This is a genomic window from Amycolatopsis vancoresmycina, from assembly GCF_000716785.1.
GTDB lineage: Bacteria > Actinomycetota > Actinomycetes > Mycobacteriales > Pseudonocardiaceae > Amycolatopsis > Amycolatopsis vancoresmycina.
This window is the reverse complement of sequence record NZ_JNYY01000005.1, coordinates 1-222,487: the sequence shown is the minus strand read 5'-3', so window position 1 is coordinate 222,487 and position 222,487 is coordinate 1. Positions and strand designations below refer to the sequence as shown.

The window sequence follows — 222,487 nt, the reverse complement described above, 5'->3', positions numbered from 1 at the left end:
GGGCATGCGCAAGCCGTCCGGCGGCACGATCGAGCTGGTCGACGCCGACGGCAAGGCGCGTGACCTGACGAAGACAGGCACGTTGGCGCGGCGCGAAGCCGGCATCGGCTACATCGCGGAAGACCGCACGCGGCACAGCCTGCTGCTCACGCAACCGTTGTGGGTCAACCGGATCCTCGGTTACCAGACCCGCGAACCGGTCTCCAAGGGACAGTTGCTCGACATCGCGGGCGCCCGCGCGGACACCGAGCGGATCGTGCGCGACTACGACGTCCGCACGCCCGGCATCGACGTCCCGGCTGCCGCGCTTTCGGGCGGCAACCAGCAGAAGCTGATCGTCGGGCGCGAGCTGTCGGGCAACCCGGTGCTGCTCATCGCCTCGCACCCCACGCGCGGGGTCGACGTCGGCGCGCAGGCGCTGATCTGGGAGAACATCCGCCAGGCCCGGGCCGACGGCCTCGCGGTGCTGCTCATCTCCGCCGACCTCGACGAGCTGATCGGCCTGTCGGACACGATCCGCGTCATGCTGCGCGGGCGGCTCGTCACCGAGGCGGACCCCGCCACCGTGACGCCGCAGGAACTGGGTTCGGCGATGACCGGCGCCGGAGAAGGTGAAGAAGAATGACGTCCTGGCGCACCAAACTGCTGCCACCGCTGCTGGCGATCGTCTTCGCCGTGCTGCTGTCGGCGATCGCGCTGATCATCTCCGGCGCCGACCCGCTGCAGGCGTACGGCACGATGATCGGCCAGATGTTCAAGGGCTCGACCGCGGTCGACACCGTGAACCTCGCGACCGTGTACTACCTGTCCGGGCTCGCGGTGGCCATCGGCTTCCAGATGAACCTCTTCAACATCGGGGTCGAGGGTCAGTACCGCTTCGCCGCCGTCGTCGCCGCCATCGCGGGCGGCGCGATGAAACTGCCGCCGGTCATCCACGTGCTCGCGATCCTGGTGGTCGCGGTCGTGGCGGGCATGGCCTACGCGGCGGTCCCGGCGATCCTCAAGGTCACTCGCGGGGTCAGCGAGGTCATTTCGACGATCATGCTCAACGCGATCGTCGCCGGGATCATCGCGTTCCTGATCAACGCCGACCAGTTCGGCGTGCAGCGGGGCAACAACATCGGCACCCGCGTGATCGAGCCCTCGGGCCGGATCCCCGGCATCCCGCTCGGCTCCGGCACGCTGTTCGGGTTCGTGGTCATCGCCGCGATCGTCGGCGGCGCCTACTGGTTCATGCTCAACCGCACGCGGTTCGGCTTCGAGCTGAAGGCGTCCGGCGAGTCGACCACCGCGGCCGCCGCCGGTGGCGTCAACGCCAAGAAGATGACGCTGATCGCGATGCTGCTCTCCGGTGGCGTGGCCGGCCTGGTCGCGATGCCGGAGCTGCTCGGCCGCGACTACAGCTACGGCATCACCGCGACGCAGATGTACGGCTTCACCGGCATCGCGGTCGCGCTGCTCGGCCGCAACCACCCCGGCGGCATCGCGCTCGGCGCGCTGCTGTGGGCGTTCCTCGACACCTCCGCGGTGTCGCTGGAGCAGATCAACGTGTCCAAGGAGATCGCGACGATCATGCAGGGCATCATCGTGCTGTCGGTCGTCGTGGCGTACGAGATCGTGCGCCGGGCCGACCTCGCGGCCGAACAACGGAGGGTGGGCCGCGCGCTCGCCGGCCGCAAGGGTTCCTCGGTCGCCGAAGGGGGTGCGGTGTGATCACCGACGTCGCTCCCGAATCCGGCTCGACGATGCCGGTCCAGCGCCGGCGCCGGGGCCGGATCCCCGGCTGGCTGCGTGGCGTGATCTGGGCCGTGGTCGCCATCGCCGTCATCTCGACGGCGTCGTACTCCACCGGCGTCGCCGCGCTGACGTCGTCGAACACCGCGCAGACGGCGTTGCGCCTGGCGCTGCCGATCCTGCTCTGTGCGCTGGGCGGCCTCTGGGCCGAACGCGCGGGCGTGGTCAACATCGGTCTCGAGGGCATGATGATCCTCGGGACCTGGGGCGCCGCCTGGGGTTCGTACAACGGCGGCGTGTGGGCCGGGCTGATCTCCGCGATCGTCTTCGGCGCGCTGGGCGGGCTGCTGCACGCGGTGGCGACGGTGACGTTCAACGTCAACCACATCGTCTCCGGTGTCGCGATCAACCTGCTCGGCCTCGGTGTCACGAAGTACCTGGCGAACCTGATCTTCGCGCCGATCTCCGGCAACCCGCGGCAGTCGCCGGTGGTGCCGAAGTTCGACACCTACTCGGCGAGCGGTCTCTCGGACTGGCTCGGTGACCTGGAGAAGGAGCAGCGGGTCGGCATCTCCGACGTCGCCGGCATCCTGCGCGGCCTGGTCACCGAGGTGGCGCCGCTGACGATGATCGCGATCCTGCTGGTGCCGCTGAGCTTCTGGATCCTCTGGCGGACGCGGTTCGGCCTGCGGCTGCGGTCGTGCGGCGAGAACCCGGTCGCGGCCGAGTCCCTCGGCGTGAACGTCTACCTGCACAAGTACGTCGCCGTGATCATCTCGGGCGCGTTCGCCGGGATGGGTGGCGCGTCGCTGGTGCTGCTGCGCGGTGGCGCGGACTACCTGGAGAACCAGACGAACGGCCGCGGGTACATCGGCCTCGCGGCGATGATCTTCGGCAACTGGCGGCCGGGCGGCCTGCTCGGCGGCGCGGCGCTGTTCGGTTACGCGGACGGCCTGCAGCTCGCCGGCGGCGGCGAAGCGGTGCTCGCGCTGCTGTACGGCGCGGTGATCCTGGTCGCCGTGATCGTCGTCGTGCAGCTGTTCCGGCGGCAGTGGATCGCGGCCGGGCTCGGCGTCGTCGGCGCGGGCGTGCTGTACGCGATCTACTGGGCCAACGACACGCTGCCGTCGGACCTGATCCCGTACACCGCGCACTTCGTGACGCTGATCGTGCTGGCGGTGGCTTCGCAGCGGCTGCGGCCGCCGAAGGCCGACGGCCAGCCGTACCGACGGGGTGAGGACTGAGTGTCTACTGTGGATTGGGACGCGCTGCGTTCCCAGGCGATCGAAGCGGCTTCCCACGCGTACGCGCCCTATTCGGGGCTGCACGTGGGGGTCGCCGGGATCGTCGACGACGGCCGGGTCGTGACCGGGTGCAACGTCGAAAACGCGTCCTACGGGCTCGGGCTGTGCGCGGAGTGCACGATGGCCGGGCAGCTGCGGCTGTCCGGCGGCGGACGGCTGGTCGCGGTCGCTTGCCGGTCCGGTGCCGGTGACCTGCTGATGCCGTGCGGGCGCTGCCGGCAGATCCTGTTCGAGCTCGGCGGGTCTTCGTGCCTGGTCGACACGCCGAGCGGGATCCTGCCGATGTCCGACGTCCTGCCGGACGCCTTCGGCCCGGACGACCTGCCGTGAGCGCGTTCGCGGCGGTCGATGTCATCCGGGTGAAACGGGACGGCGGCACGCTTTCCGACGAGCAGATCGACTGGGTCATCGACGCCTACACCCGCGGTGACGTGGCCGAAGAGCAGATGTCGGCGCTGGCCATGGCGATCTTCCTGCGGGGGATGACCTCGGCGGAGATCTCGCGGTGGACGCACGCGATGATCGCCTCCGGTGAGCGGCTGTCGTTGGCCGTCTCCCGGCCGACGGTGGACAAGCACTCGACGGGCGGGGTGGGCGACAAGATCACGCTGCCGCTGGCGCCCCTGGTGGCGGCGTGCGGCGCGGCGGTGCCGCAGCTGTCCGGGCGCGGGCTCGGCCACACCGGCGGGACGCTCGACAAGCTGGAGTCGATCCCGGGCTGGCGGGCTTCCCTGTCCACTTCGGACATCCAGTCTCAGTTGGAGGACGTCGGCGCGGTGGTCTGCGCGGCGACGTCCGGGCTGGCCCCGGCGGACAAGAAGCTGTACGCGCTGCGGGACGTGACGTCCACAGTGGAATCGATCCCGCTGATCGCCAGCTCGATCATGAGCAAGAAGATCGCGGAAGGCGCGTCCGGGCTGGTCCTGGACGTGAAGTTCGGGTCGGGCGCGTTCATGAAGACTCTCGACCAGGCGCGTTCGCTGGCTTCGGCGTTGACGTCGATCGGCGCCGACCACGGCGTCCCGACGACGGCGCTGCTGACCGACATGAACGTCCCGCTCGGGCGGGCGGTCGGCAACGCGGTGGAGGTCGCGGAGTCGGTCGAGGTGCTCCAGGGCGGCGGGCCCGCGGACGTGGTCGCGCTGACGCTCGCTCTGGCACGCGAGATGCTGGCTCTCGCCGGTCTGGACGTGGACCCGGCGGCGGTGCTGGCTTCGGGCGAGGCGTACGAGGTCTGGTGCCGGATGATCTCGGCCCAGGGCGGCGACCCTTCGGCGCCGCTGCCGACGCCGGCGCACGTCCACACGGTCGTCGCGCCTTCGTCGGGTGTGCTGGCGTCGCTGGACGCGTACGCGGTGGGCGTCGCGGCGTGGCGCCTGGGCGCGGGCCGGGCCCGCAAGGAGGACCCGGTCCAGGCGGCGGCGGGCATCCTGTGCCTGGCCAAGCCGGGCGACACCGTCACGGCCGGTGACCCCCTCCTGGAGTTGCACACGGACACCCCCGACGCGGTCCCCGCAGCGCTGGCGGCCCTGGAAGGCGGCTTCACGATCGCTGACTCGGCACCCGAGCCGGGTCCGATCGTCGTGGAGACCATCCGCGCCGAGGTGTGACGATCATCGCGAAGATGATCACCCGTCCGAGTGACGCCATGGCGTCACTCGGGCCGTCGCAGCGCCCGAAATTGTCGGTGGTGCTCGGTAGGCTGGAGAACGGGGGGCCGGGGCCCACGCTCCGCCCTCCACCCGAGCATGAGGAAGGCCCCCACCGGATCCCGGCGGGGGCCTTCCTCATGCGTGAGCCTTACTCCGCGGCTTCTTCCGCGCCCTCGGCCTTGGCCTTCGCGTCGGCCGGCTTCGGCGCGCGGCCGTTGCGCGAGCTGCGGCGCGGCTGGCGCGGGGCCGGCGGGGGCGGGGCGATCTGCTGGACCGCCGGGCCGCCGCCGAGCATCAGCTCCGCGAACGTCGCCATCGCCTCGTCGAGCTGGCCGCCGATGCGGCGGACGCTCTCGTCGTTGCTCTTGCGGACCAGCGTGTCGACCGAGTCGGTGTCCGGCTGCTTGGACAGCGTGCCCTCGACCTTCGACAGCCCGGCCTTGAGCGCGCCGTCGAGGTCGCCGATGCCGGAGAGGAAGCCGTCCTCCACCTTGTCGAGGCGGGAGGCCAGGTCGTCGAGGCGGGTGGTGACCGTTTCGAGCCGGTTGCCCAGGTTCTCCAGCCGGTCGGACGCGTCGATCATCTCGCCGGTCTCGGTCAGCGCGACCTTGAGCGCCTCGGTGTTGGCGTCGATCCGCTCGTGCGTCGTGCGGCCCAGCTCGCCGACCCGCTCCTGCGTGACCCGGCTCAGCTCGTCGACCTTGCCGCGCAGCTCGTGGTCCGTCGCGTCGACGCGCTCGCGCAGCGTCGACTCGGCCTGCTCGATCCGCTCGCGGACCGGGCCGTGCACCGACTGCGGCAGCGACTCGAGCTTCGCGTCCTGCTTGTCGAGGTGGCCGCCCAGCTCGTCGAGCCGGCGGTGGATGTTCTGGAGCTTGTCCTCGAGCCCGTCCATCCGGCCGGCGACCCCCTCGAAGCGCGCGGCGACGCCGTCGAGGCGGCCGTCGAGCTGCGCGAAGGGCTTGGCGAGCTTGTCGACGATGCTCTCGACGGCGCGGGTCAGCGCGGCGATCGCCGCGTCCTGGGCCTCGAGGCGGGACATCGTCTCGTCGAGGCGCTCGGCGAGGACGCTGGTCTCGGTGCGGTCGGGCATCTCGGACAGCCGCTTGCGGACCGCGCCCAGCGAGTCCACCGGCGCGAGGCGGGCGTAGATGTCGTCGAGCGCGTCGAAGATCTGCTGCTGCTCGCTCTCACGCACTTCGGCCGCGCGCACCAGCATGTTGCGCATCCGGTCGAAGGACGGGGCGGCAATGTGGTTGTCAGTGGTCACTGCTGTGTGTCCTTCGTCGGCGGGGAAATGGAGGGACGTGCCACGAAGCTTATCGATTGCAAAAATTGCTGTCTGTATGGCCCCCGTGAAGAGGCTATTGCGGAGGCTGCCCCCGGATGGCCGATTCGGGACATGATCCTCGACGCTGAGGGTTAGCCCGAGCCTGAGACTTACGGCCATGTAGGGGAATGACAACGAGGTTACCGTTGGGGGATGCCTGACGAAAGCCCTGTTCTGCCCACCGAGACACTCCGCCGCGCACCCAAGGTGCTGCTGCACGACCACCTCGACGGCGGCCTCCGGCCGGCCACCGTCGCCGAGCTCGCCGACGCGACCGGTTATGCCGGTCTGCCCACCACCGACCCGGCCGAGCTGGGCAGCTGGTTCCGCCGAGCGGCCGATTCCGGCTCACTCGTTTCCTACCTCGAGACCTTCGCGCACACCTGCGGCGTGATGCAGACGGAGGAAGCGCTGGTCAGGGTGGCCGCGGAGGCGGTGGAGGACCTGGCCGCCGACGGCGTCGTCTACGCCGAGGTGCGCTACGCACCGGAGTTGTTCGTCGAACGCGGACTGTCACTCGATGCGGTGGTCGAGGCCGTCCAGGCGGGGTTCACGGAGGGCACCCGCCGGGTCGCCGCGAACGGCGGCAGCATCCGCGTCGGGACGTTGCTCTGCGCGATGCGCCAGCACGCCCGCGCGCTCGAGATCGCGAGCCTCGCCGTCCGCTACCGCGACGTCGGCGTGGCCGGCTTCGACATCGCCGGCCCCGAGGACGGATTCCCGCCGACCCGCAATCTCGACGCGTTCGAGTATTTGCGCCAGAACAATGCGCATTTCACCATTCACGCCGGCGAAGCATTCGGATTGCCGTCCATTTGGGAGGCGATTCAGCACTGCGGCGCCGAGCGGCTCGGCCACGGCGTGCGCATCGCCGAGGACATCAAGGCCGACGCGGACGGCACGGTCCACCTTGGACGGTTGGCCGCGTACGTCCGCGACCGCCGCATCCCGCTGGAGATCTGCCCGACGTCGAACGTCCAAACAGGCACGGTCCGCTCGATCGCCGAGCACCCGATCGGCCTGCTCGCCAAGCTGCGGTTCCGGGTGACCGTGAACACGGACAACCGGCTGATGAGCGGATGCACGATGACCAGCGAATTCGCCGCGCTGCACGAGACGTTCGGCTATGGTATCGACGACTTCCGCTGGTTCACGATCAACGCGATGAAATCCGCCTTCATCGATTTCGACGCCCGGATCTCGCTCATCGACGACGTCATCAAGCCCGGGTACGCCGCGCTGGCCTGACCTCTCCCGCTTCGGACCGCAACTCGCTTGCGGCCCTTAGCCATGCCAACTATTTTTCACCATGTAGGACATAATTCTCATTATGTGAGACGGTGACGAAGATGGCGCAGGTCACGGGCGGTCGGCTTCACGCGAATCCACGGCGGTGGCTCATCCTCGCGCTCGGCCTCGCGGCGCAGACCGCGAGCTGCTCGTTCCTCTACGGCATCCCGTTCCTGGTCCCGGTCATGCGGGACGCGGAGGGGCTGACGCTGGCCGAGGCGGGCACGGTCGTGGCGGCGCCGAGCATCGGCCTGCTGTTCACCCTGATCGTGTGGGGCGCGGCTGCGGACCGTTACGGAGAGCGCCTGATCATGGCCCTCGGTCTGGGCGCCTCGGGGTTACTCCTGGTGTACGCCGGGGTGGGAACTCACCCGGTCGGGCTCCTCTTTGGGGTGTTTTTGGCGGCCGGCGCCTGTACAGCCTCGGTGAACGCGGCGAGCGGTCGCGTAGTGATGGGCTGGTTCGCGAAGTCCGAGCGGGGCGTGGCGATGGGGATCCGCCAGACGGCCCAGCCGCTGGGGGTGGGCGTCGCGGCGCTGGGGCTGCCACCGCTGGCCGCGCACTTCGGCTTCCGGGCGGCGCTCCTGCTGCCGGCGGGGCTGGCGATCGCGGTGGCGCTGCTGGTGGCGTGGCTGGTGACGGACCCACCGCGGCCGCCTCTGGTTTCCGGGGAGCGGCCGCCTTCGCCGTACCGGCACGCGACGCTGTGGCGGGTGCACGGGGCGAGCGCGCTGCTGGTGGTGCCGCAGTTCGCGGTGTCGGCGTTCGCGCCGGTGTACCTGGTGGCGGTGCAGCACTGGAGCCCGTTGTCGGCGGGCTGGTACCTGGCGGTGGTCCAGGTGCTGGGCGCACTGGGGCGGCTGGGGTCGGGCTGGTGGTCGGACCGGGTGGGCAGCCGCCTGCGCCCGATGCGGGTTTTGGCGGTGCTGAGCTGCTTGGTGATGCTGCTGGTGGCTCTCGGGGACGCTTCTTGGCCGTGGCTGGTGCTGCTGGCCCTGGCGCTGGCGGGGATCATCACGGTGGCGGACAACGGCCTCGGCTTCACGGCCTCGGCGGAGCTGGCCGGCCTGGCGTGGTCGGGCCGCGCGATGGGAACGCAGAACACGGCTCAGAACGTGGCGGCTTCGCTGACCCCGCCCCTCCTGGGCCTGGTGATCGGCGACACGCGCTACGCCCTGGCCTTCTGCGTGGCCGCGGTGTTCCCGGCCTTGGCGGTGCTGGTGATCCCCACCCGCGCCGAACACCCCTGACCCGTGTCGTCCATCAGCGCACGCGTGTCGTCCATCGGGGCACGCGTGTCGTCCGCCCAGGCACGCGATGCCCCTCGGATCACGCGAGATGCCCCTCCAGTCACGCGAGATGCCCGCCCAATCACGTGAGATGCCCGGCTGAGCACTTGTGTAGCCCTCCGGGGGACGCGAGCCAACCGCCCGGATAAGCGGGCCGACCGCTCGGGCGCGCCTCGACCGGGCCCGTGCCCGCCGGCCGACGGGCGGGTGTGACGGTCCGCTTGCACGCGTAGCCGCGCCGAAAACTCGCCCAGCCCGCGGGGGCGCCCCCCGTCTCCAGCGTATCGGCCGCCCACGACGAAAAACCGGCAACGAGGGGTGCGGTCGGCAGGGTTGTCCACAACTCGCCTGGCCTGTGGACCAGTCGGCTCGCATGCCCAGACGGACGACTCGCGTACCCGGACGGACGACTCGCGTACCTGGATGGACGACTCGCGTACCCAGACGGACGACACGGCGAAGGCCGCCCCCCCAACCCGGGGAGGCGGCCTTCGCAAACCCAAAGATCAAGCCACCGTGAGCCGGTTCTCGAAAGTTTCGACCAGCTTCCGCCACGCGCTCTGCTCCGCGTCGAACGGCGCCGACGGCTCCAGGCGCGTCGGGTCCGGGCGCAGCACGAACGACACCAGCCAGCCCAGGCTCTCGTTCGACGCCAGTGCCGTCTCCACCGAGTCGTCGCCCGCCCAGTCCGCCGCGTCCTGGATCAGCTCGACCGCCAGCTCCAGCTGGGTCGGGTCGAGCGCCTCCGGGCCCTCCGCGATGTCCGCGTCCAGGCCCGTCAGGACGTACGTGTTCTCGGGGTCGACCTCGATCTCGAGCTCGCCCGCCGTCGCCTTCGCCAGTACCTCGTCCCACGTGGACACGTCGGCCAGGTCCGTGTCGGCCAGGTCCTTGCCGTCCGCCAGGGCCCGGGCGAGCGCGCCCGACGACGTGAACACGTCGATCTCGCCTTCGCTGCCCAGGAACACCGGGGCGTCGTCGAGGTAGCAGCGCAGCGTGTAGTACTCCGCGCCGGACGTGATGATCTTGATCGGGTCGATGCCGACCTCGGCCCAGAAGCCGACCGGACCCTCGTCCTCGTCCTCGGTCTCGTCGGCGTCGTCGTCCGACGAGATGGCTTCGAGGTCCTCTTCGCCCTCCGCGCCGGCCTCGGCCTCGGCCGACTCCTCGTGGAACGCCGCCAGCTCCTCGGCCGTCTGCTCCAGCACCTTCTCGTCGACCTCCGGCTGGGTCACCAGGCCGTCGATCGCGTCGAGCACGGTGTCCCACTTCTGCGACACCGTCTCGGACAGGTCGTTCCACACCTGCACCCCGACGCTCCCGGTGAACGGCAGCGTGCCCTGGTCGAGCAGCGAGAAGCCCTCGGTCGAGTCCAGGATCTCGTGGACCTCCTCGAGGTCGCAGACGTCGGCGAGCGACCGCACGATCCCGACGATCTCCGCCAGCTCCGCGATGTGCCAGACGTCCGGCTCCTCGGCGACGAGCTCCGGGACGCCGACGAGGTCGTACGTGTGGTCCTCGTCCGGGATCAGCTCGGGCACGTTCAGCGACGGCACCGCGTCCCACGCCGGGTGGTCGAGCAGGTCGTGCCGCTCGGACGTGCGGACGAAAGCGGCCAGGTGAGCGGCGTCGGGGAAGGCGTACAGGTCGTCCTCGTCGCCGAGGAACGCTTCCCACTCCTCGCCGTCTTCCCGCCAGCGCGGCGCCCACAGGGTGACGACGTCGCCCTGCGGCAGGCCGAGTTCGATCGGGATGATGTCCTGTGCCATTCCTAAGCCCTCCGGATTACCGCCCGTGTGCGCGCGAGACCGGAAGTATGCTCCAGGCCGTGCGCGGTACCGCGAAGCCTACGGGTTTCCCACCCGCGATGCGATCGCCCCTGCCGACTTTGCGCTGAGCGGATGAGACGATGGGGGCCTGATGACTCTCACCGACCTCCTGCCTGCGGATTCCGACCCCGACGCGCTCTTCGAAGCCTTCTCGACCTGGACGGCCGAACGGGGCCTCGAGCTGTACCCGGCGCAGGAGGAGGCGGTGATCGAGGTCGTCTCCGGGGCGAACGTCATCCTGTCGACGCCGACCGGGTCCGGGAAGAGCCTCGTGGCCGTCGGCGCGCACTTCACCGCGCTCGCCCAGGGCCGCCGCAGCTACTACACCGCGCCCATCAAGGCCCTCGTTTCGGAGAAGTTCTTCCAGCTCATCGACATCTTCGGCGCCGACAACGTCGGGATGATGACCGGCGACTCCAGCGTCAACCCGGACGCCCCGATCATCTGCTGCACGGCTGAAATCCTGGCGAACATCGCGTTGCGGTTCGGGGCGGACGCCCCGGTCGGGCAGGTCGTGGCCGACGAGTTCCACTTCTACTCCGAGCCCGACCGCGGCTGGGCGTGGCAGGTGCCGCTGCTGGAGCTGCCGAACGCCCAGTTCGTCCTGATGTCGGCGACCCTCGGCGACGTGTCCTTCTTCGAAAAGGACCTCACCCGCCGCACCGGACGGCCGACGGCGGTCGTCACGTCGGCGCAGCGCCCGGTCCCGCTGACCTTCCGGTACGCGCTGACGCCGCTGCACGAAACCATGTCCGAGCTGCTCAACGGCGGCCAGGCGCCGGTCTACGTCGTCCACTTCTCGCAGGCCGCGGCCATCGAGCGGGCGCAGACGCTGATGAGCATCAACGTCACGACGAAGGCCGAGAAGGACGCCATCGCCGAGCTGATCGGCGACTTCCGGTTCTCCGCCGGCTTCGGCAAGACGCTGTCGCGGCTGGTCCGCCACGGCATCGGCGTCCACCACGCCGGCATGCTGCCGAAGTACCGCCGATTGGTCGAGACCCTGGCCCAGTCCGGGCTGCTCAAGGTGATCTGCGGGACCGACACCCTCGGCGTCGGCATCAACGTGCCGATCCGGACGGTCGTCTTCTCCGCGCTCACGAAGTACGACGGCGTCCGCCAGCGCCACCTCAAGGCGCGTGAGTTCCACCAGATCGCCGGCCGGGCCGGGCGCGCGGGCTACGACACCGACGGCTACGTCGTCGTGCAGGCGCCCGACCACGTCGTCGAGAACGCCAAGGCGCTGGAGAAGGCGGGCGACGACCCGAAGAAGAAAAAGAAGATCGTCCGGAAGAAGGCGCCCGAGGGGTTCGTCAACTGGACCGAGAGCACCTTCGAGCGGCTCATCGCGGCCGACCCCGAGCCGCTGACGTCCAGCTTCAAGGTGACGCACTCGATGCTGCTGAACGTGATTTCGCGGCCGGGCAACGCCTTCGACTCGATGCGCCACCTCCTGGAGGACAACCACGAGGACCGCGCGTCGCAGCGCAAGCTGATCCTGCGCGCCATCGCGATCTACCGCGCGCTGCTCGCCGCCGGCGTCGTCGAACGACTGTCCGAACCGGACGAACAGGGCCGGATCATCCGGCTCACCGTCGACCTGCAGTTCGATTTCGCGCTCAACCAGCCCCTTTCGCCGTTCGCGCTGGCCGCCATCGAGCTGTTCGACCTCGAGTCGCCGAGCTACGCGCTCGACGTCGTGTCCACTGTGGAATCCACTGTGGACGACCCACGGCCGGTGCTGTCGCAGCAGCAGTTCAAGGCGCGCGGCGAGGCCGTCAACGCGATGAAGGCCGAGGGCATCGAGTACGACGAGCGGATGGAGCTGCTCGAGAACGTCACGTACCCGAAGCCCCTCGAAGAGCTGCTGCAGGGCGCGTTCCACAGCTACCGGCAGGGCCACCCGTGGGTTGCCGACTACGAGCTCTCGCCGAAGTCCGTGGTGCGCGACATGTACGAGCGCGCGATGAACTTCGTCGAGTACGTCGGCTTCTACCAGCTGGCGCGGTCGGAAGGGCTGGTGCTGCGCTACCTCGCCGACGTCTACGACGCCCTGCGCCACACGGTGCCCGACGAGGCGAAGACCGAGGCGCTGCAGGACCTCATCGAGTGGCTCGGCGAGCTCGTCCGGCAGGTCGACTCGAGCCTGCTGGACGAGTGGGAGGCCCTGCGGCACCCCACCGAAGAGGGGCCGCCGTCGCACCGGCCGCCGGAGCTGCCGCCCGCCGTCACGCGCAACGAGCGCGCGTTCCGCGTCCTGGTGCGCAACGAGCTGTTCCGCCGGGTCGAGCTGTTCGCGCGGCGCGCGTGGGCGGTGCTCGGCGAGCTCGACGCGGCGTCCGGGTGGGACGCCGAGGCGTGGGAAGACGCCATCGCGGACTACTTCGAGGAGTACGACGAGCTCGGCACCGGCCCGGACGCGCGCGGGCCGGCGCTGCTGCTGATCGAGCAGCAGCCGGACGTCTGGAAGGTGCGGCAGATCTTCGACGACCCGGCGGGCGACCACGACTGGGGCATCAGCGCCGAGGTCGACCTGGCCGCGTCGGACGAGGCCGGGATGGCGGTCGTGCGCGTGATCGACGTGGGCGCGCACTGATTGTTGCGAATTCCTGACGCGTCAGTCATCGTGAGCGCATGGTGGCGACAGTGCGGGAGCACCGGATCGGCGACGTGCGCTGGACGGTCGTCAGCGGTCCCCGGGAAGCCGCTTTCCACGCGCTGGGGGCGCACGCGGCGGCCGACATCCGGACCGTCCTGGCGGGACTGCCGTCGTGGCCGGTCACCGAACGGGCCCGGCGGTCGCCGGTGCTGTTCCGGGCGATCGAATCGGCGTCACAGGTGGAGCACCCGGACGCGTACGCCGAGCTGACGGCGCTGGCCGCGGGCGCGGGCGTGCCGTTCGACGACCTCCTGCTGGCCAACCTGCGCGGCGACCTGGGCGCGGGCGACGGAACGGGCTGCACGGACCTGGCGTGGGCGCCTTCGCTGCTCGGCCACAACGAGGACGGCGCCCCGGTGTTCGACGGAATCGGCCGCCTGCTGACGCTGCTGATCGACGGCGAGCCGGGCGTGTGCGTGTGGTGGTACCCGGGGTTCGTGCCGGCCAACACGTTCACGCTGACGACGAACGGCCTGGTGTGGGGCATCGACAGCGTCAACGTGGTGGCGCCTTCGCCGTGCGCGGGGCGGCATTTCGTGGCCCGGACGGCCCAACGGGCTGATTCGCTGACGGCGGCGGTGTCGGTGTTGCGTGGGTGTCCTTCGGCGGGCGGGTTCGCGTACACGATGGGCCAGGTCGGATCACCGGGGGTGACGGCGGTCGAGAAGGCGGGCCACGAGACGGCGGTGACCACTGTGGACAGCGGATTTGCCTGGCACACGAACCACTTCCGACGGTTGTCTCCCTCACTGGACGCGGCTTCCGAGGAGAGCCTGGCCCGCGCCGAGGTGTGCGCGCACCTGGCACCGGTCGCCCCGGACGCGAAGTGGCTGGTATCGGCGCTGACCGGAGCGGTCCACCGCAACGCCACCGGTGGGGACGACCTGATGACGTTGAGCACGCTGGTGACGGACCTGGCGTCGGGGATGGTGACGCTGGTGCCGCGGGGCGGCGAGCCGCTGTGCGCCCTGGCGGCCGATCTGGCGTCGGGGAATGTCGACGCGGTGCGCTGAACACTCGGACGTCATGGGGTCAATTCATCGGGATGGCGGAGGCAATCACTCGATGTGCCGCTTGACGACGTGGGCCTCGACCGCCTTGAGCAGGTCCTCCGGAGCGTCCACCACGGCGTCCGCTTCCGCCACGAGCTGTTCGTCCGCCTGCGCCGTCTCCGCGTTCGAGGTGTAGACCAGCAGAGGAATGTCGTTGCCGGCTGCCCTCGTCTCATGGATGAAATCGGCTCCGGCCCGTGGATCCCCGTCGCGGTGCAGGTCGGTGATGACGACGGCGAACTCCAGTCGGCTGAGATAGATACGTGCCATCTCGGTCGATGTCGCCACCGTGACGAGCTTGCCCAGGCGTTCCAGCGCGAGGGTTTCGAAGATGTTGTTCTCCGGGATGTCATCCACCCAGAGAACCCGCGCGAGTGCGGTGGTCGACCCGATGGAAGTCAAGTCGGGCCGGACTGCTCCCTGGCCTTTGACCTTCGTCGCTTCGAGGGCGGCCTCTTCGGCTTTGGCCGTGTTCGCAGGGGAAAGACTCAGGTCCATGGTGAAGATGTTCGACAAGGAGAGCTTCACCGTGCTGGCGGTGGGACCTCCCTGCCCCCGCCACAGGAGCGCGATCAGGCCGGACACCAGCACGAGGGCGATTACCAGCACGACGAGATTCGAGCTCACCGCTACCTCCCGGAGGAATAGTCGTCGGGACCGGTCGCCAGAGCTGTGCCCAGTTCGACGGGGATCCGGCTGATCGGGCTCAGATCGCCACCGGGTACCTCCGCCAAGGCCTCGAGCAGCGCGCCTTCACCGAAACTCCTGGCGGTCAGCGTGGCGATTCCGGCGATGTCGAGATCGGCTATGTCCACCGGGGCGGCCCCGTTGCGCCACAGATGGGTGTTCGTCCGGGCGAGGCTGATGGTCTCCTCGTAGGTGCGGCACATCGCGACGACGTGCCGGGCGATTCCCCGGACATCCTCGGAACGGCGGCGGAAGAGGTGCTCGGCCACCGCCCAGAACCGGTGGATCGGGGTGCCGAGGCTGCCGACGGGCAGCACACCGGTGCGGTGCGGAGAGGACTCCAAGATTTCGCCCAGCGAACTGCTCAGAGGATCGAATCGGTAATCTTCAGATTTGGCGACAGGCCGCAATCGAGGCGCGACGGTGCCTTCGCTGTTCGCGATCCCGCTGGCGGCCAGGACCAGGTATGCCTGCTGTTGCTGCTGTAGCCGGATGTCGGGCATGGGGTTCGGGGCATCGGCAGTCGGTGCGGGCTCCTCACGTGAGCCGGATGCGTCTCGCAGCGCTCGGGCGACCATCGCGGGCTCCACGTCGAACCGTGATCGGTCGGCCACGAGCTCCAGGTACATGCCGAACGCCTGGCCGAGCTGGAGGAAGAGGTCACCTGAACGCCGAAGGAGCCGGCGGGCCGCCATCGGATTCAACAGCAAGGCCCACTGGCCGGCCTCTCGCAGCGCACTCGCAGCGTCGGCTCGCAAGGTGAAAGCCGTGTTCTCGTCGACGGGACCCACCGACTCCAGCTCTCGCAAGGCCGTTGCCGCGTAAGCTTCGTGGAACCGCAGTGTGCGCCGGACCTGCTCGCGATCGAGCCCCAGGGTGTCGAGGTGTTCGCGGGCCATTCAGATCAGCTCTCGGACGTTCGTCAAGATCTCCGGCGGTGTGAACCTCGGGTTGGACTGCGTCCAAGCCAGGTCGAACCACTTCCGCGTGCCCCCGTCGAGCACCCACTTTTCGCAGTGGCTGATCTGGTTGTCCGGCACGATGACCTTCGCCGCGACCTCGCCCTCGGTCTGGTACGCCGAATAGCGCCGGTAGACGTTGAGGTCCCGCACCTCTTCGGCAACTCCTTCGATGCCGACCGCCGTGCGGGGCGCGAGCAGGACCCAGCAGGTGTAGAGGTAGGCGTAGTCCTGCCTGCCGAACTGGGTGCCGAACCACAGCGCCGTTTTACGGGCTCGGTGCACGAAATTCGTTGCCGACAAGGCGTCCCGCTCCACCGTTCCGGCCGAGAGTGAGATGAATGGGCTGTTTTCGCAGAACGGACTGCCGGTCGCGGGATCGTTGGCCGTGAAGTGGTTGACGTGACGGTTGATGTTCGCCGGGGTGAGCTTGTCCCTCACCTCCGGGGGGCTGATCAGGCGGACGTTTCGCCACCAGTTGCACAACAATCCACCACCGCTGCCGATCAGCTCCTTCGCTGCGGCGTCATTCGGCAGGTGGATGCCTTTGACGCACCATTGAATGATCATTGTTCGAGATGGCCCCTCGGAGCAGTTGCGTCTTCGTGCTCGGTTGCTGCCTCCTAGGTCGCCTTCCGGCGAGAAAATGTTTCTTGATCGCACGGACGAGTTGAGTCGCCTGGTTTCATCCCAGCGGCGCGAGGATCGCCTGGGCGTCCTCCCCGGCGAACCACAGCCCGATGGCGAACGCCGCCGTCGCCTCCAGCAGTGCCGCGCGGGAAAGCCCTCCGGCACGCACCGGCCGCGCGCCGATGTCACGGACCAGTGTGCTCACCGTTTCCAGCGCCGCCGGGTCGTCGCCGCACAACGGCACTGACAGCGGGCGGCCGTCGAACACTGGCGGGTTCATCCGCCAGATGTCCACGTGCGCCAAGTTGAACGCCTTCACGACGTGGGCCTCCGTGACGATCCGCGAAGCCACCGGCGTGCCGGTCAGCGCGGGGTCGTTGGTGCAGTCCACCAGCACCTTCCCGGTCAGCGGGCCGGCCTGCGCGAGGACCTCGCCGATGGCCGACGACGGGATGGCGAGGAGGACCACGTCGGCGAACGCGGCCACCTCGCGCCACGTGCCGGTCTTGCGGCCGGCCACCCTGATCTCGTGACCCGCGCGCGCCCAGTGCGTGCCGAGTGCGTCCGCCATGCCGCCCGTGCCGAAGATCCCGATCCGCATGCGTCCTCCTTGTGCTTGGCTGGTACCAGCACGACGGTAGGAACCCGGGAAGGAACCGAACGGTAACCATGGACTTCCTCGCCGACTGCCGGACGCGGCTCGCGTTTGACCTGGTCGCCAACACGTGGAACCCGGTCGTGGTCTGGGCGTTGCGGCACGGCCCGCGGCGGCACGTCGACCTGCGTCGCACGATCGGGGGGATCAGCGCCAAGGTGCTCACGGAAACCGTGCGGCGCCTGGAACACGACGGTCTCGTCGAGCGGCGCGAAGGCGCGTACGCGCTTACGCCGTTGGGTGAGACCCTGCTCGAGCCGATCGAGGGCTTCGGGCGCTGGGCTGCCGAGCACGGCGACGACGTCGTCGCCGCTCAAAGCCGAGCACGATCAGCGTGACCAGCGACAACGCGGGGAGCGGGTAGCCGAGCAGGAGTCCCGCGGTGACGTCGACCGCCGGTGCGGCGATCCCGGCCACGAACACCCAGGTCGGCGCCGTCGGCGGCTTCGCGGCCGGGGACCACGGCGTCTTCTTCCCCGGCTTCGCGACCGAAAGCCACGCCTGGAAGGCCAGGGCGCTCGCCATCGACGACGCTCCGGCGACCTGCAGCCAGCTGACGGCGGCCGTGTCGACGGATTCGCGCAGTGCAGGGGAGAGCAGGAAGATCCCGGCGTAGAGCTGGACGAACGTCAGGGCGAACTTGATCAGCACCCACCAGTGCCGGAAGTAGCCCCACGCGGTCGCGCCTGCTAGCAGCAGGCCGGTGAAGGCGGAGACGTTGGCCATCGGGGCGAGCAGGACGGAGTCGAGGCGGTCGGCCATCGCGGGTGCGCCCGACGCCATCAGGACGACGAGGGCGAGGGCCTGGCTCATCCAGGCGACCGACGACACGACGTGCAGCCAGACGACGGCCTGCCGCCAGCGGGGAGAAGTTTTCACGGCTCCAGGCTCGCCGGGCGGCGGGACGGGCACATCGGGCGCGACCCGGGTTTCGTCCCCGACCCGGCGAGGCGCCGCCTACGCCCGCCGGGGTACGCGGCAGCAACCGCCGTACTCCCCGGGTTGTCGTGAGTGGCAAGGCGAGTTAGAACGCTACTTACCACTCACGACGGGGTTCTTCGCCGCCAGAGTCAGGAGGGGGACTGCTGCCGCGGCGTCGGTGATCAGGGTCGAGACCATGCCGGAGCGCAACACCGCGTCCACCGCTGCGGCTTTCGGGCGGCTGTAGCCCAGGGCGATCACCTCCGGGACCGCCATCAGCTCCTCGTGGCTGATCGCCAGCACGTGGTGCGCCAGGCCGGTGGAGAGAGCGTTTCCCGAGGCGTCGAACAGGCGCGCCGCGACCTCCGCCGTTGCTCCGCGGGCCGCGATCGCCGCTCGCTCGGCCTCGTCCAGTGCGTCGTACACCGTCGACTCGCCCGGCTGCCACGCGCCGATGCTGACCACCGCCTTCGTCAGGTGGCGGAACTGGCCGAACGTCTCCGCGATCCCCGGCTGCCGCCGCAACGTCTCCGTTGTGCGGCGGTCCGGTAGCACCAGCGGCCCGAAGATCGGGTACGCGTCGCCGCCCGACACCGATGTCACGCGGCTGACCGTCTCCACCGAGCGGCCGCGCATGTCCATCCCCGCCTGCACCCCGCACAACTGGACGATCGGGCACCGCGGCAGCGATCGGACCGCTTCCGTCATCGCGTTCACCGACCGCGCCCACGACAGCCCGATCACGTCGGACGGGACCGCGATCTCCTCCAGCAACCGCGCCGCCAGGGAGCCGATCTTCGCCCGGACAACTTCCTTCGGTTCGCGCTCGGTTGAGCGTTCGAGCACCAAGGCCCGCTTCAGGCCGTACGCCGAGCGCACCTCGTCCGACAGCACGAGGTCCACCGGCGCCGGCAGCGAGAACTCCACCCTGACCAGGCCGGACTCCATGGCCGTGTCGAGCATCCGCGCCACCTTGAACCGGCTGACGCCGAACTCGTCGGCGATCTCCAGCTTGGAGCGTCCCTGCACGTAGAAGCGCCGGGCGACGGTGGCGAGGAGCACCGCTTCGGTGAGCGAGGTGCCCTTACGAGAAGCGCTCATTTGAGCATAATAGCGCGAAATCCAGCCGAAAGGTTGACGTAATACCGACGTCAGACCTGTAATGCCTTCACATGTTCTCGACGCGATAGGTCAACGTTGCTCATATGAGCGCGAGGAAGGGGCAAGGCATGCGTGCCGCCATCGTCGACCGGCCCGGTGAGATCAGGGTCGGCGAGGTGCCCGATCCGAAACCCGGGGAACGTCAGGTCGTCGTCAAGGTCGGAGCGTGCGGCATCTGCGGCACCGACCTGCACATCGCGGACGGGCACTTCCCGCCCACCCCGTACCCCATCGTCCCCGGTCACGAGTTCGCCGGGGAGATCGTCGAGCTCGGCGCGGACGTGCCGGGCGAGTGGAAGGTCGGCGACCGGGTGGCCGTCGACCCGTCCCTGTTCTGCGGCTACTGCGGCCCGTGCCGCGCCGGCCACGGCAACCTCTGCGCGAACTGGGGTGCCACCGGCGACACCGTCAACGGCGCCTTCGCCGAATACGTCGCCGTCCCGTCGTCCACCTGCTACCGCATGCCCGACGCGATGACCTGGGAGCAGGGTGCGCTGGTCGAGCCGGTTTCCTGTGCGGTGCACGGGGTTCGCCGCGTCGGCGTCGAAGCCGGAGAGCGCTTCCTCGTCGTCGGCGCCGGGACCATGGGCCTGATCATGCAGCAGCTGTTGCAGCGCTCGGGCGCGCAGGTCACGGTGGTCGACCGCAACGAAGCCCGGCTGCCCCGAGCGAAGAGCCTCGGTGCCGTCGGCACGGCAAAAGACGTGAGCGACCTGAACGGCGAGAAGTTCGACGTCGCCGTCGACTGCACCGGCGCCGCGCCCGCCATCGAAGCCGCCTTCGACGCGATCCGGCGCGGCGGACGGCTGCTCGTCTTCGGCGTCGCACCGGCCGAAGCCCGCGTCGCGCTTTCGCCGTTCCGCATCTACAACGACGAGATCACCGTCGTCGGCTCGATGGCCGTGCTGCACAGCTTCGGCGCCGCCCTCGACCTCGTCGCGAACGGCGCGATCGACACCGGCGCGCTGCTCACCGACACCCTGCCGCTGGAGCAGTACCCCGAGGCGCTGGCCAAGATGCGCAGCGGCGCGGGCCTCAAGGTGCAGGTCCTCCCCGGAGGTGGCCGTGCGTAAGCTCTTCACCCTCCTCGCGGCGACGTCGCTGCTGGTCACGGGCTGCGCGGGCGCCGGTTCGATCGGCACCGGCGGCAGCACGCTCGTCATCGCGATCGTGTCCAACCCGCAGATGAAGGACGCGATTTCGCTCGCGCCGGAGTTCGAGAAGGCCACCGGCATCAACCTCAAGTTCGTGTCCCTGCCGGAAAACCAGGCCCGCGCGAAGATCACCGCGTCCACCGCCACCGAAGGCGGCGAGTTCGACGTCGTCATGATCAGCAACTACGAGGCCCCGCAGTGGGCGGCCAACGGCTGGCTCGAGAACCTCGAACCGCACATGACCGCCACCCCGGGCTACGACGAAGCCGACTTCATCCCCAGCATCAAGACGTCGCTGTCGTACCAGAACCAGATGTACGCGGTGCCGTTCTACGGCGAGTCGTCGTTCCTGGCCTACCGCAAGGACCTCTTCGGGAAGGCCGGGATCACCATGCCGGCCAAGCCGACCTGGCAGCAGATCGCCGACTTCGCCGCGAAGCTCGATGACAAGGCCGCCGGCGTCAGCGGCATCTGCCTGCGCGGCAAGCCCGGCTGGGGCGAGAGCCTCGCGCCGTTCACCACCGTGGCGAACACCTTCGGCGCCCAGTGGTTCGACAAGGACTGGAACGCCAAGCTGACCTCGCCAGAGTTCACGCAGGCCGCGAACTTCTACGTCAACCTCATCCGCGAGCACGGCGAAGTCGGCGCCTCCAGCGCCGGGTTCTCCGAGTGCGGCACGCGGTACACGCAGGGCAACGCGGCGATGTGGTACGACGCGACGGTCATGGCGGGCACCAACGAGGACCCGTCGAGCAGCAAGATCGTCGGCAAGTCCGGGTACGCGCCCGCGCCGGTCGTCAAGACGCAGGCCAGCGGCTGGCTCTACACCTGGGCGCTCGGCATCCCGAAGGTCGCCAAGGACAAGGACGCGGCCTGGAAGTTCATGGCCTGGATGACCGACAAGGCGTACGTGCAGAAGGTCGGCCACACCTACGGCTGGAACCGCGTTCCGCCGGGCGTCCGCCAGTCGACGTACGCGATCCCGGAGTACGCCGACGCGGCGAAGGCCTACGCGAAGCCGACGCTCGACGGCATCGCGGACGCCAACCAGCAGAAGGTGATGGCGAACCCGGTGCCCTACCCCGGCATCCAGTTCGTCGGCATCCCCGAGTTCCAGGACCTGGGCACCCGGGTGAGCCAGCAGCTGTCGGCCGCGATCGCCGGCCGCGAATCGGTCGAAGACGCGCTGAAGCAGTCCCAGGACTACGCGCAAACCGTGGGTGACTCGTACAAGGCGGTGCAGTGATGTCCACGCTTTCCGTATCCACCCCCACTTCTCAGACGAAGGCGCAGGTCGAAGCGAAACGCGGCCTGAGCACCGCGGCCCGGCGCCGGCTGCCGCTGCTGCCCGCGCTGATCTTCGTCATCGCGGTGACGCAGCTGCCGTTCCTGCTCACCGTGTTCTACTCGTTCCAGTCGTGGAACCTGGTCCGGCCCGGCTCGCGGCACTTCGTCGGCCTGGACAACTACATCGACGTCTTCAGCGACACGACGTTCCTGGTCGCGCTGCTCAACACCGTGGTGCTGACCGTGGTGTGCGTGTTCGTCGCGCTGCTGCTCGGACTCGGCCTGGCGATCCTGCTGGACCGCAAGTTCCTCGGCCGCGGCATCGTCCGGACGCTGCTGATCACGCCGTTCCTGATCCTGCCGGCGGCCGGCGCGCTGCTGTGGAAGACGACGATGTTCGACCCGACCTACGGGCTGCTGCACTTCGTCTTCGGCACCGACGTCGACTGGCTTTCGGAGTTCCCGCTGGCGTCGGTGATGGCCCAGATCGTGTGGCAGTGGACGCCGTTCATGATGCTGCTGATCCTCGCGGGCCTGCAGAGCCAGGCCAAGGACGTGCTCGAAGCGGCCAATGTGGACGGTGCGAGCCGCTGGCGGACGTTCGTCTCCATCACGCTGCCGCACCTGTCCCGGTTCCTGCAGCTGGCGACGCTGCTGGGCGCGATCTACATCGTGAACAGCTTCGACGCGATCTTCCTGATGACCCAGGGCGGGCCGGGCACGGCCAGCACGAACCTGCCGTACTACATCTACCAGCGCGCGTTCGAGGGCTTCGACGTCGGCCAGTCGTCGGCGATGGGTGTGATCGTGGTGATCCTGACGATGATCGTCGCGACCTTCGCGCTGCGCCTGATGTTCCGGACCTTCTCGGTGAGCGGAGGGATCAAGTGACCACGGTGGCCCCGCGCAAGCGGGCTTACGGCAAGGGTTCGCTGACCGTCGCGACCTGGGTGATCGCGATCCTGTTCGTCTTTCCGCTGCTGTGGATGATCCTCACGGCGTTCAAGCAGGAGGCGGACGCCTACACGGACCCGCCGAAGCTGTTCTTCACCCCGACGTTCGAGCAGCTCGGCAACGTCCTGAGCGGCGGCTTCCTGCCGTACCTGTCGAACTCGGCGTTCGTGACCATCCTGTCGACGGCCTTGGTGCTGCTCTTCGGCGTCCCGGCGGCGTACGCGCTGTCGCTGGCGCCGGTGAAGGGCACGTCGAACGCGCTCGGGTTCTTCCTGTCGACGAAGATGCTGCCGATCGTGGCGGCGATCATCCCGCTGTACGTGATCTCGCAGAACACCGAGCTGCTCGACACGGTGTGGGCGCTGGTCATCCTGTACACGTCGATGAACCTGCCGCTGGCCATCTGGATGATGCGGTCGTTCTTCCTCGAGGTGCCGCACGAGATGATCGAGGCGGGCCGGATCGACGGGGCGAACCTGCCGACGCTGCTGCGGAAGATCATCATGCCGGTGGTCGCGCCGGGGATCGCGGCGACGGCGCTGATCTGCGTGATCTTCTCGTGGACGGAGTTCTTCTACGCGGTCAACCTGACCGCGGCGCGGGCCGGGACGGTGCCGGTGTTCCTGGTCGGGTTCATCACCAGTGAGGGGTTGTACTGGGCCCAGCTGTCGGCGGCCGCGCTGCTGGCGTCGCTGCCGGTGATGATCGTGGGCTGGATCGCGCAGAACCACCTGGTCCGCGGCCTCTCCATGGGCGCGGTCAAGTAAGCACCTCCGGCTTGGGTAGGTGGCTGGGTTGTCGTGAGTGGTAAGGCGAGTTAGAACTCGCCTTACCACTCACGACCGCGATGGCTGGCAATGTCGGCATGTCGATGTGCGGCTGCCCTCGGGGGACCAGCCTTCGCGCAGAAGGACCGTGCGCACCTCTTCCGCCACTGCGCACGGGGCTGTGTGAACGTCTCGCCAGCCATAGACGAGCCGCGCTCGGCCGGCGAGCTCGGCGGCGTTGTCCCTGCGACGGTCTCGGAACGCGACGCCGCCGGTGGTGTGCGTGGCTCGACCATCGAGCCGGATCGTGACCGCGGCACGGTGGACGTCATAGGTGACGTCTTCCCACAGGGTTTTCCCGTCGACGATGAACGGCGTCTGCCGATCTCCGCGAGGTAACCCGTGCCGGTCTTCGACGTTCTCGAGATATTCGACTTCGAGCGCGGACATCAGCCCGTCAGCGACGAGAGCCAGCCCACGGCGGATGGCAGCGCGATAGCGATACGACGGCCGCAGCAGCAGGCAATCCTGAACATCGCTGACGGGGATCGGGCTCCGGCTCACCAGGTCGACGACGAGCAACGTCGCCTCCCGAGCGGTCGGCTGCGAAACCGCCAGATCGAGAATCGTGTCGGGTCCGCGGGTACGTGCCGGGCTGGTCGCCAGCGTCGTGTACCGCAGAGCGCGAGAGCGATGGACGATAACGAAGGGGCGCTGCGAGATCGCAGAGCTGGTGTACGGCACGGTGATCTCCACCGGCCGATCCGCCTCGGGTATCAGTCCCCATTCCTCCGCCGCGGTGTGGTGACTGAGGACGGCGTTCGCGCCGCCGTAGAGCAAGGCCGCGAGCAGGCGGGCCGGGCGAGGCAACTCGCCGGTGAATGTCGCGTAGACCCTCGGGAGCACGCGTTGCCAACGGCCGGCCCCGATGTTGGCCGCGATGTCCCCTTTGGTGTGGCCGTACGAGCGGAGCTGTTCGCCGCTGATGACGCCGTGCTGGGCGTCGAGCAGCGGTTCCCAGCTGGGGCGGGCGCTGTCCGGTAACCGGTCGGCCGACCAGCGTGTGTGCAGAGGCATGACCCGACGATGGCGCCTTCAGACACCCAACGGAGAGCGCACCGCAAATCTGTGGACAACCAGGACCGATGTGGATAAGTGTCGTGAGTGGTAAGGCGAGTTAGAACTCGCCTTACCACTCACGACGGCTGCGGTAGGGCTACTCCTGGAGGGAAAGGGCCTGGCTGGGGCACACGTGCACCGCTTCGCGGGCCTTTTCGACCAGGTCGCCTTCCGGCTGGTCGTCGAGCACGATGACCGTGCCGTCGTCCTCGCTCTGGTCGAACAGGATGGGCTCGGTGAGCACGCACTGACCGGCGCCGACGCACTTGCCGGTGTCCGCGATGATCTTCATGGTCCTTCTCTCCCTGTGGTGGGGTGGCAGTTCGTCTCTACCAGGTCACCGGCAGCCGGTACAGGCCGTAGATGTTCGCGTCGTCCTTGAACGGCAGTTCGTCCACCGGAGCGCCCAGTGCCAGCGAGGGCACGCGGCGGAACAGCGTGTCGAAGACGATCTGCAGTTCCATCCGGGCCAGGTTCTGGCCGAGGCACTGGTGGGGCCCGAAGCCGAACGCCACGTGGTGGCGTGCGCCGCGCTCGATGTCGAGGGTGTCCGGGTCGTCGAACGCGCGCGGGTCGCGGTTCGCCGAGTACCCCAGCGCCAGGACACCGTCGCCGGCGCGGATCAGCTGCCCGCCGACCTCGATGTCCTCGACGCACAGGCGTGCCGTGGCCGCGTCGACGATCGTCCAGTAGCGCAGCATCTCCTCGACGGCGTCGAGCGTCTTGCCCGGATCGGCCTTGATCACCGCGAGCTGCTCCGGGTTGCGCAAGAAGGCCACGGTGGACAGCGAGATCATGTTCGCCGTCGTCTCGTGCCCCGCGACCAGCAGCAGGAACCCGGTCGCGGCCAGCTGCTCCCGCCGGTAGGTGCCCGCTTCACGGAGCTTGACGATCTGCCGGCCGAGCAGGTCGTCCGGCGGGTTGTCCTCCTTCGTCGCGATGAGGTCCGCCATGTACCCGCGGATGGTGTCGAACGCCGTCCGCCGGTCTTCCGCCGACGTCGAGCGCTTGATCAGCTTCGCCGTGTGGGTCTGGAAGAAGTCGTGATCGGCGTACGGGACGCCCAGCATCTCGCAGATGACCAGCGACGGCACCGGCAGCGACAGCGCTTCGACCAGGTCACCGGGCTTCGGGCCGGCCAGCAGCGCGTCGATCCGCGCGTCGACGATCTCCTGGATCCGCGGCCGCAGCGCCTCCATCCGGCGCACGGTGAACTCGCCGAGCACGGCCTTGCGGGCCGGGCCGTGCTCGGGCGCGTCCATGGTGATCATCGTGCGCTCGTCGCCTTGGCGCCGGAACCCGCCCTTGACCAGCTGCGGGAAGTCCGGGTGCTGCCGGTCGGCGCTGAACCGCCGGTCGTTCAGCACGGTCCGGACGTCCTCGTGCCGGGTGACCACCCAGGCGTGGCCACCGTCGGGCAGCCGGATCCGCGAGACGGGCTCGCCCTCGCGGATCTCCTCGTACGCCGGCGGCGGCGCGAACGGGCAGGTCCGCGTCATCGGGAACTCGTGCACGGCGGTCATGGCGTCCCCCTTCACCAGGTCACGGGCAGGCAGTAGAGGCCGAAGATCGACGAATCGTGCTTGAACGGCAGCTGGTCCACCGGCGCGGCCAGCTTGAGCTCCGGGATGCGGCGGAACAGCGTGTCGAAGACGATCTGCAGCTCCATCCGGGCCAGGTTCTGGCCGAGGCACTGGTGCGGGCCGAAGCCGAAGGCGACGTGGTGGCGCGCGCCGCGCTCGAGGTCGAGCTCGTCGGCGTTCTCGAACGCGGCTTCGTCGCGGTTGCCGGAGTAGCTCAGCCCCAGCACGCCCTCGCCTTCGCGGATCAGCTGGCCGCCGATCTCGACGTCCTCGGTGGCGACGCGCGAGGTCGCGAACTCGGCAATGGTGAAGTACCGCAGCAGCTCCTCGACGGCGTCGAGGGTCTTGCCGGGGTCGTTCTTGATGATCGCGAGCTGGTCCGGGTTCTCCAGCAGCGCGACGGTGCCGAGCGAGATCATGTTCGCCGTCGTCTCGTGCCCGGCGATGAGCAGCAGGAACGCCATCGAGACGAGCTCGTCGTGCGCGACCTCGCCGTGCTCTTCGCGCTGCTTGAGGATCTGGCGGCCGAGCAGGTCGTCGGTCGGGTCGGCTTCCTTGGTGCTCACCAGCCGATCGAGGTACTCCTGCAGCTCGTCGACGGCCTGCGTCCGGGTCTCCGGGTCGGCCTCCCGGTTGAGCAGCGTCGAGCTGCGCACCTGGAAGAAGTCGTGGTCGGCGTAGGGGACGCCGAGCAGCTCGCAGATCACCAGCGACGGCACCGGCAGCGACAGCGCCGACACCAGGTCGGCGGGCTTCGGGCCGGCCAGGATCGCGTCGATGTGCTCGTCGACGATCTGCTGGATCCGCGGCTGCAGGGCCTTCATCCGCTTGACGGTGAACTCGCCGACGACCTCGCGCCGGGCCGCGCCGTGCTCCGGGGGGTCCATGTTGATCAGCGACGGCGTGAAGTTGCTGCGCCGCTGCGGCCGCCCCGACCTGAAGAGGACCGGGAAACCGGGGTTGAAGCGGTCGGAGCTGAACCGCGGGTCGGTCAGCATCTGCCGGACGTCCTCGAGCCGCGTCACCGCCCACGCCTCCTGGCCCGACTGCAGCCGGACGCGCTGGACCGGTCCGGCGTCGCGCAGTTCCTCGTAGGCCGGCGGCGGGGCGAACGGGCAGGTGCGGGTCAGCGGGAAGGTCTCGTCCCGCGTGGCGGGCTCGGCCAATTCAGTCATTTCGGACCCCCTAAATCGGACGGAAAGTATGCGGAGGATTACATTCCGGTTCTCTGGTCCAAGGTACCGAAGCGGAAGGAAGTCGTCCACTAGGTGCTCGCTACCCGGTTGAGGAGGCAGTGCGTGGCCTCGTGGCCATGCGAGAATCACCCCGCGCGATTCAGCGGAAGGCGAACGGCATGACGGCAGACCCCGAGACCACCCTGCGGGCGGACGCGCGGCGCAACCGCGACCAGATCCTCGCCGCGGCGAAGAACATCTTCGCCATGTCCGGTCCCGAGGTGCCGATGGAGGAGATCGCCCGCGCGGCCGGCGTCGGCGTCGGCACGCTCTACCGCCGGTTCCCGGACCGCGACGCGCTGGTCCGGGCCGTCGCGATGGACAACTTCGAGCGGGTGCTGATCGACGCGCGCGTGATCGCCGAGGAGGAGACGTCGTCGTGGCGCGCGCTCGAGCGGCTGCTGCGGCAGTCGGTGGAGCTGCAGCTGAGCGTGCAGCTGGCGATGGTGTCGCACCGGGCGCTGGTGATCCTCAAGAGCGACCCGGAGGTCCGGCGGCTGCGCGACGAGATCCTGTCGGTGCTCGACGGCTTCGTCGACGGCGCCAAGGCCGAAGGCAAGCTCCGCGACGACGTCGGTGCGGGCGACATCGCGATCCTGTTCGCGACGCTGCTGCGCCAGATGCGCGCGAAGTCGCCGGAGGTCGCCGAGATGGCGGCGCGCCGGTGCGTCGGCATCATGATCGATGGCCTCAGCGCGCGGCCGGGTTCGGCGCTGCCCGGGCGGCCGATCACGTCCGGTGACCTCGACCCGGACTGAATCCGCGGCTTTTCGTGTTAGGGTTCCGCCTCGTTCTGCCGGAATTGCAGCTGCGGGCGGGAAAATGCGACGAAGAATGCTGACCGTGTTGTTGGCGATTTCCTTTCCGGTGGTCGCCGGGTGTGGCGGCAAGCCGGTCGACGGCGTGGCGGCGGTCGCGCCGGTGCCGCTGCCGCCCTCGGCTTCTTCGGCGGCGCCTGCGTCGCCGCCTTCCTCGTCCGCTTCCTCGCCCGCGCCTTCGTCATCGTCGCGACCTGCACCTTCGGCCGCTCCGGCGCCGCCGTCGGCCACGCCGGTGCGGAGCTGCCGCACCCCGGAGTTCACCACGAGCGACCCCGACGGCGGCTGGTCCGACGGCGGCTACTACGTCCACAACAACATGTGGAACGCCGGGGAGGCGGGCCCGGAAACGTTGCGGGCGTGCGCGTACGACAACTGGTACGTCGAGTCCACCCAACCCGATTCGACGTCGGTGAAAACCTATCCGAACGTGCACAAGGACATCAACAACCAGAACGGCAAGCCGGTCAACGACTATTCGGTGATCAAATCGACCTTCGCCGGCCGCGGCCCGGGCACCGGTGTCTACGACGTGGCATACGACCTCTGGCTGAACGGCGTCGGCGACGGCAAGGGCGTCAGCGAGCTCATGGTGTGGACGGAGAACAACAAGCAGGTCCCCTCGGGCGACAAGCTGTCGACGTACACGGCCGGCGGCGCGACCTACGACGTCTGGGCGGACGACGAGGGGTACGTGGCGTTCGTGTCCCGGTCGGCGCAGTATTCGGGCAGCGTGGACCTCAAGGCGATGATCGGCTGGGCGATCGCCAAGGGGCTGATCCCGGCGAACCCGACGATCAACCAGATCGGCTACGGGATCGAGTTCTGCTCGACCGGCGGCGGCAAGGCGCGGTTCACGCTGTCGGACTTCTCGGTGACGATGAGCTAGCTCCCGCTCGGTAGCATGCCGCGCATGGCCATCAAACTGGAGAACGTCGGCATCGCCGTCCGCGACCTCGAAGCGACGATCGCCTTCTTCACCGACCTGGGGCTCACGGTCCTCGGCCGGGACACGGTCAGCGGCGAGTGGACTGACACGGCCGTCGGCCTGGACGGCAACCACGCCAAGATCGCCATGCTGCAGACGCCGGACGGGCAAGGTCGCCTCGAGCTCTTCGAGTACATCCACCCCGAGGCGATCGAGACGACGCCCACGCGCCCCCACGAGATCGGCATGCACCGCGTCGCCTTCTCCGTCGACGACATCGACGCCGCCCTCGAGATCGCCGCGAGGCACGGCTGCCACCCGCTACGCGGTGTGGCGACGTACGAGGACGTCTACAAGCTCACCTACGTCCGCGGCCCCAGCGGCATCATCGTGATGCTCGCCCAGGAGCTGAAGAAGAGCTGACGGCCGGGTGACGGCCGCCAGCTCGTCGGCTCAGACGCCCAGGGGGTGCCAGACCGTCTTGGCCTCCAGGTAGCGCCGCAGGCGCGTGAGGTCCGGGGCCGTCGTCCAGTCCGGCTCGGCTTCCGGGACCGTCAGGACCCGCTTCACCGTGTTCGCCGCTTCGCGGGCCAGCTCGACGCGGTCCGCCGGGGCCGCTCCCGTCGGGTCCAGCGCGTTGACGTCTCCGTGGGACGCCAGCCAGGGGCCGAGTTCCGCAGCCCGGCCGGTGAGGATGTTCGCCACCCCGCCCGGGACGTCGGACGTGGCCAGGACCTCCGACAGCGTGATCGCCGGCAGCGGGCGCTCCGCGCTGGAGACCACCACTGCCGTCGAGCCGGTGGCCAGGACCGGGGCCAGCACCTCGACCAGGCCCAGCAGCGACGACGACTGCGGCGCCAGGACGCCCACCACGCCGGTCGGCTCCGGGACCGTGAACGAGAAGTACGGGCCCGCCACCGGGTTGGCCGCGCCGAGGACCGTGGCGATCTTGTCCGTCCAGCCCGCGTACCACACCCAGCGGTCGATCGCCGCGTCCACAATGGACTCGGCCTTCTTCGCCGCCAGGCCCTCCGACGCCGACACCTCGGCGATGAACTGGTCGCGGCGGCCTTCGAGGACCTCGGCCACGCGGTAGAGGACCTGGCCGCGGTTGTAGGCCGTGGCGGCGGACCAGCCCGGGAACGCCTTGCGCGCGGCGACCACCGCGTCGCGGACGTCCTTGCGGGACGCGTGCGCCGCGTTCGCCAGGAACTTGCCCTTGCTGTCGGTCACCGGGTACACCCGGCCGGACTCCGAGCGCGGGAACTTGCCGCCGAGGTACAGCTTGTACGTCTTGGCGACGGAGATGCGGTCAGACATTCAGGTACGCCTCCAGCCCGGTGCGGCCGCCTTCGCGCCCGAAGCCGGATTCCTGGTAGCCGCCGAACGGGGCGGCGGGGTCGAAGCGGTTGAAGGTGTTGGCCCAGACCACGCCGGCGCGCAGCTGGTTCGCCATCCACAGGATCCGGGAGCCCTTTTCGGTCCAGATGCCCGCCGAAAGCCCGTACGGCGTGTTGTTCGCCTTCGCCACGGCCTCGTCCGGCGTGCGGAACGTCAGCACCGACAGCACCGGGCCGAAGATCTCCTCGCGCGCGATCCGCATCGACTGGTGGACGTTCGCGAACACCGTCGGGGCGAAGAAGAACCCGCGGTCCGGCACCGGGCACGGGCTGGTCCAGCGCTCCGCGCCTTCGGCGTCGCCCGATTCGACGAGCCCGCGGATCTTCGCCAGCTGCTCGGCCGAGTTGATCGCGCCGATGTCGGTGTTCTTGTCCAGCGGGTCGCCGATGCGCAGCGTCGAGACGCGGTAGCGCAGCTTTTCGAGGACCTCTTCGGCGACGGACTCCTGGACCAGCAGACGCGAGCCCGCGCAGCAGACGTGGCCCTGGTTGAAGAAGATGCCGTTGACGATTCCTTCGACGGCCTGGTCGAGCGGCGCGTCCTCGAACACGATGTTCGCCGCCTTGCCGCCCAGTTCGAGGGTCAGCTTCTTCGGCGTGCCCGCGACCTGGCGCTGGATCGCCTTGCCGACCTCGGTCGAGCCGGTGAACGCGATCTTGTCGATGCCGGCGTGCTCCACGATGGACGCACCGATGTCGCCCGCGCCCGGCAGGATGTTCACCACGCCCGGCGGCAGCTCGGCCTGCTGGCAGATCTCGGCGAAGACCAGCGCGGTCAGCGGCGTCGTCTCGGCCGGCTTGAGGACCACGGTGTTGCCGGTGGCCAGCGCCGGGGCGATCTTCCAGGCCAGCATCAGCAGCGGGAAGTTCCACGGGATGATCTGGCCGGCCACGCCCAGCGGACGCGGGTCCGGCCCGTAGCCCGCGTACTCCAGCTTGTCGGCCCAGCCCGCGTGGTAGAAGAAGTGCGCGGCCGCGGTCGGGACGTCGGAGTCGCGCGACTCCTTGATCGGCTTGCCGTTGTCGAGGCTCTCCAGCACGGCGAGCTCGCGCGAGCGCTCCTGGATCAGCCGCGCGAGGCGGAAGAGGTACTTCGCGCGCTCGGTGCCCGGCATCTTCGACCAGACGCTCGTGTACGCCTTGCGCGCGGCCTTGACCGCGGTGTCCACATCGGACTTCGACGCCGTGCCGACCTCGGCCAGGACCTCTTCGGTGGCCGGGTTGATCGTCTTCAGCGGCTCACCCGAGCCGTCGACGAATTCGCCGTTGACGAACGGCTTGTAGGAGTCCTTCAGGTTCGCGATGGCCCGGGATTCCGGAGCGGGCGCGTATTCGAAAACGGGCATCAGTCCACCGTCACGTAGTCGGGGCCGCTGTAGTGGCCGTCCACCTGGGTGCGGCGCTGCAGCAGCAGGTCGTTGAGCAGGCTGGACGCGCCGAAGCGGAACAGGTCCGGGGTCAGCCACTGCTCGCCGGCGACCTCGTGCACCGCGACCAGGTACTTGATCGCGTCCTTGGTCGTCCGGATGCCGCCGGCGGGCTTGACCCCGCGCAGCTCGCCGGTCTGCCCATGCCAGTCGTGGACGGCCTGCAGCATGATGTGCGTGACCGGCAGCGTCGCGGCGGGGGACACCTTGCCGGTGGACGTCTTGATGAAGTCGCCACCGGCCAGCAGCGCCAGCCACGACGCGCGCCGTACGTTGTCGTAGGTCGCCAGCTCGCCGGTTTCGAGGATGACCTTCAGGTGGGCGTCGCCGCAGGCGGCCTTGACGGCCTGGATCTCCTCGAAGACGGCCATGTACCGGCCTTCGAGGAAGGCACCGCGGTCGATCACCATGTCAACCTCGTGCGCGCCCGCGTCGACGGCGATCTTGGTGTCGGCCAGCTTGATCTCGAGGCTGGTGCGCCCGGCGGGGAAGCCGGTGGCGACGCTCGCGACGTGGACCCCGCTGCCTTTGAGCGCTTCGACGGCGGTGGCGACCATGTCCGGGTACACGCAGACGGCGGCGACGCGCGGGGTGTCCTGCCGCTCGGGATCGGGCCGGACGGCCTTCGCGGCCAGCGCCCGGACCTTGCCCCGGGTGTCGGCGCCCTCCAGGGTGGTCAGGTCGACCATGGAGATGGCGGTGTCGATGGCCCACCGCTTGGCGTCCTTCTTGATGCTGCGCGTGCCGAGGCCCGCCGCGCGCTGCTCGACGCCGACCTGGTCGACACCGGGCAGCCCGAGCAGGAAGCGGCGCAGGCTCGCGTCGTCGCGAGTCGCGTCCACCAGCGGTGCCGGGGTGGCCGGCGCCGCTGACGTGCTGGTCGTGGCTGTCATGGGCCTGAGTCTAGGCGGCGGGTCCGACAGTGCGAGCCCCCGTTGGGTGTGACGCTGAGTGCGGGACGCGTCACAAAACCGTGGTCAGGACCCCTCGATCTGCGGCGGCTCGGGTCGTTTCGCGGGTTTCCGGTACACGACGACCCCGCCCCAGAACGCCAGGCCGTTGATCTTCACCGTGGGTGCCGTCGGCGGGGCCGGGGGTGCGCCCGACTTGTCCTCCAGGACGAACCCGCCCATCAGGCCGATGCCCGTGACGTCCACGTTGATGTCGTCCGGGACCGTGATCTGGATGCCGCCCATGATCGCGACCGCGGTGATCGTGCTGTGCTTGTCCGCGAACCGGGCCTGGCGGAGGTCGATCTCCGCGCCGCCCCAGAACGCGAGGCTGTTGTGCTGGGGCGGGAGGACCCAGCTGCCCTTGCGGACCGCGCCGGAGAGCACGCCGATCGACACGGGGGAGCCCGGGTGGCCGCCGATGCGCTGGTCCGGGAAGCCCAGGGCGCGGGTGGTGGCCGGTTCGATCGCCGCGGAAGAAGTGGGGAGGTCGGCCGTCACCGGCTTCAGCTCGCCGAGGGTTTTCGCCGCGTAGACCGTGGTGAGCCGCTCTTCCAGCTCGTTGACCGTGATGCGCCCCTCCGCGAGGGCGTTGTGCAGCACCTGGGCGACGCGTTCACGGTCCGCGTCGGAAGCCCGCATCTGGTCGGGCGTCAGTTCGCTCACCCGGCGTAGCTTATCGGCGAAAACCACTGTGCGTGTCCATCTTCCGGAGGACACTGGGCGGATGGTCGAGTTCCCGGACGGCACCCGCGTCGAGGGGCGGGGGCTGGCCCGCCCACGCCCCGATGGTCCCGCGCCCGATTTCGGGCTCTACCTGGGGACGAGCCGGTTGCGGCGCAAGCACGGCGGGGGTATTTCGTGGCCGCACGAGTGGGTGACGTGGCCGGACTTCCTGCTGCCGGTCAGGCCCGCGGAAGCGCGCGGGCAGATCATCGCCCTCCACGAACGGGCGAAGACGGAGACGGTCGAGGTCGCCTGCTACGGCGGTGCCGGGCGGACCGGGACGGTCATGGCCTGCCTGGCGACCCTCTCGGGGGTGCCGGTGGGGGAGGCGGTCGCGTGGGTGCGCGAGCACTACCACGAACGGGCGGTCGAGACGCCCTGGCAGCGACGCTGGGTCAGCTGGTTCGCCCGGCAGAGTGGATGAAGGCGGTCCACGCGGAGGCGGGGATGGTGAGGTGGCCGCCCTCGCGGTCCTTGGTGTCCCGCACGCCGACGGTGGTGGAAGTGGAGGACACCTCGACACAGTTGGCATCGCTGCCGCTGTAGCTGCTCTTGCGCCAGGAGCCCTGGTCGATCATGGAACTTCCTCCTGGCCGGTCAGCTCGCCAAGCGCACTGGCAACGAGCCTTAACGACTCTTCGGGTGACAGCGCGACGGCGCGGATGCCTTGCCAGGCAAGCCTAACACGCTCGAGATGCTGAGGTTCCTCCAGGAAACTGCTGGTTCCGCAGCTTGCCATGTAGCTGACGGGTGGGTTTTCGTCGAAGTCGAGAATCACGAATGGTCCATCCAGGCCAGGGTGCGGCCCGGCACGGAACGGCACGATCTGAATCGCAACATTGGTGCGCTCGGCCAATCCGAGCAGATGGCGCAGCTGAGCTCGCATGACCTCCGCCTTGCATACGGGCCGGGTGAGCACCGTCTCGTCCAGGATTAGGTGGATTCGTGGCGCGGGGCGGCGGCTGAAGATGATCTGGCGAGTCATCCGGGTGGCGACCAAGGTATCGACTTCGGCTTCGGAAAGCTTGGGGCTCGCACCCTGGATGATCGTGCGGGAGTAATCGGGGACCTGCGCCAGGCCGGGGATGAGAAGCGGTTCGTAGTTCTGGATGGAGGTGGCCTCGCTCTCGAAGCGCATGAGCTCCTTCCAGTTCGGCGGCAACTTGCCATGGATCTCGTGCCAGTTCCGCTCCTCACCCTCCCTGACCAGCGCCAACAGCTCCGTCCGCTTCGCCGCCGGCACGCGCAGCAGCCCCAGGATCGCCGACACGTCATCCGCGTACAGCCCGCGATCCCCCGTCTCCATCCGGCTGATCTTGCTCTCCGAACAGTCCAGCGCCGTCGCCACGTCCAGGCAGGTCAGGCCCGCCGCCACCCGCAACGTCCTCAGCTCCGCCGAGACCCTCCGCTGCCGCACCGACACCCGCTTGTTCTTGGCCATGCGCACACCTTCGCCGCTTGCCAGTGCGGCAAGGAAGATCGCTCACCCGGTCGATCAGTTGCGTGCGTCCGTGGCAAGAAACCAGGGTTGGGCATGCTCAAGAAAAGCAAGACCTGGACGCTCAACGGGATCTACGCGAACTGGAAGCTGACCGTCGCGATCGAACCGGGCGAGTACACCGACGACCTGCCCGAGTGGCCGAGCGAGCGGCTCGCGCCGGTCGTCGGGCACTTCTTCGAGGCCGTCAACCTCTACGAACTGAGAAGGGACGCCGACCTGACCCACCGGCTAGATTGACCCGCATGGATGTGCACGTCGTCGACCACCCCCTCGCGAAGGCCCGGCTCTCCACGATGCGCGACGCGCGCACCGACAGCGCCGCGTTCCGGGCCGCGCTGCACGAGCTGACCGTCATGCTGGTCTACGAAGCCACGCGGGACGTGCCCGTCAAGGTCGAGAAGATCCACACGCCCGTCGCCCGCACCGACGGCTACCGCCTGGCCAAGCCGCCGCTGCTGGTTCCCGTGCTGCGGGCCGGGCTGGGCATGGCCGACCAGGCGCACAAGCTGATCCCGGACGCGCAGATGGGCTTCGTCGGCCTCGCGCGCGACGAGGAGACGCTCAAGCCGACTCCGTACCTCGAATCACTGCCGGAATCGCTCGCCGACCGGCCCGTCCTGGTGCTCGACCCGATGCTCGCCACCGGCGGCTCGATGGAGTACACGATCCGGCTGCTGACCGACCGCGGTGCCGACGACGTCACCGCGATCTGCGCGCTGGCCGCCCCGGAGGGCCTGGCGCACCTGGAGAAGACCGGCCTGCCGGTGCGCGTCGTCACGGCGAGCGTCGACGAGCGCCTCAACGACTCGGGCTTCATCGTCCCGGGCCTCGGCGACGCCGGCGACCGCCAGTACGGCGCCGTCTAGCCTTGCCCGTCCTCAAGTGGCGGTGGATCGCCGTGACCGCCGTCGCGGTCGCGGCCGTCACCGCGACCCTGCTCTGGCTGTTCCTGGCCTGGTCCGGACGGCCCGACGCGCCGGTCCGGATCGACGCGGTCAAGACGGCGTTCGGGGTCGGCGCGGGCGCCGGCGGGGCGTTCGCGCTCTGGCTGGCGACCCGCCGCCAGCGCACCCTCGAACTCCAGCTGGCCGAGACGACGCTGGACCTGGAGGAGCGCCGGGTCACCGAGCTGTACACGAAGTCCGTCGAGCAGCTCGGCAGCGACAAGGCGCCCGTCCGGCTCGGCGGGCTGTACGCCCTAGAACGGCTCGGGCAGGACAACCCGAAGCACCGGCAGTCGATCGTCAACGTGCTGTGCGCGTACCTGCGGATGCCGTTCAAGGCCCCGGACACCGGCCTCCGCGGCCGCACCGGCGCCGAACTCGGTGAGGACACCGATCCCGAGCTGCTGGTCCGCCTGGCCGCGCAGGAACTGCTCAAAACGCACCTGAGCCACGACGAACCCGGCTACTGGCCGGGGATGTCGGTCGACCTGCAGCGGGCCGTGCTCGTCGACTTCCGGCTGAGCGGCTGCACCCTGGCCGCCGCGGACTTCAGCCGCGCGCGATTCGTCGGCGCGGTCCACATCCGCGGTTCGCGCTTCACCCGCCGGGCCGGGTTCTACGGCGCGGAGTTCACCAGCACCGCGAACTTCGACCGGTCGATCTTCGACGAGGGGGCGTTCTTCTCCTACGCGCACTTCGCCGAGGACGCCCGCTTCACGCGGATCCGCTCGGGCGGCCGTTTCCAGTTCTCCCACACCACCTTCGACGAGGGCGCCGCCTTCGAGGACGGCGAACACGAAGAGCTCGACCTGGCGGACGTGCAACGCAACAAACCGGCCGATGGCGGCCACGAAGGGGTGTGACCAACCAAGCGACGGGGACGCCGGTGGGCGACCGGGCACTCGGCGATCGAGCACTGTGGGACCGGGCGTCCGGAGGCGACGAAGCCGCCTTCGGTGAGCTCTTCGAACGGCACGCCGAGGCCGTCTGGAACCACGCCTACCGGCTGACCGGCTCGTGGGCCGCGGCCGAGGACCTCACCTCGCACACCTTCCTCATCGCCTGGCGCCGCCGCGCCGACGTGGCGCTGGTGCGCGACAGTGCGCTGCCGTGGCTCTACACCGTCGCCGGCAACGCGGCCCGAGACGAACACCGCGGCGCGAAACGGCGGCTGCGCCTGCTCCGGAAGATCCCGGACGCGCCGGTGGTGTCCGACCACGCCGACGCCGTCGCCGAGCGGCTCGACGGCGAGCGGCGGCTGCGCGAGGTCGTCGCCGCCGTCCGGACGCTGCCGAAGGCGCAGCGGGAGGTCGTCGAGCTGTGCCTGCTCGGCGACCTGAGTGCCGCCGATGCCGCGGCGCTGCTGTCGGTCGCCGAGGTCACTGTCCGCGCCCACCTGTCCCGGGCCCGCGCCCGGCTGCGCACGCTGCTGGAGGAAAAATGAGCCTGCGAGATCTCCCGCCCCGGCGCGCCCTGCCGGACGACGTCCGCGACCGGCTGCGCGCCGAGGTCCGCGCCGGCCTCGGGAAACCCCGGCGGACCGGGCACGTGTGGTACGCCGCCGCGGCCGCCGTGCTGGTCCTGGCCGCGGGCGCGGTCGTCGTGACGCGGCAGTTCCGGCAGCCTGCCGAGGCCCCGCCCGCGACGAGCACCGGGCTGACGCTCGACGCGAAACTGGCGACCGCGGCCCTCGACCGCTGCTGGGCGGCCGTGCGGACGGCGGGAAAAACCGGCCGCGTGCCGGACCGCGCCGACTGGGTGCCCCTGTTCACGGACACGCTCGGCACCGACTCGGTCGTCGCGGCCACCGCCGCCGGGAAGCCGATGTTCTGCGAGGTCACCGAGACGACGGTGACGGTGTCGGACCCGGCGGCCGCGCCCGCGTACGCGCCGGGAAGCCGGTCCGGGCTGCTGCTGCAGAGCGCAACCGGGCTGGCCGCCGGGGTCGTCGACCCGGCCTGGCCGCAGGCGAGCTTCTCCAAGAAGATGGGTGCGTCGGGCCTGGACTTCTCGCCGGCCAGCCGTCAGTTCGTGGCGTTCACCGGCACGGCCCCGGCGAAGGCGGTACTGGCCATCGGGGACGGGTCGGGCACCCGGCCGATGCCCGTCCTGCCGAAGGCGCCGCCGCCCCTGCTCTCGGTCACCGACCGCCCGGCGGACGCCGACCGGACGTCGGCCGCGGGCCGGGCGCTGGGCGACTGCCTGGCCGGGGCCGACGAGGTGATCGCGGACGCCGCGGCCTACCGGGCCGGCCCGTTGCTGGAGGAACAGGGCTACCGGATCGTGCTCGGGCGCCTCGGCGACCGGGTGATCGCGTGCACGACCGAGCCGGGGCCCGGCGGACCGCGATCCCGCGCGTACCCCGACTTCTACGCGGGTCCGGCGGTGCCCGCCCGCGCCCTCGTCGTCGACACCCTGGGCGCGACCGAAGGCGGCGGCCAGAGCCGGCCGCGGACGCCGTTCGCGGCGGTGGTGCCGTCCAGCGCGGTCAGCGTGATCGTCGACTACGGCGGCGGGAACGGCGCCGACACGCTGGTCACCGACGGGATGTTCGCCGTCTGGCTTCCGGTGAGCAGGCTCAAGCCGGACGCGAAGGGGCACGTCAAGGCGTGGGACGCGCAGGGCAACGTCGTCTACGACGGGATGCTGCCGCTGTTCTGAGGCCGCAGCCAGCCGGTGGCGTTCGCGCGCAGGGCGGCCTCGTACGACGCCGTGACGTCGAACTCCTCCGGCAGGTTGCCGGTCAGTTCCAGGGACACCAGGCCGTGCACGATGGCCCAGCAGCCGACCGCGACCGTCTCCGGGGGGACGTCGAGGAAGACGCCGTCGGCGATCGCGCGGCGGATGATCTGCTCCAGGGGCTTGAGCGTCTCGCGGGCGAGCTCCTCGGCGTCTTCGTTCGGCTCGAACCCGGGCACCGACCTGGTGAACATGATCCCGTACAGGTTCGGATCGGCCAGCGCGCTCGTGCGGTAGGCACGGCCGAGCGTGACGAGGTCCTCGACCGCGTCGCCGGTCAACGGGGTTCCGGCCATCCGGGCGCCGAAGCGGCGGAAGCCCTCGGTGTAGAGGGCGTTGACCAGATCGGGTTTGCTGCCGAAGAGCGAGTACACGGCGGTGGTCGACGTCCCGGCGTCGGCGGCCAGCTTGCGCAGGGACAGCGCCTTCGGGCCGTCGGCCGCGATGAGCTCGCCGGCCCGGTCGAGGAGCTTGAGCCGGAGCGCTTCGTCGTGCGTGCGTGGTCGCGCCATGCACGCAGCGTATCGGAACGGTGTTACGAAAGGCGAGGGTGAGGATTTGACCTGGAGTGCACTCCAGGTCGTAGTGTCGGCGCATGAGCTACTCGATAGCGGAAGCCGCTCGACGTAGCGGACTGTCCATCGACACCCTCCGGTACTACGAGCGCATCAAACTGCTCGACCCGCCCGCCCGTGACACCGCGGGCCGCCGGGCGTACTCCGACGACGACCTCAACTGGCTGGGTTTCCTGACCAAGCTGCGCACCACCGGCATGCCCATCAAGAGCATGCGCGAGTACGCGTCGCTGCGCCGCCGCGGCGTCGCGAGCGCGGGCCGCCGCAAGGCCCTGCTGGTGGAACAGCGCCGGTCGGTCGCCGAGCGGATCGCCGAACTGCAGGGGTGCCTCGACATCCTCGACTACAAGATCGAAAACTACGCCCAGGTCGAGCGCAACGTGCTCGGGGTGGAGCCCGGTATGGAGGAGATTTCCGCGTGAAGAACAGGAAGCTGGGCAGCCTGGAAGTCGGTGCCCAGGGGCTCGGCTGCATGGGGATGAGCCAGGCCTACGGCGTCCGCGACAACGACGACGAGTCGATCGCGACGATCCACCGGGCGCTGGAACTCGGCGTGACGCTGCTGGACACGGCGAACGTCTACGCGAACGGCGTCAACGAGGAACTGGTCGGCCGCGCGATCGCCGGCCGCCGCGACGGGGTCGTGCTCGCGACGAAGTTCGGCATCGTGTGGAACGACGGCGCGATGGGCGCCCGCGGCGACGCCGCGTACGTGAAGCAGTCGTGCGACGAGTCGCTGCGGCGGCTGGGTGTCGACCACATCGACCTCTACTACCAGCACCGCGTCGACCCGGATACGCCGATCGAGGAGACCTGGGGCGCGCTGGCTTCGCTGGTGGAGGCCGGGAAGATCCGGTACGCCGGGATTTCGGAGGCGAGCGCGGCGACGATCCGGGCCGCGCACGCGGTGCACCCGGTGACGGCGTTGCAGAGCGAATGGTCCCTGTGGACCCGCGGCATCGAAGGCGAGGTCCTCTCCACGTGCCGCGAGCTGGGCATCGGGATCGTCCCGTTCTCGCCGCTGGGCCGCGGGTTCCTGACGGGCGCGGTGACGTCGGTCGCCGACCTGCCGGCGGACGACATGCGCCGCGGCCTGCCGCGGTTCGCCGAGGGCAACCTCGAGCGGAACCTCGCGATCGTCGAGGCGCTGCGCAAGCTGGCCTCCGACAAGGGCGTCACCGCGGGGCAGCTGGCGCTGGCGTGGGTGCAGTCCCAAGGTGACGACGTGGTGCCGATCCCGGGGACGAAACGCCGCAAGTACCTCGAGGAGAACGTGGCCGCGGCTTCGCTGGAGCTGACGCCTTCGGATCTGGCGGCCATCGAGGCGGCGGCCCCCGCGGACGCGGTCGCGGGAGAGCGCTACCCGGAACGCCTCGCCCGCGCCGCCGGCCGGTAAGCAGTCTGCCGCGGCTTGTCGTGAGTGTTTAGGAGGGTTAGAACCCTCCTTACCACTCACGACCGGGGGCGTGCGTGCGTAAGTTACTTTCTCTGAGCCTTTTCTGAGATCTCCGGAGCAGGCTCGGCGCCGATCATGCGGTCGGTGCCGAGCCCCAGGAGGTCGTCGTGGCGGAGGAAGTGCTCGATTATCTGGTCGTCGGGGCCGGGCCCGCGGGACTGCAGCTGGCGCAGTCCCTCGGCCGCGCCGGTCACCGGTACCTGGTGCTGGAGGCCGGTTCCGCGCCCGGCCACTTCTTCGAAACCTTCCCGCGGCACCGGACCCTCATCTCCATCAACAAGAAGCACACCGGGTACACCGACCCGGAACTGCGGATGCGGATGGACTGGAACTCGATCCTCGCCGACGGCGACGACGATCCCGTCCTCTTCACCGACTACAGCGACAAGCTCTTCCCCAAGGCCGAGAACCTCCTCCGGTACCTCGCCGACTACGCGGCGAAGTACCGGCTCGCCATCCGCTACGACACCCGGGTGACGCGCATCCGGCGCGAGGGCGAAACTTTCGTTCTCACCGCGGGCGACACCGAATTCCGCGCGCACCGGCTGATCATGGCCACCGGCGTGACGAAGCCGTACATCCCGCAGTTCCCCGGCGTCGAGCTCATCGACCAGTACGTGGACGTCGACGTCGACCCGGCGAGCTTCACCGATCAGCGCGTCCTGGTGCTCGGCAAGGGCAACTCCGCCTTCGAGACCGCGGACAACCTGATCGAGCGGGCCGCGGTCGTGCACGTCGGCGGCCCGCGGCCGGTGAAGCTGGCCTGGCGCACGCACTTCGTCGGCCACCTCCGCGCCTACAACGCGGGCATCCTCGACATGTACCAGCTCAAGCTGCAGCACGCGATCCTCGACGGCGAGGTGCGCGAAGTCCGCAAGGACGCCGACGGCTACCACGTCAAGTTCGCCTTCGCCCGCGCCGACGAGGTCGTCAAGGAAATCCGCTACGACCGGGTGATCGGCTGCACCGGCTTCCGCTTCGACGCCTCGCTGTTCGACGAGGACTGCCGCCCCGAACTCACCATCGACGACCGGTTCCCGGCGCAGACGCCGAGCTGGGAGTCGGTCAACGTGCCGGGCCTGTACTTCGCCGGCACGATCACGCAGGTCCGCGACTTCAAGAAGGCCACCAGCGCGTTCATCCACGGCTTCCGCTACGGCGCCCGCGCCCTGGCCAAGGTGCTGAACGAGCGTCACCACGACGTCCCGTGGCCGCACACCGAGCTGCCCGCCAAACCGGACGCGCTGACCGAAGCGGTGATCACCCGGATCAACCGGACTTCCGGGCTGTACCAGCAGTTCGGCTTCCTCGGTGACGTCCTGGTCGTGGACGGCGACACCGCTCGCTACCTCGAAGAGGTGCCGGTCGACCGGGTCCTCGAAGACCCGCCGGAGGACGCCTACGTCGTCACCCTCGACTACGGCCCCGACCACGACAAGGTCGACCCGTTCGACTTCGTCGCCCGCGCCGCCCAGGACCGGGCCAACGACCGCGGCGAGGGCCACTACCTGCACCCGATCGTCCGGCACTACCGCCGCGGCGAGCTCGCCGCCACCCACCACGTCACCGAGAACCTCGAGAACGAGTGGGACCAGGAAGTCCACATCGGACCGCTGACCGCCTTCTTCACCCGGGAACTCTGATGCGGACGATCGCGGAGTTCGAGGCGGCGGCCCGCGAGCGCCTCGATCCCGCCCACTACGACTACTTCGCGGGCGGCGCGCAGGACGAAATCACCCTGCGGGAGAACGAAACCGCGTTCCAGCGGCTGCGGCTGCTGCCCCGGGTGCTGCGCGGCGGCGACAAGCGCGACCTGAGCCTGACGCTGCTCGGGGCGCCGTCGTCGATGCCGATCCTGGTCGCGCCCACGGCGTTCCACCGGCTCGCGCACCCCGACGGCGAACTCGCCACCGCCCGGGCCGCGGCGCGAGCGGGCACGATCATGATCGTCAGCATGGCCGCCACCACGGCGATCGAGGACATCGCCGCGGCCGCCCCGGACCTCGGCCTGTGGTTCCAGCTCTACCTGCAGCCGGACCTCGAGTTCACCGAGGCGATCGTCCGCCGGGCCGAGAACGCCGGTGTGCGGGCGTTCGTCGTCACCGTCGACTCGCCCGTGCTCGGCCGCCGCGAGCGCGACGACCGCAACGCCTTCCACGACCTGCCGCCCGGACTGGCCGTGGAGAACCTGCGAGACATCGGCGAGAACCGCAGCGGCGGCACCGCCAGCCACGTCCGCGACATCGTCATGTCGGCCCTGAACTGGGACCACATCGCCTGGCTGCGGTCGAAGACCAAGCTCCCGGTGCTGATCAAGGGCGTGCTCCACGCCGAAGACGCGCGGCTGGCCGTGCACCACGGCGTCGCCGGGATCGTGGTCTCCAACCACGGCGGCCGCCAGCTCGACACGGTGGCGGCGACCATCGACGTGCTGCCGGAGATCGCGGCGGCGGTCGGCGGGGCGGTCCCGGTCCTGCTGGACGGCGGGATCCGCCGCGGCACCGACGTCGTCAAGGCGCTCGCCCTCGGTGCGGACGCGGTCGGCGTCGGCCGCCCGGTGGTCTGGGGCCTGGCCGCGGGCGGCCGCGAAGGCGTCACCCAGGTCCTGGAGCTGCTGCGGGAGGACTTCGACCAGGCCCTCGCGCTGTGCGGCGGGCGGCGGCCGGCGGACCTGACGCCGGACCAGGTGCGGCGATGACCGGCACCGCGCTCGCCTGGCTGCCCGCCCGCGTCGTCGCGCTGCGGATGAAGATCTTTTCGCTGGTCAACGGCCAGGACGCGGTGACGATCCCGGGTCCGCAGGTCGGGGTCGCCGACTTCCGGCGCGTCTACGCCGACCCGGCGGCGAACGGCCGCAGCCGCGGCGCCGCGCTGTCCGACCTGTTCTGGTACTGGCTCTCGCCGGGTGCCGAGGTGCACCAGGAACACCTGGAACCCGGACCGCGCTACGACGAGGTCGCCAAGTGCACCCGGCACATCCTGGTCCGGTCCAAAAAGGACTCCGAGGACCTGACCCGGCGCGTCGCCCGCCGGGTCCTGGCCGGGGTCCGCCCGGGGCTCGTCCGGCTGCGCGACGAGATGATGCCGATCTGGGCCGAGCTGTACTACGAGCTGGTCTTCGACGAACCGTGCCCGCCGGAGGCGCGGGAGCTCATCGTGGCGCACGCGGACGACGTCGTCTCGGCCCTGAAGTGCGTGCGGCCGCGGAACATGCGGCGCCGGGCGCGGCTGACGCGGTACCTCAGGCGGCGCCTCGCCGACGTCCCGCACCCGCTGCCGGAGTCCCTGACCCCGGAGGAGCAGGCGTACTACCTGCAGGGGACGTTCTTCACCACCGCCGTCGTGCAGATGTCGGAGGCGATGGCGCACCTGCTGATGATCATCGCGCAGGACGACGGCCTCCAGCGGCGGCTCGCCGCCCACCCGGAGGACCTCGACGGCGTCATCGACGACGGGCTGCGCGCGTTCCCGCTGTTCGGCATCGCGCACCGGATCGCCACCGCCGACATCGAGCTGGCGCACCTGACCATCCCGGCGGGGACGGTCCTGTGCTTCAGCTACCCGGACTTCGCCGCCCAGACCGGACGGGACGACTTCATCCCGTTCGGCGTCGCGCAGAACCGGGCCTGCCCGGCCCGCGGGCTCGCGCCGCCGACCATGCGGATCGTGGCGCAGGAGGTGCTGCGCCGCTTCGACCTCGCCTCGACGGCCGGGCACACGCGCTCGATCCCCAACCGCGGCCCGGCGCTGCTGACACCCCGCGGAGCTCGCCGGCGGCGAGTGCCGCTGGTGTGGATCTCGGTCCGCGACCGCTGGGAAGACGTCTGGCGCAGCCTCGCCCAGCTCGTCTTCGGCACGTACATGGTGCTCGACGCCCGCAAGAAAGCCCTCTGCTCGACCTACTTCGCCGGAGGTAACCGATGAGCCCGTCCGAAGCGGCACCGGTCTTCTTCCTCGCCGTCGTGGTGATCCTCGTGGTGGTCCGGCTGGTCTGCCTGGCCGCGGTCAAGCTCGGCCAGCCGCCGGTGGTCGGCGAGATGATCTCCGGGGTGCTGCTGGGCCCGTCGCTGCTCGGGCTGCTGCTGCCGGGCGTGCAGGCGGCGCTGTTCCCGGACGGCATCCGCTCGCTGCTCTACGTCGGCGGCCAGATCGGCCTGGTCATCTACATGTTCGGCGCCGGGTACGAGTTCAACATCGGCAGCGTCCGGGAGTCGCGGAAGTCGGTCGCGGCGATCTCGTCGGCCGGGACGCTGGTGCCGCTGGTGCTCGGGGTCGGCGTCGCGGTGGTCGGCACGTCGTGGGTCGGCATCGGCAAGGAGGGCGTTTCGCCGGCGACGTCGGCGGCCTTCGTCGGGGTGGCGCTGGCGATCACGGCGTTCCCGATGCTGGCCCGGATCATCACCGAACGCGGGATCGCCTCGACGAAGTTCGGCTCGCTGGCGCTGGCCTGCGGTGCGCTGGACGACGTGCTGGCGTGGCTGCTGCTGGCCGTCGTGCTGGGCATGCACGCCGGGTCGGCCGGGCCGGTGGCGCTCGCGCTGGGCGGCGGGGTGCTCTTCGCCGGGCTGGTGTTCGTCATCGGGCGGCGGCTGCTGGCGAAGGCGATGGCCAGCGAGCGCATGGGGGTCGACCAGCGGGTGCTCGTCACCGCGATGACGTTGTTCGCCGCCGCCTGGTTCACCGACAAGATCGGCCTGTACGCGGTGTTCGGCGCGTTCTGCGTCGGGATCGCGTTCCCCCGGACCCCCGCCGCCGATGCCGTGCTCGCGAAGATCATGCCGATCGGGCGGATCGTGTTCCTCCCGCTGTTCTTCACCTACTCCGGCCTGAACACGCGGTTCGCGTTGCTGGCCGACCCGAAGCTGCTGGCGTTCGCCGTGCTGTGCGTGGTGGTCGCCATCATCGGGAAGCTGGGGGCGTCCTGGGGCGCGGCCCGGCTGGCGGGGGAGCCGCCGGCGATCGCGACCCGCGTCGGCGTGCTCGTCAACGCGCGCGGGCTGATGCAGCTGATCGCGCTCAACGTCGGGCTCGCCGCGGGGATCGTCTCGCCGGCGTTGTTCACGGTGCTGGTGCTCGTCGCGCTGGTCACCACGATCATGACCGCCCCGGTGCTGGGCTGGCTCGACCGCCGGGATGCCCGCAAGGGGAGCACCGAGGTAGTCCTGACGGCCGAACCGGTTCCGCTGACCGGGAAAAGTTGAGTGTTCAAACTCGGAAAATCACTGCCAGTATGGATCTGTGCGCGATGGGGTGGCGAAACCGCGAGTGCTGCTGGTCGAGGACGACCGCGAACTGGCGGGCATGCTCGCGGAGCTGCTCGTGGACGAAGGCTACGAAGCCGACGCGGCGCACGACGGCCAGCGGGGCCTGCACCTCGGGCTCACCGGGCACTACGACGTGATGGTCATCGACCGGCGGCTGCCGGTGCTCGACGGCCTGGAGCTGCTCCGGCAGCTGCGGGCCCGGGCGGTGACCACGCGGGTGCTGGTGCTCTCGGCGCTGGGCGAGGTGGCCGACCGCGTCGCCGGGCTCGACGCGGGGGCGGACGACTACCTCGTCAAGCCGTTCGAGGCCGAGGAGCTGCTGGCCCGGCTGCGCGCGCTGGGCCGCCGTGACCTCGAAGGCGCCGAGAGCCTCCCGCTCGGCACGGCGGCGCTCGACCTGCTGCGGCACGAGGTCGTGCTGCCGCGCGGCGAGCGGATCACGCTGTCCGGGCGGGAGTTCGAGCTGCTCCGGACGCTGGCGCAGCGGCCGAAGGCGATCCACCCGCGGTCGGCGCTGCGCACGCGCGTGTTCGCCGACTCGACCGGGGAGTCCATTGTGGACACCTATGTGTACTACCTGCGGCGCAAGCTCGGCCGCGACGTCGTCCGGACCGTGCACGGCCTCGGGTACCAGATCGGCGCGGTATGAGCACCGACCCCGAGGCGCGGGCCCTGCGGCGGGCGCGGTGGGCGATCACCGCGCAGATCGCCGTCGTGGTGTCGCTGCTGGTGGCCGTCGCGGGCGCGATCGCGTACGGGATGCTGCTGTCCGGCCAGCACGCCGACGCCGACCGGACGCTGGCCAGGACGATCCAGCTCGGCCCCGGCACGACCCCGCCCGGCTGCGTCTGGCTGTTCACGCCGTCCGCGCACGCGCCCGCTGGGCCACCGCCGCCGGGGATGCCGCTGCCCGAGCTGGACGCGCTGGTGCCGGCGTCCGGCGACGTCCACACCGAACGGCGGCTGATCGACGGGATGAGCCACACGATCCGGGTGGAGAACCACGGTGGCGTCGTCTCGCAGGCGTTCTTCGAGGAGCGCTACCAGATCCAGGACCGCGCGTCGCTGCTGTTCGGGCTCGGCGTCGCCGAGGCGCTGGCGCTGCTGGCGGCCCTGGTGAGCGGGCGGGTGCTGGCGCGCCGGGCGATCCGGCCCCTGGAGGACGCGCTGCGGCGGCAGCGGACGTTCGTCGCGGACGCGTCCCACGAGCTGCGCGCCCCGCTGACCCGGCTGCACACGCGGGCGCAGCTGCTGGCCCGGCGGGCGTCCGGCCGCGACGCGGCCGAGCTCGACCAGCTGGTGCGCGGCACGCGCGAGCTCGGCGAAGTCGTCGAGGACCTGCTGTTGTCGGCGCAGGCGTGCGGCGAACGGCCGTCGCTGGTACCGGTGGAGCTGGGGGTGCTCGCGGAGGAGGCGGTCGCGGCGGAGGCGGTGCGCGCGGGCGAGGGCCGGGTCCGGCTGGCGGTGACCCGCGAGCGGCGGCCGTACCTCGTCCAGGGCGTGCCGACGGCGTTGCGCCGCGTGCTGTCGGCGTTGCTGGACAACGCACTCGGCCACACCCCGCCGGGCGGCTCGATCGAGGTGTGGCTCGGCGTCCCGGACGAACACCACGTGGAACTGCGCGTCCGCGACACGGGCGTGGGCTTCCCCCAGGCCGACGCGGACCGCATCTTCGAGCGCTTCGCCCGCGGCTCCGACGGCGACGGCCGCCGCTTCGGCCTCGGCCTCGCCCTGGTCCGCGAGGTGGTGACGGGCCACGGCGGCACCATAGCGGCCGCCGCCCGCCCCGGAACCGGAGCAACATTCACCCTCCGCCTCCTCCGCGCCGACCCCACGGGGAATCACGCGTGATCCCACGGGCATCACGCGTGATTGAAGGGGCATCAGCGCGATGCCTCCCCAATCACGGGTGATGCCCCTCTGATCACGCGTGATGCCCTCCCAATCACGGGTGATGCCTCTGGGGGCCAGGGCGAACCGGTTTACGCCAGCAGGGCCTGCACCGCCGCGGGCGCGTCCGCGACCGCGACCGAGCTCTGCTCGCGCGTCGCCAGGCTGCGGACCGTCACGGTGCCCGCCGCCCAGTCCTCCTGGCCGACGATCACCACCGCGACCGCGCCCGCCTTGTCCGCGCGGGTCAGTTCCTTGCCCAGCTTGCGGTGCTCGATCGGGGTCGACGTCCGCAGCCCCGCGGTGCGCAGCGACGCCGCCACCGAACGGGCCGCGTCGAAGAGGTCCTCGGTCACCGGGATCACCATGACGTCGACCTCGTTGCGCGGGGCCGGGGTCAGGCCATGCGTGTCGAGGAAGTCCATCAGCGTCACGTCACCCATGCCGAACCCGATGCCCGGGATCTGCTGCGGCGTGAACATCGACGCCAGGTCGGCGTACCGGCCGCCGCCGAACAGGGCGCGGCGGTTCTCCGGCGAGGTGTCGAAGACCTCGAACACCGTCGACGTGTAGTACGCCAGCCCGCGCACGATCATCGGCTCGTACTTGACCAGGGAACCCGCGCTGCTGTTCAGGACGCGGACCAGGTTCGACTGCTCCCGCACCTCGGACGGCAGCTCGTCGAGCAGCGCCTCGCCCGCGCCGAGCGTCTCCGCGAGCTTCTCGAACTGCTTGTCCGAAAGCCCGATCTCGGCGGCGTTCTCGGCCAGCTTCTCGCGCGGGTACTTCTCCCAGCGGTCGACCAGCGCGAACACCTGGCTCAGGTGGTCCTGCGACACCCCGGCGACGTCGGTGAGCGCCGACGTCAGCAGGTTCCGGTCGTTGACGCGCAGCACGAACATGTCCGGCGTCGCGCCGAGCGCGGCCATCAGGTCGTGCACCAGCTCGAAGATCTCGATCTCGCAGTTGGCGCTGTCGGAGCCGAAGATGTCCGCGTTGATCTGCCAGTGCTCACGCACCCGGCCGCGCTGCGGCGCCTCGTACCGGTGGCAGTTCGGGTGGCTGTACCAGCGGACCGGGAACGACAGCGACTTCGCGCTCCCGGCGATCATCCGCGCCACCGACGGCGTCATCTCGGGCCGCAGCGCCAGCCGCCGCCCGCCCTTGTCGGTGAGCGTGTACAGCTGCTTGTCCGCGATCTCCTGGCCGGACTTGCGCTCGTAGATCTCGGCCGACTCGAGGATCGGGCCGTCGTAGCGGAGGAAGCCGCGGCGCTCGAGGACGTCGTAGAGATGACCGAACACCTGGGTACGCACGGACATTTCGGCGGGCAGGAAGTCCCGGGTCCCCTTGTAGGGCGCGGTCGGCAGGTATTCAGGCACGTCACCAGCTTAACGACCGGCCGCGACCGGCTTTTCAGGGGAAGGCGACCCCGTACGCGGTGAGCAGCACCGCCGCGGCCAGCAGCACCGCGCCCACCGATGTCACGCGGCCGCCGAGCTTGCCCTGGTTCGGGAGCAGGTGGAGGAAGAAGCCACCCGATTGGGCGAGGATGCCGAACAGCAGCAGGAAGCAGGCGATCCACAACGCCGGGCCGGACAGCGTCGTGCGGCTCAGGATCTGCAGCGCGACCAGGGCGAGGACCAGCAGGACTCCGGCGTGCGCGTGGCCGGCGCGGAACATCGCGCGCTGGTGTTCGGTCAGCTTCCGGTCCCGCAGGACGCCCATCAGCGCGTAGCCGCCGTACATCACGGTCGGCAGCGAGACCAGGGCGATCACCGTGAACAGCTGGGTGGGTCCGTGCATCGGGGGCTCCTTCGAGGCGGGGTAGCGCAACAGTAACACTGTTTTAAAACCCTGTCACCAAACTAGGCATTCCCCGGTCGGGGAACTAGGCGGGACGCCCCTGGGCGAGCACCAGCAAGGGGTTGCGCAGCGCGGCGAGCGACGCGAGCGGGTCGCCTTCGACGACCAGGACGTCCGCCGCGAGCCCGGGCGCCAGGCGGCCGGTCACCGAAGCGAGGCCGAGCCCGGCCGCGCTGTCTTCGGTCGCGATCTCCAGGATCCGGCGCCGCGGGAAGCCGAGCCATTCGTACAGCTCCAGCGCGCCCGCGGGGTCGTCGAACACCGAACCGGCCAGTCCCGCGTCCGTCCCGGCGAGCAGCCGGACGCCCTGCTCCTCGAGCCACGGCAGCCGCCCGTACATCGCCTGCCCGAGCTCCTCGCCGAGCCGCTCGACGATCGTCCGCCAGTTGCGGCTGCTCGTCGAGCACGCCGAAATCCCCTCGGCGGCCATCCGCTTCGCCACCGGCTCCCGGCGGTCGAACGAACGCGGCCCGGTCATGAAGCTGCAGTGCTCGACCGTCGACACCCCGGCGTCGACGGCGGCCTCGATCGCGTCGGCGCCGTGGGCGTGCGCGGCCACCGGCAGCCCGTGCGCCGCCGCGTGCGCGACGACCACCGACAGCTGCCGGGCGTCGAACTGCGACTCCCACATGTCGGCGCCGCCTTGGGTGATCTGGCCGCCGCTGGCCATCACCTTGATCACGTCCGCGCCCGCGGCCGCGTTGGCGTCGATCAGGGCGCGGATTTCGTCGTCCGAAGCCGTTTCACCGCCAAAAAAGTGGCAATGCCCGCCCGGCACGGTGATCGGCGGGCCGGACACCAGCAGCCGCGGCGCCACCGAGCCCTCGAACGAACGCCGGACGGCCGCGCCGAGGTGCCCGCGGTCGCCGAGGTCCCGCACGGTCGTGACGCCGCTGCGCAGCATCGCCGTGAGCCGCGAGCGCGCACCCTCCAGGAGGTCGTCGCTTGCGGAGAAGTGGGCCAGCATCTCCCGCGAGGCGTCGAACGCCAGGTGCACGTGGACGTTGAAGAGCCCGGCGAGCGCGGTCCCGGTGGGGAAGTCGTGCCGCGACGCGTCCGGCGCGGCCTGCGCGACGACGCCGGCCCGCGGCCCCGCCGCGACGATCACGCCGTCGCGCACCAGCACGGCGCCGTCGTCGACCGGGGTGGCCGGTCGCGGCAGCACCCGGCCGGCGGTGATCAAGGTGTCCACGTCACGTCCCGTTCGCCAGCGCGGCCGACAGCGCGAGCAGCGGCCGGACGTCGGATTCGAGGTCGTCCGCCCCGGCGGGGAGGACCTGTTTCGCGCGGCCGTCGCTCGCTTCGCCCGCCGCGTGCCGGGCCAGCGCCGCCTTCAACGCGGCCGCCGCGGCACCGGGATCGGTGGCGACGACCTCGCCGAAGTCCGCGTCCAGGTACGGCGACAGCTGCACCAGGCCGTCCCGGATCTCGATCACCCGGCGGTAGTGCACGCGGTGCACGCCGCGCGGGGACAGCCGGTCGCCGCGCCGCGGCGGCGTCCGCAGCACGATGCTGGGGAACGCGCGGACCAGGACCGTCCACAAGGGAGCCAGCGACCGGTGTTCGCGCCGGTGCTGGCGGCGGCGCCGCAGCGCCGACACCCGCGCCCGCAGCCCGGGGTAGGTGACACCGGTGAGGAACAGCATCCCGCCGACGATGACGAACGGCACGCCCAGCAGGAGCAGGACCTTGACGACCGGGCCGAACGCCCACGCGACCACGATGTACAGCGCGCGGAAGATGCTGCCGGCCGCCGCGCTGGCCATCCCGATCGCGCTCAGCCGCAGGCCGATCCGCAGGTTCCGGTCGGCCACCCGCTGATACCGCACGATCCAGGCCGTGCAGGCGATGAGACCGTAGATCAGGTAGAGCCCGGCGCCGAGGTAGAACGCCGCGACCCAGCTGTCGTGGATCGTCGACGGCCCCAGCGGCAGGCCCCGCAGCTCCGGCGGGGTCAGGCTCATCGTGACGACCATCAGCGCGATCGCCGCGGCCAGCGGCACCAGCTCCAGCGTCACCCGGCGGTAGCGCCGCGGGCCCAGTGCCGAGCCGAGGAAGAAGATCAGCAGCGCGCAGATGCCGCACGCCAGCAGGGCGTTGTTCGCCACCCGCGCCGCGCCGCGGCCGAACAGCGCGTCCACCTCGTCGGAAATCACGGTCTGCTGCAGCAGGAACGCCGCCGCGAAGCCGGCCACGCACGCGGTGACGGCCCAGTTGGGCACCGTCGGCGCGCGCGTCACCTGGTAGATCCGCCACGCGAGCGCGGCGGCGAACAGCACCAGAGCGATCAGGTTGACGGGACTGAAAAGCGTGCTCACAACCACCCTTGGTGATCGCCGAGCGCTCCCTGGATCCGGCGGAGATCCCGGTCAGCGGCGCGCCGGGGGATCGTGTAGTTCAGGACGGACGCCCATTCGAGGATGATCGTCGCGACCGTTTCGGCTTCCCACTCGTGCGCGTCATCGTAGGACGAACGGCGCAGGGCGCGGTGTACGGCATCCGGGTCGAGATCCGTGGCCGGGCCGCGCAGGAAGTCCGCCGGCTCGGCGTCGCCGTGCGGGTGGTGATCGGCCAGCATGTGGCCGAGTTCGTGCAGGATGATGTGGTCCTGGTGGGATTTCGTCGTTTCGGCCTGGTAGAAGATGTAGTCCGCGGACGACGTCGCGATCCAGCAGCCGAACGGCCCGGGCACCTCCAGCGGGTACGCCAGCAGCCGGATCGGTCGCCCGCGCCGCTCGCCGAGCCGCGCGCACAGCACCTCGACGTCCAGCGGCGGCCCGATGTCGAGGTCCTTGAGGAGTTTCCGGCAGCGGCGGCGCAGTTCGCGCTCCTTCATCGCGCCGGTTCTTCCGGGTGCCGGCCCTCGCGCTCGGCCCGCTCGTAGCGTTCGACGAGCTCCAGCAGGTCCATCACCTGCCGGCGGCCCTGCGGCGACAGCTCCTGCGCCCGCATCGCCATCAGCTGGGCCTCGCCGGCGGGGACCGCGGCCACCTCTTCGTCGAAGAAGTACGTCACCGGCACCCCGAACAGCTTCGCCAGCGCTTCGACGTAGTGGATCTTCGGGTTGACCCGCTTGCCGGTGGCGAGCTGCTGCAGGTACGCGGGCGACATCGCCGGGCCGCCCGCGCGCTCGACGGCGGCGGAGATCTCCCGGTAGCTGTGCGGTGCCCGGCCGTCCACGCGCGCGGCCTCGATCAGGGCGCTCAGGCGCTCCGCGAAGGTGCGTTCCCGTGCCATCTCCACCCCCTGGGAATTCAGCCGCGGAAATTCTAACCGCAAACCACTGTACGCACTTGTTGACAGCCGTCGTATGCAGTGGTTTACAGTTGGCTCGCCTCTCGCCCTGGCTGTCCGTGCCCTGGGGGTGCACGGAACGGTCAAGGCGAGAGGTTGTCGCGCCTTCGACTCGTCATGATCGGCCGTCTGTAGTACGCTTTGGGGGCCAAGGTTGATCGCCCTAGTGGCGAACCCTTGGCCACGGCCTGTTGCCGGAGGTCGACCCCCAGGGCTTCCGGTGACAGGCCCCTTTAATTTCCGGGCATCAGGGTCGCGGCCAGCGTTGAACCCAGTTCGCTGCACGCTTCCAGCGTCGCTTTGTCCGGTTCACCTGTTGTGATGACGGGTTCGGCCGCTTTGGCCCACGACAACCCGGTCGTGATGGCCAGCAGCTGGCGTTCCGTGCCCGAAGTGTCGCTGTTGCCGTGAATCCAGTACCCGAACGAGCGACCACGCGTCGCGTCCAGGCACGGGTAGTAGATCGTGTCGAAGAAGTGCTTCAGCGCGCCGCTCATGCTGCCGAGGTTCGCCGGCGTGCCCAGCAGGTAGCCGTCCGCTTCCAGGACGTCGGGGACTCCTGCCCCCAAGGCCGCGCGGCGGACCACCTCCACCCCTTCGATGTCCGGGTGCGTCGCGCCCGCCACCACCGCTTCGAACAACGCCTGCGTCGACGGCGACGGCGTGTGGTGGACGATCAGCAGCCGCGCCATCAGGCGAGCAGTTCTTCGACGTCCGCCCGCAACGCCGTCAACCGTTCCTGCGCCACGTCGCGCGCGCTGCCCACCACCTGCAGGTACGCCTTCAGCTTCGGCTCGGTCCCCGACGGCCGGACGACCACCCGCACCCCTTCGCCGGTCAGGCGCACGACGTCGGCGTCGGGCAGCAGGTCTTCGAGGGTGACTTCGACGCCGCCGAGGCGAGACGGCGGGGTTTTCCGCACCTTCGCCATCAGCTGCCCGCGGACCGCCAGGTCCGTGACCCGCAGCGAAACCTGGTCGGTCAGGTGGACGCCGTGGCGCTGCGCCAGCTCGTCGAGCACGTCCAGCGGCGTGCGGCCCTGCGCCTTCAGCTGCGCCGCCAGCCCCGCGGCCAGCGTCGCGGCGGCGATGCCGTCCTTGTCGCGCACGAAACCCGGGTTCACGCACAGACCGAGCGCTTCTTCGTAGGCGAACACCAGTCCTTCGCCCGCTCGCACCAGCCACTTGAAGCCGGTCAGCGTCTCGGCGTAGCGGGCGCCCTCGGCCTTCGCGATTTCGCCGAGCATCGACGACGACACGATCGTGGTGGCCACCAGCGGGTCCGGCAGCACCGTGCGGTCCACTGTGGACAACACGTGCGAGCCGAGCAGCACGCCGGTCTCGTCGCCGCGCAGCATGCGCCAGCGGCCGTCCCGCTCGCGCACGCCCAGCGCGCACCGGTCGGCGTCCGGGTCGAGCGCGATCGCCAGGTCGGCGTCCACTTCGGACGCCAGCTCGAGCAGCAGGTCCGTCGCGCCCGGCTCCTCCGGGTTCGGGAACGACACCGTCGGAAAGTCGGGGTCCGGCGACGCCTGCGCGCCCACCAGGTGCAGGTCGGTGAACCCGGCCCGCTCGAACGCCGCGCGCAGCGTGTCGGCGCCGACGCCGTGCAGCGCCGTCGCGGCCACGCGCACCGCGCGCTCGGACCCCATCGGCAGCGCCGCGACCTCGTCGAGGTAGCGGTCCAGCAGGTCGACGACCTCGGCCCCGGGCGCCCGCGGCACGCTCACCGCGGCCGGCGCGGCCTGGATGGCCCGCTCGATCTCGCCGTCGGACGGCGGCACGATCTGCCCGCCGGTGGCGTCGTAGAGCTTGTAGCCGTTGTCGGCCGGCGGGTTGTGCGACGCGGTGATCTGGATGCCGGCCACCGCGCCGAGCCGTCCGACGGCGAAGGCGAGCACCGGCGTCGGCAGCGGCCGGGGGAACACCTTGACGTCGAACCCGGCCGCGGTCAGCACCTCGGCGGCCGCGGTCGCGAAGGCTTCCGAGCCGTGCCGCGCGTCGCGGCCGACGACGACCAGCGCGCCCGCGTGCCCGTGCGCCGTCAGCCAGTCGGCCACCCCGGCGGTGGTGCGCGTGACGACGGCCACGTTCATCCCGTTCGGCCCGGCGCGCACCGGGCCGCGCAGCCCGGCGGTGCCGAACTCCAGCGGCCCGGCCATCCGGTCGGCGAGGTCTTCGGCGGCGCCGGGTTCGCCGTCCTCCGCCTTCGCCAGCACGGCCTGCAGTTCGGCGCGGGTGCGTTCGTCCGGGTCGTCGGCGATCCAGCGGAAAGCTGCGTCGCGCTGGGTGAAATCGGTCGTCACCGGGCCAGCCTACGGGCTAAGGTCGGGTAAGTGCGCTTACTCTTCACCTCTCTGGGGTCCTTCGGCCACACCTTCCCGCTCGTCCCGCTGGCGGTCGCCGCGCGCGAGGCGGGCCACGACGTCACCTTCGCCACCTCGGAAGACTTCCTGCCGCAACTGACGAAGGCCGGGCTCGAAACGGCGGCGGCCGGGCTCGCCATCAAGGACGCGTTCGGGCAGGCGTTCGGCGAGTCGGGTCCGCCCGGCCCGCGGCGCCCGCCCGGCGAGATCCCCCGCGAAGAACTGTTCCCGATCGTCGCCAAGGTCTTCGGCGAGCTGATGCCGAAGCGGTTCCTCGCCGACCTGCTGCCGCTGTTCGAGCACGTCCGGCCCGACCTCGTGGTGAGCGAGGCGGCCAATTCGGGCGGGGCGTTCGCCGCGATGCGGGCAGGGATCCCGGTGGTGGCGCACGGTTTCGGCCGCGTGTCGACCGGCGACCCGATGACCACGAAGATCCGGGACGCGATCCGCGAGCACGGCGCCGAGCTGGGCATCGAGATCGGCGAGGACCTGGCGTTCGGCGGCCCGTTCGTCGACATCTGCCCGGAATCGGTGCAGGACCCGGGGTTCCTGGCGCGCACCCACCGGGTGCCGCTGCGCCCGGTCGGCTGGAGCGAGCCGGGCGAGCTGCCGCCGGGCGTGCTGGACAAGCGGCGTCCGCTGGTCTACCTGACGCTGGGCACGGCGATGGGGCACGCGGGCGTGCTCACCGAGGCGATCACCGGTCTGTCCGGTTTGGACGTCGACGTCCTGGTCGCCACCGGCCCGTCGCTGCCTGAAGACGCGCTGGGCGAGGTCCCGGAGAACGTCCGGCTGGAGGCGTGGGTCCCGCAGGCGGCGCTGCTCCCGCACGTCGACCTGGTGGTCCACCACGGTGGCAGCGGCACGACGCTCGGCGCGTTCGGCGCGGGCCTGCCCCAGCTGCTGATGCCGCAGGGCGCGGACCAGTTCACCAACGCGGACGCGGTGGTCGCGGCCGGCGTCGGCGACCGCCTGCTCGGCGCTGAGGTCACGGCCGAAGCCGTCGCCACGAAGGCCCGCCGCCTCCTCACGGACACGTCGGTCCGCGACGCGGCCGACGCCCTGGCCACCGAGGTCGCGGCGATGCCGTCCCCGGCCGAGGTGGCCGCGCAACTCCCCACCCTGGCCTGAGTTCCGGCTCCGATCACGCGAGTTCCGGCTTGAATCACGCACTCACGTGATTCAAGCCGGAACTCGGGGTCAGGCGCGGGTGACGAGTTCCCGCAGCAGGGAGCCCATCTGGGTGGCTGCGGCGCGGCCGGCTTCGAGGACTTCCTGGTGGTTCAGCGGTTCGCCGGTCATGCCCGCGGCCAGGTTCGTCACCAGGGACAGGCCGAAGACCTCGACGCCGGCCGCGCGGGCGGCGATCGCCTCCAGGACCGTCGACATGCCGACCAGGTCCGCGCCCAGCGTGCGCAGCATCCGGATTTCCGCCGGCGTCTCGAAGTGCGGCCCGGTCAGGCCCGCGTAGACGCCTTCTTCGAGCGAGCTGTCGATCTCCTGGGCGATCTTCCGCAGCCGGGCCGAGTACAGGTCCGTCAGGTCGACGAAGTTCGCGCCGACGATCGGGGAGCGCGCGGTCAGGTTGAGGTGGTCGGAGATCAGCACCGGCTGACCGACGCGGAAGCCCTCGCGCAGGCCGCCCGCGGCGTTCGTCAGCAGCACCGTCCGGACGCCGGCCGCCGCCGCGGTGCGCACGTTGTGCACCACCGGGTCGATGCCCTTGCCCTCGTAGAAGTGCGTCCGGCCGAGCATGACCAGGACGTGCTTGTCCCCGATCTTCAGCGACCGGATGGTGCCGCCGTGGCCCACCGCGCCGGGCGTGGTGAAGCCGGGGAGCTCGGCGAACGGGATTTCCGTCTCGCACTCCCCGATGACGTCCGCCGCCGGGCGCCAGCCCGAGCCCAGGACCACCGCGATGTCGTGCGCGTCAACACCGGTGCGCTTGGCGATGGCGCTCGCGGCCTCTTGTTCACTCATGCGAGGGAGCGTAACCGGACGGCCCGCACCACCAGGAACACCACCAGGCCGAACGGCGAGAGGAAGATCGTCAGCAGCAGGATCGGGCTGACGATCCACGGCGAAATCCCGCGCGCCCGCCCCTCGAAGTACATCCAGCGGGCGATGAACAGGTCGAACGCGATGAGGTGCGCCCAAACCAGCCCGGCGCCCCACGGCGTCGCGAGCAGCGTCTGCAGGACGCCGAGGTCGGGCCGCAGCATCGCCCGCCCCCACTCGCCGAAGTGCGGCAGCTCCAGCGCGAAGTAGCAGACCAGCGGCAGCAGCGGCACCCACGGCGAGGCCATGATCCGCTCGGTCCACCGCCACTTCGGCGCGAGGATCATCAGCGCCCAGAACGGCGCGGCCAGCGGGAACGCCAAGGTGAACAGCGTCATCGGACCGCCGTCCGCTCCGGCGCGCGGACGACGGCCAGCGCGCCCAGCCCGACGGCCGCGACCAGCAGCGCGAACGCCCACAGCGTCACCGCGTCCGGGTGCACGATCGACTGCGCCCGCAGCGCCTGCCAGGTGACCAGCGCGGTCAGCCCCGCGTACCCGGCCGCGCCGACCAGGACGAGCCGCGCGCGGACGCCGTCGGCACGCAGCCGCGGGAAGCGCCGGGCCAGCGCCGCCAGCGCGATGGCGAGCAGCGGCAGGGCCTGCAGCGCGTGCATCCCGACGAAGTGCGGGATCCGCAGGTCGCCGGCCACCGTGCTCCAGCCGAGCAGGGGCAGGCCGGGGCCGCCGTCCTCGATCCCGACGGTGTGCGCGCCGACCATCGACGGCGCCGAGCCGGTCTTCCACTGCGCGAGCTGCTGCGCGGTCGGCGACGTCATCAGGATGCCCAGCGAGATCCCCGCCAGCGACAGGACGGCACCCGCGCGCACCGCCCAGAAGCTCGCCCGGTCGGGCACCTTCGTGAACATCACCAGCACGGTCAGGACCAGCGTGGCCACCCAGAGAGCCATGATCATCTTGCCCATGACGTTGTAGATCAGGGCGTCCTGCGGCGTCGCGTTGTTGAAGTGGCTGGCGTGGCCACGTGCGGCCTGGAACACGAGGAGAACGTACTCGGCCGCGAAGATCAGGACGAGGAAGTCCGTCAGCAGGCCCGCCGCCCGCCGGAACCGCGGCAGCAGCGAGACGAGCCAGCTCCAGGTGGCGAAGTAGAGCGCGCCGGACACGGCGAACTTGACCGGCTTGGCCCAGATCGGCGCACCGGCCAGGGTCCGCTGGTCGACGACGAGGGCGGCGAGCCCCAGCAACGCCACCACCCCCAGGACGACGGCCGCGATCGCGGACGGCCGGTGCCAGGAGTTCGTTCTGCTCCGGAGATCGGCGAGGATGGTCATGGTTCCCTCCCAGAATGGATAGTCAAGCTCTCCGTTATGGGAAGTTAAGCTATCCATTCTGAGAAGTCTTCAGGGTTGTCCCGGAGACCGACCCCGGACATTGGAGCGGATGCGCATGCGGATGGCCGAACTGAGCGCCCAGTCGGGGGTGCCGGTCGCGACCGTCAAGTACTACCTGCGCGAGGGCCTGCTCCCGCCCGGCGAGCGCACCAGCCCGAACCAGGCGCGGTACTCCGCGGCGCACGTCCAGCGGCTGCGGCTGATCAAGGCGCTCACCGACGTCGGCGGGCTGCCACTGGCGTCGGTCGGCGCCGTGCTGACCGCGATCGACGGCGACGAGACCCCGCACCGGACGATGGGCGTCGTCCAGGAGGAGCTGGCCGGGCCCGCGCCGAAGGTGTCCGAGGAGGCCGCGGAATGGGCGACCGGGCTGCTCGAAGCCGTCGTCCGGGAGAACGGCTGGAAGTGGCACGAGCCGGGCGGCGCGGCGATGGACAACCTCGTCGCCGCGCTGGCCACGGCGAAGGAGCTCGGGCAGGACAAGCTGACCGAGCGGCTCGGCGAGTACGCGCGGCTGGCGGTGCGCGTCGCGGAAGTCGACATCGGCGTGGTGGCCGGGCTGACCTCGGTGGACAAGATCATCGAGGCGGGCGTGGTCGCCACCGTGCTCGGCGACCGGATCTTCGCCGGCCTGCGCCACCTCGCGCAGGAGCAGGTGTCCCGCGAGGTGCTCGGCGGCGGCGCTAGTCCGAAACGCTGAGCGTCTTCGCGACGCGGTCGAAGACGTCCTGGCCCGAGCTCTCCTGCTCGGCCGGCACGGTGACGGACAGCAGCCACAGGCTCGTGCCCGCCTGGATCAGGTTCATGAACGTCACGCGGGTGCCGCCGCCACCGCTTTCGGGCAGCGCGCCGCCCTCGGCGAGGCGGTAGGTCAGCGTCGTGCCCTTGCCGTCCGGTAGCGGCGACGGCCCGAAGAGAGCGAAGGCGTTGGCCGGGTAGGACCCCTTCAGCCAGGTGATGTACTCGCCGTCGTCGGGGAACTCGGCGAAGTACTTCGCCAGCCGTTCCACCCGCAGCGACCGGCGGCCGTCGGGGGACACGTACTGGACGGCGGTGCTCGCCCCGAACTTCGTGGTGGTGTGCGGGGCGACGAACTTCTGCCACCCCTGCGGCACGGCGAGCCCGAACTGCCCGCCGTTGCCGGTCGCGTAGCTCGCGTCGCCGGACTGCTGCACCAGCGACGGCGGCGGCACGTCGGTGGGGCCGTTCGACGTGCTCCGCGGGACGGCGGCCGGCGGGAACAGCGACTGGCCGCCGACCGTCCTGGCCAGCGCGAACCCGCCGCCGGCGGCGAGCAGGAAGAGCAGGATCGCGATCGCGACGAGCACCGCGGTGGCCGTGGCGCTGCGGCGGCTCACCCGCGGCGGCGGGACGAACACCGTCGGCGGGTCCGTGGCCGGTGCCGGGGCCGGGGCCGGCGGGCGCAGGAACGGCAGCGGCCCGGGATCGGCGGCGAGCTCGCTGCTCGACCCCTCGGCCTGCTTCTCCGCCTTGTCCGTGGCCTTGTCGGGCAGGACGGTCTTGATCACCTGCGTGTCGGTCGCGTCCGGCTGCGCGGACGTCTTCTTGCCGTCCGGGGTGTGGAACAGCTCAGGGCCGAACAGGTCGAGCGGGGTCTTCGTCTGCAGCGGGTACAGCCGGTGCCGGACGTCCCGCAGCGTGATCCGGCGGCCCGGCTCCTTCGTCATCAGCGCGCTGATGACGTCGGCCAGCGGGCCGGCCTTCGGCTTCGGCACCTTCCCGTTGACCACCTTGCCGACCGTCTCCAGCGGATCGCCGTCGGCGTCGTACGGCGGCGCGCCCTCGACCGCGGCGAACAGCGTCGCGCCGAGGCCCCAGAGGTCCGCGGCCGGCGTCACGGCGCCGCCGGAAGCCACCTCCGGCGCGATGTAGGCGGGGGAGCCGAGCATGATCCCGGTGCGGGTCATGGTCGCCTCGGAGACGTTGCGGGCGATGCCGAAGTCGGTCAGCTTGATCCGGCCGTCGCTGGCCACCAGGACGTTGCCCGGCTTGACGTCGCGGTGGGTGATGCCGGCGGCGTGCGCGGCCTCCAGCGCGGACGCCACCGCGATGCCGACCGCGGCGGCCTGCCCGACGGTCAGCGGCCCGTGGTCGCGCAGGATGTGCGCCAGGCTGCGCGAAGGCAGCAGCTCCATCACCACGAACGGCTGGTCGTCCTCGCGGGCGACGTCGTGCAGGATGATCACGTTGGGGTGGGAGAGCACGGCGATGGCGCGGGCCTCGCGCAGCGTGCGCTCCCGCAGCTCGTCCGCCTGCGACGCCGGGATGCCCGGCGGGACCTTCATCTCCTTGACGGCCACCTGCCGGTGCAGGAACTCGTCGTAGGCCGACCAGACGGTGCCCATCGACCCGGAGCCGAGCACCGAACGCAGCCGGTAGCGACCGGCGACCACTCGTGTCTCTTCGCTGGAGGGGGGCACCCGCCAATTGTGGCGTACGGGACCGGCAGTCCCTGCAAGCTGGCCCCTAACCTGGCCCGGGCGTGCCCCCTAGCGCGACCAGACTCACAGGTCGGAGCCGCCGGGTGCCTCTACCATCACAGGTTATGACTGATGTGGCCGGTCCGGAGTCAGTGCCGATCTCCGAGCTCGACCTCGCGGCCGAGTTCCCCGAAGCGACGCGCGAGCAGTGGCAGGAGCTGGTCGCGGGCGTGCTGCGCAAGAGCGGGAAGCTGCCTGAGGACTTCGCGGGCGCCCCGGAGAGCAAGCTCGTCACGCGGACCTACGACGGGATCGAGATCCAGCCGCTGTACACGGCCGAGGACGTCCCCGGCGACATCGGCTACCCCGGCCTGCCGCCGTACGTGCGCGGCGCGCGGCCGGACGGCCGGGTGAGCACCGGCTGGGACGTCCGGGCGCGGTTCACCGGCGACGACCCGCGCGAGGTCAACAAGGCGATCCTCGCCGACCTCGAAGGCGGCGTGACGTCGATCTGGCTTTCGGTGCCGCCGGGGTCGCTGGCCGACGCGCTGAACGAGGTCTACCTCGACCTGGCGCCCGTGGTGCTGGACGCCGGTCCCGCGTACGAAGGGGCGGCTTCCGAGTTGCTGGCGCTGTTCGACGAGCGCGAGATCCCGGCGAGCGAAGCCACCGCCGTGCTGGGCGCCGACCCGATCGGGCTGGCGGCCCGCGCCGGCTCCGCCGTGGCGCTGGAACCGGCGGCCGCGCTCGCCGCGCGTGTCGCGGGGAAGTACCCGAACGTGCGGACGATCGTCGCCGACGGACTCCCGTTCCACGAAGCCGGCGGGTCGGACGCGCAGGAGCTGGGCGCGCTGGTCGCCGCCGGTGTCGCCTACCTGCGTGCCTTGACGGACGCGGGCCTCGACGTCGAGGCCGCGGCGGGGCAGCTGGAGTTCCGGCTCGCCGCGACCGCCGACCAGTTCTCCACCATCGCGAAGCTGCGCGCGGCCCGCCGCCTGTGGGCGCGCGTCGCCGAGGTCTGCGGCTTCACCTCGCCCATGCGCCAGCACGCCGTGACGTCGCCGGCCATGCTGACCCGGCGCGATCCCTGGGTGAACATGCTGCGCACGACCGTGGCCTGCTTCGGCGCGGGCGTCGGCGGCGCGGACGCGGTCACCGTGCTGCCGTTCGACGCGGCGATCGGCAAGCCCGACGCCTTCGCCGCGCGGATCGCCCGCAACACCCACGCCGTGCTGCTGGAGGAGTCCAAGCTGGCCGGCGTGGCCGACCCGGCGGGCGGCTCCTGGTACGTCGAGAAGCTCACGGACGACCTCGCGCACGCCGCCTGGGCCGAGTTCACCGCCATCGAGGGTGAGGGTGGCGTGGTGGCGTCGCTGGACTCCGGCGCCCTGGCCGGGCGGCTGGCCGCGACCTGGGAAAAGCGTTCTTCGCGGATCGCCACCCGGCGTGACCCGCTCACCGGCGTCAGCGAGTTCCCGAACCTGGCGGAGAAACCCGTGGTCCGGGCGCCTGCGCCGGTGTTTGCGGAGGGGGGATTGCCGCGGCACCGGTACGCCGAAGGCTTCGAAGCCCTCCGTGATGCTTCGGACGCGTACCTCGCTTCGCACGGCTCGCGGCCGAAGATCTTCCTCGCGACCCTCGGCCCGGTCGCCGCGCACACCGCGCGAGCCGGGTTCGCCGCCAACCTGTTCCAGGCGGGCGGGATCGAAGCCGTCAACCCGGGCGCGACCGACGACCTGCCCGGCGCGTTCCGCGCGTCCGGCGCCCGCATCGCCTGCCTCTGCGGCACCGACGAGGCATATTCCACTCACGCGGCCGACGTCGCTGCGTCCCTCGGCGCCGAGTACGTCCTGCTGGCGGGCAAGGGAACCTACGACGGCGTGGACGGCAACGTCTTCGCCGGGTGCGACGCCCTCGAAGTCCTCAACGGCCTGCACGCCAAGCTGGGAGTCACGCGATGAGCATCCCGAACTTCGCCGGTCTCGACCTCGGCACGCCGTCGCCGGGTGACCGCGACGCGTGGGCGCGCGCGGTGGAGGACGCCACCGGCAAGGGCCCGGACGCCCTGGCCTGGGAGACGCCCGAGGGCATCGGCGTCAAGCCGGTCTACACCGCCGCCGATCTGTCCGATGTGGACTTCCTCGGCACGTACCCCGGCATCGCGCCCTTCCTGCGCGGGCCGTACCCGACGATGTACGTCAACCAGCCGTGGACCATCCGCCAGTACGCCGGGTTCTCCACCGCCGAAGAGTCCAACGCCTTCTACCGGCGCAACCTCGCCGCCGGCCAGAAAGGGCTTTCGGTCGCCTTCGACCTGGCCACCCACCGCGGCTACGACTCCGACCACCCGCGCGTGTCCGGCGACGTCGGCATGGCGGGCGTGGCGATCGACTCGATCTACGACATGCGGCAGCTGTTCGACGGCATCCCGCTGGACAAGATGTCGGTGTCGATGACGATGAACGGCGCGGTGCTGCCGGTGCTCGCGCTGTACGTCGTCGCGGCGGAGGAGCAGGGGGTGAAGCCGGAGCAGCTCGCGGGGACCATCCAGAACGACATCCTCAAGGAGTTCATGGTCCGCAACACCTACATCTACCCGCCGCAGCCGTCGATGCGGATCATCTCCGACATCTTCTCGTTCACTTCGCAGCACATGCCGAAGTACAACTCGATCTCCATCTCCGGCTACCACATGCAGGAAGCCGGGGCGACGGCCGACCTCGAGCTGGCGTACACGCTCGCGGACGGCGTCGAGTACATCCGATCGGGTGTCGACGCCGGGCTGAGCGTCGACAAGTTCGCGCCGCGGCTGTCGTTCTTCTGGGCCATCGGGATGAACTTCTTCATGGAGGTCGCGAAGCTGCGCGCGGCGCGTCTCCTGTGGGCGAAGCTCGTGAAGGGCTTCAACCCTTCGTCGTCGAAGTCGCTTTCGCTGCGTACGCACTCCCAGACGTCGGGCTGGTCGCTGACCGCGCAGGACGTCTACAACAACGTCGTCCGCACCTGCGTCGAGGCGATGGCCGCGACCCAGGGCCACACGCAGTCGCTGCACACGAACGCCCTCGACGAGGCCCTCGCGCTGCCGACCGACTTCTCCGCGCGGATCGCCCGCAACACGCAGCTGCTGCTGCAGCAGGAGTCCGGCACCACCCGCGTGATCGACCCCTGGGGCGGGTCTGCTTTCGTCGAGAAGCTGACCTTCGACCTCGCGCGCAAGGCGTGGAGCCACATCAGCGAGGTCGAGCAGGCCGGCGGGATGGCTCGCGCGATCGACGCCGGTATTCCCAAGCTGCGCATCGAAGAGGCCGCCGCGCGCACCCAGGCGCGCATCGACTCCGGGCGGCAGCCGGTGATCGGCGTCAACAAGTACCAGGTCACCGGCGACGAAGACATCGAAGTCCTCAAGGTCGACAACGCCGGCGTCCGCGCCCAGCAGTTGGAGAAGCTGCGGCGGCTGCGGTCCGAACGGGACGCTTCGGCGACCGAAGACGCGTTGCGGCGGCTCACCGAGGGCGCCGGCAACGGGGGCAACCTCCTGGAGCTGGCCATCGACGCGGCCCGCGCGAAGGCCACGGTCGGCGAGATCTCCGACGCGCTCGAGAAGATCTGGGGACGGCACTCCGGCCAGATCCGGACCATCTCGGGGGTGTACCGCGAGGAGGTGGGGAAGACGCAGAACGTCGAGAAGGCCCGTCAGCTGGTCGAGGAGTTCGCCGCGGAAGAGGGCCGCCGTCCCCGGATCCTCGTCGCGAAGATGGGCCAGGACGGCCACGACCGCGGCCAGAAGGTGATCGCCACCGGCTTCGCCGACCTCGGCTTCGACGTCGACGTCGGCCCGCTGTTCTCCACCCCGGCCGAGGTCGCGCGGCAGGCGATCGAGGCGGACGTGCACGTCGTCGGCGTCTCCTCGCTGGCCGCCGGGCACCTGTCGCTGGTGCCCGCGCTGCGCCACGAGCTCGCCGAGCTGGGCCGCGAGGACATCATGGTGGTCGTCGGCGGCGTCATCCCGCCGCAGGACTACCCGGCGCTGCGCGAGGCCGGGGCGGCGGCGATCTTCGGGCCCGGCACGGTGCTCGCCGACGCGGCCATCGACCTGCTCGGCCAGCTGACGTCGCAGGAGTCCTGACCGTTGCCGCGCAAGATCGACGTCACCGCCTACGCCAAGGGCGTCCTGGACGGTGACCGCGGGACGCTGTCGAAGGCGATCACCCTGGTCGAGTCGCAGCGGGCGGACCACCGGGCGCTGGCCCAGGAACTGCTCGTCGAGCTGCTGCCGCGCGCCGGCGGCGCCCAGCGCGTCGGCATCACCGGCGTCCCCGGTGTCGGCAAGTCGACATTCATCGACCAGCTGGGCACCGACCTGACCGCGGCCGGGCACCGCGTCGCCGTGCTGGCGGTCGACCCGTCGTCGACGCGCACGGGCGGGTCGATCCTCGGCGACAAGACCCGGATGGCGCGGCTGGCGGTCGACGAACGGGCGTTCATCCGGCCGTCGCCGACGTCCGGGACGCTGGGCGGGGTCGCGCGGGCCACCCGCGAGACGATCGTGCTGATGGAGGCGGCGGGCTACGACGTCGTGCTGGTCGAGACGGTCGGCGTCGGACAGTCCGAAGTGACCGTCGCGAACATGGTCGACTGCTTCCTGTTCCTGACCCTGGCCCGCACCGGCGACCAGCTCCAGGGCATCAAGAAGGGCGTGCTGGAGCTCGCCGACGTCATCGCCGTCAACAAGGCCGACGGCGACCACGAGCGGGACGCGAAGCGGGCGGCGCGGGAGCTGGCCGGCGCGCTGCGGATGATCTACGGGCCCGAAGCGTCGTGGACGCCGCCGGTGCTGACCTGCAGCGGACTGCACAACCTGCGCCTGGACGAGGTCTGGGGCGCGATCGAGCAGCACCGCGACACGCTGACGGCGTCCGGCGAGCTCGACGCGCGGCGGCGGCAGCAGCAGGTCGACTGGACGTGGGCGATGGTGCGCGAGCAACTGCTCGGTCGCCTGGCGGTGCATCCGGACGTGCGAACGGTCGTTCCCGACGTCGAACGGGCGGTGCGCGACGGTGAACTGACGGCTACCCTCGGTGCACAGCGGATCCTCGACGCGTTCGGTGGCTGACGGCCGCCGGGATCCGCGGGCAGAATGCCTGGTCGTGGCGAAAGGATGACATGGCGAAACTGCGGGGTCTGGTCCTGGTCGGGCTGCTCGGGGCGGTGCTGTTCGCCGCGTCGCCCGCCTATGCCGCGCCGGTGCGCCCGGTGGCCGTGACGATGTCGGCGGCGCACGCCGCTCCGGTGCTGGTCCCGGCGCAGACCACGGTCAATCCGGGCCCGGTGCTGGACCCGGCCCAGACGGACAAGGCGAACACCGAAAAGACCAGGAACAAGCTGATCGCGGGCCTGATCGCGGTCGTCCTGCTCGGCATCGTGATCTGGGGGCGCAAGATCCGTTCGAAGCGGGCCAAGGGGTCCTGAGGTTTTCGGCTTTGCCGAAGTGGTGCACACCGTTCAACGCAGATCCGGTACCGGCCGTCTAGGACGGCCGTTTTCGAGGCGCGGCTTGCCGCCTGCATGGTGCACGATCGTCTGCAAATGCGTACGACAGATCGATCGGCACGACGCGTGACCCCAGCCGCTGCGCGGGTTACCCGTGTTGCGGGAGGAGGTGCGGCGTGACGGTGTTGGACTCACGACCGGACGTTCCAGGCGACCCCAGAGGGCGCATCATCAACCCCATGGAGGGGTCCGAGGCGCTGATTTCCGAAGCCGGCGTAAGCATGGCTCCCGTGGAGGACCTTGGTGCGGGCCGCGGCCCGTTCTGGCTGGACGACTGGCTGCGCGCCAACGCGACCGACGTGCTGGCCTGGCGCCGGCACATCCACGCGCACCCGGAGCTGTCGCGGCACGAGTTCGCGACCACGGAACTGGTCGTCACGCTGCTGCGTTCGGTCGGGCTCAAGCCGTGGGTGCTGCCGGGCGGCACGGGCGTGGTCTGCGACATCGGCAGTGGTGAGCGGTGCGTGGCGCTGCGCGCGGACATGGACGCGCTGCCGCTGACGGAGTCGACCGGCCTGCCGTACGCGTCGACGACCGAGGGCGCGGCCCACATGTGCGGCCACGACGCCCACACGGCGATCCTGCTGGGCGCGGCCCGCGCGCTGGCCGGCGCACCGGAGCTGCCGGGCCGGGTCCGCCTGATCTTCCAGGCGGCCGAGGAGGTCATGCCCGGCGGCGCGCTGGACATGATCGCGGCGGGCGCGCTGGAGGGCGTCGAGCGGATCTACGGCCTGCACGTCGACCCGCGGCTCGAGGTGGGGTTGGTCGGGATGCGCGTCGGCGCGCTGACGTCGGCGGCGGACCTGATCGAGCTGCGCCTGACGTCCCCGGGCGGCCACACGTCCCGCCCGCACCTGACGGCGGACCTGGTTCACGCGCTGGGCACGGTGATCACATCCCTGCCGGCGCTGCTCTCGCGGCGCGTCGACCCTCGCTCCGGGACGGTCCTGGTGTGGGGAGCGGTCCACGCGGGCCAGGCGGCCAACGCGGTCCCCCAGGACGGCGTCCTGCGCGGCACCCTGCGGACGGCGGACCACGAAGTCTGGACGGCCCTGGAGCCGCTGGTCGCCTCCTCCGTGGAGTCGCTCCTGGCGCCCACCGGCGTCGGCTTCCACCTGGACTACCGCCGCGGCGTCCCCCCGGTGGTCTCCGACCCGGACTCGACGGCCCTGATGCGCGCCGGCGTCGAAGCCGCGTTGGGCGAGGGCGCCGTGGCTCCCACGGAGCAGTCATCCGGCGGCGAGGACTTCGGCTGGTACCTGGAGCACGTCCAGGGAGCATTCGCCCGCCTCGGCGTCTGGTCCGGCCCCCCGGCCCCCCAATCCGACATCCACCGCCCCACATTCATCCTCGACGAGCGTTCCCTCCTCTGCGGAGTCCGAACCCTGGTCCACACAGCCCTAACCACCCTGGCCTGACCCGTGTCGTCCCTCCAATCACGCGTGTCGACCTTCTGATCACGTGTGTCGACCGTTCCCGCACGGCCGGTTGTACACAAGTTATCCACAGGTAGTGAGTTATCCACAGATTGTGGATGAGGCCCTTTCAGTATCGCCCGTCAGGGCCTCATCCTCGATCTTGTGAACGAGTGGGCAAGGCGACATGGAGTGCTTTCGCGCTCCGAGGCCGACAGGCTTTTGGGACGACGCAAGGTCCTCGAGGGACTTGACCGAGGGGTGCTCTCACAACCGTGGCGAGGTGTCGTCGTGCACTCCACGGACTTGCTGAAGCTCCCGACTCGAGCGGCGGCTGCGCTGCTCGCGGTTGGTCCTCCCGTTGCGCTGGCCGGTGTCACTTCCCTTGCGCTGCACGGCATTTCGGCGGCCGACGAACGGCAGATCCACGTGATGGTGCCCTACTCGCGACGCATCCGGTCTCGTGCCGGTCTGGTGGTGCACCAGGGCGGCTTCCGCGATCAGGACGTCATCGAAATCGAGGGGCTCACGACGTTCCTGCTCGATCGGGCCCTGGCCGACTTCCTGTGCGACGGGGACAAGCGAGCAGCCTTTCCGGCGGTCGACGAAGCCATGCGAGGGCTACCGCCGGACCACGCTGCGAAGCTCCGTGAGAACGTGCGTGACCGGCTTTCCGAACGCCGCGACCGGCGAGGTATCCACAGGGCTCTGATGCTCCTCGACCTCGCCACCGGCAAGGCGGAATCCCCGCCTGAAAGCGTGCTTCGGCTGATCGTCGTCGAAGCCGGCTTTCCGGTGCCTGAACCCCAGTACCAGATCGCCACCATCGATGGCCGCAAACTGTACGTGTTCGACATGGCGTGGCCGAGCAGGCAGATCGCGCTTGAGTACGACGGGTTCGCGGCTCACGAGGAGCGGCGCGAGTACGACCTCGAACGCGACGAGCGAATGGCGGCCCGCGGGTGGATCACCATCCGAGCCGTCGCGGCCGATCTGCGGGAATCGAGCCGCCTCCTGACGGAGCTGCGCGCTGCCTTCGACCGGAGATGCGGCCGTGCTGCGTGATCAGGGGGTCGACGCGCGTGATTGAAGGGTCGACACGCGTGATTAGAGCGACGACACGGGTTAGCCGGTTATGCCGGAGCAGGGGCGGGTTCGGAGGTCGTCGACGTAGTCGGCGGGGGCGCCGGCTGTCTCGGCGGCGTCGGCCAGGACGCCCAGGTAGCGGGCGGACGGGAGGCCGCCTTCGTAGGCGTCCAGGACGTAGAGCCAGGCGAGGACCGAGCCGTCCATCGTCTGGACGCGGAGGCGGATCTTCGAGTGGATGCCCAGCTCGCCGCCTTCCCAGCGGTCCAGGCCGTCCTCGTCCAGCGGGGTCACGTCGTAGAGGACGACGAACACCCGGGAACCCGGGTCCTCGACGATCGTGGCCAGGGCACCTTCCCAGCCCAGGTCCTCGCCGCCGAAGGTCAGGCGCCAGCCCTCCAGCCAGCCGGTGCCGGCCATCGGAGAGTGCGGCGCGCGCTCCAGCATCTGGGCGGGCTCCATGTTCGATCCGTACGCGGCATACAACGGCACGCCGACAGCGTAGCGACACCTCGCTCACCCGAGTGGCCGCACTCGCCGTGTTCGCCCACTTCAGTGTCCGGACACCTTCGCCGCGTACGGTGAGAGCACCGCACGGACAGCCATGAGGAGGACCCAGGTGACCAGGATCGTGATCATGGGCGGTGGCCCGGCCGGCTACGAGGCCGCGCTGGTCGCGGCTCAGCACGGAGCCGACGTCACGATCGTCGAACGGGACGGCCTCGGCGGCGCCTGCGTCCTCTACGACTGCGTCCCCTCGAAGACGTTCATCGCCAGCTCGGGCGCCCTGGCCAAGATGCACGACCTCGGCGAGCTCGGCATCAACACCGACCTCGCCGACACCAGCATCGACCTCCCGACCGTCCACGGCCGGGTGAAGGGCCTCGCCCTCGCCCAGTCCGCCGACATCCGCGCCCGCGTCCAGCGCGAAGGCGTCCGCGTGATCGCCGGAGAAGCCCGCTTCTGCGACGAAGAGCCCGGCCTCGCGACGCACAAGGTCGCCGTCACGACGAAGGACGGCACCGAGAAGCTGCCCGCCGACGTCGTCCTCATCGCCACCGGCGCCACCCCGCGCGTGTTGCCCGGCGCGGTGCCCGACGGCGAGCGCATCCTCGACTGGCGCCAGCTCTACGAGCTCCAGGAGCTCCCCGAGCACCTCGCCGTGATCGGCTCGGGCGTCACCGGCGCCGAGTTCGCGTCCGCCTACACCGAGATGGGCGTCAAGGTCACCGTCGTCTCCAGCCGCGATCGCGTCCTCCCGCACGAAGACGCCGACGCCGCCGCGGTGCTCGAAGAGGTCTTCTCGCAGCGCGGCACGACCGTCGCGAAGCAGGCGCGCGCCGACCGCGTCGTGCGCACCGAAAAGGGCGTCGAGATCCACCTCGCCGACGGCCGCGTGATCGAAGCCAGCCACGCGCTGATGACCGTCGGGTCGGTCCCCAACACCCAGGACATCGGCCTCGACAAGGTCGGCATCGAGCCCGGCCCCGGCGGGTTCATCACCGTCGACCGCGTTTCGCGCACCTCCGTTCCCGGGATCTACGCCGCCGGCGACTGCACCGGCGTGCTCATGCTGGCCTCGGTGGCGAGCATGCAGGGCCGCATCGCGATGTGGCACGCGCTGGGCGAGGGCGTCGCGCCGATCAAGCTCAAGACCGTCGCCGCCAACGTGTTCACCCACCCGGAGATCGCCACCGTCGGCATCAGCCAGCAGGCGATCGACTCCGGCGAGGTGCCCGCGCGCACCATCATGCTGCCCCTGGCCACCAACGCGCGCGCGAAGATGGAGGGCCTCCGCCGAGGCTTCGTGAAGCTGTTCTGCCGCCCCGCCACCGGCGTGGTCGTCGGTGGTGTCGTCGTGGCGCCGACGGCGAGCGAACTCATCCTTCCCATCGCGCTCGCCGTCCAGAACCAGCTCACAGTGGACCACCTGGCACTGACATTTTCGGTGTACCCGTCGCTCTCGGGCTCGATCACCGAGGCCGGCCGCCAGCTCATGCGCCACGACGATCTCGACTGATTCCGTACGCAACCCGTTGCGCCCCGTCGCGTCTTGTCGGGTGTAAGGCTGAAGGACGCGAAGGGTGTGAAGGTGCGCAAGACGGTGTTTTTCGTTGCGGCAGCGGTGTTCGGGGCGACGGCGCTGGCGGGACCGGCGATGGCGCAGAACACCAGCACCGCGGCCGCCCCGAGCCCCGCCACCGGCAAAGTCCAGCTCAACGTCAACACCGCGATCAACCAGACGCTGGTGGACAAGTACGTCCGCGACGCGCCGAACGTCGCCCTGGCCAAGTGCGACGGCGCCTCGCCGAAGTTCGCCTCGCCGGTGCTGACCTTCAGCAACTACACCCCCGGCCCGTTCATGGGCACGGACGCCAACATCAGCGCCGACGTCGAACTGAAGCCCGGCACCGCGGCGGGGGTGTACCCGCTGACGGTGACGTGCGGCGGCCAGACGTACAGCACGCAGTTCACGGTGCCCGCCGCCCAGGTCGCGAAGGTGCCTTCCGGCGCCGCGAAAGCGGGCGACGGCAGCATGGCCGGCTGAATTCCAGAACCGGAACAACCACCCTGGAGCCGCGCTCCGGGGTGGTTTTTTCATGCGTTCCCCACGACGTTTTTCGCGACGGTTTCGTGACCTCCGGGCGCAACCCTTCGCAGGTGGAGACGTCTTGGGAAGCGTAGGTGAACGGGCCAGGCCGGTGCAGGGGGAACTGCGAACGGCGTCCGTTTCCGAGTGCGCAATCCACCGGGGAGAAAGAATGAAGAACACCGTTGTCGTCGCGGGCGCCGTCGCCGCTTTCGCAATTCTCGCGCCGGGCGCGGCGCTCGCAGCCACGCCCACGACGACACCGACGACGCCGTCGGCCACGCCCACCACCCAGCCGGAGTACCCGGAAGGCCCGCTGACCCGGATCACCCGGCTGCTGACCGTGGCCCCGGCGAAGGCGCTGCCGGGCGCGCACGTGAAGCTCGACTTCGCCTGCCGGACCCGCGGTCCCGAGGAGGAGGTCGTCGTGCAGTCGGCGGCGCTCGTCTTCCCCAAGCCCGGCAACTACGCCGCCGCCGAAGTCCAGGACGTCAAGCCCGGCAAGTACCGCGTCACGCTGCACTGCGGCCCGGAGACCTCCACGGTGCCGTTCGAGGTCCTGCCGGCCAAGAAGCAGGTCGCCAAGGTGCCGTCCGGTGCGCCGCAGACCGGCGGGACCGACGGCCCCGCCGACGGCGGTCCGGCCGCGGCCGCGGCCGCCATGGGTGTCCTCGCCGTCGGCGCCGGCGGCCTCGTGCTCGCCCGCCGGGTCCGGCGGCGCTGACGGGGGAGAGGCCCGCTCCGGGGCAGGGGCGCCGGAGCGGGCCGCCCGCGGAGGTACCGTCGGGGCCCCACCGCTTCGGTCCACCCGGACGGGTGAACTTCCCAACGCCGGTCACGGGGGAGAACATGACGACGAGGATCACGAACAGGCGGGGTGTGCTGATCACCCTCGTCATCGCACTGCTGGCGGTCCTGGCGGTTCTGGCGTTGACGCTCGGCGGCGGCCCGGAGCCGTCCTCCGCGCAGCCGCCGGCCGCCCAGCCGGTCGCCGCGGTGCCGCAGCCGCGGAGCGAAGGCCGGGACGCCGTCGCGGCGTTGCCCAGGTCCGAGCCCGTTTCGATCGACATCCCGAAGATCGGTGCCCGCTCGTCGCTGGTCCCGCTCGGGCTCAACCCGGACAACACCGTCCAGGTGCCGCCGGTGACCACGCCGCTGCAGGCCGGCTGGTACACCTACGCGCCCACGCCGGGCGAGGTCGGGCCGGCCGTCGTCCTCGGTCACGTCGACGGCAACCACCAGAAGGGCATCTTCTTCCGCCTCAAGGAACTCGCCGCCGGCGACCGCGTCTCGGTCGCCCGCAAGGACGGCACCACGGCGGTGTTCGAGGTGACGAAGGTGCACCAGGTCCCGAAGAAGGACTTCGAGGCCGAGGGCGTGTACGACGACACGGCCGGCCCCGAGTTGCGGCTGATCACCTGCGGCGGCGTCTTCGACCGGAGCGCGCACAACTACGTCGACAACATCGTCGTCTACGCCCGCCTGGTCCAGGCCTGATTTTCGGTTTTTGTCGGTGCCCGGTGCCAGACTGTGGCGGTCGTCACCGATCGGTGGCGCGGACGAGGGTTGGGAGTCGACATGGTGTTCCGGGAAGAAAGATGGCCCGACGGCACACCCAGCTGGGTGGACCTGATGGTGCCCGACCAGGCGAAGGCGATCGCCTTCTACAGCGGCCTGTTCGGCTGGGACGTGCAGCAGGGTGGTGAGGAGACCGGCTTCTACGGCATGGCGGAGCTGCGGGGGCGCCCGGTCGCCGGGATCGGCCAGACGCCACCGGGCCAGGACATCCCGCCGGTCTGGACGACCTACCTGGCGGTATCCGATGTGGACCGGACGGTCACCGCGATCACCGAAGCCGGCGGGCAGGTCGTCATGCCGGTGATGGAGGTGATGAAGGAGGGCCGGATGGCCGTCGTGGAAGACCCGGCGGGCGCGGTCTTCGGCCTCTGGGAGGCCGGCCACCACATCGGCACACAGGTCACCGCGGCCCCGGGCACGCCGGCCTGGAACGAGTGCATGAGCCGCGACTTCCCGGCGGCGAAGCCGTTCTACGAGGAGGTCTTCGGGTACGGCTTCCAGGACATCTCGAGCGACGAATTCACGTACGCGGTGCTGCTCATCGACGGGCGGCCGGTCGGCGGACTCGGCGGCCTGCCCGATTCGGTGCCGGCCGAGGTGCCGTCGCACTGGCTGGCCTACTTCTGGGTACCGGACGCCGACGCGGCCGCGGCCAAGGTCACCGAGCTGGGCGGCACGGTGCAGGGCAAGGCGTTCGACTCGCCGTACGGGCGGCAGCTGCGGGTCGCGGACGACCAGGGCGTGCCGTTCGTGGTCATCGCGCCCAACGAGCAGTCCGGCGAGCCGGAGGGCTGGGAAGTGTGAGCGGGCGGGCCGGGAGCGCCGTGGGGCACCCCCGGCCCTCGCCGGTCAGTCCTCTTCGGAGACCCAGTCGAAGGTCTTGGTGACGGCCTTCTTCCAGTTGCGGTACTCGCGCTCGCGACGGGCGTCGTCCATCGACGGGTCCCACTGCTTGTCCTGGGCCCAGTTGGTGCGGATGTCGTCCTCGGACTTCCAGAACCCGACGGCCAGGCCGGCGGCGTACGCGGCACCCAGCGCGGTGGTCTCGTTGACCACCGGGCGGATCACCGGCACGCCGAGGATGTCGGCCTGGAACTGCATCAGCAGCTCGTTGACGACCATGCCGCCGTCGACCTTGAGGGAGGTGAGGGCGACGCCGGAGTCGGCGTTCATCGCGTCGATGACCTCGCGGGACTGGAAGGCGGTCGCCTCCAGCACCGCGCGGGCGAGGTGGCCCTTGTTGACGAACCGGGTGAGCCCGACGATCGCGCCGCGAGCGTCGGATCGCCAGTAAGGAGCGAACAGACCCGAGAACGCCGGGACGAAGTACGCGCCGCCGTTGTCCTCGACGCTGCGCGCGTGCTCCTCGATCTCGGCCGCGGTCGTGATCATGCCGAGGTTGTCGCGCAGCCACTGCACCAGCGAACCGGTGACGGCGATGGAGCCTTCCAGCGCGTAGACCGTGTCGTTCGAGCCGATCTTGTAGCAGACCGTGGTGAGCAGCCCGTTCTGCGACATCACCTTCTCGGTGCCGGTGTTGAGCAGCATGAAGTTGCCGGTGCCGTAGGTGTTCTTGGCTTCGCCGGGCGAAAGGCAGGCCTGGCCGAACGTCGCGGCCTGCTGGTCGCCCAGGATGCCGGCGATCGGGACACCGGCCAGCGCGCCCTTCTCGCGGACCTTGCCGTACTCCTCGGACGAGGAGCGGATCTCCGGCAGCATCGAAAGGGGGATGCCCATCTCGCCGGCGATCTCGGCGTCCCACTGCAGGGTGTCGAGGTCCATCAGCATGGTGCGCGAGGCGTTGGTCGGGTCGGTGGCGTGCACGCCGCCGTCGGCCCCGCCGGTCATGTTCCACAGCACCCAGGTGTCCATGTTGCCGAAGATCAAGTCACCGGCTTCGGCCTTCTCGCGCGCGCCTTCGACGTTGTCCAGGATCCACTTGATCTTGGGCCCGGAGAAGTAGGTCGCGAGCGGGAGGCCGACCTTGTCGCGGTAGCGCTCCTGACCGCCGCCGAGGTTGCCGAGCTCGGTGACGATCTTGTCGGTGCGGGTGTCCTGCCAGACGATGGCGTTGTACACCGGCTTGCCGGTCGTCTTGTCCCAGACGAGCGCGGTCTCGCGCTGGTTGGTGATGCCGACCGCGGCGATGTCCTTCGCGGTCAGGTCGGCCTTGGCGAGCGCGCCGGCGGCGACCCGGCGCGTGTTCTCCCAGATCTCTTCGGCGTTGTGCTCGACCCAGCCGGCGCGGGGGAAGATCTGCTCGTGCTCGCGCTGGTCGGAGGAGACCACGCGCCCTTCGTGGTTGAAGATCATGCACCGGGTGGACGTGGTGCCCTGGTCGATCGCGGCTACGTACGAAGTCATGTGTGCTCCCGGAAATCCGACGGACGGGCGATCAGGTCAGGTTGTGGACGGCGAGGTACACGAGGGCGGCGAGGGCACCACCGACGAGCGGGCCGACGACCGGGATCCACGAGTAGCCCCAGTTGGCGTTGGCCTTGTTCTTGATCGGCAGCAGGAACGCGTACGCGATCCGCGGGCCGAGGTCGCGGGCCGGGTTGATGGCGTAGCCCGTCGGCCCGCCGAGGGAGGTACCGATCACGAGCACCACGAACGAGACGCCCGCGTAGCCCAGCGCGGAGTTGCCGAAGGTCGGCACGCCGTCCGCCGAGGCCTTCGCCGCGACCGGGCTGAGCAGGATCCACGCGACCAGCACGAAGGTGCCGATGATTTCGGTGACGAGGTTCCAGGCGGTGTTGGCGATCTGCGGTGCGGTGGAGAAGATACCGAGGGTGTTCTCGGGCTCGGGGTGGTCGTCGAACTGCAGTTTGTACGCGGCCCAGCAGAGGACCGCACCGAGGATGGCGCCGGCGAACTGGCCGATGAAGTAGAGCGGGACGTCCGCCCACTTGGTCTTGTCGGCGATGGCGAGGCCGAGGGTCACGGCCGGGTTGAGGTGGGCCCCGCTCGGGGCGGCGATGCTGGCGCCGGTGAAGACGGCGAACGCCCAGCCGAAGTTGATGAACAGGAAGCCTGCGTTGTGACCGTTGTTCTTGCGGAGCACGTGGTTGGCGACGACGCCGTTGCCGAGCAGGATCAGCGCGGCCGTTCCCAGTAGTTCCCAGACGATTATTGCTCCAGCACTCACCGCTGCACCTCCACACTGGACAATCTGCGCAGGGTCGATCACGGCGTGCCACGGCTCCGTTGCCGACCCACGTCCGGGCGACGTTACCGGGGCGTAGAAGCTACTTCCAAGCACCGGGCAGCCGAATCTTTTCAAGATCGCGGAGGGTTACGCCACAAGTGTCATCCGTGGACGGGCGGATGATCACCGGGTCGTGCGATGCTGGAAGCCTCGCCGGCACGAGGAGGAATGTCACGTGGCGCAGCACGCAGCGGAGAACCCGGCTCGCCTGGGCCCGGTCAAGCGGGAAGAGACGTGGCAGCGGCTCGGCAAGGAGACGTTCGACCTCGTCGTCATCGGCGGCGGTGTCGTCGGCGCGGGCACGGCGCTGGACGCGGCGACGCGCGGGCTGCGGGTCGCGCTCGTCGAAGCCCGCGACCTCGCTTCGGGGACGTCGAGCCGGTCGAGCAAGCTGTTCCACGGCGGCCTGCGGTACCTGGAACAGCTCGAATTCGGCCTGGTGCGGGAGGCACTGCGCGAGCGCGAGCTGATGCTGACGACGATCGCGCCGCACCTGGTGAAGCCGGTCAGCTTCCTGTACCCGCTGACGCACCGCGTGTGGGAGCGGCCGTACACCGCGGCGGGCCTGCTGATGTACGACACGATGGGCGGCGCCCGCAGCGTCCCCGGGCAGAAGCACCTGACCAGGGCGGGCGCGCTGCGGATGGTGCCGGCGCTGAAGCGCTCGGCGCTGATCGGCGGCATCCGCTACTACGACGCGCAGTCCGACGACGCCCGCCACACGATGACGGTGGCGCGCACGGCGGCGCACTACGGCGCGGTCGTGCGGACGTCGACCCAGGTGGTCGGGTTCCTCCGCGAGGCCGACCGGGTGTCGGGTGTGCGCGTGCGGGACGTCGAGGACGGCCGCGAAACGGAGATCTCGGCGGCCGCGGTGATCAACTGCACCGGCGTCTGGACCGACGAGCTGCAGCGGCTGTCGGGCGGCCGCGGCCGGTTCCGGGTGCGGGCGAGCAAGGGCGTGCACATCGTCGTCCCACGCGACCGGATCGTCTCGGAGTCGGGGATGATCCTGCGCACCGAGAAGTCGGTGCTGTTCGTGATCCCCTGGCGCAACCACTGGATCGTCGGCACGACGGACACGGACTGGAACCTCGACCTCGCCCACCCGGCGGCGACGAAGCACGACATCGACTACCTCCTCGAGCACGTCAACACGGTCCTGGCGACGCCGCTGACGCATGACGACATCGAAGGCGTGTACGCGGGCCTTCGCCCCTTGCTGGCGGGGGAGAGCGAAGAGACGTCGAAGCTCTCGCGCGAGCACGCGGTGGCCCGCGTGGCCCCGGGCCTGGTGGCGATCGCGGGCGGCAAGTACACGACGTACCGGGTGATGGCGGCGGACGCGGTCGACGCGGCGGCGGTGGACCTGCCGGGCCGCTCCCAGCCCTCGATCACGGACAAGGTCCCCCTGCTGGGCGCGGACGGCTACCACGCACTGGTCAACCAGGCCGACCACCTGGCGGCGGAGCACGGGCTGCACCCCTACCGGGTGCGGCACCTCCTGGACCGCTACGGCTCCCTGGTCCACGAAGTCCTGGCGTCGGCGGAGGGCCGCCCGGAGCTCCTGAAGCCGATCGAGCACGCGCCGGACTACCTGGGCGTCGAAGTGGTGTACGCGGCTTCGCACGAGGGGGCGCTGCACCTGGAGGACGTCCTGGCCCGCCGGACGCGCATCTCGATCGAGTACGCCCACCGCGGAGTCGAATGCGCCACGCAGGTCGCCACGCTGGTGGGCGAGGTCCTCGGCTGGTCACCCGAAACGGTGAAACGCGAGATCGAGGTGTACCGGGCGAGGGTGGAGGCGGAGCGCAAGTCCCAGTCCCAGCCGAGCGACGAAGCGGCGGACGCCCTGCGCTCGGCGGCCCCGGAAGCCCGGGCGGGCATCGTGGAGCCGGTGAGCTGAGGCGGCTTGGAGCGGTGGCGGGGGCTCAGGACGTGCGGTGCCAGCGGATCAGCCGTTCCCCCGTCGCCGCTCGCTCCGCCTCCGGGCCGATCAGCGTGAACCCGCACCGCTCCGCCACCACCGCCGAGGCCGTGTTGCTCTCCTCGTACCGGTAGCTCACCTCGGCCAGCCCCAGACCGCCGAAGCCGAACCGCAAAGCCGCGTTCAACGCCGTGGTCGCGATGCCCTTTCCCCGCTCCGCCGGGTGGACCCAGATCGTCGCCTCCGCGTACGCCGCGTCCAGGTTCAGCTCGCGCAGGCCCACCTCGCCCAGCAGGCGGCCCGATGTCGGCTCGGCGATCGCCCAGGAACAGCGCTCGTCGCCCGCCCACTGGGCCGCTCGCAGTGCCACGTACTCCGTGGCCTCGTCCAGCGTCCGCAGCCGGTAGTTCAGCACGTACTTGCGGTGCGTCGGGTCCGCGAACGCCTCCATCAGCACTCTGCGGTCGTCGATGTGCCGGTCGGCGCGCAGCTGGCGCAGGTAGTACGTGCCCGCGTTGATCTCCACCGGTTCCACTCCGCCCAGCCTAGCCAGGCCGGGAGCACGCCGCTCCCGGCCCGGCCGTCAAGGCAGGCTCACGGGTTGAACCGCCAGATCACCGGCACCCCGCCCTCGTCGATCGGGCCGTTCGAGGCCCAGCCCGTGAACACCCCGTCGTCCGTGACGTGGCTTGCCAGGTAGCCCGTGTACGTACCTGGCTGCTTCAGCTCGCCGCCCGGGGTGGTTCCGCGCCACACGATCGGCTTGTACCCGGGTCCGCTCGTCTGGCCGGCCGTCAGGCCGCCCACGTTCAGGTCGATCGCGTAGCCGCCGCCCGGTAGCGCGGCCGGTGTCTCCGGCGTCGTCCAGCGGATCGCCTGCTCCGCGTTGGCGTTCGACGCGAACCCGACCACGACGCCGTTGCGGATCGCCGAACCGTGCGGGTTCGAGAAGCCCGGGATGTCGGCCAGCGGCCTGCTCACCCCGTTCTTCCAGACGATGTCGCGCTGGAAGCCGTTGAACAGGACGGTTCCGTCGTCGTCGATGTCCGTCAAGTAGTCCGCGCCGGCCGGATAGGCCAGCACCGTGGGGGCCGCTGCCCCGGCGGGCCAGACGGCCGGCACGTACGTCACCGGGTTGCCGGTGGGCAGCGTGCCCAGTGCGTCGCCGTGCCGGTTCACCGCGCGGATCCCGAAGTCGCCGTAGCCCGGCGGTGGCGCCCAGAGGTGGAAGCCGGTGGCGTCCAACGTGAACGTCCGGTCGGCGCCGGTGTCGTAGTCGAGTGCCTCTCCGTAGATCCGTCCCGCGGTGTCCTCACCGACGACCCGCGCCCACTCGTAGCCCGCCGGCACGCCCCGCAGCGTCGGCTGACCCCCACGCCAGCTGATCACCTGCAGCTTGCCGTCCACGATGAACGACCCGGTGTACTCGCCGTGGCCGTCCGACGCGTCCAGATACCCGTGTCCCGCCGGGTCGGCTCCGGCCGGCAACGGCAGCAGCGTCGCCTGCCAGCCCAGCCGGCCCGTCGCGGCCTGCGCCGGACCCGTCGCCAGTGCCGCGGCGGCGATCGCCACCGCGGCCAGCGCCCCCGATCGCGCCCACATCCTGTTCATGCCTTCCTCCCTTTCCCCCGACCTGCGTGATCACCACGTCGGAACGGGGGCGCAGGTTGCCCGGCAAAGGGAGCAATCAGGACCGGCGGCGGCGGGCGCCCGCGATCATCGCGACGACCAGCGGCAGCGCCACCGAGATGATCAGCAGCCGGCCGCGGGACAGGATCAGCACCGCGATCGCGAGGATGATCGCGATCGGGACCGCGCCCGCGGTCAGGAAGCGCACCAGGGCGTTGTCGCCCTGAAACACCGGCACCTGAGGCGCCGAAGCGCCGGCGAGCAGCGCGCTCGGGCGGGGCGAGGGGAGGTCGTCGAACAGCGGGACGAGCTCGCTCACCCGCTTGGCCGCGGTGACCTTCGCGGACCGGGCGCCGTATTCGTCGATGTCGAGCCGCCCGGTGCGGACGTGCTCTTCGAGGACGTCCAGGGCGTCCTGGCGTTCGGCGTCGCTCAACCGCATGTCGCCCACGGCGGGATCAGCGGCCCATCTCGCGCCGGTAAGAGTCACGCAGTTCGCGGCGGCGCTCCCGGTCGCGCAGGTGCCGCTCGCGGCGGTCGCGGTGGTGCTGGTCGTGGTTCCAGTCGTGGCCCCACATCGACTTGCCGAACACGGCCAGCCCGATCGGGACGAAGATGATCGGCCAGGCCAGCGTGTGCGTGGCGATCAGCGCGATCGCGGCGATGAACGCCAGCGGCACGATCGCGGCCAGGAACCGCTGCGGCGGCGACCAGTTGTCCGGTGCCCCCGAGGGCTTCGGTGCGGGCGCGGCCGCCGGCTCCGGTGGCGGGACGACGGCGGCCTGCGGCACGTCCTCGTACCGCGGGTGCGGCGCCGGCAGGTCCGCGAAGATCTCACCCAGCTCGCCGCGGGTCTTGGCCGCGGTGATCCGGGCCGAGCGCTCGCCGTACTCGTCGATGTCGAGCCGCCCCGCGCTCATGTGCTCACCGAGCGCGGACAACGCGGTCTCGCGGTTCTGGTCGCTGATCCGCAGCTGCGGAGACGGGACTTCGGTCACGTAGTCGATGGTAGGCCGCCTCGGGGGCGGCCCACCACGACATCCGTAACGAACCGCGCTACTTGATCTCGAGCAGCTGTGTGCCCTGCGTCACGGCGGCGCCGACCTCGACCGAAAGGCCGGTGACGGTGCCCGCTTTGTGTGCGGTGACCGGGTTCTCCATCTTCATCGCCTCGAGGACGACGATCAGCTCACCGGCTTCGACCGACTGGCCCTCTTCGACGGCCACCTTGACGATCGTGCCCTGCATCGGCGCCGTGACGGCGTCGCCGCTCACCGCGGCCTTGGTGCCGCCGGCGCGCTTGCGCGGCTTCGCCTTGACGGCCGTGCCGCCGCCGCCACCGCCGCCTTCGAACGCGAACCCGCCCGGCAGCGACACTTCCAGGCGCCGCCCGCCGACCTCGACGACGACGTTCTGCCGCGGTTCCTCTTCGGCGGCTTCGACGTCCGGCGCCACGAAGGGCTCGATCTTGTTGTCGAACTCCGTCTCGATCCAGCGCGTGTGCACGCTGAAGCCGTTCTCGTCGCCGATGAACGCCGGGTCGTCGACGATCACGCGGTCGAACGGCAGCACCGTCGCCATGCCTTCGACGACCATCTCGGCCAGCGCGCGGCGGCTGCGCTCGAGGGCGTTGTTGCGGTCCGATCCGGTGACGATCAGCTTGGCCAGCATCGAGTCGAACTGCCCGCCGATGACGCTGCCGGATTCGACACCGGAGTCGACGCGCACGCCGGGACCGCTCGGCGCGACGAACTTCGTCACCGTGCCCGGCGCGGGCAGGAAGCCGCGGCCGGCGTCCTCGCCGTTGATGCGGAACTCGATCGAGTGGCCGCGGGGCTCGGGGTCTTCGGTGATCCGCAGCGGCTCGCCGCGGGCGATGCGGAACATCTCGCGCACCAGGTCCAGACCGGTGGTTTCCTCCGAAACCGGGTGCTCGACCTGCAGCCGCGTGTTGACCTCGAGGAAGGAGATCGTGCCGTCGGTCGCGACGAGGTACTCGACCGTGCCGGCGCCGTAGTAGCCGGCTTCCTTGCAGATCGCCTTCGCGGACTCGTGGATGCGCTTGCGCTGCTCGTCGCTCAGGAACGGCGCCGGCGCCTCCTCGACGAGCTTCTGGTGACGGCGTTGCAGCGAGCAGTCGCGGGTGCCGACGACGATCGCGTTGCCGTGCATGTCGGCCAGCACCTGGGCTTCGACGTGCCGCGGCTTGTCCAAGTACCGCTCGACGAAGCACTCGCCGCGGCCGAACGCGGCGACCGCCTCGCGGGTGGCCGACTCGAACAGCTCGGGGATCTCTTCGCGGGTGCGCGCCACCTTCAGGCCGCGCCCGCCGCCGCCGAACGCGGCCTTGATGGCCACCGGCAGGCCGTGCTCGTCGGCGAACGCGACGATCTCGGACGCGTCCTTGACCGGCTCCTTCGTGCCCGGCACCAGCGGCGCGCCCGCGCGCATCGCGATGTGGCGGGCGGTGACCTTGTCGCCGAGGTCGCGGATGGCCTGTGGGCTCGGCCCGATCCAGGTCAGCCCGGCGTCGAGGACGGCCTGGGCGAAGTCCGCGTTCTCGGAGAGGAAGCCGTAGCCCGGGTGCACCGAGTCGGCGCCCGAGCGCTTGGCGGCGTCCAGGAGCTTGTCGAAGTTCAGGTAGCTCTCGGCCGCCGTGGTGCCGCCCAGCGCGAAGGCTTCGTCGGCCAGGCGCACGTGGGGCGCATCGCGGTCCGGATCGGCGTACACCGCGACGCTGGCCAACCCGGCGTCCTTGGCGGCTCTGATCACGCGTACCGCGATTTCGCCACGGTTGGCGACCAGGATCCTGGTCACCGGACCACCCGTGGATTCGCCGACCTGCTCGGCCACCCCGCACCTCCTGCGTCCGACAGCTGCATTGCTGACCGCCCACGCGGCATCAGGGAAGTCTACGGATATGACGTCGGGAGTCTCTTGAGTGAGAGGTGAACCACGCTCAGACGTGGTGGCGCAGCTCCTCGGGCAGGGGCGAGTCGAGCACGATCACGTCGTACGGGTTCGCCGCGTGGACCTTGGCCAGGTGCTCGGTGTTCACCAGCGCCCACGGCTGGTGCTCGCCGCAGCAGTCGATCAGCCGGTCCAGCGCGGTGAACGCGACCAGCGCGGTGCGGCCGTCCGGCGTGCGGCGCAGTTCGATCGACGCGCCTTCGGCTTCGACGTCGACCGGGCCGGTCGGGAGGTACAGGGCGGGCGGCAGGTTCGGGTTCGTCACCCTGACAACATAGATGGATACGTACCGCTACGCGTGACCCCGTCGGGTTGAACCGGCCACACCGCGACGGGGCGCTTCCGACGGACGGCCGCGAAGCGGCTTACGCTCTGTCTTATGCGGACTACGGCAGCGCGGACGCCCCGGTCGGCGCTGCTCACCGCGGTGCTGGCCGCGGTGGTGACCGTCGGCGCGATCGGTGCGGTGTTCCTGCTGCGGCCGCGGCCCGAGGTGGCGCCGGGGGCGGCCGAGCCCGCCGCCGCGCCGGTGACACCCGCCGTGACCTGCGGTGGCGGCCCCTGCCGCCAGCTCGCGGCGGTGACCGTCGGGGGCACGCCGGTGGTGCTGCTGACCGACACCGCGGGCGGTTCGGCGCGGCTGCGCGTCGGGCCCGAGCCGGGCACGGTGTTCGAGCTGTCGATCGCCCAGCTGGGCGTGCGGCTGGACCAGAACTCCCTGCGCTGCATCGACGGCCCGGCCCCGGCGTGCCTGGTCCGCGGGGACGTCGGCGACGACGGCACGGCCGCGTACGGCGAGCTGCTGGTCGGCAGCGGGGGAGTGTGGCGCGACCCGGGCAAGCCGTTCTACGCGGACGCCGGGACGCTGTCGCTCTACGACGTCACGGCCGACGCCAGCCCCGACGTGATCGTGGTCCGCCACGACTGCCCGGACTCCGCCTCCGGCACGCCGAAGTGCACGACGGCCCCCGTGCTCGGCGAGGTGTACGACCTGTCGGGCCGGTCGGTGGGCTGCACACGGCGGGTGACGTCGCCGTCGGACCTGCGCGGCTGGCCGGACATCCGCCTGACCCGCGCCGACCTGCGCAGCTGCCCGTCCTGAGACGCGTGAAGGCCGCCTCGAAGGTTCGAGGCGGCCTTCGACGTCGGGTGGATCAGGCGGGCGCGGGTTCCGTGTGCCGGGCCGCCGAGCCGTCGTCCGTCGTGAGCGGGCGGTCGGTCGGGGCGTCGAGGACCTCGTCGTCGAGGAGGCCTTCGCTGCGGGCCACGATCGTCGGGACCACGATCTGGCCGGCCACGTTCGTCGCCGTCCGCATCATGTCCATGATCGGGTTGACCGAGTAGATGAGCGCCAGGCCGAGCGCCACCTGCTTGGCGTCGAGGCCGATGAACGACGTCGTCAGCGTGAACGCCGTCAGCCAGCCGGTGGTCCCGGCCGTCGCCAGTGCGCCGACCACGGCGACCACGACGATGCCCACGTACTGCCAGAAGTTCAGCGACACCCCGGCCAGGTTGGCGACGAAGATCGCCGCGATCGCCGGGAAGACCGCCGCGCAGCCGTCCATCTTGGTCGCGCTGCCGAGCGGGGTCGCGAAGGCCGCGTACGCCGGCTGGACGCCGAGGTTGACCGCGGACTGGCGGGTCAGCGGCAGGGTCGCGGCCGAGGACTGCGAGGCGAACGCGAACTGGATCGCCGTGCCCGCCTTCGCGAAGAACTTCAGCGGGCTGACCTTCGCCACGAACTGCAGCAGGATCGGGTAGACGACGAACAGCACGAGCAGGCAGCCGACGTACACCGCGAGCGTCGTCGAGAACAGCGGGCGGAACAGCGCGTCGCCGTAGTTGGCGACCGCCGCGCCGATCAGGCCGATGATGCCGATCGGGGCCAGCCGGACGATCCAGCCGAGGTAGCGCTGGATGATTTCGAACACGCTGGTCGTGAAGTCCACGAACGGCTTCGCCTTGTCGCCCAGGCTGTACGCGGCCGCGCCGATGACCAGCGCGAGGAACAGCACTTGCAGCGTCTCGCCGTCGGAGAACGCTTTCACGAAGTTCTCCGGCAGCAGCCCGTTGACGAAGGCGTCCCACGAACCCCAGTGGTCGACGCTCTTCGCTGCCTTGTCGGCGTTCTTGGCCGTGGCTTCGACACCGCCGAGGCCGCCGGCGCCCGGGTTGAAGATCCGGCCGACCGCGATGCCGATCAGCGACGCGATGAACGACGTGATCGCGAACCACAGCACCGTCTTGCCGCCGAGGCGGGCGGCGGTGCGGCCGCCGCCGAGCTTCCGGAGGCTGTTGATGCCGACCACGATCGCCGTGAAGACCAGCGGGATCACCGCGATCTGCAGCAGCGTGGTGAAGATGGTGCCGATCTGGTCGAGGAGATCGGTCAGCCAGCCGGCCTCGGTCTGCCGTGCGACGACGCCCAGCAGGGCGCCGACGACGAGCGAGCCGAGAACCGCGGCCGCGAACACCCGCGGCTTGGTGTATGTCCGTACGAAAGACACGGGGCGACTCCGGTGCTCGAAAATTTCCAGTCTTGCCGGGTAACGGGAACGTCAGGCAAGGGAGGACTCTTCCGGATCACCCGAAGGTGTGGTGCCGTTCTCAGGATGCGGGAGGCTGCCAGAGATCCACGACACTCACGCCGACCTCGGCCAGCAGGCGGCGCGTGAGCGGCAGGCTGATGCCGATGACGCTCGTGTGGCCGCCGTCGAGACCGTCGACGAACCAGCCGCCCCGGCCGTCGATCGTGAAGCCGCCGGCCACCTGCAGCGGCTCGCCGCTGGCGACGTAGGTGTCGATCTCGTGCGCGCTCGGCGTGCCGAAGCGGACGGTGGTCGACTCCCAGCCGCTGGTCTCCTTCGCGCGCGTCCCGCCGTCGAGCCGGACGACCGCGTGGCCGGTGAGGAGTTCACCGGTTGCCCCCGCCATCGCGGCCCAGCGGGACCGGGCGACCTCCGGCGAACCGGGCTTCCCGACCATCTGCCCGTGGATCGACAGCATCGAGTCGCAGGCGACGACGACGGCGTCCGGGTGCGCGGCGGCGACCTGGTCGACGACCGCTTCGGCCTTGGCCGCGGCGAGCGCCATGACCAGCTCGGACGGCGACGGATCGGGCAGGGCGGCGGCGACGGCGTCTTCGTCGACGCCGGAGACGAAAACGGCCGGATCGAGGCCCGCGGAGCGCAGGAGGGCGAGGCGGGCGGGGGACTGGGAGGCGAGGACGAACTGCACGACTGAAACTTACTTGACCAGGCGGTCGTGACCGAATTGTGACCGGCGTCACGCCAGGGGAGAGCTAATTTGTTTTGGCTCGCAACTTATGGATCGACGGAACGTCACGGAGAGACCAATGCCGCTCCTCCGCACCACGAGATCATTGCGAACGACTGCGTTGGCCGGCCTCCTCCTCGCGGGCACGGCCCTCGTCCCGATGGCGTCCGCCGCCGCGACGCCGCTGTACAAGAACCCGCGCGCCTCGGTGGCCGACCGCGTCTCGGACCTGATGGCGCGGATGACGCTCGACGACAAGGTCGGGCAGATGACCGAGGGCGAGCGGGGCGCCGCGACGCCCGCCCAGTCCGCCGCCGCCCGGCTCGGGTCCATCCTCTCCGGCGGCGGCTCGGCGCCGTCGCCGAACACCCCGGCCGGGTGGGCGGACATGGTCGACGCCTACCAGCGGGCGGCGACGTCGACCGGGCTCGGCATCCCGATCGTCTACGGCTCGGACACCGTGCACGGCCACAACAACGTGCCGGGCGCCACGATCTTCCCGCACAACATCGGCCTGGGGGCCGCGGGCGACCCGGCGCTGGTTCGGCAGATCGGCGCGATCACCGCCCGGGAAGCCGCCGCCACCGGCGTCAAGTGGGGTTTCGCGCCCTGCCTCTGCGTCGCCCGCGACGACCGCTGGGGCCGCACGTACGAGTCCTTCGGCGAGGTCCCCGCCAACGCCGTCGCGAACTCCGTGGTCATCGAGGGCTTGCAAGGCTCCTCGCTCGGCACCACGACGTCGATCATGGCCACGGCCAAGCACTTCATCGGCGACGGCGGCACCACCGGCGGCGTCGACCAGGGCAACACCCAGATCAGCCTGGACGAGCTGCGGCGCATCCACCTGCCGCCGTTCCAGGCCGCGGTCGCCCACGGCGTCGGCTCGGTGATGATCAGCTTCAACAGCTGGAACGGCGTCAAGGACCACGGCAACAAGTTCCTGATCACCGACCTGCTCAAGACGGAGCTCGGCTTCTCCGGCTACGTGGTCTCCGACTGGAACGGCATCGACCAGATCGACGGCCAGGCCGGGTTCACCGCGGCCGAAGTCAGCCAGGCCGTCAACGCCGGCATCGACATGGTCATGGTCCCGAACGACTACCTGAAGTTCATCAGCACGCTGAAGGCGGAGGTCGGCAACGGGCACGTCCCGGTGTCCCGCATCGACGACGCCAACCGGCGGATCCTCACGAAGAAGTTCGAGCTGGGCCTGTTCGACCACCCGCTCACCGACCGCTCGCTGCAGCAGGACTTCGGCAGCGCGGCGCACCACGCGGTGGCCCGGCAGGCGGCGCGCGAGTCGCAGGTGCTGCTGAAGAACGACGGCGTGCTGCCGCTGGCCAAGCAGGACAACAAGATCTTCGTGGCCGGGAAGAACGCCGACGACATGGGCAACCAGGCGGGTGGCTGGACGCTCACCTGGCAGGGCCAGAGCGGCGCGCGGGTCATCCCCGGCACGACGATCCTCGACGGCATCAAGGCCGGTGCCGGGAAAGGCACGGTGGTGACCTATGACCGTGCGGGTAGCGGAATCAACTCCGGTTACAAGGTCGCGGTCGCCGTGGTGGGCGAAACGCCGTACGCCGAAGGGCAGGGAGACCGGCCGAACGGGCTCGGCCTCGACGCCGAAGACCTCGCCCTCATCGCCAAGCTGAAGGCCTCGGGGGTGCCACTATACGAGATAGGAGTCCGTCTCGTGGGCTCGGAGATGTGTATAAGAGACAGGGTTAGAACCCTCCTTACCACTCACGAGCCGCCGCGGCAGACCACCGCTCCCGCGGTCCGTGCAGGCCCCCGTTCCGGTACCCGACACCGGAACGGGGGTCTGCGCGGTTTCAGGCCGCGGCGGCTTCGGCGGCGGGCGCCGGCGTCTCCCAGCGCGGCTTGACCCGCTGCAGCACCGCGGCGGACAGGACGCCGAGCAGCAGCACGCCCATCGGCAGCAGCATCGTCACGCGGGCCGCGTCGGTCAGTCCACTGTGGACTGCCTGGGTGGCCAGCTTCCCCGCCTGCGCGGCGATCTCCGCGGGCAGTCCCGGCATCGGCGCCGGGCCGCCCGCCGAGCCGAACTCGCCGGTGTTCGCCGCCGCGTGTGCGATCCCCTCGGCGAACGGCGCCCGGTACTGGGCCGGCAGCTGGGCGGCCGCCTTCGTCGCCTCGTCCGCGATGGACGCGCTGATCCGCGCCTGCAGCAGCACGCCGATCGCCGCGCTGCCGAGCACGCCGCCGACCTGGCGGGCGGTGTTGAAGATGCCGGACGCGGTCCCGGCCAGCCGCGGCTCGACCGAACCCATCGTCAGGTTGCTCATCGGCGAGAAGATGCAGCCGATGCCGAGCCCGCACACCAGCAGCGCCGGGACGAACGTCCACGCGTTGCTGTCCGGCGTCGCCTGCAGCGCGATGATCCCCAGTCCGGCCGCGAGCGCCGCCAGGCCGAACATCACCAGGTACTTGCCGTTGACCTTGTCCGACGCGCGCCCGACGAACGGCGCGATGATCCCGGACAGCAGCGACATCGGCGCGGTGAGCAGGCCGCCCATGGTCGGGCTCAGCCCGAGCACCGACTGGATGTAGATGACCAGCGGCAGGAACATGCCGGTCATCGCGAACCCGACGGTGGTCGCGGTGAGCGTCCCGGCGGAGAAGTTCCGGTTCGAGAACACCTGCAGCGGCAGCAGCGGCTCCCGCTTGTTGAACCGCTGCCACACCAGGAAGGCGATCATCAGCACCACGCCGGCGCCGATGATCTCGAACACCGTGATGCCGCCGAAGACCGTGCCCCAGTCGTACTGCTGGCCGTTCTGGACGCCGAACACGATGCACAGCAGGGCCGCACTCGAGAGGAAGATCCCCAGCAGGTCGAACGCGTGCGCGTGCTTCGGCTGCCAGTCCGGCACCAGCATCATCGTCAGCACGATGGCGATCACGCCGATCGGGACGTTGACGAAGAAGATCCACTCCCAGCCGAGGTGGTCGACCAGCACGCCGCCGAGCAGCGGGCCGGCGATCGTCGCCAGCCCGGCGACCCCGCCCCACATGCCCATCGCCGGGCCGCGCTTGGCCGGCGGGAACAGGTGCGTGATGAACGCCAGCGTCTGCGGCGTCATCAGGGCGGCGCCGAGCCCCTGCACGGCCCGCGCGGCGATCAGCATCTCGACGTTGCCGGACAGACCGCACCACAGCGACGCGCCGGTGAACACGACGAGCCCGGCGAGGAACACCCGCTTCGGGCCGAAGCGGTCACCGAGCCGGCTGGTGAACAGCATCGGCACGGCGTAGGTGAGCAGGTAGACGCTGATCACCCAGACGACCGAGTTCAGCCCGGCGTTCAGCTTGTTCAGCATGGTCGGGATCGCGATCGACACGATCGTCGTGTCGAGCAGGATCATGAAGAAGCCGAGGCACAGCGCGCCCAGCGCTGCCCAGGGATTAGCTTGTCTTGCGTTCATCGTGGTCTTCCTTGGTGATGAGCGTGAGCTTGGGTGGTTGGTGCTCCTGGAACGGGATTCGCCCGGACCGCAGGTCCTCGGCGAGCCGTTCGGTCCACTCGAGTTCGAACTGCCGGTGGTCGCAGCTGTAGCGCCAGTCGAGCCAGTAGATCTCCGGCGTCTTGTCCTCGGTGAGGCGCTGCAGCACGGTCCGGTCGGAGGCCACCGCGGCGCGCAGCCGCATGAGCCGGGTTTCGAGCTCGTTCAACGTCGTTTCGCGCCCCAGTTCGTCGATCACGGCGAGGCCGGTCAGGTAGGCGGGGAACTCCGTGGCGACGTCCCCCAGCAGTTCGCGGCCGCGCCGGTTGAACTCGTCGAGCCCGGTCTGCGTCATGCCGTAGACGGTCCGTTCGGGCCGCCTGCCGTCGCGCTGGGTGTCGACGACCTCGATGAAACCGTCGCGGTGCAGCCGTTCCACGGTGTGGTACAGCGAGCCCGCCTTCACGTTGACCCGGGTGTCGACGTACCGCTCGCGCATGAGCGTGGCCATCTCGTACGGGTGCATGGGCTTCTCGTGGAGCAGCTCCAGCACGGCGATGCCGAGTGGCGTCAGCTTGGCCGAGGCCATGACGTGATCCCTCCAGGTCGGTTATTCCACGTGGACTATACGGCCCGGGGTAGCGATGGGTCCACGGTCATTCCGGTGACGGTCCGTACACAGCGTGCAGGCCCCCATGATCGCGTCACGGGGGCCTGCACGGCGTCTCTCAGAAGGGCCAGTCGGCGCTGTGACCCCGCTCGAGCAGCGGGATCATCCGGAAGGCCTGGTCGCTCAGCCCGCCGAACGCGTGCCGGTGCGCACCACCGGACGGCGCGTGGCCGGCCCGGTACCCCGCCAGGTTCCAGGTGTACAGCGGCACGTGCGCGGGCAGCGCCTGCCCGACGTCGCCGTACGCGGCCTGCTCGTCGGTGAGGATCACGACGCGGTCGTGCTTCGCGAAGTGCTTCTTCACCGCGCCGGCGGTGTCGGTGCCACCGCCGATGAAGAACCCGCCGGACTTCCAGCGCTCGACGTCGCTCAGCAGCGAACCACCCGGCCGCAGCTTGAACACCTTGGTGCCCCGGCCGCCACCCCAGTAGCTGTCCGAGAACGACACGACGTCGGCCTTCGCGCAGCGCCGGCCGAGCGCCAGGCCGAACACCGCGGCCGCGTCCCAGCGCATCAGGCTGCCGTCCCGGCTGAAGCGGTCGTTCATCGACGCCGACGTGTCGACGAGGACCAGCGTCCGCCCGGTCAGCACCGGCACGTTCGCCAGCGCGTGCGCGATCGCCTGCTCCAGCGCCCACGCCCACCGCAGCGACGGCGCGGCGCGGTAGGCCGAGAGGAACCGCATCGGCAGCTGCCGCGACTTCGCGACCTGCGCCGGATCGGCAAGCCGCGCGGCGACCTGCCGCGCGACCGCGTCCGAGACGCCGGCCTCGTCGAAGTTGCGGAGGTTCCGCAACTGCGCCATGTAACCCATCGAGGGGATCAGCGCCTCCCAGACGCGGGCGTCCAGGGGGCCCTGCAGCCAGCCGGCGACCGACTCCCACGTCATGCCCGCCGCGCGCAGCACGGCGGCGGCGTCCGGGCGGTCGAACAGCTTCCGGCGGTCGGTGACGTCCCAGCTCATCAGCTCCGCGCGGGCGCGCAGGGTCTCGAGCGCGGCCGGGATCGCGTTGCCGCGGTCGTGCCGCTCGTCGAGGATGTGCCGGAACAGCTCGCCCCCGCCGGCCGGATGGGTCAGCTCGAGGACGTCGGCGAACCGGAACGCGCGTGCGGCGGAGTCCCACTTGACGAAGGACCGCTCGTCGTAGAGCCGGGCGGCCGCGTCGGCGACGCCGCGCTTGACCGGCTTCGGCACGGCCCGGCCGTGCACGGAAGTCCAGTACGCGAGCAGCTCGCCGGGCTCGTCGGCCCGCTGCAGCACGCCGTCGACGACCTGACGGCTCAGCCCGTCGAGCCCGGCGTCCCGGCGCGCCTTGGCGAACTCGGCCGCGCCGACGAGCGACGCCGTGCGCAGGTTCGCGTCCGTGCGCAGCCAGCGCAGGAACCGGGCGGTCCACTCGGGATCGTCCAGTGTGGACTGGCGGACGAGCTCGGCGTAGCGCGTGTCGCGCGTCTCGTCGGACTCGTAGAAGGTGTGCTCGCCGACCAGGTTCGTCACGGCGAGCAGGAACAGCTCGGACTTCGTGTCGCGCGCGTAACCGGCGCCGCCCTGGTGGGTGACGGTGGACGGCATGGCCTCGCTGCGGACCGGAGAGGTCGCGGCCGGTGCTCGTGCGGTGTTGAACTTGCTCATTCTTCCCCCTCTTGCGGAGGGAGCCACGGCCACAGCGATGCCCGAGATCGAAGTCGGTGAAGGTACATAGCTGCTCTAGGCCACTGAGCTACCGGACCGCGAGTGATCCGGGAGGGATTCGAACCCCCGACCTGCCCATTAGGAGTGGAAGTAACCCTCGCCTGCGCACCGGGCACCGGTGTGGCCGTGGCTCCCGAGATCTTCGTTGCCCGCGGGTTCTCGGTTACAGCAAGAAGTAACCGCGGGCTTCGCACCGGGAGTGCGGTGATCCCAAGGTAGCAAGGGATCGACCGTGGCTCGACCGAATTAACCGTTGAGGTAGGCCAGCACCGCCCGCACCCGCCGGTGGGTGTCGTCCGACGGGGGCAGGTCCAGCTTGGTCAGGATGTTGCCGATGTGCTTCTCCACCGAGGGCGGCGCCAGCACCAGCTCCGCGCAGATCGCCGAGTTCGAAAACCCCTGGGCCACCAGCCCCAGCACCTCGCGCTCGCGGGCCGTCAACGCGTTGATTCCGCGGTCGGTGTTGTTGCGGGCGAACAGCTGCCGGACCACCTCCGGGTCCATCGCCGTGCCGCCCGCCGCCACGCGCTCGATGGCGTCCAGGAATTCGTCCAGCGCCGTGACGCGGTCCTTGAGCAGGTAGCCCACCGCGCCGTTGCCGTCCGCGATCAGCTCGGCCGCGTACGCCCGCTCCACGTACTGCGACAGGATCAAAATCGGTGTCTTCGGCTCGCGGGCGCGGATCGCCAGTGCCGCGCGCAGGCCCTCGTCGCGGAAGCCCGGCGGCATGCGCACGTCCACAATGGACAAGTCCGGCCGGTGCTCGGCCACCGCCGCCTCCAGTTCCGGGGCGGTGGACACCGCCGCGACCACCGTGTGGCCGGTGTCGGTGAGCATGCGGACCAGTCCGTCCCGCAGCAGCATGAGGTCTTCGGCGATCACGATGCGCATGGCAGCTCCGCGAGGATGGTGGTCGGGCCCCCGGCGGGGCTGGTGACGGACAGCGTGCCGTCCAGGGCTTCGACGCGGCGGCGCAGACCGTCCAATCCGGACCCCGAGCCGTCGGCGCCGCCGCGGCCGTCGTCACGGACTTCGAGCGACAGCAGGTCGGGCGTGCGCGTGAGGGTGATCGCGCACGAGCTTGCCTCCGCGTGCTTGACGACGTTCGCCAGCGCCTCCGCCGTGACGAAGTACGCCGCGGATTCGACCGCCGCCGGAAGCTCGCCCAGGTCGGCGGCTCGCACCTCGACCGGCAGGGGAGCGTCGCCGGCCAGTGCGGCCAGTGCCTCGACGAGACCGCGGTCGGTCAGGATCGGCGGGTGGATGCCACGCACGAGCCGCCGCAGCTCGGCCAGCGCGTCGTCGAGCTGGCGCCGGGCCGTCTGGACGTCGTCGCGCGCAGGCTGTCCTGACGTGCGCATCTTGCGGTCCGCCAGCGCGAGCGTCATGCCGGCCGCGACGATCCTCGCCTGGGCACCGTCGTGCAGGTCGCGTTCGATCCGCTGCAGCTCCGCCGCCTGGGCGTCGACGACCCGGCGGCGCGTCACGGCGAGTTCGCGGGCGCGCCGGGCCAGCCGTTGCCGGGGCCCGGGTTCCAGCAGCGCTGCCGCCGCCCGGGCCTGCAGCCGGGCCGCCGTGGTGACCACCCACCAGGCGACCGGCGCCAGCGCCAGGCCCAGTGCGGTGAGGGTGAACCGGCCGCCGGCCGTGTTGAACAGCCAGTCCACCAGCGGCGGCAAGTACGGGTTCGGCACCGCCCACAGCCACAGCGGCGCGACGATCGCGGCGACGTCCACGACCCCCGCGACCACGCCGGCGAACCCGGCGACCGCCACCGGGACCAGCAGCAGCAGCCAGGCGAGGTCGCGCCAGGTCGCCGGGTCGCGGACGAGCAGGCGGCCGCGGGTCCACGGGTTCCGGCCGGAGGCCGGCTCGTACGGCGTTTCGACCGGGCGTCGCAGCACCAGCGCCGCCCGCCACCGCTCCAGGCGGGTGATCCGGCGGGTCACCCAGGTCGCGGCGAGGAACGCCGGCGGCGCCAGCCAGGTGAACGACAGCAGCCCGCTGACCAGCGTGGTGACCAGGGCCCACACGAAGGTGACGGGTCCCAGCACCAGGCTGGTCAGCAGGTGGGCGAGCGCGAGGCCCGCGCGGCGGAGCACGCGATCAACCTAGCGGGAGTGCGCGGCGCTTGATCACGAAACGAGCCCGAACGGCCCCGGCGGCGATCCCGAGCAGGCCCACCCCGCCCAGCAGCGTCAGGTACCGCAGGGGTTCGGCGAACAGCCGCCACTGCCCGTCCTGCGCGACGCTGAACGTGCCGACCACGGCCCCGGTGATCACGCAGCCGAGAACGAGGGCGACGGCCACCGTGATCAGCGTTTCGCGGCCGAGCATCCGGTGCAGCTGCCGGGCGGTCGCGCCGGCCAGGCGCAGGTCGGCGAACTCGCGGCGGCGGGCGCCGGTCGCGATGGCGAAGGTGTTGACCACGGCGATCGCGGTGAACCCGAGCGAGATGACGACCATCAGCTCCCAGGCGGCCTGCTGGTTCTGCACGTCCGCGGTGCCCTCGCGGGGCTCGGCGGTGCTGGTGGCGGCGAGCGTCGGCCACTGCGCGAGATCCGGCGTGCCGCGGAGGTAGAGCGCGCCGACGAGCCCGCGGGGGTCGTGCGCGGCGACGGTGCCGGCGTTCAGGACGAGGTCGCCGAAGCCGCGCCAGTTCGCGTAGACCGCGGTCACGGTCAGCTCGGCCTTCGTGCCGTCGGACAGCCAGAACACCGGCTTGTCGCCGACGTGCCAGCCGCGCGCTTCGGCCAGCGGGCCGCTGACGGCGACCGTGCCGTCACGCGGGTCGAGCTTGCCGTCGGTGACACCGAGGTCGAGCGCCTGCTCGCCGGCCGTCCGCAGCCCCTGGGCCGCGTAGTCCTCCGGCTTGCCGTCCTGGTCGACGACGACGCGGGTGCCGAGCGTGGCCGCCGAGCCGGTCACCCCGGGCTGGGCGGCGACCTGCGCCGCTGTCGCCAGCGGCAGGCCCGGGCCGTTGGTCGCGGCGACGCGGACGGTCGCCGCCGACGTCCGGGCGGCCTGCTGGTCCGCCGTCACCTCGGTGAGGATGTCGCCGTTCAGCAGCATCGTGGCGTTGATCGCGAACATCAGCGTCAGCGGGATCGCGACGCCGACGACGCGCCGGGACTCGGCGCGGGTCATCGCGCCGGCCACCCGGCCGAGCACGCCGGTCAGCGCGGCGAGGCGGGACAGCACGCCGGTCAGCGCGCCGACGACGATCGGGCCGAGCGCGGCGGCCGCGCACAGCAGCAACGAACAGGAGACGAACCCCATGCCCATGCCGAACGGGCCGCCCAGCGGCACCAGGCTCAGCACCGCGACCGCACCCAGGACCAGCACGGCGGCCACGACGATCCGGGGCACCCAGCCGACGCGGCCGGCGGTGACGGTCTCGCGAAGCGCCTGCGTCGGCGCGATCCGGACGGCCCGGCGGGCGGCGAGCGCGGTGGCGAACACCGTCACCAGCAGGCCGAGCGCGACCGCGGCGACGAGCACGAAAGCGTTGTAGGACACGGTGAACTGCGGCGGCACCGCGCCCAGTTCCCGGAACCGGCGGGCGACCAGTTCGGCGACGACGATCCCGGACGGCACCGCGGGCAGCGCCGCGACCAGCGTGACGAGCGTGATCTCCAGCCGCAGCATGCGGCGCAGCTGCCGCGGGGTCGCGCCGGCCGTGCGCAGCAGCGCCAGTTCCCGCAGCCGCTGCCGGACGGCGAGCGACACCGTGCCGGTGAGCACGAACACCGCGGCGAACCCGGTGATGCCGAGGACGAACCCGAAGATCGAGATCGCGCCGATGTAGTCGGGGACCGCGCCGGGCAGGTCGGCGCGCACCTTGTCCGCTCCCGTGTGGACGGTCGCGGTGGTTCCCAGCCGATTGCCCAGCGCGGCGATCCCGGCCGCAGACGCCCGGACCGCGACGGCGGTCGGGCCGGTCAGCCCGGACAGCTCGGCGACCTGCGCGTCCGCGACGAACACCGCGGCCTGGCCCGGGACGTTCCCGCTGACGACCCCGGCCACCCGCAGCTCCCGCGTCCCGGTCCGGCTGGTCAGCCGCACGGTGTCGCCGGCGTGGGCGCCGAACTCCTGCTGCAGCACGACTTCGCCGGGCTTCGGCGCGGCGCCGTCCTGCAGCGGGTACGGCGTCAGTGCGGCGGACGCCCAGCCGTGGGCGACGGTCGCGGCGTCGGGAGCGCGCATCGGCTTCCCGTTGACGTCCAGCGAAACGGGGAACGCGTAGTCGGCGACGGCTTCGGTGACGCCGGGCGTTCCGGCGACCGCGGAGACCACCTCGGGCGAGAGCGGCTGCGCGCCGGAGAGCCGCTCGTCCTTCGTCTTGACCTTGACCTTGTCGCCCTTGTCCGTCGCCGTGGTCAGCGTGATCGACCGCTCGCCGGCGACCATCGCGTCCACGGTGCCGAACCGGTCCGCGCCCGGCCCGGCGGTCAGCACCGACCAGAGCAGCAGGCCGCTGCCCGCGATCAGGGCGATCGCGAGGAACGCCGTGAGGAACGTGCCGGTGAACGAGCCGAGGCGGTGCCGCACGCTCGCGGCGGCCAGTTTCGTCATCATCGCGTGAGCTCCACCATCCGGGCGGACACCTGCTGGGCCGACGGCGCGAACAGCTCGCCCGCGAGCCGCCCGTCGGCCAGAAACACGACGCGGTCGGCCCACGCGGCCGCCGCCGGGTCGTGCGTCACCATCACGAAGGTCGCGCCGACCTCGTCGACGAACCGGCGCAGCAGCGCGAGCACCTCGCGCCCGGTGCCGAGGTCCAGCGCGCCGGTCGGCTCGTCGCCGAAGATCACCGCGGGCCGGCCGGCCAGTGCACGGGCCAGCGCGACGCGCTGCTGCTGGCCGCCGGAAAGCTGGCCGGGGCGAGCCTTTTCGCGCCCGGCCAGGCCGACGCGCTCGACCAGCTCGCGCGCCCACTTCTTGTCCGGCCGCTGCCCGGCCAGCTGCTGCGGCAGCAGGATGTTGTCCCACACCGAAAGCGCGTCGACGAGGTTGAACGACTGGAACACGAACCCGACGTGCGCGCGCCGCACGGCGGTCAGCTTGGGCTCGCGGAGGGTGGCGATGTCCTGGCCGGCCAGGACGACCCGGCCCGAGGTGGGCCGGTCGAGGCCCGCCGCGCAGTGCAGCAGCGTCGACTTCCCGGACCCCGACGGGCCCATGACGGCGGTGAACGTGCCCGGCCCGAACCCGGCGCTCACGCCGTCGAGGGCCCGGACGCCACCCGGGTGCACCTTGGTGACCCCGGTCAGCTCGACCACGTCCCGCGGCGGAGCCTGCTTCGAATCCTGGAGGAGAACCATGGGAGAAATCCTGCTGGACCTGGGCGTTCGGTCCTACCGGGCAGGCGATGATTTCCGGGGTAGGGCTGGCCCTACCCCCCAAAAGAAGTTCGTACCAAGAATTACCTGTGCTATGTTCGTAGTACGAACTAACTGGGAGGAATCATGGTGCACTTCGGTATCGGCGTGTCCACAGCGGTCGCCGCCGTCCCCGGCACCCTCGAACTCGCCGTCCAGGCCGACCGGAGTGGTCTGGACCTGATCACCGTCTCCGATCACCCGTACCACGCCGACCGGCTCGACGCGTACGCCGAACTCGGCGTTCTGCTGGGCCGGACCGAACGGATCTCCGGCCTGGTCAGCGTCACGAACCTGGCCACGCGGCCCGCGTCGATGCTGGCCAGGACCGTCACCTCGCTGTCCGCGCTGACCGGCGGCCGGATCGTGCTCGGCATGGGCGTCGGCGGGCTCTGGGACGACATCGCGCGGCTCGGCTTCGCCAAGCTGACGCCGGGACAGGCCGTCCGGGCCTTCGAAGAGGGCATCCGCCTCGTCAAGCTGCTCGGCGGGGGCGGCGAACCGGTCACCTTCGACGGCGAGTTCTACCAGGTCACCGACCTGGCACCCGCCGAAGAGCAGATGCCGCCCGTGTGGACCGGGTCCGTCGGGCCGAAGTCCCTCGCCGTCACCGGGCGGGTCGCCGACGGGTGGATGCCCGGGCACGCCGCCGACTGGCTCAGCGAGCGCTACCGCACCTCACGGCCGGTGATCGACAAGGCCGCCGCCGAAGCCGGGCGCGACCCGGCCGACATCGCCACCGTCTACAACTTCCCCGGGCGCATCACCGCGGAACCGCTCGCCAGGACCCGCGCCGACGACGGCCGCTGGATCGGCGGGTCGCCCGCCCAGTGGATCGAGGAACTCACCGGTGCCGTGCTGGAGCACGACGCCGCCGGGTTCGTGCTGTTCGGACCCGGCGGCAGCACGCCCGACCGGACCGCGGCCGCGCGGTGGGCCGCGGAAATCGTGCCCGCCATCAGGGAAGCCGTAGGCTGACGGGATGGGGAAGAGCGGGGCGGACCTCGGTGTGGTGGCCGGGCTCGTGCGGGCGTCGTTCCTGGTGAACGCCGTCTACACCGAGTCCGCCCGCGAGTACGGGCTCACCGTGCAGCAGGGCCAGCTGCTGTGCGTGCTGATGGGCCGGCCGTACGGCATGGGCGACCTGGGCGCGACGCTCGGCCTCGAGAAGTCGAGCCTCACCGGCCTGGTCGACCGCGCGGTCCGGCGCGGGCTCGTCCGCCGCGCGCCGGACCCGGACGACCGCCGGGCCGTGCACGTCCTCCTGACCCCGGAAGGCCGCGAACTCGCGGAGGACTTCTACGCGGCGACGTGCCGCCGGGTCGACGACCTGGCCGCCCGGCTGAGCCCGCCCGAGCGCGACCGGCTCGGGGCCCTGCTCGGCACCATCGTGCGCGAGAACGAAGCCCCGACGGTCTTCCTCGACACCCTTCAGGCCTGAGGCAAACCCGAAGCGCGCCAAGCGTCTTCGCCGGGGTGAAGCGGCTTGTGCAGCGCAGTGGCGTGATCGCCCCACCACGACGTACGCGCCTTCGGCTGCTCCGGCGCCTTCGCGGCCGAAGCGGCGGCGACGACCGCCGTCAGCGCCGCCAGCTCGGCGTCGCTCGGGTTTCCTCGGACCACCCTCAGCAGGGGACGCTGCTCGCTCACAGCGGGATGTTCCCGTGCTTCTTGGGCGGCAGCGATTCCCGCTTGTTCCGCAGCAGCGACAGCGCCCGCGCGACGTGCCCGCGGGTGTGCGCCGGCACGATCACCGAGTCGACGTACCCGCGCTCGGCGGCCGCGTACGGGTTCAGGAGCGTGTCCTCGTACTCCTGGATCAGGTCGGCCCGCAGCGCGTCGACGTCCTGACCCTCGGCCGCCGCCTTCGCCAGCGTCTTGCGGTGGACGATGTTCGCCGCGCCCTGCGCGCCCATCACCGCGACCTGCGCGGTGGGCCACGCCAGGTTGAGGTCGGCGCCGAGGTGCTTCGAGCCCATGACGTCGTACGCGCCGCCGTACGCCTTGCGCGTGATCACCGTCACCAGCGGGACGGTCGCCTCCGCGTAGGCGTAGATCAGCTTCGCGCCGCGGCGGATGATGCCGTTCCACTCCTGGTCGGTGCCCGGGAGGAAGCCCGGGACGTCGACGAAGGTCAGCACCGGGATGTTGAACGCGTCGCAGGTGCGGACGAACCGCGCGGCCTTCTCGGACGCGTCGATGTCGAGGCAGCCGGCGAACTGCGTCGGCTGGTTGGCCACCACGCCGACGCTGTGGCCGTCGACGCGGCCGAAGCCGACGATGATGTTCGGCGCGAACAGCTCGTGGACCTCGAGGAAGTCACCGTCGTCGACGACGCGGGTGATCACCTCGTGCATGTCGTACGGGGTGTTCGGCGAGTCCGGGATGATCGTGTCGAGCTCGCGGTCGGCGTCGGTGACGTCGTCGAAGAACCCGGGCCGGTCGGCGGGCGGCTCGAACACCGGCGCGTCCGACAGGTTGTTCTGCGGCAGGTAGGAGAGCAGTTCCTTGACGTAGGCGATGGCGTCCTCGTCGTCGGAACCGAGGTAGTGCGCGACACCGGACTTCGTGTTGTGGGTGCGGCCGCCGCCGAGCTCCTCGAAGGTGACGTCCTCGCCGGTGACCGTCTTCACGACGTCCGGGCCGGTGATGAACATCTGCGAGGTCTCGTCGACCATCACGACGAAGTCGGTCAGCGCGGGGGAGTAGACGTGCCCGCCGGCGTTCGCGCCCATGATCAGCGAGATCTGCGGGATGACGCCGGAGGCCTTGACGTTCCGGTTGAAGATCTCGCCGTAGAGGCCGAGCGAGACGACACCCTCCTGGATGCGCGCGCCGCCGCCCTCGTTGATGCCGACGATCGGCCGGCCGGTCTTGATCGCCAGGTCCATCACCTTGACGATCTTCTCGCCGTAGACCTCGCCGAGGCTGCCGCCGAAGACCGTCACGTCCTGGCTGAACACGCACACCGGGCGGCCGTCGACGGTGCCGTACCCGGTGACGACACCGTCGCCGTACGGGCGGTTCTTCTCCTGGCCGAAGTTGGTCGAGCGGTGCCGGGCCAGCTCGTCGAGTTCGACGAAGGAGTTCTCGTCGAGGAGCAGCTCGATCCGTTCGCGGGCGGTTTTCTTGCCCTTGGCGTGCTGCTTCTCCACCGCACGGGCCGAGCCCGCGTGGACCGCCTCGTCGTAACGGCGGTACAGGTCGGCCAGCTTGCCGGCCGTGGTGTGAATGTCCGGTTCGTCCTCGGGCGGCGTCCCGAGCGGCTCCGTCGCACTGCTCATTCCCGGGAGCTTAACTACTTGTCGGTCACTTCGCGTGTGGCGTAGGCAACGTTGGGGCGGGCCGGATCAGGCCCGACTCGTACGCCGCTATCACCAGCTGGGCCCGGTCTCTGGCCGCCAGCTTGTGCAACAGCCTTCCGATGTGGGTCTTCACCGTGGCTATTCCCACGTGGAGCCGCGTCGCTATCTCGTCGTTCGACAGGCCTCTGGCGATCAACGTCAGGACCTCCTGCTCTCTCGCCGTCACTCCGGCCAACCTGGTCACCGGGCCCGGCGGGAGCCTGGCGAACTCGGCCACCAGGCGTCTCGTCACCGAGGGAGCCAGTAGCGCGTCACCTTGGGCCACCACCTCTATCGCCGCCAGGAGGTCCGGTGGTCTCGTGTCCTTCAGGAGGAAGCCGCTCGCTCCGGCTCTCAATGCCGCATACACGTACTCGTCCAGGTCGAACGTGGTCAGCATCAGGACCTTGACCGGCGTCTCCGCGCAGATCCTGCGTGTTGCCTCGATGCCGTCCATCTCCGGCATCCGGACGTCCATCAGGACCACGTCCGGGTGCTCCCTGCGGGTCAGGGCCACCGCCTCGACGCCGTCCGATGCCTCGCCCACCACCTCCAGGCCCGGGGCGCTGTCCACCAGGACCCGGAAGCTCCCGCGCAGCAGGGCCTGGTCGTCGGCGATCAGGACGCGGGTCATCGGCGGGCCACCGGTTCGTACGGCAGGCGCGCGTACACGCGGAAGCCGGTTTCGGCCGGTTCAGCCGAGAACTCGCCGTCGTAGACCGCTACGCGCTCGCGCATTCCGATCAGGCCGTGGCCCGGTTGGGCCGCTCCGCCGCGGCCGTTGTCGCTCACCTCGATGCTCACTTCGCCCTCTGTGCCCTTGATGTGGATTCGGCATTCCGTTGCGTTCGCGTGCTTCACCACGTTGGTCAGGGCCTCCTGGGCGATGCGGTACACCGACTGTCCTACGCCGCCCGGGAGCTCGGTCAGGTCGTCGATGACCAGGTCCACTTCCGGGCCCGCCAGTTGTGCGCGCTCGGCGAGGGCCCGCAGGTCGTCCAGGGTCGGGGCGGGGGCCAGGGCCGGGACGCCCGTTCCGTCGCGCAGCACCCCGAGCATGCGGCGCAGCTCCGCCAGCGTCTCGCGGCTCGTGTCTTCGATGACGCGCAGCGCGTCGCGGGCCTGGTCCGGCTGCTCGAGCGCCACGTGGTTGCCGACCGCGGCCTTCACCGCGATCAGGCTCATGCTGTGCGCGACGACGTCGTGCATCTCGCGGGCGATTCGCAGCCGCTCCGCCGAAACCGCTTGCTGGGCATGGTTTTCGCGCTCGATCGCGGCGTGCTCGCGGCGGCCGTGGACGGCGACGCCGAGGGCGAACCCGACGATCAGGGCCGACGCCCCGAAGTTCACCGTCGTCGCCGTGCTCGGGTTCGGCACCGCGACCCCGACCAGCCCGACCCCGAGCAGGCCGGCCGCGAATCCGACCCGCGAAGCGCGGCTGCCGCGCTGGACGACGAACGTGTACAGCGCGCAGCCTGCGGACACGACCGCGATGGCCAGCACCGGGCCGCCGATCGGGACCGCCGCCGCCGCCGTCACCAGGGACAGGAGGTACGCCGGGCGTGGTGACCAGCGGCGGAGCACGATCGGGACGACGCTCACCGCGAGGACCGTCCAGCCGAGCCAAGCGGGCAGCCACAGCGGCAAGGCCCACGCACCGGCGGCGAGGTTGCCGCCGGCGCCGAGGGTCAGCACCAGGACGGCCAGCACGTCCAGGACCACGCGAAAGCGCATGCCCCGAACGTAATGCCGGCCCCGGCCGGGCGCGTCAACCTTGGGTCGGATGCTCCGCGTAATGCTTCTTCACGGCTTCGACGCGCTCGGGCGGCCAGCCAGGCAGGTCGACGCCGTGGGTGGCGGCGAACAGCCGGTCGGCCTGCTCGTGCCGCCTGGCCAGCTGCGCCGGGACGTCGTCCCCGGCCGCCTCGGTGAACTCGACGCGGGTGCCTTCGCCCGGGTCGTGCACCAGGTGCCAGCCGGGTTCGTCCGGCAGCAGCGGGCGCAGCTCGTCCACGGGCTTCCAGCCGAGGTCGCGGCGGAAGCGGATCGTGCCGTCGGCGAGGACCTCGCCGACGTCGAGACCGAATTCGGCCACGTAGGACGCCATCCGGTCGTGCCACTCCGGCGGCGGTTCGGCGACGCTGCCGTCGAGCCACGCGTCGAGGGCGGCCAGGCAGACGTCCCAGCCGGCGGCGGTCCGGCCCGCGGCCAGCTTCGCGATCGCCGGGTCGCCGCGGCCGAAGGTGTGGGTGAACTCGAGGAGGCTGCCGTCGCCGTCGGGGGAGATCAGCCAGCGCAGGGTGTCGTCGTTCCAGACGAAGGTGAACTCGCGCGGCGGGTCGGCGGTGACGACCCGCCCGGTCGTCGTGCCGTCCTCGCCGGGGAAGGTGAACCGGATCGTGCCGCCGTCCCGCAGCTCGACGTCGACCCGGGCGGGGAACCAGTGCGCGAGCTCGGCCGGGTCCGTGATCGCCCGCCACACCTTCTCCGGTGCGTGCTTCAGCCGGCGTTCCAGCCGGAGTGCGGGGCGTTCGTCGGCGGTCACCAGCTCGGCCACGGCGTCCTCCCTTGCGGTTGCCTGTGCCGGTATATAACCACCGGGGAATATTCAGGTCAAGCGCCGCGGACGGCGATGACCGCGGTGGCGAGCTCGGGGTCGCCGGCGGCCTTGTCGAGCGCGGTCCGCAGGACCGTGGTGTACGTCGGTTCCGTTTCGGCGTAACGCTTGCGGCCGGCGTCGGTGATCACCGAGTAGACGCCGCGGCGGTCGTCCTCGCACAGGTCGCGGACGGTCAGGCCGGCGTCTTCGAGGCGGGCGCACATCCGGCTGACCGAGCTCTGGTTGAGGCCGAGCGCCTCGGCGAGCTCCTGCATCCGCAGGCCGCCCCGCGGGCCCGCGGCGAGCTTCCCGAGCGCGCGGTACTCGGACAGCCCGAGCCCGTGGCGCCGCTGCAGCGCTTTGGCGAGTTCCTGCTCGATCCGGGCGTGCAGCACGAGCACGCGGCCCCAGGCCTGGGCGTCGACGGTCATCTTCCGGCCTCCTCTTGACGCCAGGATAGTCCAGGGACAGTATTTATATGTACATGCAAATAACTGGAGGGGTTCGGACATGAGCGACCGCAGCTTCCTGTTCCTGGTCGGCGCCGCGCGGGCCGGCGGCAACACCGAGATGCTGGCCCGGCGGGCGGCGAAGGAACTGCCCCAGGACGTGGACCAGCGGTGGATCCGGCTGCCGGAGCTGCCACTGCCGCCGTTCGAGGACCGCCGCCACGGCGCGGGTTCGCACCCGGAGCCCGGCGAGCACGAGCAGCTGCTGATGGACGCGACGTTCGCCGCGACCGACATCGTGATCGTGTCGCCGGTGTACTGGTACTCGGTGTCGGCGAGCGTGAAGCTGTACCTGGACTACTGGTCGGGCTGGATGCGCCTGCCAGTGGAGTTCAAGCCGCGGATGCGCGGCAAGGCGCTGTGGGGCGTGAGCGTGCTGAGCGAGACCGCGCGCGAGGCTCAGCCGCTGATCGGCACGCTGGAGCTGTGCGCCGAATACCTGGGCATGCACTGGGGCGGCGTGCTCCTCGGCAACGGCAGCCGCCCCGGTGACGTGCTGCTGGACGCCGACGCGATGACGGCCGCGCAGACGTTCTTCGCCGGCGCGGACCTGGTCAACGCCTAAGCAAGCGTGCGGAGGAGCTTGCGGACGTCGGCGGCATTGTGAGGGTAGCCGGTCTCGTCGTAAATGGCGGCGGCCTGCTCCCAGTGTTCGATGGCCTCGTCAGTCCGGCCGAGTTCGTGCAGGCCGCTCGCGAGGACCTTCAGTGGCTCGGCGACGGTCATGTCGCGGTGGTACGGACTGCCACGGCCCAGAGAGATCGCCGACAGGCACAAGGAATTTGCTTTGTCGAAGTCGCCCAAGCCGCACCAGGCGCGCGCCAGGTGCGTCAGCGCCCCGGATTCGCCTTCGAGATCGCCGATGCGTCGGCGTATGCGCAGATCGCGCTCGCCGTGCTCGAGGGCGCGCCGGTAGTCACCAAGGCCGGCGTAGGCCGAGCCGAGGTTGCCCTCCACCACCGCCTCCCAACGTCCAGTGCCCTTGGTCAGGGGAAGCGCCAAAGCAAACCACCGAGCTGCCTCCTCGAATCGCCCCTGCAGACGGTGAAGCAGGCCGCGGTCGTTGAGCAGGGATATCTCCAGCTCCACCTTGTTCAGTTGCTTGATCAAGACAGCCGCACGGTCGAGGTCGGCGCCGGCCTCGACCGTGCGGCCCAGCCGGGTGGCAACGTCCGAATGGCTCAACAGGAGGAAAGCCTCCTGGCTGGGGTTGCCGGTCCGGCGTGCGGCGACAACGCCGATCAGAGTGGCGTCAAGCCTGTCGCGCGGGCTTCCCACGGAAGTGAGGAAGCGAGTGGCGTGGGCGAGCGGGACGGTGTGGTGGTCGAGCTGATGATCCGCGGAGTACTGCAGGGCGGCCAGGATGTTGATGCGTTCGGAGACGAACCATGACCAGGCGGCGTCGAAACCGGTGAGGGGCCGCGGGTGAGCTGGTTCGGCCAAGACAGCGGGCATTCGCGAATAGTACGGGTGGACCTGGATGTCCAGGGTATAAGCGGTGTAGGTGTACCATGTCAGCATTGATTCGAGTGCCTGGTTGCGGCTCTCGACAGGGTCGTGGCGGTGGGCTTGGTCGACCGAGTAGGTGCGAAGCAGGTCGTGAAACCGGTAGCGGCCTCCAGGTGCTGGTTCGATCAGGTGCGCGCTTGTCAGCGCGGCGAGCATCCGACGGACATCGGCGGGCGGTAGCTCGGCAAGCGCGGCAGCGGCAGCCAAGGACATGTCCGGCCCGGGGTGCAGACCGAGTCTCCGGAACAGACGAGCTTGCTGGGCGGGCAGACGCCGGTACGACCAGTCGAACACGGCCCGGATCGCGGAACGCTCATCCGAAGCTTCGCTGAGGATGTCCAGTCGGGTTTGATCATCGGTGAGTTCTGTGACGACGTCGGTGACGGACAGATGCGAATGGGCGGCGATGCGGCTCGCGGCAATTCTCAGAGCCAGCGGCAGCCGCGCGCAAAGCCGGACCAGTTCGCTCGTGGACTCGGATTCGGCGGCGACGCGGTCGGCGCCGATGATCCCGGTGACCAGTTCGTGAGCCTCGGAGGGAGTGAGCAGATCGAGGGTGAGCCGGTGGGCGGCGTCGGTGACGACGAGTCCGGTAAGGCTGTCGCGGCTGGTCACCACCACCATGCAACCGGGGGCGCTGGGCAGTAGCGGACGGACTTGCTCAGCGCTGTGAGCGTTGTCCAGAACAAACAAAAGACGTTTGCTTGCTGTCAATGAGCGCAGCAGTGCCGCTTGGGCGTCGACATCGGTGGGAATTGCGCTGGAGGCGACACCCAGGGCGCGCAAAAAGCCGCTCAAGGCTTCGGCCGTGGTGGCGGGAGTGCCTGGTCCGTACCCGCGCAGGTTGATGTGTAGCGTCCCATCGGGAAAACGGTCTTGGACGCGATAGGCCCAGTGCAAGGCGAGGGTGGTTTTGCCGATTCCGCCCGCCCCATCGACCGCAGTGATCACCACCGACGGGGTCGCTTGCCCGGACGCGCCGCCGAGCCGAGCGGGGCCGGGTGGGAGCAAAGCGTCGAGAGCCGTCAGGTGCTCGGCCCGGCCGGTGAAGTCTCGGACGGCCGCGGGCAGCTGGCGCGGCACGACCTCGGATGGGTTGGTGCGCGCCGGTCCCGTTGTCGAGGCACCCTGAGGGGCGAGCACGGCGGTATCAGTCAGGTAAGGGTGGTCGGGAAGCGTGATCCAGCCGCGCGTGTCGACCTCCTTCATCACGACCGTGACCGGGTGCCAGGTGGTGGGTGCTGCCGCGGGAACATGGCGGACTACGTCATCGAACAGCCGCTCCGATGCAATCACCGCCAGAACGCCGGGTGATGCGGCCAATGCGGCTTTCAATGGAGGTGAGTCGCATAAGCGGAACGTCATGATCAAAGAGGACGACGTGACACCGTGCATGTCGTAGCCGACCTCGCCCGCGTTCAGCGCCACTCGTAGCCGGATCCGCTGCGCCTCGGGGTGCGTTTCGTTGTGTACTCGCAGCTGTGTGACGAGTGCGGGTAGTGCGGCCTCCAAAAACGCCGCCTTGTCAGCTTCGGCTGGTACGAGCGCGAACACCGCGTCTCCGCTCGCCTCGCGGTAACTTTCCTCCCACGGCGTTTCGGTAGCGGCGAAGGTTGCCCGCATGATCGAATGAAGGCCATCGCGCACGGCCTGCAGATGGAGACCCGTTCGTCGCGGGTCGCCGAATCCTTCGACATCTGCCACCACGATCAAGTGGTGCCGCAAATTACGGCCGCCCACCATCTCGGCTCCCTCCCTGGCTGCCAATCAGGCGAAACCTGCCAAGGATCTCAACGGGCGGTACGGAGGTAAAGGGCCATCCGGACGGCAGGCGACTACGACGACTCGATCGGCGCCTCGCAAATGTGGTAATGCCGGCCCGCGACGGTGTTAGTCGGGATCAAGCGAGGACGTCCTCGGCGATCAGGCGCAGGCCGCGGACCAGGTCGGCGCCCGATGGCGCGTGGTCCGGGTCGACCAGCCACTGGAGCATCACCCCCGAAAGCAGGGCCTGGTGCACCGTGCCGGCGGCCCGGGCCGCGTCGCTGCCTTCGTCGAGGCCCTGGAAGAGGTTCGCCAGGCCGTGGCGAGCCAGTTCGAGCGCGCCGGCCAGCTGGGCTCGGACCTTCTCGTCGAGGTCCGGCTGCGCGTACGCCTCGAACGTCATCGCCCACATGCGCCGGTGCTCGTCGAACGATTCGATCACCCGCTGCCAGATCAGCTCGAACCGCTCGGCTGGGGCCGTGTCCGGCGGTGTTGCGGCCTGCAGCGTCTTCGCCAGCGCGACGCCCCACTCCTCGTTCGCCTCGATCAGGGCGGCGTTGAGCAGCGCTTCGCGCGAGCCGTAGTGGTAGCCGATGGCGGCCATGCTGACGTCCGCTGCCGAGGCCAGGTCACGCACCGTCGTGCGGGCGTAGCCCTTCTCGTGCAGACAGTGCTTCGCGGCGGCCAGCAGTGCTTCCTTGTTGCCCATGGCCGGAGCCTAGCACGGACGTCTTAGGCTAACGTCTTGCGCGATCGCCCAAATCGGGGTTACCGTTCTCGGCATGCGAAACAACCGAGTCCTCATCTCCGGCGCGAGCGTCGCCGGCCCCGCCCTCGCCTTCTGGCTCCGCCGCCACGGCTTCTCGCCGACGGTCGTCGAACGCGCTCCCGAGCTGCGCGACGGCGGCTACGCGGTCGACTTCCGTGGCGCGTCGCTGCAGGTCCTCGACCGGATGGGGCTGCTGGGCGCGGTCGAGGCGGCCGCGACCCGGATGGGCGAAGTGACCTATGTGGACAGTGACGACCGGCCGCTCGTGGTCACGCCGCCGACCTACCAGAGCGGCGAGCTGGAGGTCCTCCGCGGCGACCTCGCGCGGATCCTGTACGACGCGACGAAGGACGACGTCGAGTACGTCTTCGGCGACTCGATCACCGGCATCAGCGAACACGGCGAGGGCGTCAGCGTCACCTTCGCCCACGCCGAGCCGCGCGAGTTCGACCTGGTCATCGGGGCCGACGGGCTGCACTCGAACGTGCGGTCCCTGGTCTTCGGCGACGAGTCCCGGTTCCGCCACGACCTCGGCTACTACGTCTCGATCGGCACCGTGCCGAACCACCTCGGCCTCGACCGCACCGGCCGGTTCTACAACGAGCCGAACCGGACCGTCGGCGTCTACAGCGCGAAGGACAACACCGAGGCCAAGGCGCTGTTCTGGTTCGGCGCCGACCGGCTGGACTACGACCATCGCGACGTGGAGCAGCAGCGCCGGATCGTCGAAGAGGCGTTCCGCGGCACCGGCTGGGAGACGTCGGCCCTGCTCGAAGCCATGCGGGAAGCGCCGGACTTCTACTTCGACTCGGCGAGCCAGATCAAGCTCGACTCGTACTCGCGCGGGCGCGTCGCGCTGGTCGGCGACGCCGCGTACTGCGCCGCGCCCCTCTCGGGGATGGGCACCAGCCTGGCGATCGTCGGCGCCTACGTGCTGGCGGGCGAGCTCGCGGCCGCCGACGGCGACCACACGACGGCGTTCGGCGCCTACCGCGACGAGCTGCGCGGCTTCGTCGACGCCTGCCAGAAACTGGCCGTGGGCAACGGGAAGTGGTTCGTCCCGCCGACGCGCGCGTGGCTGAAGTTCCGCAACCTCACCTACCGGCTGCTGCCGTACCTGCCGTGGCGCAAGCTGATCGAGGAACTGCCGCTGAAGGCGGGCAACGCGATCACGCTGAAGCCGTATGCGGGGGTGCCGGCGTGACGCCCCGGCGCCTCGCGATCCCGGCCATGTTCTCCTCGCCCCAGTCGCCCAGCGGCAGCAACGCCGTGTTCAGCCGCTGACCCAGGTCCGTCAGCGAGTATTCGACCTTCGGTGGGATCTCGTGGAACACCTCGCGGTGCACGATCTCGTCCGCCTCCAATTCGCGCAGGGCCTGGATCAGCATCTTCTCGCTGATGCCCGCCACCTTCCGCTTCAGCTCGCCGAACCGCAGCGGCTCGGCGTGCAGCGTCCAGAGGATCAGGGCCTTCCACCGGCCGCCGATGACGTCGACGGCCGCGTCCAATCCGCAGCGGTACGTTCGAGGCTGCATCCAGGATCCTTACGTTTTGGTGGGTACCTGACTTATTAGTCGGTACTTGTCCAGTGTAAAGCGCGCCCGCAGCATGGAATCCATGGGAGAAAGCAGGAAACACGTGAGCGTGCTCGGCCTGGGGCGGATGGGCACCGCCCTCGCCGGGGCGCTCCTGGGGGCGGGACACGACGTCTCGGTGTGGAACCGGTCGCCGCTGAAGGCCGGGCCGCTGCTCGACCGCGGCGCGCGGCTCGCGGCGACGCCCGAGGAGGCGGCCACGGCGGACGTCGTCGTCAGCTGTCTGTCCACATACGACAGTCAGCAGCCGGTGCTGGCCGCGGCGTCGCCGAAGGTGCTCGTCAACCTCACGTCCGGGACGCCGGAGCAGGCCCGCGGCGTCGCGAAGTGGGCCGCATCCGAGGGCATCGAGTACGTGGACGGCGTGATCATGGCCGTCCCGCAGGGGATCGGGACACCGGAGGCGCGGATCCTCTACAGCGGTTCGGAACCGGTGTTCGAGGCGCAGCGCGGCGTGCTGGAAGTCCTGGGCGAGCCGGTGTTCCTCGGCGAGGACGCCGGCCTGGCGGCGCTGTACGACCTGGCGCTGCTCGGCATGATGTGGTCGTCGATGGGTGGCTACCTGCACGCCCTCGCGCTGGTCGGCACCGAGGGCATCACACCCGAGCGGTTCACGCCGATGGCGCTGGGCTGGCACGCGGCCGTCGGCGGGTTCCTGACCGGGATCGGCACCCAGGTCGCCAGTGGCGACTACGAAACCGACGTGTCCGCCTTGGACATCAACGCCGCGGGCCTCGCCCTGCTGGTGGAAACGAGCCGCGCGCAGGGGATCGGCACGGCGGTGCCCGCCGCGCTGAAGGAATTGTTCGACCGCGCGGTCGCGTCGGGCCACGGCTCGCACGCGATCGCCAGCGTCATCGAGGAGATCCGGTGAAGTACCTGGGGAAGAAGGCCGTCGTGACGGGCGGCACGCACGGCATGGGGCTGGCGGTGGTGCGCGCCCTGCTCGACGGCGGCGCGGAGGTGCTGCTGACCGGCCGGGACGTTTCGCCGCTGGACGGGACGCTGCCGGGCAAGGCGCACCTGCTGTCGTCGGACGCGGCCCGCCTGGCCGACGTCGAGGAGCTGGGCCAGGTGGCCGCGGAGACGCTCGGTGAGCTGGACCTGGTGTTCGCCAACGTCGGCTTCTCGACGCTGACGCCGTACGAGGACGCGACACCCGAGCTCTACGACCGCACGTTCGACGTCAACACCAAGGGCGCGTACTTCACGGCGCGGCGGCTGGCCCCGCTGGTCCGGTCCGGTGGTTCGTTCGTGTTCACCACCTCGGTCGCGGCCGGGGCCGGGATCGCCGGAATGGGCCTGTATTCGGCGGCGAAGGCGGCGGTGCGGTCGTTCGCCCGCACGTACGCGGCCGAGCTGGCGCCGCGCGGGATCCGGGTCAACGTGGTCAGCCCCGGCTACACGGACACGCCGACGATGGGCGTGACCGGCGTACCGGAGGCCGTGCTGGCGGAGTTCAAGGCGATCGGCGACGAGATCACGCCGTTGAAGCGCCACGCAACGCCGGAGGAGGTCGCGGCGGCGGTGCTGTTCCTGGCCTTCGAGGCGACGTTCACCACCGGCGCCGACCTCCCCGTGGACGGCGGGCTCGGCCAGCGCCTCACCCTGCCCGCGTGAGGTGCACGCCCAGGCCGGTGGCGCCGGGCGCGCGGTCGGGGCGCAGGACCAGCTCGTCGTCGTAGTCGCCGCCGTTCTGCGTGCGGAACGGGATCGGGCCGGTGGTTCCGAGCGTGCGCAGCCGTTCACGAAGGTGGGCCCGCGCTTCGGCGAACTGCTCGTCCGGCACGCGGTCGGCGCCGTGGACGGCGACCGGCGGCAGCACCGACATCCCGGCGTAGAAGAGCGTCCCGTGCTGCAGCGGGAACAAGACCTCGTCGAGTGACCCGTTCACCCCGCGCGGCCCCATGGCCGGCTCGCGGGCACCCGCGGTGAGCACCACCATCGCGCGCTTGCCCGCGAGCCGGCCCTCGCCGTAGCGCAGGGTCCGGCCGTCCTCGGCGCGGACGCCGTAGCCGAAACCCTTGACGAAGACGCGGTCGAACCAGCCCTTGAGGATGGCAGGCAGGCCGTACCACCACAGCGGGAACTGCACGACGACCGCGTCGGCCCAGTCGAGTTTCTCCTGCTCGGCGACGATGTCCGCGCTCAGTTCGCCGCGGGCGTGCGCCCGGGCCGAGGCCGCCCCGACGACCAGCCGCCCGTCCCCGGCTTCGGCTCCGAAGTCGGCGGCGTCGACCACCGGGTTCCACTTCATCGCGTACAGGTCCGACTCCCGGACGTCGTGGCCGAGCTCGCGCAGCGTCCGGAGCCCGTCGTCGCGGAGGGCCCCGCTCAGCGAGCGCGGTTCGGGATGCGCGAAAACCCACAAGACGTTCATGACCTCGATGATCACGCCGGGGCGTGGCTCGATCGAGTGGCCCGATGGCCAACCTGTGCAAGAATCGGGCCATGGTCTTCGTGCACCCGAACCGTCATCACGTCGCCGTCCTGGTCCGCCACGGCATGCTCGTGATGGAGCTCGGCATCGTCCACCGCCTGTTCGGCCAGGCGCGTTCGGCGGCGGGCGAGCCGCTGTACGAGGTCGTGACCTGCACGGTGGAGCCCGGCCCGGTGCGCACCGACTCCGACGTCACCATCCCGGTCGACCACGGCCCCGAGGTGCTCGCCGAGGCCGACACGGTGATCGTCCCGGCGTCCCTGGTCGAGTACGAGCCGAGGGCGCGTGTGCTGACCCCGTCGCTCAAAGCCGCGCTCGACCGCATCCCCGACGGCACCCGCATCGCGTCGATCTGCACCGGCGCGTTCGTGCTGGCCGCGGCCGGCCTGCTCGACGGCCGCCGCGCGACCACCCACTGGCGTTCCGCCGAAGAGCTGCAGGACCGGTTCCCCGAGGTCGACGTCGACCCGTGCGTCCTCTACACCGACGACGGCGACGTGCTGACGTCCGCGGGTGTCGCCGCCGGCATCGACCTGGTGCTGCACATGATCCGCCGCGACCACGGCGCCGCCGTGGCCAACGAGGTCGCCCGCGGCACGGTGGTGTCCCCGCACCGCGAAGGCGGGCAGGCCCAGTTCGTCCGCCGCCCGGTGCCCGAGCCCCGCACGTCGTCGACGAAGGCGGCGCGGGCGTGGGCGCTGGAGAACCTGCACCGGCCGCTGACCCTGCGCGAGCTCGCCGCCCGCGAGGCGATGAGCACGCGCACGTTCACCCGCCGCTTCCGCGACGAGGTCGGCGTCTCGGCCCTGCAATGGCTGACGCAGCAACGGGTCGAGCGCGCCCGCCAGCTGCTGGAGGAGACCGACCTGCCGGTCGACCGCGTGGCCACCGAAGCCGGGTTCGGCACGGCGGCGTCGCTGCGCCAGCACTTCCAGGCGGCCCTCGCGGTGTCGCCGAGCGCGTACCGCTCGACGTTCCGCGGGGAACTGGCGGCCCAAGCGGGCTGAAATCCGGCTAGCGTCGGAGGTATGGACGACTTCTACGTCAGCCAAAGCCGCTTCTCCGACCCGGGCCCGCACGCGGGCTGGCTCGACGGAACCCCGCGCACGATCGCGGCCCTGCGCGAAGCGGCGTCCGAGCTCGTGTTCCACTACTGGGCGGCCGGCGACATCACCGAGCACGGCTTCCCGGCGGCCCGCCGCGCCGAGATCACGCTGCGGTACGCCACGGACATGTGGGCTCGCCTGCGCGAGCTCGACCCGGCCCCACCGGGCCGGCCGCGGCCGCCGCTGAACCGGATCGTCGGCTGCTGCCGCGACTTCACCCTCCTGTTCGTCTCGATGGCGCGCCACCACGGCATCCCGGCTCGCGCCCGGGTCGGTTTCGCGAGTTACCTGATGCCGGGCTGGTACCTCGACCACGTCGTCGCCGAAGTCCGCGACGACGACGGCTGGCACCTGGTCGAGCCCCAGCTGCCGGCGGGCTTCCGCGACCCGGTGGACGAGGCCGAGTTCGATCTCTTCGACGTCCCCCGCGACCGGTTTCTGACCGGCCCCGACGCGTGGACCGCGGCCCGCGCGGGCGACCTCGACCCGGCCCTGCTGGTCGTGGCACCGGACCTGGACGTGCCGTTCCTGCGCGGTATCCCGTACGCGTGGCACAACCTCGTGCTCGACCTCGCCGCGCTCAACAAGCACGAGATGCTCCAGTGGGACATCTGGGGCGCGCTCGACGACTCCGTCTCACTGCCCCCGGCCACCCTCGCCCGCGCCGACGAGCTGGCCGGGCTGATGGCCACCGCCGACGTCGGGCAGCTGCGGGCCGCGTTCGAAGCCGGCGACGTCCGGGTGCCGCCGGTGATCCGCACTGTCACCCCGCCGGAACAGCACCTGGCCGAGGTAGTGCTTCGCTGACCTCGACGGCGGTCCGCACGAATCTCGCGATCCGCGGATCCCGCGCCCCGGCCGGCCAGGCGAGGGCCAGCGTGTAGGGCGTCGCGTCGATGACCGGCCGGTAGACGACGTCGTCCCGCGAACGCAGCTCGGCAACCGATGCCGGCAGCAGCGCGATCGCCTGCCCGAGCGCGACGGTCTCCAGCAGCTGGGCGCTGTCGTGCACCACCGGCCCCGGCGTCACCGGCCCGCCGGTCACGTCCTGCCCGGACCAGTAAGCCCGGTCCGCGGCCGAGGACAGCGGCCAGCACGGAGTGGGCTGCCCGGCGAAGTCCGCGCAGGCCAGCGCGGCCCGCCCGGCGAGTTCGTGCCCCGACGGCAGCGCGGCCACCCGCGGCTCGCTGAACAGCACCTCGACGTCGAGGCCGTGCTGGGGCTGGCCCTGGCAGCCGAGGACCGCCACATCGGCGCGGCCGTCACGCAGCATGCCGGTCTGCTCGCCGAACCCGCTGACCCGCACCTCGACCGGATCGGGGTGCGCGTCGGCGATCCGCCGCAGCAGATCGGTCGCCACGCCCGGTTTCGCGGTGACGACGAGCGCCGGCGTCCGCTGCGCGGCCCGCCGCGTACGCCGCACCGCCGCGGTGACGGCATCCAGCGCCTTCGCCGACTCGGTGAAGAGGACGTTCCCGGCCGGCGTCAGCGAGACGTGCCGGCTGGTGCGTTCGAAGAGCTGGACGCCGAGCCGCCGTTCCAGCAGCCGGATGGCGCGTGAGAGGGGCGGCTGAGCCATCCCGAGCCGCTCGGCGGCGCGCGAGAAGTTCAGCTCTTCGGCGACCGCGCGGAAGTACCGCAGCTCACGGACCTCGACATCGTCCATACCGGGAGAGTATCGCGGCAGAGTCCACAGGTCTTTCCCTTTCTGATTCGCGCATGGTGGGCTTGGTGTCGATAACTCCACAAAGGACGGACATCGATGACGCAATCGCAACAGCACAACAAGGAAGTGGTCCTGGCTTTCCTCCGCCTGGCGTTCACGGAGAAGCGCCCGGCAGAGGCGTTCGCCGAGTACGTCGGCGAGGACTACATCCAGCACAACCCCCACGCCCCGGCGGGCGCGGCGGCCTCGGCCCGCTACCTGGCGGGGTTCGTGGCGGGCCACCCGGGCCTGACCTTGGACGTGCACCGGGTGCTCGCCGAGGACGACCTGGTCTGTACGCACAGCGTGCTCCGCCTGACGCCGGATTCGCGGGGCAGTGCGATCGCGGACGTGATGCGGGTGCGGGACGGGCGGATCGTCGAGCACTGGGATGTGGTGCAGGAGGTTCCGGAGGTCACGGTGAGCGGTAACCCGATGGTTTAGGTGGGGGCCGGTCGGGTGGCCAGGCGCTGCAGGGCCGAGGGACGCGGCTCGGGCCTGCCCGGGTTCGCGCCTCGGCGGCTGTGGCCGCTTCGGCTACGCCGGAGTGGCAGAAGCTCAGCCGCTGGGGCTGCTCCGGAGTGCCGCCTCGACTCCGCGGTCCCTCGGCTACGTCAGAGCTCAGCCGCGGAGCCGCACCCGAGTGCGCGCCTCGGCCGCCGCCGCTCAGCGGTGCCGGTCCACTCCAACCCTCAAGCCTCGGTGTCCCCCTCGGCATCCGGGGGTGCGATGCCGTGGAGGGCCGCCGCTACCACCGCGTTCACCGGGGGTGGGTCGAGGGGGGCCGTGTGCGGGAAGAGCGTTGTCAGGACCGAGGCGTGGCAGTAGCCGACCAGCATGGCCGCTGTTGCGTCCACTTCGGACTCCACTCGCAGGCGCCCCAGGGTGCGTTCCGCTTCGAGGTAGGCCACCAGCCGGTCTCGCCAGTAGCCGGAGCGCTCGCTGATCTCCGCGAACCGCTCCAGCACCTTCGGCTGGCCGACCAGGCCGCTGAACGCCGGGACCAGCGCCTTGTGCAGCGCCAGCCCGAACTCCACGTGCCGGCGGAGGTTGCCCGTCAGGGTGCCTTCGCCGGCCACCGGCAGCTCGCCCAGCTCCGCCTCCGTCGTGCGCACGTGCTCCAGCAGGGCTCGGGCCACCAGCTCCTCCTTGTCGGAGAAGTGGTTGTAGAGCACGCCGTCGGCGACGCCGGCCAGGCGGGCGATCTCGCGCACGGTCATCCCGGTCGTGCCGTGGGTGGCGATCATCTTCTGCGCGGTCTCGACCAGCAGGTCGTGCAGTGACTGCCCGTCCCGCTGGGCGGCGGCTTTCCTCGGTGACATCACCGCCATCGTACGGCCGTCGTCGTCACGACCTCCTTCCCGTGACCAGCCACGCCGTGCCGCGCAGGCGGACCCCGTCCGGGCCCGCGAACGGCTCGAGCGCCGCCGCGAGGGCCTCGGTCGCCCGGGCCGCCGTCGCGCTGTCGACCATGGCCAGGTGGTGGCGGACCGGGCCCCAGCCCGCGATGAAGCGCGCCGCGTCCGGGACGTCGCGGCCCCACACCTGGTCCGCCTCGACGCGGGTGCACACCACGTCCTCGAAGCCGGCCTCGGTCAGCACCGCCCGGGTCCGGTCCGGGTCCGCGAACGACGTCGGGCCGCTGCCGTCCGGGCCGGTCGGCTGGGGAAAATACGCCGCCAGTGCGCCGAACACCCGGCCGAGGTCGGTGCCGGCGAGCGCGGTCATGCAGAGGAACGCGAGGCGACCGCCCGGGCTCAGCGCTCGCCGGACGTTGGCGAACGCCGCCACCGGGTCGGCGAAGAACATCACCCCGAACCGGCTGATCGCCAGGTCGAACCCGCCCTCGGCGAACGGGTGGACCTGGACGTCACCCTGCTCGAACGTCACGTTCGGGACGTCGGCCGCCCGGGCCCGCGCGGTTGCGAGCATCGGCCCGGACAGGTCGATCCCGGCCGCGGACCGGGCTCGGGCCGCCGCGAGCCGGGTCAGCTGGCCGTTGCCGCAGCCGATGTCGAGTACGCGGTCGTCCGGGCCCACCCGGTCGAGCAGGCAATCGTTGAGGCCGCCGTTCACCGCGTCGTAGCGGTCGGCGTGTGCCGCCCAGTGTTCCCCCTCATAGCCGTTCCATGCCTCCGCCTGTGCCGTGTTGACGATCCCGGTCATTGCCGCCCCTCCGTTATGAACCTGCGTTCATGAACACTTGTTCATCGTGGCCCCGCGCCGGGAACCTGTCAAGGCACCGGTCATCCGCTGCCGGATGTCGGCCAGGTGGCAGATCTTCCGGCCGCGCCGGCGCGCAAGACTGGCCCCCGGTGGGGCAAACCGCCTCCGACCAGCGAAAAAGGAGTCGTCATGGCCGACGTCATCGCCAACATGTCCATGTCCCTCGACGGCTTCGTGGCCGATCCGGAAGACCGCGTGGATCGCCTGTTCGAGTGGTACGGCAACGGGGACGTCGAGGTGTCCACCGCCGCCGGGGCCGTTTTCACCACCTCCGAACCCAGCGCGAAGATGCTGCGCGCCGTGATGGAGAACCTCGGCGCGCTAATCACCGGGCGCCGCCTGTTCGACCTGACCGACGGCTGGGGCGGCATGCACCCGATGGCCGTGCCCGTCTTCGTCGTCACCCACGAAGAGCCCGCGCACTGGCCGCACCCGGACGCGCCGTTCACCTTCGTCACCGACGGCATCGCCAGCGCGGTCGAACAGGCCAAGAAGGTCGCCGGCGACAAGCACGTCGCCGTCGCCAGCACCACGATCGCCCAGCAGTGCCTGAACCTCGGCCTGCTCGACGGCGTCCAGGTCGACCTGGTTCCGGTGCTGCTCGGCTCCGGCGTCCGCCTGTTCGACCACCTCGACGCCGTCACCGAGCTGACCGAGCCCGAGGTCACCGAGGGCACCCGGGTGACGCACCTGTTCTACCGCGTCAAGCGAGCGTGACGTGCAGCGCGGCGAGGCGGGCGGGGTCGGCGATCACCTCGTACGCCGCCACCCGCTCGCCTTCGACGGTCACCGCCAGCGCGAGCACCAGCCGGCCCCGCGGCGCCACGACGACGCCGACCGCGCCGTCGACCAGTGCGGTCGCGGCGAACCGGGCCCGCTTCCCGAACACCTGAGTCTCTTCGGCCACCGCACGCGCGCCCCGCACCTCCAGCGCCGCGCCCGCCGGCAGCGCGGCCGCGTCCGCGCGGCGGACGACGTCCGGCGCCAGCACGTCGAGCAGTGACGCGAGGTCGCCACCGCGGGCCGCGGCCAGGAACGCCTCCACCACCCGGCGGTGCCGGGCCAGGTCGGCCGCGGGCAGCGGGGAACCGCCCCGGATCCGCTGCCGCGCGCGGCTCGCCAGCTTCTTCGCGGCCACCGGCGTGCGGTCCAGCACCGGTGCGATCCGGTCGAACGGCACCGCGAACAGGTCGTGCAGCACGAACGCGATCCGCTCCGCCGGGCCGAGCGCGTCCAGCACGACGAGCAGCGCCCGGCCCACCGCATCGGCGAGTTCGGCTTCGCCCGCCGGATCGGCGTCGGCCACCGGCTCCGGGAACACCTCGAAAGCCTCCTCGCGGCGCGCCTTCCGCGACCGCAGGACGTCGAGGCAGACGCGCGAGACGACCGTGGTCAGCCAGGCCGCCAGGTTGTCCACCGGATCGGCCCGGCTCAGCCGCAACCACGCTTCCTGCACGGCGTCGTCCGCTTCGGCCGCCGAACCGAGCATCCGGTAGGCCAGGCCGCGCAGCCTGCCGCGTTCGGCTTCGAACTCCGCCGCCAGGTCGTCCATCGGTCACCTTTCGCTCGCGTCCACCGTCGCCTCCTCGACGTGTTCCCGCGACCGGAGGTGACCGGATGAGCCTGCTGACCCCTGCCCACCTGGACGGCTGGTGCCTGCCGAACCGCGTCGTACTGGCGCCGACGACCCGGGCGCGCGTCCCCGGCGGGGTGCCCGGCGCGCTCCAGGCCGCCTACTACGCGCAGCGGGCGAGTGCCGGGCTCGTCGTCACCGAAGGCACCTGGGTGAGCGAACGGGCCGTGGGTTTCCCGGACGTGCCGGGCATCCACACCGAAGCCCAGGTCGCCGGGTGGCGGCGGGTCACCGACGTCGTGCACGCGCTCGGCGGCCGGATCGTGCTGCAGCTGTGGCACACCGGGGCGGTCTCGCACCCGGACTTCCTCGGCGGGCGGCGGCCGGCGGGGCCGTCGTCGGTGGACCCGGACGAGCCGGTGCACACCGCGGCCGGGCGACGCCCGACCGGCGTCCCGCGCGAGCTGAGCGTGGCCGAGATCCGGGCGACGGTCGCGGACTACGGCACGGCGGCGCGGAACGCGCGCCGAGCCGGGTTCGACGGCGTCGAGCTGGCCGCCAACGGCGTGTACCTGCTCGCCCAGTTCCTGCACCCGCGGCTCAACCGGCGCACCGACGCCTACGGCGGCTCGCCCGCCGGCCGACGCCGGCTGCTGGCCGAGGTCGTCGAGGCGGCCGCGGCGCACGGCCGTGTCGGCGTCCGGCTGTCGCCGTGGTGGACCGGCGGACTGTTCACTGTGGACGACGAGCTGCGCGCCGAGTACGACGAACTGGTCGCCGGCCTCGCCGTGGACTACCTGCACCTGCGCGGCCCGGACGCCGGGCCGGACTTCGCGGCCTTCGCCCGCTACCGGGAGCTGTTCGACGGCCCGCTGATCGTCAACAACGGCTTCGACCGAGAGCTGGGCGACGCCGTGATCGACGCGGGTATCGCCGACGCGGTGTCCTACGCGCGGCACTTCGTCGCGAACCCGGACCTGGTGACGCGGTTCGCGCTCGGGCAGCCTCTGGCGGCCGCCGATCCGGCGACGTACTACGGCGGCGGGGCCGCGGGTTACGTCGAGCAGGCGGCGGTGTCCCAGTAGAAGCGGCGCACCGGCCGTCGCGTCAGGCGTCCGGGCACCACACCGCCAGCTCGCTCCCGCCGGGCTCGCGGAAGTGGAACCGCTGCCCGCCCGGAAAGGCGAACGGCTCCTTCGTCACCACGCCGCCCGCTGCTTCCACCGCCTCGCGGGCCGACGGCAGGTCGTCCGTGCGGATGGTGAGCAGGGGTGCGCGTGGCTGCTCGGCCGGGTCCGACTGGAACCCGAAGGTGAGGCCGGCGGCCCGGACGTCGGTGTAGTCCGGGCCGTACGGTGTCGCCGCCCAGCCGAACGCGCGCTCGAAGAACCGGCCGGACGCCGCGGCCGACGTGGACGGGAACTCGGCGAAGTCGATTTCGTACATGCCCGTGACGCTAGCGGCGACCACCGACAAAACCGCGCGAGCGGGCGACGGCCAGCCCGCCCAGCACCAGCGCGACCAGCCCGATCACCAGCGCCGCGTAGCCGCCGACGATCCCGTAGCCGGTGCCGGGACCGCCCTTGGCGGCGGCCACCACCCACCCGCCGATGACCGCGGCGGCCACGCCACCGGCCAGCGCCACGACCACGCCGCGGCCGCGGGCCAGCGCCAGCCCGCCGGCCACCACGCCCGCTATCCCGAGGACCGCGGCGACGAGGGACCAGAGCCGCCCGGGGGTCAGGGCGTACGTGCTGACGGCGGCGAGGTGGACGTTCATGAGGCGCTCCTTGGGGTTTCGGATGCCGGAGAGCATGTCCGCCGGAGTCCTCGCCGTCGTTGTGCCGGAGCAGACACTTCGCGCTGCTGCGCGCGTCGCAGGAACCGGGGGACTACCGCGGGCGCAGTAGCCCGGAAATGCGCCGCACGCAGCAGTTCCCGGCGGTTAGGGTGCGAGGGTGAGCCGCGCACGGATCGTGGACGCCGTGGTCGCCGTCGGGGTCGCCGCGGCCCTGCTGGCCGCCGGGCTGTCCGCGACACACCCGCCGGGGGACCTCGACGTGCTGGGGTACGCCGCACTGGTGGCCGGCGGGCTGGCGCTCGCCGCGCGTCGCCGGGCGCCCGTCGTCGTGCTGGCCGTGACCGCGGTGTGCGCGCTGGGCTACCAGGCCGCCGGGTTCGAGGTGCCCGTCGTGGCCTACCTGTTCGCCGTGTACGCCGCCGTCCGGGCGGGACACCGGGTCGCTGCCGTCGTGGGCTCGGTGCTCATGCTGGCCGGGGTGCCGCTCGCGCTGCTGGCTTCCGGCCTGCACACCGGCGAGGCGTTCACGCAGTCGCGGGACGTCCTCCAGCTGGCGTGGCTGATCGCCGCCGGGGCGGCGGGTGAGGCGCTGCGCCAGGCCGAACGCCGGGCCGACGAAGCCGAGCGCACCCGCGAGGAAACCGCGCGCCGGCGCGCCGACGAGGAACGGCTGCACATCGCGCGGGAGCTGCACGACTCGCTCACCCACCAGATCTCCGTCATCAAGGTGCAGGCCGAAGTCGCCGTCCACCTGGCGCGGAAGCGGGGCGAGGACGTGCCGGAAGCCCTGCTGGCCATCCGGGACGCCGGCCGGGAGGCGGCCCGCGAACTGCGCGCGACCCTGGAGGCCTTGCGCGACGACGACCGGGACCCGCCGCGCGGGCTCGACGACGTCCCCGACCTCGTGCGCCGCGTCCGCACCGCGGGCCTCGACGCGCAGCTGACGATCGAAGGCCGCCGCGACGACGTGCCGGCCGCGGTCGGCCGGACCGCCTACCGGATCGTCCAGGAGTCGCTGACCAACACCGCCCGGCACGCCGCCGCGGCCACCGCGTCGGTCCGGATCGACCACCGGCCCGGCGCGCTCGTCGTCCAGGTCGACGACGACGGACAGGCCACTGTGGACAGTGTGCCGGGCGTCGGGCTGACCGGGATGCGCGAGCGCGTCACGGCGCTGGGTGGCCGGCTCGAAGCCGCGCCCCGCCACGAAGGCGGCTTCCGCGTCCGGGCCGAGCTGCCGGTGGACCCGGCGTGATCCGCGTCCTGCTGGCCGACGACCAGCCGCTGATCCGCAGCGGGTTCCGCGCGCTCCTCGACGTCGAGGACGACATCGAGGTGGTCGCCGAGGCCGCTGATGGCGCCGAAGCGGTGCGCCTGGCCCTGGACCACCGGCCGGACATCGCGCTCGTCGACATCCAGATGCCCGGTGTGGACGGCATCGAGGCGACCCGGCGCATCGCCGCGGACCCCGCGCTGGCCGCCGTGCACGTCGTCATCCTGACCAACTACGGCCTGGACGAATACGTCTTCGACGCGCTGCGCGCGGGCGCCGCCGGCTTCCTCGTCAAGGACATCCAGCCCGGGGACTTCCTGCACGCCGTGCGCGTCGCCGCCCGGGGCGACGCCCTGCTGGCGCCGTCGATCACGCGCAAGCTGATCGACCGGTACGTCACCCAGCCGCCCGTCCCCGGCGCGGGCCTGGCGGAACTGACCAACCGCGAACGCGAAGCCGTCGCGCTCGTCGCCCGCGGCCTGTCCAACGACGAAATCGCCGCGCGGATGGTGATCAGCCCGCTCACCGCGAAGACGCACGTCAACCGGGCCATGGTGAAGCTGCACGCGCGGGACCGCGCGCAGCTCGTCGTGCTCGCCTACGAATCGGGACTTACGCGGCCGCGCGGTGGATGACGATGTCGTCGCGCCGGGTGCGGGCGTGGATGCGGACCTCGGCCGCCGGTTCCTCCGGCAGCGAGTTGCGCACCTGACCCTTCGTGCTGCCGGCGTCCACCCGGGCGGCGCTGCCCTCGGCGACGCCGACGTCGATGCCGCCGGAGGCGTTGGCCAGCCGCGCCTCACCGCGGGTGAGCCTGCCGATCCGGATCGGACACGCGCCCGCCCGCGCGACGACGTCGCCGTCGGCCCGGTCGACGTCGAAGCTGCCGCCCGCGCTGTTGAACTCGACCGTCGCCTGCGCGTGGCCGAGCCGGACCGCGGCCGAGCCGCCTTCGATGGTGGCGTGGCCGGTGACGTGACCGAGGTGGACGTCACCCGAGGCGACGTTCAGCAGGCAGTCGCCGAGCGGGCCTTCGGTGCGGACGTCCGTCCACGCCGTGTTCAGCACCAGCCGGGAGCCGGCGGGAAGCTCGACCGTGATGGCGACCGAACCGCGCTTCTCACCCGACTTGGTCGTCTTGACCGACAGTTCGCCGTCGGCGAAGGCGACCTCGGTGCGCTCGGCCACCTTCGCGTCCGCCTTGTTCGCCGGGTCGACGGGCGCGACCCGCACCACGGTGTCCGGCCGGTCGGTCGCGGTGACCCGGATGCGGGCGCCGGCGGTGGTCAGCGTGGCGGTGATGGGCTGCGGCGTGGCGAAGGTGGTCATCGGGGGTTCCTCTCGTGGTCGGTGGAACCACGATCACCGGACGACCTGACACGCGCCTGACACCGCCCGGACACCCGCTCAGGCGGGCCGGCCCGCGCCCGCGTAGTCGTCACCCTTCGAGTGGTACGTGTGGATCTGGATCGCCTGGCCCTCGGTCGGCGCGTTGATCATCAGGCCGTTGCCGAGGTACAGCCCGACGTGGTGGATCCGCGTTGCCGGGCTGCCGTAGAAGACGAGGTCGCCCAGGCGGGGCTCGTCGGAAGCCGGGACCGGCGGGAGCGCGCGGAACTGGCTGTCCGCGGTCCGCGGCAGGGCGACGCCCGCGCTGTCGTACGACGCCTTCGTCAGGCCGGAGCAGTCGAAGCCCGCCGCGCCCGAGTCCGGGCCGTTGCCGCCCCAGACGTACGGGAGGCCGAGCTGGCCGAGCGCGAACCGGGTCGCGCGGACGCGGGCCGAACCGGCCGACGCCGGGTCGAGCGACAGCGTCGCGTACAGCTGGGCCATGCCGAGGACGCGCTGGCGGAACAGCTCGGAGTCGCTGCCGGGGTGGTAGGCCGCGATCGCCTTCCACCAGCCGGGGCCGGCGCCGAGGTCCGTGCCGCCCGCGCAGAGGGCGCGCCCGGCCGCGACCGGCGCGTTGGCGCCGTACTTCTTGGCCTGGGCCGCCGTCAGGCCCAGGGGGTTCGCGCCGTCACGGCCGTGGTTCGACGCCGCCGAGCCGACCCCGGCGAGGGTGACCCACGAGAGGTGGCACGACGGGTCTTCGCCGCGCAGCGCCAGCTCGCCGTTCGCGTAGCCGATCAGCGCGTCCGCGGGGATGTCCAGGGGCCCGGCGAGCTGGTCGGCCCACTGCTGCAACGGGCTCTTGCCGCCCTGACCGGACGCGCCCTGGCCCGGTTCCTGCGCCTTCACCGGTGCGCTGACTTCGAGGACCGACGGGCCCGAGACCGCCTCGCGCACCACCGGCGGCGGAGCCGGCGCGGGCTCCGGCGACCGGTCGGCCAGCAGCCAGCCCGCCGTGACGAGACCGGCGACGAGCGGCAGCGCGACCAGGCCGCGCAGCGCAGCGCCGCGGGCCCACGAAGTCTGCTTCGTCGTCACAGGTTCCAACTTAGAAGAGCGCACCTCTTAGTGAACGAGCGAGTAGCTTGCACGTTAGGGGGACTCCCATATTGTGGGCACATGCCTGAGATCGACGCTGCCCGGCTCACTGCGGCGCTTCAAGATCGTTATGCGCGGGTCGACGTCGTCGAGCGCACCGGCTCCACCAACGCCGACCTGCGGAAAGCCCTCGAGGAAGGGGCGGCGGACCGGACTGTCCTGCTGGCCGAGGAGCAGACCGCCGGTGTCGGCAGGCGGGCCCGATCGTGGAGTTCCCCCAAAGGCGGCCTGTACCTGAGCGTCGCGCTCCGGCCGGGTGTCCCCTTCGCGGCGCTGGGGTCACTGTCCGTCGTCGCCGGGCTCGCCGTCCGGGCGGCCGCCGCGTCCATCGGGGTGGACGCCGTGCTCAAGTGGCCCAACGACGTCCTCGCCGGCGGCGCCAAGTGCGCCGGCATCCTCGCCGAGGCCGTCGCCGGGGACGACCCGTCGATCGTGCTCGGGATCGGCCTCAACGTGCTGCCCCTCGGCGACGTCCAGCCGGGCCCCGGCGGGCTGCCCGCGACGTCGCTGGCCGAACGGGGCGCCACGAACACCGACCGCACCGACGTCGCCGTCGCCCTGCTCACCGGGTTCGACGACCTCGAGCGGCGCTGGCGCCTGGCCGGCGGCGACCTCACCGAGGCCGGGCTGCTCGGCGACTACCGCGCGCACTGCGCCACCCTCGGCCAGGACGTCGAGGTGCAGCTGCCGGACGGCAGTTCGCTGACCGGCCGCGCGGCCGACATCGACGCCGCCGGGCAGCTGCAGGTCGACGTGGCGGGCGGGCAGCGGCACACGATCTTCGCGGGTGACGTGGTCCACGTCCGCCCGGCCTGATTTCCCGGGCGTTGCACTCACCGGCCGGGCGTCTCGCCGGTACGGTGGGGCGACACCGCCGCACCGACCTTGGGAGCGTCCGCCGTGGCCTATCCGGACGATTTGCTCAGCGAGCAAGAGCACGTCGTGGTGCACAGTCACCCGCACTTCAAGATGCTGATCTTCCCGACGCTCGCGCTGCTGGTCACCGTGGGTGCGGGCACCTGGCTGGCGATCCTGGCGAAGGACGCGTCCTCGCCGTGGAACTCGGTCGGGCTGATCGCCATCGGGGTCGTGGCGCTCGTGCTGGTCGTGTGGCTGTTCCTGACACCGCTCGTGCGCTGGCGGACCACCCACTTCATCGTCACGACCGACCGGCTGATCGCCCGCGAGGGCGTGCTCAAGCGCACCGGCATCGACATCCCGATGGGCCGGATCAACAGCGTCCAGTTCGAGCACGGCCTGCTGGACCGGGTCTTCGGCTGCGGCACGCTGATCATCGAGTCGGCGTCGGACGAGCCGCTGCGGTTCGAGGACATCCCGCACGTCGAGAAGGTGCACACGGTCATCTACCGCGAGGTCAACGACAACCCGTACGACGACTACCGGCCGGGCACCCAGCAGACCACGCCGCTGCCGCCCCAGGGCGGCGGGCACCCGCCGCGCGGCGAGAGACGGCGCTGATGGGCACGCGTGAACTGGGTCTGCCCGAGCGCGTTCCCTCGGCGGGCGACCTGCCGGAGCGGGTCACGATCTGGGAGGTCGGGCCGCGCGACGGCCTGCAGAACGAAAAGGCGATCGTCCCGGTCGAGGTCAAGCTGGAGTTCCTCGACCGGCTCGCGGGCGCCGGCCTCACGACGCTGGAAGCGACCAGCTTCGTCCACCCGAAGTGGGTGCCGCAGCTGGCCGACGCCGAGCAGCTGCTCGCGCGGCTCGACCGCCGCGAAGGCGTCCGGTACCCGGTGCTGGTGCCGAACGAAAAGGGTCTGAACCGCGCGCTCGAAGCCGGGGTCGAGCACATCGCGATCTTCGCCAGCGCGACGGAGACGTTCGCGCGCAAGAACCTCAACTCGGCGCTGGACGAGCAGTTCGCGATGTTCGAACCGGTGGTCACGCGGGCCCGCGAGGCGGGTCTCGACGTGCGCGGGTACCTCTCGATGTGCTTCGGCGACCCGTGGGAAGGGGCCGTGCCGGCCAAGCAGGTCGCCGACGCCGGCCGTCGCCTGCTGGACATGGGGTGCTCGCAGCTTTCCCTCGGCGACACCATCGGCGTCGCGACCGCCGGCCAGGTCGAGAACCTGATCGGGTTGTTCGGCGACGTCGGTACTTTGGCCGTGCACTTCCACGACACCTACGGTCAGGCTCTCGCCAACACGCTGGCGGCGCTCCGATGTGGAGTGTCGACTGTGGACTCCTCGGCGGGCGGGCTCGGCGGCTGCCCGTACGCCGAATCGGCCACCGGGAACCTGGCGACCGAGGACCTGGTGTGGATGCTGGAGGGCCTCGGGGTGGCCACCGGTGTCGACTTGGACGCGCTGGTCGGGGCCAGCGTGTGGATGGCGGGACAGCTCGGCCGCCCGAGCCCGTCCCGCGTGGTCGCCGCACTGGGTTGACGTTGACCTCGTCGCGCTCCCAGGGAAGGGGTGCGGTATCAAGGGGGACCGGCAGCGCCGCGGCCGCGTCGAACATCGTGTGCCCGCCGGGCACCGACCGAGCCGGAGGATGGGTGTGACCGAGCCTTCCGAGGCGGGCTCCGAACCGGTCGAGGCCGACCTCGACACCGGGCCGGTGCAGCTGCCCGGGTACGGCCTGGCGGATTCGGGCGCCTTCGAAGAGGCGCCGACCCCGCCCTCGGGCAGCTCCGCGGCGTGGCCGCACGCGGTGTCGCCGCTGCTGCCGCCGTTCCCGCTGCCCCCGGCGCCCCCGGTCCCGCCGCCGCCTTCGCCGGCCGGGCCGCCCCCGCCGGTGGCGGGCCCGCCACCGAACCCGGGGTCGCCCGTGCCGCTGCCGCCGCTCGGTTCGCCGCGCACGGAACGGGAAAGCATCGTCGCGCTGTTCCTGGTGCACATGTTCCCGATCGGGCACCTGCCGGTGGCGATGGACAAGCCGGCGCGCCAGCTGCCGCTGCCCGAGGACCCGGACGGCTTCGCGCCGAACGACCACCCGGACGCCCGGCTGATCTTCGACGACCAGGCTCTCACCAACGTCACCGCGGGCTTCCGCCGGTCGCCGACCGCGCCGTCGCGGCCGGTGCCGCGGCACCTGACCGAGGGGTACGTGCCGTACGCCCGCGCGACGCAGGCGGTGTGGATCCGCCGGTTCGTCGTCGGGCACAGCGAACTCGGTCCCGAATACGCGTGGCCGCCCGGCGAGCAGTTCCCCGAAGGCAGCGTGGACCACCCCGAGCCGGTGATGGTTCCGGCCAACACCGTCCTCGACCGCTTCGGCCCGGCGTACGGGCGGGTGCTCTTCGAGGACGGCACCCCGTTCGCCGAACGCTCGCTGCCGCCCGCATTCCTGGACGCCGAGTACCGCCGGTACGTCGTGGTGCGGGCGGTGCCGATGTGGCGGTCGGAGACGGCGAACTGGTTCGGCCAGGTCGGCGGCGGCACCCGGTACCGTGCCCTGCTGGCGGCCGACGAACTCGTGACCCTCGGCTACCTCGCCGAGGCCAAGGGGGAAGAGGACTGATGAACACCCAGTCGATCCAGCGGTGGCTCGGCGTGCTGGGCGTGCCGCCGGAGGTCGTCTCGCTCGGCGCCGAGGTCGACAACGCCTGGTGCCTGATGCAGGGCGAAGACGAGGCGTGGGAGGTGTTCTGGCGCGAGCAGGGCAACCGCTACGACTGGGCGCGGTTCACCAGCGAACAGGTGGCGTGCCACTACCTCTTCGGCCGGCTGGCCTGGGCGCAGGTCGCCCGCGGCGCCGTCGGCCTGCTCCCCGGCTCGTGAGTGGTAAGGCGAGTTAGAACTCGCCTTACCACTCACGACCACTCAGCCCAGGGCGTAGGTGAAGATGTGCGCCTGGCCCGTGCCGGTCGAGGTGGGCAAGGTTATGGAGCGGACCTGCTTGGCCGGGTCGAGGGCGATCGGGGCCGTCGCGAACAGGTACGACGTGTACGGCCGCTGCAGCCGGAACATGTACCGCGGGAACGCCGAGTTCACGTACGGCACCTTCGCGACCACGGTGTTCCCGAACTGCGGCGTCTCGTCACCGCCCTTGAGGAGCCACTCCGACAACCCGAGTTGACCCTGCTGCGTCGAGCCGTCGGTGTAGGTGACCGTCACCGTCCCCTGGGCGTCCGCGCCGGTCGCCGCGCCGAGGAACGACAGCTTCGTCGCGCCCGGCGGCGGGGCGTTCACCGCAAGCGTTTGCCCCGCCGCGATCACGTTGTCCGGTGACCCCGTCGGGCTCGACGGCCAGCGGAACTGCTGCCCGTTCACGGTCACCGTCCCGCCCGGCGTGATGCCGTTCGCGGCGAACCCCTGCGCCGAGTACGAGAACGCGAACCCGCCGGGGTAGAGGTCGGTTTCGCCGAAGTCGCCGTACTGGACCAGCTTGTCGTCGGTGACGCCGACGTTGGTGTTCGCCGCGTGCAGCGTCCCCGGCCGCCCGATCGTCACCGGCAGGTAGGCGGGCACCGGCTGCCCGCTGAACGTCACCGGCACGCTCAGGTACGCGTCGGCCGACCGGGTCGCGGTCACCGTCACCTGCTGCGTGGCGGTCCCGTGCGCGCCGACGGTGAGCGTGCCGCTCGACGGCGTCACGGTGACCCCGAGCGGTGGCTTCGCCTCCCACGACACCGTGCCGGCCCCGGTGATGCCTTCCGCGATGACCGTGGCCGTGGTCGTGGAGCCGGGCGCGACGACCACGCGCCCCGGGCCGACGCGGCCGCGTACCGGAACCTCGCCGTCGCGGAACGACGGCGGGGCGTCGGAGGCACCCGAACCCCACGACGTCGGCGACGCGCCGAGCGTGAAGTCGAGCCGGCCGCCGTTCACCGCGAACGACTCCGGCAGCCACGGCTTCGTGCTCGGCTTGCCGTTCACCCGCAGGCTCCGCACGTACTTCACCGAGCTGGACGCGCCGGGGGCGGTGATCGTGATCCGCTGCCCGGTCGCCCGCGTCACCGTGATCTTCGGGAACATCGGGCTGGCCAGCACCAGCTCCGCACGTCCGGGCGCCTCCGGGTACATCCCGAGGGCCGCGAAGACGTACCAGGCCGACGTCGCACCGAGGTCGTCGTTGCCGGGCAGGCCGTCTTCGGTGGGCTTGAACAGCAGCTCCGCCGAGCGGCGCACGATGTCCTGCGTCTTCGACGGCGCACCCGCGTAGGCGTACTCCCACGGCACCTCGAACGACGGCTCGTTCGACATGAACGCGTACGGCGAGCTGGCGTCGCTGTTGAGCTTCGTGAAGAAGAAGTCAAGGCGCTTCTTCACGGCGTCGTCGCCGCCCATCGCGTCGAAGAGGCCGCGGACGTTGTACGGCACCATCCACGTGTACTGCGCCGCGTTGCCCTCCTGGTAGCGCATTTCCTGGTACTGCGCGGGATCGAACGGCGAGAGGAACTGGCCGTCGCGCATCCGGGTCTGCAGGTAACCCGTGGCCGGGTGGTAGACGTTCTCCCAGTACTGGGCGCGGCTCATGAACTGGTGGTAGGTCCCGGCGTCCCCGAGCCGCTGGGCGAGCTGGGCGATCCCGAAGTCCGCGGTCGTCTCTTCGAGCATGTCGGAGACGTTGTTGGGGTGGTAGCCCAGCGTCAGGTAGTCCGACAGGCCCGGCCGTTCGAGCGCGCGCTCGCCCGCCTGCTGGACGCGGGTGGCGCCGTTGACCATGGACGTCAAGGCGTGCGACGCGTCGAAGTCCGTGGCCCCGAAGGCGTACGTGCTGGCGATGATCGAGTGGTACGGGTCGCCGCCCATCACGCCCATGAAGTCGTTGTTCTGCGACCAGCGGTCCCAGATCCCGCCCGCCTGGTCGGCCTGGTTGAGCATCGACTGCGCCATGTCGGCGGCTTCGTGCGGGGCGAGCAGCGACAGCAGCTGGACCTCGTCGCGGTAGGTGTCCCAGCCGGAGAAGTTGGCGTACTGCGCGTGACCCGGCTTGGCCCGGTGGATCGCCTTGTCGAAACCGGCGTAGCGACCGTCCACATCGGAAAAGACGTTCGGCTGCAGCAGCGTGTGGTAGAGCGCGGTGTAGAACGTCCTGGTCGCCGCGTCCGTGCCGCCCTCGACGGCGATCTGCCGCAGCCGGTCGTTCCAGGTCCGGCGCGCGTCGGCCCTGACGGCGTCGAAGGGCGCGCCGTGCTGCTCGGCGGCGAGGTTCAGCCGGGCCCCGGCTGCGTCCACATAGGACAGGCCGACGCGCACCTGCACCGGCGTCGCCGGGTCGAAGGTCAGGTAGGCGCCGGAGCCGCCGTCGGCGGTGACGACCTGCTTGTCCCACGTCGTCTTGCTCAGGTCGCCGCCGCGGGCGGTGGTGCCGCCGGGGGTCACGGTGGCGTTCTGCCAGGTTCCGGACGTCCGGAACGGCTGGTCGAAGGACGCGGTGAAGTACACCTTGTACGTGTTGGGGCCGCGGCAGAAGTGCCCGCTGGACACCCAGCCTTCGACGGTCCGCCGCGCGGGGTCGACGGTGACCGAGGCGTCGTCGCTGCCCATCGCGGACTGCGCGACGTCGATCAGCAGCGTGGCGGGGGAGCTCTTCGGGAAGGTGAAGCGGCCCAGGCCGGAGCGCTGGGTCGCGGTCAGCTCGGTGGTGATGCCGGAATCCGTCGTCACCTTGTAGTAGCCGGGGGACGCGGACTCGTTCGCGTGGCTGAAGGTGGGGAAGTACTTCGTCGCGTCGACGGCGGGGGACGTCGAGATCTGTCCCGCGAAGGGCAGGAACGGCACGTCGCCGGCCGCGCCGCCGCAGCCGGCGCCGTTGAAGTGGGTGAGGCTGAAGCCGCGGAGCTTGTTCTCCTCCCAGGCGTAGCCGCCGTCGCGGTCGCGGGCGTAGTAGCGGCCCTGGCCGGCGGGTGGCTTGGGCTGCAGGGGCGTGTCGGGGCTCCACTGCACCATGCCGAACGGGACGTCGGCGCCGGGGAACGTGTCGCCGGCGTAGGTGTTGGTCTCGGGGGTGTCGCCGGCCTTGGCGCCGGCGAACGGGTTGACGTAGGCGGCGAGGTCGCGGTGCTGAGTGGTGTCGGCGGCCGCTGGAGCGACCGCGCTGACGAGGGGGACGATCAAAGCCGCGGTGACGACTCTGCGCATGCTCTTCCTCCCGGAGTGAGCGGGCGACCCGGGCTGACAACGTTGTCAACGGACCGGGTGACCCGGCGAGCACTGGGAGTGAACCACCGGTGGTTCAGACCGGTCAAGAAGTTCCCGCCGAGCGGCCCATCCGGTTACCGCTTGAGGATCGCGAGCGCCTCCTCGTGCACCCGGCCGTTGGTCGACAACGCGCTCCCGTTGTCGTAGCGCGCGACGCCGTCCAGGTCGCTGAACCGGCCGCCGGCCTCGGTGACGATCACCTGCGCCGCGGCGACGTCCCACGGGTTGACGATGCACTCCGCGGCGACGTCGAGGGCGCCCTCGGCCACCAGCACGTGGTGCCAGAAGTCGCCGAACGCGCGGGTCTCCCAGCAGGCGTCGACGAGGCCGAGGTACTTCTCGCGGGAGTGGTACTCGGTCCACGAGTTCAAGTCCGTTGTGGACAGATAAGCGTCCGAAAGGGACGAAACCTTCGAAACCGACAGCTGCCGGGTACCCGCGGAATCACTCGAAAAAGCCCCGGATCCGGTGGCGGCCCACCAGCGACGGCCCAGAAGCGGTGCGCTGATCAGGCCGACGACCGGGTCGCCGTCCACCACCAGGGCGATCAGGGTCGCCCAAACGGGTACCCCGCGGAGGAAGTTCTTGGTCCCGTCGATCGGGTCGAGCACCCACGCGCGGCCGGTCGCCGCCGACCCGCCGCGCTCCTCGCCCAGCACTGCGTCTTCCGGGCGCTCCGCCGCCAGCAGGGCGCGGATCGCGTCCTCGACCGCGGTGTCGGCGTCGGTCACCGGGGTGCGGTCGGGCTTGCGCTCCACCGCCAGGTCCAGGGCGCGGAACCGCGCCGTCGTGATTGCGTCGGCGGCGTCAGCCAGCCGGGTGGCGAGAGCCAGATCATCTCCGTAGCCAGGCACGGTCACGATGGTTTCACGCCTCTCCGCCGTAGAGTTGGCCAGGTGAGCATGGTCCTACTTGCCGAAGACGATCCGGCCATCGCCGAACCGCTCTCCCGCGCCCTCGAACGCGAGGGATACGAGATCCACGTCGTCACCGACGGCCCTTCGGTGCTCGACGCCACCGCCGCCCAGCGCGTCGACCTGCTCGTGCTGGACCTCGGCCTGCCCGGGATGGACGGCCTCGAGGTCTGCCGCCGCCTCCGCGCCGGCGGGACCGAGCTGCCCGTCCTGATGCTCACCGCCCGCACCGACGAGGTCGACTTCGTCGTCGGCCTCGACGCGGGCGCCGACGACTACGTCGCCAAGCCGTTCCGGCTCGCCGAGCTGCTGGCCCGGATCCGCGCGCTGCTGCGCCGCCGGGTGCCCGAGGTGCTCGAAGCCGGCGGCGTGCGGATGGACCTGGGCGCCCGGCTCGTCACCGTGGACAACCACGAGGTCCAGCTGGCGAACAAGGAGTTCGAGCTGCTGCGCGTGCTGATGAGCCGCGCCGGGCAGGTCGTCAGCCGCGACGAGATCCTCGCCGAGGTCTGGAACGACCTCGAGTCGAAGACGTCCAAGACGCTCGACATGCACATGTCCTGGCTGCGCCGGAAGCTCGCCATCGCCGCCGACGAAGCCGCGGGCCGGACCAGCAAGACCCACGACGGCGAGCGGCGGATCGCCACCGTCCGCGGCGTCGGCTTCCGCTTCAACGCCGAATAAGCCGTGCGCCGCCGCATCCTGCTGGCCATCCTGCTGGCCGTCGCGGTCACCGCGGCGGTGCTGGGCATCCCGCTCGGCATCGTGGCGAGCTGGCAGATCGAGTCGAGCTACCGCGAGACGCTCGCGGAGAACGCCCGCGCGGCGGCGGCGATCCTCGACACCGAAATCGCCAACGGCCAGGAGATCGACCTCGACCAGGTGCGCGCGGCGGTTCCGGCGAACGGCTTGCTCACCGTCCGCGCCAGCGGCCAGACCGAGAAGCGCTACGGCAGCAGCCCGGGCGCGGACACCGTCACCGAGACGGCCGACCTGGCCCGCGACGGCAAGGTGGAGATCGCCGTCCCGGCCGGTCCGATGCACGAACGGCAGACCACCGTGACGCTGGTCGTCGTGCTCCTGGTGCTGTTGTCGGTGGGCACCGGCGCGGTGGTGGCGATCGCGACGGCCAGGCGCCTGGCGAAGCCGCTGCGGCACGTCGCCGAGCGCGCGGCCCGGCTCGGCGGCGGCGACTTCCGGCCCGACCCGAGCCGCTACGGCGTCGGCGAGCTCGACATGGTCGCCGAAGCCCTGGACGCCTCCGGCACCGCGCTCGCCCAGCTCGTGCAGCGGGAACGCCAGCTCGTCGGGGACGTCTCGCACCAGCTGCGCAGCCGGCTGACGGCGTTGCAGCTGCGGCTGGAGCCGCTCACCGTGCACCCGGACGACGAGGTCGCCGACGAGTCGAAAGCCGCCCAGGAGCAGGCCGACCGGCTCGCCGAGGCCCTCGACGAGCTGCTGGCGGCGGCCCGCGCGGCGCGCGAGGTCGGCGCGGAACCGGTCGACCTGCCCACGCAGCTGCCCGAAATGGCGCAGGAGTGGCGCGAGCTGCTCCGCTCGGAGGGCCGCAACCTGCGCACGCGGGTGGCCGACGGGCTGATGGCGCGGGCCACGCCCGGCCGGCTGCGCGAGGTCATCGGCGTGCTGCTGGACAACGCGCTGCGGCACGGCTCGGGCACGGTCACCCTCATCGCCCGCCGCGGCGACGCCGAAGGCACGGTGGTGATCGAGGTCAGCGACACCGGCTCCGGCGTGCCCGACGAGCTCGCCCCGCACATCTTCGAACGCGGGTTCTCCGGCGGCGGTTCGACGGGCGTCGGGCTGGCACTTGCCCGGGCTTTGGTCGAGGCGGACGGCGGCCGCCTCGAACTGTCGAACCGCCGTCCGGCGGTGTTCAGCCTCTTCCTCAAGGTGCCCCGGCCCAGCGACGTCCCCGAGGTCCGCTGGCCCGCCGAGCGCGTCCCGCGTTAGATCAACCCCTCCCGCAGGGCGTACGCGACCGCGTGCGACCGGTTGCGCAGCTGGAACCGGTTGGTCACGTCGTGCAGGATGCTCTTCACCGTGCGCTGCGAGTAGCACAGCTCGTCGGCGATCTCCTGCGTCGAGTACCCCGCCGCGACCAGCCGCAGCACCTCGGTCTCCCGGTCGCTCATGCCGCCCAGGCGCAGGCCGCGCGGCTGCAGCACCTGGCGCTGCAGCCGTGAAACCCGGTTGAGCAGCCGGCCGAGCAGGTCGGGCGGCAGCGCGCCCTCCCCGGCCGCGGCCGCCTTGATCAGCCGGACGAGCACCTCGGGCCCGGCGTCGGCGCGGCGGGCGACCGCGCAGACCCCGTGCTCGACGGCGTTGAGGATCTCGTTGTCGTCGACCTCGCCGGCGACCAGGACGATCTTGGTGAAGCCCTGGTGGTGCAGTGCGGACAGCAGCTTGGTCATCGGTTCGTCGAGCCGGTCGGCGACCAGCAGCGCGACCAGGGCCGGGTCGGGCGGGTCCCCGTCCACCACCCGGACGTCGTCGCGCGAACGCAGGGTCAGGCAGACGCCGTTGTGCAGGATCGGATCGGTGGCGCGGACGACCACCGGGGTCCGGTCGGTTTCGAACATCGTTCCCCATTTCCCCTCGAAACGGTGCAGGCTGTCCAGCCTGCCCGCTCCGCTGTCCCGGGCGCATGGGACCGGGGTCCCGAAGTTGCCCGGGCGGCCGCCCCTCAGGACCGGCCGAGGCCCGCGTCCCGGGCGCGGACGATCGCCTCGGCCCGGTCGGCGACGTGCAGCTTGGCGAAGACGTTCGAGATGTGGTTCCGCACGGTCTTGGGGCTCAGGCACAGCGTGCGGGCGATGACGGCGTTGCTGTGCCCGGCCGCGATCAGCGCGAGCACTTCGCGCTCGCGCCCGGTCAGCTCGGGGAACACCGGCTCGGTGGCCGGCGGCTGGTTGAAGAAGGCGAGCACGCGGTTCGCGATGTCGGCACCGAAGATCGCTTCCCGCCGGGCGACCGCCTGCACGGCGCGGATGATCTCGTCCGGCTCGGCGTCCTTGAGCAGGTAGCCCCGGGCACCGGCGCGCATCGCCGCGAAGACCGACTCGCTTTCGTCGGCCATCGTCAGCATCAGCACGCCGGTGCCCGGGTTCGCGGCCACGATGAGCCGCGTCGCCTGGATCCCGGACAGGTCGGGCAGGTGCAGGTCCATCACCACGACGTCCGGGCGGAGGGCGGCGGCGGAGGCGACCGCGTCGGTGCCGCCGGCGGCCTCGCCGACCACCTCGATCCCGGGTTCGGCGGCGAGCAGCGTGCCCACGCCGATCCGGAACAGGGGATGGTCGTCCACGACGAGGACGCGCAGGTCGCTCATCCGCCCCTCACCTCCGCCCCGTCACTCCTGGTGATGGTACGCGGACGCGTTCTCCCGTGCCCAGGCCACGAACGTGCGCGGCGGGCGGCCGAGCACCCGTTCGACGGTGTCGAAGACGACGTCCTCGTGCGCGGCGGACTCGCGTTTGAGCGCGAAGAAGCCGTCGACGGCTTCGGCGGGCCAGCCGTACTTGCGCATCATGCGCTCGCGGGCCGCGCTTTCCGGCTCTTCGACGTACCGCACGGGACGGCCGATCGCCTCCGAGAGGATGGCGACCTGCGCTTCGGTGGTCAGGGCTTCGCCGCCGGTGAGCTCGTAGGTCGCGCCTTCGTGGCCGGACGTGGTGAGGGCGAGCGTGGCGACCGCGGCGATGTCCCGGACGTGCACCAGCGCGGACGCCGGGTCGCCTTCGGGCACGTACACCGCGTTCTCCTCGCGGATCGAACCCAGCCAGGCGAACCGGTTGTCCATGAAGGCGCCGGGCCGCAGGATCGTCCACTCGGGACCCGCTTCGCGGATCGCCTGCTCGGCTTCGGCGTGGGCGCGGGTGATCGGGTCTGTCTGTCCGAAGTGGACACCCGTGGTGGACAGCTTGACGAGGTGGGTGACACCGGCCTGGGCGGCGGCCTGCGCGACCGCGGCTTCGCGGTCGGCGCTGTGGCCCTGGGTCAGCACGAACACGCGGTCCGCGCCGGCCAGCAGGGCGGGCAGGTCCGCGGTGTCGAGGTCGCCCTGGACGACTTCGGCGCGCGGGTCGATGCGGGCCTTCGCCGGGTCGCGGGTCAGGGCGCGGACGCCGGCACCGGCGTCGAGCAGGGCGGGGACGAGGGCGCGGCCGACCTTGCCGGTGGCACCGAGTACGAAGATCATCGGGAGTTCTCCTGGCGGTTGAGCGGAACGTGGGGAAGGGCGAGCGCTGTCACGAGCCCGAGGGCGAGCACGGGCAGCAGGGCGAGGAACACGCCGTGGGTGCCGGCGATGTAGGCGACACCGAGCGCGACCGGGCCGAGGGCCGAGCCGAGCGCGCGGGCGAGGTTGACGCCGGCGGCGACCGCGCCGCGGTCGGCCGGGGGTGCGGTGTTCTGCGTGGCCATGGCCAGGACCTGCATGTTCAGCCCGGCCGCGACCCCGAAGACGACCAGGCAGCCGAGGGTGGCCGGCAGGCCGTGCAGGGTGAGCAGGCCGAGCACCGCGAGCAGGCCGAGGGCCATGCTCAGCCGCGGCGCCCACCGGTAGTGGCCGGTGCGGGCGATGACCTTGCTCGTGACGAGGGAGGCGGCCGCCACGGCGAGCGTCATGGGCACCAGCCGCAGCCCGCCTTCCGCCGGGCCGGCGTCGGCCTGCAGGAGCACCGCGATGTAGTTCACCGAGCCGAGGAACGCGAACCCGGCGAGCACGCTGAGCACGATCGACACGCTGAACGTCCGGTCGCGGAAGAGCCGCAGCGGCAGCACCGGTGCTTCGGCTCGGCGTTCGACGAAGACGAACGCGACGGCCGAAGCCGCGCCGAGGGCGGCCGACCACGGCGTCAGCAGGGTGAACCCGGTGATCGCGACGCCGAGCAGGACCACCCCGGCGAAGTCGAACGGCGCTGCACGGCGCCGTCTGGGCAGGTCGAGGCGTATGAGGCAGGCCAGGGCGACGAGCCCGAGCGGGAGGTTCACCAGGAAGATCGACCGCCAGCCGGCCACGCCGGTCAGGAGGCCGCCCACGACCGGGCCGGCGAGCGAAGAGACGGCGAAGCAGATCGAGAACCACCCGAAGTACTTCGCGCCTTCGCGAGGCGTGAACATCTCGCCGAGCGAAGCGCCGACGGAGACGAAGAGGCCGCCGGAGCCGGCGCCCTGCAGGACCCGGCCGGCGACCAGGAACGCGGCCGACGGCGCCAGGCCGCAGGCGAGCGAACCGAGCAGGAAGAGGGCGAGGGCCCCCAGGAGCACGCGTTTGCGCCCGAAGACGTCACCGAGCTTGCCGGACAGCGGCGCGGTGGCGCTGCCGGCGAGCAGGTAGGCGGTGGTGACCCAGGCGTACGCCCCGGTCCCGCCGAACTCACCGGCGATCCGGGGGAGTGCGGTGGCGACGACCTGGGCGTCGAGCATGCCGAGGAAAACGGACAGGAACAGGCCCGTGAGAGCCGTTTTTTGAGCGCGCGGAGGCGCAAGAGTGGTCAAGAAAAGTCCTCGTGGAGAAGGGACGAATGAGGCGGACGTGCGTCAGGCACGTCCCGTCGAGTCGGGAAAAGGCTCCATCGTCATCCGCGAACGGATGCGACCTCTTCGCGCTCGGAAACCACCTCGGATTCGTCCCGCTCGCCCGGCCGAACCCGGACGGCGTCTTCACGGAGGAACACTGACGAGGATGACTCTAGACAACTACATGTCAGAAGACAAGTACATTTCAGGGCAGGCGGCTGACCTGGTCGGTGTCCCGCCGCCGCTCGCCCAGCTCGTCCGGGAACACCCACTTCTTGAAGCCCCAGAAGCGGAAGAACATCGCCAGCAGCATGCCGATGATCGAGCCGCTGAGGAAGTCCGCGACCTCCTGGACCAGGAACGTCACGTGCGGGACCTCGAGGTCGAGCACGTACCGCGAGACGATCAGGGGGATCAGGTTGACCCCCACCGCGATGCCGCTGATGACGAAGAACAACGCCGCTTCGTGGTGCCGCTCGCGCCCGCCGCGAGTCCGGAAGGACCACTCGCGGTTGAGGATGTAGGACACGATGGTCGCGACGATGATCGCGATCGCCTTCGCCGTCGTCGGTTTCGGCTCCAGCACCGTCAGCTTCAGGGCGTACCAGACCCCGTTGTCGACCAGGAACGTCGTGCCGCCCACGATCGCGAACTTCAGCAGCTCCCGGTGCTTGATCAGCACCGAACGCAGTGGCTCCGGCGTGCGCTTGAGCACGGTTTCCACAACGGTCACACCACGCAGTCTAGGAGAACTCCGCGGTGGCCAGTGGTCCAGGCGGTCCGGCTGCCGTGAATGTCCGGATCGGCGGCGTAATTTCCGCCGCTAACCGGTCAGCCAGCCGAACGCTTTTTCGGGGCTGACGGTCGGTGGCCGGTCGCCCGGTTTGCCGCTCGGCCGCGGGGGCGCGCTCGTCGTGGTCCTCGACGTCGGCGGTTCGGTCGTCGGCTCGGACTTGGTGGTCACCGGCGGAGTGGGCGTCGGTTTCGGCGACGTCGGTTTCGTGGGCTTGGCCGGTGTGGTCGACGGCGTCGTCGTCGGTACCGGGTGGTGGTCGCACCAGCGGAGGAAGCAGCCGAAGTCCACCGTGACCGGCTTCGCCGACGCCTTGCCGAGCTGGGCGGTGATCGTCACCCGGCCGTCCTCGGGACGGCCCTTGAGCCGCACCCACAGGTTGACGTGCTGGCCCGGCGCCAGCGCGCTCTTCGTCGTGCAGCTCGCACCGTTGCCGTCCGGGGTGCACGGGAAGGCGCGCAGGCTCCACCACTGCCAGAGCGGGTGGTCGAAGGTGACCGTGACCGGCTTCGTCGTCTCGCCGGTGTTGCGGACCCGCACGTAGACCAGCGGGTTGCGGGTCCACGGGAACGCCGAAAGGCCGTCGCCCTGCGCTTCCAGGACCACGCCGTCCGGCGGCTGCTTCACGGTGACCTTGACGCTCACGCTGACGGAAATCTGCACGCCGGCGGTGACCGAGCCGGTGACCGTGCCGCCTTCGGCGTCCTCGTCGGCCTGCAAGCGGAAGTTGAGCGTCGCGCTCTGGCCGGGTTGCAGGCCGGACCCGGTCTTGCAGGTGACCGTGCCCTCGCCGCCGGGGCAGTTCACCGAGATCGGGCCGCCGGCCTGCGCGAGTGCCATCGGCGCGCCGCCGCCGCCGGTGTCGACGGCGTGCACGCCCCGCGGCAGGTTCAGCGCGACGGCCACCGGCTCGGACGGGCTGCCGCCGTCGTTGCGGACGGTGATCGGCAGGTTCGCCGCCGTGCCCGGGCTGAGCAGGACGCCGTCCGGCGGGGTCGTCGCGGACATCGACGGCGGCGCCGGGGCGGGCGGGGCCGGCGCCGGGGACGGCGGTGCGGCCGACGGCGGCGCGGGTGGCGGCGGGGCCGGGGGCTCGACCGGCGGTGCGGCGGGCTCGACCGACGGCGGGGCCGGCGGTTCCGGTGGCGCCGGCGGGACGGGTGGCTGCGGTTTCGGGGCCGGCGGTTCGGCGGGCTGGGCCGACGGCGGCGGCACCTGGGCGGCGACCGGGATGTTCTGCGTCCCGCCGCCCAGGGTGAGCGCGAGGACGACGGCCGCGACGACCGCCGCGCCCGAGGCGGCGACGCCGGCGAACTGGCGGGGCCCGGCGGCGGCGGCGCCCGCGGCCCCACCGGCCTTGCCGCCGGCCGCCGCGGCTCCGGCGGCCGCCGCACCCGCGGCCGCCGCCGTGGCCGCGCTCGCCTTCGCGGCGCCGATGGTGGCGAGGTAACCGAGGGCCGCGCCGCCCAGGACGATCGGGGCGATGATCGCGCGCAGGCCGCCGTTGACGTCGGCGAGCTCCGCGGCCAGCGCCCGGCAGTTCTCGCACTCGTCGAGGTGGCTCTCGACCTGGGCGCGTTCCCGCTTCGACAGGCCGTCGCGGGTCCACGCGCCGAGCCGTTCGGCGCAGGCGCGGCAGCGCTCCTCGGCGTTCTCCTGCAGGTGGACCTGCAGGTACGCCTGGCGGAGCCCCTCGCGGGCGCGGTAAGCCAGCGCGGAGACGCCGTTCGCGGTCAGGCCCAGCAGCGGCGCGACCTCGGCCGGGCTCTGCTGCTCGATCTCGGTGTGCCAGAGCACCGCCTGCCAGCGTTCCGGCAGCCGCGCGAACGCCTGCGCGGCCATCGTCCGCTCCAGCCCGGCGACCGCGGTGTCCGAGAACGGCACGGTCAGCGCTTCGGCCGCGGCGCCGCCGACCTCGGTCATGTCCTCGTTGAGGTCGACTCGCCGTTCCTTGCGGGTGCGGTCGTACGCGGTGTGACGCAGCGCGGTCAGCAGGTACGCCCGGAAGGCGGTGTCCGGGCCCTTGCCACCACGGAGCGTGTCGAGCACCTTGGCGAACGCCTCGGACACGAGGTCGTCGGCTTCGGAGCTCGAGCGGGCCAGCTGGCGGGCCAGATTGTGCGCTGCACCAGTGTGCCGTTCGTAGAGCGTCCCGTACGACGCGAGCCGCCCGGACCGGACGTCCGCGATCAGCTCGGCGTCACTCTTTCCGCTGAGATCGGCGGGAACGGTGGACACGGCACTCCTCGGTCGGCTAGAGCCAGGACCTGCCATTACAGGCGGATCCGGGACGCGAGACAAGTGTGACTGACCCACCCCGGCCGGTCACGTCGTGGTCGGGGTGATGACTCCGACGGCGGAGCGAAATCACCCACCCCCGGGTTGCGTCGCGGAAAAGCTCCGAGACAAAAACTGGTCAGTACGCGTCACGGTGTCCGTCAGCCGACGTCCTCACCGTGAAGCACCGAGCAAGATCGTTGCGAACCGGACGAAAGGGGCGGGTGGCCTGTGGATGTTCCGGCGACGCGCCCCGGCTCGGGAGACACGCCGCCCGCCAAGGCCGACCGCGATGCGTCCCTGCGAGCGTTGCGGGCGCGCTGGCGCACGGCCAGCCTGGCCGCCGGCTGGCGGTTCCCCAGCGACTGGGCGCTGCCCGAGGTCGACGCCGTCTGCGCGGCCGTGATGGCCAAGGGCCGGGTCGAAGCCGCCGAGACCGCGCTGGCCGGCCTGGCCAGGGCCCGCGCGGCGGCCGGGGCGGGGCTCGCGGAGACCCTCGCCGACCTGGCCGCGCTGCACGCCGTCCTCGGCCACGACGGCGACGGGTTCGTCGCGCCCGACGTCGACGCCGCACCGGCCCGGCTGCTCCGGACCACCGCGCTGGCCTGGGCGGACGTCGCCACCGACCAGCTCGTGCACACCGAGGTCACCGACCCGCTGACCGGCCTGCCGACGGCCGCCTACCTGCGCACCCGGCTCGCGGAGGTCTACCGCGCCGCGGCCGCCCGCGAGCGGCCGGCGGCCGACGACCACGTGCTGCTGGTCGTCTCGCTCGACCTCACCGCGGTCGCCGGGTTCCCGCGGCTGACCGGGATGATCATGGTCGCGGACGCGCTGCGGACGGTGTTCGACAGCGGCCAGAGCGTCGCTTCGCTGGGGCCGTCCGTCGTCGCGGCCTTGGTCCCGAAGGACGAGCGGGTCGCTTCGCACGGCGTCGCGCTGCGCCGGGCGCTGCACGAGCGGCTGTCGGTCGACTCGCAACTGGCGGACGTCGGCAGGCCTCGCGTGTCGGCGGTGCGCCTGCCGGCCACCCACGAGCTGGCCTGTGACCTGCTGGCCCACCTGGCACGCGCGTAGAACACCGGAAAAGTCCGGTTTCGCCCGGACCCTTCTGACCTGGACGGGGCCGGTCATGATTTCCTGATGGGGTGACCCGGACCGTACCCACCGACGTCGACGGCGAAGTCGCGGCCAGACCCCTGCACCGGCTGGCCCTGCGGAAGTCACTCGCCCGCCTCTCCGTCCGCCCGCGGTCGATCCTGATCCTTTCGGTGATCCCGCTGGTCGCGATCGGGTACGGCATCTACGGCTGGCAGCACGACTGGGTGCTGGGCGTGGACAGCGCGGTCTACCGCGCGGGCGCGCTGACCCTGCTGCACGGCGACTCGCTCTACGACGCCAACACCCTGCCCAACGAGCCGTGGTGGGCGCTGCTGCCGTTCACCTACCCGCCGACGGCCGCGCTGATCTTCGTCCCGCTCGCGGCGTTCCCGACGCAGATTTCCTGGGGCCTGATCACGGCCGTCTCGCTGGGGGCGATGGCGCTGTCGATCCGGATCGCGATCGGCGCGCTGCCCCGCCCGGCCGCCGACGGGCCGCGCTGGTGGGCCTCGCCCGCCCGCTCGACCATCGTGTTCTTCCTGGTCTTCCTCGGCCTCGAGCCGGTGTGGCGGACGATCTTCCTCGGCCAGATCAACCTGATCCTGATGGCCATGATCCTGCTGGACATGCTGGTCATCGGTGCCCGCGGGAGCCGGTGGGGCGGCGTGCTGGTCGGCGTCGCGGCGGCGATCAAGCTGACGCCGCTGGTGTTCCTCGGGCACCTGTTCATCACCGGCCGCCGCAAGGACGCGCTGCGCGGGCTCGCCACGTTCGTGCTGCTCCAGGGCCTGATGTTCCTGATCAACGCGCACGACGCGGCCAAGTACTGGACCGTGACGCTGCCCGACACCGGCCGGATCGGGCCGGTGCACTGGGCGGGCAACCAGTCCCTGAACGCGCTGATGAACCGGGCCACCGACCTCGCGCCGTGGGCGTCGAAGGCGGCCATGGGCATCGGCTTCCTGCTGGCGATCCCGGCGCTGTGGCTGCTCATGCGGTTCCACCGCAAGGGCCAAGCGCTGGCCGCGCTGCTCGTCACCGCGTTCTGGACGCTGCTGATCTCGCCGATCTCGTGGACCCACCACTGGGTGTGGGTGATCCCGCTGATCGTGCTGCTGGTCTCCCGGCTGCCGAAGACCACCCCGAAGACGGCGTGGAAGCGCTGGGTGGGGACCGGCCTGGTGGCGTTCGTGTTCGTCAGCTGCGTGCTGCTGATCCTGCCGAACGGCCGCAACGTCGAGCTGCACTGGAAGGTGTGGCAGAACGTGCTGGGGGACGCCTACATCCTGATGCCGGTCGTGCTGGCCGCGGCGCTGGCCCTGCGCTGGGGCCTGCAGCGGCGGGCGCGGAAGAAGGCGGCCGCGGATGTCGACGTCCCCGCCGGCGTCTGAGGCGCGTACCGGCCGCGTTCTCGCCGGGGTTCTCGTGCTTCTCGTCCTCGGCTTCGGGGTGGTCGTGTGGCTCGCGGGCTGGCACCTGGGCGCGGACAGCGCCGTCTACCGCGCGGGGGCGTTGACGCTGGTGCACGGCGACCCGCTCTACACGCGGGACGTGCTGACCGCGCTGCCGGACTGGGTGCGGCTGCCGTTCACCTACACCCCGGCCGCCGCGCCGCTGTTCCTGCCGCTCGCCCTGGTGCCATCGGGCCTGGTCTGGGGCGTGATCGCGGTTTTGTCGGTGGTGGGTCTTATCGTCGTCATCACGGTGGTTTCGTCGCCGCCGGGGCGCACACCCCTTCTGGGAAGAAGGTGGTGGGCGTTGCCGGCGGGAACGGCCGCCGCTCTGGTTCTGGAACCGGTGTGGAAGACGCTGTTCCTGGGCCAGATCAACTTGATACTGATGGCGTTCGTGGTGCTGGACGTCCTGGTGCTCTCTGCGCGCGGGTCGCGCTGGGCGGGCGTGCTGATCGGCGTGGCGGCGGCGATCAAGCTCACCCCGCTGATCTTCGTGCCGCACCTGTTCTTCACGGGCCGGTGGAAGGACGGGCTGCGGGCCCTGGGCACGTTCGTGGCGCTCGAAGCGGTGATGTTCGCGGTCATCCCGGTCGACGCGGCGCGGTTCTGGCGGGATTCGGCGACCGACCCGAGCCGGGTCGGGTCGGTGCACTGGATCTTCAACCAGTCGCTGAACGGGCTGGTCAACCGGGCTTCCTCGCTGGCGTCCTGGTCGCTGGCGGTGGCGGTCGGGGTGGCGGCGGTGCTGGCCGTGCCAGCGGTGTGGCTCGTCGTGCGGCTGCACCGGCGTGGTGAGGACGCGGGCGCGCTGCTCGTGACGGCGTTCTACGGGCTGCTGCTGTCGCCGGTGTCGTGGTCGCACCACTGGGTCTGGTGCGTGCCCCTGATCACGCTGCTGGTGGTCAAGGCGCGGTGGTGGGCCGCGGCGGCGGTCGCGCTGCTGTTCGCCTCGCAGGTCGTGATGCTGGTGCCCAACGGCGGGAACACGGAGTTCGGCTGGGGTCTGGGGTGGTCGGTTTTGGGCAACGTCTACGTGCTCGCGGCGGCGGGCGGGATCCTCGGGCTGGCGGCGCGTGAGCTTCGCCTGGTCCGGCGCTCGACCGGCCTCGTGACCGTTTAGGCTGATCGGCGCTATGGACAAACACACCGGTCTGCCCGTCGTGGGCATGGTGGGCGGCGGCCAGCTGGCCCGGATGACCCACCAGGCGGCGATTTCCCTCGGCCAGTCCCTGCGCGTGCTCGCCGCGGGGGAGAACGAAGCCGCCGGGCTCGTCGCCGGCGACGTCACGCTCGGGCACCACACCGACCTGGACGCGCTGCGGAAGTTCGCGGCCTCGGTGGACGTGCTCACGTTCGACCACGAGCACGTGCCCGGCGAGCACCTGCTGACGCTGGCGATGGAGGGCTTCGTCATCCGGCCGGCGCCGTCGGCGCTGGGCTTCGCGCAGAACAAGCTGGTGATGCGCGAGATGATGGCCGGCCTCGGCGTGCCGGGCCCGGCGTTCGCCGAGGTGTCCACTGTGGACGACGTGCTGGCCTTCGGCGGCGAGCACGGCTGGCCGGTGGTGCTCAAGGCGTCGACCGGCGGGTACGACGGCCGCGGCGTCTGGATGCTGGACACCGCGCAGCACGCCCGCGAGACCGTGCCGGAGCTGCTCGAGGCGGGCACGGCGCTGCTGGTCGAGGAGAAGGTGGCGATGCGGCGGGAGCTGTCCGCGCTCGTCGCCCGCTCGCCCTTCGGCCAGGGCGCGGCGTACCCCGTGGTCGAGACGGTGCAGACCGGCGGCATCAACACCGAGGTCCTGGCGCCGGCGCCGGGGCTGGACGACTCGCGCGTGCACGAGGCCCAGGACCTGGCGTTGCGCGTGGCGTCGACGCTGGACGTCACCGGGCTGCTGGCGGTGGAGCTGTTCGAGACGGACACCGGGCTGCTGGTGAACGAGCTGGCGATGCGCCCGCACAACTCCGGGCACTGGACGATGGACGGCTCGCGCACGTCGCAGTTCGAGCAGCACCTGCGTGCGGTGCTCGACTACCCGCTGGGCCGGACGGACCTGATCGCGCCGGCGTGCGTGATGGCGAACGTCCTGGGTGCGTCGGAGCTGCCCGAGATGAGCCCGGACGAGCGGCTGCACCACCTGTTCGCGCGGTACCCGGAGGCCCGGGTGCACCTCTACGGCAAGCAGGAGCGGCCGGGCCGCAAGCTCGGCCACGTCAACTTCACCGGCGAGCGCATGGAGGACCTGCGCAACCGCGCGCTGCTGTCGGCGCACTGGCTGTCCCACGCCGTCTGGCTCGACGGCTACGAGATCCACTGACGGGAGTGACGGGTATGGCGCCGCAGGTGGGCGTGATCATGGGCAGCGACTCGGACTGGCCGGTGCTGGAGGCGGCCGGCGCGGCGCTGGACGAGTTCGGCGTCGAGTACGAGGTCGGCGTCTACTCGGCGCATCGGACCCCGCAGCGCATGCTGGACTACGCGACCTCGGCGGCGTCTCGCGGCCTCAAGGTGATCATCGCGGGCGCGGGCGGCGCGGCCCACCTGCCGGGCATGGTGGCGTCGGCGACGGTGCTCCCGGTGATCGGCGTCCCGGTCCCGCTGAAGTACCTGGACGGCATGGATTCACTGCTGTCGATCGTCCAGATGCCGGCGGGCGTCCCGGTGGCCACGGTCTCGGTGGGCGGCGCGCGCAACGCGGGCCTCCTGGCGGTCCGCATCCTGGCGGCATCGGACGAGGGCCTGCGCGCAAAAATGGCAAGCTTCCAAGCGGACCTGGAGAAGCTGGTCCTGGACAAGGACGCATCCCTCCGCGAGAAAACAGGCCACTAGCCGCCCGCGCGAGCCGGAGGGCATCAGCGCGATGCCCTTCGGATCACGGGTGATGCCTCCCGGATCACGCGCGATGCCCTTCGGATCACGCGTGATGCCCCTCGGCGCACACGTGATGCCTCGTGGCGCACGGGTGGCCGGGGAAGTCTCGTCCGCGCGCGCCGCGCCGGTCAGCTGTCGAGCTTGCCGATCAGCTGCTGCCGCAGCTCGCGCTTGAGCACCTTCCCCGCCGCGGAGACCGGGATCTGCTCGACCACGTGGACCTCGCGCAACCGCTTGTACGGCAGCACCTTCTCGTTCACCGCGGTCATCAGCTCGTCCGCGTCCAGCGCGCCCCGCGGGACCACGAACGCCACCGGGAGCTCGCCGACCTCCGGGTCGGGGCGGCCGACCACCGCGGCCGCCGCGACGCCCGGCATCGTGATCAGGAGCTCCTCCAGCTCGCGGGGGAACACGTTGTACCCCTTGTACAGGAGCATGTCCTTCTTGCGGTCCACTATGGACAGGTAGCCGTCCTGGTCGAGGATGCCGATGTCGCCCGTGTGGAGCCAGCCGTCGACCAGGGCCGCCGCCGTTTCCTCCGGTCGGTTGCGGTAGCCGAGCATGATCTGGGGGCCGCGCAGGCAGACCTCGCCCTTCTCGCCCGGGGGCAGCGGGTCCTCGCCGCCCTCGGCCGGGACGAGCTTGACCTGCGTGTCGAAGATGGGGACGCCCACCGAACCCACCTTGCGGGTGCCCGAGCGGTACGTCGGTGAGATCACCGCACCCATCGTCGCCTCGGTGAGGCCGTAGCCCTCGGTGATCGTCGCGTCGGGGAAGCGGGAGCGCAGCGCGTTGATCATCGCGTGGTTCATCGGTGCCGCGCCCGAACCGATCGCGCGGACCGACGACAGGTCGGCCGTGTGGAACGACGGGGTCGCGAGGAGGGCCGCGAACAACGCCGGGGCACCGCCGATGCCGGTGATCCGCAGCCGCTCGGCGTCGGCGATGTAGGCCGCCGGGTCGAACCTCGAATGGAGGACGATCGTCGTGCCCGCGATCACCGCCGCGTTCAGGCCGCCGATGATGCCCATCGCGTGGAACCACGGCGTCAGGTTGATCGCGACCCCGGTGCCCAGGCGGGCCGGCCACTCGTCCTCGCTGCCGATCTGGTCGAGCGTGACGTCGCCGTGCGCGTCGAGCGCCGGGACCGAGCCCGAACTCCAGCAGGCGTGCTGGAGGGTGTTGACCACGACGTTGCGGTGCGACAGCCGCACGCCCTTCGACCGGCCGGTGGTGCCGCCCGTGTAGGCGAGGTGGGCGAGGTCCTCCGCCGTCGCCACCTCGACCGAGGGGCGTGTCTCGGGCTGGTCCGCGGCGAACGCCTCGAACTCGGTGGCGCCCTCGGGCCGGTCGCCGGCCGGGGCCACGACGACGGTGAACCGGGCCGGGATGCGGTCGGCGACGCTCGCCAGCGCGCCCGCGGCCGGGCCGAACGTCACCACCGCCGCGGCCTCGCAGTCGGTGAGCTGGAAGGCGAGGTCGTCCGGCGGGAGCAGCGGGTTCGCCGGGCTGAAGGTCGCGCCGGCCAGCAGCGTGCCGTAGTAGGCGACCGGGAACGCCAGGCAGTTCGGCAGGTGCAGGGCGACGACGTCGCCGCGGCCGATGCCGCGGTCACGCAGCGCGTTGGCGAACCGGCAGGCGGCGCGGTAGGTCTCGGTGAAGGTGAGGCTCCGGCCGTCGTGGGCGAAGGCGGTCCGGTCGCCCCAGCGCGCGGCACCCGCCGCCAGGATCGAACCGACCGGGACGTCGGGGTAGTCGAGGGAGGCGGGCAGACCGGGCGGCGTCGTCGGCGCGGTGATCGGCATCACTCGACCATACGAATTCTGCGGTCAACGCCACAAGGACGACGCAGGTGAACGAGCGCTAACATCGACTGATCCCCTCCCGACGTTGCAGAGAAGGTGACCGGAAGTGACCGACGGCCTGTACCAGCTTGCCGAGGAGCACGAGGAGCTGCGGGCCGCGGTCCGGGCCCTGGCCGAGAAGGAGATCGCGCCGTACGCGGCGGAGGTCGACGAGAACGAGCGTTATCCGATCGAGGCGTACAACGCGCTCGTCAGGTCGGGGTTCAACGCCGTCCACATCGGTGAGGAGTACGACGGGCAGGGTGCGGACGCGGTCGGTGCCTGCATCGTGATCGAAGAGGTGGCTCGGGTCGACGCTTCGGCTTCGCTGATCCCGGCGGTGAACAAGCTCGGTACTCAGCCGATTATTCTTTCGGCTTCGGAGTCGTTGAAGAAGCTTGTGCTGCCTTCTATCGCTTCTGGTGAGGCTTCGGCTTCGTATGCTCTTTCGGAGCGTGAGGCCGGGTCGGACACCGCTTCCATGCGTACTCGGGCTCGGCTTGATGGGGATCACTGGGTGCTCAACGGGACCAAGGCTTGGATCACCAATGCCGGTGAGTCCTCTTGGTACACCGTTATGGCTGTTACCGACCCTGATGCCGAGAAGAAGGCCAACGGGATTTCGGCTTTTGTCGTGCACAAGGATGACCCGGGCTTTTCGGTGGGGCCGAAGGAGAAGAAGCTCGGGATCAAGGGGTCTCCTACTCGGGAGGTCTACTTCGAGAACTGCACCATTCCCGAGGATCGGATCATCGGTGAGCCTGGTACTGGGTTGAAGACTGCTCTTCGGACCTTGGATCACACTCGGCCGACCATTGGGGCTCAGGCTCTTGGTATTGCTCAGGGTGCTCTCGACGCGGCGGTGGCTTACGTCAAGGATCGCAAGCAGTTCGGCAAGTCGATTTCCGAGTTTCAGGGTGTTCAGTTCATGCTTGCCGATATGGGGACGAAGATCGAGGCTGCTCGGCATTTGGTCTATGCCTCTGCTGCTGCTTCCGAGCGGGGAGACAAGCGGGCTGGGTTCATGGCTTCGGCGGCTAAGGCTTACGCGTCCGATATTGCCATGGAAGTTACTACCGATGCTGTTCAGCTCTTTGGTGGGGCTGGGTATGTCAAGGCGGGAAAGATGCCTTGACAACCTGCGGCCGGCCGTGTTTTGGCTTCGGATCGGGGTTGCGGGGGGTCTGGGTGCCGCTTCGGTCGGGTTGGGTGCGTACGTCTGGGTTTGGGGGTGGGGAATCACTCACTAGGGTGAGCTTCTTCTAAGTTACTTGTGCGTTAAGCCTCTTGGTGATGCTGGTCACCGTCGGTTCACAGAGAGGTGAAACGGATGGGTGCACTGTCGCGCAGGTTTGTCGTGGCTCTTTCGGCTGCGGTGGGGCTGCTTGCTCTGGGGGCCGGGGCCGGCCACGCCGCTGAACGGGAGCCCTCTGGGCCTGTTCAGCCCAACATCCTTGCCGCTGCCGTCTACTCTCTCGGGGATCCCACCCTTGCTCCTCCTGGGGCCAATGACTGGGGGTGCAAGCCTTCCGTGGCGCATCCCAACCCCGTCCTTCTCTCCAACGGGACCACCGCCAACGCCTATGAGAACTGGGCCAACCTGTCCCAGAAGCTCGCCTCCGCCGGTTACTGCGTCTTCGCCGGGAACTTCGGTGGGGCTCCGGGGGCCTTCCTGCAGACCGTGGGACCCGTTGCCGATACCGCGAAAGCGCTTGCCGCCTTCGGGGACCGGATCCTTGCCGCTACCGGGGCTTCGAAACTGGACGTCGTCGGGCACTCGCAGGGTGGGATGAACGTCCGGTACTGGATCAAGTACCTCGGGGGCTCCGGCAAGATCAGCCGGGTTGTCGGGCTTTCTCCCTCCAACCACGGGACCGATCTCTTCGGGCTGCTCAGCACCCTCGAAATGATCCCCGGGGTGCCCGCCGCGCTCGGGACCGTCTGCCAGGCCTGCAACGACCAGGCCGTCGGGTCGGACTTCCTCGCCGATCTCAACGCCGGTGGGGAGACCGTGCCCGGGATTCAGTACACCGTCATCCAGACCCGGTACGACGACGTCGTCACTCCCTACACCAGCGCCTTCCTCGCGCCCGGGCCGAACGTCAAGAACATCCTGCTGCAGAACGTCTGCGTGCTGGACTTCACCGATCACCTCGGGATCACCTACGACCCCGTCGCCGCCGGGCTCGTGCTCAACGCCCTTGATCCCGCGCACGCCAAGACGCCGCCCTGTGTGCCCGTGGCGCCCGTCATCAGCTGAGCTTCGCCACATGAGACATAACCCACCGCCGGGGCCCCTTCCGGCTCCGGCGGTGTCACTCTCGGATTCATGTACTGGCCGGTTCCGGCGTCCTGGACGCCCCACGACGAAGCCGAGCTGGTCGCCGGCTGGCGGCTGTGGCTCGAACTCTCCGATCGCGCCTGGCCGACCGCCGCCTGGGATGGCACTCCGGCCGGTGCCGTCCGCCAGCTGCGTGACCTGCTTGCCGCCTGCGACGAGATCGAAACCGCTTACCGGGCGGCCGCCGATGAGCCGTCTCCCGGTTTTCTGAGCCTGACGCAGGGGCTCGCCGTCACCGCGGGCTCCGCCATCTCGCTGTGGTTCGACGACTTCGACCAGCTCGACGGCGAGCGCGCGGCCCTGCTGCACGAGGACCTCACCCGGTTCGCCGAGCAAGCGGAACAGGTGCTGACGCTGCTCGCGGTCAACGGCGGCTGGGCGGGCCTCGACGAGGTGCGGCGCCGCCCCGCCTGAGCCGGGGCCGGCCACGCGGGTGCTCGGCTCAGGCACAGCAAGTGATTAGTCCGCTTGGCCCAGCGGATCGGGGTCGGGCGTGGGTACTACAGCAGGCATGAACCGGACAGAGGCCACCGCCGAAAGAGGCGAGAAGAGCAACACCGCGCAAGTGCTCGGCCGTGCCGGCATGGCGTGTTACGGGGTCGTGCACCTGGTCATCGCCTACCTCGCCCTGCAGGTCGCCTTCGGGGACAGCGAACAGGCCGATCAGAAGGGCGCCCTCCAGCAGATCGGCTCCACGGCCTTCGGGCAGATCCTGCTCTGGGTCGTCGCCGTGGGATTGGTCCTGTTCGGCCTCTGGCAGTTCCTGATGGCCGCCACCGGCTACGAGTGGGTCAGCGGCGGCAAGCGGACGCGCAAGCGGATCGGCGCGGCCGCGCGCGGCGTCATCGTGATCGCGCTCGGCGTCACCGCCATCCGCATCGCCACCGGTAGCGGCGGCGGTGGGTCGAGCAACGAGAAACAGCAGGAGTTCACCGCCAAACTGCTCCAGCTGCCCGCCGGGCCCGCGCTGGTCGTCATCGCCGCCGCGTGCGTGCTCGGCGTCGCCATCGCCGCGGGTGTCAAGGGCGCGAAGAAGAAGTTCCTCGAGGACCTGAACACGACGGAGCTGCCGGGCAAGACCAAGCGCTGGATCGGCTGGATCGGGACCACGGGCTACCTCGCCAAGGGTGTCGTCCTGGCCATCGTCGCGATCCTGCTGGCCATCGCCGGGTTCACGGCCGATCCGAACAAGGCCGGCGGCCTGGACGCCGCCCTGAAGACGCTCTCCGCCCAGCCCTTCGGCACCGTGCTGCTGATCGTCGTGGCGCTCGGCCTCGCCGCGTTCGGCGTGTACTGCTTCGGTGCGGCCCGGGCGCACAAGCGCTGAACGGTCCCTGTCGGTTTCCTGTCGATCACGCTCCGATGCTCCGGTGGCGGTGCCCGGTGCCCTACTTTGGGTCGGGTCAGTTGAACTTTCACCTACTCGGGAGCTGAAACCGGATGTTCGGACGATTCAAGGACGTGGCCCTGTTGCTGGGGAGGATCGGCGTCGCGGTCGTCTTCCTCGCGCACGGGCTGCAGAAGTGGAACAACGGCATCGACGGCACCGCGAAGTTCTTCGAGATGACGGGTATCCCGCTGCCCACCGCCGCCGCGGTCTTCGCGATGACCGTGGAGATCCTCGGTTCGATCGCGTTCATCGTCGGCTTCCTGCTGCCGCTCGTCGGCATCGGCTACGTCGTGATCTCGGTCGGCGCGCTGCTCTCGGTGCACATCGACAACGGACTGACCGGCCAGGGCGGCTACGAACTGGTCCTGGTGCTCGCGCTGGCCGGGCTCGCCCTGGGCTTCAACGGCGGCCGGCTCTCGCTCGACCACCTGCTGTGGGGTCGCAAGCGCGCCCGCCGCGACATCGAAACGGGCGAGCTGGCCAACGCCTGAGTCCCCACGCTGCCGCGGCTGTCGTGAGTGGTAAGGCGAGTTAGAACTCGCCTTACCACTCACGAGGCTGCGGCAGGGGTGTCAGCTGGGGAGGTCGGCTGTGGTGCGTTCGGCGTCGCGGCGGGCGTCCAGCTTTGCCTCGTCCGCGTTGCTCACGTGGACCAGGTGGGCGCCCGCGGCCAGGGGGACGAGCAGGCCGTCGAGGATGCCTTCCGGCCCGTCCCAGTCCCGTGTGGACAGCACCCGGTCGTCCGCGGTGAGGCCGAGTTTCGCGGCCCGGGCCCTGGCTTCGGCCAGTACTTCGTCCACAGTGGACTCGAAGAGCGCCGTCGTGTCGCCGGGCACCGGGAAGAGCGGGCTGTACTGGTCGCCCGCCGTCCGCGCCTCGGTCAGGTAGTCGAACGCGCCGCCGCCCGGCGGTTCGGCGAGGCCGCGGCCCATCGGGTCGAGCGTCACGACGGCGGTGGCCGCCGCGCCGGTCGGTTCCGGGTCGTCCGGGCCGACGAACGCCACCCGCGCGCCGGCGCCTTCGGTCACTACCCGCGCCCCGCACCACCACGCCCCGAGCAGCACGCCGACCGTCTGCCAGTGCGCCGGGAGCTGCACCGCCACGGCGTCGCCCGGTTCGACGTCGAACTCCTCGGTCAGCCAGTTGGCGGTCTTCGCCGCCCAATTGGCCGTGGTCGCCACGGACAGCTCGACGCGGCTGCCCAGCTGGTCGTCGTAGTGGGTGATCAACGGTTTGGCGGGCGAGGCCAGCAGCGGGCGCAGCAGCTCGTCGGTCAGGCTCATGCGGACAAGGCTAAAGCGCGGACCAGGCGGGCCGCCGGTTGACACCGGATCTCCGGACTCAGTACGTTTGCTTTGAAAGCAAATTTATCTGGAGGGCTGGGGGACAGCATGACCATTCTCGTCACCGGGGCTCGCGGACACGTCGGGCGCGCGGTGCTCGAATCGCTCGTCGCCGCAGGTCAGACCGTGCGCGCGTCGAGCCGCGACGCCTCGACGCTCGACGTCCCGGACGGCGTCGCGAAGGTGAGCGCGAACCTCGAAGACGCCTCGACGCTGGAGCCCGCGCTCGACGGGGTCTCCGCGGTCTTCCTGTACACGCGGCCGCAGGGCATCGACGGGTTCGTGAAGGCGGCCGAAGGGGCCGGTGTGCGGCACGTCGTGCTGCTGTCGTCGGGGGCGACGCTCGAGCCGCGGTCGGTGCAGAGCCGGATCGCGCACTTCCACCGGGCGGTGGAGGAGGCGCTGATCGCGGCGCCGTTCGCGGAGACGCTGCTGAACCCGGGCTCGTTCGCGACGAACGCACTGGGCTGGCGCGCGGACATCGCCGAGGGCGTGGTCCGCACGCCGTACGCGGACGCGCGGATCGGCGCGATCCACGAGCGCGACATCGGCGACGTCGCGGCGAAGATCCTGGCGGACGGCTCGCACGCAGGGGAGGCGCTGCAGCTGAGCGGGCCGGAACCGATCACGTTCCGGGAGCAGGCGGCGGTGCTGGCGGACGTCCTGGGGCGGCCGCTGCGGGTGGTGGAACTGACGCCGGAGCAGGCGGCCGAGCGGATGGTGGCGCTGGGCTGGCCGCCCGAGGTGCCGCCGGAGGTGCTGCGCGCGATGGAGCGGACGACCCGGGAGCCGTCGACGGTGACGGATGTGGTGCGCGAGGTGACGGGGAACGCACCGCGGACGTTCCGGCAGTGGGCCGAGGAGCACCGCGCCGACTTCAGTTGACGCAGGGGACCCCGGGGGAGTCTCGGAGCAGCGGCGCCGCGCCGGGGGCGGCGCCGCTGCCCGAGCCGCCGCCCGCCGGGGTCCGGGGCGCCGCCCGGCCCGCCAGGCCCGCCACGAAGTCGCGGACCGCCTTCACGTCTATCTGCACGATGCTCTGGCCGTCCGCGCTGCGGCCGTTCGCCGTCACCACCGGGATCGTCGCGAACGTCAGGTCGCCCGACGCGATGCCCTTCGCCTGCTGCGCGAACTGCAGCAGGTCGAGACCCGGGTCCAGGGTCAGCGACCGGTGCACCGCGTCCATCAGGTCGTTCAGCGTCCCGGGGCTGGTCAGCGTGCCCGCCGAGAGCAGCTGGTGCAGCGCCGACGACAGGAACGCCTGCTGCCGGACGATCCGGTCCAGGTCGCCGCGCGGGAGGTTCTTGCGCTGGCGGACGAACGACAGCGCCTCGCCGCCCGAGACCGTCTGCTCGCCGCGGCGGAAGTTCGCGCCCGAGTCCTTGTCCTCCGTCGCGTGGTTCAGGCACACCTTGACCCCGCCCAGCGCCTCGGTCAGCAGGTAGAAGCCCAGCAGGTTGATCTCCGCGTAGTGGTCGATCCGCACCTGTGTCAGGTCCTGCACCGCCTGGACCAGGACCCGGCGGCCCTCGGTGTCGGAGTCGCGCTCGATCTTCGCCTGGTCGCGCTCGCCCTGGCCGCGCAGCTCCTGGGCGGCGTGCGCCTTCGCGACGCCGTACGCCGAATTGATCTTGGCCTCGCCGCGGCCCGGGATGGCCGTCCACGTGTCGCGCGGGATCGAGACCGCCGACGGCTTGCCGCCGTTCTTCGGCACCCGCAGCAGGATCACCGTGTCGGTGTTCACCGCGCCGTTGTTGGCCTCCGTGCGCAGCTGGCGCAGCACCCGTGCCGGCAGCGCGTTGCCCTGCGCGTCCGTGCGGGCGTCGCTGCCGACGAGCAGGATGTCCTCCGCGCCGTCGTCCGCCGGGGGCGGTGCCGGCTCGCCGGCCCGCGGGGTCAACGCGTCCGTGGTCGGGATCGTGCTCTGCAGCTGGTCCTTGGTGACGTAGGCGTAGCCGCTGGCGCCGAGCGCGAGCAGCGACGCCAGGCCCAGCGCCACCCGGCGCGTCACCCGCCCGGCCCGGCGCACCCGCGACGGCGACCGCGGTACGTCGTCACTCGGCGTCACCGGATCGGCGATCGTCTCCGGTTCTTCCTGGTCTTCCGCCACGCTGGCCTACCTCCCCCGAACACCCTGCGTGTGCAGTCTAGTTGACGCAGGGGACGTCGCCCGCCGTGATCGGCGGCGCGGCGGGGGTGGAAGCCGCCGTCGGGACCGTCGGCCGCGAAGGCACCGACGACGTCGGTGCGCCGCCCGGGGCGGCGGCCGAGTTCCGGAAGTCCTTGCCCAGCAGCACGCGCACGTGCCCGGCCGGGACGTCCCGGTCCGGTTCGGCCTGGACCGTCGTCCCGAGGGCCTGCTTGACCAGGCCCAATGCGGTGTCGTCGGCCGGGTTGTACCGGACCACCGTCGTGTTGCGGGTGCTCAGCCGCTGGTCGGCGCCGAGCGTGAAGCCCTTCCCCTGCAGCATCGAGTGCGTCTGGCCGGCGACCGTCGGCGAGCCCGAGCCGTCGAACAGCTCGACCGTGACGGCGTTCGCGCCGGGCACCTGCGCCGACGTCGGGGCCGCCGGGGTGGTGCCGTCCGACGTCAGCCGCGTCACCTCGGCCGCCACCGCGGCCGGGTCGACGCGCAGCACGTCCGCGCCGCCGATGGTCGCGTTGCCCAGCGTCGGGATGGTGTGGAACTCGATGTTGCCGCCGGTCAGGCCGCGCATCTGCTCGGCGAACTCGGTCAGGTCCCAGCCCTGCGACACCACGACCGACTTCTTCACCGCGGTGACCAGGTCGGCGATCTTCGCCGGGCTGGTGAGCACGTCGGTCGAAATCACCTTGCGGGCCAGCCCGGACAGGAACGCCTGCTGGCGCGCGATCCGGTCGAGGTCGTAGTTGGGCAGCCCGTAGCGCTGGCGGACGAACGCGAGCGCCTGCACGCCCTCGATCGTCTGGCGGCCGCCCGGCAGGTCCACGCCGGACTTGACCTCCTTGACCGGCCCCTTGAGGCAGACCTCGACGCCGCCGATCGACTTGGTGATCTCGTAGAAGCTCGCCAGGTTCACCTCGGCGTAGCGGTCGATCATCCCCGGCTTGCCGATGAACTTCTCGAGCGTGGCGATGAGGTTCTTCCGCCCGGCCACCTTCGCCTGCGCGTCGGCCTGCTTGAGGTCGGTCACGCCCTGGCGCTGCAACGTCTTGTAAGTGTCCGTGTACGCGTAGACGAACGCGCTGTTGAGCTTGTGCTTGCCGTAGCCGCCGGTCAGCTCCACCCACGAGTCGCGCGGGAAGGAGACCGCGATCGCGTGCTTCCCGTTCTGGGGGATGTGCACGAGGATCATCGTGTCGGTGTTCAGCTCGCCGTCGGAGACGCCGGCGTGCAGCATGTCCAGCACTTCGCGGGGCAGCGGGTTGCCCTGCGCGTCCGTGCGGCTGTCCTGGCCGACCAGCAGGATGTCGATCGCGCCGTCGAGCGGCTTGGCGTGCGCCTCGGTGTCGGCGAAGACGTTCGTGGTCGTCAGGCCGGTGTTCGGGTCGCCGATGTAGTGCCAGCCGTACCAGGTCAGGGCCAGGATCGCGACGGACAGCAACGAAACGACGACCTTGCCGCCGCGGCGGGCGAAAACCGCGGCGCCGTAGCCACGGCGCGCCGGGATGGTCGGCGCAGCCTGTTCGGTCACGCGCTTCCTCCCCTGTGACCCCGTGCTTCCCCCAGGACACCCGTGTGTCTCCGACGGAGACTCTACTGAGGGTGTTGTGGGACCTCCGTAGGCTGGGGGCGGTATGCCCCGCCCGGGGCACGAAGGAAAGGCGGGAAGATGCGGGTCCTGGTCACCGGTGGTGCCGGCTTCATCGGGTCGCACTACGTCCGGCAGGTGCTGACCGGCGCCTACCCGGCGCTGCGCGACGCCGAGGTGGTCGTGCTGGACAAGCTCACCTACGCGGGCAACGAGGCGAACCTGGCGCCGGTCGCCGCGGACCCGCGGCTGCGCTTCGTGCGCGGCGACATCTGCGACACCGCGCTGGTCGCCGACGTGATGACCGGGGTGGACCTGGTCGTGCACTTCGCCGCCGAGTCCCATGTGGACCGCTCGATCCTCGGCGCCGCCGACTTCGTGCTGACGAACGTGCTCGGCACGCAGAACCTGCTGCAGGCGGCGCTGGAAGCGCGGGTCGGCAAGTTCGTGCACGTATCCACCGACGAGGTGTACGGCTCGATCGAGCACGGCTCGTGGACCGAAGACAACGTGCTGGAGCCGAACTCGCCGTACTCGGCGTCGAAGGCGTCGTCGGACCTGGTGGCGCGGTCGTTCTTCCGCACCCACGGGCTGCCGGTGTGCATCACCCGGTGCTCCAACAACTACGGTCCGTACCAGTTCCCGGAAAAGGTCATCCCGCTGTTCGTCACCCACCTGCTGGACGGGCGGAAGGTGCCGCTCTACGGCGACGGGCTCAACGTCCGTGACTGGCTGCACGTGGACGACCACTGCTTCGGCATCCAGCTGGTCGCCGAGGCGGGCCGGCCGGGCGAGATCTACAACATCGGCGGCGGCACCGAGCTCACCAACCGCGAGCTGACCGAGAAGCTGCTCCAGGCGGTCGGCGCGGGCTGGGACAGCGTCGAGCCGGTCGAGGACCGCAAGGGCCACGACCGCCGGTACTCGGTGGACATCACGAAGATCAACAAGGAGCTGGGGTACGCTCCGCGCGTGTCCTTCGAGGACGGTCTGGCCGCGACAGTGGCCTGGTACACGGAAAATCGCGCGTGGTGGGAACCGCTGGCCGAGCGGACCGCCCTCCGGAAGTAGAGGAAGTGCCTGTGCGGCTGACGGTGCTCGTGCCCGGGGGTTCCGGGCAGCTCGGCCGGGATCTCGCCGCGCTGGCGTCTCCTTCGGTGGAGGTCGTGGCCCCGGGGTCGGCCGAGCTGGACCTGACACAGACGGGCCAGGTGCTGGCGTCGGTCGGCGCGCTGGCCGAGCGGGCGCGGGAATCGGGTTCGGTACCGGTCGTCGTCAACGCGGCGGCGTACACGGCGGTCGACGCGGCGGAGACGGACGAGGAGCGCGCGTTCGCGGTGAACGCCGACGGGCCCCGCGTGCTCGCGGCGGCCTGCGCGTCCCGCCGGGTGCCGCTGATCCACGTGTCGACGGACTACGTCTTCCCGGGTGACGGGTCGGCGCCGTACGAGCCGTCCGACGAGCTGGGCCCGCGTTCGGCGTACGGCCGCACGAAGGCGGCCGGCGAGGACGCGGTCCTCGGCTCGGGCGCGTCGTCGTGGGTGGTGCGGACCGGGTGGCTGTACGGGAAGACCGGGACGAACTTCGTGAAGACGATGGCGCGCCTGGAGTCCACGCACGACGTCCTGTCCGTTGTGGACGATCAGGTGGGCGGTCCCACGTGGACGGCCGACCTGGCGGCCGGGTTGCTGGAACTGGCGTCCCGCGCGGCGGCGGGCGACGGGCCGGAGCGCCGGATCCTGCACTGCACCAACGCGGGCGCGGTCAGCTGGTGCGGGTTCGCGAAGGCGATCTTCGGCCACCTGGGCGCGGACCCGGCCCGGGTGAAGCCGTGCACGACGGCGGAGTTCCCCCGCCCGGCGGCCCGTCCGGCGTACTCGGTGCTGTCCCCGGCTTCGTGGCGCGAGGCGTGGCTGACCCCGATGCGGCCGTGGGAAGAGGCGCTGGCCGCCTACTTCGCGGCGGACAGGTAGGCGAGCGCGAGCTCGGTCGTTTCGGCGGCCCAGGTGGTCCAGTCCAAGCCGTCGGGCCAGGACCGGCACGTGGCAGCGCGGTGGATGCAGGCGCCGATGACGGTCCGGGCGGCCATCCGGACGGCCGGGGTGTCGCCGCGGCTTCGACGAACGCCTGCTGGATCGTGGCGAGCGCGCGCAGGCCGCGATCGCGGCCGTCGGCGCGCTGGCCGTCGAGCAGCTCGGGGAAGACGCGGTCGTGCGCGGCGAAGGTGTCCGCCAGCGCGCGGGTGAAGCGCCGACGACCTCGCGCACCCCGGGCGCCGGTTCGCGGAGCGCTTCGGCGACGCGCGTCTCCAAGCGGCCTCCGTCGAACTTCCCGATCTTCGACGCCAAGACGCGGTCGCTGAAGAAACGGGTGCTCGGCAAGGTCATCGAGGCCCTGCGGGACATCACGATTTCTCTGGGCGGATGGCCGAAGGCCGGATCCGCGGGGCCGTGCGCTTGAGGAGATCCTGGCCGCCTACAAGGGTTCAGTGCCGCCCTGAGGCCAGCCGGTACGCGCCCACCGTCAGCTCCGCGCACGTGCGCCACGTGAAGTTCGCCGCGTGCGCGCGCCGGGACGCCGACGTCGCCACCGCGTGCGGGTCCGTCACCGCCGTGCGCAACGCCTCCGCCAGGCCGTCCACGTCGCCGTACGGGACCAGGCTGGCGCACTCGCCCGCCACCTCGCGCAGGGCCGGGATGTCCGTGCAGACCACCGGGACGTCCGAGGCCATCGCCTCCAGCACCGGCAGGCCGAAGCCCTCGTCGCGGGAGGGCAGCACCAGCGCCGACGCGCCCGCGACCACCGTGCGCAGGTCCACATCGGACAGATAGCCGGTCTGGGACCGGCGGGGGCCGCGGGGGAACGGGCCCGGGCCCGCGAACACCAGGTCCGGCAGGTCCGGGGCCGCGTCGTGGGCGCGGGTCAGCCAGTCCAGGCCCTTGCGCGGGCCCGCCGCCCCGGCGAACAGCAGGTAGCGCGACGGCAGGCCGAGGCGCGCGCGGCGCTCGTCGTCCGGGGGGCGGGCGGTGAACCACGCCGGGTTCACGCCCAGCGGGGTCACCACGATCTTGTCGCGCGAGACGTCCAGCCGCTCCGCCACCGCGTCCGCCACCGCCGCCGTCGGCGTGCAGATGACGTTCGCCCGGCGCGCGCCGCGGCGGACCAGCTCCGGCAGGCCGCGGTCGCTCGGGGCGAGCTCCGCGGGGTTGTCCAGGAAGGCCAGGTCGTGGATCGTCACCACGCCCGCCGCGCGGAACCGGCCCGGCAGCACGAAGTTCGTGCCGTGCACGACGTCGGTCGGGCCGGCGAACAGCTCCACCGGCGGGAAGTCCGACCGCAGCCACGCCATCCGCAGCAGCCGCGCCGCCACCGGCATCCCGCGGGCCCGGGCCCCGTACGGGAGCACGTGCCGCAGCCGCCGCCAGCCGCGCAGCGTGAACGCCACCGCCCGCGTGTCGACCTCCGGGATCGACACGAGTTCTTCGCTCAGCGCGGCCGTGTACCGGCCGATCCCGGTGCGCGCACCGAGCAGGGGAGTGCCGTCGAGGAGGACGCTCAGGGACCTAGCCACGGCGGAGCCGTTGCTTCGCGACCTTCAACGCGCGGCCACCGACGCGCCGCGCCAGCTCGGACGCGCCGCCGGCGGCGAGGTACTCGCGCACCAGGTCGACGTCCCGCCGCAGCATCGCCCGGCCGCGCACCGACGGCGTCTTCACCAGGTCCGCCGACCCGGGCAGCCGGTCGGCCGCCGGGCGCGGGTCGCGGCAGAACTCCACCAGCGGCTTCAGCGCTTCGGGCCACGCGAACCGCTGCGCGACGACGGCGAGCCGTTCGACACAGCCCGCGGCGAACTCCTCGTCGTACAACGCCTTTTCGAGCGCCTTGGCCAGCGCGGCGTCGTCTTCGGCCGGGACGACGACGCCGAGCCGCTCGGCCCGGACCAGGTCGGCGAAGGCGTCGCCGTCGGTGGTGACGATCGGCAGCCCCGCCCACAGGTAGTCCAGGACCCGGGTGCGGAACGCGAACGTCGTCTCGACGTGCTCGTAGTGCGTGGTGACGCCGCAGTTCGCGTCGAGCAGCCAGTTCTGGCGCTCGTGGTAGGGCACCCACTGCTCGTTGAAGTAGACGTGCTTGCCGGTCAGCCCCAGCGAGTCCGCGAGCCGGATCGTCCGCGTGCCGATGTCCATCTCGGCGACCTCGGGGTTCGGGTGTTTCATACCGAGGAACACGAGCCGGACGTCGCCGCGGTTGCGGCGCAGCCGGTCGATCGCGCGGACCAGCGTCAACGGGTCGAACCAGCTGTACACCCCGCCCGCCCAGAGCACGACGTGGTCGGTGCCGCCGATGCCCAGCGACGAGCGCAGCCCCGGCCCGGTGCGCACCGGCGGCTCCGCCGGCAGGCCGAAGGGGACGACCGCGAGCAGGGACTGCGTCGTCGGGTCGGCGTCGTAGAGGCGCGGCGAAAGCCGGCCCATCGCCGCGAGGTGGCCGAGCCAGAAGTGCCGCTGCCGCTCGGACGCGCAGAGGAAGAAGTCGCCGCGTTCGAGCTGGGCGTCCAGGACGCGCGTGACCCCCGCGAGATCGGCCGCGCGCTTGTCGTCCGCGACGCCCTTGCCCTGCTCCAGCAGTTCGAGGTGCATCGGGTCGTACAGGTCGGCGACGACGATCTTGCCGCTGTGCTGCTTCTTCAGCGACGGCGCCAGTTCGAGCACGTGGCCCTGCAGGACGACGACGTCGGCCCAGGCGATCGGCGCGTCGAGCTCGCGGAACTTGCCCGCGCTGACCCGGAACGGCGCGGGCGGCGGCGTGGCCAGCGGGTTGGTGGTGACGAGGTGGACGTCGTGCTCGGCGGCCAGCGCCAGCGCGATGTTCCAGGCGCGGATCGCCGGGCCCGCCATCCGCTCGGTGAGCGCGTCGCCGGTCAGCACGAGGATCTTCCGGCGCTGCCCGAACGCCTTGCCGATGCCGAACGCCTCGACGAGGATGTCGTGCGCGGCCAGGTAGCGCGGCAGCGGGTAGGCGGGCTCCAACGCCTTGCGCAGCAACGGAAGCAGGTCGGCGTCGGTGCGGACGCGGGCGGCCTGCTCGACCGCGCGCGACTCGCCCAGCGACGGCAGCAGCTCGACGAACTGGTCGATGGCCAGCAGCCCGGCGAGCGTGGTGCGGGGGATGGCGACGGCACCGGACTCGATCGGGCCGACGCCGTGTTCGAGGTCCAGCTGCGTCGGGTCGAGCTCGCCGCGGGCGGTGGCGCGGCGCACGGCCAGCGCGAGGGCCGCGGGCAGCGCGCGGGCCAGGGTCTCGTCGGAGAGGTTCTTGTAGAGCGCGGCCAGGGCGTTGCGCTCGAGGAGGAACGTCTCGCGCCCGGTCTCGGGGGCGTCGACCGAGGCCATCGTGGCGTGGTGGCGGTGGTAGGTCAGCGACTCCGGGACGTACCGGACGCGCCAGCCGCGCAGGTTCAGCCGCCAGCCGAGGTCGACGTCCTCGTAGAACATGAAGAACCGCTCGTCGAAGCCGCCCAGCTCGGCGAACACGCCGGCCCGGACGAACAGCGCCGAGCCGGTGCCGAACAGGACGTCCTTGGCGACCTCGTGCTCGGCGGCCGGGACGTCGGCCAGCGGCGAACCGGCGTGGCGCTTGTAGCCCATGCCGAACCAGGTCAGGCCGCCGTCGACGAAGTCGGTGCCGGTGCCGTCCCAGTCGAGGACCTTGCTGGCCACGGCGGCGACGCCGGGCTGGGCGCGCAGTTCGGCGACCGCGGCGGAGACCCAGCCGGGCGCCGGGCGGGCGTCGTTGTTGAGGAAGGCGAGGACGGTGCCCTTCGCGTGCTTCGCGCCGAGGTTGCAGCCCCCGGCGAAGCCGGTGTTGCGACCGGCCTCGATGACCTGGGCCCGGGGGACGGCTTCGCGGATGCGCGCGGCCTCGTCCGAGTTGTCGACGCAGAGCAGCTCGAGCTCGGGGTAGTCGTGCTCGGCGAGCGCGCGCAGGCAGGTGATCGTGTCGTCGGCGCCGTGGTAGTTGACCACGATCACCGAGACGAGCGGTTGCGGATCCCCCTGCGCCAAAGCCAGCTCCTCGTCGTCGATCCTGGCGCAAGCTTAAAGGCCCGCCCATGCCTCCCAGACCGCGCCTCGGCCGAGCGCCGCGCGGCGGGTGATCTTGCGGCGCATCCGCAACGCCGCAGGTGACCGCAGGGCCACCTCGGCCAGCACCCGGCACCGCAGGCCGAACCGGAAGTTCGCCGCGGACGGCCGCCCCGGCCGCAGCGGCAGCACGGCGGTGAGCGCCGCGAACCTGATCAGCTGTTTCACGGCGACGTCGCGGGGCGCGCAGCGCAGCAGCATGAGCAACCGGTTGCGTTCGTTCCAGCGGTGGAACAGCGGCGAGCCCAGTTCGCTGCTGACGCCGTGGGCGTGCCGGACGCGGGCGTCCGGCGCCGCGACGACGTCCCACCCGGCCAGCCGCAGCCGCCACGCGGTGTCGGTGTCCTCGTAATAACAGAAGAATCCGGCCGGGACGCCGTGCACGCTCTTCAGCGCGTCGGTGCGCAGCAGGGCCGCGCCGCCGCAGAAGCCGAACACCTCGGCGGCGGGCTCGGTGACGTCGGCGCCGTGGCCGTCGGCGGTCAGCCGGACGCCGGCGGACTGCGTGCCGCCGTCGGGCCGCACGAGCAGCGACGTCGCCGCAGCCGCCAGCGGCGCCTTTTCGAGGGTGTCCTCCAGCGTGGCCAGCCAGTCCGGCGCCGGTTCGGCGTCGTCGTTCAGCCACGCCATGAACGGCGTCCCGACCTTCCCGGCGGCGACGGCGAGGGCTCCCGCGTACCCCGTGTTGCGCGGGAGGCGGAGCACGTCCGGGCGTGACGGATGGGCCGCGAGCAGGGCGGCGGTGCCGTCGTCGGAGGCGTTGTCCACCACGAGCGTCCGATGTGGACGCGTCTGCGCGGCGAGCGCGTCGAGGCAGGCCGTGACGTGCGGCGCACCCCGCCAGGTCACGACTACCACCGTGGTGGCGGGATTGTCGGTCACGTCCCGCACAATAGCCGCGTGCCCGAACTGGTCGTGCTCGCCGAGCAGCTCCTCGCGCCGGTGCCCGGTGGCACCGGGCGCTACACGGCCGAGCTGCTCCCCGCGCTCGCGAAGACCGCGCCGCCGGGCTGGACGGTGTCCAGCGTCGTCGCGCGGCACGCCGACGTGGGCGCGGCCCGGCTGGACGGCGTCGAAGGACCACGGGTGCTGCGGATCCCGCCGCGCGCGCTGGTCGCCGCGTGGCAGCTGGGCCTGCTCTGGTGGCCGGGCGGCGACGCGGTGCACGCGCCGACGCCGTTCGCGCCGCCGCGCGCGCCGGCCGGGAAGACGCTGAGCGTGACCGTGCACGACACCGTGCCGTGGACGCACCCCGAGACGCTCACCGCGCGCGGTGTGAGCTGGCACCGGTCGATGATCGCGCGGGCCGCGCGCCGGGCGTCGGGGCTGGTCGTGCCGACGCGGGCGGTCGCCGACGAGCTGGCCGTGCTGATCGACGTCGACGTGCCGGTGCGGGTGGTGCCGCACGGCGTGCGGGTGTGGCCCGAGCCGGCCGAGCTGGACCTGCCGGAGCAGTACGTGCTGGCCCTCGGCACGATCGAGCCGCGCAAGGGCATCGACGTGCTGATCGACGCGGTCACGGCGCTGGACGGCACGGCGCTCGTGCTGGCCGGCCAGCCGGGCTGGGGCGGTGTCGACCCGGTGGCGCTGGCGCTCGAACGCGGCCTGCCCGCGGAGCGGCTGCGGGTGCTGGGGAAGGTGACGGACGCCGAGCTGGCGACCGTGCTGCGCCGGGCCGGCGTGCTGGCCGTGCCGAGCCTCGCCGAGGGGTTCGGTCTCGGCCTGCTCGAGGCGATGGCCGCCGGGGTCCCGGTGGTGCACACCGACGTCCCGGCGCTGGCCGAGGTGGCGGGCGGGGCCGGGGTGGTGGTGCCCCGCGGGGACGCGGCGGCGCTGGCGAAGGCGCTGCGCGAGGTGCTGGGGTCGCCGTCGCTGGCGGCGGACCTGGTCCGGTCGGGCCGGGAGCGGGCGCGGGCGTTCACCTGGCGGCGCGCGGCCGAAGCCGTCTGGGCGATCCACCGCCGCGCGCACGAGTGACCTGCCCGGTTTGCCAGTTCCTCACCAAGGCGCGGGGGCGCCGCCGTACCCTGCTCTGGTGAGCGATGATCCCCGGGTCCTGATCGACGCGACCGCGGTTCCCGCGGACCGCGGCGGGGTCGGCCGGTACGTGGATTCGCTCGTCGCCGCCCTCGACGCGGACGGGGCGCGGATCACCGTCGTCTGCCAGCCCCGCGACCTGCAGCTTTACGACCGGCTGGCGCCGCGATCGCGGGTCGTGCCCGCCTCGCCGGCGACGACCACCCGCACGGCCCGGCTGACCTGGGAACAGGCGACGCTGCCGCGCCTGGCCCGCCGCCTCGGCGCGGACGTCGTCCACTCACCGCACTACACGATGCCGCTCGCGACGTCGGCGGCCTCGGTGGTGACGCTGCACGACGCGACGTTCTTCACCGACGCGGTCCTGCACTCGTCGGTGAAGGCCCGCTTCTTCCGCGCGTGGACGGCAACGGCGTTGCGGCGCGCGACGCTGTGCGTGGTGCCCTCGGCGGCGACGGCCACGGAGCTGGCCCGCGTCGGCCCGGTGCGGCACGCGTCACTGGAAGTGATCCACCACGGCGTCGACAGCGAGCGCTTCCACCCGCCGTCACCGGCCGAGGTCGCGGCGGCCCGGGCGGCGGTCGGCCTCGGCCGGACCCCGTACGTGGCGTTCCTGGGCGCGCTGGAGCCGCGGAAGAACGTACCGGCGCTGATCCGCGGCTTCGCGCGGGCGGTGGTCGGCCGCCGTGACGCCCCGGCGCTGGTCCTGGCGGGCCAGCCGGGCTGGGACACGCAGGTGGAGCGGGCCCTGGACGCGGTCCCGCACCGGCTGCGCGTCATCCGGGCCGGGTACCTGCCGTTCGGCACGCTGGCGGGATTCCTGGGCGGGGCGGAGCTGGTGGCGTACCCATCGCTGGGCGAGGGGTTCGGGCTCCCGGTCCTGGAGGCGATGGCGTGCGGCGCGTGCGTGCTGACAACGCGCCGCCTGTCCCTGCCGGAGGTGGGCGGCGACGCGGTGGCGTACTGCGGCGTGGGCGCGGGCGACGTCGCGGCGGCGTTGGGGGAGCTGCTGGACGACCCGGGACGCCGGGCGGAGCTGGCGACGGCGGCGCAGCAGCGCGCGAAGGAGTTCTCGTGGGCTACGACCGCGGAACGGCACCGGGAGGCGTACGCCAAGGCCTGGTCACGGCACCTCCGCACGCGCTGACCCGTGGTCGACGGTGGTAACATGGCGGTGCGAGGTCCCGGTGGGGCTGAGTATGGAAGCCCGTGACGCGTCCGGACGGTCGTCTCACGGGCTTTTCGCTGTCCTCAGACTTCGAAGCGCTCCCCGATCAGGGGATCGGCACGTCGTCGCCAGTCGCCACCTGCTCCGAAACACCATGCCACCGCGTCGGAAATCCACAGAAGGGGTTCTGCGGTCGAGTCGACGTGCTCGTAGGTGAGCTCGGTTTCGACGGCCGAAACCCCAGGGCGCGCTGCAGCGTCTGGCGATCGTGCCCGTCGCGGTGATCACGTGAGTCGAGCACCAGCCGGTGGGCCTGTAGCCCCAGCAGGTGTTCCGCGAGCAGCATGAGGCAGCGTTGGCGGGTGGCCTCTTCGGTCTTGGGCAGGCACGCACCGCGATAAAGCCGCGTAGTGATCGGCATTTCGGCCATCCGGTCGATGAGCATTCTGCGACGAGGCTCTTTCTCCTTCTTGAAGTGGAGTTCGCGGGCTCCGCGCAGCAGCAGCGATGTCAACGTGCGCCGGGTGGTGGTCAACTGCGCGGGTGCCACGATCGTCGCGCATAGCAGGTAGGAGCCACCGCGGGCTGATTCGTCGACGAAGGCGTGCACCGTCATCGCGTCATCATCGCGTGGCTAGTTGCACGCTCCGCAGTCGGGCCTGCACATCTCGTGACAGGCGCCGAACCGCTCGGCCGGCGTCTGTGTACGGGCTGCGGGGTGGCGGGGTTGCCCTGCGTAACGAGTGGACAATGGCCGGGTGACTGAGCATTCCCGCTATGGCGACGATGTCGGCGTCGTGACCGTGACCTACTTCTCCGAGGACACCATCGAGCGGTTCCTCGACACCCTCGAGAAGGCCACCGAGCGCGACGTGAAGGTGGTCGTCGCGGACAACGCGTCCGTCGAAGGTGCGCTCGAGCGGGTCACCGCCGGCCGGAAGAACGTGCAGCTGCTCAGCATCGGGGAGAACGTCGGCTACGGGACCGCCGCCAACCGGGGCGTCGCCGAGCTCGATGACTCCTACGGGTGGGTCGTCGTCGTCAACCCGGACCTCGAATGGGAGCCCGGGTCGCTCGACGCGCTGCTGGAGGTCACCGAGCGGTGGCCGCGCGGGGGTGCCTTCGGGCCGCTCATCCACGATCTCGGCGGCACCGTCTACCCCTCCGCGCGGCTGCTGCCGTCCTTCGGGCGGGGGATCGGGCACGCCCTCTTCGGGAAGGTCTGGCCCGGCAACCCCTGGACGAAGCAGTACCGGCAGGAGACCGGCGCCCCGGCCGAGCGCGTCTCGGGGTGGCTGTCCGGCTCGTGCCAGCTGTTCCGGCGGGAAGCGTTCGACTCCGTCGGCGGCTTCGACACGCGCTACTTCATGTACTTCGAGGACGTCGACCTCGGCGACCGGCTGGCCAAGGCGGGCTGGCTGAACGTCTACGCGCCCTCCTCGCGCGTCACGCACGAAGGCGGGCACTCGACGTCGCAGGCGTCGAAGAAGATGCTCGCCGCGCACCACGCCAGCGCCTACCGCTACCTCGCTGACCGGCACCAGGGGCTCGCCTGGAAGCCGGTGCTGGCCGCCGTGAAGCTCGGCCTCGCGCTGCGGCTGAAGCTGGAAACCCGCTAAATCCCGTCGAGCCGGCGTGAAAGGTCGGACTTGCCGATGTTCTGCGTCACCGTCGGCACCAGGCCGGTGTCCTCCGGGTCGGGCTCCCGCAGCGGGCTCGTGATCTGCTCGGCCTGTGGCCGGCGGGACAGCGGGGCCGGCAGCGGTGTCGTCGGCGACGGCGTGCTCAGCGGCGTCGTCTGCTGCGGGCGGCGGCCGCCCTGGACCTCCATCCGCCGGGTCGGTGACGCGCCGGCCAGCGGGTGGTCGTTCTCCTCGATCAGCGACGCCGGCAGCTGCGTGGTCGTGTCGGGGTCGCGGCTGCGGTCGAGCCCGTCGATCTGCGCGCGCGGGATCTGCTGGGTGTTCGACGAGTCCATCGGTGACGTCGCGCTGTCGGGTGTCACGACGAACACACCGCGCGCCTGGGCTCGTGCGAGCAGGGCGTCCGCCCGATCGCGGGGGTCCATCCCCTCGGCCTCCCGACTGACCAGGGGCCCTCTGGGGAAAGGCCCGCCTGTTTCCTGTCTAGGGTAGGCCCTCCGGGCGACCTCCGTCAGGGTTTCCCGCGGCTTGTCGCTCAGCGGTGCGTGATAAAAGAGGAGATTTCCGTGACGTCCGAGGTCCAAACCGACGCTGTCGACGCCGTCGTGCTGGTCGGCGGCAAGGGCACCCGGCTGCGCCCGCTCACCCTGTCGGCGCCGAAGCCGATGCTCCCCACAGCCGGGACGCCCTACCTGAGCCACCTGTTATCCCGCATCCGCGAGGCCGGGATCCGGCACGTGGTGCTGGGCACGAGCTACCGTGCGGAGGTGTTCGAGGAGTACTTCGGCGACGGCAAGTCGATCGGCCTCGAGCTCGAGTACGTGGTCGAGGAGGAGCCGCTCGACACCGCTGGCGCGATCCGGAACGTCTACGACAAGCTGCGCGCCGAGCAGGTGATCGTCTTCAACGGCGACATCCTCTCGGGCGCCGACCTCGGCGAGCAGCTGCGGGTGCACCGCGAGAGCGGGGCCGACGTCACGCTGCACCTGCAGCGCGTGCCGGACCCGAGCCGCTTCGGGTCGGTGCCGACCGACGAGACCGGCCGCGTCCAGGCGTTCCTCGAGAAGACGCCGAACCCGCCGACCGACCAGATCAACGCCGGCTGCTACGTCTTCCGCCGCCCGGTGATCGAGGCCATCCCGACCGGGCGCCGCGTGTCGGTGGAGCGCGAGACGTTCCCGCAGCTGCTGGAGCAGGGCGCGCACATCCAGGGGTTCGTCGACGCCTCCTACTGGCTGGACGTCGGCACGCCGGAAGCGTTCGTGCGCGGCTCGGCCGACCTCGTCCGCGGCGTGGCGCCGACGTCGGCGCTGCCCGGCCGCCCCGGTGACTTCCTGGTCCTCGACGGCGCCTCGGTGGCGGAAGACGCCCAGCTCAGCGGCGGTTCGACGATCGGCGTCGCGGCCGTGGTCGGCTCGGGCGCGAAGATCGACGGCTCGGTCCTGTTCGACGGCGCGGCCGTCTCCGAGGGCGCGGTCGTCGAGCGCTCGGTGCTGGGCCACGGCGCCCGCGTCGGCGCCGGCGCGGTGCTGCGCGGGGTGGTGCTGGGCGATGGCGTGTCCGTCGGGGCAGGCTGCGAGCTGCTGGAAGGCGCCCGGGTCTGGCCGGACGTCGTGCTGCCCGACGGTTCCGTCCGCTTCTCGAGCGACGCTTAGCCGATGTTCTGGCGTCCCGCGTTCGAAGTCGACCTGGACCGGGTCCTGCGTCCGCTGAAGCGCGGGCGCGGGTCGCTCAACGTCTTCACCGACGAGCGCGGGATCACGTGGCTGGCGACGAACACCGTGGACGGCCAGGGAACGCTGGCCCTGCGACGGCACCCGGACGGCCGCATCGAGGCGGCGGCCTGGGGCGAGGCGAAGGACCGCCTGCTCAGCGGCGTCCCGGCGCTGCTCGGCGCGGACGACGACGACTCGGGGTTCGTCGCGCACCACGACGTCGTGGCGCGGGCCCGGCGGGCGGTCCCCGGCCTGCGGCTCGGCGCGACCGGGACGGTGTGGGACTGGCTGGTGCTGGCGGTGCTCGAGCAGAAGGTGGCGGGCAAGGAGGCGATCCGCTCGTGGGCCGAGCTGTGCCGCCGGTTCGGTTCCCCCGCGCCGGGGCCGGCCCCCGAGCGGCTGCGCGTGCCGCCGACGCCGATGCAGATCCGGGCGCTGCCGGACTGGCACTGGCACCGGGCGGGCGTCGACATCAAGCGCCGGACGGCCCTGTTCAACGCCGCGGGCATGGCCCACCACCTGGAGCACGCGGTCTCGCTCGGCGGGCTCGCGGGCCGGCACTGGCTGCGCCAGGTCCCGGGGATCGGGGTGTGGACGGCGGCGGAGATCGCGCAGCGCGCGTGGGGCGACCCGGACGCGGTGAGCTTCGGCGACTACAACATTCCCTCGATGGTGGGGAACGCGTTGCTGGGCCGGAAGACCGACGACGCCGGGATGGCGGAGCTGCTCGCGCCGTACGCACCGCAGCGGCAGCGGGCGGTGCGGTACCTGGAGGCGGCCGGGCACCGGCGGCCCCGGTTCGGACCGCGGATCGAGCTGAGGGACTACCGCGCGATGTGAGGCCGGGGCGCGGAACGTCGCGAATGACTCATTCGGGACGTCGGGTGTCGCGAATGAGTCATTGGGGACATCCGGTGTCGCGAATGAGTCATTCGCGACGTTTGTGGGCGGTGGCTATTGCGGGGGGTAGCCGCCCGGCGGGGGCGGGTACGGCGGCTGCTGGCCCGGGAACCCCTGCTGCGGCGGGTAGCCCGGCTGCTGCCCCGGATACCCCTGCTGCGGCGGGTAACCCGGCGGCTGCTGGCCCGGATACTCTTGCTGCGGCGGGTACTGCTGGTACCCCGGGTACTGCGGCGGGTAGGGCGGCTGCTTCGGCTTGTTCGCGTTCACCAGCGCCAGCACGCCCACCACGATCCCGGCGACCACCACCAGCAGGATCAGCAGCGTCAGGACGCTCAGCATCAGCCGTTCCCCTCGTCGAGTGCCGCGCGGACGATCGACAGCGCCTCCGCGTCGTCGAGGCCGAGCCTACGGGTCGTCTTCGCGTACTCCGCCGCTGCCTGCTGGGCTCGGCGGCGGCTCTGGTCGCCCGCTGCCGCCACGAAGCTGCCGGCGCGGCCGCGGGTCTCGATCAGGCCCGCCTCCTCCAGCTCGCGGTACGCCCTCGCCACCGTGTTCGGTGCGATGCCGAGGTCGGCCGCGAGCTGCCGGACCGTCGGCAGCTTCGTGCCCACGGCCAGGCTCCGGTCGTTGATCCGCGTCGCGAGCCCCGACCGGACCTGCTCGTACGGCGGGACCGGCGAGCCGCTGTCGAAGGAGACGATCACCAGCTCTGCGGACCCGCTCCCGGCCCCGGCAACTGCTGTTGCGGGAACGATGGCCCCTGAGGCGCGTACTGCTGGGGCGCCGGCGGGTAGCCCGGCTGCTGCGGGAAGCCCTGCGACGGCGGCGCGAACCCGGGCGGCGGCGCGAAACCCTGCGTCGGCGCCGCACCCGGCGGTGGCGCGAAACCCTGCGGTGGCGGCGCAAATCCTTGCTGCGGCGGGAAGTTCGGGAACTGCCCACCCCGCTTCATCGCCTCTTCGCGGCGCATCTTCGACACCCGCACGATCACCGCGATGACGAACACGATGATGCCCAGGACGATCAGCCCGAGCACGATGTACCCGAACACCCCGGTGTCGCCGCCACCGCCGGAGTGGAAGTGCACCCGCTCCGGGAACTGTGTAGCCATGTGGTCCCTCCCTGTCCGCGGACCAGGTTATCGCCCGGCACCGACAGGAACGGCGGCTTTCACCAGATCGGCGAGATCTTCCGACCCCGCGGGCAGCGCATCCACCGGCCACCACCGCAGGTCGTCGGACTCGTCGCTGCGCACCGGCGACGCGCCCGCCGGGGCGTGGACCGCGAACCGGACGTCGAAGTGCCGCGTCGGCACCCCGAGCGAGCACGTGATCGGGTGGACGTCCAGGTGCACCGGTTCCGGGGCGAGCCGCAGCCCGGTCATCCCGGACTCCTCGGTCGCCTCCCGCAGCGCCGCCCCGGCCAGGGACGCGTCCGACGGCTCGCAGTGGCCGCCGAGCTGCAGCCAGCGGCCGACCCGCGGGTGCAGCGTCAGCAGCACCTGCGTGCCCGTGTGGTCCAGGACCACGGCCGACGCCGTCAGGTGCCCGGCCGCGCAGGACCGCAGGCACGAATCCTCACGCGCGGCCAAGAACCCGAGGAACGCCTGGCGCAGCGACTCCTGGGCCGCCGAATCGGGCCGCCACGAAGAGAGCGTCGTGACGGCGTCCGCGTGCAGGCTCACAGCTCCAGGAGTCCTTCCCCGGCCAGTGCCGGTCCGCGCGGCTCCGGCTCGGTGAGCGGGATCCCGACGGCCACCGAGCCCAGCGGCTGCCAGCGCTCGTCCAGGCCCAGGACGTCCCGCACGACGTCGGCGGCGAAGATCGTCGAGCCGATCCAGCACGAGCCGAGGCCCTCGGCCGCCAGCGCGACCAGCAGGCCCTGCACCGCCGCCCCGCCGGCCACGGTGAACATGGTCTTCTCGCAGTCGTTGCGGCGGTCGTCGCGGTAGGTGTGCGCGCCGTCCGGCACCAGGAACGGGAGCACGATTTCCGGGGCCCGGTACAGGATGTCGCCGCGGCTGAGCCGCTTCGCGATCTGCTCCGGCGTGAACTCGTCCCCGCTCAGGTCGGCCTGCCACGACTCGCGCATCGCGTCGAGCAGCTTCTTCCGGACGCCGGCGTCGCGCAGCCAGACGAACCGCACCGGGTGCGTGTGGTGCGGCGCGGGGGCGGTCAGCGCGGACCCCACCGCCCGGCGGATCGAGGTGGGGGAGACCGGCTCGTCCGCGAACTGCCGCACCGAACGCCGGGCCGGAACGGCCTCGCGCCGTCCCTGCGCGACGGCTTCGTTGGCCCCCAGCCGGAACAGGTCCTCCTCCAGCGGGCGGATCAGGTCCCGCGCGGTCGAGCCGTCGTCTTCGAGCTGCAAGCCGCGCACGACCGCCACCGGCGTCCCGCCCAGCTTGCCCTTGACCAGGTCGGCGGCCGCGGCGAGCTCGTCGGCGACGGCGACCTCGGTGACGGCGAGCTCGTTGCCCTGCCCGTCGACCTCGCCGCGGTAGGCGTGCAGCACGCGCAGCCCGGACGAGCCGATGGCGGCGTCCGTCTGCCCGACCCGCCACGCCCGGCCCATGGTGTCGGTGACGACGACGGCGACCTCGACGCCGAGCCGCTCCCGCAGCCCGTTGCGCAGCGCCAGCGCCGACGCGTCCGGGTCGGCGGGCAGCAGCGCGACCTCGTCACCGGCCACATTGGACGCGTCGATGCCGGACGCGGCCTGCACGATCCCGAGGTGGTTCTGGGTGATCACCGTGCGTGCGATCCGCGCGACGATCCGCACGGCCTCCTGCTCGACGAGCTTCCGGCGTTCGGCGTCGCGGGCTTCGGGGTCCGACGGCACGCGCACGAGCCTGCCTTCGGCCTTCGAGACGATCTTGCTGGTCACGACCAGCACGTCGCCGGAGCGCAGCCAGGGCGCGGCGGCCACGATCGCGCCGGTCAGGTCGTCGCCGGGGCGGAACTCCGGCAGCCCGGTGACGGGCAGGATCTCCAGCTTGGGGGAAGCGTGATCAGACAACGGGGGCTCCAGCCAGGTCGAGGGCGGCGCGGGCCATCGCCGCGGTCGCGTCCACATCGGACATCAGCAGCGGGACGTCGCGGACGGCCACGCCCGGCACGTCGGCGGTCTCGCCCTCGGCGATCAGCCAGCCGTCCAGCACGCCGCCGTCCTTGCGCGAGCCGTAGTGGCGCCCGACGGCCTCCGCGGACGTCTCGACGCCGATCGCGGTCAGGCACGCGTCGGCCATCCCGCGCAGCGCCTTGCCGCCGATGATCGGCGACACCCCGACCACGCCGGCGGACGTTTTGCGCAGCGCGTCGCGCACGCCCGGCACGCCCAGCACGGTCCCGACCGAGACCACCGGGTTCGACGGCGCGAAGAGCACCGCGTCCGCCCCGGCGATGGCCTCCAGCACGCCCGGCGCGGGCTTGGCCTCCTCGGCCCCGACCGCGACGATCGAGTGCGCCTTCGGCTCGGCGCGGTAGCGCACCCACCACTCCTGGAAGTGGATCGCCTTCTGCTGCCCGTCCTGCTCCGGGTCGTCGATCACGACGTGCGTCTCGACGCGGTCGTCCGACATCGGCAGCAGCCGGACGCCGGGCTGCCAGCGGTCGCACAGGGCCTCGGTCACCGCCGAGAGCGGGTAGCCCGCGCGCAGCATCCGCGACCGGATCAGGTGGGTGGCGATGTCCTTGTCGCCGAGCCCGAACCAGTCCGGGTCGGCGCCGTAGGCCGCCAGCTCCTCCTTGACCACCCAGGTCTCGCCCGAGTGCCCCCAGCCGCGTTCGGCGTCGATCCCGCCACCGAGGGTGTACATGCAGGTGTCCAGGTCGGGACAGATCCGCAGCCCGTGCATCCAGACGTCGTCGCCGGTGTTGACCAGCGCCGTCACCTCGTGCTCCGACTCGGAGGCACCCTCGGGTGCCATGCCCAGCGCTGCCTTGACACCCAGCAGGAAGCGGGCCCCGCCCACTCCGCCGACCACTACCACGATCTTCACGACGTCGAATCCTCGCACGAGCCGGGTGCGGGCACCCAGTACCGGTATCTGTGGTGCGGGGCGTAGCCGAGCCCCGCGTAGAGCGCGAGCGCGCCCGAATTCCCCTCCGCGACCTGCAACACCACGTGCCCCGCCCGGTGTTCCGCGCCCCAGGTCTGCACGGCGCTCATCAGGGCCGACGCCAGCCCGCGGCGGTGGAAGGCCGGGTCGACCGCCAGCCGCCCGACGTGCAGCCAGTCGTCGACCAGGGCCCCGCGGACGACGGCGGCGGTGCGGCCGCCGGCCGTCGCGACGCCGTAGCCGACCTTCCCGCCGGTCAGGACCTGCCGCGCGGCCGGCGAGTCCTCGCCGGGGTTCAGCGTGAGCTCCCACCAGCCGGGCGGGGGCTCGTCGCGCACCGTGACGCCCGGCACCGCGGGCGCGGGTGCCAGCGGAGCGGTCAGGACGGCGACCTCGTGGCCGGCGCCGTGGTGCGCCGCCGGGACCCAGCCCGCGGCCGCGATCGCGCGCTCGTTCGGGCTGTCGCGGACGACCTGGACCATAGGGGCGATCCCCCTATCGTGGGCGAAGTCACACACCGCGGTCAGTGCGCCGCCGGTCGCGCGACCGGGGTCGCCGACCGCAAGTGCGCTGTTCGCGCGGCCGGTGAAGCCGTCCGCCCAGCGCAGGGACCACTCACCTAGGGGTTCCTCGACCAGCGGCGGCCATGCTCTGCTGCAGGTGGTTTCGAGCCTTTCGGGGGCGTTCACCGCTAGATTGTGACGGAGGCGGTGAAAGTCGCGGGAACGGATTTCTCCAGGAGGTGGCGGTGGGCATCCAGCGCAAGGACGAGCGGCACAACGAGAAGCTCGTCGACGAGATCTCCGAGGGGTTCAACCGGGCTGTGGGGGAGCAGAAGACCGAGGACGAGGCCCCCAAGCCGCGCTTCGTCATCACCGGTGACGCGCGGGCGACCCCGCCCCCGCGCCGCCGCGAGAGGTGAGTCCCATACCCGGGGTATGGCTAAGGCTTGCCTCACCGTCCGAACGGGTGCCCGAACCGCGTAGTGTCGGCCCCGACTGGCTGTTTGCAGAGACTGTCTTTGCAGAGATATGCGGGAGTGCGCAGTGACCTACGTGATCGCCGAGCCCTGCGTCGACGTGCTCGACAAGGCGTGTATCGACGAGTGCCCCGTGGACTGCATCTACGAGGGCGAGCGGATGCTGTACATCCACCCGGACGAGTGCGTCGACTGCGGCGCCTGCGAGCCGGTCTGCCCGGTCGAGGCGATCTACTACGAGGACGACGTCCCGGACAACTGGTCGGACTACACCAAGGCCAACGTCGACTTCTTCGACGAGCTGGGCTCGCCCGGCGGCGCGTCCAAGGTGGGCAAGACCGCGCACGACCCGGCCTTCATCAAGGCGCTGCCCCCGCAGGGCGAATGAGCCCGGTCGCGCTGCCCGACTTCCCCTGGGATTCGCTCGCCGAGGTCAAGGCCACGGCGCAGGCGCATCCCGGTGGGGTCGTCGACCTCTCCATCGGCACGCCGGTCGACCCGGTGCCCGCCGGGATCCGCGACGCGCTCGCGTCGGTCTCGGAGATCCCGGGCTACCCGACCACGCACGGCATCCCGGCCCTCCGGGAAGCCGCGCGCGGGGCGCTTTCGCGGCGGCACGGCGTCGACGGCATCGAGCCGGACGCGGTGCTGCCGACGATCGGGTCCAAGGAGGCCGTGGCCTGGCTGCCGCGGCTGCTCGGCTTCGGGCCCGGTGACGTCGTCGTCATCCCGGAGCTGTCCTACCCGACGTACGAGGTCGGGGCCCTGCTGGCGGGCGCGTCGATCCTGCGGACCGACGGCCTGACCGCGCTCGGCCCGCAGAAACCGGCGATGATCTGGCTGAACTCGCCGTCCAACCCGACCGGTCGCGTGCTCCCGGTGGAACACCTGCGCAAGGTCGTCGAGTGGGCCCGCGAGCGGGACGTCGTCGTGGTCTCCGACGAGTGCTACCTGGCGCTCGGCTGGGAGACCGACCCGCTGTCGGTGCTGCACCCGGACGTCTGCGACGGCCGGGCGGACGGGCTGATCGCGGTGCACTCGCTGTCGAAGTCGGCGAACCTGGCCAGCTACCGCGCCGGGTTCCTGACCGGCGACCCCCGGCTGATCAAGCAGCTGCTCGACGTCCGCAAGCACGCGGGCATGATCGTGCCGCGCCCGGTCCAGGAGGCGATGGTCGCCGCGCTGGCCGACGACGAGGCCCTGCACGTCCAGCGCGAGCGCTACGCCCGCCGCCGGCTCGTGCTGCGGAAGGCGCTGCAGGACAACGGCTTCCGCATCGACCACTCCGAAGCCGGGCTCTACCTCTGGGCGACCCGGGACGAGGACGCCGCCGCGACCGTCGGCTGGCTCGCCGAGCGCGGGATCCTGGTCGCGCCCGGGACGTTCTACGGCCCGAAGGGCGGCAAGCACGTCCGCGTCGCGCTGACCGCGACGGACGAGCGCGTCGACGCCGCCGTGGAGCGCCTGACTCAGTAGTCCTTGCCGGTCAGTCCCCGGTAGACGAACCGGGTCAGCAGCTCGATCGCTTCTTCGTCGGTCGGCGGGGTCCAGCCCGGCGGTGAGCCGTGCAGCCACGTCGCCGCGAAGGCGTCGACGAGGTTGTACATCAGCATCCCGCAGCGGTCCGGCGTCGTGGGCAGCTGCAGCCCGGCTCGGGTGACGTGCGCGAGGTGGTCGTCGAGGTCGGCGGCCTGGGATGCGCCGAACTGCGCCAGCGTGCGCGCGAACGACTCGCTGACCATCGCCGCCTGGCGCAGGGCCAGCATGGTCGCGGCGTTGTCCCGGTAGAAGTCCCAGTACTGCTTGACGTGCCAGCGCACGGCCGCGGGGTTGCTGAAGTCGGCCAGGTGGTCCTCGCTGTCGGCGCTCTCGTCGCCGGACGCCGCGATGTCGGCCAGGAGCGCCTCCAGGAGCTCCTCCTTGCCCGCGAAGTGGTTGTAGAACGACCCCGCGGCCCGGCCCGCCTCGGCGGTGATGTCCGTGATCTTCGTGTTCAGGTAGCCCTTCCGGGCGAAGACGCGCTTGGCCGCGGCCTTGAGCGCGCTCTCGGTCTCCGCGGCCTTTTCCTTGCGGCTCGTCGCCGTCATCGCCACCTCCCTTGACACGGGACGCTAGCAGCGCCATCCTGAATCTACATTCACTGAATCACAATTCACTGGGAGGGTGACATGGACACCAGGGTGCTGATCGCGGGAGCGGGACCGACCGGGCTGACGCTGGCCATCGAGCTGGCGCGGCGGGATGTCCCGGTGCGGATCATCGACAAGGCCGAGACGTACTTCGTCGGCTCGCGCGGCGACGGGATGCAGCCGCGCACGCTGGAGGTGTTCGAGGACCTGGGCGTGCTCGACGCGGTGCTGGCCGCGGGCATGGCCCCGGTGCCGATGAAGATCCACCTCGGCGGCGAGGTGGTCGGCGAGCGGACGATGTTCGACCCGGTCGAGCCGACGCCGTCGAAGCCGTACCCGACCGGCTGGTTCCTCGGCCAGTCGCAGACCGAGGGCATCCTGCGCGACCGGCTGGCCGAGTTCGGCGTGCGCGTCGAGCTGAACACCGCGCTGACCGGCTTCGAGCAGGACGGCGACGGCGTCACGGCGACCCTGAGCACGGGCGAGAGCGTCCGCGCGGAGTACCTGGTCGGCGCCGACGGCGGCAAGAGCTTCGTGCGCAAGACGCTGGGGATCGCGTTCGAGGGCACGACCGACGAGTCGATCCGGATGCTGCTCGGCGACGTCGTGGCCGAGGGGCTCGACCGGAACTACGGCCACTGGTTCGCTTCGCCGGACGAGCCGATGCGCGGCATGATGTTCAGCCCGCTGCCGGGGACGCCGTACTTCCAGTTCGGCGCTTCGCTCGGCGACGGCGAGACCGACGTCGAAACGGCGTTGCCCGCGGTCCAGGCCCGGCTCGACGCGCTGAGCGGGGGCACGGTCAAGCTGGCCGACCTGGCCTGGTCGACGGTGTGGCGACCGAACGTCCGCCTGGCGGCCCGCTTCCGCGACGGCCGGGTCTTCCTCGCCGGGGACGCGGCGCACGTCCACCCGCCGACCGGCGGGCAGGGCCTGAACACCGGCATCCAGGACGGCTACAACCTGGGCTGGAAGCTCGCGGACGGCTCACTGGAGCTGCTGGACAGCTACGAGGCCGAGCGGCGGACGGTCGCGGCCCGGGTGCTGGGGGTGACGACGGGCCTGCTGCAGAAGTACGTCGACGGCGACGAGGACGCCCACCGCCGCGGGGAGGACACGCAGCAGCTGGACATCACGTACCGGGGCGGCCCGCTGTCGCCGGCGGGCACCGGGGAGCTGCGGCCGGGCGACCGCGCGCCGGACGCGCCGCTGGTGGACGCGAACGGGAAGCGGGTGCGGCTGTTCGAGCTGTTCCGCGGCCCGCACGCGACCGAGCTGGTCTTCGGCGACGGTCCGGCTCCGGGCTACCGAATCCTGCCGGCGGGAAGCACACCGACCGGAACGGACCTGGTCGACGAGGGCGGCCACGCGTACGCGGCCTACGAGGCAGCGGGCGGCCGCCGGGTGCTGATCCGCCCGGACGGCTACGTCTGGTCCATCTCCTGACGCGCCGGGGCAGCCGGTGTCGCGAATGACTCATTCGGGACGTGGGAGGTCCCGAATGAGTCATTCGCGACCTCGGGAGGAGGGACGGGGTCAGGCGTGGAGGGCGTTGGCGGCCGCGTCGACCGTTTCCCAGGAGGCGTGCCAAGCCGCGCGGGCCTCGGCGCGGCGGGCGAGTTCGCGCTCGGCGATGCGGCCCGCGACGAACCCGACCGGGCCGTCGACCGAGTCCAGGACCGACCGCATGCGCTCAGCCGCGATCACCGCGTCCTGGTGATCACCCAGCACCGTCTGGAAGTCCTTCGTCGCCTTCAGCAGCACCTTGATCCGCGCGGCCTGCTTCTTCTTCGCCGACGTCTGGGCCAGCTCGGCCGCGTAGCGCAGCTTCTTGCCGTGGATGCGCAGCGCGTGCAGGTCGTCGTCCGGCGGGTCGGCCGGGAGCGCCGCCACCGCCTTCGCCAGCTTGCGGTGCGGCTTCGCGAGGCCGGTCACCAGGTCGTGCGGGGCTTCCGCGGCGGCGGACTCCGCCCGCGTCAGCAGGCTCACCTCGCGCAGCAGCGTCGAGTACCGGGCGCTGGACAGCGCCCGGGTCAGCCGCCGCTTCGCCGCGGCCCGTTCGCTGACGAACTTCGAGACCAGGCGGCGGCCCGCCGCCTGGTCCCGGACCTCGAAGTCGGCGATGACCTCGCGCAGGTGCCCGATCAGCACGTCGTGGTCCCGCACCTCGCCGAGCGACTGGCCGAGCCAGCCCAGCTCCGCGCGCACCGGCTCGGCGCCGTCACCGACCAGCTTGCCGGACAGCTTCAGCACGCTGCGCATCCGCCGCAGCGCCACGCGCATCTGGTGCAGGTCCTCCGGGTCCGCTCCCGAGCGCGTGCCGGGTTCGTGCGCGAGCAGGGCGCGGATCTCCCGGTCGAGCTTGGCGCGAACGTGGTGGACCGCCGGATCGGCCGGATTCGTCTCGACCGGGAGTTCCGGCAGGCCCAGCTCGGCCGGGGTACGAGGCAACGATTCGGTGGTCACACGATGAATTGTAAGTGAACGATCGACTTCAGTCGTTCGCGTGAAGAGCCGCGTTCAGCTCGACGCCGGCACCGGTCCGCGGCACGACCTCGACCGCGCCCGTCCCCGAGTTCCGCCGGAAGACCGCGCCCGAGATGCCGTTGAGCTCGCGGGCCTTGACGACCTTGCCCTCGACGACGACCTTCGTGCCCGCCGTGACGTACAGCCCCGCCTCGACGACCGAGTCGTCCCCGAGCGAGATGCCCACGCCGCCGTTCGCGCCGATCAGGCAGCGCTCGCCCAGCGAGATCGTCTCCTTGCCGCCGCCGGACAGCGTGCCCATGATCGACGCGCCGCCGCCGACGTCCGAGCCGTCGCCGACGACCACGCCGGCCGAGATCCGGCCCTCGACCATCGACGCGCCGAGCGTGCCGGCGTTGAAGTTGACGAAGCCCTCGTGCATCACGGTCGTGCCGGACGCCAGGTGCGCGCCGAGCCGGACGCGGTCGGCGTCGCCGATCCGGACGCCGGACGGCAGGACGTAGTCGACCATCCGCGGGAACTTGTCGACGCTGTAGACGGTCACCGGGCCGCGCGCCCGCAGCCGCAGCCGGGTCGTCTCGAAGCCTTCGACCGGGCACGGGCCGTGGTTGGTCCACACGACGTTGGCCAGCAGGCCGAACATGCCGTCGAGGTTCTGCCCGTGCGGGCGGACCAGCCGGTGCGAAAGCAGGTGCAGCCGCAGGTACATGTCGTGGGTGTCGGCGGGCGCGTCGGCCAGCTTGGCGATCGTGGTGCGCACCGCGACGACCTCGACCCCGCGGTCGGTGTCCGGGCCGAGCAGCGCCGCGGCGGCGTCGCCGAGCAGCTCCTTGGCCTCCTGCGCGCCGAGCCGTTCGGTGCCGGCGGTGCCGCCGTCGACGAGCTTCGGGTGCGGGTACCAGGTGTCGAGGACCGTCCCGTCGGTGGTGACGGTGGCCAGCCCGACGCCGCTGGCGCCGGTCGTTTCGGGGTTCGGGCTCTGCTCGCTCACGGCCCTCACCGTAGTGGAGTGACGCGGATCAACCACTCGTGGGCCGCGCGTCTACCTGCTTCTTCAGGCCGGTGAGAGCGCCGGCGATGTCGACGAGCGCCTGCGAGCAGGGACCGCCCGCGGCCGGCACGGTCGTGCAGCCCGTGGCCCGGAACGACCCGACGGCCTGCTCCAGCTTGGCGGCCTCGGCGACCAGCTGCGGGTCGCGGTCGTCGGCGCGCTTGCGGGCCGCGCCCGGCACGTTGGCGACCTCCGTGACGTACTTCTCACAGCCCTTCGGCAGCTGGGTGCGCGGGCTGGCGTAGCACTGGTCCGCGGACAGCGCGTCCAGCTTCGTCGGAAGCGCGTCCGGGCCGGGTGCGCCCGCCTGCGGCTTCGGGGCCGGACCGGCCTCGTTCCCGCAGCCCGCCAGGACCAGGACCAGGACCAGCAACGCGCCGCCCACGGCGACCGGGAACTTGGACACACCCCCACGGTAGCGTGCGGGTCATGAGCCTCGACCTGCACGCCGACCCCGTGGACCTGACCGCAGCGCTGGTGGACGTCTTCAGCGTCTCCGGCGCCGAGGCCGAGATCGCGACGGCGGTGCAGGAAGCGCTGCAGGCGCAGGCGCCGCACCTCGAGGTCGTCCGCAACGGTGACGCCGTCCTCGCGCGGACGAACCTCGGGCGCGGGTCGCGGGTCGTGCTCGCCGGGCACCTGGACACCGTGCCCGAAAACGGCAACCTGCCGTCGCGGCGCGAAGGCACCGGCGACGAGGAGATCCTGCACGGCCTCGGCACGGTCGACATGAAGGGCGGCGACGCGGTCTTCCTGCACCTGGCGACGACGCTGCCGGAGCCCAAGCACGACGTCACCTTCATCTTCTACGACAACGAAGAGGTCGAGGCGGTCAAGAACGGCCTCGGCCGGATCGAGCGCGAGCTGCCGGAGTGGCTGGCGGGCGACCTGGCGATCGTCGGCGAGCCGTCGAACGGCGTGATCGAGGCCGGCTGCCAGGGCACCATGCGCGTCGAGCTGCGGCTGTCGGGCAAGCGCGCGCACACCGCGCGGGCGTGGATGGGCGAGAACGCGATCCACGCGCTCGCCGAGCCGCTGCGGCGGCTGGCGGAGTACACGCCGCGGATCGTCGACATCGACGGCCTGACCTACCGCGAGGGCCTCCAGGCGACGTCGATCGGCGGCGGCGTGGCGGGCAACGTGGTCCCGGACGCGGCGGTGCTGACGGTCAACCACCGCTTCGCCCCGGACCGCGACCCGGCGGCGGCCGAGCGGCACCTGCGCGAGGTGTTCAGCGGCTTCGAACTGTCCGTTGTGGACTTGTCGCCGGGCGCGCTGCCGGGCCTGTCGGCTCCGGCGGCGGCGGAACTGGTGGCGGCGGCGGGCGGCCGCGCGGCGGCCAAGCTGGGCTGGACGGACGTGGCGCGCTTCGCGGCGCGCGGCATGCCGGCGGTGAACTTCGGCCCCGGCAACCCGACCCTGGCGCACACGAAGCAGGAGAACGTCCGGACGGCGGAGATCCGCCAGGTCACCGAGGTCCTCCGCAAGTTCCTCGGCTGAGGCTGTGGCCGTCGTCACACCCAGGTCCCTGAACTGCGGTGACGCTCCGCCACCGCAGGTCACCGCAACTTTTCCCGGCCGCGGCCCGTATGTCCTTCTGAAACCGCGCACCCCGGGAGGACCCATGCCGAAAACCGCGAGACGGGCCGCGGCCGCCGCCGTGCTCGCCCTGGCGGTGGGCGGCGGCGTGGCTGCCTGCGGGGAGGGGCAGCCGGTGGCCGCGCCCGCGGCCGGGCCGATCCTCACCGCCATCGGGGACGCCACCTCGGTCCCGCCGCCGCCGGACGAGCGGGCCCCCGTGACGCAGGCCGCGCCCGCCGAGGCCGCCATCAGCTTCCCGCGGACCGGGTCCGGCCAGTGGATGTTCACCCCCGGCAGCGACGAGGTGGCCGGGCCGGCGGGCCGGCTGATGCGCTACCGGATCGCCATCGAGACCGACATCGACGGCGTCGGGCCCGGCGAGTTCGCCAAGGCCATCCGCACCATCCTCGGCGACCCGCGCGGCTGGACCGCCGGCGGGCAGTGGCGGCTGCAGCAGGTGGGCCCGTCCGACAGCGCCGACTTCACCATCTACCTCGCCACCCCGGCCAGCCGCGACAAGCTGTGCGGCGGCACGCCGGACAGCTACACCTCCTGCCGCAACGGCAGCAACGTCGTGCTCAACGTCGCCCGCTGGGCCAACGCCGTCCCGAACTACGGCGCCCCGCTCGACGTCTACCGGCAGTACATGGTCACCCACGAAACCGGGCACCGGCTCGGCCAGGGCCACGAGCTGTGCCCGGGGCCGGGCCAGCGGGCGCCGGTGATGGAGCAGCAGACATTGGGGCTGCACGGCTGCGTCCCGAACCCGTGGCCGTTCCCCGACGGCGGCCGCGAATACGCGGGCCCTTCGGGCGAGTACGACGACCCGATCCCGGCGGGCGACTCCTGACTAGGCTCGTCGACATGCCGGACAGCACTTCGACGTCGCGGGTGGTCGGCGGCGATGTCGTCGAGGGGCGGCAACGCCTCGTTTTCGTCAACCACGGTGATTACTACACGCTCGGCCCGCTCGCCGTCTTCGCGGACGGCGTCGTCCTGTGGCGGTACGGATCGACGGATCTCGACGGCCTCCGCGCCGCGTTCGACGACGGCACGCTGTCATTGACCCCGCCCGAGGGTGCACCACTGATCATCTCCGGCACGGCCAACGGAACCGTGCCGGCGTTGGAGTCCTGGCTGACGCCGGAGCTGGTGATCGGTGAGCTCGCCGACGACGTGGACGAGCTCAACGACCGGCCGGACTCCTCCCGGCGCTGCTGGGACGCGCTGCTGGCGTACGCCGCGGAGCCGACCGGCGCCAACCTCGAGATCGTCCGCGAGTCGTACCACGCGGTGCCCGAACACCGCCGGATCCACGTGCTCGGCGACATGGACCAGAACGACGTCCCGGTGCGGATCCTGCTCGCCGAGGTGGGCGAGACGATCCCGGCCCGGCGCCCGGGCCACACGCTCACCGTGACCCCGGAAATCCGGGAGCACGCGCTCGAATACTTCCGCAAGAGCGAGGCCGGTGTCGCCAGAACCCAGGCGAAGCGGGTGGCGGACGGCCCGGAGACGACCGTCCCCCTGACCGTGGGCGGGCACGTCTACCCGAGCGGCTGGCCCGATCCGCCGGGCCTGGAGGTCCTGCAGGCCGACTACCCGGCGGCGGTGGTCCACGGCGGCCGGGAGTACGCGAGCGTCATGCACGCCTACTGGGCGCTGTCCACCGACGACGCCGGCTGGCACGATCGGATCGCCGCCGCCGCCCGTGGTCTCGACGCACGGACCCTCGGCGAGGACGCGCCCCGGCGAGCGGACTGGCCGTCGGCCCGCCTGGGCGTGATGGCCGCGCTGCTGCGGGACAAGTTCGAGCGCCACCCGGCGATGGCGGCGACGTTGCTCGGCACGGGTGACGCCCGCCTGCTCTACAGCGACTGGACGTCGAAGTACTGGAACTCGAGCGGCGCCAACTGGCTGGGCCGCCTCCTGGAACTCACCCGTTCCGAGCTGCCCGCGGCTCGTGAGTGGTAAGGCGAGTTAGAACTCGCCTTACCACTCACGACCGGGTCAGCGGCCCTGGAGGGATTTGACGTTGTCGCCGAACGTCCAGGCCTTCGAGCCGTCCCAGTTGATCGACCAGTCCATCAGGCCCTTGAGCCCCGGAACCGACCGCCACGCCTGGGAAACCAGGCTCGGCGACATGTACCCGCCACCCGCGCCCGGCTGGGCGGGCAGGCCGGGGACCTGCTTGTCGTAGGGCACCCGGATCGTCGTGCCCTGCACGACCAGGCCGTTGTTCAGGCACTGCGTCTGGACGGTGAAGCCCTGCACGGTCCCGGCCTGGTACGAATCGCCGGAGCAGCCGTACATGGACCCGTTGTAGTACTGCATGTTCAGCCACCAGAGGCGGCCGTTGTCCGCGTACTTCTTGATGATCGGCAGGTACGCGCCCCAGATCGAGCCGTAGGCGACGCTGCCGCCGGTCACGTAGGCGGTCTCCGGTGCCATCGTGAGCCCGAAGTTCGACGGCATCTGCGCGAGCACGCCGTCGATGATCCGGATCAGGTTGCTCTGCGACGCCGAGAGCGTCTTGATGCTCCCGCTGTTCGTCAGCCCGGTCTCGATGTCGATGTCGATCCCGTCGAAGTTGTACTGCTTGAGGATCGGCACGACGGTGGCGACGAACCGGTCGGCGACCGCGGACGACGAGAGGTCGATCCCGGCGGCCGCGCCGCCGATCGACATCAGGATCGTCGCGCCCGCGGCCTTCGCCGCGCACATCTCGGCGGGGGTCGACACCTTGACCCCGGCGTCCATCCCGTTCTCCCACAGCACCGTGCCGTCGGACCGGATGACCGGGAAGGCCGCGTTGATGACGTTGTACCCGTGCTGGGCCATCCGGCTGTCGGTGATCGGGATCCAGCCCAGCCCGGGGTGGACGCCGTTCGCGGCGCCGTCCCAGTTTTCCCAGTACCCCTGGAGGACCTTGCCCGCGGGACGCGACTTCACCGCGCACGTGTCGGCCTGCACCGCCCCCTGCGCGGGGGCCGACACGAACAGCGGGACGGCGAGCACCGCCGCCAGCAGGGTTCCGAACAAGCGACCGGACATACCGGCTCCCATCGTCGTTGAGGGGGCGAACGCGGCGTGTCCGCCCAACATAAGCGCCGTGGGAAACCGCTGACTACCTACGAACGGGTGGTCTAGACAACTCGGGGGCGGCCCGCGGGCCGCCCCCGAGCCGCCGTCAGACGGTCAGCGTCCAGGAGGACAGGTAACCGGTGTCGGCCGGGCCGACGTCCCGGATCCGGAGCTGCCAGGCGCCGTCCGCGGCCTCCGAGGAGGCGTTCACGGTGTAGGTCGTGTCCAGGTTCGGCGTCGAATCGCTGCTGGAGTTCTTCACGCGGTACGCCGTGCCGTCCGGGGCGACGAGGTCGATGACCAGGTCACCGCGGTAGGTGTGGGTGATGTGCACCTCGACCTTGGTGGTGCCGGACGCGTTGCGCGCGCAGCCCGCCACGTTCGCGGGGCTGTTCACCGCGGCACCCGGGTAGTCGGGGATGTCCAGCCGCGTCGAGTTGGTCACCGGCGCGCACGACGAGCTGCCGACGCCGAGGGAGAACGACGCCGTGTGGTCGACGCTCGCGCCGTCCGCGGTCACGGTGAGCGGGAACGTCCCGGTCGGGGTCGAAGCCGACGTCGTGATGGTCAGCGTCGAGCTGCCGCCGGAGGAGATCGTGACCGGGCTGAAGGACGCCGTCGCGCCCGCGGGCAGGCCGGACGCCGACAGCGAGATCGACTGGGCGCTGCCGGACGTCGTCGCGGTGCTCACCGCCACCTGCAGCGACTGTCCCGGTTGGACGGTTCCGGACGCCGGGTTCAGCGAGACGGAGAAGTCGTTGCCCTGCGTCGGGGCGACGGCCAGCTTCCACAGCGCGTACCCGATGGCGTCGGAGTTCTTCTCCAGCGGCGTGTCCGGGATGTTCGCCGTCGTGTCGCAGGCGCGGTGGTAGCAGTTGTCGAACGGCGAACCCGCGGTGCCGCCCCACTTCTGCGCCTGCGCCGAGCTCTTGATGTCGCCGGCGCCGGTGGCCAGGCCGCCGACCGGGATGCCCGCGCTCTTGAAGGACGCGTGGTCGGACCGGCCGTCGCCTTCGCTGTCGCCCTCGGTCTGGATGCCGATCGAGGCGAAGTACTCGTCGAAGATCGCCTTGACCGAAGCCACGTCGTCGTAGACGAAGTAGCCCCAGTTCTTCGAGCCGATCATGTCGAAGTTGAGGTAGGTCTTGATCTTCGTGCGCTCGCTGCTGGGCAGGTTGTTGACGTAGTACTTGGAGCCGACCAGGCCGGACTCCTCGTCGGCCCACCAGGCGAACCGGACGCGCTTGGCCGTCGCCGGGTTCGTCCGGGCCAGCGTCAGCGCGACCTCGAGGATCGACGCGCTGCCGGAGCCGTTGTCGTTGATGCCGGGGCCGGCGCTCACGCTGTCGAGGTGCGCGCCGAGCATGATGACCTGGCTGGCGTCGCCCTGCGGCCACTCGGCGATCAGGTTCTGGGACTGGCCGATGCAGCTGGTGCAGGTCTGCCTGCTCGTGGTGTAGCCCGCGTTCTTCAGCAGGTTCTCCACATAGGACACCGAGGCCGCGTACCCGCCGCCGCGCGGTGAGCGGGTGCCGCCGTTGTTGTTGGCGATGGTCTGCAGCTGGTTGAGGTGGGCCTTGATGTTGGCCAGCGAGATGTCCGGCGCGGCGAGCGCCGCGGCGGGCGCGGCGGTGGCCGCTGGCGCGCTGACGACGCCCAGCACGGCGGCGAGGGCGGTGACCCCGGCGCCGAGTCGTGTCTTCCACTTCATGGCGGTGAATTCCTTCGGTGGGGGTGGGGGATGACGACCGTGAAGGCCGCACCTGGCTGGTGCGGCCTTCACGGGGTGGGGAGTGCTACACGGTCAACGTCCAGGAGGACAGGTAACCGGTGTCGGCGGGGCCGACGTCTCGGATGCGGAGCTGCCACGCGCCGTTCGCGGCTTCCGAAGAAGCGTTCACGGTGTAGGTGGTGTCGATGTTCGGGGTGGAGTCGCTGCTGGAGTTCTTCAGCCGGTAGGCGGTGCCGTCCGGGGCGACGAGGTCGATGACCAGGTCACCGCGGTAGGTGTGGGTGATGTGCACCTCGACCTTGGTGGTGCCGGACGCGTTGCGGGCGCAGCCGCTGACCGTGCTGGTGCTGCTGACCGCGCTCGCCGGGTAGTCCGGGATGTCGAGGCGGGCCGAGTTGGTCACCGGCGCGCACGACCCGGTGGTGCCGACGGACAGCGTGTACGTCGCCGTGTGGTCGGTGCTGGCCCCGTCGGCGGTGATGGTGATGGGGAAGCTGCCGGTCGGGGTCGACGAAGTCGTCGCGATGGTCAGCGTCGAGGACGCACCGGACTGGATGGTCGCCGGGTTGAACGTCGCGGTCGCCCCGGCGGGCAGGCCCGAGGCGGACAGCGTGATCGACTGCGCCGCGCCGGAGGTGATCGCGGTGCTGATCGTGGTGGTCGCCGAGGCGCCCGGCTGCACGGAACCCGAGGCCGGGTTCAGCGCGACCGAGAAGTCCGGCCCGCCGCCGCTGCACGAGGTCGGCTCACCGGTGGCGGCGGTCACGGAGACGGCGTCCCACGCGGCCTTGGTGGTGTTGTACTCGACGCAGCTGCCCGGGAAGAGCGCGATCGCGGCTTCGAGGGTCGCCTTGCGGGCGGCCTTGTGGTTCCACGACGAGGTCTTCTTCAGCAGGCCGTTGTAGAAGATCTTGCCGGCCTTCTGGATGCCGAGACCGGTGACCGACGAGTTGTTGCAGGTCGGGCTGGACGGCTTGCCGCCACCCGGGTTCGAGCCCTCGGCCAGCAGGTAGAACCAGTGGTTCTGCGGGCCGGCCGCCGCGTGCACCTCGGTGCTCGGGATCGACGAGGAGTAGCAGTTCGGGTCGCCGACCTTGGACGGCTGGTACATGTAGCGGATCGGGCCCTGGCCGACCAGGTTGACGCCCTCGCCGACCTCGTAGTCCGGGGTGTCCTTGGCGTTGTTCGCGTACGCCTCGGTCAGCGCGCCGAAGATGTCACCGGTCGACTCGTTCATGCCGCCGTTCTCGTTGCCGGAACCGGCACCGCCCGGGGTGAACTGGAAGACGCCGTGGCCGAACTCGTGGCCGACGACGTCCATCGACGTGGCCTGGCGCTGGTTGTCCTGCGAGTGGCCGAAGTGCGTCGACGAGCCGTTCCAGTAGGCGTTGACGTCGTTCAGGCCGACGGACGCCGGGTAGCCGGTGCCGCTGCCGTTGATGCCGTTGCGGCCGAGCCAGTCGGCGAGCATCTTCCACTCGGTCTGGACGCTGTAGAGGACGTCGACGCAGCCGGTCTCGAGGTCCGTGCCGGAGCCGTTGCCCCAGTTGTTGTCCGGTCCACTGTAGACAGAACCGCCTTCCCGGCCGCAGCTGATGCCGGTGCGGCCCGGGTCGCGCAGCGTGTACGTGCTGCCGGACTGCGTGGTGTCGATGGAGACGTTGCCGACGTAATAGCTGTTGCCGGTGCCGGCCACGTTCACCGTGGCGGGCTGGGCCTGGGTGCGAGCGCCCGAGGCGAACGTCTTCACGTCGTCCCGCTTGTCGAGCACCGCACCGGTCGCCGCGTCGACGAACACGTGCAGGTTGCTCGGCGCCGTGGCGGTGCGCCCGGCGACGACGACCTCGTAGGCCAGCTTCGGGCTCGCCCCGGCCAGCACCACCTTCTCCGGCGCGCTCACACTGTCCACAGTGGGCAGTTGAGCGCGCGCGGTGGCGGCGGCCTTCGCCGCGTCGACCAGCGCCTGGGTGCCGACCGTTATCGGGGCGGTGGACGCGGCTTCGGTGCCGCGGACGCGCCCGGCGCCGTCGGCGACGACCACCGCGTCCCCGCCCACGACCCGCAGGCCCTGGTAGGTTCGCTGGTAGGCGCCGTAGAAGAGGCCACCGCCGCCGGCGGTGAGGCCGACGCGCTGGAACGATTCGGCCGGTCCGCGGCGCAGGGCGTCGAGACCGCTGGCGGCCGCCTGGTCGGCGGCGCGGGCGGCGGCCGCTTCGGGAGCGGCGGGCTGGGCTGGGGATGCTGCGCTCGCCGGGGTCACCGGTAACGCGAGCGTCATGGCGAGCCCGGCGGCGGCCGCCAAGCCCGTGCTGAACCCACGATGGGTCATCGAGGTCTTCCTTCCATGAAGGCAGAATCGAGGTCCGGTAAGGGAAACGGGAGACGTGTCCGGCGTGCTAACAGCAGGTATGCGTCCGGACGCATCCGAGTAAAGGATCAGCACATCCGGGCGTCAATGCGCCGAACGGACCAACAGTGCGTTCCGGATTATCGAATCAATTCGTACAAACCCCGCCGCAGCAGGGGATTCGTCCCGCGTTCCGTCCCGGAACGACTTTCGTAGGGATTGTCCGCGACACCATCCGAACGCCGGACGATCTCGATCACCGGGATTCGTTAGTACGGCTCGGAATCGCTTCAGTCCGCTTCCGCGCCGAGCGCGATCAGCCCGTTCCGCAGCACGTCCGCCGCCTCCGTCTGCTTTCCCGTCTCGCCGAGCAGCTCGCTCAACGGCCGCAGCGCGCGCACCAGCACCCCGCGCGCGCCCAGCCCGGTGGCGAGCTCGACGGCGGCCCGCAGGTCCTCGGCCGCGCGCCGGGCGTCGCCGCGGGCCCTGGCCAGCGACCCCAGCTGCAGCCGCAGCTCCGCGGCCAGCGGCGTGCCGGAGACGACCGACGGGCGGACCTGGTCGAGCAACGCGGCCGCCGTCTCCAGCCGGCCCGCCGCCAGGTACTCCCCGGCGAGCTCGACGGTGATCGCCGGGACGTCGTCCGGCCACGCCGTCTCCCGGGCCGCGCCGAGGTCGGCCAGCGCGCCCTCGACGTCACCCGAGCGGCCGCGGACCCGGGCCCTGGCCAGCAGGCAGTACGCCATCGCCGGGTGCAGCGCGCGTTCCTGCATCAGGTCGTAGGCCGCCGCGACCGACGCGGCCGCGTCGGCGAACCGGTCCGCGGCCAGGTGGCTGCGGCACACCTCGACGTGGCTGCGGGTCAGCTCCGCGAGCACGGCCGGGCCGCCCCGGGTCAGCCGCAGCGCCGAGCCGGCGTACTCGGCCGCCCGCTCCAGGTCGCCCTGGCGCAGGTGCCGCTCGGCCAGGCAGGCCCGCAGCGTCAGCAGGATCGACGGCTGCGGGTAGCCGTCGCGCAGCAGCTCGGCGTGGCAGGTTTCCAGCAGGTGCACCGAATACTGCACCTCGCCCCACGCGGACAGCACGGCCGCGCGCAGCGGGACGACCATCGCCCGCACCGGCGGCGGCTCGCCCGACAGGGCCGTTTCGGCGTCCGCGACGTACTTGGTGCGGACGTCGCCGGTCGAGTACCCGGCCAGCCACAGCAGCGCGATCCCGGCCTGCCGCGGCCGGTCCAGGCGTTCGGCGCGGCGCCGGATCCGCTGCATCCCCGGGGTCGCACGGCGGGCGTCGCCGGCCAGGAACCGTTCCGCCGTTTCGATCAGCTCGAGGTCCAGCTCGACCAGCTCGCGCGGCGACCGGCCGCCGAGCAGCTCGCCGGGGTCGATGCCCAGCTGCTGCGCGAAGAACCGCAGCGCGTCACCCGACGGCGTCCGGGCGCCGGTCTCGACCGACGACACGTACGCCGCCGAGTACTGCGGCCCGGCGAGTTCGCGCTGCGTGAGACCGCGTTCGGTGCGCAGCTCACGCAGGCGTTCGCCGACGCTCTCGCTCACCCAGGCCGCCTTTCCACCGGTTCAGGGTAGGCCGCGCGGTGGCGGGGTCCGCCACCGCGCGGCTCGGATCAGCAGGCGCCGCTGTCGCTCCAGACGGCCCAGGAGCCGGGTGCGCCGGGTTCGGCCCCGGTCGAGTACCACAGCGACGTCCACTTGTGACCGTTGTGGCCGACGACGTCGTTGGGCACGTACGCCTTGGCGGAATCCCACTCGGCGAGCCCGTCGCAGCCGGTCGGCGGCGGGCCGCCGCTGCCGACGGTGAGCGTGAACTGCGCGGAGTGGTCGGCGTCGGTGCCGTCGCCGCTGACCGTCACCTGGCTGGTGCCCTGCGGCGTGGTCGCCGCGGTGGTGATCGTCAGCGTCGCGGTGCCGCCGGAGGAGATGCTCGACGGGCTGATGGTGGCCTTCGCGCCCTCGGGCAGGCCGGACGCCACCAGCTGCACGGTCTGGGCGTTGCCCGAGGTGATCCGGGTGGTCACCGTGGTGGTCGCCGTCTGTCCGGGTTGGACGGACGCCGACGTCGGCGACAGCGTCAGCGAGTAGTCGTTGCCGGCGGGCGGCTGGCCGCTGCAGGTCGGCTCACCGCTGACGGCCGTGACGCTCACCGCGTCCCACGCGGCCTTGGTGGCGTTGAACTCCGTGCAGCTGCCCGGGAAGAGCGCGATCGCGGCTTCCAGGGTGGCCTTGCGGGCGGCCTTGTGGTTCCACGCCGACGTCTTCTTCAGCAGGCCGTTGTAGAAGATCTTGCCGGCCTTCTGGATGCCGATGCCGGTCACGGTCGAGCCGTTGCACGTCGGGCTGGCCGGCGAGGCGTTGCTGCCCTGGGAGAGCAGGTAGAACCAGTGGTTCTGCGGGCCCGCGGCGGCGTGCACCTCGGTGCTCGGGATCGACGACGAGTAGCAGTTCGGGTCGCCGACCTGGCTCGGGTTGTACATGTAGCGGATCGGGCCGTTGCCGACCAGGTTGACGCCCTCGCCGACGGTGAAGTCCGGCCGGTCGACCGGGTTGTTGGCGTAGAACTCGGTGAGCGCGCCGAAGATGTCGCCGGTGGACTCGTTGAGCCCGCCGTTCTCGTTGCCCGACCCCGCGCCGCCCGGCGTGGTCTGGAAGATGGCGTGGCCGAACTCGTGGCCGACGACGTCCATCGGCGTCGCCTGGCGGCGGTTGTCCTGGGAGTGCCCGAAGTGCGTCGACGAGCCGTCCCAGTAGGCGTTGACGTCGTTGAGGCCGACGCTGGCGCGGAAGCCGCCGCCGGCGCCGTCGATGCCGTTGCGGCCGAGCCAGTCGGCGAGCATCTTCCACTCCGTCTGGACGCTGTAGAGCGCGTCGACGCAGCCGGTCTCGAGGTCGGTGCCGGAGCCGTTGCCCCAGGTGTTGGCGCTCTTGGTGAAGATCGAGCCACCCTCGCGGCCGCACGCGATGCCCCGGCGGCCCGGGTCGGTCATCGAGTAGGAGCTGCCGGAGCCGGACGTGTCGATCGAGACGGTGCCGGCGTAGTAGGAGTTGCCGGTGCCGGCTTCGCGGACGTCGTCCCGGGTGTCGAGGACCTGGCCGGTGGCGCTGTCGACGAAGACGTGCAGGTGGGTGGGTTTGCCGTGGTTGCGGCCGCTGACGACCACCTCGTAGGCGAGCTTCGGGGCGTTGCCGGCCAGGACGACCAGCTTCGGCGCGTCGGCCTTGTCTACTGTGGACACCTGGCTCTTCGCGGTCTTCGCCGCCTGCTCGGCGTCGACGGTGGCCTGCGTGCCGACGGTGATCGGGGCGGTGGGCGCGGCTTCGGAGCCGCGGACGCGCCCGGTGCCGTCGGCGACGACGACCGCGTCCCCGCCGACGACCGGCAGGCCGTGGTAGGTGCGCTGGTAGGAGGCGAAGTAGAGCCCGCCGCCACCCGGGGTGACTCCGGTGCGGACGAAGGCCTCCCCGGCGCCCTTCGCGAGCCGGTCGGCGCCGTTGAGGGCGGCCTGGTCGGCGGCGCGGGCGGCGAGCGCCTCGGGCGGGGTGGCGGCGGGAGGTGCGGGGGGAGCGGCGGCGGCCGGGATCGCCGGCACCGCGAAGGTCAGGGCCAGGCCGGCGATCGCCGCCAGCCCTCGTGGGGATCTCATGGGGAACCTTTCCGGGGACCGTGAGGAGTGTGCCCGGAGGAATAACTGCTGTTATTGCGCCGGACGCGTCCGAGTAAAGGAGCGGTCCGCGGGCTGGTCAATGGGCCGAACGGAGCAGCGCCCGGTCCCTTTGATCCCCTTCGCGCAACCAAATTCGCAGGTCACCGCATCGGCGCGGACTGGTCTGAACCAATTCACAGACTTTAGTAGGAAAGTTCCCCTGGTCCGGACCACCAGGCCCACTGGTCCGCCGTGATGCCGCTCCAGTCACGCGAGATGCCCGCCCGATCACGCGAGTTCCGCGCTCGATCACGCCAGTGCCGCCTTCGATCACGCGAGTTCCGGTGGCGGGAGGGGCATCATGCGTGATCAGAGGGGCATCACGCGTGATTGGAGGGGCATCGCGGCTACGAGTCGGTGGCTGCCGAGTCCAGGCCGTGGCGGTAGGCGTCGATGGCTTCGTCAAGATGACCACGTTGTCGTAAGACGTCGCCGAGCCGCAGGGCCGTCGAAACCGCTGCGCCGTGCAGGGATGCCCCTGTCTGGATCTCCGCCGCCTCGCGCAGGAGGCGGGTTGCCGTCTCCAGGTCGCCGCGGGCCTGGGCGATGTGGCCGCGCAGGGCCGTCGCCTCGCCGCGCGCCTCGACGTCGCGGGCCAGCAGCGGCCAGACCTCCGATACGAGCGCCGCCGCGTCCTCCGTCGCCCCCTCGCGCACGCGGACCTGGGCCAGTTCCAGGGTCGCCCCGGCGACGCCTTCGTCCGCGCCGATCGCCGCCAGCTGGTCGCGGGCCGCCGTCAGCTCCGCGCGGGCCTCGTCCAGGCGGCCCAGCCGCCGCAGGAAGTACCCGCGGGCCCAGCGGCAGCGGGCCGCGTCGCGGTCGAACCCCACCGACGCGAACAGCCGGACCGCCTCGGTCAGGTCCTCGGCCGCCCGGTCCGCGCGGCCGATCGCCTGCCACACCTGTGACGCCTGCCGGTGGAACCGCGCGACGAAGTCCGGCCGCGCCGCCGCCCGCGCCAGCCGCCGTCCGTCCTCGGCCGCCTGGCGGGCGCGGTGCAGGCCGCCCATCTCCATCAGGGGGTGGATCAACGCCGTGAGCAGGCACAGTTCCGCGTCCGGGTCGGCCGGCCGGGCGGCCAGCTCGTCTTCGACGCGCGCGATCGCCGTGCCCGCGTCGCCGCTGAGGTAGCGGCAGCCGGACCAGCGGTGCACGATCATCGCCCGCAGCCACGGCGGCGCCGCGGCCGCCAGCTCCTCCGCGTGCTCGAGCGCGCGCTGGGCCTCCGCCACGTCGAACAGCTGCCACTTCACCTCGGCCTGGCAGAACCGCGCGTAGCACTCGACGTCGTCGAGGTGGTAGCCCGCGGCCTGTTTCGCCACGTCGGCGAACCGCGCCTCCGCGTCGGCGACGCGGCCCTGCTCCAGGTCGCGGTAGCCCTCGTCCAGCGACGCCCGCAGCTCGGCGGCGACGCCCGGCGGACGGCCGAACCGCAGTTCGTCCACGGTGAGGCCGAGCCGCTGCGCCAGGTAGGCCAGCATCTCCTCCGACGGCGGCCGGCTGCCGGTCTCGACCTTCGCCAGGAAGCCCCGGTCGTAGCCCGGCTCGGCCAGCTCGCGCTGGGTCCAGCCGCGGCCGGTGCGCAGCCGCCGGATCCGCGCGCCGAGCGGTTCGGCGGGGGCACTGGTCATCTCCCCACGGTAAGTCATCAGCGCGGCGATCGCGGAAACGGACATATTGACGCCTCCGGCCGCCCGGGATAGCGTTCTCCGCTAAATAGGAAACTTTCCTAACAAAGTGGAGGCCGATCATGCGCCTGCTTCCCCTCGCGACGGCGGCCGCGCTCGCCGTGCCCCTCGCGGCGACCCCCGCCGAGGCCGCCACCCCGGCCGAAGTGCGCGTCGACCAGGTCGGCTACGCGCTGGGCGAGGCGAAGCACGCGTTCCTGCTCGGCGGCGCCCCCGGGAAGTTCACCGTCGTCGACGAGCGCGGCCGCGCCGTCCGGGAGGGCCGCACCGGCGCGAGCCTCGGTGCCTGGAACGCGCGCTACCCGGCGGTGTTCGACCTCGATCTGTCCGCTTTGGACAGACCGGGCACCTACCGGATCCGGGCGGCGGGGGCGACGTCGCCGCCGTTCCGCGTCGACACCGCCCGCCGCCTGTTCCGCCCGCTCGTGCGGGTCACCACCGAGTTCTTCCAGGCCCAGCGCGACGGCCACGACGTCGTCCCCGGCCGGCTCGATCGCAAGCCGTCGCACCTGGCCGACCGGACGGCGACGGTTTACGCGGAGCCGAAGTTCGAGGGTGAAAGCGGCGACGAGATCGTCGAACCGCTGAAGCCGCAGGGCGGCCCGGTCGACGTCGAAGGCGGCTGGGTCGACGCCGGCGACTTCGTCAAGTTCACCTCCAACACCGCGTATTCGCTCGCCGAGCTGGGTTTCGTGCTGCGCGAGGACCCGGATCCGGTGCTGGCGAAGGAGGTCCGGTTCGGCCTCGACTGGCTCGACAAGGTGTGGGACGGCCGGACGAAGACCCTCTACGCCCAGGTCGGCATCGGCACGGGCAGCGAGGAGTTCGGCTTCCTCGGCGACCACGACGTCTGGCGCAACCCGCAGGACGACGACGCGCTCGACGTCGAACCCGGTGACCCGGCCTACTTCGTCAAGCACCGCCCGGTGTTCCCCGCGGCCCCGGCGGGCGCGCCGCTGTCCCCGAACCTCGCCGGCCGGGTCGCGGCCGCGTTCGCGCTCGGCGCGCAGGTGCAGGCCCACCGCGACCCGCGGCTCGCCCGCCACTACCTCGCCGAGGCGGCGGCCGTGTTCGCGCAGGCCAGGACGACCGGCGCCGGCGAGCTCGTCACCGCGTTCCCGCACGCCTACTACCCGGAGTCCAGCTGGGAGGACGACCTGGAGCTGGGCGCGACCCAGCTCGCCCTGGCCGCGCGGGCGCTCCACGACCCGCGCGCCGACGGCTGGGCCCGTGACGCGGCGAAGTGGGCGAAGGCCTACATCGGCAGCGGCGACACCAGCACGTTGAACCTCTACGACACGAGCGCGCTCGCCCACGCCGACCTGGCGGGCCTGCTGCGCACCGGTGTCCCCGGCGCGGCGCTCGGCGTCCGCGAGCTGGCCGCCGACCTGCGCCGTCAGCTCGACTCCGGCGTCGAGGCGGCGAAGCGGAGTCCATTCGGGACGGCGGTGGACGTCACCGGCTTCGATGCCGCCAGCAGGAGCTTCGGCTTCGCCGCGACCGCGCGGCTCTACCAGCGCGTCACCGGCGACACCCGGTACGCCGCGTTCGGCGCGCGGCAACGGGACTTCACCCTCGGGGCCAACGCCTGGGGCGTGTCGCTCGTGGTCGGCGTGGGCACGACCTTCCCGCAGTGCCCGCACCACCAGGCCGCGAACCTCGCTGGGCCTTCGAAAGTGCTGTATGGCGCGGTCGTGAACGGCCCGAACGGCGCCGGCAACTTCGCCGATCTGCCGTTCCCGGCGGGCGCGAAGGAATGCACCCGTCCGTATGAATCCTTCGACGGCCAGGGAAGTCGCTACGCGGACGACTTGAGTTCATGGCCCAGCAACGAGCCCGCCATCGACTTCACCGCCACGGCGCTGCTCGCATTTTCACTGGCGGCGAGGCCGTAGCATGGGGAAGTGAGCGAACAGTCTGAATGGCCGGACGGCCAGTACCCCGAACGCCCGGTGGAGCGGCACAAGGGCCCGGTCGTGCTGCGCCGCGACCGCCGCGACCAGGGCAGCACCACCGACCAGCGGCTCCTGGACTCGCGCGGCCCGAGCGACTGGGTGCACACCGACCCGTGGCGCGTGCTGCGGATCCAGGCCGAGTTCGTCGAGGGCTTCGGCGCGCTCGCCGAGGTCCCGCGCGCGGTCACCGTGTTCGGCTCGGCCCGCACCAAGCGCGACAACCCGGAGTACGAGCTCGGCCGCAAGATCGGTGGCGCGCTGGCCAACGCCGGGTTCGCGGTGATGACCGGCGGCGGGCCGGGCGCGATGGAGGCGGTCAACCGCGGCGCGGCCGAGGCCGGCGGCTTCTCCGTCGGGCTCGGCATCGAGCTGCCGTTCGAGCAGGGCCTGAACCCGTGGGTCGACCTCGGCGTCAACTTCCGCTACTTCTTCGCCCGCAAGACGATGTTCATCAAGTATTCGCAGGCCTTCATCTGCCTGCCCGGCGGCTTCGGCACGCTCGACGAGCTGTTCGAGGCGCTGACCCTGGTGCAGACGAAGAAGGTCACGAAGTTCCCGGTGGTGCTGTTCGGCAGCGACTACTGGGGCGGCCTCTACGAGTGGATCAAGAACTCGGTGCTGGCCGAGGGCAAGATCAGCCCGCACGACCTGGACCTGCTGCACGTCACCGACGACATCGACGACGCCGTCCGCGTGGTGCAGGAGTCCTACCAGGCGTGGGAGGACACGCACTGATGCGGCGGATCTGCGTCTTCTGCGGCTCGTCCATGGGCTTTTCGCCCCGGTACGCGGAGCAGGCGGCCGCGCTCGGCAAGCTGCTGGCCCAGCGCGGCATCGGCCTGGTCTACGGCGGTGCGAGCGTCGGCACGATGGGCGTGGTCGCCGACGCCGCGCTGGCCGCGGGCGGCGAGGTGATCGGCGTGATCCCGGAGGCCCTGTCCTCGGTCGAGATCGCCCACGCCGGCCTGTCCGAGCTGCACGTGGTGGCGGACATGCACGAGCGCAAGGCCAAGATGGCGGCCCTGTCCGACGGCTTCCTGGCCCTGCCGGGCGGCGCGGGCACCCTGGAGGAGCTGTTCGAGGTCTGGACGTGGGCCCAGCTCGGCCTGCACGGCAAGCCGATCGGCCTGGTCGACGTCGACGGGTACTACGCGCCGCTGATGGAGTTCGCCGACCACATGGTGTCGGAAGGCTTCGTCAAGGACGGCTACCGGCAACTGTTGCTCACCGACGCCGACCCGGCGGCGCTGCTGGACCGGTTCGAGACGTACGAACCGCCTGCCCCGCCGAAGTGGGCGAAGGAACCGCCGGGGATCTAGGCCACGCCTTCGCTCGGGCGCTTGTGGTAGGTGTCGACGTACTCCTGGCCCGAGATCTCCAGGATCGCGTACATCACCTCGTCGGTGACCGACCGGCGGATCGCCGGTGCGTAGTCCTGGCCTTCGTAGCGCGAGAAGTCCAGCGGCTTGCCGAAGGTGATGCCGATCTTGGCGAGCCGCGGGATCTTCGCGCCGCCGGGCTGGAGCTTCTCGGTGCCGGTCAGCGCGACCGGGACCACCTTCGCGCCGGTCGCCAGGGCCAGCGCCGCGACGCCGGTGTGGCCGCGGTGGAGGCGGCCGTCGAGGGAACGGGTGCCCTCCGGGTAGATCGCGAACACGCCGCCCGCGTCGAGGACCTTGCGCGCCGCCTCCAGGGCGGCCAGCCCGGCCTGGGCGTTGCCGCGCTCGACCGGGACGTACCCGAGGCCGCCGAGGAAGCCGGCCAGCGCCCGGCCCTTGAGCCCCTTGCCGGCGAAGTACTCCGCCTTGCCGAGGAACTTGACCTGCCGCGGCGTCGCGAAGGTGATGACGCCGGTGTCGAGCGCCGCCCGGTGGTTGGCCGCCAGGAGCACCGGGCCGCTGAGCGGCACGTTCTCCACGCCGTGCACTTCGGGCCGGTACAGCGCCCTGGCCAGCGGGCCCAGCACGAACCGGACGAGCAGCGCGATCAAGTGGTCCTCCTCCTCGGTGGCGGTGCCACCAGCATGGCACGATCGCTACTCGTGAGTTGGTTCGAGCGGCGTACGTGGCAGGAGCCCGGGTGGACGCCCGAGGACATCCTGACCGCGAAGGGTGACCGGACGGTTTCGGTCGTGCTACCGGCCCTGGACGAAGAGCGGACCGTGGGTGACGTCGTCGCCTCGGTCCGGCCCCTCCTCGGCAGCGTCGTCGACGAGCTCGTGGTCATGGATTCGGGTTCCACGGACGCCACGGTGCCCACCGCCGAAGCCGCGGGCGCGCGGGTCGTGCGCCGCGAGGACGTCCTGCCGGACCTGCCGCCGGTGCCCGGCAAGGGCGAGGTGCTGTGGCGTTCGCTGGCCGCGACCAGCGGCGACTTCGTCGTGTTCCTCGACTCCGATCTGGTCGACCCGGATCCGGCGTTCGTGCCGTCCCTGCTCGGGCCGCTTGTCTCGGAACCGGGCGTCCACCTGGTCAAGGGCTTCTACCGGCGTCCGCTGCGGCTGGAGAGCACCGGCGGCGGGCGCGTCACCGAGCTGCTGGCGCGGCCGGTGCTCTCGGCGCTGCGCCCCGCGCTCGGCGGGCTGGTCCAGCCCCTCGGCGGCGAGTACGCGGGCACGCGCGAGTTCCTCGAGTCGGTGCCGTTCGCGGCCGGCTACGGCGTCGAGATCGGGCTGCTGCTCGACGCCGAGGCGCGGTACGGCCTCGACGGGCTCGCGCAGGTCAACCTCGGGGTCCGCAAGCACCGGAACCGGTCGCTGCGCCAGCTGGGCGTGATGTCCCGCCAGATCCTCGGCACGGCGCTGGACCGCTGCGGTGTCGCGGCGGCGGACGCCCCGTTCACGCAGTTCGTGCAGGTCGACGAGGAGTGGCTGCCGGACATCACGGACGTCCGCGTCGCGGACCGGCCGCCGATGCGGGACGTGCTCGCCCGTCCTCGAGGGTGAGCACCTCGTCGAAGCCGTCGACGTGCTGGGGGTGGTGGGTGACGAGGACCACGCTGCCCTTCGCCGTCGCGAGGATCCGCTTCAGGACGGCGTCACCGTGGGCCGGGTCGAGACCTTCGACGGGCTCGTCGAGGACGAGGACCGGCGGCGCGGCCAGGACGGCCCGGGCGAGGACCAGCCGCTGCCGCTGACCGCCGGACAGCGCTTCGCCGTCCGGTCCGGTGTCGCGGTCGAGGCCCAGGTCGAAGCCGGCCGTTTCGCAGGCGGCTTCGAGTTCTTCGTCGGTCGCGTGGGCCTTCGCGAGCAGCAGGTTTTCGCGGACGGTCGTGTGGAAGACGTGGGCGTCGGCTTCGGCGCCGGAGATGACTTGTGACAGGTCGGCGTACTCGGTGAGCGGGTGGCCGTCGAGGGTGACGCGGCCTTCGGTGGCGGTTTCGCTGCCGAGCAGGAGCCGCAGGAGGGTCGTCTTCCCGGCACCGCTGGGGCCGAGGATGCCGACGCGCTTGCCGGGCGGCAGGTCGAGGTCGAGGTTCTGCAGCGCCGGCGGCCTGCCGGGGTGCCGGACGCCGGCGTTTTCGAGCCGGAAGTGCCCTTTTCCGGCAACGCGTGTCCCGGTGCTGGGGACGGGTTCGCTCAGCACGGCCCGCACCCGCCCGGCGGAGGCGCGGATCTCCGGCACCCGCCGGGCGGCGCTGATCAGGGGAAGGACGACCTCGAAGGCCGCCATGCCGGCCAGGGCGAGGGCGGCGGTCGCCGGGACGGAGGCGTGGCAGAGCAGCGCGACGGCAACGGTGGTGCCGAGCTGGACGAGCACCCCGGCGGCGGCGGGCAAGGCGGACGCCCGTTCGTGCTCGGTGATCTCGTCGACGACCCGCGTGGCCCGCTGCCGGTGTTCACCGAGCGCCCCGGCGGCGACGAGCTCCCGGTGCCCGGTGACGAGTTCGACGGCCCGTTCGGCGAGTTCGGCTTTCTTCGGGGCGGTTTCCCGCGACGCTTCGGCGGTGCGGCGGATGACCAGCCACGGGAGGAGCACACCGGCGACGAGCAGCCCGGCGGCGAGTGCCCCGGCGGCTGCGCCGGAGGCGGCGGCGGTGACGCAGACCGCGGCGACGCCCACGACGGCGGCCACCCCGGCGGGCAGCAGCCATCGGAGGACGGCGTCCTGCAGAGCGTCCACATCGGACACGAGCCGGGTGACGAGGTCACCGCCGGAGAAGCGGGTTCCGGGCACGAGGGCTTGGTAGACGCGGGAGCGGAGGTCACCGAGCCACCGCAGGACGACCTCGTGCCCGGCGAGCCGTTCGGCGTACCGCAGGCCACCGCGGAGGAGGGCGAGGGTCCGGACGGCGACGATGGCGAGGGTGAGGGAGCTGAGCGGAGGCCGTTCGGCGGCGCGGAGGAGCAGCCAGGCGGCGGTGGCCATGAGCGCCAGGGCGGCGAGTTCGGCGCCGGCGCCGAGCAGGGCGGCACGGACCAGGCGGAAGACGTCCTTTGTGGACACACCCCAGACCCCAAGAGCAGCCCCCGCCCGTCCCGGGGGGCGTCCCCAGTTCCATCCTACCGGCGGCTGCCGGCAAACAAGGGCCGCTCGGCGATCTGTGGACAACTGCCTCCCTGTGGACAGCGAACTTGACATCACACCCCCACCCCCGTAAGGACCCGGCCGCCGCGCAGCTCCACCACTCGCTCCGCTAGTGCGACCATCGCCGGCCGGTGGGCCACCAGGACCGCCGTCCGCCCCGGCAGCAACCGGCGGGTTGCCGACAGCACCGCCGACTCCGTCCGGGAGTCCAGCCGCGCCGTCGGCTCGTCCAGCAGCACCAGTCCCGCCGATGTCCGCGCCAGCGCCCGGGCCAGTCCCACCCGCTGCCGCTGGCCCGCCGACAGCACCTCGCCCAACTCGCCCACCTGCGTCGCGTATCCCGAAGGCAACCCCGCCGCCACCGAATCGAGCGCCGCGGCCCGCGCCGCCGCGGCGATGTCCGCCGAAGGGTCGCCGAGGGCGATGTTCGCCCCCAGCGTTCCCCGGAACAGGGTCGGCCGCTGGGGGACCCACGCCACGTCGGCCAGCCAGTCCGGCGACGACAGCGATCGCAGGTCCACCCCGTCCACCAGGACCCGGCCCGCGGTGGGCGGCACGAAACCCAGCAACACGGCAAGCAACGTGCTCTTCCCCGACCCGCTCGGCCCCACCAGCGCCATCCGCGAACCGGCGGGCACGACCAAGTCCACATCGGACAACGCCGGCACCCCGTCGTAGGAAACCGAGACCCGCTCGAAAACCACCGAAGGCGCACCTCGCCGCCGGGTGGAAACCGCCGTCCGGGACGACACCACCGGTGCCGCCAGCGCCTCCCGCAACGCCGTCAGCCCCTCCGCCGCCGCGTGGAACTTCGCGCCCGCTGCCCGCAACGGCAGGTACGCCTCCGGGGTCAGCAGCAGGATCACCAACGCCGGGCGCGCCTCCAGTCCGCCCGAAAGCAACCGGAAGCCGATCGGTACCGCCACCAACGCCACCGACAACGTCGCCACCAGCTCCAGCACCAACGCCGACAAGAACGCCACCCGCAGCGTCTTCATGGTCGCGTCGGCGTGGGCGACAGCCATCGCCCGCACGGTCGAAGCCTGTGACGCCGCCCGGCCGAACACCTTCGACGTCCCCAAGCCCCGGACCGCGTCCAGGAAGTGCCCGCCCAGCCTGGTCAGCAGCTGCCACTGGACCGAAGCCCGCGTGTGCTTCCCGACCAGGATCGCGAACACCGGGATCAGCGGCACCGTGGCCACCACGACCAGCGCGGACGTCAGGTCCGCCGCGAACAACCGCACGACCACCGCGACCGGCACGACCACCGACACGACCAGCGACGGCAGGTACCCGGTGAGGTAGCTGTCCGTGGCGTCGACACCGCGGGTGATCTGCGTCGCGACCACCCCCGCCCGGTCCGAAGTGGACGAAAGCAGCCGTCGCCGCAGGCCACTCCGGACCGACGCCGCAAACCGTGAGCCGGCGAAACCGTGGCCCCACGACAGCGCCGCTCGCGCCGGCACGGCCAAGACCAGCAACAGCGAAACCCCGCCGCCGGTGAGCAGAGTGGCGAGCCCCTCGGCCTGGAGGAGCACCGCCGACGCGGTGAGCACCCCCAGCAAGCTCAACACGACCAGGTACCGCCGGAGTCCGGGCAGCGCAGGCACGGCGTCCCCCTAGAAGTGCAGCAGCGAGTGCTGGTCGACGGGACGGCGGTGCGCACGCCAGGTCAGCCACTGCACCACCAGCAGCACCACCAGCGACGGCGGCGCGAACCAGGCCAGCACCGCGAACGTCTCCGGTGCCGTCGCCGCCTGCTCCAGCGTCAGCTTGTCCTGCGCCGACACCAGCACGGCCGGGAACCGCAGGGTGCCCACGAGCAGCGCCGGGCAGGCCGCGAGCACCATCGACCCGATGAGCGCGACCCGGTACCGCCGCGCCGCCAGCCCGATCCGCGTGACGGCGAAGGCCGCGAAGGCCAGGACGACCGCGCCCAGTCCGAGCACTGAAACGCCGTCGACCGCGAAGGCCCCCCACACCGAGGCGATCACCAGGAACGCGAACACCGGCGCCGAGAAGGCGCGAGCCAGCCGCACCGCGCGGCCCGCCAGCTCGGCCGGCGCCCGCACCGCCAGGAACGCCGCGCCCTGCAAGCAGAACAGCGCGACGAACCCGAGCCCCCACAGCACCGCGTACGGGTCGAAGAGGGCGAGCACGTCGCCGACCGGCGGCAGCCCGACTACGACGTTGCCGAGGAACAGGCCCCACGACAACGCCGTCACCAGCGCGCCGCCGACGATGCCCGCCGTCCACGCGCCGCGCCGGGCGTCCGGGCGGCGGCTGCGCAGCTGCATCGACGCCGTGAACGTCACCAGGCCGAGCAGCAGCGTCACGACCAGGACGTACGCCCCGGCGAACACCCGGCCCTCCAGGTGCGGGAACGCACCGAACAGCAGGCCGACCGCGGCCACCAGCCACACCTCGTTGGCCAGGAAGAACGGCCCGAGCGCGCCGAGCAGCCGCCGTCGCCGCCGCTCGTCGGCCTCGAAGCCGGGCAGCAGCATCCCGACGCCGTAGTCGTAGCCCGCCAGCGCGAAGTAGCCGCAGGTCAGCAGGCCGAGCACGCACCACCAGAAGGTCAACACCGGTCAGACTCCGCTCAGGACGGGCAGCTCGGCGGGCTCGGCGGCCGGCTCCGGGCCGCGCTTGGCGACCCGCGCCATGAGCACCCAGTCGGCCACCGCGAGCGCGGCGAACAGCAGTGTGAAAGCGATGAAGGAGAACAGGATCTGGCCGCCCGGGACGCCCGCGACGGCGTCGGCCGTCCGCAGCTTGCCCCAGACCAGCCACGGCTGACGGCCGAGCTCGCGCACCAGCCAGCCCATGATCGCCGCCGCGAACGGCAGCGGGATCGCCGCGACCATCAGGTAGTGCAGGAACCGCGCCTTCGTGAGCCAGTTCCGGACCAGCAGCAGCGTGCCGAGCAGCGAGCAGGCGAACATCAGGAACCCGAGCCCGATCATGGCGCCCAGCGGCATCCCGACGACGCTCTCGTTCAGCTTGTCCGGCTGGTACGTCTTCAGCTCGCCGAACTGCGCGAAGCCCTGGTTGACCACGAAGATCGAGCCGACCAGCGAGGCCACCACGCCGATCCGCATCGACCGGCGGAAGAACTCCACCTCGGTGGTGCGCTTGAGGAAGTGCCACGCGCTGACGCCGACGACGAAGAACCCGCCGGTGACCAGCGCCGCGCTGAGCACGTGCGGCAGCGACGCCACCAGCGCCGGGTTGGTGAACAGCGCGCCGAAGTCGTCGAGGCGCAGCGTGCCGTCCTCGACGTGGCTGCCGACCGGGTTCTGCAGGAACGAGTTCGCCAGCATGATGAACAGCGCCGACGCGTACGCGGTCAGCGTGACCAGCCAGATCAGCGCCAGGTGCAACCCCTTGGGCAGGCGCCCGAAACCGAAGATCCACAGGCCGAGGAACGTCGACTCCAGGAAGAACGCGACCAGCGTCTCGATGGCCAGCGGCGCGCCGAAGACGTCGCCGGCGAAGGCGGACAGCCCCGTCCAGGTCAGCCCGAACTGGAACTCCATCACGATGCCGGTGACGATCCCCAGCGCGTAGTTGATCACGTACAGGCGGCCCCAGAAGCGCGTCATCCGCAGGAGCTCGGGCTTGCCGCCGAACGTCCAGCGCGTCTGCATCACGGCCACCAGCGTGACCAACCCCAGGGTGAGCAGCACGAACAGGAAGTGGAACGAAGTCGTCGTCGCGAACTGGAGTCTCGCGATCGGGAGGGCGTTCATGTAGGCAGGCTACACATAGCCTGACTACATGTAGCAAGGCGACCTGTAGACTGCGTACTCATGAAGGCGGACACCCTGCGCGGGCACCTCGACGCGTTGCTGCTGGCCGTGCTCGACGGCCGGAAACTGCACGGCTACGCGATCATCGAGGCGCTCCAGCTGCGCAGCGACGGCGCGCTCGACCTGCCCACCGGCACCGTGTACCCGGCGCTGCGCCGGCTCGAGCGGGCCGGCTGGCTGGCCAGCGAGTGGGACGTCGTGTCCGGCCGCAAGCGCCGCACGTACCGGCTCACCCGCTCCGGCGAGCAGGCACTGGCCGCCGAACGCACCGAGTGGCGGGAGTTCACCACGGTCATCGGGGGAGTGCTGGGCGCATGATCGACGAGTACCTGGGGGACCTCGACCGGCGGCTGCACGGCTGCGGCAAGTTCAAGGCCGACCTGCTCGAAGAAGCCCGCGACGGGCTGCACGACGCCGCCGACGCCTACCGCGCGGGCGGCTGGAGCGACGAGGACGCACAGCGCCGGGCGGTCGCCGACTTCGGCCCGGCGGCCGTCGTCGCCCGCGACTACCAGGCCGAGCTCGGCATGCTCAGCGGCGTCCGGACGCTGTGGAAGCTCGTCATCGGCGTCCCGCTGATGCAGGTTTCGTGGGACTACGCCCGGATCCTGACCTTCGGCGAGTGGACGAAACTTTCGACGCCGACGCCGGAGTGGTACCGCGTGATCGCGCACGCCACGCACGGCGCCGTGTTCGTCGTGCCGGTGATCGGCGTGCTCGCCCTGGTCGGCATCCGGTGGCTGTCACGCCGGCTCGACGCCGTCCGGCTCGCCCGGTTCTGCGGCGCGCTGATCGCGCTGGCCGTCGGCATCAACCTGGCCTCGGTCGGGCTGGTGATCGGCTCGACCGGCCTCGTCGACGTCTCCCGGCTGTTCCTGAGCGTTCCCTGCGTCCTGCTGATGGTCGCCTGGGTGCTGCTTTCGGTCCGGCTCGTCGTGCTCGCGAGACGATCCTGGGGTGGGTATGCCACGATCGTCGCGTGACGACCGCGCTGATCTACCTCGTAGTCATGCTGCTGGTGGCGGCCGTGGTGTTCCTGCTCGCCGCGGTGGTGTTCGGCCGGGGTGAGGAGCTCGCCCCGCTGCCGCCGGGCAGCTCGCCCACGCGGCTGCCCGCCGAGGACATCACCGGCGAGGACCTGGCCGACGTCCGGTTCCAGCTGGTGTTCCGCGGCTACAAGATGTCCGAAGTGGACTGGGTGGTGCGGCGGCTCGGCGTCGAGCTCGACGAGCTGCGCGCCCGGGTCGCCGAGCTGGAGCAGCGCGAGCAGGAGCGGGAGAACGCGCCCGAGGGCGCCCCGTGACGGACCTGGTGCTCTCGGTCGACGTCCGCGCTCCGGCCGGGACGACCTGGCTCGCGCTGACCGACTGGACCCGCCAGGGCGAATGGATGCTCGGCACCGAGGTCGAGGTGGTCGAGGGCAACGGCCGCAGCGTCGGGTCGCGGCTGTCGGCGTTCACCGGCGTGGCCGGCATCGGCTTCACCGACACCATGGAGATCACCAGCTGGGAGCCGCCGGTGCGGTGCGCGGTCCGGCACCTGGGCAGCGTCGTGCAGGGCACGGGCACGTTCCAGGTGGTGGCGAAGGGGGCGGCGCGCTCGACGTTCGTCTGGGCCGAGCACCTGCGGCTGCCGTTCGGGCCGCTGGGCCGGCTCGGCTGGCCGGTGGTGCGGCCGGCGTTCGCGCTGGGGGTGCGCCAGTCGCTGCGGCGGTTCGCGCGGTTCGCGGAGGACTATTCGGTGGGTGGGGATGAGTGAGCTGGTCGGCGCCGACGGCGTCGCGCGGTGCAGCTGGGGCAATTCGGCCGCGGACTACATCGAGTACCACGACACGGAGTGGGGCGTGCCGCTCCACGGGCAGGACGCGCTGTACGAGCGGCTCTGCCTCGAGTCGTTCCAGTCGGGGCTGTCGTGGATCACGATCCTGCGCAAGCGAGAGGGCTTCCGGAAGGCGTTCAAGCAGTTCAAGCCGGCGAAGGTGGCGAAGTTCGGCGACGCCGACGTCGAGCGGCTGATGCAGGACGCGTCGATCGTCCGGAACCGGGCGAAGATCCTGGCCGCGATCAAGAACGCGCAGGCGATCGCTTCGCTGGACCAGCCGCTCGACGACCTCCTGTGGTCGTTCGCGCCCGCTTCGCACAAGCGGCCCGCGACGATGGCCGACGTCCCGGCCATCACCGACGAGTCCAAGGCGATGGCGAAGGAGCTGAAGAAGCGCGGTTTCGTCTTCCTCGGCCCGACGACGTGCTACGCGCTGATGCAGGCGACCGGCATGGTCGACGACCACGTCTCCGGCTGCTTCCGCGCCTCGTGAGTGTTTAGGCGGGTTAGAACCCGCCTAAACACTCACGACCTGTCGCGGCAGGCTGCTTACTTGCCTTGGAAGGTGGGCTTGCGCTTGGCGACGAAGGCCTCGACGGCTTCGGCGTGGTCGGCCGTTCCGCCGAGCGCGGCCTGGGCGGCGTCCTCGGCGTCGAGGGCCTCGTCGAACGTCGACTGCGCGGCCAGGTTTAGCACGCTCTTGATCTTCGCGTAGGCCACGGTCGGGCCGGCCGCGAGCTTCGCCGCCACCTGCTGGGCGCGGGCCGCGAGCTCCGCGTCCGGCACGACTTCGGCGACCAGGCCGAGCCGCAGCGCCTCGGCCGCGTCGACGGTCCGGGCCAGCAGCATCAGCTCGGCGGCGCGGCCGTAGCCGACCAGCCGCTGCAGCGTCCAGGACGCGCCCGAGTCCGGGCCGAGCCCGACGTTGGCGAACGCCATCAGGAACGACGACGACTCGGCGGCGATCCGCAGGTCGCTGGCGTAGGCGAAGGCGGCACCGGCACCGGCGGCGGTGCCGTTGACGGCGGCGATCACCGGCTTCTCCATCGCCACGATCGCCTTGACGATCGGGTTGTAGTGCTCCTTCACGGTCTGTAGCGGGGCGGGGTCACCCGCTTGCAGCAGTCCCACGTGCTCCTTGAGGTCCTGCCCGGCGCAGAACGCCTTGCCGGAACCGGTCAGCACGACCGCGCGGACTCCCTTGTCGTCCGCCGCCTCGCGCAGTGCCGCGAGCAGTGCTTCCTTCAGCTCCACGGTCAGCGAGTTGTACGCCTGCGGCCGGTTGAGGGTGAGGGTGCGCACCCCGTCGGCGTCGGCGGTCAACAGGACGTCGGATGTGGTCACGTCTTCTCCTTGCGCGGAAAACTTCGGTCGGCCGAGAGTCTTTCACCTCGCGCGGGCCGCATACCAGCACCGATACGGCGGTAAAAGATCCCCTCCGCTGATGCGCCCGGCCGCTGATGAGGGACAATGGACACCAGACCCGGCTGGCTTTCACGCGAGCGCGACCCGGGCGCGCCGGTTGAGACGGAGGGAGCACGCTATGGCGGCCATGAAGCCCCGGACCGGAGATGGTCCCCTCGAAGTGACTAAGGAGGGGCGGGGCCTCGTGATGCGCGTACCGCTCGAGGGTGGTGGGCGACTCGTCGTCGAACTCTCCGCGGAAGAAGCGAAGGACCTCGGCGCCGCACTGGCGGAGGTCACCGGCTGAGCCTGCCTTCCCGATCCGTCCTTCCGTCGCACCCCGGTCTCCCTTCGGAGGCCGGGGTCGCGGTTCCTCTGCGCCCGAAGGTTGCTCACTGTGCGTAATCCGCTACCGCCCGTTCCGGCTACCCTGCTCGACATCGAGGTCGCGGGACAGCTCCGCCGCGGCCTCCCGACGGCCCGGCTGGTGGCCGCGCCCGACAACGATGACGTCGAGCCCTTGGAGATCGAGGGCGTCCGGATCAGCGGCAAGGCGGGCGACGTCCAGACGGTCCCCGGCACCGGCCCGCGCTGGGTGGCGGGGCTGGGCGGCGGCGAACCCAAGCAGTACCGCAAGACCGGCGCGGCCCTGGTTCGCGCTGTGCACGCTTCGCTGGCCGAGGACGTCGAAAACGGCGGCAAGGCGTTCCGCGCGGTGCAGCTGGAACTGCCCGAGGAGGCGTCCGGCGAGCACGTGACCGAGCTGGTGCTGGGCCTGCTGCTCGGCGGCTACCGGTTCAAGGTGACCGCCGAGGACCCGAAGCCGGTGGTGCGGACGATCCGGCTGGTCACCGCCGACGAGGCGGTGCCGGAGCTGGTCGAGCGGGCCGCGGCGCTCGCGGCGGCGACGGCGCTGACCCGCGACCTCGCGAACACGCCGTCCAACGTGAAGACGCCGGCCTGGCTGGCCGACACCGCGGCCCGCGTCGCCGGCTCGCGCGTCGAGGTGACGGTCCGGGACGAGAAGTGGCTGGCGGCGGAGGGCTTCGGCGGCGTCCTGGCGGTCGGCGGCGGTTCGGCGCGGCCGCCGCGGCTGGTCGAGATGACGTACCAGCCGGCCGGCGCGACCCGGCACCTGCTGCTGGTGGGCAAGGGCATCACGTTCGACACGGGCGGCCTGTCGATCAAGCCGGCCGACGGCATGCACCTGATGCGCACGGACATGGCGGGCGGCGCGGCGGTGATCGCGGCGACCCGCGCGATCGCGGCACTGGGGCTGCCGGTCCGGGTGACGGCGCTGGTCCCGTGCGCGGAGAACCACGTCTCGGGCTCGTCGTACCGCCCGGGCGACATCGTCCGCCACTACGGCGGCAAGACGACCGAGGTGGGCAACACGGACGCGGAGGGCCGGATGGTCCTGGCCGACGCGCTGGCGTACGGCATCCGCAAGTTCTCCCCGGACTACGTGGTCGACGCGGCGACGCTGACCGGCGCGATGAAGGTCTCGCTGGGCCTGCGCACGGGCGGCCTGTTCGCCTCGGACGACGCACTGGCGGCCGCGGTGTCGGAAGCGGGCGCCCGGGTGGGCGAGGCCTGGTGGCGGATGCCGCTGGTGGAGGACTACGCGGAGAACGTCCGCGGCGAGTTCGGCGACGTCCGCCAGACCCCGGGCGGCCCTGGCGGCATCACGGCGGCGTTGTTCCTGCGCGAGTTCACGGCGGGACTGCCGTGGGCGCACCTGGACATCGCGGGCCCGGCGCGGTCGGAGAAGAACTACGACGAGGTGGTCCCGGGTGCGACTGGGTTCGCGGCGCGGACGCTGGTGGAGCTGGCGGCGTCGCTGAGCTGAGCCACCTCGGCGAGCAGCGCGGCGAGCTCGGCGGGCATGGTGATCATGCAGTCGTGGCCGGTCGGCAGCTCCCGCACGCGTGACCCCGGTGGGACGGGCCGCCGGGTGATGCCGTCCGGGCGCCCGCCGGTGCAGTGGATGTGCGTGCGGGGGATCGCGTGCACCGCCGGGTTGTCCAGCCGCACCGGTTCCTGGAGGCACCGCACCGGCTGGTCGGAAAGCATCGAGCGCAGCCAGGCGGCGTCTCCGGGGTCGGTCACCCCGAACAGGCCGAGCGGCGGTGGCAGCTCCGGCAGCGGCGGGACCCGCCAGCCGTCGACCGCGGCGTCGATGAGCTGTTCCGTGATCGGCATGACGTCCACCGCGGTTTCGCCGTCTTCCGGGACCATCGCGTCGAGGTACACCAGGTCCGCGATCCGCTCCGGGTGGCGGTTGGCGACCGAGGAGATCACCAGGCCCGCGTAGCTGTGCCCGACCAGCACGACGTCGTCGAGCGCCTCGACCAGCGTGGCGATGTCGTCGACGTGGGTGCCGAGCCCGACCTCCGGGCTCAGCAGGTGCGCCTTGTCGCCGTAGCCGGTCAGCGACGGCGCGAGCACCCGGTGCCCGGCCGATTCGAGCCGCGGGACCACCCGGTCCCAGCACCGTCCGCTGTGCCAGGCGCCGTGCACTAGGACGAACGTTGACATTTCCACCTCGGTTCCGGTCAGTGCCTCGGTACCATTCGGTAACCGGAACCATCGTGATCCACTCGACGCGCGGCGGGCAATAAGGCACTTTTCCGTGCCCCGGTTCTCTGGAGGTAACCGTGCAGGACGCGTGCCGGACCCGGGCGGTGCTCGACATCGTGGGCGACAAGTGGGCGCTGCTCGTCGTCCGCGTGCTGAAGGACGGGCCGCTGCGCTTCACCGAGCTCAAGCGGGCCATCGACGGGATCAGCCAGCGCATGCTCACGGTGACCCTGCGCGACCTCGAGCGGGACGGGATCCTGACCCGGACAGTCCGCGAAGTCATGCCGCCGCACGTGAGCTACGAGCTGACCTCGATGGGCCGGACGCTGCGCGAAGCCGCCGCGCCCCTGCTCGTCATCGGCTCGTCCGCCCGCCACGCCAGCCCGATCGTCCGGTACGGCGGCGGTGAAAGCGGCACCTCCGCCACCCCCGCCGGGGTGCCCGGCCCGAACCTCGGCAGCAGCGCCACCCCCAGCCCCGCCGCCACCAAGCCGCGCACGGTGTCCGACTCCTGGCCCTCGAACGCGATCCGCGGCGTGAAGCCCGCCGCCGCGCAGAGCTCGTCGGTCAACGTTCGCACGCCATACCCCTGCTCCAGCAGGACGAACTCCTCGTCCGCCAGCTCGGCCACGCGCACCGACGCCCGCCCGGCCAGCCGGTGACCGGCCGGGACCGACAGCAGGATCTCCTCGTCCACCAGGCCCGCGCAGGCCAGCGCCGGGACGGCCGGCAGCGGCGCCACCAGGGCGAGGTCCAGCTCGCCGGCCACGAGCCGGTCGACCATGTCCTGCCGCGAGCCCTGCACCAGCGTGAACCGCACGCCCGGGTACCGCGCGCGGTACCCGCGCAGCAGCGAGGGCACCAGCGACCGCCCGAGCAGGTGCAGGAACCCCAGCACGACGTGCCCCGACTCCGGTGACACCTCCTCGCGCGCCAGCCGGACGCCGGTCTCGACCGCCGCCAGGCCGCGCTCGGCCGCCTCGGCCAGCAGTTCCGCCGCGCGCGTCAGCCGGATGCCGCGGCCGTCCGGGACGGTGAGCGGGGCTCCGAGCGCGTCGGCCAGCGCGGCGAGCCGGCGGCTGACCGTCGGCTGCGGCACGCCCAGCAGCTCGGCGGCGCGTGTGATGTTCCTCGTCTCCCGCAGTGCGGCGAGCAACGGCAGGTGGGGCGTGACCTGCGCGGACAGCGAGTCATACGTCACCGCATCGATTCTGCCACTTGAACGCATTAGACGTATTGATTAGCGCTGCTTACTTTCGAATGGTGACTTCCACCCGCCGAGTCAAGACCGCCGTTGCCGCGGCCGGGATCTCCTCGTTCGCCCTGCTCTACGCGCCGCAACCGGTGCTGCCGCAGCTTGCCGCGCAGTACCACCTGGATCCCGGTGGGGCGGCGCTCGCGGTCAGTGTCGCGACCGGGGCGCTCGCCATCGCCGTGCTGCCTATCGCGGCGCTGTCCGAGGTGGTCGGACGGCGTCCGGTGATCCTGACGTCGGTTGTCGCGTCGGTGGTGATCGGGCTGCTGCTGCCGCTGATGCCGACGTATCCGGCGCTGCTGGTGCTGCGTGCGCTGCAGGGCGTGGCCATCGCGGGGTTCCCTGGGGTTGCGGCCGCGTACCTGGCCGAACGGCTGGGCCGCGCGGGCGTTGCGGCTGCGGTGGGCGCGATGATCGCCGGCAACACGGTCGGGGGGATGCTCGGGCGGTTGGCCAGTGGGTTCACCGCGGGGCCGCTGGGGTGGCGTGGAGCGTTGTTCGTCGTCGCTGCGGTGGGGGCGGTGTGCTCGGCCGTTACGGTTGTTGCGTTGCCGCCGGGGTCTCGTGCGGGGCGTTCCGGGGGTGTCGGGCGGGGGCTTTTGACGGCGTTGAGCAGGCCGGTGTTGCTGGCGCAGTACGCCGTGGCGTTGCTGGCGATGGGGTCCTTCGTTGCGCTGTACAACGCGGCTGGGTTCCGGCTTACCGGCCACCCTCTCGACCTGTCGCCGGCGATCGCGTCGCTGGTGTTCTTGGCTTATGCGACCGGCTCGGTGTCCTCGGCGGCGGCCGGGCGGCTGGTGGCGCGGGTGGGGCGCCGCCGTGCGCTGGTGGGTGCGTTGCTGTTGACCGCTGTCGGTGCGGCTTTGACGCTGCCGGATCACTTGCCGCTGGTCATCGCCGGGTTCTTGGTGCTGACGTGCGCGTTCTTCGCGGCTCACGCCGTTGCGAACGGGTGGGCGGCGGCTGATGCTCCGGAGGGGGCGCGCGGTCAGGTGGGTGGGATGTACACGGCTACGTACTACCTGGGCAGCAGCGTCGGCGGGGCTGCTGGGGCTTGGGTTTACGGGCACGCGGGGTGGGCTTGGCTGGTTGCCGTGGTGGCGGTGTGGCTGCTGCTGGCGGTGGCTGCGGTGGGGGCTGGGACTCGGGTGCGTGCTGAGCGGCTCGAGTTGGTGGGTGCTGGGTGAGACTCAGGTGGCTGCCGCCACCAGTAGTCCGCCGCCCACCGGCAGCAACGCCGGGACCAGGCGTTCGTCCTCGCGGAACGCCCGGGCCACCTCGCGCAGCGCCAGCGTCTCCGGGTCCCGGTGGGATGGGTCGATCACCCGGCCGCCCACCAGGACGTTGTGGAACGCGATGATTCCGCCGCGTCGCAGCAGCGATACCCCCAGCTCGTAGCACCCCGGGTACTCGATGTGGGCCGAATCCACGAACACCAGGTCGTAGCCGCCCGGGGTCAGGCGCTGCAGTACGTCCAGTGCGCGTCCGATGATCAACCGCGTCCGGCCCGGTGCGAAGCCCGCCTCGCGGAATGTCGTGCGCGCCGCGCGCTGGTACTCCGGCTCGACGTCGATGCTGGTCAGGACGCCGTCCGGGGCCATTCCGCGCAGGAGGCTCAGGCCGCTCACGCCTGCTCCCGTGCCCACCTCGACCACCGCTTTCGCGCACAGCGTTGCGGCCAGGAAGCGCAACGTCGCGCCCGCACCCGCGCTCAGGGGGGTGCAGCCCAGGTCCTCGGCCCTGGCGCGGGCCGCGGACAGCACCTCGTCGTCGGGCAGGTACCCGTCGACGAACCCGGAATCGGCCGGTGCGGCCGCAGGGGTGGGCGTGTTCACGCACGGAGGTTAGCGTTGGTTGTCGATAAATCCGCGCAGGCTCCCTGGTAAGCACCCGGGAAGAAGTTCTCAGCCTGCTCTCAGTCCAGTCTCACTAGAACCATAAGGAACCCGGAGAGACTGAAATCCGACCACACGGGAACACCGTGCCGACGACCCGCGTTGGGTGGAGCAGACAGGAGAAACACAGATGGAGGTGCCTGCTCCCGCTATGCAGAACGCCGTTGCCGACGCCGGGGCCCAGCCGGTGACCCTGGACGAGGCGACCTGGACGCCGCCGTCGTGGGACGAGGTCGTGCGCGAACACGGTGACCGTGTCTACCGGCTCGCCTACCGCCTCACCGGCAACACCCACGACGCCGAGGACCTGACGCAGGAGACCTTCATCCGGGTGTTCCGCTCGCTGGCGTCCTACAAGCCCGGCACGTTCGAAGGCTGGCTGCACCGGATCACCACCAACCTGTTCCTGGACATGGCCCGCCGCCGCTCGCGGGTGCGGATGGAAGGCCTGCCCGAAGACACCGACCGGATCGTGGGCGACGACCCCAGCCCCGAGCAGGTCTACTCGGACACCCACCTGGACCCGGACCTGCAGGCGGCGCTCGACGAGCTGCCCCCGGAGTTCCGCGCCGCCGTCGTCCTCTGTGACGTCGAGGGGCTGTCCTACGAGGAGATCGGCGCCACCCTCGGTGTCAAGCTGGGCACCGTCCGCAGCCGCATCCACCGCGGCCGTCAGGCGCTGCGCGCTTCGCTGGAGCGCCGTCGCGCTTACGCACCGCAGTCTGCGAAGGTGACGGTATGACCGCACCGCGAGGCTGGGGACTCCCCGAGTCGCACCTGCTGCCGGACGTCGTGGTGGCGTTCGTCGACGGCGAACTGACCCACGGCGCCCGCGACCGCGCGGCGTCGCACATCACCCGCTGCCCGGCGTGCGCCGCCGAGGTGCGCGCGCAGCGGCAGACCGGCGAGACCATCCGCCGCGCCGGGGCGCCGTCGATGTCGGCCGGGTTCCTGGCGAGCCTGCAGTCCATCCCGCAGCACACCGAGCTGCCGAGCAGCCCGGACAACCTGGCGATCACCGCGGACGGCCAGCTGGTCGCGGTCCAGCGCCCCGACCGGGTCGCCGGCCTGCGCGACGCGGGCGTCCTGGGCGGCGTCGCGCCGCTGGGCTCGTCGGCCCCGCTGGGCCAGTCCCCGAACGTCCTCGGCGGCGGCCGCTTCAAGCGCCGCGCGGCGCAGGGCGCTGGTGTGGTGGTGTCCGGTCTGGTGCTGAGCGCCCTGGCCCTCGTGGGGACGTCGGCCGACGGCGACGGGTCGCCGGAGACGGGCGGCGGTGCGCCGCAGCCGGCGAACCTGCTGCCGGCCCAGATGGCCGTACCCCAGCAACCGGCCGCCGTTTCGACGCCGCCGAGCACGACGCCGGTGGCGGTGCCGGCCGGCATCCGCTGAGCAGCTCCCCGAAGGCCGCCGCGAATCCTCTTCGTGGCGGCCTTCGGTATTTCCGGAGCACTTGCCCGCCGAGCCCGCCTCGGCAGCGAGTTCCGAACGCCGCGAATGACTCATTCGGGGCTTCGGACGTCCCGAATGAGTCATTCGCGACACCGGCGGCGGGTCGGCACCCTTTGGGGGAGGGGGCAAGAAACAGCCACTTCACCCACCGACCGGCAGACTCGGAGCACTGGGCTTGGGTATCGTCACGCCCAGCCACCTGATCTTCTGCACCGGGGAATGATGACCGAGCCGAACGTGAATCCCGAGCAGCCCGGCGCGCGCGAAGCCGACCGGCTGGGCCCGCGGCCGCTCGCGCGGCCGGCCGTCGATCCGGCGCAGGCCGCGGTGTTCGGCAGGCCGCAGGGCGTCGACGGGGCGTTCGACAAGCTCTACACCCCCCAGCAGGCCAACGGCGTCAACCTCGCCCCGCCCGCGCCCGAATCCCTCGCCGAAGCGTTCCGGCGGCCGCCCGGCGCCGAAGGCGTCCTGCTCGAACGGCCGCGGGAAGCCACCGGTGACGCGCCGGACGCCGAACCGCCGCTGTGGACGGGCACCCGCGACCCGTGGCGCGACCCCGGAGCCGCCGCGGTGCTCTCCGGGCCGGCCATGCCCGCCGAAGACGACGAGAAGCCGGTCAAGCGGCCGCCTGGGGCGCTGCTCAGCCTGCCCGAGGTGCTCTTCGGGCGGCGCGTGCAGCCGAAGGCGCTCGTCCTGCTCGGCGTCGTCGCACTGCTCGTCGGGGCGGCCGGCGGCTTCGTCGGCTGGTGGGTCGGTGACACCGGCACCGAGCTCACCGGCTCGGCCACCATCTCCGAAGCCGAAGCGGGCAAGGAACGGCCGGCCGGTTCGGTCGCCGACATCGCCAAGCGCGTCGCGCCCGCCGTCGTCTCGCTCGAGGTGTTCAAGCCCGGCGCCGAATCCGGCGAGCAGGGTTCCGGCGTGATGATCGACCCGCAGGGGTACGTCCTCACCAACGAGCACGTGATCGCCTCCGCCGCGGCGGACCCGGGCGTCAAGGTCACCGCCGTCTTCATCGACGGCACCCGCACCGAAGCCAAGCTGGTCGGCGCCGACCAGAAAACCGACCTCGCGGTGGTGAAGGTGAACGTCACCAACCCGACCGTGCTGCAGGTCGGCAAGTCCGCGGACCTGCAGGTCGGCGACACGGTGATGGCGATCGGCTCGCCCCTGGCCCTGCAGAACTCGGTGACGGCGGGCATCGTCAGCGCCCTGAACCGCCCGATCACGGCGGGCGGCGACAACGGCGCCCCACCGGTCACGTACGAAGCCATCCAGACCGACGCGGCGATCAACCACGGCAACTCGGGCGGCGCACTGGTCGACTCCACGGGCGCACTGGTCGGCATCAACTCCTCGATCCGTTCGGCGGGCGCGGACGGCGGCAGCATCGGCATCGGCTTCGCCATCCCGAGCGACTACGCGATCAAGATCGCGAAATCGCTGATCAAGGACGGCAAGGTCCAGCACGCCGACATCGGCATCAACGCGTCTTCGACGGTCGCGGGCTCATCGACGATGGGCGCCCAGGTGAAGAACGTCGCCCCCGGCGGCCCAGCGGCGAACGCGGGCATCAAGGAGGGCGACGTGATCACGAAGATCGGCAACCGCCTGGTCCGCGACTCGGCGGAGCTGACGGTCGCGGTCCGAGCGCACGACGTCGGCGAAGTGGTCCCGGTATCCCTGGCACGCGACGGCGCAAGCTTCGTCGTGGACGTAACCCTGGCTTCCGACTGAGTTCCCGCGTTCGGCCTGCCACCGCACAGGCCGGGACGGGTACCCTGGGCGGGTAGTTTCCGAGCGGAGGTAGACGGTGTTCGACAGTGTCGGATGGGGGGAAATCCTCGTCCTCATCATCGCCGGCCTCTTCATCCTCGGCCCGGAACGCCTCCCGGAGGCGGCATCCTGGCTGGCGAAGAGCGTGCGCAAGGTCCGCGAGTTCGCAACGGGCGCAAAGGAGCAGCTCCGCGAGGAGATGGGCCCGGAGTTCGACCAGCTGCGCAAGCCCCTGGAGGACCTGCGAGGCCTCCGAAACTTCGACCCGAAGCGAGTGGTGACGCAGCACCTGTTCGACGGCGACGCGGACCCGCTGGGCCTCAAGGGCATCACCAACGGAAGCCCGAACCTGAGCGGCACCAACGGGACCAACGGTTCAAACGGCCACCCGGTAACCCAACCGCAGGCAGCCCCAGAGCCCCTAAAGCCAGGCGAGCGCCCCCCGCAACCCCGATCCGAAGCCAGAACACGGCCGGTAGTACCGGGTCAAGGCACGCTTTCCCGCCTTGACGCGGTGCTACCGGCCGTAGTCACAATCGGGCTTCGGGGTGGCGGAAACCGAACAAGGCTCAGCGCCCAGCAGGAGTAACGTTCAGCATCATCCCAGCCAACCCACGAGCCTTAACGGTCAGCTTCTTCGCCGCATCCTTCAGCACCAGCGCAGCCGGAGCTTCAGGATCGGAAAGCACCAACGGCTCACCAGCATCCCCCTGGGACACCATCCGCGGATCCATCGGAATCTGCCCCAGCAGCGGCACCTCGGACCCGATCGACTTCGTCAGCGACTCCGCCACCGTCGCCCCACCGCCCGAACCGAAGATCTCCATCCGCTCCCCGGACGGCGTCTCCAGCCAAGACATGTTCTCGATAACCCCGGCCACCCGCTGCCGAGTCTGCAACGCAATCGCCCCAGCCCGCTCAGCGACCTCCGCCGCCGCCTGCTGAGGCGTGGTAACCACAAGAATCTCCGCATTCGGAATCAACTGAGCCACCGAGATGGCAATATCCCCGGTACCCGGCGGCAGGTCCAGCAGCAGGATGTCCAGATCACCCCAGAACACATCAGCGAGGAACTGCTGCAACGCCCGGTGCAACATCGGCCCACGCCACACCACCGGCGTGTTACCCGGGGTGAACATCCCGATCGAGATGACCTTCACGCCGTGAGACTGCGGCGGCATGATCATCGTGTCGACCTTGGTCGGCTTCTCCCGCGCCCCCAGCATGCGAGGGATCGAGTGCCCGTAGATGTCCGCATCCACGACACCCACCGACAACCCCCGAGCCGCCATCGCAGCAGCCAGGTTCACCGTCACGGACGACTTGCCGACCCCACCCTTACCCGAGGCCACGCAGTAGACCCGCGTCATCGACCCAGGCTGAGCGAACGGAATCACCGGCTCGGCGGCATCCCCGCGCAGCGACTTCCGCAGCTCGGACCGCTGCTCATCGCTCATCACGTCGAGCTCGACGCGAACGTCGACCACGCCGGGGAGCTTCGAAACCGCCTCACGAGTGTCGTTGGTCAGCGTCGCCTTCAGGGGACAGCCGGCCACGGTCAGGTAGATCCCGACGGTGACAACACCGTCCGAACCCACCGAAACATCCTTGACCATCCCCAGGTCCGTGATGGGTTTCCGGATCTCGGGATCTTGCACGCTCTTCAGCGCGCTGCGGACATCGTCGACGCTGGGGAGCTGCTGCGTACTGGTCACCCCGTCATGTTACGAGCCGGTATTCGCCCGCTGAACCGCACCCGGTAGTCCGGGAGGCCCAGGTCCTGCCGTTCCGCCTGCGTCGACAGGGCGTCGCCCTGTCGGACGCGCCCAACGGATTTATCGTCCGTCATGTCGGCTGAACAGGCGAATCGGCAGTGCGACATTCGGCCGATGGACGATTCCGTAATTGAGGAACATCTCCGCTACCTGCGAAGACTCGGCGCACGCAACGACACCATCCGCCACCGACGCGACTGCCTCCGCCGCCTGGCCCGCAACCTCGGTGTCCCCCTGCTCGAAGCGACTGCTCACGACCTCGACCGCTGGCAGGACAAGATCGCCGACGCCAGCCGCCGGCCGAAGCCCCTGACGAAGTCCGCGGTCGCCACCTACACCAGCCACACGCGAGCCTTCTACAAGTGGGCCCACCACGTCGGCAGACTTGAGGCGAATCCCGCGCTCGACCTGGACATCCCCAAGATCCCCACCCGCGTACCCCACCCGATCCCCGAAAACGACCTCAAGCTCGCACTCCGGTGCGCCACCGCCCTGATCCTCATCTGGCTCTGCCTCGCTGGCTGGTGCGGCCTCCGCGGCGGCGAAATCAGCAGGCTCACCGGCGAGTCGGTGATCGACGAAGGCGACGTCATCTTGCTGCGCATCGACGGCAAGGGCGGCAAGGAACGCATCGTGCCCGTGCCGAAAGTGATGCACGAGATGCTGCGTTCCTGGGTCAAGCGCGGCCCCCTGTTCCACACCAGCACCGGACTGCCGGTCAACCCCGACTACGTCAGCCGCACCGTGTCGCAGTTCTTCGCCGCCCTGGGAATGCCCTACACCCTGCACTGGCTCCGGCACCGCTTCGGCACCCAGCACTACAAGCTGGTCAAGGACATCCGGGCGACACAGGAACTCATGGGCCACAGCTCACCGGCCACCACCGCGATGTACGTCCAGCTGTCCCAGGACCGCGCCGCGCGATCGATGGACAAGCTCGGTAAGACGCTGCCACAGCCCGGCCGACGGCGATCGGCATGACCAGCGCGCGGCGGGGAGGCCGCGACCCACCACCCGGGCCGAGCGAACGACGCCAGCCCCGCACCACGCAGGACGGCCGGGCGCGCTGTTACCGCGCCCGGCCGCCTACCCACCCTAAGACCTCACCAGCAACCGGAGCACCCCGTGAGCACCCGCATCACCGACACCGCGATGTCCAGCACCAGCACCGACCACACCGCCCGCCGCACCCACCCCACCGGCCAATGGCGCGTCTCCTGGCTCCCCCACCGCCTCCTCACCCGCACCGAAGCCGCCACCGCCATGACCATCGCCGAAGTCATCGCCAGCCGCCCCGCGCCCGACAACCGCATCTGGGCCGCCGTCACCGCCTGGGCCGCCGAGCTCGACCTGACCGCCGACCAGGCCGCCACCCTCGCCGGCGGCCGCCGACTCCACATCCTGTCCACCGGCTGCTGGTGCACCCCGGCCACCACAACCGACGGACACGCCGAGCCCGACGGCAGCGACCCCGTCTTCGCCGCAACCGACAACGACCCGATCACCGCCGACGGCGAACTGCTCGAGGTGCTCCGGTGACCGCCGGCGCGCACCGGGCGCCCCCGCTCCCGCGCCGACGCCCGCGGCACCTCAAGCCCACCGACGGACACTGGTGGCGCGCCCGCCTCATGGGCGGCGTACTGCTCGCCACCGCGGCCGCGCTCCTCGTCGGCGTCCTCGGCGAGCTGGCGGCATCCCGATGAAGCGGCAGCTGCTGCGCGCCGCCGTCGTGCTCACCGCGCTGCTCGTCCTGATCGCCGGCACCGCCGCCGGCTCCGAACTGCGGACCTCCGTCCTCGACCTCGCGCAGCGCCTGGTGCTCATCGGGATCGTCGTCGGCCTGCCCGCTGCCTGCTACCTCGCCTGCGTCGCGCTCTGGCGCACCACCACCTGGACAGGATCCCCATGACCCACTACCGCACCGGCGACCCCGAACCGGGCGACGGCGTCGACGTCCTGCTCAACGAGCAGCCCGGCCAGACCCGATACCTCGCCCGCCTGCAGCACGGCTGGGTCTGGATCAACAGCAAGAGCAACCTCGACCGACCGGACAAAAACCGGACACCCACACCGCTCACGTGGAAATTCGCCACCGCCGCCGACGGGCCACCGACCGACCTGCGCACGCTCACGGATGCCGAAACCGTCGAATGGTTGGCATCCTGAACACGCCGACGCCCCGGCACAGATCACGTGTGCCGGGGCGCCAGGTCTCTACCGGATCTGCTCGAGCAACGCCGCCCACGAGGCCGCGGGGACGTCCAGTTCGCCGGCCGCCCGGGCCTTGCTGTCGCGCAGACCGACGGCGGGCGTGTCGAGGGCCACCTCGACACATTGGTTGTCCTGTGCGGAATGGCTCGAAATCCTCCAGTTTCTGTCGGTCCTAATAGGTACGATCATCCAGTTCCACCCTTATTGCTGGGGCGCTGCCTTGAGCGCCGTGATGGCACCGGCGATGGCCTCCTCTGTGGCGGCGGAGGTCATCGCCAGCCGTAGCAGCGACTCGACCGCGTCGCGGTAGGCCGCTACGTCCTCGTCCGCGTGCAAGATCTGGCCGCTGCGCCGGTTCTCCAAGAGCCTGTCTTGGATCTTGGTTAGGTGGTCCTGGCCCGCTGTTTCTGGCGGGTCAGGCGCCTGGTCATGATAGTGATCATGGAGAGGTTGATGAAGG

General features: G+C 71.3%; 224 protein-coding genes and 5 pseudogenes (1 of these 229 cut by a window edge). 115 read left to right on the top strand and 114 right to left on the bottom strand.

Annotated features, from left to right (window positions below):
• The 5 genes in view from OO60_RS13025 to OO60_RS13005 are tightly spaced (at most 32 nt apart) and all read left to right on the top strand, a layout consistent with a single transcriptional unit that may run on beyond the window.
• Positions 1–625, top strand: the final stretch of a protein-coding gene (locus tag OO60_RS13025; RefSeq protein WP_003064172.1) for an ABC transporter ATP-binding protein. It extends 947 nt beyond the left edge of the window; only the last 625 of its 1,572 coding nucleotides appear in the window; its start codon lies beyond the left edge, outside the window; it ends in the stop codon at positions 623–625.
• Positions 622–1,713 (top strand): ABC transporter permease, encoded by a 1,092-nt coding sequence (locus OO60_RS13020; RefSeq protein WP_003064169.1) that lies wholly within the window; start codon positions 622–624, stop codon positions 1,711–1,713. Before OO60_RS13025 ends, OO60_RS13020 begins: the two co-directional genes overlap by 4 nt.
• A gap of 32 nt (positions 1,714–1,745) precedes the next feature.
• The gene (locus tag OO60_RS13015; protein ID WP_155848845.1) at positions 1,746–2,978 is read left to right on the top strand and encodes an ABC transporter permease; all 1,233 of its coding nucleotides are present in this window, start codon (positions 1,746–1,748) and stop codon (positions 2,976–2,978) included.
• A complete protein-coding gene (locus OO60_RS13010; RefSeq protein ID WP_033261417.1) occupies positions 2,979–3,368 on the top strand; it encodes a cytidine deaminase in 390 nt (129 codons plus the stop codon).
• Complete coding sequence (locus tag OO60_RS13005; protein ID WP_003064157.1) at positions 3,365–4,648, top strand: thymidine phosphorylase; 1,284 nt, start codon at positions 3,365–3,367, stop codon at positions 4,646–4,648. The genes OO60_RS13010 and OO60_RS13005 overlap by 4 nt, the downstream gene beginning before the upstream one ends.
• Positions 4,649–4,838: 190 nt before the next feature.
• Here OO60_RS13005 and OO60_RS13000 read toward each other — a convergent pair whose 3' ends face one another.
• Positions 4,839–5,960 carry a hypothetical protein gene (locus tag OO60_RS13000; RefSeq protein WP_003064156.1) on the bottom strand — a complete coding sequence of 374 codons (1,122 nt, stop codon included), beginning with the start codon at positions 5,958–5,960 and terminating at the stop codon, positions 4,839–4,841.
• Between the two features lie 213 nt (positions 5,961–6,173).
• Here OO60_RS13000 and OO60_RS12995 point away from each other — a divergent pair, with 213 nt between their 5' ends.
• Positions 6,174–7,268: an adenosine deaminase gene (locus OO60_RS12995; protein ID WP_033261416.1), complete on the top strand. Its 1,095-nt coding sequence runs from the start codon at positions 6,174–6,176 to the stop codon at positions 7,266–7,268.
• 101 nt (positions 7,269–7,369) lie between these two features.
• Positions 7,370–8,560, top strand: a complete 1,191-nt coding sequence (locus OO60_RS12990) for an MFS transporter (protein WP_003064152.1) — start codon at positions 7,370–7,372, stop codon at positions 8,558–8,560.
• A gap of 545 nt (positions 8,561–9,105) precedes the next feature.
• Here OO60_RS12990 and OO60_RS12985 read toward each other — a convergent pair.
• On the bottom strand, positions 9,106–10,368 hold the full coding sequence (locus OO60_RS12985; protein ID WP_003064150.1) for a hypothetical protein: 1,263 nt from the start codon (positions 10,366–10,368) through the stop codon (positions 9,106–9,108).
• 151 nt (positions 10,369–10,519) lie between these two features.
• Here OO60_RS12985 and OO60_RS12980 point away from each other — a divergent pair, with 151 nt between their 5' ends.
• Positions 10,520–13,024 carry a DEAD/DEAH box helicase gene (locus OO60_RS12980; protein ID WP_003064148.1) on the top strand — a complete coding sequence of 835 codons (2,505 nt, stop codon included), beginning with the start codon at positions 10,520–10,522 and terminating at the stop codon, positions 13,022–13,024.
• 38 nt (positions 13,025–13,062) lie between these two features.
• The gene (locus OO60_RS12975; protein ID WP_081911193.1) at positions 13,063–14,100 is read left to right on the top strand and encodes a C45 family autoproteolytic acyltransferase/hydrolase; all 1,038 of its coding nucleotides are present in this window, start codon (positions 13,063–13,065) and stop codon (positions 14,098–14,100) included.
• A gap of 45 nt (positions 14,101–14,145) precedes the next feature.
• On the opposite strand, the gene OO60_RS44980 is transcribed toward OO60_RS12975, so the two are convergent.
• The 4 genes from OO60_RS44980 to OO60_RS12955 form a co-directional block, all read right to left on the bottom strand.
• Positions 14,146–14,766 carry a DNA-binding transcriptional response regulator gene (locus OO60_RS44980; protein ID WP_003064142.1) on the bottom strand — a complete coding sequence of 207 codons (621 nt, stop codon included), beginning with the start codon at positions 14,764–14,766 and terminating at the stop codon, positions 14,146–14,148.
• A gap of 2 nt (positions 14,767–14,768) precedes the next feature.
• Positions 14,769–15,725, bottom strand: a complete 957-nt coding sequence (locus tag OO60_RS12965; protein WP_003064139.1) for a hypothetical protein — start codon at positions 15,723–15,725, stop codon at positions 14,769–14,771.
• Positions 15,726–16,355, bottom strand: a complete 630-nt coding sequence (locus OO60_RS12960) for a hypothetical protein (RefSeq protein WP_155848844.1) — start codon at positions 16,353–16,355, stop codon at positions 15,726–15,728. It abuts the gene before it with no gap.
• Between the two features lie 115 nt (positions 16,356–16,470).
• A complete protein-coding gene (locus OO60_RS12955; protein WP_003064134.1) occupies positions 16,471–17,016 on the bottom strand; it encodes an NADPH-dependent F420 reductase in 546 nt (181 codons plus the stop codon).
• A gap of 68 nt (positions 17,017–17,084) precedes the next feature.
• Here OO60_RS12955 and OO60_RS12950 point away from each other — a divergent pair, with 68 nt between their 5' ends.
• A complete protein-coding gene (locus OO60_RS12950; RefSeq protein ID WP_003064131.1) occupies positions 17,085–17,408 on the top strand; it encodes a winged helix-turn-helix transcriptional regulator in 324 nt (107 codons plus the stop codon).
• Here OO60_RS12950 and OO60_RS45815 read toward each other — a convergent pair.
• Positions 17,299–17,949: a hypothetical protein gene (locus OO60_RS45815; protein ID WP_081655741.1), complete on the bottom strand. Its 651-nt coding sequence runs from the start codon at positions 17,947–17,949 to the stop codon at positions 17,299–17,301. The two genes, OO60_RS12950 and OO60_RS45815, sit on opposite strands and share 110 nt — an antisense overlap.
• A 153-nt stretch (positions 17,950–18,102) precedes the next feature.
• Positions 18,103–19,092, bottom strand: a complete 990-nt coding sequence (locus tag OO60_RS12940; protein ID WP_033261413.1) for a sugar-binding transcriptional regulator — start codon at positions 19,090–19,092, stop codon at positions 18,103–18,105.
• A gap of 128 nt (positions 19,093–19,220) precedes the next feature.
• Here OO60_RS12940 and OO60_RS12935 point away from each other — a divergent pair, with 128 nt between their 5' ends.
• Genes OO60_RS12935 through OO60_RS12920 form a run of 4 tightly spaced genes read left to right on the top strand, consistent with a single transcriptional unit; the run spans position 19,221 to position 23,314 of the window.
• On the top strand, positions 19,221–20,225 hold the full coding sequence (locus tag OO60_RS12935; protein WP_003064123.1) for a zinc-dependent alcohol dehydrogenase family protein: 1,005 nt from the start codon (positions 19,221–19,223) through the stop codon (positions 20,223–20,225).
• Positions 20,212–21,552: an ABC transporter substrate-binding protein gene (locus OO60_RS12930; protein ID WP_003064120.1), complete on the top strand. Its 1,341-nt coding sequence runs from the start codon at positions 20,212–20,214 to the stop codon at positions 21,550–21,552. Before OO60_RS12935 ends, OO60_RS12930 begins: the two co-directional genes overlap by 14 nt.
• Positions 21,552–22,484: a carbohydrate ABC transporter permease gene (locus OO60_RS12925; protein ID WP_033261412.1), complete on the top strand. Its 933-nt coding sequence runs from the start codon at positions 21,552–21,554 to the stop codon at positions 22,482–22,484. The genes OO60_RS12930 and OO60_RS12925 overlap by 1 nt, the downstream gene beginning before the upstream one ends.
• Positions 22,481–23,314, top strand: coding sequence for a carbohydrate ABC transporter permease (locus OO60_RS12920; protein WP_003064117.1), 834 nt, complete (start codon positions 22,481–22,483; stop codon positions 23,312–23,314). The genes OO60_RS12925 and OO60_RS12920 overlap by 4 nt, the downstream gene beginning before the upstream one ends.
• Positions 23,315–23,383: 69 nt before the next feature.
• Here OO60_RS12920 and OO60_RS12915 read toward each other — a convergent pair whose 3' ends face one another.
• From OO60_RS12915 to OO60_RS12900, 4 genes are all read right to left on the bottom strand, one after another.
• Complete coding sequence (locus OO60_RS12915; RefSeq protein ID WP_003064114.1) at positions 23,384–24,391, bottom strand: hypothetical protein; 1,008 nt, start codon at positions 24,389–24,391, stop codon at positions 23,384–23,386.
• Positions 24,392–24,530: 139 nt separating this feature from the next.
• Positions 24,531–24,725, bottom strand: a complete 195-nt coding sequence (locus OO60_RS12910; RefSeq protein WP_003064112.1) for a ferredoxin — start codon at positions 24,723–24,725, stop codon at positions 24,531–24,533.
• 37 nt (positions 24,726–24,762) lie between these two features.
• Positions 24,763–25,956 (bottom strand): cytochrome P450, encoded by a 1,194-nt coding sequence (locus tag OO60_RS12905; RefSeq protein ID WP_003064110.1) that lies wholly within the window; start codon positions 25,954–25,956, stop codon positions 24,763–24,765.
• Between the two features lie 11 nt (positions 25,957–25,967).
• Positions 25,968–27,191: a cytochrome P450 gene (locus OO60_RS12900; protein ID WP_033261411.1), complete on the bottom strand. Its 1,224-nt coding sequence runs from the start codon at positions 27,189–27,191 to the stop codon at positions 25,968–25,970.
• Positions 27,192–27,370: 179 nt separating this feature from the next.
• Here OO60_RS12900 and OO60_RS12895 point away from each other — a divergent pair, with 179 nt between their 5' ends.
• The 3 genes from OO60_RS12895 (at position 27,371) to OO60_RS12885 (ending at position 29,420) form a co-directional block, all read left to right on the top strand.
• Positions 27,371–28,009, top strand: a complete 639-nt coding sequence (locus OO60_RS12895; protein ID WP_003064106.1) for a TetR/AcrR family transcriptional regulator — start codon at positions 27,371–27,373, stop codon at positions 28,007–28,009.
• Between the two features lie 76 nt (positions 28,010–28,085).
• Complete coding sequence (locus OO60_RS12890) at positions 28,086–28,958, top strand: GH12 family glycosyl hydrolase domain-containing protein (protein ID WP_003064104.1); 873 nt, start codon at positions 28,086–28,088, stop codon at positions 28,956–28,958.
• Between the two features lie 24 nt (positions 28,959–28,982).
• Positions 28,983–29,420, top strand: coding sequence for a VOC family protein (locus tag OO60_RS12885; RefSeq protein WP_003064102.1), 438 nt, complete (start codon positions 28,983–28,985; stop codon positions 29,418–29,420).
• 30 nt (positions 29,421–29,450) lie between these two features.
• On the opposite strand, the gene OO60_RS12880 is transcribed toward OO60_RS12885, so the two are convergent.
• The 4 genes from OO60_RS12880 to OO60_RS12865 all read right to left on the bottom strand — a co-directional run bounded on the left by OO60_RS12880 (position 29,451) and on the right by OO60_RS12865 (position 33,416).
• A complete protein-coding gene (locus tag OO60_RS12880) occupies positions 29,451–30,317 on the bottom strand; it encodes an aldehyde dehydrogenase family protein (RefSeq protein ID WP_003064100.1) in 867 nt (288 codons plus the stop codon).
• On the bottom strand, positions 30,310–31,743 hold the full coding sequence (locus OO60_RS12875; protein WP_003064098.1) for an aldehyde dehydrogenase family protein: 1,434 nt from the start codon (positions 31,741–31,743) through the stop codon (positions 30,310–30,312). The genes OO60_RS12880 and OO60_RS12875 overlap by 8 nt, the downstream gene beginning before the upstream one ends.
• A complete protein-coding gene (deoC, locus tag OO60_RS12870; RefSeq protein WP_003064096.1) occupies positions 31,743–32,717 on the bottom strand; it encodes a deoxyribose-phosphate aldolase in 975 nt (324 codons plus the stop codon). The genes OO60_RS12875 and deoC overlap by 1 nt, the downstream gene beginning before the upstream one ends.
• A gap of 84 nt (positions 32,718–32,801) precedes the next feature.
• Positions 32,802–33,416, bottom strand: a complete 615-nt coding sequence (locus OO60_RS12865) for a DUF1707 SHOCT-like domain-containing protein (protein WP_051767693.1) — start codon at positions 33,414–33,416, stop codon at positions 32,802–32,804.
• 85 nt (positions 33,417–33,501) lie between these two features.
• Between OO60_RS12865 and OO60_RS12860 the strand changes: the two genes are divergently transcribed.
• Complete coding sequence (locus OO60_RS12860) at positions 33,502–33,924, top strand: protein-tyrosine phosphatase family protein (RefSeq protein WP_003064090.1); 423 nt, start codon at positions 33,502–33,504, stop codon at positions 33,922–33,924.
• On the opposite strand, the gene OO60_RS12855 is transcribed toward OO60_RS12860, so the two are convergent.
• Both OO60_RS12855 and OO60_RS12850 read right to left on the bottom strand, forming a co-directional pair.
• Positions 33,896–34,078, bottom strand: a complete 183-nt coding sequence (locus OO60_RS12855) for a DUF397 domain-containing protein (RefSeq protein ID WP_003064087.1) — start codon at positions 34,076–34,078, stop codon at positions 33,896–33,898. The genes OO60_RS12860 and OO60_RS12855 overlap by 29 nt on opposite strands.
• Positions 34,075–34,941: a helix-turn-helix domain-containing protein gene (locus tag OO60_RS12850; RefSeq protein ID WP_003064084.1), complete on the bottom strand. Its 867-nt coding sequence runs from the start codon at positions 34,939–34,941 to the stop codon at positions 34,075–34,077. The genes OO60_RS12855 and OO60_RS12850 overlap by 4 nt, the downstream gene beginning before the upstream one ends.
• Before the next feature lie 93 nt (positions 34,942–35,034).
• Here OO60_RS12850 and OO60_RS12845 point away from each other — a divergent pair, with 93 nt between their 5' ends.
• Genes OO60_RS12845 through OO60_RS12825 form a run of 5 tightly spaced genes read left to right on the top strand, consistent with a single transcriptional unit; the run spans position 35,035 to position 38,606 of the window.
• Positions 35,035–35,238: a hypothetical protein gene (locus OO60_RS12845; RefSeq protein ID WP_003064081.1), complete on the top strand. Its 204-nt coding sequence runs from the start codon at positions 35,035–35,037 to the stop codon at positions 35,236–35,238.
• Positions 35,239–35,243: 5 nt separating this feature from the next.
• Positions 35,244–35,867, top strand: coding sequence for a uracil phosphoribosyltransferase (gene upp / locus OO60_RS12840; RefSeq protein WP_003064077.1), 624 nt, complete (start codon positions 35,244–35,246; stop codon positions 35,865–35,867).
• Between the two features lie 32 nt (positions 35,868–35,899).
• On the top strand, positions 35,900–36,808 hold the full coding sequence (locus OO60_RS12835) for a pentapeptide repeat-containing protein (RefSeq protein WP_051767692.1): 909 nt from the start codon (positions 35,900–35,902) through the stop codon (positions 36,806–36,808).
• Entirely contained in the window at positions 36,805–37,389 is a 585-nt protein-coding gene (locus OO60_RS12830) for an RNA polymerase sigma factor (protein ID WP_003064071.1), read from the top strand. Before OO60_RS12835 ends, OO60_RS12830 begins: the two co-directional genes overlap by 4 nt.
• Positions 37,386–38,606 (top strand): hypothetical protein, encoded by a 1,221-nt coding sequence (locus tag OO60_RS12825; protein ID WP_003064068.1) that lies wholly within the window; start codon positions 37,386–37,388, stop codon positions 38,604–38,606. Before OO60_RS12830 ends, OO60_RS12825 begins: the two co-directional genes overlap by 4 nt.
• On the opposite strand, the gene OO60_RS12820 is transcribed toward OO60_RS12825, so the two are convergent.
• Positions 38,579–39,196, bottom strand: coding sequence for a TetR/AcrR family transcriptional regulator (locus tag OO60_RS12820; RefSeq protein WP_003064065.1), 618 nt, complete (start codon positions 39,194–39,196; stop codon positions 38,579–38,581). The two genes, OO60_RS12825 and OO60_RS12820, sit on opposite strands and share 28 nt — an antisense overlap.
• A gap of 83 nt (positions 39,197–39,279) precedes the next feature.
• Between OO60_RS12820 and OO60_RS12815 the strand changes: the two genes are divergently transcribed.
• From OO60_RS12815 to OO60_RS12780, 8 genes are all read left to right on the top strand, one after another.
• Positions 39,280–39,681 carry a MerR family transcriptional regulator gene (locus OO60_RS12815; RefSeq protein ID WP_003064062.1) on the top strand — a complete coding sequence of 134 codons (402 nt, stop codon included), beginning with the start codon at positions 39,280–39,282 and terminating at the stop codon, positions 39,679–39,681.
• A gap of 50 nt (positions 39,682–39,731) precedes the next feature.
• A complete protein-coding gene (locus OO60_RS12810; RefSeq protein ID WP_240490619.1) occupies positions 39,732–40,655 on the top strand; it encodes an aldo/keto reductase in 924 nt (307 codons plus the stop codon).
• Positions 40,656–40,822: 167 nt separating this feature from the next.
• The gene (locus OO60_RS12805) at positions 40,823–42,358 is read left to right on the top strand and encodes an NAD(P)-binding domain-containing protein (protein ID WP_003064056.1); all 1,536 of its coding nucleotides are present in this window, start codon (positions 40,823–40,825) and stop codon (positions 42,356–42,358) included.
• Positions 42,358–43,413, top strand: a complete 1,056-nt coding sequence (locus tag OO60_RS12800) for an alpha-hydroxy acid oxidase (protein ID WP_003064053.1) — start codon at positions 42,358–42,360, stop codon at positions 43,411–43,413. The genes OO60_RS12805 and OO60_RS12800 overlap by 1 nt, the downstream gene beginning before the upstream one ends.
• Positions 43,410–44,639: a cytochrome P450 family protein gene (locus OO60_RS12795; RefSeq protein WP_033261410.1), complete on the top strand. Its 1,230-nt coding sequence runs from the start codon at positions 43,410–43,412 to the stop codon at positions 44,637–44,639. Before OO60_RS12800 ends, OO60_RS12795 begins: the two co-directional genes overlap by 4 nt.
• Positions 44,636–45,916 (top strand): cation:proton antiporter, encoded by a 1,281-nt coding sequence (locus tag OO60_RS12790; RefSeq protein ID WP_003064047.1) that lies wholly within the window; start codon positions 44,636–44,638, stop codon positions 45,914–45,916. The genes OO60_RS12795 and OO60_RS12790 overlap by 4 nt, the downstream gene beginning before the upstream one ends.
• A 64-nt stretch (positions 45,917–45,980) precedes the next feature.
• Entirely contained in the window at positions 45,981–46,628 is a 648-nt protein-coding gene (locus OO60_RS12785; RefSeq protein WP_003064044.1) for a response regulator transcription factor, read from the top strand.
• Positions 46,625–47,830, top strand: coding sequence for a sensor histidine kinase (locus tag OO60_RS12780; protein ID WP_033261409.1), 1,206 nt, complete (start codon positions 46,625–46,627; stop codon positions 47,828–47,830). Before OO60_RS12785 ends, OO60_RS12780 begins: the two co-directional genes overlap by 4 nt.
• A 131-nt stretch (positions 47,831–47,961) precedes the next feature.
• Here OO60_RS12780 and hisS read toward each other — a convergent pair whose 3' ends face one another.
• From hisS to OO60_RS12740, 8 genes are all read right to left on the bottom strand, one after another.
• Positions 47,962–49,251: a histidine--tRNA ligase gene (hisS, locus tag OO60_RS12775; RefSeq protein ID WP_033261408.1), complete on the bottom strand. Its 1,290-nt coding sequence runs from the start codon at positions 49,249–49,251 to the stop codon at positions 47,962–47,964.
• Between the two features lie 34 nt (positions 49,252–49,285).
• On the bottom strand, positions 49,286–49,675 hold the full coding sequence (locus OO60_RS12770) for a hypothetical protein (protein ID WP_003064036.1): 390 nt from the start codon (positions 49,673–49,675) through the stop codon (positions 49,286–49,288).
• An 85-nt stretch (positions 49,676–49,760) separates the two neighbouring features.
• The gene (locus OO60_RS12765; protein ID WP_033261407.1) at positions 49,761–50,927 is read right to left on the bottom strand and encodes an amidohydrolase family protein; all 1,167 of its coding nucleotides are present in this window, start codon (positions 50,925–50,927) and stop codon (positions 49,761–49,763) included.
• 1 nt (position 50,928) lies between these two features.
• On the bottom strand, positions 50,929–52,053 hold the full coding sequence (locus OO60_RS12760; RefSeq protein WP_033261406.1) for an MAB_1171c family putative transporter: 1,125 nt from the start codon (positions 52,051–52,053) through the stop codon (positions 50,929–50,931).
• A complete protein-coding gene (locus OO60_RS12755) occupies positions 52,050–52,571 on the bottom strand; it encodes a hypothetical protein (RefSeq protein ID WP_033261405.1) in 522 nt (173 codons plus the stop codon). The genes OO60_RS12760 and OO60_RS12755 overlap by 4 nt, the downstream gene beginning before the upstream one ends.
• The gene (locus OO60_RS12750; RefSeq protein ID WP_033261493.1) at positions 52,568–52,972 is read right to left on the bottom strand and encodes a helix-turn-helix transcriptional regulator; all 405 of its coding nucleotides are present in this window, start codon (positions 52,970–52,972) and stop codon (positions 52,568–52,570) included. The genes OO60_RS12755 and OO60_RS12750 overlap by 4 nt, the downstream gene beginning before the upstream one ends.
• A gap of 290 nt (positions 52,973–53,262) precedes the next feature.
• Complete coding sequence (locus OO60_RS12745) at positions 53,263–53,721, bottom strand: flavodoxin family protein (protein WP_033261404.1); 459 nt, start codon at positions 53,719–53,721, stop codon at positions 53,263–53,265.
• A complete protein-coding gene (locus tag OO60_RS12740) occupies positions 53,721–55,334 on the bottom strand; it encodes a phospho-sugar mutase (protein ID WP_033261403.1) in 1,614 nt (537 codons plus the stop codon). Before OO60_RS12740 ends, OO60_RS12745 begins: the two co-directional genes overlap by 1 nt.
• A 30-nt stretch (positions 55,335–55,364) precedes the next feature.
• On the opposite strand from OO60_RS12740, the gene OO60_RS12735 reads away from it, so the two are divergent.
• Positions 55,365–56,525 carry a glycosyltransferase gene (locus tag OO60_RS12735; RefSeq protein ID WP_033261402.1) on the top strand — a complete coding sequence of 387 codons (1,161 nt, stop codon included), beginning with the start codon at positions 55,365–55,367 and terminating at the stop codon, positions 56,523–56,525.
• Between the two features lie 69 nt (positions 56,526–56,594).
• Here OO60_RS12735 and OO60_RS12730 read toward each other — a convergent pair whose 3' ends face one another.
• From OO60_RS12730 to OO60_RS12720, 3 genes are read right to left on the bottom strand one after another with little or no spacing between them, the layout of a single operon-like run.
• Positions 56,595–57,374: a purine-nucleoside phosphorylase gene (locus OO60_RS12730; protein ID WP_004561323.1), complete on the bottom strand. Its 780-nt coding sequence runs from the start codon at positions 57,372–57,374 to the stop codon at positions 56,595–56,597.
• A complete protein-coding gene (locus OO60_RS12725) occupies positions 57,371–57,790 on the bottom strand; it encodes an ABA4-like family protein (protein ID WP_004561324.1) in 420 nt (139 codons plus the stop codon). The genes OO60_RS12730 and OO60_RS12725 overlap by 4 nt, the downstream gene beginning before the upstream one ends.
• On the bottom strand, positions 57,787–58,746 hold the full coding sequence (locus tag OO60_RS12720) for a hypothetical protein (RefSeq protein ID WP_033261401.1): 960 nt from the start codon (positions 58,744–58,746) through the stop codon (positions 57,787–57,789). Before OO60_RS12720 ends, OO60_RS12725 begins: the two co-directional genes overlap by 4 nt.
• Before the next feature lie 109 nt (positions 58,747–58,855).
• Here OO60_RS12720 and OO60_RS12715 point away from each other — a divergent pair, with 109 nt between their 5' ends.
• Positions 58,856–59,506: a MerR family transcriptional regulator gene (locus OO60_RS12715; protein WP_240490853.1), complete on the top strand. Its 651-nt coding sequence runs from the start codon at positions 58,856–58,858 to the stop codon at positions 59,504–59,506.
• Here the strand turns inward: OO60_RS12715 and OO60_RS12710 are convergent.
• Positions 59,490–61,220 carry a serine/threonine-protein kinase gene (locus OO60_RS12710; protein ID WP_051767678.1) on the bottom strand — a complete coding sequence of 577 codons (1,731 nt, stop codon included), beginning with the start codon at positions 61,218–61,220 and terminating at the stop codon, positions 59,490–59,492. The two genes, OO60_RS12715 and OO60_RS12710, sit on opposite strands and share 17 nt — an antisense overlap.
• Before the next feature lie 152 nt (positions 61,221–61,372).
• Here OO60_RS12710 and OO60_RS12705 point away from each other — a divergent pair, with 152 nt between their 5' ends.
• From OO60_RS12705 to OO60_RS12680, 6 genes are all read left to right on the top strand, one after another.
• Entirely contained in the window at positions 61,373–63,208 is a 1,836-nt protein-coding gene (locus OO60_RS12705) for a methylmalonyl-CoA mutase family protein (protein WP_209441383.1), read from the top strand.
• A complete protein-coding gene (gene scpA, locus OO60_RS12700; protein ID WP_003083659.1) occupies positions 63,205–65,373 on the top strand; it encodes a methylmalonyl-CoA mutase in 2,169 nt (722 codons plus the stop codon). The genes OO60_RS12705 and scpA overlap by 4 nt, the downstream gene beginning before the upstream one ends.
• Before the next feature lie 3 nt (positions 65,374–65,376).
• The gene (meaB, locus tag OO60_RS12695; RefSeq protein WP_003083657.1) at positions 65,377–66,360 is read left to right on the top strand and encodes a methylmalonyl Co-A mutase-associated GTPase MeaB; all 984 of its coding nucleotides are present in this window, start codon (positions 65,377–65,379) and stop codon (positions 66,358–66,360) included.
• Between the two features lie 50 nt (positions 66,361–66,410).
• Complete coding sequence (locus tag OO60_RS12690; protein ID WP_003083655.1) at positions 66,411–66,716, top strand: hypothetical protein; 306 nt, start codon at positions 66,411–66,413, stop codon at positions 66,714–66,716.
• Between the two features lie 197 nt (positions 66,717–66,913).
• Complete coding sequence (locus OO60_RS12685; protein WP_081655856.1) at positions 66,914–68,215, top strand: amidohydrolase; 1,302 nt, start codon at positions 66,914–66,916, stop codon at positions 68,213–68,215.
• A 219-nt stretch (positions 68,216–68,434) separates the two neighbouring features.
• Positions 68,435–69,277: a DUF559 domain-containing protein gene (locus OO60_RS12680; protein WP_051767691.1), complete on the top strand. Its 843-nt coding sequence runs from the start codon at positions 68,435–68,437 to the stop codon at positions 69,275–69,277.
• A gap of 60 nt (positions 69,278–69,337) precedes the next feature.
• Here the strand turns inward: OO60_RS12680 and OO60_RS12675 are convergent, their stop codons facing one another.
• Complete coding sequence (locus OO60_RS12675) at positions 69,338–69,790, bottom strand: gamma-glutamylcyclotransferase family protein (RefSeq protein ID WP_003083647.1); 453 nt, start codon at positions 69,788–69,790, stop codon at positions 69,338–69,340.
• Between the two features lie 127 nt (positions 69,791–69,917).
• Here OO60_RS12675 and OO60_RS12670 point away from each other — a divergent pair, with 127 nt between their 5' ends.
• From OO60_RS12670 to OO60_RS12650, 5 genes are all read left to right on the top strand, one after another.
• Positions 69,918–71,318, top strand: a complete 1,401-nt coding sequence (locus OO60_RS12670; RefSeq protein WP_003083645.1) for an NAD(P)H-quinone dehydrogenase — start codon at positions 69,918–69,920, stop codon at positions 71,316–71,318.
• Positions 71,319–71,390: 72 nt separating this feature from the next.
• Complete coding sequence (locus tag OO60_RS12665) at positions 71,391–71,846, top strand: hypothetical protein (protein ID WP_033261492.1); 456 nt, start codon at positions 71,391–71,393, stop codon at positions 71,844–71,846.
• A 214-nt stretch (positions 71,847–72,060) separates the two neighbouring features.
• Entirely contained in the window at positions 72,061–72,612 is a 552-nt protein-coding gene (locus tag OO60_RS12660; RefSeq protein WP_033261396.1) for a hypothetical protein, read from the top strand.
• Between the two features lie 125 nt (positions 72,613–72,737).
• Positions 72,738–73,385, top strand: a complete 648-nt coding sequence (locus tag OO60_RS12655; protein ID WP_033261395.1) for a class F sortase — start codon at positions 72,738–72,740, stop codon at positions 73,383–73,385.
• A gap of 81 nt (positions 73,386–73,466) precedes the next feature.
• Positions 73,467–74,270: a VOC family protein gene (locus OO60_RS12650; protein ID WP_003082346.1), complete on the top strand. Its 804-nt coding sequence runs from the start codon at positions 73,467–73,469 to the stop codon at positions 74,268–74,270.
• Between the two features lie 45 nt (positions 74,271–74,315).
• Here OO60_RS12650 and glpK read toward each other — a convergent pair whose 3' ends face one another.
• Both glpK and OO60_RS12640 read right to left on the bottom strand, forming a co-directional pair.
• Positions 74,316–75,830, bottom strand: a complete 1,515-nt coding sequence (gene glpK, locus OO60_RS12645) for a glycerol kinase GlpK (protein ID WP_003082344.1) — start codon at positions 75,828–75,830, stop codon at positions 74,316–74,318.
• Positions 75,831–75,861: 31 nt separating this feature from the next.
• Positions 75,862–76,614 carry an MIP/aquaporin family protein gene (locus tag OO60_RS12640; protein ID WP_003082342.1) on the bottom strand — a complete coding sequence of 251 codons (753 nt, stop codon included), beginning with the start codon at positions 76,612–76,614 and terminating at the stop codon, positions 75,862–75,864.
• A 235-nt stretch (positions 76,615–76,849) separates the two neighbouring features.
• Between OO60_RS12640 and OO60_RS12635 the strand changes: the two genes are divergently transcribed.
• A complete protein-coding gene (locus tag OO60_RS12635) occupies positions 76,850–78,580 on the top strand; it encodes a glycerol-3-phosphate dehydrogenase/oxidase (protein WP_003082339.1) in 1,731 nt (576 codons plus the stop codon).
• A 25-nt stretch (positions 78,581–78,605) separates the two neighbouring features.
• Here the strand turns inward: OO60_RS12635 and OO60_RS12630 are convergent, their stop codons facing one another.
• The 6 genes from OO60_RS12630 to OO60_RS12605 all read right to left on the bottom strand — a co-directional run bounded on the left by OO60_RS12630 (position 78,606) and on the right by OO60_RS12605 (position 83,465).
• Positions 78,606–79,136: a GNAT family N-acetyltransferase gene (locus OO60_RS12630; protein ID WP_081655847.1), complete on the bottom strand. Its 531-nt coding sequence runs from the start codon at positions 79,134–79,136 to the stop codon at positions 78,606–78,608.
• A 59-nt stretch (positions 79,137–79,195) separates the two neighbouring features.
• Entirely contained in the window at positions 79,196–80,212 is a 1,017-nt protein-coding gene (locus OO60_RS12625; protein ID WP_003082328.1) for a hypothetical protein, read from the bottom strand.
• A gap of 76 nt (positions 80,213–80,288) precedes the next feature.
• Entirely contained in the window at positions 80,289–80,681 is a 393-nt protein-coding gene (locus tag OO60_RS12620; RefSeq protein WP_003082325.1) for a DUF1707 SHOCT-like domain-containing protein, read from the bottom strand.
• 7 nt (positions 80,682–80,688) lie between these two features.
• Complete coding sequence (locus OO60_RS12615; protein ID WP_003082323.1) at positions 80,689–81,228, bottom strand: DUF1707 SHOCT-like domain-containing protein; 540 nt, start codon at positions 81,226–81,228, stop codon at positions 80,689–80,691.
• A gap of 58 nt (positions 81,229–81,286) precedes the next feature.
• A complete protein-coding gene (locus OO60_RS12610) occupies positions 81,287–83,083 on the bottom strand; it encodes an acetyl/propionyl/methylcrotonyl-CoA carboxylase subunit alpha (protein WP_003082320.1) in 1,797 nt (598 codons plus the stop codon).
• A 106-nt stretch (positions 83,084–83,189) separates the two neighbouring features.
• Positions 83,190–83,465 carry an SAV_915 family protein gene (locus OO60_RS12605; RefSeq protein ID WP_003082317.1) on the bottom strand — a complete coding sequence of 92 codons (276 nt, stop codon included), beginning with the start codon at positions 83,463–83,465 and terminating at the stop codon, positions 83,190–83,192.
• A 114-nt stretch (positions 83,466–83,579) separates the two neighbouring features.
• Between OO60_RS12605 and OO60_RS12600 the strand changes: the two genes are divergently transcribed.
• The gene (locus tag OO60_RS12600) at positions 83,580–84,302 is read left to right on the top strand and encodes a hypothetical protein (protein WP_033261393.1); all 723 of its coding nucleotides are present in this window, start codon (positions 83,580–83,582) and stop codon (positions 84,300–84,302) included.
• A 52-nt stretch (positions 84,303–84,354) separates the two neighbouring features.
• Here OO60_RS12600 and OO60_RS12595 read toward each other — a convergent pair whose 3' ends face one another.
• Complete coding sequence (locus OO60_RS12595) at positions 84,355–85,707, bottom strand: dicarboxylate/amino acid:cation symporter (RefSeq protein WP_033261392.1); 1,353 nt, start codon at positions 85,705–85,707, stop codon at positions 84,355–84,357.
• A 100-nt stretch (positions 85,708–85,807) separates the two neighbouring features.
• Positions 85,808–86,437 carry a Maf family protein gene (locus OO60_RS12590; protein ID WP_003067265.1) on the bottom strand — a complete coding sequence of 210 codons (630 nt, stop codon included), beginning with the start codon at positions 86,435–86,437 and terminating at the stop codon, positions 85,808–85,810.
• 118 nt (positions 86,438–86,555) lie between these two features.
• Between OO60_RS12590 and OO60_RS12585 the strand changes: the two genes are divergently transcribed.
• A complete protein-coding gene (locus OO60_RS12585; protein ID WP_244885519.1) occupies positions 86,556–88,364 on the top strand; it encodes a glycoside hydrolase family 3 protein in 1,809 nt (602 codons plus the stop codon).
• Here OO60_RS12585 and OO60_RS12580 read toward each other — a convergent pair.
• The 7 genes from OO60_RS12580 to OO60_RS12550 all read right to left on the bottom strand — a co-directional run bounded on the left by OO60_RS12580 (position 88,312) and on the right by OO60_RS12550 (position 97,630).
• On the bottom strand, positions 88,312–89,925 hold the full coding sequence (locus tag OO60_RS12580; RefSeq protein ID WP_081655768.1) for a DHA2 family efflux MFS transporter permease subunit: 1,614 nt from the start codon (positions 89,923–89,925) through the stop codon (positions 88,312–88,314). The genes OO60_RS12585 and OO60_RS12580 overlap by 53 nt on opposite strands.
• Positions 89,906–90,532 carry a PadR family transcriptional regulator gene (locus tag OO60_RS12575; protein ID WP_003067256.1) on the bottom strand — a complete coding sequence of 209 codons (627 nt, stop codon included), beginning with the start codon at positions 90,530–90,532 and terminating at the stop codon, positions 89,906–89,908. Before OO60_RS12575 ends, OO60_RS12580 begins: the two co-directional genes overlap by 20 nt.
• Before the next feature lie 139 nt (positions 90,533–90,671).
• Complete coding sequence (locus OO60_RS12570) at positions 90,672–92,246, bottom strand: TROVE domain-containing protein (RefSeq protein WP_003067253.1); 1,575 nt, start codon at positions 92,244–92,246, stop codon at positions 90,672–90,674.
• Between the two features lie 306 nt (positions 92,247–92,552).
• A complete protein-coding gene (locus tag OO60_RS12565; RefSeq protein WP_003067250.1) occupies positions 92,553–93,197 on the bottom strand; it encodes a response regulator transcription factor in 645 nt (214 codons plus the stop codon).
• The gene (locus OO60_RS12560) at positions 93,185–94,408 is read right to left on the bottom strand and encodes a sensor histidine kinase (protein ID WP_003067246.1); all 1,224 of its coding nucleotides are present in this window, start codon (positions 94,406–94,408) and stop codon (positions 93,185–93,187) included. Before OO60_RS12560 ends, OO60_RS12565 begins: the two co-directional genes overlap by 13 nt.
• 4 nt (positions 94,409–94,412) lie before the next feature.
• Positions 94,413–96,884 carry an FtsX-like permease family protein gene (locus OO60_RS12555; RefSeq protein ID WP_244885518.1) on the bottom strand — a complete coding sequence of 824 codons (2,472 nt, stop codon included), beginning with the start codon at positions 96,882–96,884 and terminating at the stop codon, positions 94,413–94,415.
• Positions 96,881–97,630 (bottom strand): ABC transporter ATP-binding protein, encoded by a 750-nt coding sequence (locus tag OO60_RS12550; RefSeq protein WP_004559162.1) that lies wholly within the window; start codon positions 97,628–97,630, stop codon positions 96,881–96,883. Before OO60_RS12550 ends, OO60_RS12555 begins: the two co-directional genes overlap by 4 nt.
• 144 nt (positions 97,631–97,774) lie before the next feature.
• Between OO60_RS12550 and OO60_RS12545 the strand changes: the two genes are divergently transcribed.
• Positions 97,775–98,665, top strand: a complete 891-nt coding sequence (locus OO60_RS12545) for an LLM class flavin-dependent oxidoreductase (RefSeq protein ID WP_004559163.1) — start codon at positions 97,775–97,777, stop codon at positions 98,663–98,665.
• 4 nt (positions 98,666–98,669) lie between these two features.
• Positions 98,670–99,128 carry a MarR family winged helix-turn-helix transcriptional regulator gene (locus OO60_RS12540; protein ID WP_004559164.1) on the top strand — a complete coding sequence of 153 codons (459 nt, stop codon included), beginning with the start codon at positions 98,670–98,672 and terminating at the stop codon, positions 99,126–99,128.
• On the opposite strand, the gene OO60_RS12535 is transcribed toward OO60_RS12540, so the two are convergent.
• The 6 genes from OO60_RS12535 to OO60_RS12510 are packed head-to-tail and all read right to left on the bottom strand — an operon-like array spanning position 99,119 to position 104,061.
• A complete protein-coding gene (locus OO60_RS12535; RefSeq protein WP_004559165.1) occupies positions 99,119–99,337 on the bottom strand; it encodes an acyl-CoA carboxylase subunit epsilon in 219 nt (72 codons plus the stop codon). The genes OO60_RS12540 and OO60_RS12535 overlap by 10 nt on opposite strands.
• Complete coding sequence (locus tag OO60_RS12530) at positions 99,334–100,971, bottom strand: acyl-CoA carboxylase subunit beta (protein WP_004559166.1); 1,638 nt, start codon at positions 100,969–100,971, stop codon at positions 99,334–99,336. Before OO60_RS12530 ends, OO60_RS12535 begins: the two co-directional genes overlap by 4 nt.
• A gap of 25 nt (positions 100,972–100,996) precedes the next feature.
• Positions 100,997–101,665, bottom strand: coding sequence for a response regulator (locus tag OO60_RS12525; protein WP_004559167.1), 669 nt, complete (start codon positions 101,663–101,665; stop codon positions 100,997–100,999).
• Entirely contained in the window at positions 101,662–102,765 is a 1,104-nt protein-coding gene (locus OO60_RS12520) for a sensor histidine kinase (protein ID WP_033261390.1), read from the bottom strand. Before OO60_RS12520 ends, OO60_RS12525 begins: the two co-directional genes overlap by 4 nt.
• 34 nt (positions 102,766–102,799) lie before the next feature.
• Entirely contained in the window at positions 102,800–103,588 is a 789-nt protein-coding gene (locus tag OO60_RS12515; RefSeq protein ID WP_004559169.1) for an SRPBCC family protein, read from the bottom strand.
• 56 nt (positions 103,589–103,644) lie between these two features.
• Positions 103,645–104,061 (bottom strand): MarR family winged helix-turn-helix transcriptional regulator, encoded by a 417-nt coding sequence (locus OO60_RS12510; RefSeq protein ID WP_004559170.1) that lies wholly within the window; start codon positions 104,059–104,061, stop codon positions 103,645–103,647.
• 79 nt (positions 104,062–104,140) lie between these two features.
• Here OO60_RS12510 and OO60_RS12505 point away from each other — a divergent pair, with 79 nt between their 5' ends.
• The gene (locus tag OO60_RS12505) at positions 104,141–104,704 is read left to right on the top strand and encodes a flavodoxin family protein (RefSeq protein ID WP_004559171.1); all 564 of its coding nucleotides are present in this window, start codon (positions 104,141–104,143) and stop codon (positions 104,702–104,704) included.
• Here the strand turns inward: OO60_RS12505 and OO60_RS12500 are convergent.
• Both OO60_RS12500 and OO60_RS12495 read right to left on the bottom strand, forming a co-directional pair.
• A complete protein-coding gene (locus OO60_RS12500) occupies positions 104,701–107,391 on the bottom strand; it encodes an ATP-binding protein (protein WP_033261389.1) in 2,691 nt (896 codons plus the stop codon). The genes OO60_RS12505 and OO60_RS12500 overlap by 4 nt on opposite strands.
• Before the next feature lie 157 nt (positions 107,392–107,548).
• Complete coding sequence (locus OO60_RS12495) at positions 107,549–108,121, bottom strand: TetR/AcrR family transcriptional regulator (protein ID WP_004559173.1); 573 nt, start codon at positions 108,119–108,121, stop codon at positions 107,549–107,551.
• 73 nt (positions 108,122–108,194) lie between these two features.
• On the opposite strand from OO60_RS12495, the gene OO60_RS12490 reads away from it, so the two are divergent.
• The gene (locus OO60_RS12490) at positions 108,195–109,385 is read left to right on the top strand and encodes an FAD-dependent monooxygenase (RefSeq protein ID WP_004559174.1); all 1,191 of its coding nucleotides are present in this window, start codon (positions 108,195–108,197) and stop codon (positions 109,383–109,385) included.
• On the opposite strand, the gene OO60_RS12485 is transcribed toward OO60_RS12490, so the two are convergent.
• On the bottom strand, positions 109,351–109,716 hold the full coding sequence (locus tag OO60_RS12485; RefSeq protein WP_205624254.1) for a winged helix-turn-helix transcriptional regulator: 366 nt from the start codon (positions 109,714–109,716) through the stop codon (positions 109,351–109,353). The two genes, OO60_RS12490 and OO60_RS12485, sit on opposite strands and share 35 nt — an antisense overlap.
• Before the next feature lie 82 nt (positions 109,717–109,798).
• On the opposite strand from OO60_RS12485, the gene OO60_RS12480 reads away from it, so the two are divergent.
• The gene (locus OO60_RS12480; RefSeq protein ID WP_155849013.1) at positions 109,799–110,650 is read left to right on the top strand and encodes an NAD(P)-dependent oxidoreductase; all 852 of its coding nucleotides are present in this window, start codon (positions 109,799–109,801) and stop codon (positions 110,648–110,650) included.
• Positions 110,647–111,396 carry an SDR family oxidoreductase gene (locus OO60_RS12475; protein WP_004559177.1) on the top strand — a complete coding sequence of 250 codons (750 nt, stop codon included), beginning with the start codon at positions 110,647–110,649 and terminating at the stop codon, positions 111,394–111,396. Before OO60_RS12480 ends, OO60_RS12475 begins: the two co-directional genes overlap by 4 nt.
• On the opposite strand, the gene OO60_RS12470 is transcribed toward OO60_RS12475, so the two are convergent.
• Entirely contained in the window at positions 111,380–112,156 is a 777-nt protein-coding gene (locus tag OO60_RS12470) for an NAD(P)H-dependent oxidoreductase (RefSeq protein ID WP_033261488.1), read from the bottom strand. The two genes, OO60_RS12475 and OO60_RS12470, sit on opposite strands and share 17 nt — an antisense overlap.
• A 44-nt stretch (positions 112,157–112,200) precedes the next feature.
• Here OO60_RS12470 and OO60_RS12465 point away from each other — a divergent pair, with 44 nt between their 5' ends.
• Together OO60_RS12465 and OO60_RS12460 are read left to right on the top strand one after the other, a co-directional pair.
• Positions 112,201–113,223, top strand: a complete 1,023-nt coding sequence (locus tag OO60_RS12465) for a GlxA family transcriptional regulator (protein WP_033261388.1) — start codon at positions 112,201–112,203, stop codon at positions 113,221–113,223.
• 21 nt (positions 113,224–113,244) lie between these two features.
• Positions 113,245–114,129 (top strand): transglutaminase-like domain-containing protein, encoded by an 885-nt coding sequence (locus tag OO60_RS12460; RefSeq protein ID WP_004559180.1) that lies wholly within the window; start codon positions 113,245–113,247, stop codon positions 114,127–114,129.
• Here OO60_RS12460 and OO60_RS12455 read toward each other — a convergent pair.
• The gene (locus tag OO60_RS12455) at positions 114,086–114,988 is read right to left on the bottom strand and encodes a LysR family transcriptional regulator (RefSeq protein ID WP_004559181.1); all 903 of its coding nucleotides are present in this window, start codon (positions 114,986–114,988) and stop codon (positions 114,086–114,088) included. The two genes, OO60_RS12460 and OO60_RS12455, sit on opposite strands and share 44 nt — an antisense overlap.
• A gap of 96 nt (positions 114,989–115,084) precedes the next feature.
• Between OO60_RS12455 and OO60_RS12450 the strand changes: the two genes are divergently transcribed.
• Positions 115,085–115,471: a nuclear transport factor 2 family protein gene (locus tag OO60_RS12450; RefSeq protein WP_004559182.1), complete on the top strand. Its 387-nt coding sequence runs from the start codon at positions 115,085–115,087 to the stop codon at positions 115,469–115,471.
• Between the two features lie 248 nt (positions 115,472–115,719).
• Here OO60_RS12450 and OO60_RS12445 read toward each other — a convergent pair whose 3' ends face one another.
• Together OO60_RS12445 and OO60_RS12440 are read right to left on the bottom strand one after the other, a co-directional pair.
• Complete coding sequence (locus tag OO60_RS12445; RefSeq protein ID WP_004559183.1) at positions 115,720–116,358, bottom strand: TetR/AcrR family transcriptional regulator; 639 nt, start codon at positions 116,356–116,358, stop codon at positions 115,720–115,722.
• Positions 116,359–116,374: 16 nt separating this feature from the next.
• A complete protein-coding gene (locus OO60_RS12440) occupies positions 116,375–117,193 on the bottom strand; it encodes a class I SAM-dependent methyltransferase (protein WP_004559184.1) in 819 nt (272 codons plus the stop codon).
• A gap of 189 nt (positions 117,194–117,382) precedes the next feature.
• Between OO60_RS12440 and OO60_RS12435 the strand changes: the two genes are divergently transcribed.
• Positions 117,383–117,970: a dihydrofolate reductase family protein gene (locus tag OO60_RS12435; RefSeq protein WP_004559185.1), complete on the top strand. Its 588-nt coding sequence runs from the start codon at positions 117,383–117,385 to the stop codon at positions 117,968–117,970.
• Here the strand turns inward: OO60_RS12435 and OO60_RS12430 are convergent.
• Positions 117,957–118,805 carry a sigma-70 family RNA polymerase sigma factor gene (locus tag OO60_RS12430; RefSeq protein ID WP_033261387.1) on the bottom strand — a complete coding sequence of 283 codons (849 nt, stop codon included), beginning with the start codon at positions 118,803–118,805 and terminating at the stop codon, positions 117,957–117,959. The two genes, OO60_RS12435 and OO60_RS12430, sit on opposite strands and share 14 nt — an antisense overlap.
• A 65-nt stretch (positions 118,806–118,870) precedes the next feature.
• Between OO60_RS12430 and OO60_RS12425 the strand changes: the two genes are divergently transcribed.
• Positions 118,871–119,911 (top strand): oxidoreductase, encoded by a 1,041-nt coding sequence (locus tag OO60_RS12425; RefSeq protein WP_033261386.1) that lies wholly within the window; start codon positions 118,871–118,873, stop codon positions 119,909–119,911.
• A gap of 22 nt (positions 119,912–119,933) precedes the next feature.
• Here the strand turns inward: OO60_RS12425 and OO60_RS12420 are convergent, their stop codons facing one another.
• On the bottom strand, positions 119,934–120,272 hold the full coding sequence (locus OO60_RS12420) for a VOC family protein (protein ID WP_033261487.1): 339 nt from the start codon (positions 120,270–120,272) through the stop codon (positions 119,934–119,936).
• Between the two features lie 10 nt (positions 120,273–120,282).
• Positions 120,283–120,606, bottom strand: coding sequence for a DUF6223 family protein (locus OO60_RS12415; RefSeq protein ID WP_033261385.1), 324 nt, complete (start codon positions 120,604–120,606; stop codon positions 120,283–120,285).
• A 178-nt stretch (positions 120,607–120,784) separates the two neighbouring features.
• On the opposite strand from OO60_RS12415, the gene OO60_RS12410 reads away from it, so the two are divergent.
• Both OO60_RS12410 and OO60_RS12405 read left to right on the top strand, forming a co-directional pair.
• Positions 120,785–121,882 (top strand): sensor histidine kinase, encoded by a 1,098-nt coding sequence (locus tag OO60_RS12410; protein WP_004560045.1) that lies wholly within the window; start codon positions 120,785–120,787, stop codon positions 121,880–121,882.
• On the top strand, positions 121,879–122,535 hold the full coding sequence (locus tag OO60_RS12405) for a response regulator (RefSeq protein WP_004560047.1): 657 nt from the start codon (positions 121,879–121,881) through the stop codon (positions 122,533–122,535). Before OO60_RS12410 ends, OO60_RS12405 begins: the two co-directional genes overlap by 4 nt.
• On the opposite strand, the gene OO60_RS12400 is transcribed toward OO60_RS12405, so the two are convergent.
• Both OO60_RS12400 and OO60_RS12395 read right to left on the bottom strand, forming a co-directional pair.
• Positions 122,513–123,229, bottom strand: a complete 717-nt coding sequence (locus OO60_RS12400; protein WP_004560048.1) for a DUF4097 family beta strand repeat-containing protein — start codon at positions 123,227–123,229, stop codon at positions 122,513–122,515. The two genes, OO60_RS12405 and OO60_RS12400, sit on opposite strands and share 23 nt — an antisense overlap.
• A 78-nt stretch (positions 123,230–123,307) precedes the next feature.
• Entirely contained in the window at positions 123,308–124,330 is a 1,023-nt protein-coding gene (locus OO60_RS12395) for a C40 family peptidase (protein ID WP_033261384.1), read from the bottom strand.
• An 81-nt stretch (positions 124,331–124,411) separates the two neighbouring features.
• On the opposite strand from OO60_RS12395, the gene OO60_RS12390 reads away from it, so the two are divergent.
• The 5 genes from OO60_RS12390 to OO60_RS12370 all read left to right on the top strand — a co-directional run bounded on the left by OO60_RS12390 (position 124,412) and on the right by OO60_RS12370 (position 128,136).
• On the top strand, positions 124,412–125,206 hold the full coding sequence (locus tag OO60_RS12390) for a biotin--[acetyl-CoA-carboxylase] ligase (RefSeq protein WP_004561108.1): 795 nt from the start codon (positions 124,412–124,414) through the stop codon (positions 125,204–125,206).
• 84 nt (positions 125,207–125,290) lie between these two features.
• Positions 125,291–125,869, top strand: coding sequence for a PH domain-containing protein (locus tag OO60_RS12385; protein ID WP_033261383.1), 579 nt, complete (start codon positions 125,291–125,293; stop codon positions 125,867–125,869).
• Positions 125,869–126,798: a hydroxymethylglutaryl-CoA lyase gene (locus OO60_RS12380; protein ID WP_004561106.1), complete on the top strand. Its 930-nt coding sequence runs from the start codon at positions 125,869–125,871 to the stop codon at positions 126,796–126,798. Before OO60_RS12385 ends, OO60_RS12380 begins: the two co-directional genes overlap by 1 nt.
• A 115-nt stretch (positions 126,799–126,913) precedes the next feature.
• On the top strand, positions 126,914–127,876 hold the full coding sequence (locus OO60_RS12375; protein ID WP_033261486.1) for a TNT domain-containing protein: 963 nt from the start codon (positions 126,914–126,916) through the stop codon (positions 127,874–127,876).
• Positions 127,876–128,136 carry a hypothetical protein gene (locus OO60_RS12370; RefSeq protein WP_003105220.1) on the top strand — a complete coding sequence of 87 codons (261 nt, stop codon included), beginning with the start codon at positions 127,876–127,878 and terminating at the stop codon, positions 128,134–128,136. Before OO60_RS12375 ends, OO60_RS12370 begins: the two co-directional genes overlap by 1 nt.
• Before the next feature lie 42 nt (positions 128,137–128,178).
• On the opposite strand, the gene OO60_RS12365 is transcribed toward OO60_RS12370, so the two are convergent.
• Positions 128,179–131,442: a GH92 family glycosyl hydrolase gene (locus tag OO60_RS12365; protein ID WP_003105221.1), complete on the bottom strand. Its 3,264-nt coding sequence runs from the start codon at positions 131,440–131,442 to the stop codon at positions 128,179–128,181.
• Positions 131,443–131,576: 134 nt separating this feature from the next.
• Positions 131,577–132,362, bottom strand: a complete 786-nt coding sequence (gene hisN / locus OO60_RS12360; RefSeq protein WP_003105229.1) for a histidinol-phosphatase — start codon at positions 132,360–132,362, stop codon at positions 131,577–131,579.
• Positions 132,363–132,404: 42 nt separating this feature from the next.
• Here hisN and OO60_RS12355 point away from each other — a divergent pair, with 42 nt between their 5' ends.
• Both OO60_RS12355 and OO60_RS12350 read left to right on the top strand, forming a co-directional pair.
• A complete protein-coding gene (locus OO60_RS12355) occupies positions 132,405–133,100 on the top strand; it encodes a response regulator transcription factor (protein ID WP_003105231.1) in 696 nt (231 codons plus the stop codon).
• Between the two features lie 3 nt (positions 133,101–133,103).
• On the top strand, positions 133,104–134,387 hold the full coding sequence (locus OO60_RS12350; RefSeq protein WP_003105232.1) for an ATP-binding protein: 1,284 nt from the start codon (positions 133,104–133,106) through the stop codon (positions 134,385–134,387).
• On the opposite strand, the gene OO60_RS12345 is transcribed toward OO60_RS12350, so the two are convergent.
• The 6 genes from OO60_RS12345 to OO60_RS12320 all read right to left on the bottom strand — a co-directional run bounded on the left by OO60_RS12345 (position 134,384) and on the right by OO60_RS12320 (position 140,988).
• Positions 134,384–135,016 (bottom strand): helix-turn-helix transcriptional regulator, encoded by a 633-nt coding sequence (locus OO60_RS12345; protein WP_003105240.1) that lies wholly within the window; start codon positions 135,014–135,016, stop codon positions 134,384–134,386. The two genes, OO60_RS12350 and OO60_RS12345, sit on opposite strands and share 4 nt — an antisense overlap.
• Positions 135,017–135,120: 104 nt before the next feature.
• A complete protein-coding gene (locus tag OO60_RS12340; protein ID WP_003105242.1) occupies positions 135,121–135,765 on the bottom strand; it encodes a response regulator in 645 nt (214 codons plus the stop codon).
• A gap of 21 nt (positions 135,766–135,786) precedes the next feature.
• Positions 135,787–136,635 (bottom strand): NAD(P)H-binding protein, encoded by an 849-nt coding sequence (locus OO60_RS12335; protein ID WP_003105244.1) that lies wholly within the window; start codon positions 136,633–136,635, stop codon positions 135,787–135,789.
• Complete coding sequence (locus tag OO60_RS12330; RefSeq protein ID WP_033261382.1) at positions 136,632–137,936, bottom strand: MFS transporter; 1,305 nt, start codon at positions 137,934–137,936, stop codon at positions 136,632–136,634. The genes OO60_RS12335 and OO60_RS12330 overlap by 4 nt, the downstream gene beginning before the upstream one ends.
• 226 nt (positions 137,937–138,162) lie before the next feature.
• On the bottom strand, positions 138,163–138,690 hold the full coding sequence (locus tag OO60_RS12325; RefSeq protein WP_033261381.1) for a GtrA family protein: 528 nt from the start codon (positions 138,688–138,690) through the stop codon (positions 138,163–138,165).
• A 90-nt stretch (positions 138,691–138,780) separates the two neighbouring features.
• Positions 138,781–140,988, bottom strand: coding sequence for a sigma-70 family RNA polymerase sigma factor (locus tag OO60_RS12320; protein ID WP_033261380.1), 2,208 nt, complete (start codon positions 140,986–140,988; stop codon positions 138,781–138,783).
• A 270-nt stretch (positions 140,989–141,258) separates the two neighbouring features.
• Between OO60_RS12320 and OO60_RS12315 the strand changes: the two genes are divergently transcribed.
• The 5 genes from OO60_RS12315 (at position 141,259) to purE (ending at position 146,412) form a co-directional block, all read left to right on the top strand.
• A complete protein-coding gene (locus OO60_RS12315) occupies positions 141,259–142,104 on the top strand; it encodes a hypothetical protein (protein ID WP_033261379.1) in 846 nt (281 codons plus the stop codon).
• Positions 142,105–142,175: 71 nt separating this feature from the next.
• Positions 142,176–143,519 (top strand): glycosyltransferase 87 family protein, encoded by a 1,344-nt coding sequence (locus OO60_RS12310; protein WP_004560622.1) that lies wholly within the window; start codon positions 142,176–142,178, stop codon positions 143,517–143,519.
• Positions 143,494–144,702 (top strand): glycosyltransferase 87 family protein, encoded by a 1,209-nt coding sequence (locus OO60_RS12305; protein ID WP_004560624.1) that lies wholly within the window; start codon positions 143,494–143,496, stop codon positions 144,700–144,702. Before OO60_RS12310 ends, OO60_RS12305 begins: the two co-directional genes overlap by 26 nt.
• A 13-nt stretch (positions 144,703–144,715) precedes the next feature.
• Positions 144,716–145,900, top strand: a complete 1,185-nt coding sequence (locus OO60_RS12300; protein ID WP_004560626.1) for a 5-(carboxyamino)imidazole ribonucleotide synthase — start codon at positions 144,716–144,718, stop codon at positions 145,898–145,900.
• Between the two features lie 14 nt (positions 145,901–145,914).
• On the top strand, positions 145,915–146,412 hold the full coding sequence (gene purE, locus OO60_RS12295; RefSeq protein WP_004560627.1) for a 5-(carboxyamino)imidazole ribonucleotide mutase: 498 nt from the start codon (positions 145,915–145,917) through the stop codon (positions 146,410–146,412).
• A gap of 170 nt (positions 146,413–146,582) precedes the next feature.
• Here the strand turns inward: purE and OO60_RS12290 are convergent, their stop codons facing one another.
• Entirely contained in the window at positions 146,583–148,259 is a 1,677-nt protein-coding gene (locus OO60_RS12290; RefSeq protein ID WP_004560628.1) for a class I adenylate-forming enzyme family protein, read from the bottom strand.
• A gap of 106 nt (positions 148,260–148,365) precedes the next feature.
• Here OO60_RS12290 and OO60_RS12285 point away from each other — a divergent pair.
• The 5 genes and pseudogenes from OO60_RS12285 to OO60_RS12265 all read left to right on the top strand — a co-directional run.
• Positions 148,366–149,415, top strand: a pseudogene (locus tag OO60_RS12285) (acyl-CoA dehydrogenase family protein); the annotation flags it as partial.
• Positions 149,416–149,628: 213 nt separating this feature from the next.
• On the top strand, positions 149,629–150,558 hold the full coding sequence (locus tag OO60_RS12280) for an esterase/lipase family protein (RefSeq protein ID WP_033261377.1): 930 nt from the start codon (positions 149,629–149,631) through the stop codon (positions 150,556–150,558).
• Positions 150,559–150,627: 69 nt separating this feature from the next.
• Positions 150,628–151,053: a hypothetical protein gene (locus tag OO60_RS12275; protein ID WP_004560633.1), complete on the top strand. Its 426-nt coding sequence runs from the start codon at positions 150,628–150,630 to the stop codon at positions 151,051–151,053.
• Positions 151,054–151,150: 97 nt separating this feature from the next.
• Positions 151,151–151,966, top strand: a complete 816-nt coding sequence (locus tag OO60_RS12270) for a DUF1206 domain-containing protein (RefSeq protein WP_004560636.1) — start codon at positions 151,151–151,153, stop codon at positions 151,964–151,966.
• A 113-nt stretch (positions 151,967–152,079) separates the two neighbouring features.
• Positions 152,080–152,520 (top strand): DoxX family protein, encoded by a 441-nt coding sequence (locus tag OO60_RS12265; RefSeq protein WP_004560638.1) that lies wholly within the window; start codon positions 152,080–152,082, stop codon positions 152,518–152,520.
• A gap of 81 nt (positions 152,521–152,601) precedes the next feature.
• Here the strand turns inward: OO60_RS12265 and OO60_RS12260 are convergent, their stop codons facing one another.
• Positions 152,602–153,312 carry a TIGR03089 family protein gene (locus tag OO60_RS12260; RefSeq protein WP_004560640.1) on the bottom strand — a complete coding sequence of 237 codons (711 nt, stop codon included), beginning with the start codon at positions 153,310–153,312 and terminating at the stop codon, positions 152,602–152,604.
• A gap of 108 nt (positions 153,313–153,420) precedes the next feature.
• Between OO60_RS12260 and OO60_RS12255 the strand changes: the two genes are divergently transcribed.
• Entirely contained in the window at positions 153,421–154,257 is an 837-nt protein-coding gene (locus OO60_RS12255; RefSeq protein ID WP_033261376.1) for an NmrA family NAD(P)-binding protein, read from the top strand.
• On the opposite strand, the gene OO60_RS12250 is transcribed toward OO60_RS12255, so the two are convergent.
• A complete protein-coding gene (locus tag OO60_RS12250; protein ID WP_425304646.1) occupies positions 154,250–155,482 on the bottom strand; it encodes an LCP family protein in 1,233 nt (410 codons plus the stop codon). The genes OO60_RS12255 and OO60_RS12250 overlap by 8 nt on opposite strands.
• A 37-nt stretch (positions 155,483–155,519) precedes the next feature.
• Positions 155,520–157,046, bottom strand: coding sequence for an LCP family protein (locus OO60_RS12245; protein ID WP_004559418.1), 1,527 nt, complete (start codon positions 157,044–157,046; stop codon positions 155,520–155,522).
• A gap of 138 nt (positions 157,047–157,184) precedes the next feature.
• Here OO60_RS12245 and rfbB point away from each other — a divergent pair, with 138 nt between their 5' ends.
• Together rfbB and rfbD are read left to right on the top strand one after the other, a co-directional pair.
• Positions 157,185–158,174: a dTDP-glucose 4,6-dehydratase gene (gene rfbB, locus OO60_RS12240; RefSeq protein WP_004559419.1), complete on the top strand. Its 990-nt coding sequence runs from the start codon at positions 157,185–157,187 to the stop codon at positions 158,172–158,174.
• Positions 158,175–158,179: 5 nt separating this feature from the next.
• A complete protein-coding gene (gene rfbD / locus OO60_RS12235; RefSeq protein ID WP_033261375.1) occupies positions 158,180–159,076 on the top strand; it encodes a dTDP-4-dehydrorhamnose reductase in 897 nt (298 codons plus the stop codon).
• On the opposite strand, the gene OO60_RS46425 is transcribed toward rfbD, so the two are convergent.
• The gene (locus OO60_RS46425) at positions 159,055–159,192 is read right to left on the bottom strand and encodes a hypothetical protein (RefSeq protein WP_155849022.1); all 138 of its coding nucleotides are present in this window, start codon (positions 159,190–159,192) and stop codon (positions 159,055–159,057) included. The genes rfbD and OO60_RS46425 overlap by 22 nt on opposite strands.
• A gap of 245 nt (positions 159,193–159,437) precedes the next feature.
• On the opposite strand from OO60_RS46425, the pseudogene OO60_RS48415 reads away from it, so the two are divergent.
• Positions 159,438–159,551 (top strand): annotated as a pseudogene (locus tag OO60_RS48415) (ABC transporter ATP-binding protein); the annotation flags it as partial.
• Positions 159,552–159,588: 37 nt separating this feature from the next.
• Here OO60_RS48415 and OO60_RS12225 read toward each other — a convergent pair.
• The 3 genes from OO60_RS12225 to OO60_RS12215 are packed head-to-tail and all read right to left on the bottom strand — an operon-like array spanning position 159,589 to position 164,137.
• Positions 159,589–160,674: a glycosyltransferase family 4 protein gene (locus tag OO60_RS12225; RefSeq protein WP_004559422.1), complete on the bottom strand. Its 1,086-nt coding sequence runs from the start codon at positions 160,672–160,674 to the stop codon at positions 159,589–159,591.
• Positions 160,667–163,168, bottom strand: a complete 2,502-nt coding sequence (locus OO60_RS12220; protein WP_033261374.1) for a glycosyltransferase — start codon at positions 163,166–163,168, stop codon at positions 160,667–160,669. The genes OO60_RS12225 and OO60_RS12220 overlap by 8 nt, the downstream gene beginning before the upstream one ends.
• Positions 163,169–163,201: 33 nt before the next feature.
• Positions 163,202–164,137, bottom strand: a complete 936-nt coding sequence (locus tag OO60_RS12215; protein WP_003068245.1) for a glycosyltransferase family 2 protein — start codon at positions 164,135–164,137, stop codon at positions 163,202–163,204.
• A gap of 9 nt (positions 164,138–164,146) precedes the next feature.
• Between OO60_RS12215 and OO60_RS12210 the strand changes: the two genes are divergently transcribed.
• Both OO60_RS12210 and OO60_RS12205 read left to right on the top strand, forming a co-directional pair.
• Complete coding sequence (locus OO60_RS12210) at positions 164,147–165,223, top strand: glycosyltransferase family 4 protein (protein WP_033261372.1); 1,077 nt, start codon at positions 164,147–164,149, stop codon at positions 165,221–165,223.
• 58 nt (positions 165,224–165,281) lie between these two features.
• The gene (locus OO60_RS12205) at positions 165,282–166,430 is read left to right on the top strand and encodes a glycosyltransferase family 4 protein (RefSeq protein WP_003082992.1); all 1,149 of its coding nucleotides are present in this window, start codon (positions 165,282–165,284) and stop codon (positions 166,428–166,430) included.
• A gap of 127 nt (positions 166,431–166,557) precedes the next feature.
• On the opposite strand, the gene OO60_RS44575 is transcribed toward OO60_RS12205, so the two are convergent.
• Positions 166,558–167,067 (bottom strand): hypothetical protein, encoded by a 510-nt coding sequence (locus OO60_RS44575; protein WP_003082994.1) that lies wholly within the window; start codon positions 167,065–167,067, stop codon positions 166,558–166,560.
• 142 nt (positions 167,068–167,209) lie between these two features.
• Here OO60_RS44575 and OO60_RS12195 point away from each other — a divergent pair, with 142 nt between their 5' ends.
• The gene (locus OO60_RS12195; RefSeq protein WP_205624169.1) at positions 167,210–168,070 is read left to right on the top strand and encodes a glycosyltransferase family 2 protein; all 861 of its coding nucleotides are present in this window, start codon (positions 167,210–167,212) and stop codon (positions 168,068–168,070) included.
• Here the strand turns inward: OO60_RS12195 and OO60_RS12190 are convergent.
• A complete protein-coding gene (locus tag OO60_RS12190) occupies positions 168,067–168,519 on the bottom strand; it encodes a hypothetical protein (RefSeq protein WP_003082998.1) in 453 nt (150 codons plus the stop codon). The genes OO60_RS12195 and OO60_RS12190 overlap by 4 nt on opposite strands.
• A 141-nt stretch (positions 168,520–168,660) precedes the next feature.
• On the opposite strand from OO60_RS12190, the gene manB reads away from it, so the two are divergent.
• Positions 168,661–169,749, top strand: coding sequence for a mannose-1-phosphate guanylyltransferase (gene manB, locus OO60_RS12185; RefSeq protein WP_003083001.1), 1,089 nt, complete (start codon positions 168,661–168,663; stop codon positions 169,747–169,749).
• Positions 169,750–169,752: 3 nt separating this feature from the next.
• Complete coding sequence (locus tag OO60_RS12180) at positions 169,753–170,649, top strand: DNA-3-methyladenine glycosylase family protein (RefSeq protein ID WP_003083004.1); 897 nt, start codon at positions 169,753–169,755, stop codon at positions 170,647–170,649.
• Between the two features lie 114 nt (positions 170,650–170,763).
• Here the strand turns inward: OO60_RS12180 and OO60_RS12175 are convergent, their stop codons facing one another.
• Genes OO60_RS12175 through OO60_RS12145 form a run of 7 tightly spaced genes read right to left on the bottom strand, consistent with a single transcriptional unit; the run spans position 170,764 to position 175,461 of the window.
• Entirely contained in the window at positions 170,764–171,051 is a 288-nt protein-coding gene (locus OO60_RS12175; RefSeq protein WP_003083006.1) for a hypothetical protein, read from the bottom strand.
• Positions 171,051–171,416: a GntR family transcriptional regulator gene (locus OO60_RS12170; protein WP_003083008.1), complete on the bottom strand. Its 366-nt coding sequence runs from the start codon at positions 171,414–171,416 to the stop codon at positions 171,051–171,053. The genes OO60_RS12175 and OO60_RS12170 overlap by 1 nt, the downstream gene beginning before the upstream one ends.
• Positions 171,413–171,823, bottom strand: a complete 411-nt coding sequence (locus OO60_RS12165; RefSeq protein WP_003083011.1) for a hypothetical protein — start codon at positions 171,821–171,823, stop codon at positions 171,413–171,415. The genes OO60_RS12170 and OO60_RS12165 overlap by 4 nt, the downstream gene beginning before the upstream one ends.
• A 27-nt stretch (positions 171,824–171,850) precedes the next feature.
• The gene (locus OO60_RS12160) at positions 171,851–172,396 is read right to left on the bottom strand and encodes an NUDIX hydrolase (protein WP_003083013.1); all 546 of its coding nucleotides are present in this window, start codon (positions 172,394–172,396) and stop codon (positions 171,851–171,853) included.
• Entirely contained in the window at positions 172,393–173,787 is a 1,395-nt protein-coding gene (locus OO60_RS12155) for a coenzyme F420-0:L-glutamate ligase (RefSeq protein ID WP_003083015.1), read from the bottom strand. Before OO60_RS12155 ends, OO60_RS12160 begins: the two co-directional genes overlap by 4 nt.
• Positions 173,723–174,712, bottom strand: coding sequence for a 2-phospho-L-lactate transferase (cofD, locus tag OO60_RS12150; protein ID WP_003083018.1), 990 nt, complete (start codon positions 174,710–174,712; stop codon positions 173,723–173,725). The genes OO60_RS12155 and cofD overlap by 65 nt, the downstream gene beginning before the upstream one ends.
• Positions 174,709–175,461, bottom strand: coding sequence for a GNAT family N-acetyltransferase (locus tag OO60_RS12145; RefSeq protein ID WP_033261370.1), 753 nt, complete (start codon positions 175,459–175,461; stop codon positions 174,709–174,711). Before OO60_RS12145 ends, cofD begins: the two co-directional genes overlap by 4 nt.
• Before the next feature lie 59 nt (positions 175,462–175,520).
• Between OO60_RS12145 and OO60_RS47140 the strand changes: the two genes are divergently transcribed.
• The 3 genes from OO60_RS47140 (at position 175,521) to dapC (ending at position 177,227) form a co-directional block, all read left to right on the top strand.
• Positions 175,521–175,694 carry a hypothetical protein gene (locus tag OO60_RS47140; protein WP_003083024.1) on the top strand — a complete coding sequence of 58 codons (174 nt, stop codon included), beginning with the start codon at positions 175,521–175,523 and terminating at the stop codon, positions 175,692–175,694.
• Positions 175,695–175,818: 124 nt separating this feature from the next.
• Positions 175,819–176,139 carry a ferredoxin gene (gene fdxA / locus OO60_RS12140; protein ID WP_003083029.1) on the top strand — a complete coding sequence of 107 codons (321 nt, stop codon included), beginning with the start codon at positions 175,819–175,821 and terminating at the stop codon, positions 176,137–176,139.
• Positions 176,136–177,227 (top strand): succinyldiaminopimelate transaminase, encoded by a 1,092-nt coding sequence (gene dapC / locus OO60_RS12135; protein WP_003083030.1) that lies wholly within the window; start codon positions 176,136–176,138, stop codon positions 177,225–177,227. Before fdxA ends, dapC begins: the two co-directional genes overlap by 4 nt.
• Here the strand turns inward: dapC and OO60_RS12130 are convergent.
• Positions 177,221–177,838, bottom strand: coding sequence for a TetR/AcrR family transcriptional regulator (locus OO60_RS12130; protein ID WP_003083031.1), 618 nt, complete (start codon positions 177,836–177,838; stop codon positions 177,221–177,223). The genes dapC and OO60_RS12130 overlap by 7 nt on opposite strands.
• A gap of 81 nt (positions 177,839–177,919) precedes the next feature.
• Between OO60_RS12130 and OO60_RS12125 the strand changes: the two genes are divergently transcribed.
• Positions 177,920–179,326, top strand: coding sequence for an FAD-dependent monooxygenase (locus OO60_RS12125; protein WP_003083032.1), 1,407 nt, complete (start codon positions 177,920–177,922; stop codon positions 179,324–179,326).
• 90 nt (positions 179,327–179,416) lie between these two features.
• Here the strand turns inward: OO60_RS12125 and OO60_RS12120 are convergent, their stop codons facing one another.
• From OO60_RS12120 to OO60_RS12110, 3 genes are read right to left on the bottom strand one after another with little or no spacing between them, the layout of a single operon-like run.
• Positions 179,417–180,346, bottom strand: coding sequence for a CHAD domain-containing protein (locus tag OO60_RS12120; RefSeq protein ID WP_003083033.1), 930 nt, complete (start codon positions 180,344–180,346; stop codon positions 179,417–179,419).
• Between the two features lie 28 nt (positions 180,347–180,374).
• A complete protein-coding gene (gene dapD / locus OO60_RS12115) occupies positions 180,375–181,358 on the bottom strand; it encodes a 2,3,4,5-tetrahydropyridine-2,6-dicarboxylate N-succinyltransferase (protein ID WP_003083035.1) in 984 nt (327 codons plus the stop codon).
• Between the two features lie 28 nt (positions 181,359–181,386).
• The gene (locus OO60_RS12110; RefSeq protein ID WP_033261483.1) at positions 181,387–181,803 is read right to left on the bottom strand and encodes a hypothetical protein; all 417 of its coding nucleotides are present in this window, start codon (positions 181,801–181,803) and stop codon (positions 181,387–181,389) included.
• A gap of 44 nt (positions 181,804–181,847) precedes the next feature.
• Here OO60_RS12110 and dapE point away from each other — a divergent pair, with 44 nt between their 5' ends.
• From dapE to OO60_RS12095, 3 genes are all read left to right on the top strand, one after another.
• On the top strand, positions 181,848–182,918 hold the full coding sequence (gene dapE / locus OO60_RS12105; RefSeq protein WP_003083040.1) for a succinyl-diaminopimelate desuccinylase: 1,071 nt from the start codon (positions 181,848–181,850) through the stop codon (positions 182,916–182,918).
• A gap of 124 nt (positions 182,919–183,042) precedes the next feature.
• Entirely contained in the window at positions 183,043–183,849 is an 807-nt protein-coding gene (locus tag OO60_RS12100; RefSeq protein ID WP_003083041.1) for a DUF3152 domain-containing protein, read from the top strand.
• A 14-nt stretch (positions 183,850–183,863) separates the two neighbouring features.
• Positions 183,864–184,973 (top strand): NADAR family protein, encoded by a 1,110-nt coding sequence (locus tag OO60_RS12095; RefSeq protein ID WP_003083044.1) that lies wholly within the window; start codon positions 183,864–183,866, stop codon positions 184,971–184,973.
• Positions 184,974–185,009: 36 nt separating this feature from the next.
• Here OO60_RS12095 and OO60_RS12090 read toward each other — a convergent pair whose 3' ends face one another.
• The 6 genes from OO60_RS12090 to OO60_RS12065 all read right to left on the bottom strand — a co-directional run bounded on the left by OO60_RS12090 (position 185,010) and on the right by OO60_RS12065 (position 195,511).
• Positions 185,010–186,053 (bottom strand): chitinase, encoded by a 1,044-nt coding sequence (locus OO60_RS12090; RefSeq protein ID WP_003083047.1) that lies wholly within the window; start codon positions 186,051–186,053, stop codon positions 185,010–185,012.
• Positions 186,054–186,189: 136 nt separating this feature from the next.
• A complete protein-coding gene (locus OO60_RS12085) occupies positions 186,190–187,794 on the bottom strand; it encodes a M28 family metallopeptidase (protein WP_003083048.1) in 1,605 nt (534 codons plus the stop codon).
• An 85-nt stretch (positions 187,795–187,879) separates the two neighbouring features.
• A complete protein-coding gene (locus OO60_RS12080; RefSeq protein WP_033261369.1) occupies positions 187,880–190,144 on the bottom strand; it encodes a M4 family metallopeptidase in 2,265 nt (754 codons plus the stop codon).
• A 308-nt stretch (positions 190,145–190,452) separates the two neighbouring features.
• A complete protein-coding gene (locus OO60_RS12075) occupies positions 190,453–191,718 on the bottom strand; it encodes a helix-turn-helix domain-containing protein (protein WP_033261368.1) in 1,266 nt (421 codons plus the stop codon).
• A 68-nt stretch (positions 191,719–191,786) separates the two neighbouring features.
• Positions 191,787–193,820 carry a M4 family metallopeptidase gene (locus OO60_RS12070; protein WP_033261367.1) on the bottom strand — a complete coding sequence of 678 codons (2,034 nt, stop codon included), beginning with the start codon at positions 193,818–193,820 and terminating at the stop codon, positions 191,787–191,789.
• 407 nt (positions 193,821–194,227) lie between these two features.
• A complete protein-coding gene (locus OO60_RS12065) occupies positions 194,228–195,511 on the bottom strand; it encodes a helix-turn-helix domain-containing protein (protein WP_240490776.1) in 1,284 nt (427 codons plus the stop codon).
• 119 nt (positions 195,512–195,630) lie between these two features.
• On the opposite strand from OO60_RS12065, the gene OO60_RS12060 reads away from it, so the two are divergent.
• Genes OO60_RS12060 through OO60_RS12050 form a run of 3 tightly spaced genes read left to right on the top strand, consistent with a single transcriptional unit; the run spans position 195,631 to position 198,842 of the window.
• Complete coding sequence (locus tag OO60_RS12060) at positions 195,631–197,463, top strand: glycoside hydrolase family 9 protein (protein WP_003099746.1); 1,833 nt, start codon at positions 195,631–195,633, stop codon at positions 197,461–197,463.
• 9 nt (positions 197,464–197,472) lie between these two features.
• Positions 197,473–198,258: an LOG family protein gene (locus OO60_RS12055; RefSeq protein ID WP_003099749.1), complete on the top strand. Its 786-nt coding sequence runs from the start codon at positions 197,473–197,475 to the stop codon at positions 198,256–198,258.
• Positions 198,258–198,842 carry an LOG family protein gene (locus tag OO60_RS12050; protein ID WP_003099751.1) on the top strand — a complete coding sequence of 195 codons (585 nt, stop codon included), beginning with the start codon at positions 198,258–198,260 and terminating at the stop codon, positions 198,840–198,842. Before OO60_RS12055 ends, OO60_RS12050 begins: the two co-directional genes overlap by 1 nt.
• On the opposite strand, the gene OO60_RS12045 is transcribed toward OO60_RS12050, so the two are convergent.
• Entirely contained in the window at positions 198,839–199,513 is a 675-nt protein-coding gene (locus tag OO60_RS12045; protein WP_003099753.1) for a lysophospholipid acyltransferase family protein, read from the bottom strand. The genes OO60_RS12050 and OO60_RS12045 overlap by 4 nt on opposite strands.
• 51 nt (positions 199,514–199,564) lie before the next feature.
• Between OO60_RS12045 and OO60_RS12040 the strand changes: the two genes are divergently transcribed.
• Positions 199,565–200,467: a glucosyl-3-phosphoglycerate synthase gene (locus tag OO60_RS12040; RefSeq protein WP_003099754.1), complete on the top strand. Its 903-nt coding sequence runs from the start codon at positions 199,565–199,567 to the stop codon at positions 200,465–200,467.
• On the opposite strand, the gene cydC is transcribed toward OO60_RS12040, so the two are convergent.
• The 4 genes from cydC to OO60_RS12020 all read right to left on the bottom strand — a co-directional run bounded on the left by cydC (position 200,403) and on the right by OO60_RS12020 (position 205,801).
• Positions 200,403–201,968 carry a thiol reductant ABC exporter subunit CydC gene (gene cydC, locus OO60_RS12035; RefSeq protein ID WP_033261366.1) on the bottom strand — a complete coding sequence of 522 codons (1,566 nt, stop codon included), beginning with the start codon at positions 201,966–201,968 and terminating at the stop codon, positions 200,403–200,405. The genes OO60_RS12040 and cydC overlap by 65 nt on opposite strands.
• A 134-nt stretch (positions 201,969–202,102) precedes the next feature.
• Positions 202,103–203,659 (bottom strand): thiol reductant ABC exporter subunit CydD, encoded by a 1,557-nt coding sequence (cydD, locus tag OO60_RS12030; protein WP_003086558.1) that lies wholly within the window; start codon positions 203,657–203,659, stop codon positions 202,103–202,105.
• Positions 203,660–203,668: 9 nt separating this feature from the next.
• Positions 203,669–204,637: a cytochrome d ubiquinol oxidase subunit II gene (locus tag OO60_RS12025; protein WP_003086559.1), complete on the bottom strand. Its 969-nt coding sequence runs from the start codon at positions 204,635–204,637 to the stop codon at positions 203,669–203,671.
• Positions 204,638–204,640: 3 nt separating this feature from the next.
• Entirely contained in the window at positions 204,641–205,801 is a 1,161-nt protein-coding gene (locus tag OO60_RS12020) for a cytochrome ubiquinol oxidase subunit I (protein WP_003086560.1), read from the bottom strand.
• A 60-nt stretch (positions 205,802–205,861) separates the two neighbouring features.
• Between OO60_RS12020 and OO60_RS12015 the strand changes: the two genes are divergently transcribed.
• From OO60_RS12015 to OO60_RS11995, 5 genes are read left to right on the top strand one after another with little or no spacing between them, the layout of a single operon-like run.
• Entirely contained in the window at positions 205,862–206,179 is a 318-nt protein-coding gene (locus OO60_RS12015) for a helix-turn-helix transcriptional regulator (RefSeq protein ID WP_003086561.1), read from the top strand.
• Positions 206,176–206,844 carry a permease prefix domain 1-containing protein gene (locus OO60_RS12010; protein WP_003086562.1) on the top strand — a complete coding sequence of 223 codons (669 nt, stop codon included), beginning with the start codon at positions 206,176–206,178 and terminating at the stop codon, positions 206,842–206,844. Before OO60_RS12015 ends, OO60_RS12010 begins: the two co-directional genes overlap by 4 nt.
• Positions 206,841–207,164 (top strand): DivIVA domain-containing protein, encoded by a 324-nt coding sequence (locus OO60_RS12005; protein WP_003086564.1) that lies wholly within the window; start codon positions 206,841–206,843, stop codon positions 207,162–207,164. The genes OO60_RS12010 and OO60_RS12005 overlap by 4 nt, the downstream gene beginning before the upstream one ends.
• A complete protein-coding gene (locus OO60_RS12000; protein ID WP_003086566.1) occupies positions 207,161–207,619 on the top strand; it encodes an SRPBCC family protein in 459 nt (152 codons plus the stop codon). Before OO60_RS12005 ends, OO60_RS12000 begins: the two co-directional genes overlap by 4 nt.
• Entirely contained in the window at positions 207,612–208,175 is a 564-nt protein-coding gene (locus OO60_RS11995) for a DNA-3-methyladenine glycosylase I (protein WP_003086568.1), read from the top strand. The genes OO60_RS12000 and OO60_RS11995 overlap by 8 nt, the downstream gene beginning before the upstream one ends.
• Before the next feature lie 56 nt (positions 208,176–208,231).
• Here the strand turns inward: OO60_RS11995 and OO60_RS11990 are convergent, their stop codons facing one another.
• Positions 208,232–209,026 (bottom strand): enoyl-CoA hydratase-related protein, encoded by a 795-nt coding sequence (locus OO60_RS11990; RefSeq protein ID WP_003086570.1) that lies wholly within the window; start codon positions 209,024–209,026, stop codon positions 208,232–208,234.
• Between the two features lie 199 nt (positions 209,027–209,225).
• Here OO60_RS11990 and OO60_RS45405 point away from each other — a divergent pair, with 199 nt between their 5' ends.
• Positions 209,226–209,393, top strand: a complete 168-nt coding sequence (locus OO60_RS45405) for a DUF3117 domain-containing protein (RefSeq protein WP_013222969.1) — start codon at positions 209,226–209,228, stop codon at positions 209,391–209,393.
• Between the two features lie 90 nt (positions 209,394–209,483).
• A complete protein-coding gene (locus tag OO60_RS11985; protein WP_033261365.1) occupies positions 209,484–210,935 on the top strand; it encodes a leucyl aminopeptidase family protein in 1,452 nt (483 codons plus the stop codon).
• Here OO60_RS11985 and OO60_RS11980 read toward each other — a convergent pair.
• Entirely contained in the window at positions 210,860–211,624 is a 765-nt protein-coding gene (locus OO60_RS11980) for an alpha/beta fold hydrolase (protein WP_033261478.1), read from the bottom strand. The genes OO60_RS11985 and OO60_RS11980 overlap by 76 nt on opposite strands.
• A gap of 119 nt (positions 211,625–211,743) precedes the next feature.
• Here OO60_RS11980 and OO60_RS45810 point away from each other — a divergent pair.
• Positions 211,744–211,956, top strand: a pseudogene (locus tag OO60_RS45810) (winged helix-turn-helix transcriptional regulator); the annotation flags it as partial.
• 8 nt (positions 211,957–211,964) lie between these two features.
• On the opposite strand, the gene OO60_RS11975 reads toward OO60_RS45810, so the two are convergent.
• Positions 211,965–212,867, bottom strand: a complete 903-nt coding sequence (locus tag OO60_RS11975) for a LysR family transcriptional regulator (protein WP_051767677.1) — start codon at positions 212,865–212,867, stop codon at positions 211,965–211,967.
• Between the two features lie 59 nt (positions 212,868–212,926).
• On the opposite strand from OO60_RS11975, the gene OO60_RS11970 reads away from it, so the two are divergent.
• A complete protein-coding gene (locus OO60_RS11970; RefSeq protein ID WP_003086586.1) occupies positions 212,927–214,108 on the top strand; it encodes an MFS transporter in 1,182 nt (393 codons plus the stop codon).
• A gap of 3 nt (positions 214,109–214,111) precedes the next feature.
• Here OO60_RS11970 and OO60_RS11965 read toward each other — a convergent pair whose 3' ends face one another.
• Entirely contained in the window at positions 214,112–214,756 is a 645-nt protein-coding gene (locus OO60_RS11965; protein ID WP_003086589.1) for an O-methyltransferase, read from the bottom strand.
• Positions 214,757–214,967: 211 nt separating this feature from the next.
• Between OO60_RS11965 and sigE the strand changes: the two genes are divergently transcribed.
• From sigE to tatB, 4 genes and pseudogenes are all read left to right on the top strand, one after another.
• Positions 214,968–215,558: an RNA polymerase sigma factor SigE gene (gene sigE, locus OO60_RS11960; protein ID WP_003086591.1), complete on the top strand. Its 591-nt coding sequence runs from the start codon at positions 214,968–214,970 to the stop codon at positions 215,556–215,558.
• Entirely contained in the window at positions 215,555–216,205 is a 651-nt protein-coding gene (locus OO60_RS11955; RefSeq protein WP_033261363.1) for an anti-sigma factor family protein, read from the top strand. The genes sigE and OO60_RS11955 overlap by 4 nt, the downstream gene beginning before the upstream one ends.
• Before the next feature lie 279 nt (positions 216,206–216,484).
• A complete protein-coding gene (locus OO60_RS11950; RefSeq protein ID WP_033261362.1) occupies positions 216,485–218,002 on the top strand; it encodes a trypsin-like peptidase domain-containing protein in 1,518 nt (505 codons plus the stop codon).
• 76 nt (positions 218,003–218,078) lie between these two features.
• Positions 218,079–218,486 (top strand): annotated as a pseudogene (gene tatB / locus OO60_RS11945) (Sec-independent protein translocase protein TatB); the annotation flags it as partial.
• A gap of 124 nt (positions 218,487–218,610) precedes the next feature.
• Here the strand turns inward: tatB and OO60_RS11940 are convergent.
• Positions 218,611–219,756 carry an Mrp/NBP35 family ATP-binding protein gene (locus OO60_RS11940; RefSeq protein ID WP_033261361.1) on the bottom strand — a complete coding sequence of 382 codons (1,146 nt, stop codon included), beginning with the start codon at positions 219,754–219,756 and terminating at the stop codon, positions 218,611–218,613.
• A gap of 132 nt (positions 219,757–219,888) precedes the next feature.
• Between OO60_RS11940 and OO60_RS11935 the strand changes: the two genes are divergently transcribed.
• From OO60_RS11935 to OO60_RS11920, 5 genes are all read left to right on the top strand, one after another.
• Complete coding sequence (locus OO60_RS11935) at positions 219,889–220,797, top strand: tyrosine-type recombinase/integrase (protein WP_081911186.1); 909 nt, start codon at positions 219,889–219,891, stop codon at positions 220,795–220,797.
• 144 nt (positions 220,798–220,941) lie between these two features.
• Entirely contained in the window at positions 220,942–221,355 is a 414-nt protein-coding gene (locus tag OO60_RS44970; protein WP_051767675.1) for a hypothetical protein, read from the top strand.
• On the top strand, positions 221,352–221,519 hold the full coding sequence (locus OO60_RS46415; RefSeq protein WP_156081303.1) for a hypothetical protein: 168 nt from the start codon (positions 221,352–221,354) through the stop codon (positions 221,517–221,519). Before OO60_RS44970 ends, OO60_RS46415 begins: the two co-directional genes overlap by 4 nt.
• The gene (locus OO60_RS11925) at positions 221,516–221,725 is read left to right on the top strand and encodes a hypothetical protein (RefSeq protein WP_033261360.1); all 210 of its coding nucleotides are present in this window, start codon (positions 221,516–221,518) and stop codon (positions 221,723–221,725) included. The genes OO60_RS46415 and OO60_RS11925 overlap by 4 nt, the downstream gene beginning before the upstream one ends.
• Positions 221,722–221,982, top strand: coding sequence for a hypothetical protein (locus tag OO60_RS11920; protein WP_033261359.1), 261 nt, complete (start codon positions 221,722–221,724; stop codon positions 221,980–221,982). Before OO60_RS11925 ends, OO60_RS11920 begins: the two co-directional genes overlap by 4 nt.
• A 48-nt stretch (positions 221,983–222,030) precedes the next feature.
• Here OO60_RS11920 and OO60_RS11915 read toward each other — a convergent pair whose 3' ends face one another.
• Positions 222,031–222,216: a DUF397 domain-containing protein gene (locus tag OO60_RS11915; protein WP_033261358.1), complete on the bottom strand. Its 186-nt coding sequence runs from the start codon at positions 222,214–222,216 to the stop codon at positions 222,031–222,033.
• 12 nt (positions 222,217–222,228) lie between these two features.
• A pseudogene (locus OO60_RS47480) lies at positions 222,229–222,487 on the bottom strand (hypothetical protein); the annotation flags it as partial.

Bases quoted from the DNA above. Each gene is read 5' to 3' on its own strand.
- OO60_RS12600 (WP_033261393.1), top strand. From the start codon at position 83,580: ATGCGGACTACGGCAGCGCGGACGCCCCGGTCGGCGCTGCTCACCGCG.
- OO60_RS12265 (WP_004560638.1), top strand. From the start codon at position 152,080: ATGTTCGGACGATTCAAGGACGTGGCCCTGTTGCTGGGGAGGATCGGC.
- OO60_RS12445 (WP_004559183.1), bottom strand. From the start codon at position 116,358: ATGGCGGTGATGTCACCGAGGAAAGCCGCCGCCCAGCGGGACGGGCAG.
- OO60_RS12980 (WP_003064148.1), top strand. From the start codon at position 10,520: ATGACTCTCACCGACCTCCTGCCTGCGGATTCCGACCCCGACGCGCTC.
- OO60_RS13015 (WP_155848845.1), top strand. From the start codon at position 1,746: ATGCCGGTCCAGCGCCGGCGCCGGGGCCGGATCCCCGGCTGGCTGCGT.
- OO60_RS12490 (WP_004559174.1), top strand. From the start codon at position 108,195: ATGCGAAACAACCGAGTCCTCATCTCCGGCGCGAGCGTCGCCGGCCCC.
- OO60_RS12345 (WP_003105240.1), bottom strand. From the start codon at position 135,016: ATGTTCGAAACCGACCGGACCCCGGTGGTCGTCCGCGCCACCGATCCG.
- OO60_RS12625 (WP_003082328.1), bottom strand. From the start codon at position 80,212: ATGAACAGGATGTGGGCGCGATCGGGGGCGCTGGCCGCGGTGGCGATC.
- OO60_RS12100 (WP_003083041.1), top strand. From the start codon at position 183,043: ATGCCGAAAACCGCGAGACGGGCCGCGGCCGCCGCCGTGCTCGCCCTG.
- OO60_RS12015 (WP_003086561.1), top strand. From the start codon at position 205,862: ATGAAGGCGGACACCCTGCGCGGGCACCTCGACGCGTTGCTGCTGGCC.
- OO60_RS12720 (WP_033261401.1), bottom strand. From the start codon at position 58,746: ATGACCATCCTCGCCGATCTCCGGAGCAGAACGAACTCCTGGCACCGG.
- OO60_RS46425 (WP_155849022.1), bottom strand. From the start codon at position 159,192: ATGGCCGCCCGGACCGTCATCGGCGCCTGCATCCACCGCGCTGCCACG.
- OO60_RS12080 (WP_033261369.1), bottom strand. From the start codon at position 190,144: ATGACCCATCGTGGGTTCAGCACGGGCTTGGCGGCCGCCGCCGGGCTC.
- OO60_RS12715 (WP_240490853.1), top strand. From the start codon at position 58,856: ATGCGCATGCGGATGGCCGAACTGAGCGCCCAGTCGGGGGTGCCGGTC.
- OO60_RS12175 (WP_003083006.1), bottom strand. From the start codon at position 171,051: ATGCTGAGCGTCCTGACGCTGCTGATCCTGCTGGTGGTGGTCGCCGGG.
- OO60_RS11980 (WP_033261478.1), bottom strand. From the start codon at position 211,624: ATGTCAACGTTCGTCCTAGTGCACGGCGCCTGGCACAGCGGACGGTGC.
- OO60_RS12975 (WP_081911193.1), top strand. From the start codon at position 13,063: ATGGTGGCGACAGTGCGGGAGCACCGGATCGGCGACGTGCGCTGGACG.
- OO60_RS12415 (WP_033261385.1), bottom strand. From the start codon at position 120,606: ATGAACGTCCACCTCGCCGCCGTCAGCACGTACGCCCTGACCCCCGGG.
- OO60_RS12550 (WP_004559162.1), bottom strand. From the start codon at position 97,630: ATGGTTCTCCTCCAGGATTCGAAGCAGGCTCCGCCGCGGGACGTGGTC.
- OO60_RS12730 (WP_004561323.1), bottom strand. From the start codon at position 57,374: ATGAGTGAACAAGAGGCCGCGAGCGCCATCGCCAAGCGCACCGGTGTT.
- OO60_RS12810 (WP_240490619.1), top strand. From the start codon at position 39,732: ATGGGGATGAGCCAGGCCTACGGCGTCCGCGACAACGACGACGAGTCG.
- OO60_RS12570 (WP_003067253.1), bottom strand. From the start codon at position 92,246: ATGAGCAAGTTCAACACCGCACGAGCACCGGCCGCGACCTCTCCGGTC.
- OO60_RS12905 (WP_003064110.1), bottom strand. From the start codon at position 25,956: ATGACCGCCGTGCACGAGTTCCCGATGACGCGGACCTGCCCGTTCGCG.
- OO60_RS12900 (WP_033261411.1), bottom strand. From the start codon at position 27,191: ATGACTGAATTGGCCGAGCCCGCCACGCGGGACGAGACCTTCCCGCTG.
- OO60_RS12960 (WP_155848844.1), bottom strand. From the start codon at position 16,355: ATGATCATTCAATGGTGCGTCAAAGGCATCCACCTGCCGAATGACGCC.
- OO60_RS12575 (WP_003067256.1), bottom strand. From the start codon at position 90,532: ATGGCCTCGGCCAAGCTGACGCCACTCGGCATCGCCGTGCTGGAGCTG.
- OO60_RS12155 (WP_003083015.1), bottom strand. From the start codon at position 173,787: ATGTGGACGCGACCGCGGCGATGGCCCGCGCCGCCCTCGACCTGGCTG.
- OO60_RS12565 (WP_003067250.1), bottom strand. From the start codon at position 93,197: ATGCGCATCGTGATCGCCGAAGACCTCATGCTGCTGCGGGACGGACTG.
- glpK (WP_003082344.1), bottom strand. From the start codon at position 75,830: ATGACTTCGTACGTAGCCGCGATCGACCAGGGCACCACGTCCACCCGG.
- OO60_RS12020 (WP_003086560.1), bottom strand. From the start codon at position 205,801: ATGAACGCCCTCCCGATCGCGAGACTCCAGTTCGCGACGACGACTTCG.
- dapC (WP_003083030.1), top strand. From the start codon at position 176,136: ATGAGCCCGGTCGCGCTGCCCGACTTCCCCTGGGATTCGCTCGCCGAG.
- OO60_RS12260 (WP_004560640.1), bottom strand. From the start codon at position 153,312: ATGAGCCTGACCGACGAGCTGCTGCGCCCGCTGCTGGCCTCGCCCGCC.
- OO60_RS12455 (WP_004559181.1), bottom strand. From the start codon at position 114,988: ATGGACGATGTCGAGGTCCGTGAGCTGCGGTACTTCCGCGCGGTCGCC.
- OO60_RS12545 (WP_004559163.1), top strand. From the start codon at position 97,775: ATGGTGCACTTCGGTATCGGCGTGTCCACAGCGGTCGCCGCCGTCCCC.
- OO60_RS12430 (WP_033261387.1), bottom strand. From the start codon at position 118,805: ATGGACGACCTGGCGGCGGAGTTCGAAGCCGAACGCGGCAGGCTGCGC.
- OO60_RS12935 (WP_003064123.1), top strand. From the start codon at position 19,221: ATGCGTGCCGCCATCGTCGACCGGCCCGGTGAGATCAGGGTCGGCGAG.
- OO60_RS12280 (WP_033261377.1), top strand. From the start codon at position 149,629: ATGGGTGCACTGTCGCGCAGGTTTGTCGTGGCTCTTTCGGCTGCGGTG.
- dapE (WP_003083040.1), top strand. From the start codon at position 181,848: ATGAGCCTCGACCTGCACGCCGACCCCGTGGACCTGACCGCAGCGCTG.
- OO60_RS12940 (WP_033261413.1), bottom strand. From the start codon at position 19,092: ATGAGCGCTTCTCGTAAGGGCACCTCGCTCACCGAAGCGGTGCTCCTC.
- OO60_RS12880 (WP_003064100.1), bottom strand. From the start codon at position 30,317: ATGTCTGACCGCATCTCCGTCGCCAAGACGTACAAGCTGTACCTCGGC.
- OO60_RS44575 (WP_003082994.1), bottom strand. From the start codon at position 167,067: ATGACGGTGCACGCCTTCGTCGACGAATCAGCCCGCGGTGGCTCCTAC.
- OO60_RS12965 (WP_003064139.1), bottom strand. From the start codon at position 15,725: ATGGCCCGCGAACACCTCGACACCCTGGGGCTCGATCGCGAGCAGGTC.
- rfbB (WP_004559419.1), top strand. From the start codon at position 157,185: ATGCGGGTCCTGGTCACCGGTGGTGCCGGCTTCATCGGGTCGCACTAC.
- OO60_RS12995 (WP_033261416.1), top strand. From the start codon at position 6,174: ATGCCTGACGAAAGCCCTGTTCTGCCCACCGAGACACTCCGCCGCGCA.
- OO60_RS11925 (WP_033261360.1), top strand. From the start codon at position 221,516: ATGAAGCGGCAGCTGCTGCGCGCCGCCGTCGTGCTCACCGCGCTGCTC.
- OO60_RS12390 (WP_004561108.1), top strand. From the start codon at position 124,412: ATGCCTGAGATCGACGCTGCCCGGCTCACTGCGGCGCTTCAAGATCGT.
- OO60_RS12480 (WP_155849013.1), top strand. From the start codon at position 109,799: ATGGGAGAAAGCAGGAAACACGTGAGCGTGCTCGGCCTGGGGCGGATG.
- OO60_RS12520 (WP_033261390.1), bottom strand. From the start codon at position 102,765: ATGCGCTTTCGCGTGGTCCTGGACGTGCTGGCCGTCCTGGTGCTGACC.
- OO60_RS12425 (WP_033261386.1), top strand. From the start codon at position 118,871: ATGAGCCTGCTGACCCCTGCCCACCTGGACGGCTGGTGCCTGCCGAAC.
- purE (WP_004560627.1), top strand. From the start codon at position 145,915: ATGGCGCCGCAGGTGGGCGTGATCATGGGCAGCGACTCGGACTGGCCG.
- OO60_RS12985 (WP_003064150.1), bottom strand. From the start codon at position 10,368: ATGGCACAGGACATCATCCCGATCGAACTCGGCCTGCCGCAGGGCGAC.
- OO60_RS12300 (WP_004560626.1), top strand. From the start codon at position 144,716: ATGGACAAACACACCGGTCTGCCCGTCGTGGGCATGGTGGGCGGCGGC.
- OO60_RS12790 (WP_003064047.1), top strand. From the start codon at position 44,636: ATGAGCCCGTCCGAAGCGGCACCGGTCTTCTTCCTCGCCGTCGTGGTG.
- OO60_RS12885 (WP_003064102.1), top strand. From the start codon at position 28,983: ATGGCCATCAAACTGGAGAACGTCGGCATCGCCGTCCGCGACCTCGAA.
- deoC (WP_003064096.1), bottom strand. From the start codon at position 32,717: ATGACAGCCACGACCAGCACGTCAGCGGCGCCGGCCACCCCGGCACCG.
- OO60_RS12525 (WP_004559167.1), bottom strand. From the start codon at position 101,665: ATGACCCGCGTCCTGATCGCCGACGACCAGGCCCTGCTGCGCGGGAGC.
- OO60_RS12815 (WP_003064062.1), top strand. From the start codon at position 39,280: ATGAGCTACTCGATAGCGGAAGCCGCTCGACGTAGCGGACTGTCCATC.
- OO60_RS12510 (WP_004559170.1), bottom strand. From the start codon at position 104,061: ATGACCGTCGACGCCCAGGCCTGGGGCCGCGTGCTCGTGCTGCACGCC.
- OO60_RS12485 (WP_205624254.1), bottom strand. From the start codon at position 109,716: ATGCAGCCTCGAACGTACCGCTGCGGATTGGACGCGGCCGTCGACGTC.
- OO60_RS12580 (WP_081655768.1), bottom strand. From the start codon at position 89,925: ATGAACGCAAGACAAGCTAATCCCTGGGCAGCGCTGGGCGCGCTGTGC.
- OO60_RS12780 (WP_033261409.1), top strand. From the start codon at position 46,625: ATGAGCACCGACCCCGAGGCGCGGGCCCTGCGGCGGGCGCGGTGGGCG.
- OO60_RS11920 (WP_033261359.1), top strand. From the start codon at position 221,722: ATGACCCACTACCGCACCGGCGACCCCGAACCGGGCGACGGCGTCGAC.
- OO60_RS12800 (WP_003064053.1), top strand. From the start codon at position 42,358: ATGCGGACGATCGCGGAGTTCGAGGCGGCGGCCCGCGAGCGCCTCGAT.
- OO60_RS12505 (WP_004559171.1), top strand. From the start codon at position 104,141: ATGAGCGACCGCAGCTTCCTGTTCCTGGTCGGCGCCGCGCGGGCCGGC.
- OO60_RS12745 (WP_033261404.1), bottom strand. From the start codon at position 53,721: ATGGCGCGGCTGCTGATCGTCCACCACACGCCGTCGCCGTCGACGCAG.
- OO60_RS12190 (WP_003082998.1), bottom strand. From the start codon at position 168,519: ATGGACCCCCGCGATCGGGCGGACGCCCTGCTCGCACGAGCCCAGGCG.
- OO60_RS11915 (WP_033261358.1), bottom strand. From the start codon at position 222,216: ATGATCGTACCTATTAGGACCGACAGAAACTGGAGGATTTCGAGCCAT.
- OO60_RS12335 (WP_003105244.1), bottom strand. From the start codon at position 136,635: ATGATCTTCGTACTCGGTGCCACCGGCAAGGTCGGCCGCGCCCTCGTC.
- OO60_RS12950 (WP_003064131.1), top strand. From the start codon at position 17,085: ATGGACTTCCTCGCCGACTGCCGGACGCGGCTCGCGTTTGACCTGGTC.
- OO60_RS12460 (WP_004559180.1), top strand. From the start codon at position 113,245: ATGGACGACTTCTACGTCAGCCAAAGCCGCTTCTCCGACCCGGGCCCG.
- OO60_RS12095 (WP_003083044.1), top strand. From the start codon at position 183,864: ATGCCGGACAGCACTTCGACGTCGCGGGTGGTCGGCGGCGATGTCGTC.
- upp (WP_003064077.1), top strand. From the start codon at position 35,244: ATGGATGTGCACGTCGTCGACCACCCCCTCGCGAAGGCCCGGCTCTCC.
- OO60_RS45405 (WP_013222969.1), top strand. From the start codon at position 209,226: ATGGCGGCCATGAAGCCCCGGACCGGAGATGGTCCCCTCGAAGTGACT.
- OO60_RS12855 (WP_003064087.1), bottom strand. From the start codon at position 34,078: ATGATCGACCAGGGCTCCTGGCGCAAGAGCAGCTACAGCGGCAGCGAT.
- OO60_RS12435 (WP_004559185.1), top strand. From the start codon at position 117,383: ATGGCCGACGTCATCGCCAACATGTCCATGTCCCTCGACGGCTTCGTG.
- OO60_RS12450 (WP_004559182.1), top strand. From the start codon at position 115,085: ATGACGCAATCGCAACAGCACAACAAGGAAGTGGTCCTGGCTTTCCTC.
- OO60_RS12690 (WP_003083655.1), top strand. From the start codon at position 66,411: ATGGCGAAACTGCGGGGTCTGGTCCTGGTCGGGCTGCTCGGGGCGGTG.
- OO60_RS12470 (WP_033261488.1), bottom strand. From the start codon at position 112,156: ATGAACGTCTTGTGGGTTTTCGCGCATCCCGAACCGCGCTCGCTGAGC.
- OO60_RS13020 (WP_003064169.1), top strand. From the start codon at position 622: ATGACGTCCTGGCGCACCAAACTGCTGCCACCGCTGCTGGCGATCGTC.
- OO60_RS12420 (WP_033261487.1), bottom strand. From the start codon at position 120,272: ATGTACGAAATCGACTTCGCCGAGTTCCCGTCCACGTCGGCCGCGGCG.
- OO60_RS12125 (WP_003083032.1), top strand. From the start codon at position 177,920: ATGGACACCAGGGTGCTGATCGCGGGAGCGGGACCGACCGGGCTGACG.
- OO60_RS11970 (WP_003086586.1), top strand. From the start codon at position 212,927: ATGGTGACTTCCACCCGCCGAGTCAAGACCGCCGTTGCCGCGGCCGGG.
- OO60_RS12065 (WP_240490776.1), bottom strand. From the start codon at position 195,511: ATGACCAGTGCCCCCGCCGAACCGCTCGGCGCGCGGATCCGGCGGCTG.
- OO60_RS11955 (WP_033261363.1), top strand. From the start codon at position 215,555: ATGACCGCACCGCGAGGCTGGGGACTCCCCGAGTCGCACCTGCTGCCG.
- OO60_RS12655 (WP_033261395.1), top strand. From the start codon at position 72,738: ATGACGACGAGGATCACGAACAGGCGGGGTGTGCTGATCACCCTCGTC.
- OO60_RS12165 (WP_003083011.1), bottom strand. From the start codon at position 171,823: ATGGCTACACAGTTCCCGGAGCGGGTGCACTTCCACTCCGGCGGTGGC.
- OO60_RS12910 (WP_003064112.1), bottom strand. From the start codon at position 24,725: ATGAAGATCATCGCGGACACCGGCAAGTGCGTCGGCGCCGGTCAGTGC.
- OO60_RS12400 (WP_004560048.1), bottom strand. From the start codon at position 123,229: ATGACCACCTTCGCCACGCCGCAGCCCATCACCGCCACGCTGACCACC.
- OO60_RS12440 (WP_004559184.1), bottom strand. From the start codon at position 117,193: ATGACCGGGATCGTCAACACGGCACAGGCGGAGGCATGGAACGGCTAT.
- OO60_RS12585 (WP_244885519.1), top strand. From the start codon at position 86,556: ATGCCGCTCCTCCGCACCACGAGATCATTGCGAACGACTGCGTTGGCC.
- OO60_RS12860 (WP_003064090.1), top strand. From the start codon at position 33,502: ATGGTCGAGTTCCCGGACGGCACCCGCGTCGAGGGGCGGGGGCTGGCC.
- OO60_RS12365 (WP_003105221.1), bottom strand. From the start codon at position 131,442: ATGCGCAGAGTCGTCACCGCGGCTTTGATCGTCCCCCTCGTCAGCGCG.
- OO60_RS12650 (WP_003082346.1), top strand. From the start codon at position 73,467: ATGGTGTTCCGGGAAGAAAGATGGCCCGACGGCACACCCAGCTGGGTG.
- OO60_RS12555 (WP_244885518.1), bottom strand. From the start codon at position 96,884: ATGATGACGAAACTGGCCGCCGCGAGCGTGCGGCACCGCCTCGGCTCG.
- OO60_RS12180 (WP_003083004.1), top strand. From the start codon at position 169,753: ATGTTCTGGCGTCCCGCGTTCGAAGTCGACCTGGACCGGGTCCTGCGT.
- OO60_RS12850 (WP_003064084.1), bottom strand. From the start codon at position 34,941: ATGGCCAAGAACAAGCGGGTGTCGGTGCGGCAGCGGAGGGTCTCGGCG.
- OO60_RS12355 (WP_003105231.1), top strand. From the start codon at position 132,405: ATGGTCCTACTTGCCGAAGACGATCCGGCCATCGCCGAACCGCTCTCC.
- OO60_RS12530 (WP_004559166.1), bottom strand. From the start codon at position 100,971: ATGAGCAGTGCGACGGAGCCGCTCGGGACGCCGCCCGAGGACGAACCG.
- OO60_RS12890 (WP_003064104.1), top strand. From the start codon at position 28,086: ATGCTGACCGTGTTGTTGGCGATTTCCTTTCCGGTGGTCGCCGGGTGT.
- OO60_RS11935 (WP_081911186.1), top strand. From the start codon at position 219,889: ATGTCGGCTGAACAGGCGAATCGGCAGTGCGACATTCGGCCGATGGAC.
- OO60_RS12255 (WP_033261376.1), top strand. From the start codon at position 153,421: ATGACCATTCTCGTCACCGGGGCTCGCGGACACGTCGGGCGCGCGGTG.
- OO60_RS12275 (WP_004560633.1), top strand. From the start codon at position 150,628: ATGTACTGGCCGGTTCCGGCGTCCTGGACGCCCCACGACGAAGCCGAG.
- OO60_RS12500 (WP_033261389.1), bottom strand. From the start codon at position 107,391: ATGGTGGGCGGCCGTAATTTGCGGCACCACTTGATCGTGGTGGCAGAT.
- OO60_RS12845 (WP_003064081.1), top strand. From the start codon at position 35,035: ATGCTCAAGAAAAGCAAGACCTGGACGCTCAACGGGATCTACGCGAAC.
- OO60_RS12865 (WP_051767693.1), bottom strand. From the start codon at position 33,416: ATGCGGGCTTCCGACGCGGACCGTGAACGCGTCGCCCAGGTGCTGCAC.
- OO60_RS12070 (WP_033261367.1), bottom strand. From the start codon at position 193,820: ATGAGATCCCCACGAGGGCTGGCGGCGATCGCCGGCCTGGCCCTGACC.
- OO60_RS12820 (WP_003064065.1), bottom strand. From the start codon at position 39,196: ATGGCGCGACCACGCACGCACGACGAAGCGCTCCGGCTCAAGCTCCTC.
- sigE (WP_003086591.1), top strand. From the start codon at position 214,968: ATGCAGAACGCCGTTGCCGACGCCGGGGCCCAGCCGGTGACCCTGGAC.
- OO60_RS12465 (WP_033261388.1), top strand. From the start codon at position 112,201: ATGGCCAACCTGTGCAAGAATCGGGCCATGGTCTTCGTGCACCCGAAC.
- OO60_RS12130 (WP_003083031.1), bottom strand. From the start codon at position 177,838: ATGACGGCGACGAGCCGCAAGGAAAAGGCCGCGGAGACCGAGAGCGCG.
- OO60_RS12050 (WP_003099751.1), top strand. From the start codon at position 198,258: ATGCGGCGGATCTGCGTCTTCTGCGGCTCGTCCATGGGCTTTTCGCCC.
- OO60_RS12340 (WP_003105242.1), bottom strand. From the start codon at position 135,765: ATGAGCGACCTGCGCGTCCTCGTCGTGGACGACCATCCCCTGTTCCGG.
- OO60_RS12305 (WP_004560624.1), top strand. From the start codon at position 143,494: ATGTCGACGTCCCCGCCGGCGTCTGAGGCGCGTACCGGCCGCGTTCTC.
- OO60_RS12895 (WP_003064106.1), top strand. From the start codon at position 27,371: ATGACGGCAGACCCCGAGACCACCCTGCGGGCGGACGCGCGGCGCAAC.
- OO60_RS11950 (WP_033261362.1), top strand. From the start codon at position 216,485: ATGATGACCGAGCCGAACGTGAATCCCGAGCAGCCCGGCGCGCGCGAA.
- OO60_RS12370 (WP_003105220.1), top strand. From the start codon at position 127,876: ATGAACACCCAGTCGATCCAGCGGTGGCTCGGCGTGCTGGGCGTGCCG.
- scpA (WP_003083659.1), top strand. From the start codon at position 63,205: ATGAGCATCCCGAACTTCGCCGGTCTCGACCTCGGCACGCCGTCGCCG.
- OO60_RS12495 (WP_004559173.1), bottom strand. From the start codon at position 108,121: ATGGGCAACAAGGAAGCACTGCTGGCCGCCGCGAAGCACTGTCTGCAC.
- OO60_RS12795 (WP_033261410.1), top strand. From the start codon at position 43,410: ATGACCGGCACCGCGCTCGCCTGGCTGCCCGCCCGCGTCGTCGCGCTG.
- OO60_RS11995 (WP_003086568.1), top strand. From the start codon at position 207,612: ATGAGTGAGCTGGTCGGCGCCGACGGCGTCGCGCGGTGCAGCTGGGGC.
- OO60_RS12060 (WP_003099746.1), top strand. From the start codon at position 195,631: ATGCGCCTGCTTCCCCTCGCGACGGCGGCCGCGCTCGCCGTGCCCCTC.
- OO60_RS12270 (WP_004560636.1), top strand. From the start codon at position 151,151: ATGAACCGGACAGAGGCCACCGCCGAAAGAGGCGAGAAGAGCAACACC.
- OO60_RS12955 (WP_003064134.1), bottom strand. From the start codon at position 17,016: ATGCGGATCGGGATCTTCGGCACGGGCGGCATGGCGGACGCACTCGGC.
- OO60_RS12085 (WP_003083048.1), bottom strand. From the start codon at position 187,794: ATGAAGTGGAAGACACGACTCGGCGCCGGGGTCACCGCCCTCGCCGCC.
- OO60_RS12090 (WP_003083047.1), bottom strand. From the start codon at position 186,053: ATGTCCGGTCGCTTGTTCGGAACCCTGCTGGCGGCGGTGCTCGCCGTC.
- OO60_RS12825 (WP_003064068.1), top strand. From the start codon at position 37,386: ATGAGCCTGCGAGATCTCCCGCCCCGGCGCGCCCTGCCGGACGACGTC.
- OO60_RS12755 (WP_033261405.1), bottom strand. From the start codon at position 52,571: ATGAAGGAGCGCGAACTGCGCCGCCGCTGCCGGAAACTCCTCAAGGAC.
- OO60_RS12290 (WP_004560628.1), bottom strand. From the start codon at position 148,259: ATGCCGATCACCGCGCCGACGACGCCGCCCGGTCTGCCCGCCTCCCTC.
- OO60_RS12725 (WP_004561324.1), bottom strand. From the start codon at position 57,790: ATGACGCTGTTCACCTTGGCGTTCCCGCTGGCCGCGCCGTTCTGGGCG.
- OO60_RS12915 (WP_003064114.1), bottom strand. From the start codon at position 24,391: ATGCCTCTGCACACACGCTGGTCGGCCGACCGGTTACCGGACAGCGCC.
- OO60_RS12925 (WP_033261412.1), top strand. From the start codon at position 21,552: ATGTCCACGCTTTCCGTATCCACCCCCACTTCTCAGACGAAGGCGCAG.
- OO60_RS12750 (WP_033261493.1), bottom strand. From the start codon at position 52,972: ATGGCACGGGAACGCACCTTCGCGGAGCGCCTGAGCGCCCTGATCGAG.
- OO60_RS12010 (WP_003086562.1), top strand. From the start codon at position 206,176: ATGATCGACGAGTACCTGGGGGACCTCGACCGGCGGCTGCACGGCTGC.
- OO60_RS12380 (WP_004561106.1), top strand. From the start codon at position 125,869: ATGGGCACGCGTGAACTGGGTCTGCCCGAGCGCGTTCCCTCGGCGGGC.
- OO60_RS12770 (WP_003064036.1), bottom strand. From the start codon at position 49,675: ATGCACGGACCCACCCAGCTGTTCACGGTGATCGCCCTGGTCTCGCTG.
- OO60_RS12875 (WP_003064098.1), bottom strand. From the start codon at position 31,743: ATGCCCGTTTTCGAATACGCGCCCGCTCCGGAATCCCGGGCCATCGCG.
- OO60_RS12540 (WP_004559164.1), top strand. From the start codon at position 98,670: ATGGGGAAGAGCGGGGCGGACCTCGGTGTGGTGGCCGGGCTCGTGCGG.
- OO60_RS12990 (WP_003064152.1), top strand. From the start codon at position 7,370: ATGGCGCAGGTCACGGGCGGTCGGCTTCACGCGAATCCACGGCGGTGG.
- OO60_RS12705 (WP_209441383.1), top strand. From the start codon at position 61,373: ATGACTGATGTGGCCGGTCCGGAGTCAGTGCCGATCTCCGAGCTCGAC.
- OO60_RS12660 (WP_033261396.1), top strand. From the start codon at position 72,061: ATGAAGAACACCGTTGTCGTCGCGGGCGCCGTCGCCGCTTTCGCAATT.